General features: G+C 63.9%; 196 protein-coding genes, 4 tRNA genes and 2 rRNA genes (1 of these 202 only partly in view). 110 read left to right on the top strand and 92 right to left on the bottom strand.

What is annotated here, in order from left to right:
- The 4 genes from EAH73_RS19830 to EAH73_RS19815 form a co-directional block, all read right to left on the bottom strand.
- Positions 1-377, bottom strand: the 5' portion of a protein-coding gene (locus EAH73_RS19830) for a Fic/DOC family protein (protein ID WP_140469164.1). Its footprint begins 217 nt before the window's first position; the window shows 377 of its 594 coding nt (coding positions 1-377); the start codon lies at positions 375-377; its stop codon lies beyond the left edge, outside the window.
- 622 nt (positions 378-999) lie between these two features.
- Positions 1,000-1,791 carry an amidohydrolase gene (locus EAH73_RS19825; RefSeq protein ID WP_140469163.1) on the bottom strand — a complete coding sequence of 264 codons (792 nt, stop codon included), beginning with the start codon at positions 1,789-1,791 and terminating at the stop codon, positions 1,000-1,002.
- 124 nt (positions 1,792-1,915) lie between these two features.
- Positions 1,916-2,824 (bottom strand): helix-turn-helix domain-containing protein, encoded by a 909-nt coding sequence (locus tag EAH73_RS19820; RefSeq protein ID WP_140469162.1) that lies wholly within the window; start codon positions 2,822-2,824, stop codon positions 1,916-1,918.
- On the bottom strand, positions 2,821-3,795 hold the full coding sequence (locus tag EAH73_RS19815) for an NADP-dependent oxidoreductase (RefSeq protein ID WP_140469161.1): 975 nt from the start codon (positions 3,793-3,795) through the stop codon (positions 2,821-2,823). The genes EAH73_RS19820 and EAH73_RS19815 overlap by 4 nt, the downstream gene beginning before the upstream one ends.
- 349 nt (positions 3,796-4,144) lie before the next feature.
- Between EAH73_RS19815 and EAH73_RS19810 the strand changes: the two genes are divergently transcribed.
- Positions 4,145-6,577: a TonB-dependent receptor gene (locus tag EAH73_RS19810; RefSeq protein ID WP_240047347.1), complete on the top strand. Its 2,433-nt coding sequence runs from the start codon at positions 4,145-4,147 to the stop codon at positions 6,575-6,577.
- A 172-nt stretch (positions 6,578-6,749) separates the two neighbouring features.
- Positions 6,750-7,892 carry a PepSY-associated TM helix domain-containing protein gene (locus EAH73_RS19805; RefSeq protein WP_140469159.1) on the top strand — a complete coding sequence of 381 codons (1,143 nt, stop codon included), beginning with the start codon at positions 6,750-6,752 and terminating at the stop codon, positions 7,890-7,892.
- A 41-nt stretch (positions 7,893-7,933) separates the two neighbouring features.
- On the opposite strand, the gene EAH73_RS19800 is transcribed toward EAH73_RS19805, so the two are convergent.
- From EAH73_RS19800 to msrA, 3 genes are all read right to left on the bottom strand, one after another.
- On the bottom strand, positions 7,934-9,097 hold the full coding sequence (locus EAH73_RS19800) for a methionine aminotransferase (protein ID WP_140469158.1): 1,164 nt from the start codon (positions 9,095-9,097) through the stop codon (positions 7,934-7,936).
- 233 nt (positions 9,098-9,330) lie between these two features.
- Complete coding sequence (locus EAH73_RS19795; protein WP_140469157.1) at positions 9,331-11,214, bottom strand: sensor histidine kinase; 1,884 nt, start codon at positions 11,212-11,214, stop codon at positions 9,331-9,333.
- Positions 11,215-11,465: 251 nt separating this feature from the next.
- Positions 11,466-12,149: a peptide-methionine (S)-S-oxide reductase MsrA gene (gene msrA, locus EAH73_RS19790; protein ID WP_140469156.1), complete on the bottom strand. Its 684-nt coding sequence runs from the start codon at positions 12,147-12,149 to the stop codon at positions 11,466-11,468.
- A 294-nt stretch (positions 12,150-12,443) separates the two neighbouring features.
- Here msrA and EAH73_RS19785 point away from each other — a divergent pair, with 294 nt between their 5' ends.
- The 3 genes from EAH73_RS19785 to EAH73_RS19775 all read left to right on the top strand — a co-directional run bounded on the left by EAH73_RS19785 (position 12,444) and on the right by EAH73_RS19775 (position 16,715).
- Complete coding sequence (locus tag EAH73_RS19785) at positions 12,444-14,990, top strand: TonB-dependent receptor plug domain-containing protein (protein WP_140469155.1); 2,547 nt, start codon at positions 12,444-12,446, stop codon at positions 14,988-14,990.
- A gap of 99 nt (positions 14,991-15,089) precedes the next feature.
- Complete coding sequence (locus tag EAH73_RS19780; RefSeq protein ID WP_140469154.1) at positions 15,090-16,094, top strand: fatty acid desaturase; 1,005 nt, start codon at positions 15,090-15,092, stop codon at positions 16,092-16,094.
- 213 nt (positions 16,095-16,307) lie between these two features.
- Entirely contained in the window at positions 16,308-16,715 is a 408-nt protein-coding gene (locus tag EAH73_RS19775; protein WP_140469153.1) for an STAS/SEC14 domain-containing protein, read from the top strand.
- Between the two features lie 10 nt (positions 16,716-16,725).
- Here the strand turns inward: EAH73_RS19775 and EAH73_RS19770 are convergent, their stop codons facing one another.
- Together EAH73_RS19770 and EAH73_RS19765 are read right to left on the bottom strand one after the other, a co-directional pair.
- The gene (locus EAH73_RS19770; protein WP_140469152.1) at positions 16,726-17,133 is read right to left on the bottom strand and encodes a hypothetical protein; all 408 of its coding nucleotides are present in this window, start codon (positions 17,131-17,133) and stop codon (positions 16,726-16,728) included.
- A 43-nt stretch (positions 17,134-17,176) separates the two neighbouring features.
- On the bottom strand, positions 17,177-17,572 hold the full coding sequence (locus EAH73_RS19765) for a hypothetical protein (protein WP_140469151.1): 396 nt from the start codon (positions 17,570-17,572) through the stop codon (positions 17,177-17,179).
- Between the two features lie 159 nt (positions 17,573-17,731).
- Here EAH73_RS19765 and EAH73_RS19760 point away from each other — a divergent pair, with 159 nt between their 5' ends.
- Positions 17,732-20,656 carry a hypothetical protein gene (locus EAH73_RS19760; RefSeq protein WP_240047346.1) on the top strand — a complete coding sequence of 975 codons (2,925 nt, stop codon included), beginning with the start codon at positions 17,732-17,734 and terminating at the stop codon, positions 20,654-20,656.
- Between the two features lie 118 nt (positions 20,657-20,774).
- Here the strand turns inward: EAH73_RS19760 and EAH73_RS19755 are convergent, their stop codons facing one another.
- From EAH73_RS19755 to EAH73_RS19745, 3 genes are all read right to left on the bottom strand, one after another.
- Entirely contained in the window at positions 20,775-21,512 is a 738-nt protein-coding gene (locus tag EAH73_RS19755) for a head GIN domain-containing protein (RefSeq protein WP_140469150.1), read from the bottom strand.
- A 183-nt stretch (positions 21,513-21,695) separates the two neighbouring features.
- Complete coding sequence (locus tag EAH73_RS19750; protein WP_140469149.1) at positions 21,696-22,382, bottom strand: LytR/AlgR family response regulator transcription factor; 687 nt, start codon at positions 22,380-22,382, stop codon at positions 21,696-21,698.
- A gap of 97 nt (positions 22,383-22,479) precedes the next feature.
- The gene (locus EAH73_RS19745; RefSeq protein WP_140469148.1) at positions 22,480-23,550 is read right to left on the bottom strand and encodes a sensor histidine kinase; all 1,071 of its coding nucleotides are present in this window, start codon (positions 23,548-23,550) and stop codon (positions 22,480-22,482) included.
- Positions 23,551-23,779: 229 nt separating this feature from the next.
- Here EAH73_RS19745 and EAH73_RS19740 point away from each other — a divergent pair, with 229 nt between their 5' ends.
- Positions 23,780-26,224 (top strand): outer membrane beta-barrel family protein, encoded by a 2,445-nt coding sequence (locus tag EAH73_RS19740; protein ID WP_140469147.1) that lies wholly within the window; start codon positions 23,780-23,782, stop codon positions 26,222-26,224.
- A 75-nt stretch (positions 26,225-26,299) separates the two neighbouring features.
- Here EAH73_RS19740 and EAH73_RS19735 read toward each other — a convergent pair whose 3' ends face one another.
- The 3 genes from EAH73_RS19735 to EAH73_RS19725 form a co-directional block, all read right to left on the bottom strand.
- Complete coding sequence (locus EAH73_RS19735) at positions 26,300-26,791, bottom strand: cold-shock protein (protein ID WP_140469146.1); 492 nt, start codon at positions 26,789-26,791, stop codon at positions 26,300-26,302.
- A 123-nt stretch (positions 26,792-26,914) separates the two neighbouring features.
- Positions 26,915-27,484: a pseudouridine synthase gene (locus tag EAH73_RS19730; RefSeq protein ID WP_240047345.1), complete on the bottom strand. Its 570-nt coding sequence runs from the start codon at positions 27,482-27,484 to the stop codon at positions 26,915-26,917.
- 124 nt (positions 27,485-27,608) lie between these two features.
- On the bottom strand, positions 27,609-28,349 hold the full coding sequence (locus EAH73_RS19725) for a hypothetical protein (RefSeq protein ID WP_140469144.1): 741 nt from the start codon (positions 28,347-28,349) through the stop codon (positions 27,609-27,611).
- Between the two features lie 236 nt (positions 28,350-28,585).
- On the opposite strand from EAH73_RS19725, the gene EAH73_RS19720 reads away from it, so the two are divergent.
- From EAH73_RS19720 to EAH73_RS19710, 3 genes are all read left to right on the top strand, one after another.
- Positions 28,586-29,455: an SDR family oxidoreductase gene (locus tag EAH73_RS19720; RefSeq protein ID WP_140469143.1), complete on the top strand. Its 870-nt coding sequence runs from the start codon at positions 28,586-28,588 to the stop codon at positions 29,453-29,455.
- Positions 29,456-29,571: 116 nt separating this feature from the next.
- Positions 29,572-30,234, top strand: coding sequence for a hypothetical protein (locus EAH73_RS19715; protein ID WP_140469142.1), 663 nt, complete (start codon positions 29,572-29,574; stop codon positions 30,232-30,234).
- 179 nt (positions 30,235-30,413) lie between these two features.
- Positions 30,414-31,091: a hypothetical protein gene (locus EAH73_RS19710; protein WP_140469141.1), complete on the top strand. Its 678-nt coding sequence runs from the start codon at positions 30,414-30,416 to the stop codon at positions 31,089-31,091.
- A 76-nt stretch (positions 31,092-31,167) separates the two neighbouring features.
- On the opposite strand, the gene EAH73_RS19705 is transcribed toward EAH73_RS19710, so the two are convergent.
- Positions 31,168-32,322: a phosphatase PAP2 family protein gene (locus EAH73_RS19705; protein ID WP_140469140.1), complete on the bottom strand. Its 1,155-nt coding sequence runs from the start codon at positions 32,320-32,322 to the stop codon at positions 31,168-31,170.
- A 193-nt stretch (positions 32,323-32,515) separates the two neighbouring features.
- Between EAH73_RS19705 and EAH73_RS19700 the strand changes: the two genes are divergently transcribed.
- Positions 32,516-33,961 (top strand): aldehyde dehydrogenase family protein, encoded by a 1,446-nt coding sequence (locus tag EAH73_RS19700; protein ID WP_140469139.1) that lies wholly within the window; start codon positions 32,516-32,518, stop codon positions 33,959-33,961.
- A gap of 52 nt (positions 33,962-34,013) precedes the next feature.
- Positions 34,014-34,613: a Uma2 family endonuclease gene (locus EAH73_RS19695; protein ID WP_140469138.1), complete on the top strand. Its 600-nt coding sequence runs from the start codon at positions 34,014-34,016 to the stop codon at positions 34,611-34,613.
- Positions 34,614-34,636: 23 nt separating this feature from the next.
- Here EAH73_RS19695 and EAH73_RS19690 read toward each other — a convergent pair whose 3' ends face one another.
- The 3 genes from EAH73_RS19690 to EAH73_RS19680 all read right to left on the bottom strand — a co-directional run bounded on the left by EAH73_RS19690 (position 34,637) and on the right by EAH73_RS19680 (position 37,547).
- Complete coding sequence (locus EAH73_RS19690; RefSeq protein WP_140469137.1) at positions 34,637-35,050, bottom strand: hypothetical protein; 414 nt, start codon at positions 35,048-35,050, stop codon at positions 34,637-34,639.
- A gap of 65 nt (positions 35,051-35,115) precedes the next feature.
- Entirely contained in the window at positions 35,116-35,499 is a 384-nt protein-coding gene (locus EAH73_RS19685) for a hypothetical protein (RefSeq protein ID WP_140469136.1), read from the bottom strand.
- A 26-nt stretch (positions 35,500-35,525) separates the two neighbouring features.
- The gene (locus EAH73_RS19680; RefSeq protein ID WP_140469135.1) at positions 35,526-37,547 is read right to left on the bottom strand and encodes an FAD-dependent oxidoreductase; all 2,022 of its coding nucleotides are present in this window, start codon (positions 37,545-37,547) and stop codon (positions 35,526-35,528) included.
- A gap of 113 nt (positions 37,548-37,660) precedes the next feature.
- Here EAH73_RS19680 and EAH73_RS19675 point away from each other — a divergent pair, with 113 nt between their 5' ends.
- Together EAH73_RS19675 and EAH73_RS19670 are read left to right on the top strand one after the other, a co-directional pair.
- Positions 37,661-38,176: an acyl-CoA thioesterase gene (locus EAH73_RS19675; protein ID WP_140469134.1), complete on the top strand. Its 516-nt coding sequence runs from the start codon at positions 37,661-37,663 to the stop codon at positions 38,174-38,176.
- Between the two features lie 92 nt (positions 38,177-38,268).
- The gene (locus tag EAH73_RS19670; RefSeq protein ID WP_140469133.1) at positions 38,269-38,847 is read left to right on the top strand and encodes a type 1 glutamine amidotransferase domain-containing protein; all 579 of its coding nucleotides are present in this window, start codon (positions 38,269-38,271) and stop codon (positions 38,845-38,847) included.
- A gap of 236 nt (positions 38,848-39,083) precedes the next feature.
- Here EAH73_RS19670 and EAH73_RS19665 read toward each other — a convergent pair whose 3' ends face one another.
- Together EAH73_RS19665 and EAH73_RS19660 are read right to left on the bottom strand one after the other, a co-directional pair.
- A complete protein-coding gene (locus EAH73_RS19665; protein WP_140469132.1) occupies positions 39,084-39,587 on the bottom strand; it encodes a DUF6992 family protein in 504 nt (167 codons plus the stop codon).
- Between the two features lie 81 nt (positions 39,588-39,668).
- Entirely contained in the window at positions 39,669-40,364 is a 696-nt protein-coding gene (locus tag EAH73_RS19660; protein WP_140469131.1) for a porin family protein, read from the bottom strand.
- Between the two features lie 183 nt (positions 40,365-40,547).
- Here EAH73_RS19660 and EAH73_RS19655 point away from each other — a divergent pair.
- The 5 genes from EAH73_RS19655 to EAH73_RS19630 all read left to right on the top strand — a co-directional run bounded on the left by EAH73_RS19655 (position 40,548) and on the right by EAH73_RS19630 (position 45,928).
- Positions 40,548-40,622, top strand: a tRNA-Val gene (locus EAH73_RS19655).
- A gap of 208 nt (positions 40,623-40,830) precedes the next feature.
- Positions 40,831-41,733, top strand: coding sequence for a histone deacetylase (locus EAH73_RS19650; protein WP_140469130.1), 903 nt, complete (start codon positions 40,831-40,833; stop codon positions 41,731-41,733).
- A gap of 99 nt (positions 41,734-41,832) precedes the next feature.
- A complete protein-coding gene (locus EAH73_RS19645) occupies positions 41,833-42,255 on the top strand; it encodes an energy transducer TonB (protein ID WP_140469129.1) in 423 nt (140 codons plus the stop codon).
- Positions 42,256-42,354: 99 nt separating this feature from the next.
- Complete coding sequence (locus EAH73_RS19635) at positions 42,355-44,205, top strand: energy transducer TonB (RefSeq protein ID WP_140469128.1); 1,851 nt, start codon at positions 42,355-42,357, stop codon at positions 44,203-44,205.
- A 124-nt stretch (positions 44,206-44,329) separates the two neighbouring features.
- Entirely contained in the window at positions 44,330-45,928 is a 1,599-nt protein-coding gene (locus tag EAH73_RS19630; protein ID WP_140469127.1) for an energy transducer TonB, read from the top strand.
- Here the strand turns inward: EAH73_RS19630 and EAH73_RS19625 are convergent.
- The 3 genes from EAH73_RS19625 to EAH73_RS19615 all read right to left on the bottom strand — a co-directional run bounded on the left by EAH73_RS19625 (position 45,894) and on the right by EAH73_RS19615 (position 49,043).
- Complete coding sequence (locus EAH73_RS19625; RefSeq protein WP_140469126.1) at positions 45,894-46,616, bottom strand: methyltransferase domain-containing protein; 723 nt, start codon at positions 46,614-46,616, stop codon at positions 45,894-45,896. The genes EAH73_RS19630 and EAH73_RS19625 overlap by 35 nt on opposite strands.
- A gap of 30 nt (positions 46,617-46,646) precedes the next feature.
- A complete protein-coding gene (locus EAH73_RS19620; RefSeq protein ID WP_140469125.1) occupies positions 46,647-47,846 on the bottom strand; it encodes a type III polyketide synthase in 1,200 nt (399 codons plus the stop codon).
- A gap of 75 nt (positions 47,847-47,921) precedes the next feature.
- Positions 47,922-49,043, bottom strand: a complete 1,122-nt coding sequence (locus tag EAH73_RS19615; RefSeq protein WP_140469124.1) for an NAD(P)/FAD-dependent oxidoreductase — start codon at positions 49,041-49,043, stop codon at positions 47,922-47,924.
- Between the two features lie 207 nt (positions 49,044-49,250).
- On the opposite strand from EAH73_RS19615, the gene EAH73_RS19610 reads away from it, so the two are divergent.
- Positions 49,251-49,646 (top strand): T9SS type A sorting domain-containing protein, encoded by a 396-nt coding sequence (locus EAH73_RS19610; RefSeq protein ID WP_140469123.1) that lies wholly within the window; start codon positions 49,251-49,253, stop codon positions 49,644-49,646.
- A gap of 362 nt (positions 49,647-50,008) precedes the next feature.
- Here EAH73_RS19610 and EAH73_RS19605 read toward each other — a convergent pair whose 3' ends face one another.
- Positions 50,009-51,373 carry a sigma-54-dependent transcriptional regulator gene (locus EAH73_RS19605; protein WP_140469122.1) on the bottom strand — a complete coding sequence of 455 codons (1,365 nt, stop codon included), beginning with the start codon at positions 51,371-51,373 and terminating at the stop codon, positions 50,009-50,011.
- A 388-nt stretch (positions 51,374-51,761) separates the two neighbouring features.
- On the opposite strand from EAH73_RS19605, the gene EAH73_RS19600 reads away from it, so the two are divergent.
- The 12 genes from EAH73_RS19600 to EAH73_RS19550 all read left to right on the top strand — a co-directional run bounded on the left by EAH73_RS19600 (position 51,762) and on the right by EAH73_RS19550 (position 67,339).
- Complete coding sequence (locus tag EAH73_RS19600; protein WP_161599616.1) at positions 51,762-53,957, top strand: T9SS type A sorting domain-containing protein; 2,196 nt, start codon at positions 51,762-51,764, stop codon at positions 53,955-53,957.
- A gap of 306 nt (positions 53,958-54,263) precedes the next feature.
- A complete protein-coding gene (locus tag EAH73_RS23210) occupies positions 54,264-54,437 on the top strand; it encodes a hypothetical protein (protein ID WP_161599615.1) in 174 nt (57 codons plus the stop codon).
- A gap of 278 nt (positions 54,438-54,715) precedes the next feature.
- Positions 54,716-55,483 carry an orotidine-5'-phosphate decarboxylase gene (gene pyrF, locus EAH73_RS19595; protein ID WP_140469120.1) on the top strand — a complete coding sequence of 256 codons (768 nt, stop codon included), beginning with the start codon at positions 54,716-54,718 and terminating at the stop codon, positions 55,481-55,483.
- 143 nt (positions 55,484-55,626) lie between these two features.
- Positions 55,627-56,253, top strand: a complete 627-nt coding sequence (gene pyrE, locus EAH73_RS19590; protein ID WP_140469119.1) for an orotate phosphoribosyltransferase — start codon at positions 55,627-55,629, stop codon at positions 56,251-56,253.
- Between the two features lie 38 nt (positions 56,254-56,291).
- Positions 56,292-59,366, top strand: a complete 3,075-nt coding sequence (locus tag EAH73_RS19585) for a phosphoribosylformylglycinamidine synthase subunit PurL (protein ID WP_240047344.1) — start codon at positions 56,292-56,294, stop codon at positions 59,364-59,366.
- 41 nt (positions 59,367-59,407) lie between these two features.
- Positions 59,408-60,301, top strand: coding sequence for a phosphoribosylformylglycinamidine synthase subunit PurQ (locus tag EAH73_RS19580; protein WP_140469118.1), 894 nt, complete (start codon positions 59,408-59,410; stop codon positions 60,299-60,301).
- A 6-nt stretch (positions 60,302-60,307) separates the two neighbouring features.
- Positions 60,308-61,258 (top strand): phosphoribosylaminoimidazolesuccinocarboxamide synthase, encoded by a 951-nt coding sequence (locus EAH73_RS19575; protein ID WP_140469117.1) that lies wholly within the window; start codon positions 60,308-60,310, stop codon positions 61,256-61,258.
- Positions 61,259-61,577: 319 nt separating this feature from the next.
- Positions 61,578-62,858: a phosphoribosylamine--glycine ligase gene (gene purD / locus EAH73_RS19570; protein WP_140469116.1), complete on the top strand. Its 1,281-nt coding sequence runs from the start codon at positions 61,578-61,580 to the stop codon at positions 62,856-62,858.
- Between the two features lie 17 nt (positions 62,859-62,875).
- A complete protein-coding gene (purN, locus tag EAH73_RS19565) occupies positions 62,876-63,532 on the top strand; it encodes a phosphoribosylglycinamide formyltransferase (protein WP_140469115.1) in 657 nt (218 codons plus the stop codon).
- A 99-nt stretch (positions 63,533-63,631) separates the two neighbouring features.
- A complete protein-coding gene (purF, locus tag EAH73_RS19560) occupies positions 63,632-65,140 on the top strand; it encodes an amidophosphoribosyltransferase (protein ID WP_140469114.1) in 1,509 nt (502 codons plus the stop codon).
- Positions 65,141-65,312: 172 nt separating this feature from the next.
- Positions 65,313-66,419 (top strand): AIR synthase-related protein, encoded by a 1,107-nt coding sequence (locus EAH73_RS19555; RefSeq protein ID WP_140469113.1) that lies wholly within the window; start codon positions 65,313-65,315, stop codon positions 66,417-66,419.
- A 329-nt stretch (positions 66,420-66,748) separates the two neighbouring features.
- Positions 66,749-67,339, top strand: coding sequence for a hypothetical protein (locus tag EAH73_RS19550; RefSeq protein WP_140469112.1), 591 nt, complete (start codon positions 66,749-66,751; stop codon positions 67,337-67,339).
- Positions 67,340-67,476: 137 nt separating this feature from the next.
- Here EAH73_RS19550 and EAH73_RS19545 read toward each other — a convergent pair whose 3' ends face one another.
- Together EAH73_RS19545 and EAH73_RS19540 are read right to left on the bottom strand one after the other, a co-directional pair.
- Entirely contained in the window at positions 67,477-68,328 is an 852-nt protein-coding gene (locus EAH73_RS19545; RefSeq protein ID WP_140469111.1) for an SDR family NAD(P)-dependent oxidoreductase, read from the bottom strand.
- A gap of 83 nt (positions 68,329-68,411) precedes the next feature.
- Positions 68,412-69,314: a helix-turn-helix domain-containing protein gene (locus tag EAH73_RS19540; RefSeq protein WP_140469110.1), complete on the bottom strand. Its 903-nt coding sequence runs from the start codon at positions 69,312-69,314 to the stop codon at positions 68,412-68,414.
- A gap of 174 nt (positions 69,315-69,488) precedes the next feature.
- Here EAH73_RS19540 and EAH73_RS19535 point away from each other — a divergent pair, with 174 nt between their 5' ends.
- The 3 genes from EAH73_RS19535 to EAH73_RS19525 all read left to right on the top strand — a co-directional run bounded on the left by EAH73_RS19535 (position 69,489) and on the right by EAH73_RS19525 (position 72,005).
- Entirely contained in the window at positions 69,489-70,136 is a 648-nt protein-coding gene (locus tag EAH73_RS19535) for a zinc ribbon domain-containing protein (protein ID WP_140469109.1), read from the top strand.
- Positions 70,137-70,209: 73 nt separating this feature from the next.
- Entirely contained in the window at positions 70,210-70,968 is a 759-nt protein-coding gene (locus tag EAH73_RS19530) for a DUF2490 domain-containing protein (RefSeq protein ID WP_161599614.1), read from the top strand.
- A gap of 80 nt (positions 70,969-71,048) precedes the next feature.
- Entirely contained in the window at positions 71,049-72,005 is a 957-nt protein-coding gene (locus EAH73_RS19525; protein ID WP_140469107.1) for an EamA family transporter, read from the top strand.
- Positions 72,006-72,022: 17 nt separating this feature from the next.
- Here the strand turns inward: EAH73_RS19525 and EAH73_RS19520 are convergent, their stop codons facing one another.
- Positions 72,023-72,598: a hypothetical protein gene (locus tag EAH73_RS19520; protein ID WP_140469106.1), complete on the bottom strand. Its 576-nt coding sequence runs from the start codon at positions 72,596-72,598 to the stop codon at positions 72,023-72,025.
- A gap of 119 nt (positions 72,599-72,717) precedes the next feature.
- Between EAH73_RS19520 and EAH73_RS19515 the strand changes: the two genes are divergently transcribed.
- Positions 72,718-73,314: a histidine phosphatase family protein gene (locus EAH73_RS19515; RefSeq protein ID WP_140469105.1), complete on the top strand. Its 597-nt coding sequence runs from the start codon at positions 72,718-72,720 to the stop codon at positions 73,312-73,314.
- A gap of 104 nt (positions 73,315-73,418) precedes the next feature.
- Here EAH73_RS19515 and EAH73_RS19510 read toward each other — a convergent pair whose 3' ends face one another.
- The 4 genes from EAH73_RS19510 to EAH73_RS19495 form a co-directional block, all read right to left on the bottom strand.
- A complete protein-coding gene (locus EAH73_RS19510; protein WP_205013026.1) occupies positions 73,419-76,067 on the bottom strand; it encodes a TonB-dependent receptor in 2,649 nt (882 codons plus the stop codon).
- 191 nt (positions 76,068-76,258) lie between these two features.
- Positions 76,259-76,621 carry a winged helix-turn-helix domain-containing protein gene (locus tag EAH73_RS19505; RefSeq protein WP_140469104.1) on the bottom strand — a complete coding sequence of 121 codons (363 nt, stop codon included), beginning with the start codon at positions 76,619-76,621 and terminating at the stop codon, positions 76,259-76,261.
- Positions 76,622-76,709: 88 nt separating this feature from the next.
- Positions 76,710-77,543: an alpha/beta fold hydrolase gene (locus EAH73_RS19500; RefSeq protein WP_140469103.1), complete on the bottom strand. Its 834-nt coding sequence runs from the start codon at positions 77,541-77,543 to the stop codon at positions 76,710-76,712.
- Positions 77,544-77,665: 122 nt separating this feature from the next.
- On the bottom strand, positions 77,666-79,003 hold the full coding sequence (locus EAH73_RS19495; RefSeq protein ID WP_140469102.1) for an NAD(P)/FAD-dependent oxidoreductase: 1,338 nt from the start codon (positions 79,001-79,003) through the stop codon (positions 77,666-77,668).
- Positions 79,004-79,106: 103 nt separating this feature from the next.
- Here EAH73_RS19495 and EAH73_RS19490 point away from each other — a divergent pair, with 103 nt between their 5' ends.
- Entirely contained in the window at positions 79,107-79,559 is a 453-nt protein-coding gene (locus EAH73_RS19490; protein ID WP_140469101.1) for a DUF2141 domain-containing protein, read from the top strand.
- 10 nt (positions 79,560-79,569) lie between these two features.
- Here EAH73_RS19490 and EAH73_RS19485 read toward each other — a convergent pair whose 3' ends face one another.
- From EAH73_RS19485 to EAH73_RS19450, 8 genes are all read right to left on the bottom strand, one after another.
- Positions 79,570-80,841: a glutamate-5-semialdehyde dehydrogenase gene (locus tag EAH73_RS19485; RefSeq protein ID WP_140469100.1), complete on the bottom strand. Its 1,272-nt coding sequence runs from the start codon at positions 80,839-80,841 to the stop codon at positions 79,570-79,572.
- Positions 80,842-80,986: 145 nt separating this feature from the next.
- Positions 80,987-82,078: a glutamate 5-kinase gene (proB, locus tag EAH73_RS19480; RefSeq protein ID WP_140469099.1), complete on the bottom strand. Its 1,092-nt coding sequence runs from the start codon at positions 82,076-82,078 to the stop codon at positions 80,987-80,989.
- A 30-nt stretch (positions 82,079-82,108) separates the two neighbouring features.
- Entirely contained in the window at positions 82,109-82,594 is a 486-nt protein-coding gene (locus EAH73_RS19475) for a YdeI/OmpD-associated family protein (protein ID WP_140469098.1), read from the bottom strand.
- A 163-nt stretch (positions 82,595-82,757) separates the two neighbouring features.
- The gene (locus EAH73_RS19470) at positions 82,758-84,464 is read right to left on the bottom strand and encodes a RagB/SusD family nutrient uptake outer membrane protein (RefSeq protein ID WP_140469097.1); all 1,707 of its coding nucleotides are present in this window, start codon (positions 84,462-84,464) and stop codon (positions 82,758-82,760) included.
- Between the two features lie 21 nt (positions 84,465-84,485).
- Positions 84,486-87,749 carry a SusC/RagA family TonB-linked outer membrane protein gene (locus EAH73_RS19465; RefSeq protein WP_140469096.1) on the bottom strand — a complete coding sequence of 1,088 codons (3,264 nt, stop codon included), beginning with the start codon at positions 87,747-87,749 and terminating at the stop codon, positions 84,486-84,488.
- A 91-nt stretch (positions 87,750-87,840) separates the two neighbouring features.
- Positions 87,841-88,881: a FecR family protein gene (locus EAH73_RS19460; protein ID WP_140469095.1), complete on the bottom strand. Its 1,041-nt coding sequence runs from the start codon at positions 88,879-88,881 to the stop codon at positions 87,841-87,843.
- A gap of 117 nt (positions 88,882-88,998) precedes the next feature.
- Positions 88,999-89,598, bottom strand: a complete 600-nt coding sequence (locus tag EAH73_RS19455; RefSeq protein ID WP_140469094.1) for an RNA polymerase sigma-70 factor — start codon at positions 89,596-89,598, stop codon at positions 88,999-89,001.
- 168 nt (positions 89,599-89,766) lie between these two features.
- Positions 89,767-90,771, bottom strand: a complete 1,005-nt coding sequence (locus EAH73_RS19450) for an aldo/keto reductase (protein WP_140469093.1) — start codon at positions 90,769-90,771, stop codon at positions 89,767-89,769.
- A gap of 373 nt (positions 90,772-91,144) precedes the next feature.
- Between EAH73_RS19450 and EAH73_RS19445 the strand changes: the two genes are divergently transcribed.
- The 3 genes from EAH73_RS19445 (at position 91,145) to EAH73_RS19435 (ending at position 94,962) form a co-directional block, all read left to right on the top strand.
- Positions 91,145-91,411: a hypothetical protein gene (locus tag EAH73_RS19445; protein ID WP_140469092.1), complete on the top strand. Its 267-nt coding sequence runs from the start codon at positions 91,145-91,147 to the stop codon at positions 91,409-91,411.
- 115 nt (positions 91,412-91,526) lie between these two features.
- A complete protein-coding gene (locus EAH73_RS19440; RefSeq protein WP_140469091.1) occupies positions 91,527-92,237 on the top strand; it encodes a DsbA family oxidoreductase in 711 nt (236 codons plus the stop codon).
- 196 nt (positions 92,238-92,433) lie between these two features.
- Positions 92,434-94,962, top strand: coding sequence for a TonB-dependent receptor plug domain-containing protein (locus EAH73_RS19435; RefSeq protein WP_140469090.1), 2,529 nt, complete (start codon positions 92,434-92,436; stop codon positions 94,960-94,962).
- Positions 94,963-95,036: 74 nt separating this feature from the next.
- Here EAH73_RS19435 and EAH73_RS19430 read toward each other — a convergent pair whose 3' ends face one another.
- Both EAH73_RS19430 and mfd read right to left on the bottom strand, forming a co-directional pair.
- Positions 95,037-95,363, bottom strand: coding sequence for a hypothetical protein (locus EAH73_RS19430; protein WP_140469089.1), 327 nt, complete (start codon positions 95,361-95,363; stop codon positions 95,037-95,039).
- Positions 95,364-95,465: 102 nt separating this feature from the next.
- Complete coding sequence (gene mfd, locus EAH73_RS19425) at positions 95,466-98,879, bottom strand: transcription-repair coupling factor (RefSeq protein WP_140469088.1); 3,414 nt, start codon at positions 98,877-98,879, stop codon at positions 95,466-95,468.
- 159 nt (positions 98,880-99,038) lie between these two features.
- On the opposite strand from mfd, the gene EAH73_RS19420 reads away from it, so the two are divergent.
- Positions 99,039-99,779 carry a metal-dependent hydrolase gene (locus EAH73_RS19420; RefSeq protein WP_161599613.1) on the top strand — a complete coding sequence of 247 codons (741 nt, stop codon included), beginning with the start codon at positions 99,039-99,041 and terminating at the stop codon, positions 99,777-99,779.
- 361 nt (positions 99,780-100,140) lie between these two features.
- A complete protein-coding gene (locus EAH73_RS19415; RefSeq protein WP_140469086.1) occupies positions 100,141-101,169 on the top strand; it encodes an NYN domain-containing protein in 1,029 nt (342 codons plus the stop codon).
- 75 nt (positions 101,170-101,244) lie between these two features.
- On the opposite strand, the gene EAH73_RS19410 is transcribed toward EAH73_RS19415, so the two are convergent.
- On the bottom strand, positions 101,245-101,733 hold the full coding sequence (locus EAH73_RS19410; RefSeq protein WP_140469085.1) for a PaaI family thioesterase: 489 nt from the start codon (positions 101,731-101,733) through the stop codon (positions 101,245-101,247).
- 189 nt (positions 101,734-101,922) lie between these two features.
- Between EAH73_RS19410 and EAH73_RS19405 the strand changes: the two genes are divergently transcribed.
- Together EAH73_RS19405 and EAH73_RS19400 are read left to right on the top strand one after the other, a co-directional pair.
- Complete coding sequence (locus EAH73_RS19405) at positions 101,923-102,414, top strand: YajQ family cyclic di-GMP-binding protein (protein WP_140469084.1); 492 nt, start codon at positions 101,923-101,925, stop codon at positions 102,412-102,414.
- Between the two features lie 98 nt (positions 102,415-102,512).
- Positions 102,513-103,283, top strand: coding sequence for a TerC family protein (locus tag EAH73_RS19400; protein WP_140469083.1), 771 nt, complete (start codon positions 102,513-102,515; stop codon positions 103,281-103,283).
- Between the two features lie 60 nt (positions 103,284-103,343).
- On the opposite strand, the gene EAH73_RS19395 is transcribed toward EAH73_RS19400, so the two are convergent.
- A complete protein-coding gene (locus tag EAH73_RS19395) occupies positions 103,344-103,763 on the bottom strand; it encodes a hypothetical protein (RefSeq protein ID WP_140469082.1) in 420 nt (139 codons plus the stop codon).
- Positions 103,764-103,795: 32 nt separating this feature from the next.
- The gene (locus EAH73_RS19390) at positions 103,796-104,329 is read right to left on the bottom strand and encodes an RNA methyltransferase (RefSeq protein ID WP_140469081.1); all 534 of its coding nucleotides are present in this window, start codon (positions 104,327-104,329) and stop codon (positions 103,796-103,798) included.
- A 216-nt stretch (positions 104,330-104,545) separates the two neighbouring features.
- Here EAH73_RS19390 and mutS point away from each other — a divergent pair, with 216 nt between their 5' ends.
- A complete protein-coding gene (gene mutS, locus EAH73_RS19385) occupies positions 104,546-107,200 on the top strand; it encodes a DNA mismatch repair protein MutS (RefSeq protein WP_140469179.1) in 2,655 nt (884 codons plus the stop codon).
- Between the two features lie 131 nt (positions 107,201-107,331).
- Positions 107,332-107,407: transfer RNA gene (locus EAH73_RS19380), tRNA-Gly, on the top strand.
- A 194-nt stretch (positions 107,408-107,601) separates the two neighbouring features.
- Here EAH73_RS19380 and EAH73_RS19375 read toward each other — a convergent pair.
- On the bottom strand, positions 107,602-107,835 hold the full coding sequence (locus EAH73_RS19375; RefSeq protein ID WP_140469080.1) for a hypothetical protein: 234 nt from the start codon (positions 107,833-107,835) through the stop codon (positions 107,602-107,604).
- An 87-nt stretch (positions 107,836-107,922) separates the two neighbouring features.
- Between EAH73_RS19375 and EAH73_RS19370 the strand changes: the two genes are divergently transcribed.
- From EAH73_RS19370 to EAH73_RS19360, 3 genes are all read left to right on the top strand, one after another.
- Positions 107,923-108,005 (top strand) — tRNA-Leu (locus EAH73_RS19370).
- A gap of 186 nt (positions 108,006-108,191) precedes the next feature.
- On the top strand, positions 108,192-108,884 hold the full coding sequence (locus tag EAH73_RS19365) for a GAF domain-containing protein (RefSeq protein WP_161599612.1): 693 nt from the start codon (positions 108,192-108,194) through the stop codon (positions 108,882-108,884).
- Between the two features lie 59 nt (positions 108,885-108,943).
- On the top strand, positions 108,944-109,939 hold the full coding sequence (locus EAH73_RS19360; protein WP_140469078.1) for an AAA family ATPase: 996 nt from the start codon (positions 108,944-108,946) through the stop codon (positions 109,937-109,939).
- Between the two features lie 108 nt (positions 109,940-110,047).
- Here the strand turns inward: EAH73_RS19360 and EAH73_RS19355 are convergent, their stop codons facing one another.
- A complete protein-coding gene (locus EAH73_RS19355) occupies positions 110,048-112,240 on the bottom strand; it encodes a T9SS type A sorting domain-containing protein (RefSeq protein ID WP_140469077.1) in 2,193 nt (730 codons plus the stop codon).
- Positions 112,241-112,409: 169 nt separating this feature from the next.
- Complete coding sequence (locus tag EAH73_RS19350) at positions 112,410-113,126, bottom strand: pyridoxine 5'-phosphate synthase (protein ID WP_140469076.1); 717 nt, start codon at positions 113,124-113,126, stop codon at positions 112,410-112,412.
- A 112-nt stretch (positions 113,127-113,238) separates the two neighbouring features.
- Here EAH73_RS19350 and EAH73_RS19345 point away from each other — a divergent pair, with 112 nt between their 5' ends.
- The 15 genes from EAH73_RS19345 to EAH73_RS19275 all read left to right on the top strand — a co-directional run bounded on the left by EAH73_RS19345 (position 113,239) and on the right by EAH73_RS19275 (position 127,973).
- Entirely contained in the window at positions 113,239-114,261 is a 1,023-nt protein-coding gene (locus EAH73_RS19345) for a hypothetical protein (RefSeq protein ID WP_140469075.1), read from the top strand.
- Positions 114,262-114,358: 97 nt separating this feature from the next.
- The gene (locus EAH73_RS19340) at positions 114,359-114,823 is read left to right on the top strand and encodes a GatB/YqeY domain-containing protein (RefSeq protein ID WP_140469074.1); all 465 of its coding nucleotides are present in this window, start codon (positions 114,359-114,361) and stop codon (positions 114,821-114,823) included.
- Between the two features lie 107 nt (positions 114,824-114,930).
- The gene (locus EAH73_RS19335; protein ID WP_140469073.1) at positions 114,931-115,467 is read left to right on the top strand and encodes a CvpA family protein; all 537 of its coding nucleotides are present in this window, start codon (positions 114,931-114,933) and stop codon (positions 115,465-115,467) included.
- A 1-nt stretch (position 115,468) separates the two neighbouring features.
- The gene (locus EAH73_RS19330) at positions 115,469-116,080 is read left to right on the top strand and encodes an anthranilate synthase component II (RefSeq protein ID WP_140469072.1); all 612 of its coding nucleotides are present in this window, start codon (positions 115,469-115,471) and stop codon (positions 116,078-116,080) included.
- 10 nt (positions 116,081-116,090) lie between these two features.
- On the top strand, positions 116,091-116,873 hold the full coding sequence (locus EAH73_RS19325; protein ID WP_140469071.1) for an alpha/beta fold hydrolase: 783 nt from the start codon (positions 116,091-116,093) through the stop codon (positions 116,871-116,873).
- 167 nt (positions 116,874-117,040) lie between these two features.
- Entirely contained in the window at positions 117,041-117,718 is a 678-nt protein-coding gene (locus EAH73_RS19320) for a CBS domain-containing protein (RefSeq protein ID WP_140469070.1), read from the top strand.
- A gap of 31 nt (positions 117,719-117,749) precedes the next feature.
- A complete protein-coding gene (locus EAH73_RS19315; protein ID WP_161599611.1) occupies positions 117,750-119,198 on the top strand; it encodes a BamA/TamA family outer membrane protein in 1,449 nt (482 codons plus the stop codon).
- Positions 119,199-119,273: 75 nt separating this feature from the next.
- Entirely contained in the window at positions 119,274-120,167 is an 894-nt protein-coding gene (locus EAH73_RS19310) for an NAD kinase (protein WP_140469068.1), read from the top strand.
- Positions 120,168-120,305: 138 nt separating this feature from the next.
- Entirely contained in the window at positions 120,306-121,181 is an 876-nt protein-coding gene (locus EAH73_RS19305) for a DUF6089 family protein (RefSeq protein ID WP_140469067.1), read from the top strand.
- A 93-nt stretch (positions 121,182-121,274) separates the two neighbouring features.
- The gene (locus EAH73_RS19300) at positions 121,275-122,000 is read left to right on the top strand and encodes a DUF6089 family protein (RefSeq protein WP_161599610.1); all 726 of its coding nucleotides are present in this window, start codon (positions 121,275-121,277) and stop codon (positions 121,998-122,000) included.
- Positions 122,001-122,160: 160 nt separating this feature from the next.
- Positions 122,161-122,907, top strand: a complete 747-nt coding sequence (locus EAH73_RS19295; RefSeq protein WP_140469065.1) for an isoprenyl transferase — start codon at positions 122,161-122,163, stop codon at positions 122,905-122,907.
- A gap of 15 nt (positions 122,908-122,922) precedes the next feature.
- Complete coding sequence (gene bamA / locus EAH73_RS19290; protein ID WP_140469064.1) at positions 122,923-125,445, top strand: outer membrane protein assembly factor BamA; 2,523 nt, start codon at positions 122,923-122,925, stop codon at positions 125,443-125,445.
- A gap of 41 nt (positions 125,446-125,486) precedes the next feature.
- On the top strand, positions 125,487-126,158 hold the full coding sequence (locus tag EAH73_RS19285) for an OmpH family outer membrane protein (protein WP_140469063.1): 672 nt from the start codon (positions 125,487-125,489) through the stop codon (positions 126,156-126,158).
- Between the two features lie 40 nt (positions 126,159-126,198).
- Positions 126,199-126,849, top strand: a complete 651-nt coding sequence (locus tag EAH73_RS19280; protein WP_140469178.1) for an OmpH family outer membrane protein — start codon at positions 126,199-126,201, stop codon at positions 126,847-126,849.
- 74 nt (positions 126,850-126,923) lie between these two features.
- Positions 126,924-127,973 carry an RluA family pseudouridine synthase gene (locus EAH73_RS19275; RefSeq protein ID WP_140469062.1) on the top strand — a complete coding sequence of 350 codons (1,050 nt, stop codon included), beginning with the start codon at positions 126,924-126,926 and terminating at the stop codon, positions 127,971-127,973.
- A gap of 82 nt (positions 127,974-128,055) precedes the next feature.
- Here the strand turns inward: EAH73_RS19275 and EAH73_RS19270 are convergent, their stop codons facing one another.
- The 8 genes from EAH73_RS19270 to mazG form a co-directional block, all read right to left on the bottom strand.
- Positions 128,056-129,702 (bottom strand): tetratricopeptide repeat protein, encoded by a 1,647-nt coding sequence (locus EAH73_RS19270; RefSeq protein WP_140469061.1) that lies wholly within the window; start codon positions 129,700-129,702, stop codon positions 128,056-128,058.
- A 54-nt stretch (positions 129,703-129,756) separates the two neighbouring features.
- Entirely contained in the window at positions 129,757-130,752 is a 996-nt protein-coding gene (locus EAH73_RS19265; RefSeq protein WP_140469060.1) for a PstS family phosphate ABC transporter substrate-binding protein, read from the bottom strand.
- On the bottom strand, positions 130,733-131,032 hold the full coding sequence (locus EAH73_RS19260; RefSeq protein ID WP_140469059.1) for a hypothetical protein: 300 nt from the start codon (positions 131,030-131,032) through the stop codon (positions 130,733-130,735). The genes EAH73_RS19265 and EAH73_RS19260 overlap by 20 nt, the downstream gene beginning before the upstream one ends.
- A gap of 250 nt (positions 131,033-131,282) precedes the next feature.
- The gene (locus EAH73_RS23935; RefSeq protein WP_262711097.1) at positions 131,283-132,113 is read right to left on the bottom strand and encodes an energy transducer TonB; all 831 of its coding nucleotides are present in this window, start codon (positions 132,111-132,113) and stop codon (positions 131,283-131,285) included.
- A complete protein-coding gene (locus tag EAH73_RS19250) occupies positions 132,110-132,634 on the bottom strand; it encodes an ExbD/TolR family protein (RefSeq protein WP_140469058.1) in 525 nt (174 codons plus the stop codon). The genes EAH73_RS23935 and EAH73_RS19250 overlap by 4 nt, the downstream gene beginning before the upstream one ends.
- 45 nt (positions 132,635-132,679) lie before the next feature.
- Positions 132,680-133,309 (bottom strand): ExbD/TolR family protein, encoded by a 630-nt coding sequence (locus tag EAH73_RS19245; RefSeq protein ID WP_140469057.1) that lies wholly within the window; start codon positions 133,307-133,309, stop codon positions 132,680-132,682.
- Positions 133,310-133,384: 75 nt separating this feature from the next.
- Complete coding sequence (locus EAH73_RS19240) at positions 133,385-134,263, bottom strand: MotA/TolQ/ExbB proton channel family protein (RefSeq protein ID WP_140469056.1); 879 nt, start codon at positions 134,261-134,263, stop codon at positions 133,385-133,387.
- Positions 134,264-134,541: 278 nt separating this feature from the next.
- On the bottom strand, positions 134,542-135,408 hold the full coding sequence (mazG, locus tag EAH73_RS19235) for a nucleoside triphosphate pyrophosphohydrolase (protein WP_140469055.1): 867 nt from the start codon (positions 135,406-135,408) through the stop codon (positions 134,542-134,544).
- Positions 135,409-135,484: 76 nt separating this feature from the next.
- Between mazG and glmM the strand changes: the two genes are divergently transcribed.
- A complete protein-coding gene (gene glmM / locus EAH73_RS19230; RefSeq protein WP_140469054.1) occupies positions 135,485-136,882 on the top strand; it encodes a phosphoglucosamine mutase in 1,398 nt (465 codons plus the stop codon).
- 102 nt (positions 136,883-136,984) lie between these two features.
- Complete coding sequence (locus EAH73_RS19225; protein WP_140469053.1) at positions 136,985-138,127, top strand: cysteine desulfurase family protein; 1,143 nt, start codon at positions 136,985-136,987, stop codon at positions 138,125-138,127.
- A gap of 3 nt (positions 138,128-138,130) precedes the next feature.
- Here EAH73_RS19225 and EAH73_RS19220 read toward each other — a convergent pair whose 3' ends face one another.
- Positions 138,131-139,324: a hypothetical protein gene (locus EAH73_RS19220; protein WP_140469052.1), complete on the bottom strand. Its 1,194-nt coding sequence runs from the start codon at positions 139,322-139,324 to the stop codon at positions 138,131-138,133.
- Positions 139,321-140,307: a DUF2157 domain-containing protein gene (locus EAH73_RS19215; RefSeq protein ID WP_140469051.1), complete on the bottom strand. Its 987-nt coding sequence runs from the start codon at positions 140,305-140,307 to the stop codon at positions 139,321-139,323. The genes EAH73_RS19220 and EAH73_RS19215 overlap by 4 nt, the downstream gene beginning before the upstream one ends.
- Positions 140,308-140,632: 325 nt before the next feature.
- Here EAH73_RS19215 and EAH73_RS19210 point away from each other — a divergent pair, with 325 nt between their 5' ends.
- Together EAH73_RS19210 and EAH73_RS19205 are read left to right on the top strand one after the other, a co-directional pair.
- Positions 140,633-141,232 carry a hypothetical protein gene (locus EAH73_RS19210; RefSeq protein WP_140469050.1) on the top strand — a complete coding sequence of 200 codons (600 nt, stop codon included), beginning with the start codon at positions 140,633-140,635 and terminating at the stop codon, positions 141,230-141,232.
- Between the two features lie 9 nt (positions 141,233-141,241).
- On the top strand, positions 141,242-141,637 hold the full coding sequence (locus EAH73_RS19205) for a PRC-barrel domain-containing protein (protein ID WP_140469049.1): 396 nt from the start codon (positions 141,242-141,244) through the stop codon (positions 141,635-141,637).
- Between the two features lie 227 nt (positions 141,638-141,864).
- Here EAH73_RS19205 and EAH73_RS19200 read toward each other — a convergent pair whose 3' ends face one another.
- From EAH73_RS19200 to era, 3 genes are all read right to left on the bottom strand, one after another.
- Positions 141,865-142,122: a hypothetical protein gene (locus tag EAH73_RS19200; protein WP_140469048.1), complete on the bottom strand. Its 258-nt coding sequence runs from the start codon at positions 142,120-142,122 to the stop codon at positions 141,865-141,867.
- A gap of 125 nt (positions 142,123-142,247) precedes the next feature.
- Positions 142,248-143,570, bottom strand: a complete 1,323-nt coding sequence (der, locus tag EAH73_RS19195) for a ribosome biogenesis GTPase Der (RefSeq protein WP_140469047.1) — start codon at positions 143,568-143,570, stop codon at positions 142,248-142,250.
- 126 nt (positions 143,571-143,696) lie between these two features.
- On the bottom strand, positions 143,697-144,593 hold the full coding sequence (era, locus tag EAH73_RS19190; protein ID WP_140469046.1) for a GTPase Era: 897 nt from the start codon (positions 144,591-144,593) through the stop codon (positions 143,697-143,699).
- A gap of 218 nt (positions 144,594-144,811) precedes the next feature.
- On the opposite strand from era, the gene hemH reads away from it, so the two are divergent.
- A complete protein-coding gene (gene hemH, locus EAH73_RS19185) occupies positions 144,812-145,846 on the top strand; it encodes a ferrochelatase (RefSeq protein WP_140469045.1) in 1,035 nt (344 codons plus the stop codon).
- A gap of 82 nt (positions 145,847-145,928) precedes the next feature.
- Here hemH and EAH73_RS19180 read toward each other — a convergent pair whose 3' ends face one another.
- The 6 genes from EAH73_RS19180 to EAH73_RS19155 all read right to left on the bottom strand — a co-directional run bounded on the left by EAH73_RS19180 (position 145,929) and on the right by EAH73_RS19155 (position 152,477).
- A complete protein-coding gene (locus EAH73_RS19180) occupies positions 145,929-146,495 on the bottom strand; it encodes a hypothetical protein (protein WP_140469044.1) in 567 nt (188 codons plus the stop codon).
- Positions 146,496-146,616: 121 nt separating this feature from the next.
- Positions 146,617-147,420, bottom strand: a complete 804-nt coding sequence (gene murQ / locus EAH73_RS19175; RefSeq protein WP_140469176.1) for an N-acetylmuramic acid 6-phosphate etherase — start codon at positions 147,418-147,420, stop codon at positions 146,617-146,619.
- Between the two features lie 110 nt (positions 147,421-147,530).
- Positions 147,531-147,764, bottom strand: coding sequence for a cytochrome b5 domain-containing protein (locus EAH73_RS19170; protein ID WP_140469043.1), 234 nt, complete (start codon positions 147,762-147,764; stop codon positions 147,531-147,533).
- A 76-nt stretch (positions 147,765-147,840) separates the two neighbouring features.
- Complete coding sequence (locus EAH73_RS19165; protein ID WP_140469042.1) at positions 147,841-149,019, bottom strand: acetate/propionate family kinase; 1,179 nt, start codon at positions 149,017-149,019, stop codon at positions 147,841-147,843.
- Between the two features lie 98 nt (positions 149,020-149,117).
- The gene (gene pta, locus EAH73_RS19160) at positions 149,118-151,211 is read right to left on the bottom strand and encodes a phosphate acetyltransferase (protein ID WP_140469041.1); all 2,094 of its coding nucleotides are present in this window, start codon (positions 151,209-151,211) and stop codon (positions 149,118-149,120) included.
- A gap of 105 nt (positions 151,212-151,316) precedes the next feature.
- Complete coding sequence (locus EAH73_RS19155; protein WP_140469040.1) at positions 151,317-152,477, bottom strand: formimidoylglutamase; 1,161 nt, start codon at positions 152,475-152,477, stop codon at positions 151,317-151,319.
- A gap of 166 nt (positions 152,478-152,643) precedes the next feature.
- Between EAH73_RS19155 and EAH73_RS19150 the strand changes: the two genes are divergently transcribed.
- The 5 genes from EAH73_RS19150 (at position 152,644) to EAH73_RS19130 (ending at position 160,611) form a co-directional block, all read left to right on the top strand.
- Positions 152,644-154,404, top strand: a complete 1,761-nt coding sequence (locus EAH73_RS19150; RefSeq protein WP_140469039.1) for an AMP-dependent synthetase/ligase — start codon at positions 152,644-152,646, stop codon at positions 154,402-154,404.
- A 96-nt stretch (positions 154,405-154,500) separates the two neighbouring features.
- Positions 154,501-154,977, top strand: coding sequence for a MarR family winged helix-turn-helix transcriptional regulator (locus EAH73_RS19145; RefSeq protein ID WP_140469038.1), 477 nt, complete (start codon positions 154,501-154,503; stop codon positions 154,975-154,977).
- Positions 154,978-155,028: 51 nt separating this feature from the next.
- Positions 155,029-157,437, top strand: a complete 2,409-nt coding sequence (locus EAH73_RS19140; protein ID WP_140469037.1) for a 3-hydroxyacyl-CoA dehydrogenase/enoyl-CoA hydratase family protein — start codon at positions 155,029-155,031, stop codon at positions 157,435-157,437.
- Between the two features lie 19 nt (positions 157,438-157,456).
- Positions 157,457-158,641: an acetyl-CoA C-acyltransferase gene (locus EAH73_RS19135; protein WP_140469036.1), complete on the top strand. Its 1,185-nt coding sequence runs from the start codon at positions 157,457-157,459 to the stop codon at positions 158,639-158,641.
- A gap of 182 nt (positions 158,642-158,823) precedes the next feature.
- Positions 158,824-160,611 carry an acyl-CoA dehydrogenase family protein gene (locus EAH73_RS19130; protein WP_140469035.1) on the top strand — a complete coding sequence of 596 codons (1,788 nt, stop codon included), beginning with the start codon at positions 158,824-158,826 and terminating at the stop codon, positions 160,609-160,611.
- A 136-nt stretch (positions 160,612-160,747) separates the two neighbouring features.
- Here the strand turns inward: EAH73_RS19130 and EAH73_RS19125 are convergent, their stop codons facing one another.
- Positions 160,748-162,217, bottom strand: a complete 1,470-nt coding sequence (locus tag EAH73_RS19125) for a hypothetical protein (protein WP_140469034.1) — start codon at positions 162,215-162,217, stop codon at positions 160,748-160,750.
- Between the two features lie 320 nt (positions 162,218-162,537).
- On the opposite strand from EAH73_RS19125, the gene EAH73_RS19120 reads away from it, so the two are divergent.
- Complete coding sequence (locus EAH73_RS19120; RefSeq protein WP_140469033.1) at positions 162,538-162,756, top strand: hypothetical protein; 219 nt, start codon at positions 162,538-162,540, stop codon at positions 162,754-162,756.
- A gap of 46 nt (positions 162,757-162,802) precedes the next feature.
- On the opposite strand, the gene recG is transcribed toward EAH73_RS19120, so the two are convergent.
- From recG to mutY, 4 genes are all read right to left on the bottom strand, one after another.
- Positions 162,803-164,896, bottom strand: coding sequence for an ATP-dependent DNA helicase RecG (gene recG, locus EAH73_RS19115; protein WP_140469032.1), 2,094 nt, complete (start codon positions 164,894-164,896; stop codon positions 162,803-162,805).
- Between the two features lie 127 nt (positions 164,897-165,023).
- Positions 165,024-165,632, bottom strand: coding sequence for a gliding motility lipoprotein GldD (gene gldD / locus EAH73_RS19110; RefSeq protein WP_240047342.1), 609 nt, complete (start codon positions 165,630-165,632; stop codon positions 165,024-165,026).
- Positions 165,633-165,742: 110 nt separating this feature from the next.
- Complete coding sequence (locus EAH73_RS19105) at positions 165,743-166,168, bottom strand: single-stranded DNA-binding protein (RefSeq protein WP_140469031.1); 426 nt, start codon at positions 166,166-166,168, stop codon at positions 165,743-165,745.
- 106 nt (positions 166,169-166,274) lie between these two features.
- Positions 166,275-167,360 (bottom strand): A/G-specific adenine glycosylase, encoded by a 1,086-nt coding sequence (gene mutY / locus EAH73_RS19100; protein WP_240047341.1) that lies wholly within the window; start codon positions 167,358-167,360, stop codon positions 166,275-166,277.
- A gap of 79 nt (positions 167,361-167,439) precedes the next feature.
- Here mutY and EAH73_RS19095 point away from each other — a divergent pair, with 79 nt between their 5' ends.
- From EAH73_RS19095 to EAH73_RS19085, 3 genes are all read left to right on the top strand, one after another.
- Positions 167,440-167,856: an HU family DNA-binding protein gene (locus tag EAH73_RS19095; RefSeq protein ID WP_262711096.1), complete on the top strand. Its 417-nt coding sequence runs from the start codon at positions 167,440-167,442 to the stop codon at positions 167,854-167,856.
- Between the two features lie 86 nt (positions 167,857-167,942).
- Positions 167,943-168,881, top strand: coding sequence for a tetratricopeptide repeat protein (locus tag EAH73_RS19090; RefSeq protein WP_140469030.1), 939 nt, complete (start codon positions 167,943-167,945; stop codon positions 168,879-168,881).
- A 337-nt stretch (positions 168,882-169,218) separates the two neighbouring features.
- Positions 169,219-170,826, top strand: coding sequence for a ribonuclease E/G (locus EAH73_RS19085; RefSeq protein WP_170214100.1), 1,608 nt, complete (start codon positions 169,219-169,221; stop codon positions 170,824-170,826).
- A gap of 163 nt (positions 170,827-170,989) precedes the next feature.
- Here the strand turns inward: EAH73_RS19085 and EAH73_RS19080 are convergent, their stop codons facing one another.
- Entirely contained in the window at positions 170,990-171,682 is a 693-nt protein-coding gene (locus tag EAH73_RS19080; RefSeq protein ID WP_140469029.1) for a porin family protein, read from the bottom strand.
- A gap of 206 nt (positions 171,683-171,888) precedes the next feature.
- On the opposite strand from EAH73_RS19080, the gene EAH73_RS19075 reads away from it, so the two are divergent.
- On the top strand, positions 171,889-172,791 hold the full coding sequence (locus tag EAH73_RS19075) for a gliding motility lipoprotein GldB (RefSeq protein ID WP_140469028.1): 903 nt from the start codon (positions 171,889-171,891) through the stop codon (positions 172,789-172,791).
- Between the two features lie 112 nt (positions 172,792-172,903).
- Positions 172,904-174,106, top strand: a complete 1,203-nt coding sequence (locus EAH73_RS19070; protein ID WP_140469027.1) for a glycosyltransferase family 4 protein — start codon at positions 172,904-172,906, stop codon at positions 174,104-174,106.
- A gap of 36 nt (positions 174,107-174,142) precedes the next feature.
- Here the strand turns inward: EAH73_RS19070 and nth are convergent, their stop codons facing one another.
- From nth to EAH73_RS19050, 4 genes are all read right to left on the bottom strand, one after another.
- Complete coding sequence (gene nth, locus EAH73_RS19065) at positions 174,143-174,889, bottom strand: endonuclease III (protein ID WP_140469026.1); 747 nt, start codon at positions 174,887-174,889, stop codon at positions 174,143-174,145.
- A 96-nt stretch (positions 174,890-174,985) separates the two neighbouring features.
- Positions 174,986-175,150, bottom strand: coding sequence for a hypothetical protein (locus EAH73_RS19060; RefSeq protein WP_240047340.1), 165 nt, complete (start codon positions 175,148-175,150; stop codon positions 174,986-174,988).
- Positions 175,151-175,154: 4 nt separating this feature from the next.
- On the bottom strand, positions 175,155-175,790 hold the full coding sequence (locus EAH73_RS19055) for an RNA polymerase sigma factor (RefSeq protein WP_140469025.1): 636 nt from the start codon (positions 175,788-175,790) through the stop codon (positions 175,155-175,157).
- A 237-nt stretch (positions 175,791-176,027) separates the two neighbouring features.
- Positions 176,028-176,420 (bottom strand): hypothetical protein, encoded by a 393-nt coding sequence (locus EAH73_RS19050; protein ID WP_140469024.1) that lies wholly within the window; start codon positions 176,418-176,420, stop codon positions 176,028-176,030.
- Positions 176,421-176,550: 130 nt separating this feature from the next.
- Between EAH73_RS19050 and EAH73_RS19045 the strand changes: the two genes are divergently transcribed.
- On the top strand, positions 176,551-177,858 hold the full coding sequence (locus tag EAH73_RS19045; RefSeq protein ID WP_140469023.1) for an MFS transporter: 1,308 nt from the start codon (positions 176,551-176,553) through the stop codon (positions 177,856-177,858).
- A gap of 24 nt (positions 177,859-177,882) precedes the next feature.
- Here the strand turns inward: EAH73_RS19045 and EAH73_RS19040 are convergent, their stop codons facing one another.
- The 3 genes from EAH73_RS19040 to EAH73_RS19030 form a co-directional block, all read right to left on the bottom strand.
- Positions 177,883-178,905 carry a ComEA family DNA-binding protein gene (locus tag EAH73_RS19040; protein ID WP_140469022.1) on the bottom strand — a complete coding sequence of 341 codons (1,023 nt, stop codon included), beginning with the start codon at positions 178,903-178,905 and terminating at the stop codon, positions 177,883-177,885.
- 160 nt (positions 178,906-179,065) lie between these two features.
- Positions 179,066-180,487 (bottom strand): alpha/beta hydrolase family protein, encoded by a 1,422-nt coding sequence (locus tag EAH73_RS19035; RefSeq protein WP_140469021.1) that lies wholly within the window; start codon positions 180,485-180,487, stop codon positions 179,066-179,068.
- 25 nt (positions 180,488-180,512) lie between these two features.
- Complete coding sequence (locus tag EAH73_RS19030; RefSeq protein WP_140469020.1) at positions 180,513-181,988, bottom strand: alpha/beta hydrolase family protein; 1,476 nt, start codon at positions 181,986-181,988, stop codon at positions 180,513-180,515.
- A 224-nt stretch (positions 181,989-182,212) separates the two neighbouring features.
- On the opposite strand from EAH73_RS19030, the gene uvrA reads away from it, so the two are divergent.
- Together uvrA and EAH73_RS19020 are read left to right on the top strand one after the other, a co-directional pair.
- Positions 182,213-185,053 carry an excinuclease ABC subunit UvrA gene (uvrA, locus tag EAH73_RS19025; protein ID WP_140469019.1) on the top strand — a complete coding sequence of 947 codons (2,841 nt, stop codon included), beginning with the start codon at positions 182,213-182,215 and terminating at the stop codon, positions 185,051-185,053.
- Between the two features lie 6 nt (positions 185,054-185,059).
- Positions 185,060-185,455, top strand: coding sequence for a DUF2251 domain-containing protein (locus EAH73_RS19020; protein ID WP_140469018.1), 396 nt, complete (start codon positions 185,060-185,062; stop codon positions 185,453-185,455).
- A gap of 5 nt (positions 185,456-185,460) precedes the next feature.
- On the opposite strand, the gene EAH73_RS19015 is transcribed toward EAH73_RS19020, so the two are convergent.
- On the bottom strand, positions 185,461-185,874 hold the full coding sequence (locus EAH73_RS19015) for a DUF4174 domain-containing protein (RefSeq protein ID WP_161599609.1): 414 nt from the start codon (positions 185,872-185,874) through the stop codon (positions 185,461-185,463).
- Between the two features lie 239 nt (positions 185,875-186,113).
- On the opposite strand from EAH73_RS19015, the gene EAH73_RS19010 reads away from it, so the two are divergent.
- The 10 genes from EAH73_RS19010 (at position 186,114) to EAH73_RS18970 (ending at position 200,177) form a co-directional block, all read left to right on the top strand.
- Entirely contained in the window at positions 186,114-187,019 is a 906-nt protein-coding gene (locus tag EAH73_RS19010) for a tryptophan-rich sensory protein (protein WP_140469016.1), read from the top strand.
- Between the two features lie 44 nt (positions 187,020-187,063).
- Complete coding sequence (tpiA, locus tag EAH73_RS19005; RefSeq protein ID WP_140469015.1) at positions 187,064-187,825, top strand: triose-phosphate isomerase; 762 nt, start codon at positions 187,064-187,066, stop codon at positions 187,823-187,825.
- Positions 187,826-187,892: 67 nt separating this feature from the next.
- Positions 187,893-188,294 (top strand): hypothetical protein, encoded by a 402-nt coding sequence (locus tag EAH73_RS19000; protein WP_140469014.1) that lies wholly within the window; start codon positions 187,893-187,895, stop codon positions 188,292-188,294.
- 114 nt (positions 188,295-188,408) lie between these two features.
- Positions 188,409-189,170, top strand: coding sequence for an ABC transporter ATP-binding protein (locus EAH73_RS18995; protein ID WP_140469013.1), 762 nt, complete (start codon positions 188,409-188,411; stop codon positions 189,168-189,170).
- A complete protein-coding gene (locus EAH73_RS18990) occupies positions 189,149-190,552 on the top strand; it encodes a hypothetical protein (RefSeq protein WP_140469012.1) in 1,404 nt (467 codons plus the stop codon). The genes EAH73_RS18995 and EAH73_RS18990 overlap by 22 nt, the downstream gene beginning before the upstream one ends.
- Positions 190,553-190,681: 129 nt before the next feature.
- Complete coding sequence (gene prmA, locus EAH73_RS18985; protein WP_140469011.1) at positions 190,682-191,512, top strand: 50S ribosomal protein L11 methyltransferase; 831 nt, start codon at positions 190,682-190,684, stop codon at positions 191,510-191,512.
- A gap of 228 nt (positions 191,513-191,740) precedes the next feature.
- Positions 191,741-197,323: a hypothetical protein gene (locus EAH73_RS23205; RefSeq protein ID WP_161599608.1), complete on the top strand. Its 5,583-nt coding sequence runs from the start codon at positions 191,741-191,743 to the stop codon at positions 197,321-197,323.
- 90 nt (positions 197,324-197,413) lie between these two features.
- Complete coding sequence (plsY, locus tag EAH73_RS18980; RefSeq protein ID WP_140469010.1) at positions 197,414-198,052, top strand: glycerol-3-phosphate 1-O-acyltransferase PlsY; 639 nt, start codon at positions 197,414-197,416, stop codon at positions 198,050-198,052.
- Between the two features lie 96 nt (positions 198,053-198,148).
- Entirely contained in the window at positions 198,149-198,718 is a 570-nt protein-coding gene (locus EAH73_RS18975; protein WP_140469009.1) for a GNAT family N-acetyltransferase, read from the top strand.
- Positions 198,719-198,803: 85 nt separating this feature from the next.
- Positions 198,804-200,177, top strand: coding sequence for a dipeptidase (locus EAH73_RS18970; RefSeq protein ID WP_140469008.1), 1,374 nt, complete (start codon positions 198,804-198,806; stop codon positions 200,175-200,177).
- A 78-nt stretch (positions 200,178-200,255) separates the two neighbouring features.
- On the opposite strand, the gene EAH73_RS18965 is transcribed toward EAH73_RS18970, so the two are convergent.
- Together EAH73_RS18965 and EAH73_RS18960 are read right to left on the bottom strand one after the other, a co-directional pair.
- Positions 200,256-200,861, bottom strand: a complete 606-nt coding sequence (locus tag EAH73_RS18965) for a porin family protein (protein WP_140469007.1) — start codon at positions 200,859-200,861, stop codon at positions 200,256-200,258.
- 245 nt (positions 200,862-201,106) lie between these two features.
- On the bottom strand, positions 201,107-201,775 hold the full coding sequence (locus EAH73_RS18960) for a porin family protein (protein ID WP_140469006.1): 669 nt from the start codon (positions 201,773-201,775) through the stop codon (positions 201,107-201,109).
- A gap of 469 nt (positions 201,776-202,244) precedes the next feature.
- Here EAH73_RS18960 and EAH73_RS18955 point away from each other — a divergent pair, with 469 nt between their 5' ends.
- Complete coding sequence (locus tag EAH73_RS18955; protein ID WP_140469005.1) at positions 202,245-202,922, top strand: hypothetical protein; 678 nt, start codon at positions 202,245-202,247, stop codon at positions 202,920-202,922.
- Here the strand turns inward: EAH73_RS18955 and EAH73_RS18950 are convergent.
- The 7 genes from EAH73_RS18950 to EAH73_RS23435 form a co-directional block, all read right to left on the bottom strand.
- Positions 202,919-203,956: a quinone-dependent dihydroorotate dehydrogenase gene (locus tag EAH73_RS18950; RefSeq protein WP_140469004.1), complete on the bottom strand. Its 1,038-nt coding sequence runs from the start codon at positions 203,954-203,956 to the stop codon at positions 202,919-202,921. The two genes, EAH73_RS18955 and EAH73_RS18950, sit on opposite strands and share 4 nt — an antisense overlap.
- Before the next feature lie 10 nt (positions 203,957-203,966).
- A complete protein-coding gene (locus EAH73_RS18945; protein WP_140469003.1) occupies positions 203,967-205,502 on the bottom strand; it encodes a YifB family Mg chelatase-like AAA ATPase in 1,536 nt (511 codons plus the stop codon).
- 164 nt (positions 205,503-205,666) lie between these two features.
- Entirely contained in the window at positions 205,667-206,284 is a 618-nt protein-coding gene (gene lpcA / locus EAH73_RS18940; protein ID WP_410503812.1) for a D-sedoheptulose 7-phosphate isomerase, read from the bottom strand.
- Positions 206,285-206,297: 13 nt separating this feature from the next.
- Positions 206,298-206,798, bottom strand: a complete 501-nt coding sequence (locus tag EAH73_RS23325; protein WP_170214099.1) for a hypothetical protein — start codon at positions 206,796-206,798, stop codon at positions 206,298-206,300.
- 75 nt (positions 206,799-206,873) lie between these two features.
- Positions 206,874-207,128 (bottom strand): hypothetical protein, encoded by a 255-nt coding sequence (locus EAH73_RS18935; protein WP_140469002.1) that lies wholly within the window; start codon positions 207,126-207,128, stop codon positions 206,874-206,876.
- Between the two features lie 52 nt (positions 207,129-207,180).
- On the bottom strand, positions 207,181-209,025 hold the full coding sequence (locus tag EAH73_RS18930) for an ABC transporter ATP-binding protein (protein WP_140469001.1): 1,845 nt from the start codon (positions 209,023-209,025) through the stop codon (positions 207,181-207,183).
- 117 nt (positions 209,026-209,142) lie between these two features.
- Positions 209,143-211,164 (bottom strand): capsule assembly Wzi family protein, encoded by a 2,022-nt coding sequence (locus EAH73_RS23435; RefSeq protein WP_140469000.1) that lies wholly within the window; start codon positions 211,162-211,164, stop codon positions 209,143-209,145.
- Positions 211,165-211,374: 210 nt separating this feature from the next.
- On the opposite strand from EAH73_RS23435, the gene upp reads away from it, so the two are divergent.
- The 3 genes from upp (at position 211,375) to aqpZ (ending at position 213,581) form a co-directional block, all read left to right on the top strand.
- A complete protein-coding gene (gene upp, locus EAH73_RS18920; RefSeq protein ID WP_140468999.1) occupies positions 211,375-212,076 on the top strand; it encodes a uracil phosphoribosyltransferase in 702 nt (233 codons plus the stop codon).
- 88 nt (positions 212,077-212,164) lie between these two features.
- The gene (locus tag EAH73_RS18915; RefSeq protein WP_240047339.1) at positions 212,165-212,611 is read left to right on the top strand and encodes a hypothetical protein; all 447 of its coding nucleotides are present in this window, start codon (positions 212,165-212,167) and stop codon (positions 212,609-212,611) included.
- A 109-nt stretch (positions 212,612-212,720) separates the two neighbouring features.
- The gene (gene aqpZ / locus EAH73_RS18910) at positions 212,721-213,581 is read left to right on the top strand and encodes an aquaporin Z (protein ID WP_140468998.1); all 861 of its coding nucleotides are present in this window, start codon (positions 212,721-212,723) and stop codon (positions 213,579-213,581) included.
- A 91-nt stretch (positions 213,582-213,672) separates the two neighbouring features.
- On the opposite strand, the gene EAH73_RS18905 is transcribed toward aqpZ, so the two are convergent.
- Positions 213,673-215,082 (bottom strand): DEAD/DEAH box helicase, encoded by a 1,410-nt coding sequence (locus EAH73_RS18905; RefSeq protein ID WP_140468997.1) that lies wholly within the window; start codon positions 215,080-215,082, stop codon positions 213,673-213,675.
- 90 nt (positions 215,083-215,172) lie between these two features.
- Between EAH73_RS18905 and EAH73_RS18900 the strand changes: the two genes are divergently transcribed.
- The 3 genes from EAH73_RS18900 (at position 215,173) to EAH73_RS18890 (ending at position 216,652) form a co-directional block, all read left to right on the top strand.
- A tRNA-His gene (locus tag EAH73_RS18900) sits at positions 215,173-215,246 on the top strand.
- Positions 215,247-215,391: 145 nt separating this feature from the next.
- Positions 215,392-216,324, top strand: a complete 933-nt coding sequence (locus EAH73_RS18895; protein ID WP_140468996.1) for a PfkB family carbohydrate kinase — start codon at positions 215,392-215,394, stop codon at positions 216,322-216,324.
- Positions 216,325-216,397: 73 nt separating this feature from the next.
- On the top strand, positions 216,398-216,652 hold the full coding sequence (locus tag EAH73_RS18890; RefSeq protein ID WP_140468995.1) for a hypothetical protein: 255 nt from the start codon (positions 216,398-216,400) through the stop codon (positions 216,650-216,652).
- A 203-nt stretch (positions 216,653-216,855) separates the two neighbouring features.
- On the opposite strand, the gene EAH73_RS18885 is transcribed toward EAH73_RS18890, so the two are convergent.
- Positions 216,856-218,589 (bottom strand): M61 family metallopeptidase, encoded by a 1,734-nt coding sequence (locus EAH73_RS18885; RefSeq protein WP_140468994.1) that lies wholly within the window; start codon positions 218,587-218,589, stop codon positions 216,856-216,858.
- Between the two features lie 200 nt (positions 218,590-218,789).
- Here EAH73_RS18885 and rpmH point away from each other — a divergent pair, with 200 nt between their 5' ends.
- From rpmH to EAH73_RS18835, 10 genes are all read left to right on the top strand, one after another.
- A complete protein-coding gene (gene rpmH / locus EAH73_RS18880) occupies positions 218,790-218,948 on the top strand; it encodes a 50S ribosomal protein L34 (RefSeq protein WP_070741311.1) in 159 nt (52 codons plus the stop codon).
- 119 nt (positions 218,949-219,067) lie between these two features.
- The gene (locus EAH73_RS18875) at positions 219,068-219,484 is read left to right on the top strand and encodes a ribonuclease P protein component (protein WP_240047338.1); all 417 of its coding nucleotides are present in this window, start codon (positions 219,068-219,070) and stop codon (positions 219,482-219,484) included.
- Positions 219,485-219,508: 24 nt separating this feature from the next.
- Positions 219,509-221,206 carry a S41 family peptidase gene (locus tag EAH73_RS18870; protein WP_140468992.1) on the top strand — a complete coding sequence of 566 codons (1,698 nt, stop codon included), beginning with the start codon at positions 219,509-219,511 and terminating at the stop codon, positions 221,204-221,206.
- A gap of 94 nt (positions 221,207-221,300) precedes the next feature.
- The gene (tsaB, locus tag EAH73_RS18865; protein ID WP_140468991.1) at positions 221,301-221,987 is read left to right on the top strand and encodes a tRNA (adenosine(37)-N6)-threonylcarbamoyltransferase complex dimerization subunit type 1 TsaB; all 687 of its coding nucleotides are present in this window, start codon (positions 221,301-221,303) and stop codon (positions 221,985-221,987) included.
- Positions 221,988-222,248: 261 nt separating this feature from the next.
- Positions 222,249-222,782 (top strand): DUF2480 family protein, encoded by a 534-nt coding sequence (locus EAH73_RS18860; protein ID WP_140468990.1) that lies wholly within the window; start codon positions 222,249-222,251, stop codon positions 222,780-222,782.
- An 82-nt stretch (positions 222,783-222,864) separates the two neighbouring features.
- Positions 222,865-224,220, top strand: coding sequence for an APC family permease (locus EAH73_RS18855; RefSeq protein ID WP_240047337.1), 1,356 nt, complete (start codon positions 222,865-222,867; stop codon positions 224,218-224,220).
- 61 nt (positions 224,221-224,281) lie between these two features.
- Positions 224,282-225,538 carry a hypothetical protein gene (locus EAH73_RS18850; RefSeq protein WP_140468989.1) on the top strand — a complete coding sequence of 419 codons (1,257 nt, stop codon included), beginning with the start codon at positions 224,282-224,284 and terminating at the stop codon, positions 225,536-225,538.
- 72 nt (positions 225,539-225,610) lie between these two features.
- On the top strand, positions 225,611-226,942 hold the full coding sequence (locus tag EAH73_RS18845) for a serine hydrolase (protein WP_140468988.1): 1,332 nt from the start codon (positions 225,611-225,613) through the stop codon (positions 226,940-226,942).
- 938 nt (positions 226,943-227,880) lie between these two features.
- Positions 227,881-229,394: ribosomal RNA gene (locus tag EAH73_RS18840) — 16S ribosomal RNA — on the top strand.
- 57 nt (positions 229,395-229,451) lie between these two features.
- Positions 229,452-229,722 (top strand): 23S ribosomal RNA (locus EAH73_RS18835); the annotation flags it as partial.

Here is a 229,722-nt window from a genome sequence, read left to right as displayed (position 1 = left end):
ACGAGCCGGTGGTGCGCATAGGCCAGCAAAGCGGCCACGTCTGCTTCGGTGGACACGTCGGACAAGCGGGTTTGCCGGTGGCGCACCTCATCGATGAATTCGTAGAGCAGCTGCGGCACGCGGTTCGCCGGGGGCGGCAGGTACGCGCCCACGTTGGGCACCTGCGTGCGCCAGCGCCCGGCCCAGTCGTAGAGGTGGCCAAAGGCGCGCCGGTGCAGGTCCTGCAACAAGCCCACCGAGAGGTCGGCCGGGTAGTCGAAGTCTTCGAGCAGATAGCGTTCAACCCGGGCCACGCCCAGCGCTTCCTGTTCGTTTAATGCGGCTTTGTCGGTCAAGCCGAGTAAATTATCCTCCGGTGCGTCGGTGTAGTGCCCCATGCCGACAAAGGTAACCGGTCCGAATAAGCCAGATAACGCCTGTTCAGTTGAAGGAGGGTTATGTAGGCTGTGATGAACGTGCTAGACTTAGTATTAACAGGACCAAAACCGCTGCTACAAGGACCCATTGCAGCACCTGCAAGGCAAACGTAAACTCGTTGCTACGGATTTCCATTCCATTATACCCGTTTCGGATATAAAACACAAAAAAGCGTCCGTAAGCAAACGTCAGATACAATCCTACCACGATCTTTGCCCAGGTACGGCCTTGCTGGATGTAGTAAGCGGCCACTAGGAAAAAAGTCACTACGGTTGCCAACAGGAAATTGAAAAGCCCGTGCCCGGATTCATACATAAAGTAGGATCGGTCGTGAACGCTGCTCACGACCCCAACTGCTAGCAGCAAGACAAATAGCTTCGCTGCCCACCCGTCGTAGGACCCTCGCGCTGGGGATTTGACTGAATTCATAGAACCTAAAAAATTTAAAGCTACCCGACCTTCATCAATGAGCTATTTTCCGACAACGGGTTTCCGTCGTTGGGGAGGTTCAGTAAAAGGCCGTACAAGTGACCGCGCACCCCCAAGCGGAACGTTCACAGCACCTAAATCCCCCAACGCACGCTACCGCCCGGCCAGCGTGAACTCATCCCCGTCCTGCAAAGCCGGAAACTTCGCCCGGAAATCTTGCAACTCATTCCAAATCAACGTGCGCGTGGTGCAGCCCACGGCGTCGCTGGGTGCGGCCAGGTACTCGCCGCGCATGTTCAGCAGGGCCGAGTCGCCGGCGTAGGCGTGGCCGAGGCCGTCGGTGCCGATGCGGTTCACGCCGGCCACGTAGGCCACGTTTTCGATGGCGCGGGCTTGCAGCAGCACCTGCCAGGGGCCCCGGCGCACGGCGGGCCAATTGGCCACGTACAGCAGCAGGTCGTAGGGCGCAGCGGCGGGGTTGCGGCTCCACACGGGGAAGCGCAGGTCGTAGCAAATGAGCGGGCAGATGCGCCAGCCGCGCCATTCTTCCACCAGCGGGGCCCCCAGGCCGGCGGCGTAGGTACGGTGCTCGCCGGCGAAGGTGAACAGGTGGCGCTTGTCGTAGTGCGCTAGCGTACCGTCGGGCCGCACCCACAGCAAGCGGTTGTGGAAATGCTCGCCGTCGCGGATGATGACGCTGCCCGTGACCACGGCATCCAGGCGGGCGGCGGTGGCGCGCAGCCAGGCCACGGTGGGGCCCTGCATGGTTTCGGCCTGGCCGGCGGCGTCCATGCTGAAGCCGGTGGTGAACATTTCGGGCAGCACCACCAGGTCGGTGGGCGCGGGTAGGGGCCCCAGCAGCTCGTCAAACATCGCGCGGTTGGCGGCCGGGTCGTGCCAGTGCAAATCGGCCTGGACGAGGGTTACGGTGAGGTCGTTCGGCATGGGATGGGGCAGGGGGCGGATGGCGGGTGGGCAAAGAACGGGCCTGGTCCCCGGCCGAATCGCCCCGGCGTTGCAGCGGGCGGCCAACCACGCCAAGCCCCGGGGCCCCGGGTGCCCCCGGGCATCAGTTGAAAGACGCCCTAAACTCCAGCGGCGACAGCTTCGTTTTCGTCTTGAACAGCTTGCTGAAGGAGGGCAAGTGCTCGAAGCCCAGCGCGTAGGCAATTTCGCTCACCGTCAGGTTCGTGGTCGATAATTTCTCCTTGGCTTTGGCAATCAGCTGGGCGTGGATGTGCTGCTGGGTGTTTTGCCCGGTGAGGGTGCGCAGCAGGTTGCCCAGGTACTTGGGCGAGAGGTGCAGCTGCTCGGCCACGTACTGCACGCTGGGCAGGCCGCTTTCCGCCAGGTCGTTGCGGTTGAAGTAGGCGTGCAGCAAGGCTTCAACCTGCTCCAGCACCTGGTGGTTGGTTTTCTCCCGGGTGATGAACTGGCGCTGGTAAAACCGGTCGGCGTAGTGCAGCAAGTTCGCCACGTGCGAGACGATGATTTGCTTGCTGAACCGGTCGATGGTGGACTGGTACTCCTGCTCGATGGCCCCGATGATGGCCGTGACCGTGGCTTCTTCTTTGGCCGACAGAAACAAGCCTTCGTTGAGCGAATAATCCCAGAAATCGTACTGCTGGATGGTTTTGGCCAGCGGCGTATTCCACAGGAAATCGGGGTGGATGTAAATCACCCACCCCGATTTTTCCACCTCCGCAGCCTGGTCGGCCACCGCCATGCTGAACACCTGCTGGGGGGCCATGAAGGACATGATGCCCTCGTTGAAGTCGAACGGCTGCTGCCCGTATTTCACGCTCACGTTGCGCATCCGCTTCACGGAGATGGAGTAAAAATCGAAGACCATGCCCGTGGGCTCCGCGCCGTAGCGGTGCGGCACGGTGCCCACATCCACCACGCTGAAGAGCGGGTGCTGGGGCTTGGGCAGCTGCACAAAGTCGTGGAACTCGCTGATGGTGGTGAAGCGCCTCATGCCGGCTCGTCGTCTTTATGTATTTCCAGCACCAGCTTGCCCCGCACGTGCCAGGTCTGGCTTTCGCGGTGAGCGGCGGCCACCTCCGCCAGCGGATACACCTTGCTGACCAGTACTTTCACCCGGCCGGCGTCAATCAGCTGCGCAATTTCTTCCAGCCAGTCGCGCCGGGGCTCGTTGGCGGCCAGCGTGCCCGTGGCCTGCTGCCGGGCCAGGGCCCCCATCACGGCCTCGTCGAAGGGAAAATCGGTGTTGACGCTGACGAAGACGCCGCCCGCCTTTAGGGCCCCCACGGCCTGCGCCCGCGCGGCGTTGTCGCGCAGCGGCGAGGCTTCGAGCACCACGTCCACGCTGCCGGCCAGCGCCGCCCACGGCTGGTTCCGGTAGTCGAGGGCTTCGTCGGCCCCCAGCTGCCGGAGGTAGTCCAGGTTGCCGGCCGAGGCGGTGCCGATGACGTAGGCCCCCTTGGCCTTGGCAAACTGCACGGCGAAGCTGCCCACCCCGCCCGAAGCGCCCTGAATCAGCACGCGCTGGCCGGGCCGCAGCTGGCCGTGCCCGAAGAGGCCCGTCCAGGCCGTGAGGCCGGCCAGCGGCACGCCCGCCGCCTCCACGAAGCCGAGGCTGGCGGGCTTGCGGGCAAACTGGCTGGCCTTGGCCGCGCAGTACTCGGCGTAGCTGCCGTTGCCGGGGAAGTTGGGCACGCCGTACACGGCGTCGCCAACCTGGAAGCCGGTGGCCGCGCTGCCCAGCGCCTCCACGGTGCCGGCCGCGTCCCAGCCCAGCGTCATTGGCAAGGTCAGGTAGGCCCGCATCGGCTCGGGGCCCCCTTCCCGAATCACCCAGTCCACCGGGTTCACGCCGCTGGCGTGCACCCTGACGAGGATTTCATTGGCCGCCGGTACTGGGCGCGCAATGTCTTCTAGCTGCAACACGTCCGGGCCCCCAAAGGCGTGAATTCTTACGGCTTTCATAAGCGGTTATTTTCTGGTTAATGACCCTGCAAAGGTCACCGCGTGGCAAACCGCCGGCTTAACCGAAACGCCCTTTGTCTTAGCCAAAACGCCGAAGCGCCATGTACCGCCAAGCTGTGCTTGGCCTTGCCAATGCTGCCCTTGGGCAAGGCCAAGCACAGCTTGGCGGTACATGGCGCCGCGCCGGGCGCCGCCGGGGCCCCAAGGTATGGCCGGGCCGCAGGCTTTAAGGCCCCCAAGGCACCTAAAGCTGCCGACTCGAACAATTTTATTCGCTGGATTAATTCTAAATAAGGAATTCGTTGCGTTCCTTTGCATCAAATCTGGATTAATTCTAAAGAGCTACGTTTTGCAAAATCTTCGACTCCTGGGCTTGGCCACCGCGTTTGCCGGCTCCGCCTTCACCGCCCAGGCGCAGCAAGCGGCCGCCATCCGGGGCCGCGTTACCACGTCCGATGGCCAACCCGCCCAGGCCGTGACGGTGGGCTTGAAAGGCCGGGGCCAGGGGGCCATCACCAACGCCCAGGGCGAGTACGTGCTTGACCGCCTGCGGCCCGGCAACTACACGCTGGTCATTTCGGCGGTGGGGCTGAAGGCCGAAGAGAAAACCGTGAATTTAGGCCCCGGGGAGGCGTCGGTTTCCGCCGACTTTATGCTGGCCGAAAACGCCCAGCAGCTCCAGGAAGTGGTGGTGAGCGGCGGGCGCACCAACAAGTTCAGCCGCACCAACAGCGAGGACGTGGCCAAGATGCCGCTCAAAAACGTGGAGAACCCGCAGGTGTACAACACCGTGACCAAGGAGCTGCTCACCGAGCAGCTCGTATTCACGGCCGACGACGCCACCCGCAACGTGCCCGGCATCCAGCGCATGTGGGAATCGACGGGCCGCTCCGGCGACGGCGGCAGCTACTACACCATGCGCGGCTTCGTAACGCAGAGCCAGCTGCGCAACGGCCTGGTGGGCAACGTGGCCACCACCATCGACGCCGCCAACCTCGAGAAGCTCGAAGTCATCAAGGGGCCCTCGGGCACGCTCTACGGCAGCGCCCTCACCTCCTACGGCGGCTTGCTGAACCGCGTCACCAAAAAGGCCTACGACCACTTCGGGGGCGAGGTGAACTACTCGGCCGGCAGCTACAACTTCAACCGCGTGGCCGTGGACGTGAACACGCCGCTGAACCCGGCCAAAACCGTCTTGTTCCGCGTGAACGGGGCCTGGAACTACGAGGGTAGCTTCCAGGACGTGGGCTTCAGCCGCACCTACGCGCTGGCCCCCACCCTCACCATCCGGCCCACCGAGAAGCTGAGCATCACGCTCGACGGCGAGTTTCAGCGCAACACGGCCACCGGGCGCACCTTCTTCTTCCCCAACTCGGCCGTCAGCCAACTGGGCTTCGACCGCGCCGACCAGGCCCCCATCGACTACCGCAAGGCCTACAGCGGGCCGGGGCTGTGGACGGCCAGCCGGGCCACCAATCTGTTTGGGCAGGTGAACTACCAGATTTCGCCCACCCTGCGCTCGTCCACCAACTTCGCCTCCAGCAGCAGCCACTCCGACGGCTTTGGGCCCTACATCGGCATTGTGGGCAACGGCAAGGGCATCGGCCAGGATTCGCTTCTCCAGTCAGATCAGTCGACCCGCGACAGCCGCGCCCACCTGGTGCAGGTGCAGCAGCTCTTCAACGGCGACTTCCAGCTCGGCCGCCTGCGCAACCGCGTGGTGCTGGGCTTCGATTTCCTGCACGTGCGCAACGACCAGTTCTTCTTCGGCAGCACCTACGCCAAGGTGCCCATCAACTCGCCCACCTACGACTACGGCACCTTCAACGGGGCCAACATGACCCAGCTCTACGCCGCCGGCCCTCCCGGCTACACGTACCCGGCTTTTAACGAAACGAATACCTACAGCGCCTTCCTCTCGGACGTGCTGAACCTGACCGACCGCCTCAGCGTGCTGGCTGCCGTGCGCGTGGACCGCTTCGCCAATAAGGGCGCCGACGGGGCCAACGCCGGCTACAACCAAACGGCGGCCTCGCCCAAGTTCGGGGCCGTGTACCAGCTGGTGCCGTCGCAGCTCTCGGTGTTCGCCAACTACCAGAATTCCTTCGCCAACCGCGGCACCTACTTCGGCTACGACGCCGCCACCGATGCCCTGACTTCGCCCATCACGGCCAAGCTGGAGCACGCCAACCAGGTGGAGGCCGGCGTGAAGTTTGACCGCCTGGGCGGCCGCTTCTCGGCCACGCTGAGCGTGTACGACATCCGGGTGCAGAACGTGCTGCGCACCGACTCCAACCCGCGCGGCGCCGCCCTGTTTGCCCAGGTGCAAAGCGGCGAGCAGGTGAGCCGCGGCGTGGAGGCCGACGTGGTCATCAACCCCTTGCCGGGCCTCAACGTGGTGGCTGGCTTTGCTTACAACCACGCCGAACTCACCAACGACGTGCCCGCCACCGAGGGCCGCCGCCCCGGCACCGCCGGCTCGCCCGTGCTGGCCAACCTGTGGCTGAGCTACCGCCTGCCCAACGGCCCGCTCAAGGGCCTGGGCCTGGGCGCCGGCGGCAACTACGCCAGCGACAACATGGTGGTGAACGACGCCAACGCCGGCCAGTTCACGCTGCCCAGCTACGTGGTGCTGAACGCCAGCGCCTTCTACGACCAGCCCCGCTACCGCCTCTCCGTGAAGATGGACAACCTCACCGACCAGCACTACTGGATCGGCTACGGCTCGATGAACCCGCAGAAGCTGCGCAGCATCATCGGCCAGGTAGCGTTCAAGTTCTAATAGCAATTGTAGTTTGGACGCTGCGAGTCCGAGCGTGAGCACAGCGAGCATCCCGCGTCTGCAAATCGCTTGGTTGACGAATAGTTGTTTAATACCCGCGCAGCCGTAACTGCTCGCTGCGCTCACGCTCGGACTCGCAGAGTCCAAGCTACCTCACCAAAACCTCCTCGCCATGACCCTTAAGCAAGCCATTGGTAAACTGCACTTGTGGCTGGGCCTCGGCTCGGGGCTGGTCGTTTTCGTGGTGAGTTTGACGGGGGCTATTTTCACGTTTCAGGACGAAATCCGGGACGCCGTTGAGCCCTGGCGGCTGGTGGCGGCGCCGGCCCACGGGGCCCCGCTGCCGCCCTCGCGCCTGCACGCGGCCACCGTGGCGCAGCACCCCGGCGCCACGCCGCTGTACACCACCTACTACGGGCCGGGCCGCTCGACCACGGTGTATTTCTCCGACCCGGCCGGGGGTAGCTACATGGCCTCGCTGAACCCCTACACCGGCCAGTTGCTGCACGAGCAGAACCTGCGCACCGACTTCTTCAGCATCGTGCAGGCCCTGCACATGTACCTACTGCTGCCGATAGCCGTGGGCGAGTGGATTGTGGGTGTGGCCGTCGCCATTTTCCTGGTCATGCTGGTTACCGGCCTGGTGCTGTGGTGGCCCAAGCGCCGGCAGGAGCGCAAGCAGCGCCTCACCATCAAGTGGGGCAGCAAGTGGCGCCGCCTGAACTACGACCTGCACCAGGTGCTGGGCTTCTACGTGGCGGCGGGCGCGTTCGTCATCGCCCTCAGCGGGCTGTTCATGAGCTTCGGCTCGTGGCTGCAAGCGGCCAGCACCCTGGCCAACGCCGGCCACCACTACCCCCAGGAAGAAACCCCGCCCCGCGTGGACACGCTGGCCGCCGCCCTGGCCCCCGCCCAGCCGCTGGTGGACGTGGCCTACGCCCAAGTGCGCCGCCAGTCGCCCACCGCCGACATGGTGATGGTTGGGCCGGCTAACGACCCCAAGCAGCCCTTGTACTGCCTCACCTACCAAAAGGCGCTGCACTACTACCACCGCGATGAGTACTACTTCCACCCCGTGTCGGGCCAGCTGCTGGGGGCCCTGCCCCACGCTACCAAAAGCCCCGGCAAGAAGCTCGGCGACCTGAACTACGACCTGCACACCGGCCAAATCCTGGGCCTGGGCGGCAAAATCGTCGCCTTCCTCATCAGCCTAATTTCGGCCAGCTTGCCCGTCACCGGCACGCTGCTGTGGTGGGGCCGCCGCCACAAGGCCAAAAAGCCCGCGCCACTCCGCGCGGCGGTGGTGCGGGGGTAGCGCCCGTGGGGGACGAGGTTACGCCTCGCCCTACAAGGCCCCTAGTTGGGCGCTTGGCGCAGCCGCTCGGCGGCGGCTTCTAGCGTGGGGGCCTCTTTGGCAAAGCAGAAGCGCACCAGGCCCGGGTCGTAGCCGTCGTGGTAAAACGCGGATACCGGCACCACGGCCACGCCCCAGCGCCGGGCCAGCTCCTCGGCAAACTCCACATCCGGGGCCCCGGAAAACGCTTCGTAGCCCGCCAGCTGGAAGTAGCCGCCCGGCACGGCCAGTAGCTCCCAACCAGTGTCGGCCAGCAAGCCCCGGAACAGGTCGCGCTTGGCTTGGTAGAAGTCGGCCAGGCCGCGGGCGTGGGCGTCGGTGGCGTCGGCCTCCAGGGCGTCGGCCAGGGCGAGCTGGGTGGGCGTGCTCACGCTGAACGTGACGAACTGGTGCACCCGGCGCAGCTCGCGCGTGAGGGCCGGCGGGGCCACGCAGTAGCCCACCTTCCAGCCCGTGGCGTGGTAGGTTTTGCCAAACGAGGAGAGCACGAAGCTGCGCCCGCGCAGGCCCGGGTGCTGCCGCGCGCTGCGCGCCGGGGCCCCATCAAACACCAGGTGCTCATATACTTCGTCGCTGAGCACCAGCGCGTCGGTGCCGTCCACGAGGTCGGCCAGCGCGTCCCAGTCCTCGGCCGAAAACACGGCCCCGCTGGGGTTGTGCGGCGAGTTCACGAGCACCAGCCGGGTGCGGGCCGAAAAGGCCGCCCGCACCGCGTCCCAATCGGGCCGGAAGCTGGGGGCGGGCAGGCGCACGTAGCGCGGCACGCCGCCCTGCAGCCGGATGGCGGGCCCGTACAAATCGTAGGCCGGCTCGAACACCAGCACCTCGTCGCCGGGCCGCACCACGGCCGCCAGCACCGCGTACAGCGCCTCCGTGGCGCCGGCCGTCACGGTAATTTCCGCGTCGGGGTCGGGCGCCAGGGCCCCCGGGCGCAGGCGGCCCACCTGCGCGGCAATGGCGGCCCGCAGCCGCGGCAGTCCCGGCATGGCCGCGTACTGGTGGCCGTCGGGCGAGAGGGCGTGGCGGGCCAGGGCCTCGCGCAAAGCCTGCGGCGGGGCGTAGTCGGGAAAGCCTTGGGCCAGGTTGAGGGCCCCGGTTTCCTGGGCCAGCAGGGTCATGCGGGTGAAGACGCTGGTGCCCACGTCGGGCAGTTTGGAGGCAAGCATGGGGGTGGGCGGATGGGTAGCGGCGGGAAATTGGGAACGGTTGGGGCCCCAAAAAGTCATTAGCCGCTAGAGTTGTTCCCAAAAGAAGAACCGCACGAAAAAGAACGCCGCGCTTCATGGCGCGCGGCACCGTGGCCTTGCGGGGCTCCAACTGCTGCCGGCGCCTTAGTCCCCAGGGCCCTAAACGCCGCTGCTCTTAAGTTAAAAGCCATCAACCAAAAGCTAGGGGCCTGCTACAAATACAGCGTGAACGTGGTGCCGGCGTCCACCACGCTGGCTACTTCGAGGCGGCCGCCGTGGCTTTCCACGATGCGGTTGACGAGGTAGAGGCCCATGCCCGTGCCGTCGATGTGGGCGTGGAAGCGGGCAAACTGCTGGAAGAGCTGGGGCCCAAACCGGTCGAGGTCGATGCCCAGGCCATTGTCCTGCACCGTGAGCACGGGGCGGCCGGTTTTGGCGTCAGGCACGGCACTTATTGAAATGCGGGGCGGGCGGCCGGGGGCGGCGTACTTCAGGGCGTTGCCGAGCAGGTTGGAGAGCAGGCTCTGCAAGTGGGAGCGCACGTAAAGCACCGAAGGGCACCGGGTTACGTCAACGCTAATGTCGGCCCGCAGGCGGAGGGCCTGGGCCTGCACGCCGTGCACAATGGCGTGCACCAGCGGGGCCAGGGCCACGGCCTCGGGCGGGGCGGGCTGCGGGCGCTGGAGCTGCACCACGGCCGTGAGGTCGTCGATGGTGCCGTAAATCTGGGTTAGGGCCCGCTCGAAGTAGGCCACCAGCTGCACGGCCTCGGGGTCGCGGAAATAAGCCGTGCGGGTGAGCTCCTCAAAGATGCCGGCCATGTTGTTGATGGGCTGCTTGAGGTCGTGGCTGGCGGCGTACACGAAGTTGTCGAAGTCCTGGTTAGCGCGGGTCAGGCGCTGGTTTTGCTCCTCCAGCAGGCCCTGGGTGCGCACGGCGTCGTCCACGTCGGTGCTGGTGCCGTACCAGCGCACAAACTGGCCCCGGCTGTCGTAGAGGGGCTCGCCGCGGTGCACAAACCAGCGGTACTCGCCGGTGCTGGCCTCGCGCAGGCGGGTGTGCAGCTCGAAGGCGCGGCCGCTGGCCCAGTGGGCGGCCAGGGCCTGCAGGGCCACGGGGCGGTCTTCGGGGGGCAGCAGCTGGCCCCAGCCCTCCTGGGCCTGGTCGAGGGCCAAGCCGGTGTAGGCCACCCAGTGCTGGTTGACGAAGGTGAGGCGGCCGTCGGCGGTGGCGGCCCACACCAAGTGCGGCAGGTGCTCGACGAGGAAGCGGAACTCCTGCTCGCGGCGCACCAGCTGGCGCGTCAGGGTGCGCAGGGGGTGAATGTCGGTGTTGGTGCCGTACCAGCGCAGCACGCGGCCCTGGGCGTCGCGGGCGGCCTCGGCTTGGGCCAGCACCCAGCGGTAGGCCCCGTCGTGGCGCAGCAGGCGCACCTCCACCTCAAACGGGGTGCCCTGGGCCACGGCCTGCCGCCAGCGGGCCTGCGCCGCTTCCTGGTCGTCGGGGTGCACGGCGCGCCGCCAGTCGGTGGGGCCCCCGTTGCCCACGTCTTCGCCCAAAAACTCGGCCGTGCGCTCGTTGAAAAATTCCAGGCGGCCGTCGGCCATGGCCGTCCACATCTGCTGGGGTAGGTGCTCGGCAAAAATGCGCAAGCGGGCCTGGCTTTGCAGCGAGTGGGGGTCGGCGGGCTGGAGCGCATCGGTCACGTCGAGCAGGCCCAGCAGCAGGCCCGGGGGCGAGCGGCGGTAGGCCGGAATGGCCCGGAGCGTGGCCTGCCAGTAGCGGGCCCCGGGGGCGGCGCGCTGGGGGGCGGGCGTGAGCACCTCGGCCTGGCCCGTGGCCAGGGCCCGGGCCAGGGCGGAGGGCCAGTCGGCGGCGGGGGGCAGCAGGGCCTCGGCGGCCGCGCAGGCGTGCAGCAGCTCGGCCAGGGGGCGGCCCGGCAGGCGGGTGCCCGCCGGGCCGGGCAGCAGGGCCAGCAGGGCGTCGTTCAGCACCAGCACCTGGCCGCTGGGGCCCAGCAGCGCGTGGGGCGTGGGCAGGGCGGCAAAAACCAGCTGGAAATCGAACCCAGGAGCGGGCGCAGGGGCAGGGGGCATGCGGCGGGCAGAATGAAGGGCGGGGCCCAAAGGTAACCGCCGGCCGCAAAGCCTCACGCCAGAGTGCAAAAAAAAGCCCCTGGCCGTGGGGCCAGAGGCTTTTTGCTTCGCGGCGGGGCCGGGGCCCAACAGCCCAAGCTTCAGCTTATTGCCCGCCTCCGGCACGAAGCGCCGAGGGAAGGGTATTAAAAGTTAAAAATCTAATTGCCTAGCTTGGGCGGGGCGGGGCACCCGCCGGCCGGCCGGGGGCCCTACAGCACCGGCTTGAGCAAGTTGGGGAACAGCTTCTGAACGTGCTCCACCTTGTGGGCCGACACGTTTTCGATGTAGGGGTTGTCGGGGTGCAGGCGGTAGTAGCCCTGGTGGTAGCCCTCGGCGGGCCAAAACTGCTGGAGCGGCACCACCTGGGTCACGATTTTGCCGTCGTACTCCTTCGAGCCGTTCACCTTGGCGATGGTCGTTTCGAGCACTTTCTTCTCGGCCGGGGTGCGGTAAAACACGGCCGAGCGGTACTCGGGGCCCGTGTCGGGGCCCTGGCGGTTGAGCTGCGTGGGGTCGTGCGAGGCAGTGAAGAACACGTCGGCCAGCTGCTGGTAGCTGATCTGCTTGGGGTCGTAGTAAATGTCGACGGCCTCGGTGTGGCCCGTTTCCTGGCCCGCCACCTGCTCGTAGGTGGGGTGGGCCACGGTGCCGCCGGTGTAGCCGCTCACCACCTGCTTCACGCCCTTGAGCTGCTCAAAGGCTTCCTCCTGCGCCCAGAAGCAGCCCCCGGCGAAGGTGGCCTGCGCCAGCCCGGCGGCGTTGGCCGGGGCGAAGCCGGCGGTGGAGCGCGTGGGGGTGCCGGGCTTGGCCTGCGCCTGGGCCTGGGGCGAGCCGCAGGCGGTGGCGCCGGCCAGCAAGGCCAGGCCAGCGGCGAGTTGCAATAGGTTTTTCATGGAGATAATCGAAGTGAAAGCTGAAGTACGCAACGGCGGGCCCCGCCGGATGGGAGAGGGGCCCGGCCCGGTAGACGGCCCCGCGCGGCGAACCTTACAGGGCCCCTGGTGCGGGTGCTCATCTTTAACAAAAAGCTGGCCGAATAGGCTCCCGCAGCGCGGTAATTTGCAGGGGGTGAGCGCCGGGCGGGGCGGGGCCCCACAAACCATGCAGTGGCTGTTCGTATCTAGCGTTACCTTTTGGCCCGGGGCCCCGCCCCGGCTTCCTTTCCTTCCACCTTACCGCCTCCCGCCATGCCCACGCCCTACCCGGTGCCGCATCGTTTTCGTTGGTACGCCCTGGCCGGCCTGGGTTTGCTGGGCCTGGGCACGGCCGCCCTGCGCCCCGCCGCTGGGGGCCCCGACGAGGTAGTTCGCCGCCTGGTGCAGGGCGTGCAGCTGTACTACGCCGCCGCCCGGCCCGAAAAAGCCTACCTGCACCTCGACCAGGACGGCTACGCCGCCGGCGAAACCGTGTGGTACGGGGCCTACCTCGTGGACGGCGAGCAGCACCGGCCCGACTCGCTGAGCCAGGTGCTGCACGTCGAGCTGGTATCGGCCCAGCGCCGGGTGGTGCTGCGCCAGGCCCTGCACCTGGCCGGCGGCCGCGCCCCTGGGGCCCTGGCCCTGCCCGATACGCTGGCCCCCGGCACCTACCAGCTGCGCGCCTACACCGACTGGATGCGCAACGCCGGCCCCGATTACTTCTACCAGCGCCGCCTGCACGTGTGGCCCGCCGCCAGCCCCGCCGCCGAGGGCCCCGGGGCCCCCGACGCCCGGGCCGACGAGCGCGCCACGGCCGCGGCCGCCCGCACCGAGGCCCGCCGCCTGGGGGCCCCGCCCGATGTGCAGTTCTTCCCCGAGGGCGGCAGCCTGGTGGCGGGCCTGGAGAGCACCATAGCCTTCAAGGCCGTAGACTACGCCGGGCGCGGCCTGGAGGTGACGGGCCAGGTGCTCGACGCCCAGGACCAGCCCGTGGCCACGTTCCGCAGCGCGCACCTGGGCATGGGCACTTTCCAACTGACGCCGCAGCCCGGCCAGCGCTACCGCGCCGTGGTGGCCCCGCCCGAAGGCAAGCCGCTGGTGGTGCCGCTGCCCGCGGCCCGTGCCAGCGGCTACGCCTTACGCGTGACGCCCGAGCCCAACGCCTACCGCGTGAGCATCCGGCAGCGCGGGGCCCCCGGCGGGCAGGTGCTGCTGCTGGGCCAGGTGCGGGGCGCCATTGGCTACCTCGGGCAGGGCACCGTGGCGGGCCAAGACGAGTTCATGGTGCGCATTCCGCGGGCCAAGTTTGCGGCCGGCATCGTGCACTTCACGGTGTTTGACGGCGCGGGCGTGCCCCAGGCCGAGCGCCTGGCCTTCGCCCCCGAGGCCGCCCCGCTGCGCGTGGCCCTGGCCCCCGACCGCCCCGCCTACGGCCCCCGCGAGGCGGTGCGCCTGCGCGTGGCCGTGACCGACGCCGCCGGCCAGCCGGTGGGCGCCACCCACCTGTCGGTGGCCGTGGCCGATGCCGCCGGGGCCCCCACTGCCGCCGAAACCATTGCCACGAGCCTGCTGCTGACCTCCGACCTGGTGGGCTACGTGGAAGACCCGGGTTATTATTTTGAAAACCCCACCGCCGCCACCGCCGGGGCCCTCGACGCCCTGCTGCTGACGCAGGGCTGGCGCCGCTTTGCCTGGCAGGACGTGCTGGCCGGCCAGGCGCCGCCGCGCCCGTTCGGGGCCGCGCAGTCGCTGGGCCTGCGGGGGCAAGTGCTTACGCCCGGCGGCAAGCCCGTACCCAACGCCCGGCTGGTGCTGTTGCGCGGCCAGCCCCGCCGCCTGGTGCTGCCCGCCACCACCGACGACCAGGGCCGCTTCCTGTTTAATGGCCTGGGCGGCTGCGCCGATACCGCCCGCTTCACGCTGCAAGCCCGCACCGCCCGCGGCGGCGCCAACGTGGTGCTGCGCCTCGACGCCGGCCCGCCCGTGGCCGCCGGGGCCCTGCCACCGCTGCCCCGCCTGCCCACGCCCGCCGAGGCCGGGGCCCTGCGCGGCGCCCAGGCCCAGGTGGCGGCCGACCGCCGCTTCCGCCGCGACACGGCCAAAACGATTTTGCTGGGCAACGTGAGCGTGCGGGGTAGAAAAGCGGTGGTGATGGACAGCCGCCGCATCTACAACCCGCTCAATGCCACCGTGCTGCGGCTCGACGACCCCGCTTTCATGGCCGTGTCCAACCTGACGCTGTTCCAGGTGCTCCAGGGCCGGATTCCGGGCGTGAACGTGACCGGGGCCGAGCCCAACATGGTGGTCCAAATCCGGGGGCCCTCGTCCATTCAGGGCAGCAACCGGCCGCTGTTTGTGCTCGACGGCCTGCCCGTGGACCAGGACGTGCTGTCCTTTTTTCCGGCCCGCGACGTGGAAACCATCGAGGTGCTGAAGGGGGCCGAAGCCGCGATTTACGGAACGCGGGGGGCCGGGGGCGTCATCGCCGTGTACACCCGCCGCGGGGCCCCTAGCTACCAGCCGTCCATGGAGCTGGCGCCGGGCATCCTGGCCGTGTACTCGAACGGCTACGCCTGCCCGCGGCAGTTCTACCAGCCCCGCTACGACCGGCCCCAGCCCGCTGCCGCGCCCGCCGACCCGCGCCGCCGCACCCTGTACTGGAACCCCGACGTGCGCACCAACGCCGCCGGCGAGGCCGAACTCACTTTCTACACCGCCGACGCGGCCGGGCGCTTCCAGCTCGTGGCGCAGGGCGTGTCGGTGGGCGGGCAGCCGGTGCTGGGCCGCGGGGCCCTGCAAGTGGCCCCGCGGCCGTAGGGCGCCCGGGGCCCTACGGCCCCACGGAGGAGCCTATTTGGTGTAGCTTTGAGGTCCTGTTGCGTACGGCCAATTCCGGCTGCGCCCCCCTCCACCCGCATGGCTACCGCCCCCACCACTTTTACCGTGGCCACCGCCACCGAGCCACACCGCGTGCGCACCCGCCAGATCGTGCGGGCCCACCCCGAGGTGAAGCAACTCATGACCCGCAACCCCGCCACCTTCCTCATCGGGGTGGGCTGCGTGGCGGCGCAAGTGCTCATCGCCTATTTCCTGCGCGACCAGGCTTGGTACTGGACCATTCCGGCGGCCTATTTGGTGGGCGCATTTTTCTCGCACACGCTGTTTGTGGTCATTCACGAGGCAGCCCACAACTTGGTGTTCAAGGGCTTGTGGAAGAACGTGGCCACGGGCATCCTGGCCAACTTCCCCTCGATTTTCCCCACGGCCATCAGCTTCAAGAATTTCCACATCAAGCACCACGTCTTCCAGGGCGTGCACGAACTGGACGCCGACCTGCCCGACTGGTACGAGGCCAAGCTGATCAAAAACTACAGCATCGGCAAGGCCATCTGGCTGTTTTTCTTCCCCGTGTTTCAGCTCATCCGCACCATTCGCTGCCGCGAAATTGCCACCGTGGACCGCTACGTGGCGGCCAACATCGTGGCGCAAATCGCCTTCGACGTGGCCATTGTGTACTTCTTTGGCTGGACGGCCCTGCTGTACTTGTTCCTCAGCTTCTGGTTTTCGGTGGGCCTGCACCCGCTCGGGGCCCGTTGGATCCAGGAGCACTACCTCACCCTGAGCGACTCGCAGGAAACCTACTCCTACTACGGCCGCCTGAACGGCGTGAACCTGAACGTGGGCTTCCACAACGAGCACCACGACATGCCCAGCATTCCGTGGAACAACCTGCCCAAGCTCAAGCAGGTAGCGCCCGAGTTCTACGAGCCGCTGCTGGCCCACACCAGCTACACCAAGCTCTTCTTCCAGTTCCTGTTCGACCAGGAAATCAGCCTCTACTCGCGCATCATGCGCAAGGAGCGCGGCACCGCCACCCTCAAAGACCAGAGCGTGCCCGACAAGGACCTGCTGGTGGCGTAGGGCCCCCGGCACCACGCACGCCCCGAACGCGGCGGCCCCTCCCGGGCCGCCGCGTTCGGCGTTTTAAGGCGCGCTACTCTTTTAGTTTTGAATGCTTTAGCCGAGGAAAGCGGTGCGTCTGGCTATTGGGGCCCGGCACTCGCCGGGGCCCCAGGGGCAGCCGTTTTCCCCGCGGCTACCTTTGTACGGTTACCGCTTCTTTCGGCGGCCCGCATGAAAACAGAGATAAAAAACGTTTTTGGTAAAGTCATTTTTACCGCCGAATACGACGCGGTCAACCGGCTGGTGCACCAGCAATGGTTTGGCTACCAAACCCGCGGGGGCATCGTCGCGGCGTCCAACGCGGGCCTGGAAATCATTGCCCGGCACCGCTGCCCGCGCTTGCTGAACGACAATACCGCCGTGCTGGGCCCCTGGGACCACGCCGTGGATTGGCTGGCCCAAGACTGGACGCCCCGCGCCATTGCCGCCGGCCTCACGCACTGCGCCCACATCGTCAGCCCCGAGTCGTTCGCCGCCCTCTCGGCCGAGGCCCTCATCAGTGGCGTGGCCGGCAGCTTCGAGCTGCGCATGTTCAGCAACGAGCCCACGGCCCGCGCCTGGCTGCAAATGGCCCGGTAGGGGCCCCTGGCTACCGCCCCGCGGGCCCACAGGGCGAGGCCGAAAAGCTGGTGAGCACCACGTGGTGCTTAAGCAGGGCAATGCCCATGTGGTTGCAAAAGCCGAAGTTGCTGAACCCCTGCGTGTCGCCGGTGCAGGTGAAATAGATGCGTTGCCCCGGCTTGTTGAATTGAGCCAACTCGTTGCTGTTGAGGGCCCCAATAACGTTCTGGTAGCTAAGCCGGGTGGAATCGCCGGGCGCAAACCCGTAGTCGGCGGGCTGCCCAATCGGGTACTGCGCGTCCACGCTGATGATGAGGCCGTCGTAGCAACTGGCCCCCAACACGGTGCCCGCGTAGCACTGCGGCGCATCGGCATCGTGCTTGCAGCCGGCCAAAGCACTGAACGCGAGAGTAGAAAGTAGTAGAGGTAAGCGCATGGACAAGAAGCGGGGATAGCAGGAGGGATGGACCGAAAGCTTCCTAAGGTGCCGTGCAAGGCGTGGCCGAGGCCGTGGTGAGCACCAGGTGGGGCACCGTTGGTTTTACAGGGTCGTAGGCCAGGCACACTGCGCCGACTGGCTGGTCGGTGGCGTTCGTGTAGGTGAAGTACACGCGCTGGCCGGTGGCAGTATTGACGGGGGTCACCGTTGCTGGGTAGCGGACCGCGATGACGTTTCGGCCCAAGAAAGCGCCACTAGACGAGCTGGTGGGGTTGCCGATGGGGTAGGCCGGGTCCACGTCGATCAGCAGGCCGTCGTAGCAGGAACCGCCCACCACCGTGCCCGCGTAGCACAGCGGTGTCAGGTCGGCGTCGTGTTTGCAGCTCAGCAGCGTGCCGGCGGCACCGGCTAAGGCGAGAAGTAAGCGTGGGCGCATACGGCAGAACTAGAATGGTAGAAGAAGTTGAATATAAGAGCCGGGGCCCTGCCAAACCGTTGCACGGCCTGGCCCATCCGCAGTGGCAACCCACCGAATGTAAGTAGCTTGCCGGGCGGGGCCGTGGCGCGGGGCCAACGGCCGGCCCGCCTTTGCTGCATGATGCGTCGTTTGTTGCTGGGGGCCCTGGGGGCCGCGTTATTTGCCGGGGCCGCGGGGGCCCAAAGCCTGCCCGTTATCAGCCAAAACCCGCCCGATTTGCGCTGGCGCGAAGTGCGCACGCCGCATTTCCGGGTGCTGTACCCGGTGGGGCTCGACTCGGCGGCGCAGCGCACGGCCGGCCGCCTGGAGGCCGTGCACGGGCCCGACGGGGCCACGCTGGGCGTGCAGGCCCGGCCCCTGGCGGTGGTGCTGCAAAACCAAACCACCGTGAGCAACGGGTTCGTGACGTTTTTGCCGCGGCACGCCGAGTTTTTTACCACCCCCGAGCAGGGGCAGAACCTGGGCACCGTGGACTGGCTCGACGGGCTGGTGGTGCACGAGTTCCGGCACGTGAACCAGTTCGATAAGGCGCGGCAGGGCGTGGGGCGCGTGCTGGGGCCCTTGCTCGGCGACGGGGCCCTGGGCGTGGCGGCGGTGGGCGTGCCGCAGTGGTTTTTTGAGGGCGACGCCGTGGGCACCGAAACGGCCCTCACCCGCAGCGGCCGCGGCCGTATCCCGTACTTCGGGGTGGGCCTGCGTGCCAACTTGCTGAGCGGCCGGCGGTACAATTACCAGAAAGCGGTGAGCGGCTCGCTGCGCGACTATGTGCCCGACTGGTACGTGCTGGGGTATTTCATGACCTCGTACCTGAAAACCCACCGGGGCCCCGATGCCTGGGCCCGCGTGCTGGACGAGTACTACCGCTTCCCGTTCTACCCATTCTCGTTCTCGAATGGCATCCGCCGCACCACCGGCCTGCGGGTGGAGGCCCTGTACGCCCGCACCATGGCCGACCTCGACTCGACCTGGCGGGCCGAGCAGGCGGCCCGGCCCGCGCCCACGCCGGTGCGCGCGCTGGCTGGGCAGGCCGATACGCGCGTGTTCACGCAATACCAATACCCGCAGTACGTGACTGATAGCACTGTACTGGCCCTGAAAAGCGGCCTCGGCGACATTGCGCAGCTGGTGCTGCTGGGCCGCCACGGGCGCGAGCGGCGGGTGTTCACGCCGGGGCTCGTCAACATTCCCGAGCAGCTGTCGGCGGGTGGCGAGAAGGCGGTGTGGCCCGAGTTTCGGCAGCAGCCGCGCTGGGGGCAGCAAGTGTATTCCGAGCTGAAAGTGCTGGACCTGAAAACCGGCCGCGCGCGCCGCCTCACGCACCGCACCCGCTACGCCGCCGCCACCCTCGCGCCCGACGGCCGCCGCATTGTGGCCGTGCAAACCACCCCCGCCTACCACCACGAGCTGGTGCTGCTGAACGCCGCCACCGGGGCCGTGCTCCAAACCCTGCCCAACCCGCGCAACGACTTCTACCAGCAGCCGCGCCTGCTGGCCGACGGCCGCATTGTGGCCGTGGCCCTGAGCGCCGCCGGCAAAACCTTGCAGCTGCTCGACCCCGCCACCGGCCAGGTCCAAAACCTGCTGCCGGTGGCCAACGTGAACCTGACCAACCCGCAGCCCTGGGGTGACTACGTGCTCTACAACTCGCCGCAAACGGGCATAGACAACATCTTCGCCGTGAGCCTGCGCAATGGCCTTACGTATCAGGTAACCAGGCCTATCTACGGCGCCTACCACGCCGCCGTGAGCCCCGACGGCCGTACCCTGGCTTTCCACGACTACCGCGCCACCGGCGCCCGCGTCGTCGAAATTCCCCTCGACCCCGCCACTTGGACCGCTCTGGGGGCCCCCGCCACTCGCGACGCGCCCGCCGACCCCTACGCCACCAAGCTGGCCGCCGGCGAGCCCGCGGGGCCCCGCATCGCGGCGCTGCTGGCCGCGCCCGATTCGGCGGGGGGCCCTCGCTACGGCGTGCGGCGGTATTCGCCGCTGGCGCACGCGTTCCGGGTGTTCGGCTACGGGGTGGTGCAGAGCCCGGCCGGCAATGCGGTGAGCGTGGGCGTGCGCTCGCAGGATTTCTTGAGCACCACCCAAGCCTTCGCTGGCCTGAGCTATGACCAAACGGAGCGCACCTTCGCCGGCACCGGGGCCCTGAGCTACCAGGGCCGCTTCCCGGTGCTGGACGTGGAGGCGAGCTACGGCGGGCGCAATTCCACGCGCTATTTCGACCGGGCCGCGCCGCTCGACAGCCTGCGCCCGGCCCGCTGGCAATACGCCCGGGTGCTGGCCGGCGTGCGCGTGCCGCTGGTGCTCACCCGCTCGAAGTACTTACAGGCCCTCACGCTGGGGGCCTACTACCTGCACGAGCGGGTGTACAACTACCCCGCTACCCTGCGCAACCGCGACGAAACGGGCCCCACTACGCCGCTGCACGCCCTCCAAACCTACCTCTCCTACGCGAGCCAGCTCAAGCAAAGCGCCCGCGACGTGGCGCCCCGCGGCGGGGCCACGCTGCTGGCCACCTACCGCACCACGCCTTTCGGCACGGCCTTGCAGGCCAACCAGGTAGGGGCCCAGGCGGCGGTGTACCTGCCCGGCCTGGCCGCCCACCACGCCCTGCGCCTGCGCGCCGGCTACCAGTACCAGCAGCAAAACCAGTACAATTTCGCGGCCGCCATTTCGTACCCGCGGGCCGAAACCAGCTATATCAGCTTCGACCGCCTCGCCGCCGCCAGCGCCGACTACAACCTGCCCCTGGCCTTCGTGCACTGGTCGGTGGGCCGGGTGCTGTACGTGCAGCGCCTGCGGGCCGACGTGTTTGCCGACGTGGCCCGCGGCAGTAGCCTCGTCACGGTGCCCGTGAACGGCGTGCCCGTGCGCACCCGCGCTTACCAGGACTTCCGCAACGGCGGCGCCGACCTGCTGGCCCTCTTCAACGTCTTCCACCTGCGCACGCCCGTCGAGGCTGGCGTGCGCATCGCCTACAGCAGCTACCTGCAGCGCGTAGTGGTGCAAACATTGGCCTTCAACGTGCGGCTGTAGCACCGCGGGGCCCCATCCGGCGGCGAGCTACGGAATGCAAAAAGGCCGCCTTGCTGAGTACAGCAGGGCGGCCTTTTTGTGAGGTTACTTTTTGCAGAAAAATCAGAAAAACAGGTTTTTAGCGCACGTGCTTGATGTCGTCGTCGTCGCCGTGGCGGGGGTTGGTGAGGCGGCCGTTGCCCTTGTAGTGCAGGTCGGAGCCGCCCGAGGCGTTGGCGGTCAGCTCGCCGTCCACCCACACGTCGGCGTCGGAGCCGCCGCTGGCGTTGATGGTGGCCGTGGTGCTTTGCAGGCCGAAGCCGTGGTAGTCGGAGCCGCCGCTGAAGCGCATGTCCTGCCGCTCCACCTTGCCGGTCAGCGTCACGTCGGAGCCGCCCGACGACTCGGCGCGCACTGTTTTGGCCTGCAAGGCCAGCGTCACGTCGGAGCCGCCGCTGGCCCGGATGCTGAAGTCGTCGGCCGTGAGCGGGGTTTGGCCGTGGGCGTCGGCCCCGCCGCTCAGCGAGAGGCCCGTGAGGCGCGGGGCCGTAACGTACACCTTGATGCTGCGCTGCCGGCCCCCAAGGCCGCCCATCGAAGCCATTTTCTGCCACGAGAAATCCTTTTCCCAGTGAATGGACAGCGTGCCGTTGCGCACCTCCGTCACGATGTGGGGCAGCGCCTCGGGGATGGCCTCCACCGCCACGGCCGCCGTGGGGCCCTGCGTGAGGTATACGTCGATGCCGCCGCTAGACTCGACTTGCTCGAAGCTGCCGCCTACCGGGCGCGCCTGCCGCTGCTGGGCCAGCGCGCCGGTGGTGGCCAGGGCCACGGCCACGGCCGTGCTAAAGAGGCGAGTGAGGGAAGAAGTAGCCATGCGGAGGGAGCTGATAGGTGAGGTGTGGGGAGAGGCTTTGGCGCTGGTTACCGCCCCGGGGCCCCCGGCGTTACAGGGGCCCGGAAAATATTTTCTGCCCGAGTTTTGCGAAGTTTAGCGGGCTCCTCGGCACCGCTTCGCACCGCGGCCCATCTGCGCCTACCGCGCCCCTGGGGCCCCAGGTTACTTCTTGAACCAGGCCAGCAAATCGGGCTTGTAGGAGCTGCCGATGGGCAGCACGCTGCCGTCGGCCAGCACCACTTGCTCGGGCTGCAGCAGCTTGATGTGGGCCCCGGCCACGATGAACGAACGGTGCACGCGCACGAACCGGCCGCCCAGGGTTTCGGCCATTTCCTTCATGGTTTCGTGCAGCAGGTGGGTTTTGGCGGCCGTCACCAGCTTCACGTAATCCTTGCAGCCCTCCACGTAGAGGATGTCGCGGTGGGGCACCTTCAGCAGGCCGCGGGCGTCCTTCACCAGCACGTGGGCCTCCTCGGGGGCGGCGGGCGGGGCGGGCTGGGCGCGGGCCACGGCCTTCAAAAACCGCTCATAGCTGAAAGGCTTGAGCAGGTAGTCAAGCACGGCCAGCTCGTAGCCGTCGTAGGCGTACTCGCGGTAGGCGGTGGTGAGGATGGTTTTGGGCGGGTGCTTGAGCGTGCGCAGGAAGCTCAGCCCGTTCATCAGCGGCATCTCAATGTCGAGAAACAGCAGGTCGACGGGGTGCTGCGTAAGGTGCTCGTGCGCCTCCATGGCGTGGCGGCAGGCGCCGGCCAGCGCCAGGCCGGGCGTTTGGCCGATGAACTGGGCGAGCACCTGGTGGGCCAGCGGCTCGTCGTCCACCACAAGGCAGCGAAGGGTAGGGGAGGTCATGGTTCGTTGTCGGTTGTTCGTTGCCAGTTGTTCGTTGTCAGTTGTCGGCCAATTTTCTAATAACTGACAACGAACAACTGACAACTCAAAACTGCCCCTAAAGCGGCGGCAGGCGCAAAGTAAGCTCGGCCCGGTAGCGGCCGTTGTGCTCGGAGAGCAGCAGCTCGTGGGCCCCCGGGTAGTAGAGCTGCAAGCGCTGGCGGATGTTGACCAGCCCGATGCCGCCGCGGCGTGGGGCCCCCGGGGCGGCGGGCGGGGCGGGGGGCAGCACGTCGTTTTCGATGACGAAGTGCAGCGTGTCGGGGCCCGCCATTAGGGTGGCCTCCACGCTGGCGCCGTCGGCGAAGTGGTGGCGGCCGTGCTTGAAGCTGTTTTCCACCAGCGGCAGCAGTAGCAGCGGCGGCACGCGCAGGGCCCCTAGCCCGGGGCCCCCGGCGGCGAACCGAATGCGGGCCCCGGCGTACTTGCGCTGCTCCATCTCGAAGTAATTCTCCAGGAACGCCACTTCCTCCACCAGCGCAATGTCGTCCTTGCCGCTGTCGTAGAGCACGTAGCGCATCAGCTCCGAGAGAAGCAGGATGAAGCGCGGCGTTTCGGGCGAGCCGGCCAGGCTCAGGCCATAGATGCTGTTGAGGGTATTGAACAGGAAGTGCGGCTGGAGCTGGGCCTTAAGCTGGTCCATTTGCAAGGCCAGGTGGTCGCGCTCGATGCGCCGGCGGCGCGTTTCCTGCTCAAAGGCGTAGGCTACGAATGCCACGCAGCTGAAGGCGATTAAGTCCGTCAACTTCAGTTCAATATTCGACCAAGTCGGGAGGGTGGCCAAGTTGCCCCACCCCAGCTTGGCCAGTTTCAAAAACAGCAGCCTGGTTAACTGAAAGTTCCACTTCTCGGCGTACCAGAAGTACACCAGCGTGGTGCCCAGTAGCCACCAGTACCGCCGCTGGCGCAGCAGCCGCGGTACCAGCCAGCGGTAGTACGGCACCACGTAGAGCGTGGCCAGGACGGCGAATAGGGCCAAGTGCGGGTAGGGGAAGTTGCTGCGCTCAGCCGGAATTTTTACGCCGCTGAGGTACACGGAGTACTTGTAGAGGCCCACGTAGCTCAGCCAAATCAGGGCTTCGAAGGCGAGGGGGAAGCGGCTGGGCCGGTCGGCGGGGTCGGTTTGCATGGGGCGAAGGTGGCGGGTTTTGGGCCCCGGGGCCGCACCGGGCCGGGCGGTTTTCGACCAACCGGGCAATTTTTTCGACCAAAAAACTGGCCCCCCCGCTTGGTCGAAACCGGGCCTGGCGTGGTCGAAAAACGCGAAAAATGGGCGAATGGCCGCCGTTGCTTTGTCCCACTCCCCGCCGAACACGGCCGGGCCAACCTTCCCTCGCAACTCCTCCACCGCTGCCGCCATGAAAAACGTATTCTCCGCCCTGTTACTCGCCGGTACCCTGGCCGCCGCCACTCCTGCTACCGCACAAACCCCCGCCGGGGCCCCCGCCGCTGCTAGCCTCGGGGCCCTCGCTGGCACCGCCACCGACAGCGTGTCGCGCCAGCCGCTGGCCTTCGCCACCGCTGTGCTGCTGCCCGTCGCCGATCCCAAAAACCCGCTGAGCACCGTGGCCAACGAGCGCGGCGCCTTCCGCTTCGCTGGGGTGCCGGCCGGGCCGTACACGCTGGTGCTGCGCTACCTGGGCTACCGCACCGGGGCCCCCGTAGCGGTGCTGGTGGGCGCCGGGGCCCCCGCCGCCGTGGCCGTGGCGCTTGCCCCCGACCGCCACGCTCTGGGCGAAGTGAAGGTGACGGCCGCCAAGCCCTTCATCGAGCAGCAGGCCGGCAAGCTGGTGCTGAACGTGGCCGCCAGCCCCATCGCCACCGGCGGCTCTGCGGCCGACGTGCTCGGCCGGGCCCCCGGCGTGCTGGAGCAGGGCGGCGGCTATTCGCTGCGCGGCAAATCGGTGGAGGTGCTGCTCGACGGCAAGTACACCAACCTGAGCGGCGAGGAGCTGAAAAACATGCTGGCCGCGCTGCCCGCCAACTCGCTCGACAAGGTGGAAATCATCGCCAACCCTTCGGCCAAGTACGACGCCAAGGGCGGGGCCGTCATCAACCTGATAACCACCAAAAGCCTGAAGCTGGGCACCAACGGCACCGCCACGCTGGGCGCCGGCGCCGGCCGCTACGGCCGCGCCAACGCCGGCCTCAGCCTCAACCACCGCACCGAGCCGCTGAACGTGTACGGCAGCTACGACCGCCTCGACAACCAAGCCTACATCGCCACCAGCGCCGTGCGCGCCGCCACCCCGGAAGTGCAAATCGCCGAAAATGGCCTTGAGCTGCGCCGCAACCGCAACAACTCCGCCAAGCTGGGCTTCGACTACAACCTGAGCAAAACCGCCTCGGTGGGCGTGCTGGTGAAGGGCATGTACAACGAGCGCACCCGCACCGCCGACAACCTGGCCCTGCTCAACGGCCCCGCCGGGGCCCCGCAGTCGGGCGCGGCGGTGGCCACGGCCGGCAAGGCCCAGTTCTTCAGCCCCGCCGTGAACGCCTACTACAAAACCACCCTCGGGGCTCCCGAGAAAACGCTGCGCCTGAACGCCGACTACTTCGGCTACGCCAAGAACTGGCGCAACGACTACGCCACCACCGCCCTCGACGCCGCCGGGGCCCCCACCGGCCCGGCCGACCTGCTGCGCGACAACTCGCCGGCCCGCAACTCAGTCAAGTCCTTGTCGGCCGACTACGCCCAGCCGCTTTACGGCGGCACGCTCGAAGCCGGCCTGAAAACCGTCGTCACCACCACCGACAACGACATCCGCTGGGAGCAGGCCCCCGCCGGCCAGCCCTGGGCCCCCGACCTGGGCAAAACCAACCACTTCATTTACCGCGAAAACATCAACGCCGCCTACGCCACCTTCAGCCGCACGGTGCAGAAAGTGGAAGCCCAAGTGGGCCTGCGCGCCGAGCAAACCAACACCACCGGCACTTCGCTCACGATGGACCAAACCACCGCGCGCCACTACTTCAACCTGTTTCCCAGCGCATCGGTGCAGTACAACCAGTCCGAAAAAGTGCAGCTTGGCTTTGCCTACCGCCGCAAAATCGACCGCTTCCAGTTCGGCATCGTCAACCCCTTCGTCACCTACCTCAGCCCCTACCGCTACAGCCAGGGCAACCCCAACATCCGCCCCTCGTTCTCGCACAACTTCGAGCTGACGCACACCTACGGCAGCCTGCTCTCCACGGCCGTTAGCTACGGCTACCACACCGACGTGCTCATCGACACGTACACCAAGGACGACGCCACCCAAATCGTGGTCAACTCCTACCAGAACTTCCGCAGCGCCAGCGAGCTGAACGCCACCGTGACCCTGATGAAGCCCCTGCTGAACGACAAGTGGCAGACCGTGACCACCCTGGGCGTGGTGTACGCCAAGGTGAACGCCGGCCCCGGGGCCCTCGGCCTGAACAGCGCCCGCCCCGCCGCCATGCTCTCAACCAACCACACCCTCTCGCTGCCCTACGGCTTCAAGGCCGAAGTAGCCGCCCAGTACATGTCGCCGATGACCTTTGGCGGGGTGGCCATGCGGGCCAGCTTTGTGAGCAGCGCCGGGGTGTCCAAAACGGTGCTGCACGGCACCGGCACGCTCACGCTCAACGTCACCGACCTCTTCAACACCCGGCAAACCCGCTTCGACGTGCTCGCCGGCGGCGTCAACTCCACCAACGTCACCAAGGTCGAAAGCCGCTTCGTCAAGCTCGGCTTCAGCTACAAATTCGGCAACAAGAACGTGAAGGCCAGCCAGCGCCGCGACACCGGCACCGAAGCCGAGCGCGCCCGCATGGACAACTAAGCCCCGGGGCCCCACACGCAAAAGCGGCCGCCACTCCTAGGAGTGGCGGCCGCTTTTCGTATAAATCAGGGCGTATTACTTAGCAGCGGCGGGGGCCGGCGGCGGGGTGGCTGCGGCTGCCTTCACGCGCACGGCAGTGGGGCCCTTCTGGCCCATTTCCACCTCGAAGTTCACCCGGTCGCCCTCTTTAATGGGGCCCCCGGCCAAGCCGTTGGCGTGCACAAAGATGCTTTCCTGGGTCTGCGAATCCTTGATGAAGCCGTAGCCCTTCGAGTCGTTGAAGAAGGCCACGGTGCCGAGGCGCACCACGTCTTCCGGCTCCATATCCTCTTGCTTGGCAATGGAAATGCGCACGTCCTCGTCCTTGATGACGCGCTTCTTGGTCGGGTCGGGCGGGGTGGTGGAGATGTTACCGTTCTCGTCCACGTAGGCCAGCATCTCGTCCAGGCTCTGGCCGGGCTTGGCGTTGGCCTTGCGCTGCTCGCGCTTTTCTTCTTTATCGTTTTTCTTTTTTAGCCGCTTTTTCTCGTTCTCTTTTTTACCGAACGTTTCTTGTGCTCTTCCCATGGGTTGTTGTTAGTTCGACGTAGCTGCTTGGCCTAGCCAAAGCGAAAAGGTTAAAGCGGCTAATTAGATTCCGCCGAAAGGCGAAAGTTACGAAAAAAGTAGTCAGCTTAAAACCCCGGGGCCCTAGCCGCCGCACCCGGCGAAGGCCGCCACCTCGCGCGCCTCGCCGGGGGCCAGGTCGCCGAGCCACACGCCGCCCACGCGCACGCGCACCAGGCGCAGGGTGGGCAAACCCACGGCGGCCGTCATCTTGCGCACCTGCCGGAACTTGCCCTCCGTGAGCACGATGGCTAGCCAGCTGGTGGGCCCGTGCCGCTCGTCGCGGATTTTGCGGGTGCGCGGGGCAAAGGGCGGGGCCGTGGTCAGCCGGCGTGCCTGGCAGGGGGCCGTGTGGTAGGCGGCGCCGTCGGCCGCGCGCAGCGCGAAGCCGGCCTGCAGCTGGGCCAGGGCCTCGTCCGTCACGAGGCCGTCCACCTGGGCGTAGTACTCTTTTTCCACGCCGGGGCTGCGCACCTGCGCGCTCAGGGCCCCGTCCGTAGTGAGCAGCAGCAGGCCCTCGCTGGCCTCGTCGAGGCGGCCGATGGCCATGGTGCCGGGCGGGAAGTCGTGCAGGGCCCCCAGGAACTGCTTGTTCCGCTCGCCCTTAAACTCGCTGCGGAACTGGCTGAGGCACCCATAAGGCTTGTGCAGCACAAAATGCCGGTGTGGCAAAACCGGTGCAGCGGGTGGCAGGAACGGGGGAGCGGGCAGAGTATCCAAAAGGGGCAAAGCAAAGTGAGTAGGTCACAAAAGTCGGGCCCCCGCCCCACACTTTCGCTCAGAACCAGCCGTCGGCGTGGCCCAGGATGGCCGCGGCCAGCCCGTAGGCCAGGGCCTGGTGGGCGCGCTGGTTGAGGTGCGCCGCATCGACGAACAACTCGGCTTCGGCGCCTAGCAGCTGATGCGAGTCGAGCCAGTGCACGTTGGGCAACTCGGGCAGCCGGCGGCGCAACAGCCATCCCCCAAAGCGCCGCAAGGTGTTGTCGGCCGGCGCGAGGCAGGGCAGGGGCGAGAGGAAGACGAACGACGTGCCCGGGTGCTGCCGGGCGCAGGCCGCCAGGCTGCGGAAGCTGGCGCGGTACCGGCGCGAAAACAGCCACAGCCCCGCAATGAGGGCCCCCGCCGCGCCCACGCGGGCGTAGTGGGCCGGCCCAGCCGGCCCCGGGCGGTGGGGCCCCGGGGATTCGCCGCGGGCTGTTTCGGCGTGGGCTTCCTCGGCGTAGTGCCCGAGCTTCTCCTCCACCAGCCGGGTGTCGAATAGGCGGTTGTACTGGTGCACCAGGCTTTTGAGGTAGCCGGTGAACTCGTAGTTGCCCAGCTGAAACACGGCGTGCGTAGGGTGCAGCTCGTCCACGGCGGCCAGGCCCCCCGCCAGGTGCGAGAGCCGCAGGTGAGGCACCCGGCCCACAATTGTGCCGCCCAGCAGCTCGCTGAGCAGCGTGGGGAAGGGCCGGTCCTTGCTCTGGGGCCAGCCCAGCACGTGGCAGCCGCCCACAACAACTATTTCAACTGCTTTCATGGCAAAAAATGGGGGCGGGTAGCGACGGTGTGGACCTTGGAGGCTGTTGGGCGGCGTAAGTTTAAAAAGGCGGAGGTATGGAAAAGATGAACCCAGGGCCCCGGAGCTGCTATTATACGGAAGCCCTAATACTTGGATCTTGCTATGGTTCAAGCTAGAAAACTGGCGCTGGCGCTAACCCCACCGTGCCGCTGGCCGTTAGCACAGCCAATCGACTTTCCTTTTAAAATCTCATCATGTCTGATAAGCCCACCATTTTCCCGCCCCAGAAGCAAGACGCCGGCGCCGGCCACCCCGGCATTGAGGCCAAAATGACCCCTGCCCCGGAATTCATCCGCGAAGGCTACAAAGGGGCCGACAAGCTCAAGGGCAAGGTGGCCCTGATCACGGGCGGCGACTCGGGCATCGGCCGGGCCGTGGCCGTGCACTTTGCCCGCGAAGGTGCCGACGTGGCCATTTGCTACTTCCCCACCGAGCAGGAAGACGCCGAGAAAGTGCAGCAGTTGGTGCAGGCAGAAGGCCGCCGCTGCCTGCTGCTGCCCGGCGATTTGAAAGTGCCGTCCTTCTGCCAAGAAATTGTGGACCGCACCGTGGCTGAGCTGGGCGGGCTGAACGTGCTGGTGAACAATGCCGCCGAGCAGAACTGGCACGACTCGCTGGCCGACATCAAGGACGAGGAGCTGACCAGCATCTTCGACCTGAACATCATCGCCATGTTTCGCATTTCGCGCGCCGCGCTGCCGCACCTTAAGGAGGGCGACTCCATCATCAACACAGCATCGGTGAACGGCTACAAGGGCAACGAGCTGCTGCTCGACTACACCTCCACGAAGGGTGCCATCACGGCCTTCACGCGTGCCTTGTCGCTGCAGCTCGTGTCGAAAGGCATTCGGGTAAACTCGGTGGCCCCGGGCCCCATCTGGACGCCGTTTGTGACGGCGGTGGGCTTCCTCAAGCTGCCCCTGTTTGGCCACGATGTGCCCATGGGCCGCGCCGGCCAGCCTTCGGAAGTGGCCCCGGCCTACGTGTTCCTGGCCTCGGAAGACGCTTCGTACTTCTCGGGCCAAACGCTGCATCCCAACGGCGGCTCGGTGGTGAACGCCTAAGCAGCAAGCGTTAAGTGTCCGGTACGGCCGGGCCTGGGCAACCCTGCCCCGGGCCCGGCCGTATTGGTTTCGTAAAACTGAAAAGAGCAGTTTTATATTTCTTAATCTTTGCATTTATGAACACCAAACTCCTAGGCCTGCTGGCCGCCGCGGCACTCGCCACCGCTTCCTGCTCGCAAGAGAAAACCGACACCAGCGCCACCACTACCGTCGCCACCGGCGGCGACAGCACCTCGGTAACCACCACCGTGGACACGATGGCCTACCGCACCCCGGCCCTGAGCCTCGCCAACCGCGTGGCCGCCGAGCTCAACCCCGCCGATACGGCCTTGCCCCGCAAGCTGCAGCCCATCTACTACACCCGCGGCCGTGCGCTGCAAGCTATTGAAACGCGCTATACCACCGATACCACCGGCCGCTACGCCGCCATTAAGGCCGCCAATGACCAGACCAGTACTGCCGTGAAAGCCGCCGTGTCGGAGCCCCAGTACGTGACCTACTCCACCAACGCCGGTAGCTACTACGGCGGGCCCTACTCGGCCGCAACCCTCGCCGCCGCCCGCGCCACCGACACCAAGGCTAGCCTGGGTGCCCGCGTGGGCCAGGGTTCGGGCATCAAAAAGCTCGAGAACAGCGACGACGAAGGCAAGGTGAAGTACCAGAACGGCGCTAAAATCAAGCGCAGCGACGACGGCTCGTTGAAAATCAAGCGCGCCGACGGTACCAAAATCAAAATTGACGAAGACGGCCACCGCACCGTGAAAAAAGGCTTGTTCTAAGCCCTGCCCGTTGCGGCACACTCGCGCCGCGCAGCACCAAAAGTCCTTCCTCGATTGGGGAAGGACTTTTTTTTGGGCCGCAATTTGCCTGGGGGCCCTGCCGGCCGGCCGCCGCGCCGGGACCCCCAGGGCCCCGGCGAGCGCAATGCCTTGGCCACCTGATTTTACTCGCTGTACCTATGACCGTTAGAATAGTGGCCTTGCTGGCCGCGGTAGCGCTGGCCGCTGGGGCCTGCACCCAGGAAAAGGAGGCCGAAAACACGGCCGCTACCTCCGCTTACCTGCCCACCACGGGGCCCCCGGCCGCCGCCGTGTCGGCCCTCGACACCCTGCAGCTGCGCAACGACGCCGACGTGATGGCCGTGCGCGTGGCCCGCGACCTGCAAATCACCGACCCCGCCCTGCTCACGCGCATCCGCAACGAGTACTACGCCCGGGGCCGCACCCTGCAGGGCTACGCCGCCCAATACGCCGCCGATACCACTGGCGAGGCCGCCGCCGTGCGCGCCGCCAACGCCCAAACCAGCCGCCGCCTGCAAACGGCCTTCACCCCCCACCAGTACCAAGTGTACGCCCGCCACCAGGCGGCCTACTACGCGCCGGTGCGCACCGGTGCCGTAGCGCCCGTGGCCGCCCGCCCGGTGGCCCTGGCGGTGCCCAGCGCCACCCCGCCGCCTGCCACCCGCGGCCGCTACCGGTCCCGCGGGGCCAAGGTGACGTTCCAGAAAGTGAAGTACGCCAACGGCGTGAAAATCAAGCGCAACTTCGACGGCTCGCTAAAAATCAAGCGCGCCGATGGCACCATCGTCAAGTTCGACAAAAACGGCCACCGCACCGTTAAGAAAGGCTTGTTTTAGGGCCCCAGGATCCAAAAAAAGCCCTTTCCCGCATGGGAAAGGGCTTTTTGCGTTAATTGGCTAACTCCCGCCGCCGCTACCAGCGCCAGGTGAGGCTGGCCCCGGTGAAGGGCCCGTACACGAACGGCGCGGGCTGCGCCTGCCGGTACCAGGGCCGGGGCAGGGCCAGGCCCGTGGCCGGGCTGACGCGGGTGCGGCCGTGGGCCACCGCAATTTTGGCGAAGCCGTAGCCCAGGGCAATGCCCAGCGGGTAGTCGGAGGCCCAGTGCACACCGTTGTTGAGCATGGCCGCGCCGAGCACCGTCATCAAGCCGTAGCCCACGGGGCGGATGAAGCGGTACTCGGGGTAGTTTTCGGCGATGACCGTGACCGTGGCCATGGCCGTGGCCAGGTGCCCGGTGGGAAAGGCGTCGTGCTGGGGCACGGCATTTTGGTAGTCGTTGTAGCTGGGCAGCAGGTCCCATTTGCCCCGGGGCTGGGTCGAGACATTGGGGCTCTGGCGGCCGGTGAGGTGCTTGATGAGCTGCGTGGCCAGGCCGGTGGTGAGGATGGCCTCGCCGAGCTGGCTGGAGGTTTGCAGGGCCCTATTGTCGTGCCCAAAAATGCCGTAGGCCAAGAAGCTACTGGCAATGGTGAGGTGCGTCCAGCCATCGCCGAGGAAGTACAAGGACGTGTTGAAGTTGTCGGGCGCGTTGTACTCGATGGGCAGGTTGATGCTGCCGATGTGGAAGGGCAGGCGGAAGAGGTTGCGCTGCTTGTCCTCGGCCGTGATGCCCAAGCCGCGGCCGCCGCGCTGCACCCCGTCGATGATGCCCTGGTCGAAGGCAAACAGCACGACGCTGCTGCCCACGATGCCCGCCAGCAGGGGCACGTTTTTCTTCTTGAAGGCGTAGCCCGGCATCTCGGCCACGTCGCGCGGGATGTGGTAGAGCCACTGAAACGGCCGCGGCTTCTCATAATGCCAGGTCACGCCCGGGGCCACCGTATAGTCGGTGCGGCGGGCGTGGCGGGGCCGGGCGGCGGCCACCGAATCGGCGGGGGCCCCCACGGCGGCGGCAGTAGTAGTGGTGGCGGGGCGAATGGTATCGGCCAGAGCGGCGGGGCGGGGGGCGGCCACCGAGTCGGGGCGCGGGGCGGGCGCGGCGGCGGCCGGGCCCAGGGCAAACAGCAAGGTCAACGGCAGCGCCAGGAGCTGCCACGGCCCCCGCCGATGCGGGTAGCGTAGTAACATGGTAATAGCTAAAGCAATAGAATAAAAAACCGGGCAAATAAAACGTGGCGGCCCGCCGCCGGCCGCCGGGGCCCCGGCCGGTGCAAAGATAACATGCGCATAACACTAGCCGGCCTTTTGGTGGGTGGGCGGGCCCCGGCGTACCTTTCAGCGAGGGGCCCCGGCCCCGGTTACCGCCCCCCACATTGCCTGCATGAGCCCCACCACTGCCCCACCTGCGCCCGCTACCGCCCCCAACCCGTACCAAGCTCCGTTTGAGGCGCTGCGCCGCCGGGCCCCCGCCCTGCGCCAGGAAGAAGTGGCTGCCCGCCGCACCCGCCTGCGCCGGCTGGGCGACTGGCTGACGACCAACCGCACGGCCATCCAGGAGGCGCTGTACGCCGATTTTCGCAAGCCGCCATCGGAAACCGACATCACCGAAATCTGGGCCGCCCAGATTGAGCTCAAGCACACCGCGGCGCACCTCAAAAAGTGGCTGGCCCCGCGCCGCGTGGGCACGCCGCTGGCCCTGGCCGGCACCCGCGGCTGGGTGCAGGTCGAGCCCAAGGGCGTGGCCCTCATCATCGCGCCCTGGAACTACCCGTTTTACCTGGCCGTGAGCCCGCTGGTCTCAGCCATTGCCGCCGGCAACGCCGTGCTGATCAAGCCCGCCGAGCAAACGCCCGCCACCGCCGCCCTGCTGCGGCGCATGGTGGAGGAGCTGTTTCGGCCCGACGAGGTGCTGGTGGTGGAGGGCGACAAGGACGTAGCCACCGACCTGCTGCGCCTGCCCTGGGACCATATTTTCTTCACCGGCTCGCCCGCGGTGGGCAAAATTGTGATGCGCGCCGCCGCCGAGCACCTCAGCGGCCTCACCCTGGAGCTGGGCGGCAAGAGCCCGGCGATAGTGGACGCCACCGCCAACCTGCGCGACGCCGCCGAGAAAATCGTGTGGGGCAAGTTCCTCAACGCCGGCCAAACCTGCGTGGCCCCCGACTACCTGCTCGTGCAGCGCCCCGTGCTGGGGCCCCTGGTGGAGGAAATCAAGGCCGCCATCGGCCGCTTTTACAACCCCGCCGGGGCCGGCGTCAAGGCCTCCGAAGCCTACGCCCGGGTGGTCAACCCGCACCACTTCCACCGCCTGGCCGGGCTGCTGGAAGATGCCCAGACCCGCGGCGCCACCGTGGCCACCGGCGGCACCTTCGACGCCGCCGAGTGCTACCTTGCACCCACCGTGCTCACCGGCGTGCCCGCCGGGGCGGGCGTGCTCGAAGAAGAGATTTTTGGGCCCCTGCTGCCCGTGCTGCCCTTTGATGAGCTGCCCGAGGCGGCGGCCTACGTGAACGCCCGGCCCAAGCCGCTGGCCCAGTATGTATTCAGCAGCAGCCCGGCCAACCGCCGCTACCTGCTCGGCACCGTGGCGGCCGGCGGCGCGGCCGTGAACGAAACCATCCTGCACCTGGCCCACCCCGACCTGCCGTTTGGCGGCGTGGGCACCTCCGGCCTGGGCAAGTCGCACGGCCACGCGGGCTTCCTGGCGTTCAGCAACGAGAAGGGCGTGCTGCAACAGCGCGTGGGCTTCACTGCCCTCAAGGCCATGTACCCGCCCTACACCGGCCGCGTGAAGCGCCTGATTGGCTGGCTGCTGGCCTACCTGTAGGGCCCCTGGGGCCCCTGGGAAACTTAGCTTTGACGGATCAATTACAATAATTATGGGACACGCCGAACGGCAAACGCGCCGCTACACGCCGGAAGAATACCTGGCTCTGGAGGAGAAAAGCGAGGTGCGCCACGAATACTTCGACGGCGAAATATTCGCTATGGCGGGAGCTAGTGCCTCGCACAACCTGATAAAAGGGAATATGGTAGCAGCCTTGCGGCTGGGGGCTCGGCAACGGGGCTGCCGAATATTTGATGAGAATATGCGCTTAGCGGTGCAGGAAAAGGTATTCTATACCTACCCCGACGTCATGGTGAGCTGCGACCCGGCCGACCGCCGCGACCCGTACCTGATTCGCCAACCCGTGTTAATCGTGGAGGTTTTATCGCCCTCCACCGCCGAATACGACCGCACAGAAAAATTTAAACAGTACCAGAAACTCGCCAGCCTGCGCCATTACTTGCTGGTGTCGCAGACCGCTTGGGTGGTCGAGTGGTTCCGGCGCAACGAAGCCGGGCAATGGATTTACACGCTGCTGAGCGAGCCGGCCGACGTGCTCGAAATCCCGGATTTGGGCCTAAGCCTGCCCCTGGCCGAGCTGTACGACGACACGGACGTAGCCCCGCTGCGCGCGACGCCTACGCCCCTGTAAGGCCCCAGTTGCCGCACACGCGGCTACGGCCGAGCCATTTCGGCTTGCACTTGGGCTTGCTTGGCCTTGAAATCGCGGTACTTGGCGGGGCCCATGATTTGCTGGAGCTGGGTTTGCGACGTGACGTTGATGCGCTTGAGGGCGGCGGCCAGCTCGGGCGATTGGGCGGGGTGCTGCGCCCTGGCGGCGTTGACCTGCTCCACGGTGCCGTTGAGCACGGTGCGGATGCGGCCGGTCTGCTCGGGGGTGAGCTTGAGCACGGTGGCCATGGCATCGGCCAAGTCGCGGGCGGCGGTAACGGGCGTGGGCGCAGCGGCGGGCGCGGCAGCCGCTTCGGTTACCGGAGCGGGGCCCTTGGCGCGCTTGTGAAACACGGAGCAGCTGGAGGCTAGGAGCAACACGGCAGCCAGCAGGGGGCGCAAAGCAGGAAATCGCATGGGAAAGTAAGCGGGTTGACTGCTGGCATACGCAAACTTGGGCCCCGTGGCTGTCGGGCGCAGTTTCAGTGCGTGTTGAGGGGGATGCGGATGGCGGGAATCAGCGCCCGGTTGTTGGTGCGCAGCGCTTGCCGCTCCAGTTTGCGGCGGCGATGCGTGTATTTATCCTGCAGGTAGCCAAAGTAGTCGCGGCGGAAAAGACTGTCGAGGCGGGCTGCTTTGACGGAATCAATGCGGCTGTTGGCGAAGCGGCGGTTTTTGCCGCGGAGCGCGTGCCGCACCGCCGCCCGGTTGGTGCGCTCCTGCACCAGAATGGCGCGCAGCCGCTGGTAGGTGTTGCCATCCGTGGTGCTGAGGACGTTGCGCACCCCGCCGCCGCAGTTGCCAAACACCAGCACCACCAGCAGCGGCAGCAACAGCAGGTAGGGCCAGGGCGGGCGCTTCGTCATTGGTGCGTGTTTATAGGATGCTGGCCCTAAGCTACTACGCGCTGCGCGGTGGTGCCGAGCTGGTCGGCTGGGGCCCCCAGGCTGGCCTTGAGCCCCTGGGCCGTGTGGTGGGCCAGGGCCATGATGGTGAGCATGGGGTTCACGCCCGAGCAGGCCGGGAAGGCTGCGCCGTCGGCCACGTACAGGCCGGGCAGCTCCACGGTTTCGCCAGTTACGCGCACGGGGTGGGTGGCGGCGTCGCCGCCCATGCGCGCCGTGCTCATCTGGTGGGCGCTGTAGAGGCCAAACTGGTTGGGCCGCCAGCCCAGGTGCGGCAGCTGGGCCAGCCGCTCGGGGTGGCGCAGGGCCCCGTTGGCGGCCTGCAAGGTGGGCAGCGTGCCGTGGGGCAAATAAATGGTGTGGGCCCCAGCGGCGGCGTGGATTTCGGCCGCCGCCCGCACCCCGGCCAGCAGGTTGCCCCGGTCGAAATCCGACAAAGTGTAATCAATCAGCGGGGCCCCGTGCCGGTCCACGCGCACGCGGCCGCCGTCGCGGTCGCGGGTGAGGGCGATGAACGAGCCCAAGTGGGCGGCCCCGGCCATTAGTTCGCGGTGCTGGGCCCCGCTCAGCCAGGGCAGCACCGTGCTGAGCAGGCCGGGGTGGGTGGGGGGCGTTTCGAGCTTCACGCCGAAGTTGGTGCCGTGCCGGCGGGTGTGGGCGTCGTTCACCACGCTCATGCTGGGGCCGTGCCACGAGTGCATGGGCCAGGGGTAGTGCGCGGCGATGATGAGGGTGGGGTGCAGGTGCAGGTGGCGGCCCAGGTGGGGGTGGCGCAGGCCCGAGCGCAGCAGCAGCGCCGGCGTCTGGATGGCCCCGGCGGCCACCACCACGCAGCGGGCCCGCACCTGCACGCGCACGGCGGGTCCGTCGGCGGGGGCGTACACGGCCTCGGCCCCGGCGGCGCGGCCCTGGGCCCGGGTGATGCGCCCAACGCGGGCATCGGCCAGCAGGCGGGCCCCGTGGCGGGCGGCCAGGGGCAGGTAGGTGTTCAGGGTGCCCTGCTTGTGGCCGTGCCCATCGCCGAGCGACGAGTACCCCAGGGCCCTAAAGTGGGCGTCGGAGGCGTCCACGTTCCGCTCGTTGCGCGGAATCAGGTGCACGTCCTGGCCCAGGCGCTGCGAGCCGTCCCACAGGGCCTGGTTCTGGCCGTTGTGGCGGGCGTAGTCGGTATTCACGCCCAGGGCTTCGCTCACAGCATCAAGGCTTTGCTGGAAGCCAGGGCCCGCGAAGTGGGGCGCCTGGTGCTCGCGGGCCCACTCTTCCAGCACGTAGTCGGGGGTGCGGAAGGCCCCGGCCCAGTTCACGGTGGTGCCGCCGCCCAGGCACGAGCCGGCCAGGATGCCCACGCCGCCATCCTGGGTGCCGAGGGTGCCGCGGGCGTCGTACAGGGCCCCCAGCATGTCGGTTTCGCGCTGCGTGAAGTCGCGCCCGTGGTAGTAAGGGCCCTTTTCAAGCACCAGCACGTCGAAGCCCGCGGCGGCCAGTTCGCCGGCCACCACGCCGCCGCCCGCCCCGGAGCCCACCACCAGCACGTCGCACCAGTACGTAGTATCCACGCGGGGCCGCAGGGTTTCGAGGGGGCGGGCCGTGTCGGCGGGCGCGTCGGCGGGGCCGGGGTAGTCCAGGGCGTCCCAGGCGGCGGGGCGGCCGGGCTTGCTGCCGCCGTAATACAAAAACAAGCACAGCTTGCGCAGCGCCTGAAACCCCTTGCGCAGCGGCGGCAGGCGCGAGGCCGCCCAGCGCTGCAGCAGCTGCTCGCGCTGGGCCGCGCTCAGCTGCGCAAACGACCGCAGGGGCCCCAGCCAGGTGAGGCCCACCACGGGCTGATTCAGCAAATCGAGCAGCTGCCCAAACTCGGCCTGGGCCCCGGCGGGCTGGGCCCGCACGGCGGCCGTAAACTGCGCCAGGTCAATGCCCTCGGAGCCGGCCGGCAGGCCGGGGGCGGGCGGCAGCAGGGTGTCGGCCACGGCGCAAACCACGGCGGCGCGGGCGGGGGTAAGGTCAAACATCGGGCAGAAGGGTAGGAGCGGCAACGGTTTGGAAAAGGTAGGCATTTTTGGGCAAAGTAGTAGGCGTGCCGAGTAGTTTGGGGCGCTGGGGGCCCCGGCGCTACTTTTGCGCCATGCCTGCCCTCGTCCGCACCCCCGAAACCCGCCACCGCGTCCACTTCCAGGACTGCGACATGCTGGGCCACCTCAACAACGCCCGCTACCTCGACTACTTCCTCAACGCCCGCGAAGACCAAGTGGCCCAGCACTACGCCCTGAACATGGGCGAGCTGGCCCGCGAGCAGCACGCGGCCTGGGTCATCACCAAGCACCACATCAGCTACCTCAAGCCCGCGCGCCAGGGCGTGGAGGTGCTCATCCGCACCCAGCTTATCCACTTCGACAACTCCAACTTGGTGGTGGAGATGCAGATGCGCGCCGGCGACGGCCAGCGCCTGCTGGCGCTGCTGTGGTCGGAAATGACGTTTGTGAAGATGCCCGCTGGCACCCGCCTCGACCACTCCGACGAGCTGATGGACTTGCTCGACCAAGTGGACGTGGAAGGGATTGAGTACGACCCCGATGGCTTCGACGACCGAGTGAAGGCCGTGCGCCAGGAGCTGAAGCAGCTGCGCCGCGGGGCCGAGTAGGGCCCCCGGGGCCCCACAACCCGGGGCCCGCGCCGGGCGTAAGCAAGGGGGCGGGCCGGGAATTTCCCCGGCCCGCTTCACCCTTCCCTCCCATGTCAATCTTCAGCAGCGATAAGCTCAAAGGCAAGAAAATTGCCATCATTGCCACCGACGGCTTCGAACAAGTAGAACTCACCGAACCCCAGAAATACCTCAAGGGCGAAGGTGCCGAGGTGGAAGTTATTTCCCTCAAAAGCGGCTCCATCAAAGGCTGGGACGGCCCCAACAACGACTGGGGCGATAAAGTGAGCGTCGATAAAGTGATTGGCGACGTGAAGCCGGCCGATTACGACGCCCTGGTGCTGCCCGGCGGCCAGATGAACCCCGACCTCCTGCGCGTGAATAAAGACGTGGTGAGCTTCGTGCGCGAGTTTGCCGGCTCGGGCAAAGTGGTGGCCGCCATCTGCCACGGGCCCTGGACGCTGATCGAGGCCGACGTGGTGCGCGGCAAGAAAATGACCAGCTGGCCCAGCCTCCAAACCGACCTTAAAAACGCCGGTGCCCACTGGGAAGACTCGGAAGTAGTGACCGATAAAGGCCTCATCACCAGCCGCAAGCCCGACGACCTCCCCGCCTTCAACAAGAAAATTGTGGAGGAAATCCTCGAAGGCCAGCACGCCCCGCGCAGCTAGGGCCCCCAAGGCTTTCCGTTAAAAGTAAAACGGCCCGCTACTTCGCAGTAGCGGGCCGTTTTGCGTGTAGCCTGGACGCTGCGAGTCCGCGTTGCTGCCCTGTTGTAGCCAAGCAGCAGACCGGCTAAACCTAGCGTGGACTTCGTAGTCCGCGTCGCTGCCCGGTAACCGTACAGCATTGACCGCCAAGAGGAAGCGGGCGACGCCGGACTATAAAGCTCGCGCTACAACCCGCGCTACAGCAGCCCGGCGGCGCGCAGTGGGGCCCCGGCCAAGTGCAGCAGGCCGGTTACGGCCAGGTCAAACACGAATAAAAAGCCGCCTTGCAGCAGCACCGAGCGGCCAAAGCCGGCCAGCCGGACGGAGTTGCCAGCCTCGGGATCGGCGGCCCGGCGGCGCAGCCAGAGGCCCACGGCGATGTAAAGCACGTCGAGCCCGGTGTTGATGAGGAATAGGGTTTCGTCGTGGCGGTGGGCCCCCGCCTCATCGGCCAGCGACCAGCCGGGCGGCGGCAGGCGGCGCAACATCACGATGCCCCAGGCCGCAATGCCGGCGTTTACCAGGGCCCAGGCCACGTTCATGAAGTGGAAGTGGTGGGCCTCGGTGCGGCGGTCGGTGTGGGCCACGGCGTAGCCGCTGCCCGCCAGGTTGGCGATGACCCAGGCGGCGAGCACGGCCAGGCCCCGGCCCACAATCAGCCCGCGGGCCGCGTACAGGACGTTGGGATCAAGGACAGGCATGGTGAGAAGATAAAAAAGCCGCCTGCCCGGCGGCCACCCCAACGGGGCGCGCGGGCAGGCGGCGGCAGGGCCCCAGCGGGCCTATTGGGTGAAGCCAATGCCCAAGTACACTTGGAAGGTTTGGTTGTGCAAGTTGGTGTTGGTCAGGTTGGCCACGGTGTTGTTGCCGTATTTTATCGATACGCCGTCCTTGTACACGTTGCCCAGGCCCAGGTCGTAGCGCACGCCGATGCGGGCGGGGCCCACGCGGCCCTCAAAGCCGGCCACCGCGCCGTAGTCGAGCGTGTTGAAGCCGCCGTTGGAGAGGGCAATGTCTTGGTCGTACACCCGGGCGTTGGTCAGCAGCGACACTTGGGGCCCGATGTGGAAGCTCAGGTTTTTGGTGAAGTTGGCCACGTACAAAATGGGCAACTGCAAGTAATTCAGGCGGGTGGTGCGCTGGCTCTCGTTGTAGGCGCCGCCGGCAAAGTTGGCGGTGTAGCCCTTGCGGGTGTACAGCAGCTCGACCTGAACGGACGACACCTGGTTGAAGCCGAACTGGCCGTAGATGCCGCCGTGGAAAGCGTTGAGGTAGTCGGGGTTGAGCAGGCCCTTGCCGCTGCCGTAGAGGTTGGTCAGGTTGTAGCCGCCCTTGATGCCGAAGCCGGTGTTGCGCGAGTCGGTGACGGCGCCGCCGGTGTAATCTTTCGAAGACATGTTGCCGCCGGCGCGTGCCTGGGCCATAGCCGCCGGGGCCGCCGCAGCGCCCAGCATAAGCGTGAGGAGAAGATTTTTCATAAATAAAGAAAAAATAGAAAGGGGGGTAGAAAACGGCGGCCCCGCCGGGGCTCACATCGGGTATCGACGATGCCCTATACTTTGCCGCGGGCAGAAAGTTGCCCACCTGGGGCCCCGGGGCCCAAAAATCCGCCGGCCAGTGCTACCTTTGCCCGGCCCGCCGCCCCCGGCGCGGGCATCTTTGGGGTATTAGCTCAGTTGGTTCAGAGTACCACCCTGACACGGTGGGGGTCACTGGTTCGAGCCCAGTATGCCTCACAAAACGCCTTCCCGCCGCGCGGGGAGGCGTTTTGCTTTTTAGGGCCCCCGGGGCCAGGCGCAGCTCGGTGCCGGGCCATTAGCGGATGGCTTTTGTTCTTAATGGCAAGCAGCTGTGCCAAAAGCAGGAGCTGTTTACTTGTGCGTAAATGCTGGTCACTATCCGCCCAAATGGCAGCAAACGCCTGACAACCAATAATTAGCTTCGATGCTGCCCATTGCCTTTGCCCCCAGCTACGCCCACCCGCTGCCGGCCGCCCACCGCTTCCCGATGCTGAAGTACGAGCTGCTGCCCGAGCAATTGCTGCACGAGGGCACGGCCACGGCCGCCGATTTTTTCGTGCCCGCGCCCCCGCCCGACGAAGATATTTTGCGGGTGCACGACGCCGACTATTACCAGCGCCTGCGCCTCGGCCAGCTCACGCGGCAGGAGGAGCGCGTGACCGGTTTCCCGTGGTCGCCGGAGCTGTTCAGGCGCGAAATCACCATCCTCGGCGGCACCATCGAGTGCGCCCGGCGGGCCCTGGTGCACGGCGCGGCGTTCAACATTGCTGGCGGCACCCACCACGCCTTCCGGGCCCGGGGCGAGGGCTTTTGCCTGCTCAACGACCAGGCCGCCGCCGCCGCCTGGCTGCTGGCCAACGGCCTGGCCAAGCAGGTGCTGATTGTGGACCTGGACGTGCACCAGGGCAACGGCACGGCCGCCATTTTCCAGCACGAGCCGCGCGTGTTCACCTACTCGGTGCACGGGGCCCGCAACTACCCCGGCCGCAAGGAAACCTCCGACCTCGACCAGCCCCTGCCCGACGGCACCGCCGACGCCGAGTACCTGGCGCTGCTGGCCGCCACCCTGGGGCCCCTGGTGGACCGCGTGCGCCCCGACTTCATCTTTTACCTGGCCGGCGTGGACGTGCTGGCCACCGACAAGCTCGGCTACCTGGCCCTGAGCCGCGAAGGCTGCCGCCAGCGCGACGCCCTGGTACTCGGCCTCTGCCACGCCCGCGGCCTGCCCGTGGTGGTGTGCATGGGCGGTGGCTACTCGGCCCGCATCGCCGACATCGTGGAAGCCCACGCCAATACCTTCCGCGTGGCCGCCGGCCTGTGGGACTGAAAATGGCTTTGAAAAAGCGGACCAGTTAGGGCCCCCAGCGGCCCGGCGGTGGCGGCCGTTCGGGGTGGCCTCTGCGCCGCCGGCTGCCTACCTTGCGGCATGACTTTCTTTCCCTCATCGCGCCGCTGGGCGCTGGCCGCCAGCGTGCTACTGGCCGCCACCGGTACCGCTGCGGCCCAAACTATGCCCAACGCCGTGCGCGTCGCGCCCACGCGCGACTCGTCCAGTGTGTACACCTACGTCGAGCAGATGCCGCAGCTACCGGGCGGCGGCAGCAACGCGGCCATTATGGCGGCTATTCAGGCGCGGGTGGCGCCCACGGGTGGCTGCGGCGGCAAGGTATTCGTCTCGTTCGTGGTGGGGCCCAGCGGGGTGGTGCGCGAGGCTAAAATCATCAAAGGACTAGCCGCCAGCTGCGACGAAGCCGTGCTGGCGGCCGTCCGCCAGCTGCCGCGCTTTAGCCCCGGTCGGCAAAACAGACGGCCCGTTTCGGTCGTCCTCACCGTGCCGATTACTTTTTAGCCGATGGCCGCGGCGGCGGGGCTAAGCCCAAAGCGCGGCCAATAACCGGCCCAAAAGCAAAAGCGGTTTTAAGCGCGTCGTTCACCGCTAGCTTGCGGCATGATTGTTTCGCTGCTGTTGCGCTGGCTGGGGTGGGGTTGGATGATTTTGGGCGCCCTGGCCGCCGCCGGCCAGGGGCTGCCCGGCGAGGAGCCGCTGCCCCTCATCTACACCGAGGCCGCGCAAATGCCCGCCCTGCCCACCGGCCCCGGCTACCGCGAGGCCGTGCAGGCCGCCGTGCAGCAGCGGCTGGTGTACCGCCCCAAGGCCGGGGCCCCGCCCCCCAAAGCTACCGACGGGGCCCTGGTGACGTTTGTGGTGGGGGCCACCGGCCGCGTAGGCCGCGTGCAGGTGCTCACCGCGTTGGGCCCCGATTTTGAGCTGGCTGTGCGGGCGGCGGTGGCCAAGCTGCCGCGCTTCGTGCCGGCCCGGCAGGAGGGCGAAGCCGTGGGCGTGTACTACACCCTCGGGGTGGGAGCCCTGGGGCCCTACCAGTTCGGCGCCAAAGCCCTGGATGGCCTGCGCCCGCCCCCCGGCTGGCCCATCGGCGAGCGGGGCGCGTGGGCCTCGCCCCGCCTGCCCAGCGGCGAAAGCATCGAGGCCGCCCTGGAGCGCCGCTTGGTGTTGCCGCCGGCGGGCTCGCTTGGCGCCAACCCCGGCCGCTCCCAAGTAGAAGTCATTTTCACCGTGGATGTCACTGGCCACGTGGTGGACGCGCTGGTGGGCCCCGGCAGTGGGCTGCCCTACAACCGCGCCGCTTTGCAAACCCTGGCCCGCCTGCCCGTCTTCCGGCCCGGCACGTACGAAGACAAGCCGGTGGCCGTGTGGCTGCGGCGCACCATCGTTTTCCCGCGGCCCGAGGAGCTGGAGCAGGCCCGGCGCGACGCCCCGCCGGCTGGGGCCCCCGTGCCGGAAGTGGTGCCCGACGACACTACCCGGGTGTACACCTACGTGGAGCAGATGCCGCGGCTGCCCCGCGAGAGCGGGGCCGTCGAGCTGGTGCAGCTGATTCAGCGCAACGCGGTGCTGCCGGCCGAGGTGCGCGCCGGCCGCGTGGAGGGCCCCGTGGGCGTGTCGTTCGTGGTGGGCCGCAACGGGCGGGTGCGCGCCGCCCAAATTACCCGCGGCCTGAGCCCCGCGGCCGACGCGGCGGTGCTAGCGGCGGTGGGCCAGCTGCCGCGCTTCGTGCCCGGCCGCCAAAACGGCCAGCCGGTAGCGGTGAGCCTCGCCCTGCAGGTGCCGCTGCTGGGCCCCGGCCACGTGTTCGGGGCCAACGACGTGGCCGTGGCCTACGCGCCCAAATTTCCTGCCCCGGGGCTCGGCGCGTACCTGCGCCAAAACCTGCGGCTGCCGCCCGTGGTGACCAAAGAAAACCTGAACGGCCGCGTCGGCGTCAGCTTCGTAGTGGGCGTGGACGGCCGGGTGCGCGAGGCCCAGGTAACGCAGCACCTGTGCGCCAGCTGCGACGAAGAAGCCCTGCGCCTCGTGCGCGCCATGCCCGCCTGGGCCCCCGCCCGCAACGCCGACGGCCACGCCATTGCCGTGCGCACGTACGCCGACGTGGCCCTGCCGCCGCCCGCCGCCCCCGCGGCCCCCGAGGTGGAGGAGGACAAGGTGTACACCTACGTGGAGCGGATGCCGGAGCTGCCCGGCGGTGGCGGCCTCGGCGCCATTGAGGCGGCCATCCGCGAGCGGGCGGTGCGGCCGGCTGCGGCTTGTGCCGGCCGCGTCTTCGTGTCGTTCATTGTGCGGCCCGACGGCACCGTGACGGACGCCAAAATAGTGCGCGGGGTGGGGGGAGACTGCGAAGCGGCCCTACTGGCGGCCACGCGCCAGCTGCCGCGCTTCCTGCCCGGCAGGCAAAACGGGCGGCTGGTGTCGGTGTCGTTCACAGTGTCTGTGGGCTTCTAGCGGTCGGCAACGGAGTAGCCCCGGCTACCGGTGGGCGGCGCCGCGACGTACTGTTGCGCTGCCTGACGGGCGGGGCCCCGCGGAAAAGGGCCCCCAATAAGCGCGGCCGCTGCTAGCTTGCACCGTGCTTAATTTCTTGTCTTTCTGCCGGCGCACTGGGGCCCTGGGGGTCCTGCTGCTGGCCACGGGCCCGGCGGCGCGGGCTCAATTTATGATGCAATACACGCTGGGCGGCGACGGCCCGGAGGTGCACTACGAAATGCCGCGCCTGCCCGGCAGCCAGGGCAGCCAAACCGACGTCATCCACCAGATTCAGCGCGCGCTGGTGCTGCCGGCCAGCGCAGCCGACGGCTATGTGCGCGTGGCCTTCGCGGTGGGGCCCGACGGGGCGGTGCACGACGCTAAGATGGTGAAGGGAATCAGCCCAGGCGTGGACGCGGCGGTGCTGGCGGCTGTGGCTCAGCTGCCCCGCTTCACCCCCGCCACGCGCAACGGCACGCCCATCGAGCAGCGTTTCGAGTTAGGCATCCCGTTCGTGGGGCCCCGGCACGTATACGCCCCGGGCGAGTTGCACCTGGGGCCCTCCGGCTACCCCTTGCCACAGGCCCCGCGGCCCGACTCGGCCCAAGTGGTCGAAATCATGCAAGGGTTTTCGCAGCAGCTCGACGACCCCACCTACGCCGCCCGCTTCCGGGCCGCCGCCGAGGCCGTGCAACGCGCGCTGGTGGTGCCGGCCGAGGTGCGCAGCGGCAAAGTAGAAGGCCAAGTGCTGGTGCACCTCACCGTGGGGCCCAGCGGCGTACCCTATAGCGTGCGCCTAGCCAACAGCCTGAGCCCCGCGGCCGATGCCGCCGTGGCCGCCGCCGTGGGCCAGCTGCCCCGCTTTGCCCCCAACCAGCACAAGGGCCAGCCCGCGGCCGCGGCCATGGATTTTCTGGTTACGGTCGTGAGCCCCACGCACGTGTACTCCGATTCGGAAATGGCCCAGCCGGCCGAATTTCCCGCGCCGGGGCTTGATGAATACGTCAGTCAAAACCTGCGCCTGCCGGCCGAGGTGCAAAACCACAGCCGCTGGGGCGACGTGGGAATTGACTGCGTGGTGGGCACCGACGGCCGCGTACGCAACGCCGCCGTGGCCTTGCCCCTGAGCCCGGTCTGCGATACGGCTGCCCTGCGCCTGGTGCGCGCCCTACCCGCCTGGACGCCCGCCCGCAATGCCCAGGGCCAAGCCGCGCCGGTACGCAAATTTCTGAAAATCAGCTTTCCCTACACCGGCAGCGAAGCAAGCGTGGAGGACCTGCGGCGAGAAACCCTTAACCGGTTCAGCACCCTAGACATTGACGACGGCTGGGCCCCGGGTCAGCAGACCTACACCGGGGCAGCGCAAATGCCTCAACCGCCCGGCGGGGGCGGCGCCGCGGCCGTGGTGGCGGCCATCCGGCAGCGGCTTATGTTGCCCGCCGGGCCCGCCTGCCGGGCCGGGCGCGTCGTGGTGGCCTTCACTGTCGAAATTACCGGCACGCCCACCGGCGCCTACGTGGTGCAGGGGCTGGACGAACGTTGCGACGCGGCCGTGCTGGCCGCCGTGCGCCGGCTGCCCCGCTTCGCCCCGGGCCGGCTCAAAAACGGCCAACTGGTTCGGGTGCTCTACGCCGTGGCCGTGCCCCTGGCCGCCCCGGCCCCCGTCCCTAGCGCCCGCCGGGGCCCCCAGCGGGCCAAATAATCAGCTGCCACCGAAACGCCCAGCGCCAGCGCAGCTCGTACTGCGTGAGGCCCGCCCGCGCCAGCAGCCGCGCCCAATCGGCGCGCCGAAAGGCGCGGGCCACCGACAGCGGCGCGTCGTGCCGCACCAGGTACGAGCCGCCGAGCAGCCGCGTCAGGGCCCAAATGCTGCCGTAGGCCAGCCAGTGCCGGTGCAGGTCGTTGATGACCACGGCCACCCGCGCCTGCCGGGCCCATTGCCGCAGCAGGGCCCCCAGCTCGTCATCGGTGAAGTGGTGGCAGAACAGGCTGCACGTCAGCACATCGAAGGGCTGGGCCTGAAATTCAGCCGAGAAAATATCGAACTGCTGGTAGCTGATTTCGGGGTAATCCTGGCTTTTGGCGCGGGCATAGTCCAGCATAAAAGCGTTGGCGTCAATGCCGACCAACTCCACCGCTATGCCGTGGCGGCGGGCCCAGCGGGCCACGTGGCGCAACGTATCGCCGCCGCCGCTGCCCAGGTCGGCCACGCGCAGGGCCCGGCCCTGGGGAAAGCGCGGCCGCAGCCGAGCCAGCGCGTCCAGCACCGGCCGGTAGCCGCCCAGCCACGTGTTGATGACTTCCAGCTCGTCGAGGTTGCGGCGCAAGTCGTCCGAGGCCAGCGTCAGGTCGTCCATCAGCTCGGGCCCCGGCGCGCGGTTATTTAGCATTTAACAGGTATCATTTAACACGCACTTTTGCTACTCAGCAGCCACGAACGCGCCGGTAACTGGCTCACCTTTCATCGAATGGACGGCCTCTTCTTGGTTGACCATCAACCCCTGATTGTCAACTGAAATCTCCAGCAACATGGCTTCCAGCGTGAGGCCGGGGCCGAAGGCGAAGCTGAGCACCGGGGCCCCGTGGTCGGCGGGCGTGGCGGCGGCCAGCACGTCGCGCAGCACAAACAGCACCGTGGCCGACGACATGTTGCCGTAGTCGCGCAGCACGCGGTAGGCATAGCGGTTGTCGTCGTGGCTCAGGTCCAGGGCTTGCTCGATGGTTTCCAGAATCTTGCGCCCGCCGGGGTGAATGGCGAAGTGGTGGATGTCCGCGCGCCGTACCGGCAAGTGCTCCAGCAACTGCTCCGTCAGCCGCCCAATGCCGCGTTGAATAAGCTTGGGCACGTAGCTGCTCAGCGTCATTTCAAACCCGAAGTCGTTGATGTGCCAGGCCATGTCGGCGTGCCCGTCGGGTTCCAGGCCGCAGTGAAACGCCGTGAGGGCCAGGCTAGGGGCCCCGTCGGGCAGCGGCCGGCCCTGCACCAGGCAGGCCGCCGCGCCGTCGCCAAACAGCGCGTTGCTCACCAAGTGGTCGTCCTCGGCGCTCTTTTGGAAGTGCAGCGTGCACAGCTCCACGCTCACCACCAGCACGCGGGCGGCGGGGTTGGCGCGGCAGGCGGCGTCGGCCAGCTTCAGGGCATTCACGGCCGCGTAGCAGCCCATGAAGTTCACGCAGGTGCGCTGCACCGAAGCCGGCAGCCCCAGGGCCTGCACCAGCTCAATGTCGAGCCCTGGGGCGTACATGCCCGTGCAACTCACCGTGACGAGGTGTGTGACGGTGGCCAAATCCAGGCTCGGCACCTGGCGGCGGCAGTCGGCTACGGCGGCCAAGGCCAGCGGCAGGGCCTCGCGGCGGTACACGGCCATGCGCTGCCCCACGCTGGGAAAAGGCTCCAGGCCGGGCGTGTTGGGGAAGAAAGTGTAGTCGCCGTTGGCGCGGCCGTAGTCGGGCAGCACCGAATAGCGGTGCCCGATGCCCGACACGCGGTATAGGGCCCGCAGCCGGCGGGTATCGTCGGCCCCGAATTCGAGGGCCTGGGCCATGAAATCGGCAATTTGCTGCTGCCCAAGGCAGTGCGGCGGATTAGCGGTGCCGATGGCCCCTAGGTAGCTGGTCATTAAGCGTATTTTACGCAAAATACGTGGCGCACGGGGGCAAAAGATTTTGGCCGCCGGGCCCACTCCGCGCTTTCCTTAGAACGGGGCCCCGTGGGTGCGCCGCATCAGGGCCTGCACCGCGCCCGGCCAGTGGGCCAGGGCCCCCACCACGGCCTCGCTTAGCACGGGCCCTCCAAATAGGCCCTGCACGGCGCGCCCCACCCGCAGCCGGGCCCCAAACTGCGCCCGCCAGGCCCCAGCGTAGGCCGCCTCCATCTGCGTGCGGCTGGTTTTTTCGATCAAAAAATCGTGGGCCGCGGCGCTGGCTAGGGCCCCACCGTGCAGGGCCATGGCCATGCCGTTGCCGCACAAGGGGGTGATGAGGCCGGCCGCGTCGCCGCACATCAGCACGTGCTGCTCCACGGGTTGCTTCGGGGCGAAGGAAATCTCGTTGATCACCTCCGGCTGCGGGTACAGGAATTCGGCTTCGTGGAAGATGGCGCGCAGGTGCGGATTGCGGTGCAGCACCGCTTTTTCCATGGCCGAAATGGTGCCGCCGTGGGCCTTCAAATTGGTGCGCGTGGTGAGGTAGCAGAAGCATAGCTTGCCGTCCTCGATGGCCGAAATGCCCGCGTAGCCATCGCGAAAATTGTGCAGCGCAATCACGTCGCGGGCGTGGCCCGGCAGGCGCAGGTGGTACTTCACCCCGAGGTAGGGCGAGCGCTGCCGAAAAAACGGTCGGTCGAGCTGGCGGTCCAGGTTGGCGCGCTTGCCGTAGGCCCCCAGCACCACGCGCGGGGCCAGGGTGCGGCCGTCGGCCAGGGCCACCGCGTGGCGCCCCGCCGCGGCGTCGAACGCCACGCTGGCCACCGTAGCGGGCAAGTAAAACTGTACGCCCGCCGCCAGCGCCCGCCGGTACAGAAACTCGTCCAGCGCATAGCGGCTCACTCCGAAACCGCCCAGGTCCAGGGGGCTGCGCAGCACGCGCCCGGCCGGCGACGATAGCTCGAACCGCCGGATGTCGGCCACGCCCAGCGGCGCCGGATCGGCCCCGAGCCGGGCCAAGTACGGGAGCACCTCGTTGCTGACGTATTCGCCGCACACGCGGTGGAAAGGGTAGGGCCGGCGCTCGGCCAGGGCTACGGCGTGGCCGCGCCCGGCCAGGTCGAGGGCCGCCGCCAGTCCAGCCAGGCCCCCGCCAATAATGAGGACGTCCACTTTACTATTTGCTAAGTACTAGTTAGTCGATGAATAATAGCTGGCAAACCTGAAAAGGTTTGATTCCATCGGTAATAACAACTTTTTCATCAATAACATAGAGATTAGGAATTATCTTTGTCAACCAAATTTAATTCCCACCGTTAACTCCATCAGCTCGTGCGTCCTCCACCGCATTCGGGCCGATTTGCTACCCTGACTTTTTGTATGATGCCACGCCTACTTGCTCTTTCCTTTGCCTTGGCCCTGGCCACTGCTGGCCTAGCTAGCGGGTTTGCTCCAGTTGCCCCGGCCCGGCCTATCGAGGCCCAGCATACCGCTGTGCAGCAAACGCGCCCCGGCACCGATGATAAAACATTGGTATTGTACCCAAACCCCACTAACCCCGGCTTGGTGCAGCTTACCATTAACGGCCAAGAAGGCCGCCGCTTCGAATTGCAGGTACTGAACGTAATTGGCTCCGTAGTGTACCACGAAACCGTGACCGACCTTAATAACCGCGCTACCAAAGTGCTTGACATGAGGGGCTTTGCCAACGGCCTATACTATGTGAAGCTGGAAGGCAGCGGAGTTAACCAAATGAGTAAGCTTGTCATCCGCTAACGATTTCAACGGCAACGCCTCGGTTTTCGTGTGGCAGAGGCAATAAAAAAGCAGCCCGCGGGCTGCTTTTTCTATTTAAAGGGTAGTCGGTCAGCGTTTACTTGCTCCGTACCGGTACGGGGATCAGCTTGGGTTGGGCGGCTTGGGCAGCACGGCGGGCAACGAGGGCGGCAGCGCCCAGTAAGCCTAATACGAGGGTCAACATAACGGCAATGAATGAAATAGTAAGAATAAACCACTGGCCCCGCGCGGCACCAGTTTAGATTGGCTATATAACCCGGGGCCCCGGCATTAAGTTGTCCTGAACCGGTATAAGATTAGGGCCTGGCTAAGGTAATACAAAATTGTGGGTCGCCGCCAGTTCAGCGCACGTTCACGTGGCGCTGCTTGATCATGCGGTAAATGGTGGACTTGCCCACCCCCAGGCGGTCGGCGGTGGCCAGCACATCGCCACCCATCACATCAAGGCATTCCTGCACGAGCCGGATGGTTTCCTCGCGTAGCGTGCGCGGGCCCTCGTTGCCGGCCGCCGGGGCGGGGCCCCGCAGCGACAGGTCGGGGCTGCGGATGAGGTCGCCCTCGGCTAGCACGGCGGCCAGTTCCACCACCGCCTTCAGCTCGCGCACGTTGCCGGGGAAGGGGTGGGCCAGCAGCCGCTGCTGGGCATCGTCGCCGAAGTGGCGCGGGGGCAGGTTGTTGCGCTGGCAAAACGTTTGCACAAAGGCCTCGGCCAGCAGCAGCACGTCGGGGCCCCGCTCGCGCAGCGGCGGCAGGGCAATGGGCAGGCCCAGCAGGCGGTAGTACAGGTCTTCGCGGAAGCGCCCGGCCCGCACCTCGGTCAGCAGGTCGTGGTGGGTGGCCACCACTAGGCGCACATCGAAGGCCACGCGCTGGCGGCCGCCCACCCGCACCAGCTCGCGCTCCTGAAGTACCCGCAGCAGCTTGGCTTGCAGGCCCAGCTCCAGGTCGGCCACCTCGTCGAGAAACAGCGTGCCGCCGTCGGCCTCCTCGAAGCGGCCCACCCGCCGCGCCACGGCCCCCGTAAAGGCCCCCTTTTCGTGCCCAAACAGCTCGCTCTCAAGTAGCTCGCGCGGGATGGCGGCCATGTTGACGGCTACAAATGGCCGGCCCGCCCGCTCCGAGCGCGCGTGAATAGCCTGGGCCACCAGCTCCTTGCCGGTACCGGTTTCGCCGCTCACGCTCACCGTGATGGTGGTGCGCGCCGCCTTGCTGATGAGCTCCTGCAGGCGCAGCATGCTGGGGTGCGTGCCCAGGATGGGCGAGGTGGCCCCGGCGCTGCGGGCGTCGAGCTGCTGGCGGAGCTGCTCATTTTCGCGGCGCAGGCGCACTTGCTGGCGCACCTGGCCCAGCAGCGTCCACAGCCGCTCGCCGGTTGAAGCGTCCTTCACGAGGTAGTCGTGGGCCCCCAGGCGCAGCAGGGCCACGGCGGTGGCCACGTCCTCCTGCCCCGAAATGACCACGATGGCCGCTTGCGGGGCCCGCTCGCGCAGTTGGCGCAGCGTGTGCTCACCGTCGGCATCGGGTAGCGAGTAATCCAGCGTGATGACGTCGGGCACCTCCCTAGCCATTTGGGCCAGGCACTCGCGGGCCGTGCCGAAGCGCTGCACGTGGTGGTCGGGGTTGCGGCCCAGTTGGTGGAGCAGCAACTCGCCGTACCACTCATTATCTTCTACAATAAATATACTTAAAGGAAGAGGTGCTTCCATACAGACACAAGGAATATCAGACGAAGCGCAGGGGCCCAAAATTTGCCTATCAACGCGATAAAATAGGAGATTTTATAAAAATAATTATATTTTATGGGAGCCTGTAAATTTTATGGTAAATACGGATAAACCCCCTAGCTACGGTAAAATTAAGCTATTGGATTGCGAAAATGAAAATTTATTTTCCATATCGCAGTATTCGCATTCCCAATTTAGGAATATAAATCCCACAATGGAACCTAAAATACGATTTGTGCGAACAATTTTTTATTTAAACCAATGATTAACAATAATATAGATAATTAATTGAAAAATGGATAGTCGATTGTAAAGAGTGATGCCAATCAGAATAACTTCTATCGACTCACTACTACCCTCCTGCCCAATCATGTATTATTCTAACCTGACGTTCGCCCGTACTTTCCAGCGGTTGGTGTGTGTCCTCATCCTGCTGCTGGTCGCTGTTGCAGGCAGCCTGGCCCAAACCGTACTGCCACGGGCCTATTATTCTAAGGGCTCGACGGGGGCCCTCTACCCCGCTTCGCCGGTGCTCACCGGGGGCGGTAGCATTTCCCTCGGTACCAGCGGAGCCGCCATTGCGGCGGTCGTAACCACCGATACCGGCAACCCGGTGACGCTGCGCCTGCCGCTGGTTGGTGGGCCCGCCCCGGCTGGTTACCGGGCCGGTATGCTGCTCGCCAATACGTCGGGCATCGGCGGGTCGGCACTGGGCGCAACCACCATGCGCACCTACCTTGGCGGTGTGCTCCAGGAAAGCCACGTGGTGGACGCCACGCTGCTCCAGACCAATTTGCTCGGCGCCGGCAGCGACCCCACGCCAGTCGATTTCGTGACCATCAAGCCGTTTGACGCCGTGGAGGTGACCATCGCCAACGCTGCCAATCTGAACTTCAAAACCAACGTGTACAATGCCTACGGGGTCGTTGGCGCTTCGCAGGTGCCGCTCCTGGGGGCCCTCTCGCGCTTCGCCACCCCCAACGATACCAAATACAGCAGTACGGCCTACAAACTCGACGGTAATAAGCTGGTGCAGGCGTGCGTTAATTCCAGCGTGGGCAACCCGGACCGGGCCGTGGACATGGACCTGACCAACTACGCCACTTTCGGCAGCTTCGCTACAGTAAGCTGCCCCCCTACGCTGCGCGTGAAGCTGGAGGGCCCCGCCTCGCCGGCTGGGTACTACGCCGGCTTCATGGTGGGCAACGCCGGCTTGCTGGACGCCAACGTGCTGAGCGGCGTGCGTATCCGCACGTTCCTGAACGGCGTACCCCAAGAAACCAACACCGACGCTAGCCTGCTGCAACTGAATGTGCTGCCCGGTGGCCAAACGCGGGTGGGCTTCCCCACCACGCTGCCGTTCGATGCCGTAAGCATCGAGCGCACGTCGACGGTCTCGGTGCTCGACAACATGCAGCTGTACTACGGCTTTGGCCTGGAGCCACGTGCCTTTGGCCAAGCCAAGCAGGTAATCTCGGATTTTACTACTACCACCAACCGCGCTACTGGCAGTGCCGCTAGCCGGGTTTGCGTTGCTATTGTGTGCGTTGACCTCGCTGCGGTTGCGAATCCTGAAAACGCTGCCAGTGCCAACCCCAACGATTTTGCACAGTTTGCCACTGTACTGGGCGTGGGCAACAGTCAGTTTCTGAAAGTTGACCTCAACGGTAACGGCCTGGCCGGCAACCGCGCTGGTATGGTGGTCGGGCCGGGTGCTGGTCTGCTAACCGGGGCCCTGCTCGACGTTAGCGTGTTGAAAAATCTCACTTTGTCGACCTACGACGCAGCTGGGAAATTGGTGGAAAGCGCTGCGGCCAGCGACTTGCTTTCGATTGGCTTGCTGCCAAATGGCCGCACCGAAGTTTCGTTCCTCACGACCAAGTCCTTCTCTTCGGTGCGGCTCGACGTGGTCGGTGGCGTGACCGCCCTGAGCGGCATGAAGGTGTTCAACGCCTTTGCCGATGATCCGCAGGCAGTGCTGCCCGTGGTGTTTGTCGCCCCCCTGCCCGTGGTGCTGACCGACTTCACTGGCCGCCGCACCGCTACCGGCGCCAACCTGGCCTGGGCCACGGCCTCGGAGCACAACAGCAGCCAGTTTGTAATAGAGCGCCGCGGTGGCAGCGCCGCCGAGTTCCAGGCCGTGGGCCAGGTGGCCGCCGCTGGCAACAGTTCGGAGGCCCACCGCTACCAGTACACCGATGCCAGCGCCGCGGCAATGGGCAGCACGACGCTGTACTACCGCCTGCGCCAGGTTGATGTGGATGGCACAATTGCCTATTCGCCCGTGGTAGCTTTGGCCGGTGGCGCCCTGGCCAGCAGCGGCCTGCAAGTGTACCCCAACCCCGCGCTGGCTTCGGCCCCCGTGAGCCTGCGCTACGAAGGCGCTGGGGCCGTCAGCGCCTCCGTGTACTCGGAAATGGGCCAGCTCGTGCGCCAGGTGCCCTTGGCCGCCGAAGCCGGCGCCGTGGCCACGTTGCCCACGCTGCCCACCGGCCTCTACCACGTGGTGGTGCGCGACGCGGCGGGCAACCGCGTAGCCACCCAGCGCCTGGTGGTGGCCCAGTAGCCCCGCCGGACTATATAAAAAGCCACGGGGCCCGGCCGACTTAATTGTTGGCCGGGCCCCGTGCGTTTGGCGCGCTGCCGGGCCGGAGCCCGGGGCAAAACAAAGCGCTAAAGGTGCGGCCAGGGCCCCCGGTGGAGCAACCAGTCGCGGGGCCCCCAAAAAAGGCTGGGTGTCTACCGCGGCCGCAAACTGGGTTGGCATTAATTGACACGATTTGGGGCCCCAATGCGAATTGAATTTGTGACGAAATAAAAAATTAATTCGGCCGAGCAATTACCGGGCATAAAATTGGCTTAATTTTGCAGCATGATTCGCCCCAATCATCACCCAATGGAGCGTGGAACGAAGCTGCAAAGCATTCTGCGAGAGGCCCAAACGGTCATTGCCTTGGGCGGCTCTTCTACTTTTTCTGCTGTTTACTCCGCTGCCGTTTCGGTTTTCCGAGACGGTTTTTTTATGCCCGCCCCGCGCGGTTTCTAATCAAAAGAAGTTGCCCAGGCCCCTCATTTCCTCTCTTTTGAATACTAACCCACCCGCCCCGAAAGTAGCCGCTGCTGCGTTGCCGCTGGCCGTGGCACGGGGCTTCGTGGCCTTTCCCAACGGGCCCCGCACGGTGGGAGCGATGGGGGCCTGACGAGCCGCCCGGTGCAAGCCGGGCGGCTTTGCTTTTAAGGCCCCCAGCGGGCCGTGCCGCCGCCCGACGGCGCGCTCAAATTACCAACTCGTTTTACCCGTGGGCCCCCGGTGCCCGCGCTCTTATGCAACAACTGATTACCCGTGTTCATTCGGCCAACTCGCTGCTCTGCGTAGGCCTCGATCCCATTGGCACAGACGCCGAAGTGGCGGTGCGCCTGCGCCAGGTGGTAGCCGAAACCCACGCCTACGCGGCGGCTTTCAAGCCGAATCTAGCGTTTTTCCTGAGTCGGGAAGATGGTGTAGCGCTGCTGAAAAGCACCATCCAGAGCATTCCCGCCGATATTCCGGTGATACTGGACGGCAAGTTTGGCGACATCGCCAACACGGCCGACCACTACGCCCGCTTCGCCTACGACGTGGTGGGGGCCCACGGCGTGACCGTGAACCCCTACATGGGCGACGACGCCATCCGGCCCTTCGCCCGGCCCGGCAAGCTGGTGTTCTCGCTGGCCAAAACTTCCAACAAGCCCGCCCACAACCTGCAAGACCAGGCCCTGGCCCACGGCGGCCACCTCAGCGACCTGGCCGCCCAGGTGGCCCGGCAGCTCGACGAGGAACTGCCTGAGGCCATTATCGGCCTCGTGGTGGGTGCCACCGAGCCCACGGCCATGGCCCGGGTGCGGGCCGCTTGCCCACGGCAGTGGTTCTTGGTACCCGGCATTGGGGCCCAGGGCGGTGACCTGGCCGCTACGCTTAAAGCCGGCCTGCGCAAAGACGGCAGCGGCGTGCTCATCAATGCCTCGCGCAGCATTTGGCAAGCGCCCGACGCTGGGAAAGCGGCGCAGGAATTGCGCGACCAGATCAATGAATTTCGCTTAGTAAAATCTTGATTGCTTAATGAGTATCCGTCATGCTGAGCCTGCGAAGCATCTTTTCACCGCTGCACGATTTCCTAAGCGTGATAAGATGCTTCGCAGGCTCAGCATGACAGTTAAGAGACAATAATAAAGCGGCAATAAAAAATTACACTAAAATGACCCCAACCCTCACCCCCGACCTGCCCGCTGCCGAAGTAGCCACCATCTTGGAAGCGCAACTGCGCCGGGAAGACGCGCTGCTGACCGGCCACTTCAAGTTGTCGTCGGGCTTGCACTCGGATACGTATGTGCAGTGTGCCCGCTTTTTGCGGCGGCCCGAGCTGGCGGCGCCGGCCATGGCCGTGCTGGCCGCGCAGCTGCGCGCCGCCGGCCTGGTGCCCGATACTGTGGTGGGCCCCGCCATGGGCGGCGTGGTGGTGAGCTACGAGCTGGCCCGCCAGCTGGGCGTGCCCTCACTTTTTACGGAGCGCGACGCGCAGGGCGAAATGACCTTGCGGCGCGGCTTTACGCTGCGCCCGGGCGAGCGGGTAATCATTGCGGAAGACGTAGTTACGACCGGCAAGAGCACGCTGGAAGTGGCGCGGGTTTTGGCCGAAATGGGGGTGGAAGTTTTGGCAGTGGCTTCATTAATTGACCGGACGGGTGGTGCGGTGAAGCTTCCGTTCCCGAACTTTGCGCTGTTGGCGGTAAACGCCGCCGTGTTTGACGCCGACCACATTCCGGCGCATTTGGCCGGGGTGCCGGCCGTGAAGCCGGGCAGCCGGCCCGAGAAAGCCGCTTGAAAACACTGATTAGGAAGGCAGCTTTTTAGCGAGGACTTATGACTTTGACGGATCTGGAACCGACCACCCATACCATCCAACTCACCCTCAAGCCGGGCCAGCACGACGGCGACGGCCACCGGGTGGCGGCCGCCGCGGCGCGCCACCTGGGCCTGGCCACCGGCCGCGTGCGCACCGCCGCCCGCTACACGGTGCGCTACGGGGCCCTGAGCACGGAGCAGTTGCGCGCCTTTGCCACCCGCTGCCTCGCCGACCCGGTGCTGCACGACGTAACCCTAAACGAAGCCGTGGCCCCCGTGCCCGGCTTCGCTGCTTATATCCTGGTGGCCCGGGGCCCCGGCGTGACGGACGACGAAGGCACCAGCGCCCAGAACGCGCTGGCCGACTTCCTCAACGAGCCGCTGGACACGCACACGCAGCACATTTTCAGCAAGCGCCTGTACTTGCTCGAAAACGACTTGCCCACCGCCGACCTGCGCCGCCTGGCCGAGGAACTGCTGGGCAACAAGATGATCAACCGCTTCGAGGTGGGGCGCGTGGCCGACGGCATTCGCGACTACACGCCGCGGCCCGGCGGCGGCGCGGAGGCCATTACGGAGACGATTTCGCTCACCGGCCTCAGCGACGGGGCGCTGGTGCAGCTCTCGAAGGACAACATCTACGCGCTGAACCTGGAGGAAATGCGCGCCGTGCGCGACTACTACGCCGCGGCCGACACGCAGGCCACGCGCCGCGCCCAGGGCCTGCCCGCCGACCCCACCGATTGCGAATTGGAAATCATCGCCCAAACGTGGTCGGAGCACTGCAAGCACAAGGAGTTCAGCGCCGTCATCAACTACCGCGATTTGGCGACGGGGGAGGAGAAGCAGATTGACTCGCTTTTCAAAACCTACATCAAGGACGCCACCTCGGAAGTGGACCGCCAGCTGCGGGCCAACGGCAACGACTGGCTCGTTAAAGTATTCAGCGACAACGCGGGGGCTGTGCGCATCAACGCCGACTCGCTGTTTGTGTGGAAGGTGGAAACGCACAACTCGCCCTCGGCCATCGACCCGTACGGCGGGGCCATTACCGGCATTTTGGGCAATAACCGCGACCCGCTGGCCACCGGCATCGGCGGGGCCCGGCTGCTGTTCAACACCAACGTGCTCTGCTTCGGCAACCCCGACTACGACGGGCCCCTGCTGACCGGCCAGCTGCACCCGCGCCGAATTCTGGAAGGTGTGCGCAAGGGCATCGAGGACGGCGGCAACAAGTCGGGCGTGCCGACGGTGAACGGCGCCATCGTGTTCGACGACCGCTACCGCGGCAAGCCGCTTGTGTACTGCGGCACCGGCGCCGTGATGCCCATGCAGTTCGCGGGCCTCGACTCGTGGGAGAAAAAGATTGACGCCGGCGACCGGATTGTGATGGCCGGCGGCCGCGTGGGCAAAGACGGCATCCACGGCGCCACGTTCTCCAGCATCGAACTCGACGAAAGCGCCCCCGCCACGGCCGTACAAATCGGCTCGCCCATCACCCAAAAGCTGGCGATGGATTTCCTGCTTCTCGCCGCCCGCCGGGGCCTGCTCAAGTGCAGCACCGACAACGGCGCGGGCGGCCTGTCGTCCTCGGTGGGCGAGCTGGCCGGCATCAGCGGAGGCGCCGTGGTAGAGCTGGAAAAAGTGCCGCTGAAGTACCCCGGCCTGCGGCCCTGGGAGATTTTTGTGAGCGAATCGCAGGAGCGGTTCACGCTGGTGGTGGAGCCCGGCCGCATGGCCGAGCTGCTGGCGCTGGGCCAGGAAATGGAAGTGGAGCTGACCGACATCGGCCACTTCACCAACGACGGCTCGCTGGACGTGAACTTCGACGGGCAGCCCGTGGCGCGCCTGGCGCTGGAGTTTCTGCACGACGGCGTGCCGCGCAAAACGCTGGCGGCCGAGTACGAGAAACCCGTGGCCACCGAGCCGGCCATTCCGGCTCAAACCGACTACACCGACACGCTGCGCCAGCTGCTGGGGGCCCTAAACATCTGCTCGCGCGAGGCCGTCATCCGGCAGTACGACCACGAGGTAAAGGGCCGCACCATTGTGAAGCCGCTGATGGGCGCCACCGGCCAGGCTCCGCAGGACGCGGCCGTGGTGCGCTTCAACTTTGAGAGCTGGGAGGGCGTGGCCGTGAGCAACGGCATTTTGCCCCGCTACGGCGACCTTGACGCCTACCAGATGTCGGCCGGCTCGTTCGACGAGGCCGTGCGCCAGATCATCGCCGTGGGCGGCAAGCTGCCCAACCTCACGCCCGGCGACGGCATTTTCTGGTCGGTGAACGACAACTTCTGCGTGCCCGACTCGGTGTACGATCCCGCCATCAACCCCGACGGAAAGCAGAAGCTGGCCAAGCTGGTGCAGATGTGCGAGGCCCTGCGCGACGCCACGGCCGCCTACTGCATCCCGCTCACGAGCGGCAAGGACAGCATGAAGAACGACTTCAAGGCCGACGGCGTGAAGATTTCCGTGCCGCCTACCGTCCTCTACTCGATGACGGCCAAGATGGAAGACGTGCGCCGCGCCATCACCTCCGACTTCAAGGAGCCGGGCGATGTGGTGTACCTGCTGGGCGAAACCTACGACGAGCTGGGCGGCTCTGAGTTCTACGCCCTGCACGGCGAGCTGGGGGCCCAGGTGCCCCAGGTGCGGTTTGCCGAAGCCAAGGCGCTGTACACGCTCATCGGCCAGGCCAACGACGGGGCCCTGATTCAGTCGTGCCACGACCTGAGCGACGGCGGCCTCGCCGTGGCGCTGGCCGAAGCCACGTTCGGCTACGGCTGCGGTGCTTCGGTGGAGCTGCCCGCAACTGGGCTGAGCCTGGCCGCGCAGCTGTTCTCGGAGTCGCACTCGCGCTTCGTGGCCACCGTGGCCCCGGCCGATGTGGTGGCGTTCGAGGCGCTGCTGGGCGGCCGCGCCACGCGCCTGGGCACCGTGACGGACGACGGCCAGCTGGCCGTGCGCCACGCCGGCCAAACGGTCATTGGGGCCCCCACTACTGAGCTGCGGCACACCTGGTCAAACGGGCCTGTTAATCAATTGCTTGGAGTGGACGAGCTTGCCGGCTTCGGCGAGACGACCGGGCACTAATGGCACAAACTGCTGGCGCTTCGGCCCAAAACCCAAATCAGATGGCACAAGACTCGCAGGAGCTAGTACATAAAGTTCAATTATCGGCACAAGATAGCGCCGTGCGGGCCCTCGTGCTCACCGGCTTCGGCATCAACTGCGAAGAGGAAATTGCGGCCGCTTACCGGCTCGCTGGGGCCCAAGCCACCATTGTGCACCTCAACCAGGTGCTGCACGGCGCGGTAAGCATCCACGATTTCGACGTGCTAACGTTCCCCGGCGGGTTCTCGTTTGGCGACGACCTGGGCTCGGGCGTGGTGCTGGCCAACAAGCTGCGCTACCGCCAGACGGGCCCCGGGGGCCGCACGCTACTCGATGACATCAAGCAGTTCGTGGCCGACGGCAAGTTCGTGCTCGGCATCTGCAACGGCTTCCAGGTGCTGGTGAAGCTGGGCCTTCTGCCCAACCTGGGCGGCGACGTGACGCCCGAAGTGACGCTGACGCACAACGCCTCGGGCCGCTACGAAGACCGCTGGGTGCGGCTGCGCGTGCACCCGCGCACCACCACGCCCTTCCTCAAAGGCCTCGATGTGCTGGAGGTGCCCGTGCGCCACGGCGAAGGCCGCCTCGTGGTGCCCGACGCCGCCACTCGCGGGGCCCTGGAAGCAGCCGGCCTGAACTGCCTTTCCTACATCGACGCGGCCGGCGACGGCACCAGCGAGTACCCGCACAACCCCAACGGCGCCGACCTCAACTGCGCGGGCCTCACCGACCCCACCGGGCAGGTGTTCGGCCTGATGCCGCACCCCGAGGCGTTCCTGTCAGCTTTCAACCACCCCGACTGGGCCCGCCGCCGCCGCCAAAACCCGGGGGCCCCGGAAGAGGGAGAGGGGCTGCGGATTTTTAGAAATATTGTGGAGCACATCGCTCAAAAGCATTCAGTTTTGGCCAGCTAAGTCTCCATGAACACTCTTTCGTCTTTCGATACCCCCCAGCTCCAACTGCTGCACCGCGGCAAAGTCCGCGACAGCCTCCGGGCCCCGTCGGGCGACCGCCTCATCGTTGTGACGGACCGCCTTTCGGCGTTCGATTCGGTGCTTGAAACGGCCATCCCGCACAAGGGTGCGGTGCTGAACGGCCTGGCGGATTTTTGGTTTGCCAAAACCGCGCACATCATCCCCAACCACGTGCTGAAGCTGGTGGACGCCAACGCCATGCTGGTGAAGGAAGCGCAGCCAATTAAGGTGGAAATGGTTGTACGCCAGTACCTGACGGGCTCGATGTGGCGCGGCTACCAGGCCGGCCAGCGCACGTTTTCGGGCGTGACGGTGCCCGACGGCCTGACCCAAAACCAGGCGTTTCCGCAGCCCATCCTGACGCCTACTACCAAGGAGGAGTCCGACCGCGAAATTACCCCCGAAAACCTCGTGAGCGAGGGCTGGGTGAGCAAGGAACTGTACGACCAGATGGGCGAGAAGTCGCTGGCGCTGTTCGCTTTAGGCTCTCAGATGCTGGCCGAAAAGGGCATCATCCTTGTTGATACTAAGTACGAGTTTGGTTTGCTCGATGGCCAGCTGATTCTCATCGACGAGATGCACACGCCGGACTCGTCGCGCTTCTGGGCGGCCGACGACTACGCGGCCAACCCGCTCACTGCTACGCAGATGGACAAAGAGTACGTGCGCCAGTGGCTGATTGCCAACAAGAAAGATGGCCAGTACCCCCGCGCCCTCACCCCGGAAGTGACCCAGGAAGCCAGCCGCCGCTACCTCGACATCTACCAGCGCATCACTGGCCAGGCCCTGCCCACGGCGGAAACTGCCGAAGCCGGGGCCCCCGGCTCGGACCGCCAGGATGCCCGTGCCCGCCTGGTGGCCAACCTGGTGCAAGCCGGCATCATGAAGGACGCTTAGGTTGGCCGCGTGATGTGCCCGCCGTGGAAGGGTTATGCCGAGCTGGCTGCGAACTTGAATTCGTCGGTCGCCATGCCTTCGGACGCACCCAACCTAACCGTGGTGCACTTCGACCGCCGCCCAGGCCGCCCTTAGGGCCCTCAACACACCACGGTTGCGCGAGCAGTTGCGCCAGGACATTGCCACCACCAAAGCCAATCTTTGGACCCTTTCGGAAACTCTAACGAGCCCCATTAGAAAGATAATCTGGTAATAATTGCTGACTCAGCGGAGATTGAGGAGAAAGCGTTTTAAGACAGTTTTTAAATACCAATAGCCTTTGAAACCCATCATTCTCCTCGGTTCCGGGGCCCGCGAGCACGCCATGGCCGCCAAGCTGACCAGTGACGGCGCGTCGGTGCAAGTGGTGCCCGGCAACGCCGGCATCCCCAACAGCCACCCCGGGCTCGACCCGCTCGACTTTGCGGCGCTGGAAGCCTATGCCCGCCACCAGGGCGTGCAACTGATTGTGGTGGGCCCCGAGGCGCCGCTGGCCGCCGGCGTGGCCGACTACTTCGCCGGCTCCGACATCAAAGTGTTTGGGCCGACCAAGGCGGGGGCCCTGCTGGAAAGCTCCAAGGTGTGGAGCAAGGACTTTATGCGGCGCCACGGCGTGGCCACGGCCCAGGCCTGGCCGTTCCGCAGCGACGAGGTGGCTGCCGCCCGTGCCAAAGCCGCCGAGCTGGGTGGCCAGGTGGTGGTGAAGTACGACGGCCTGGCCGCCGGCAAGGGCGTGTACGTCTGCAGTTCGCCGGCCGAAGCCGAGGCGGCGCTCGACGACTTGCAAGCGCACTATACCGGCTGGTATTCGTTCTTGCTAGAGGAAAAGCTGACGGGCCCCGAAATCAGCATCATCGGCCTCACCGACGGCCACGAGATGAAGCTGCTGGCCACCTCGCAGGACCACAAGCAGCTGCTGGCCAATGACGAGGGCCCCAACACCGGCGGCATGGGCGCCTACTGCCCCGTGCCGTTTGCCGACGACAACGTGCTGGCCGACATCCGGCGCGACATCATCGAGCCCACCCTGCGGGGGCTGCAAAACGAGCAATTCGAGTTCCGCGGCTTCTTGTACTTCGGCATCATGCTGACGCCCACGGGGCCCAAATTGCTGGAGTACAACGTGCGCCTCGGCGACCCCGAGGCCGAAGTGCTGCTGCCCGCCATGGACAGCAGCCTGCTGGCGCTGATCGAGGCGACGCTCGACGGCGGCTTGGCGCGCCAGGTGGTGCGGCAGCGGCCGGGCGCGTTCGTGGGCGTGGTACTGGCCTCGGGCGGCTACCCAGCCGGCGGCTTCCCCACGGGCTTCCCCATCACGGGGCTGGAAAACTTGCCGGACGGCGTGGCGGCGTACCACGGCGCCACCAAGCGGAACGCTGATGGCCAGTTGGTTACCAGCGGCGGGCGGGTGCTGGTGCTCAGCGCCCAGGGCCCCACGCTGGCCGCCGCCACGGCCCGCGCCTACGAGGCCGCGGCGCTCGTCGAATTCCAGGACAAGTACGTGCGGCCCGACATTGCCCAGCGCCCGGCGCCGGATTTCACCCAACGCGCCGTAAATTGAAGCTTGAACCCGCTGCCATGACGACGACCCCGCCGCAGTACGACAGCCGCCCGGCGCCCGCGGGCCCCGCCGGGGCCCCCGGGCCCGGGGCGCCCGCCAAGGCGCGCCTGGCCATCCTGCTCTCGGGCCGCGGCTCCAACATGCTGGCCGTGGTGCGCGCCACCCAAACCGGAGTTTTGCGCGAGCTGGCCGAGGTAGTGGTGGTGTTCAGCAATAAGCCCGACGCGCCCGGCCTCGAAGCCGCCGGGGCCCTGGGCTGCCCCACGGCGGCGCTGCCCAGTCAGGGCCGCAAGCGGGCCGAGTTCGACGCCGAAGCCGCCGCGCTGCTCCAGCAGTACCGGCCCGATTTTGTGGTGCTGGCCGGCTACATGCGCATCCTGTCGCCGGCCTTCATCCAGCCGTTTGCGGGCCGCATCCTCAACATCCACCCCGCCGACACCCACCAGCACCAGGGCCTGCACGCCTACGAATGGGCCTTCGACAACCGCCTGCCGGCGACCAAAATCACCGTGCACCTCGTGGACGAAGGTCTCGACACGGGCCCCATCCTCGCCCAGCAAGCGGTGGACTTGCGTGGGGCCGACACCCTGGCCGAAGTGGAGCGCCGCGGCCTGGCCGTGGAGCACGAGCTGTACGCCCGGGCGCTGGCGGATTTAATTAAAACTGGGCCCTGAGAAGGGCTATTTTTATTGGTTGCCAACGCTCTTCCGCCCACCCAACCCACCGCTATTCCTTAATTTTGCTTTTTAGTTTCTAGATAAACCCAACGGATTATGTGCGGTATTGTAGGTTTCCACGGCCCCGACAACGTGGTGGGCGACATGATTATCGGCCTCACTGCCCTCCAGCACCGGGGGCAGGACGCAGCCGGCATCGCCACGTTCGACGAGTCCTTTCACCTCTGCAAGGGGCAGGGCCTGGTGAACGACGTGTTCAAGCCCAAGCACGTGAAAAAGCTGAAGGGCCACACCGGCATCGGGCACGTGCGCTACACCACGCAGGGCGCCAACGATTCGGACCTGGCCCAGCCCTTCACCACCAGCTACCCGTTCGGGCTGGCGATGGTGCACAACGGCAACGTCATCAACTTCCGCGACGTGGCCAAGCGCCTGCACGACCACTACCATGTGCTGCCCAAAACCACCAACGACCTGGAACTCATCATGTACACCTTCGCCTCGGAGCTGCGCGTGAAGGACCTGGACCACCTGAGCGTGGTGGACATTTTCGACGCCGTGGAAACCACCCAGGCGCTGGTGGAAGGCGCGTACGCCACCATCACCATGATTGCCGGGCACGGTCTACTGGCCTTCACCGACCCGCTGGGCATCCGGCCGCTGGTGCTGGGCCGCCGCGACACGCCCGAGGGCCCCGTGTTCGCCTTCGTGTCGGAGAGCACGTGCTTTGATTACCTGGACTTTGAATTTGTGGAAAATGTGGGCCCCGGCCAGGCCATTTTCATCGACAACAACTTCCAGGTGCACTACAAAAACCCCTACGCGCTGCCCAAGAACTTCTGCGCCTTCGAGCAGATTTACTTCGCCCGCGAAGACTCTGTGATCCATGGCCGCCTGGTGGCCCGCGAGCGGGTGCGCCTGGGCAAGCTGCTGGCCCGCAAGGTGGCCGACGCCGGCCTGAAGCCCGACATGGTGATTGACGTGCCCAGCAGCGGCTATTTCGCCGCCTCCGGCCTGGCCGAGGCCATCGGCGTGCCCTACCGCCGGGCCCTGGTGAAAAACAACCACATGGGCCGCTCCTTCATCGTGCCCACCCAGGCCGGGCGCGAGGACGTGGTGAAGAAAAAGCTCAACCCCATCCGCGAGTTTGTGCGCGGCAAAAAGGTGGCCGTCGTGGACGACAGCATCGTGCGCGGCACCACGTCGCGGCGCATCGTGCGGCTGCTGCGCGAGGCGGGGGCCCTGGAGGTGTACTTCATTTCGAGCGCGCCGCCCATCGTGTCGCCCTGCATCTACGGCATCGACATGGCCATGAGCACCGAGCTGATTGCGGCCAACTACTCGGAGGACGAAATCTGCCGCTACATCGAAGCCGATAAGGTCATTTACCAGGACCTGGCCGACCTGGAGCAGCTCTTCGCCGAGGAGCGCGGCCACGGCGGCTCGTGCTTCGCCTGCTTCTCGGGCAAGTACCCCACCGGCGACGTGACCCACTACCTGCGCCACGTGCAGGAGGAGCGCCAGAGCCACCGCGGCGACAAGAAGGGCAAGAAAGCCGCCAGCCTATCGGTGAGCGCCAAGGCCCCCGAGCCCACGGAACACTAGGTTTTTAGGGCCCCAGGCCCAACGGTTAACTTAACACGGTGTCATCCTGAGCGCAACGAAGTGGAGCGAAGGAACCAAGGACGATTGCACAACCCGCAGTAAACCAATGCCGAAAGCGCAACGGCGCGAAGTTCCTTCGCTCCACTTCGTTGCGCTCAGGACGACAGCTCTTATGGCTACTTCTGCCCCCGAAAACCCCGCCGGCTACTCCATCGAAGAAGGCAACGCCGCCTCGCGCAACGCCTACGGCTGGGCCAAAAAAACCTTCGCCAACCGCACCGGCCTGCCCGGCGAGCCCGCCCAGGATTTGGACGGCGGCTTTTCGAACGAAATCCGGTTCGGGGCCGAGCGCCTGGGCATCAGCTCCGACGGCATCGGAACCAAGATTGAGGTGGCCGAGCGCCTGAACCGCTACGACACGCTGGGCTACGACCTCATCGCCATGACGGCCGACGACCTCATCGCCGCCGGCTTCGTGCCCACCAACCTCTCGAACATCATCGACGTGAACCACCTTGACTACGGCGTGGTGGACCAGCTGATGCGCGGCCTGCACGACGCGGCCAACTTCGCCAAAATCGCCATCACGGGCGGCGAAATTGCCGAGCTGGGCAACCGCATCGGCGGCTGGGCCGGGGCCCAAATGAACTTCAACTGGTGCTCCACGGCCGTCGGCGTGCTGCACCCCAGCCTGGCCCAGCCCCTGAGCGGCAAAACCGCCCAGGCCGGCCACGCCGTGGTGGCCCTGCGCTCGCCCTCGTTCCGCTCCAACGGCTACTCGCTGGCCCGCAAAACCCTGCAAAAGCTGTTCGGCGACAACTGGCACGAGGCCCCCTACGACGGCCCCGACGCCGCCGAGTTCCCCACCTGGGGCGACGCCATGCTGGCGCCCTCGCTCATCTACTCGCCCGGCATCGCGGCCCTGCTCGACGCCGGCTTGCCGCTGCACGGCGTGGCCCACATCACCGGCGGCGGCGTGGCCGACAACTTCCAGCGCGTGCTGAAAAACGGCCTGGGGGCCCTGCTCGACAACTTATTCGAGCCGCTGCCCGCCATGCAGCGCCTGTGCGAAGTGGGCGGCATCAGCCCCGAAACTGCCTACCTCTACTGGAACATGGGCACCGGCATGCTCGTCGTGACCGAAGAAGCCAGCGCCGCCGCCGTGGTGGCCGCCCTGCAGGCCAGCGGCTACGACGCCCAAGTGGCCGGCCACCTCACCGCCGAAGCCGGCGTGACGCTGCGCGTGGGGACTGGGGAGCTGAAGTATGCGGCATCCTAAGCGCCCGAGCACCTGCAAAAGGTGCCGTTAAAGCAACGGTTGACGGGTTTGATTGTGCTTAGCCACAAAAATATTTAGGGCCCCGCCAGTTTCTGGCGGGGCTTTTTGTCTAAATGGTTGGCCATGTAGCGGTTGGCGCCGGCAACACGTGGCGCGCCGCCGCCAAGCTGCCGGGGCCCTACTTGCCAGCATCCAACAAATAATTGCTATGTGAACAGCGGATGAATGCGCTAGCGGAGCAGCCCCGGGCCAAATCGTTGCCAAACCAAAGAACTCCAGGGTGTGGGCTTAGTTTTGTGCAAATTTTACTGCCATCCTATTCTTTTATTATGAAACGATTACAGTTTACTATTCTTTTTGTCCTGTTGCTGCTACCGGGCTTGTTGGCGCAAGCCCAAACCAAGAAAAAGAGCCGCAGCGGTGGCAGTGGCGGTGGTTCGAGCTATGGCACGGGCATCGGGCTGCGGGGCGGCGGCTACTCGTCGGGGCTTACCATCAAACACTTCCTGAGTGGTAAAAACGGGGTGGCCATCGAAGGGCTGGTCACGACAGAGTACCAAGCGCACGGCGCGCGCCTAACCTTGCTGGGCGAAAAGCACAAGGCCATTTCCGGCGCCAAGGGCTTGCAGTTTTACTACGGCGCGGGCTTCCACGTCGGGTCTTACCAAGGCCGCTACTATTTTGAAGACGCCCGCTACTACCGGGGCCATAAAAACGCTTATTACCTTACATCGTACGGCTACCGCAACGATAATGCGAACTACATCGCCTTCGGAGCCGACCTTATTTTGGGCCTGGAATACAAGCTGGAAGATCTGCCCTTCGTCGTCGGTATCGACTACAAGCCGTTTTTCGAGGTGTTCAACGGCTACACTGGCTTCTACAACGACGCTGCCCTGAGCCTGCGCTACACCTTCTAGCCTGGACGCCAGGGGCCCTGAATCACCTACCCGGTTTGGGCCCCTGATAAGTTTCGAACGCACCATCGGTTATCAAATGCAACAAAAAGGCCCGCCATACCGGCGGGCCTTTTTGTTGCGCTAACATCACCGAGGGCTTAGCTGCTGAAATCGGTGGCGGTGGCTTGGGGCTGCCACTGCTGCATGTCGTGCTGCACGGCGGCGATTTGCTGCTCGGCCAGTTGGTAGGCATCGGTGCCGAGGAACAGGTGCAGCGGCGGCTCGGCGGCCTCGCTCACTTCGATGAGCAGGGCCACGGCCTTGGCGGGGTCGCCGGGCTGCTGGCCGTTGATCTGCTCCTGGTGCGCGGCCTGCGTGTCGCGCACTTCCTGGTAGGCCGCAATGGGGTGCTGTGGCGTGCCCATCGAGCCGGCCGAGAGGAACTCGGTGCGGAAATAGCCGGGCAGCACCACGGTGGCCTTGATGCCGAAGCGGGCCACTTCGGCGGCATAGGCTTCCGTGAGGCCCGTTACGGCAAATTTGGTGGCGCAGTACACCCCAAAGCCTGGGAAAGTGCCCGCAAAACCGCCGATGGATGACAGGTTGAATACCAAGCCGCTTTGCTGGGCGCGCAGCTGCGGCGTGGCCTGCCGCAGCACGTTGAGCAGGCCGAACACGTTCACGTCGAAGTTCTGCCGCGTTTCGGCGTCGGTCAGCTCTTCGAGGCTGCCGAGGAGGCCGTAGCCGGCGTTGTTCACCACCACGTCGAGGCGGCCGAAGGCGGCCACTGTGGCCTGGATGGCGTGGCCCACGCTGGCTTCGTCGGCCAGGTTCATTTGCAACGGCAAGAAGCGGTCGGACGGGGGCCCCACGGCGCGGCGCAGGTCGTCGGCGTTGCGCGAGGTGGCGGCCACCGCGTAGCCTTGCGCCAGCAGTTGCTGCACCAGCAGCAGGCCCAGGCCCTTGGAGGCCCCGGTAACAAACCAGGTTTTTTTATTTGAAGGGGTCATGCGAAAAGGCTTTTAGTACACCACAAAAGTAGAAGTGCCCCCAGCCGGCCCGTTTGCCCCAATCAAACCAATGCTTACGGAAATCAAACAGCCCGTACGGCCGTGGGCGTTTGGCCGGTGTGCTTTTTAAAGAAGTTGTTGAAGTGCGCCGGCTCTTCAAACCCCAGGCCGTAGCCGATGAGGCCCACCGGCCAGTCGGTGTGCTTGAGCAGGGCTTGGGCCTCCTGCACGAGGCGCTCGGCCAGGAGCTGAGTGGTGGTTTTGCCGGTCACTTCCTTCAGGGCGCGGTTGAGGTGGTTGGTGTGCACGGCCAGCTGGTGGGCAAAGTCCTGGGCGGTGCGCAGCTTCACCCGCTGCCCCTGCACCTCGATGGGGAACTGCCGGGCCAGCAGCTCGGTAAAAAGCGAAGCAATGCGCGTGGCGGCGTTGCTCTCGCGGTAGAGCGTGGTGGCCGGCTGCAGCTTCATAGCGCTGTGAATCAGCTCCCATACGTAGCCGCGCAGCAAGTCGTACTTGTAAACGTAGTCGGAGTCCAGCTCGGCAAACATCTTCTGGAACAGCTGCCGCACGTGGGCCTGCTGGGCATCGGTGAGGAAGTAGATGGGCTGGCCGTCGGGCTGAAACACCGAGAAATTGGTCGGCTTGAGGCCCCCGTGCTGCTGCAAAAAATGCTCCGTGAAAATGCAGAAAAACCCGCTCTGCTGCTCGTTGCGCGGCTCCCAGTCGTAGGGCACCAAGGGGTTGGCAAAGAGCAGGGCGTTGTCCTCAATCACCACGCTTTTGTCGGCGTAGTGGTACGTGCTCTGGCCCACCACGAAGTTGATTTTGTAAAAATCCTTGCGGCTGTAGGGCAAGGACTGCGCTGCGGGCCCCACAAAGTCGTCGAGCCGAAACACGTTGAAGTGGCCGATGTCCTGCCGCAGGTTTTCGGGCATCCAGTTGGCCTTGACGCGGTAAAAGTCTTCGAGGGTGTGGTGTTCGGGCATGCAGCGAAGTTACGCAATTCAAACGGGCCTTGGGGTACTTAGTGGTGCGCGCCGGCTACGGGGCTGGCCCGGGGCCCCAGGCCGCAAAACGGCCGGGCCAGTAAAATCGAAGGCTGGCTATATGGCTATCGGTGCTTGCCTTACTTTTGCCCGCGCCATCCTTTCCCGACCGCCATGAGCACCATGCTGCAGTTCGTTGCCAACTACGACGACCTTTCTACCGACAAGGGCTACCAGTTCAAGTTCCACTGCGACAAGTGCCGCAACGGGTACATGTCGCGGTTCCAGCCCAACGCCATCGGCATTGCCGGGGGGCTGTTGCAGGCGGCCAGCAGCTTTTTTGGGGGCCTGAGCGGGGCCGAAAACGCGGCCTACCATATCCAGCGGGCCATCGGGGGCAAGGCCCACGACGGGGCCCTGGAAACGGCCGTGGCGGAGGGCAAAACCTACTTCAAGCAGTGCACGCGCTGCGGCCACTGGGTGTGCCCCGACGTGTGCTGGAACGGCAGCGCCGGCCTTTGCGAAGACTGCGCGCCCGACGAGCAGGAGGAGCTGCGCGCCCAGCAGGCCCTGGCCACCCGCGAGCAAATCCACACCAAAACCCGCGCCCAGGACTACACCCAAAACCTTGATTTCCTGGGCCGCACTCCGCTGGTGCAGTGCGCCAATTGCCAGGCCAAACTGGCCGCGGGCCAGAAGTTTTGCCCCAGCTGCGGGGCCCCCAGCGCCGCGGCCCAGGCCCCGGGCCGGTTTTGCACCGGCTGCGGCACGGGCCTGAAACCCGACCAGAAATTCTGCGCCGACTGTGGCGCCAAGAACTGAGCCGCACGCAGAGCCGCGCCCACAAATTAGGGCCCCGGCCAGCCCCGGGGCCTCTTCTTACGTTAGGGCGGGGGTGAAGCGATTTTTCCTCTTTTTCCTGTTGGCAGGTGCGCTGGCGGTGGGCGCTGCGCAGGCCCAGCCAGGCAGCCCGGCCCCGGCCCGCGTCTGGGACACCAACCGCAACGTGTGGCTGTGCTACTTTTCTGACGCCAACGTGTACCGGCGCTGGGGCCTGCACACCGAGTTCCAGTACCGCCGCACCAACGGCTTGCAAGACCCGCAACAGTACTTCTACCGCACGGGCGTCAACTACGCGGCGTCGGAGAAGGTGCTGCTGACGGCGGGCTACACCTACCTGCTCTCGCTGCCCTACGGCGACTACCCCGACCCGGGCCGCACCGGCGAGCGGCGCCTCTACGAGAAGGTCGAAATTGACCAAGCGGCCGGCCGCCTGGCGCTGGCTCATCGCTACATCCAGGACCAGCGCTGGCTGCGGCCGGAGGGCCAGGCGAAGTTCGATTTCCAGCACCGCTCGCGCTACCGGCTGCAATTGAAATTTCCCCTCAACCGAACCAAAATTGAGCCCGGGGCCCTGTACGCGCTGGCGTCGGACGAAATCTTCGTCAGCTACGGCCACAATGCGCCCAATTTTTTCAACCAGAACCGCCTCTACGGGGGCCTGGGCTACCGGCTCACCGCGGCCCTGGCCGTGGAGGCCAGCTACCTCAACCAAGTGGTGTCGCACGACGACAACGTCGTGTACGAAGACAACCGCACGGTGCAGGTAAGCCTGTACTTCAACCCCGACTTCCGGCCGGCCAGCCAGCGGTAGCCGGGGCCCCCGCAGCGCGGCGCGGCGCGGAAAAATGCGACTTTTACGGCCTCACTTTCAGCGGCCGATGGCTGCATTCTATGCTCGTTTCTACTCCTTCCGCGCCGTCGCGCGCGGCCCTCGTCACTGCTTTTGCCCTGGTGTACCTCATCTGGGGCTCCACGTATTTGGGCATCCGGTTCGCCATCGAAAGCCTGCCGCCGCTGCTGATGGCGGGCACCCGCTACGCGCTGGCCGGGGCCCTGCTCTACGGCGCCATGCGCCTGCGCGGGGCCCCGGCGCCGCCGCGCGCCAGCTGGGGCCGGGCCCTGCTGATCGGCATCTGCCTGCTCACCTTCGGCAACGGCGGCGTGACGCTGGGCGAGCAATATATTTCGTCGGGGCTGGCGGCGTTGCTGGTGGCCAGCGTGCCCATGCTGCTGGCGCTGCTGGGCTGGGCCAGCGGGGTATCGGGGCGGCCCACGCCGCTGGCGGCGCTGGGCCTGGGCCTCGGGCTGGCGGGTGTGTACTTGCTGGCGCGGGCCTCGGCCGGGGCGGGCGGCGCGGTGGCTCAGCCCGGCCATGAGGCCCTGGGCATCGGCTGCGTGCTGGTGGCGGCGCTGGTGTGGGCCATTGGCTCGCTCTACGGCAAGCGGCGGCCGGCGGCGGCCTCGCCCTTCGTGGCCGGCGGCATGCAAATGCTGTGCGGGGGCCTGGTGATGGTGGTGCTGGGCCTGGCCCGCGGCGAAGCCCAACACCTTGATTTAGCGGCCGTCAGCGCCAAGTCGTGGTGGGCCTTTGCGTACCTGGTTACGTTTGGCTCGCTGGTGGCCTACACGGCCTACGTGTGGCTGCTGCAAGCCGTGACGCCCGCCTTGGCCGGTACCTACGCCTTCGTGAACCCGGTGGTGGCCGTGGGCCTGGGCTGGGCCTTCGGCGGCGAGCAACTCAGCTGGCCCATGCTCGGCGGTGGGGCCCTGGTGGTGGTGGCCGTGGGCCTGTTGCTGCTGGGCAGCAGGGCCCCCGCGGCGGCGGAAAAGGCGGGAGTGGTCGATTAAAGGAAGGCCACTATAAATTAAGCAACTCCGTTGACCATCATGTCATACCAGGTACGTCGAGTCAGATTAAGCTTGATATTGAAATAACAATTTCCGCCATCGTCCACAGAAACTATGTGCTGGCGCCAAGACGCCTGGTTGTCATCGCGGCAGAAGCAATTGATCCATACGGTTTTCTCGCCTTTTGCATTGGTAACCGCAACCAATTGGCGCTTGTAGTTAGCCAGATTGATAAGGTACCGTTCCTCGTGCAACTGCACCTTAGGATATTCTTTGTACACGGCCTTCCTCATGTCCTCAAGCTCAACAGCCTGCGCTTGATTATGGTCTTTAATGCATGCTATGAGCAAAGAGTCCACAATTGCAAATTCTACCGCTGATAGCACCGTAGCCTTCACCGGCCCTGCGTTTTGAAAAATATACCGGTCCCGCTCCTTATCATAAAGGAAAATCGCCACGCGGCTCGTGTCCACCGCCGGCCGCGGTGCCGCTGCTGGGGGCCCTAGTTGCGCGGCTGCTGGTGCTGGTTTCCGGGCTTGGCAGCCGGCCAGTAGGGCGAGGAGGGCGGCGGCCAGGGGACGGCGGAACGGCATGGGGCGAGGGCTGGCGCGGTGCGGGGGCAAGGTAGCGCCGGCCGCGCCGGGGGCCCCGGGCGGGCCGGAAATTTTGCTTCGTTGTGCGCCAACGGTTGGGGTTTTCCGTTTCAGGCCACATGCCCGAACTTACCGAGACCGACAAAGCCCGCCTGTACCTCCTCTACCTGCTCGGCCCCTTCGCGCCGAAGGAGCCGGCCCCGGCCAAGGTACCCGTGCTACGCGTCGTCATCATCCGCCACGGCGAGAAGCCGGCGGAGGGCGACAACCTCTCGTGCGCCGGCCTGAACAGGGCCCTGGCCCTGCCCGCCGTGCTCGACAAGCTGCTGATGGCCCCGCCCGACTTCACCTATGTGCCGCTCATCGGCACCGACGGCAAGGACACGACCACCGTCCGAATGCTGCAAACCGTGATGCCCTACGCCGTGCGCCACAACCTGACCATCAACAGCGACTACGCCACCGACAACGCCAAGGGCCTCGCCAAGCAGCTGCGGCACCAGCGCGGCACGGTGCTGCTGGTATGGGAGCACCACAGCATCCTGGAAATCGCTAAAAAGCTGGGCATCAAAATCAAGCTGGACTGGCCCGACGACGATTTTGACAGCATCTGGACCATCAGCTTCCGCGGCGGCGGGGCCAAGGGCAAGGCCAAGCGCCCCTCCCTGGTGCGGGGCAAAGAGCACATCTACCCGTCCATTATCTGCCCGGGTTAGGGCGTGTAGCGCGGATTTTGTATTCTGCGCCTTTCGCTTCGTCCTGCCGGTAACCGTTGGGCGACCGGGCAGCGCCGCGGACTACAAAGTCCACGCTACACGCGCTACTTCACGCTGTACGTGACGGCCAAATAATACAGGCCGCCCACGCTGGGGCCCCCGAGGTAGGTCACGTAGTAATTGTTCAGCACGTTGCTGGCGCCCAGCTTGAAGCGCAGGTTGGGCGCGGGCACGGCGTAGGTCACTTGCGCATCGAGCGAGTTGTAAGCGGGCACGTCGCCGTTCACCAAAAACGTTTGCGAGTAGTAGTGCTGCTGCCAGCGGTAGTTGAGGCCGAAGCCGAAGTTGCCGACGGCTCGCTCGTTGCCCAGGCTCAGGTTGTAGGCCCAGCGCGGGGTGTTGAAGCCGTCTTCGAGGCCGTCGCCGTTCTCGGTGCGGTCGAGACGGGTATAGGTGGTGTTGGCGCCCACGAGGTAGCCGCTGGCCACCTCGTAGCGCAGGCCCAGCGAGCCGCCGTAGTTGTACACCTGGCTCTGCGAGTTCGTCCAGAGGCGGTAGCGGGCCTGGCCGGTGCGGGCGTTCAGGGCCGTGGCGATGGTGTTGAGGTCGGTGCCGGTGGCCAGGGCCGCGCCGGCGGTGGTTTGGGGCACGTAGGCTTCCACCTGGGCAATGAAGTCGCGGTACGAGTTGTAGTAGAAATCCACGTCGGCCTGCAGGCGGCCGCCGGGGCCCAGTGCAGCCTTGTAGCCCAGCTCGAGCGAGCGGATGTACTCGGGTTTGATGTAGGTATAGGGGTTCTTCACCAGCAAGTTCTGGTTGGCCAATATGGCCGCGGCGCGCTTCTGGGCCGCGGTTTGGGCCGAGGCGTTGGCGTTCACGTTGGCCGTTACGGCGGTGTTGAAGGCGTCGATGCTCGTGCGCAGATAGCTGTTCTCAAACACGCCGTCGCTCATCACCCGCAGCCCGCCGATGCGCTTCACCTGGCCGCTGTTCACGTTGCTGAAGCCCTCGAACAGGCTCGGGAACCGGTAGCCGCTCTGGTAGCTGAGGCGGAAGTTGTGGCGCTGCGTGGGCGAGTACACCGCCGTGAGCCGGGGGTTGAACTTGGCGCTGAAGTAGTCGTTTTTGTCCACCCGCAGCGTGGCCGTCAGGCGCAGCTTGTCGGCCAGCAAGTGGGCCCCGGCCTGTACGAAGCCGCCGGTTTTGCTGTACACTAGGTCGCTGGTGAGCGGGTCTTGGCCCGGGGCGGGGTTGATGAAGTAGTTGCCGTCGGGCACCACGATGTAGCTGCGGTGGTCGGCGCCGGCTAGTAGGTCGAGGGCCGCCGGCAGGGCGGCGCCACCGCGGCGCAGGGCCTCGCCGATGTTCACCTGGGCCTCGGCGTGGGCCAGGTGGGCGCGCACGCGCAGGGCCGCGCCCACGTCCCAGTTGTTGATGTTCTCCAGGTCCTTCAGCTTCTGGTCGAACGCCGCCGTGCCAGGCTGGTAGCGGCCGGCGTCGGCGGCGGTGCGGGCGCTGGCCAGGGCCTGGGCCACGGGCTGGCCGGCGGCGGTGGCCGCGTTCCAGGCGCTGGTGAAGTCCTGGTTCCAGGCGGCGTCGGGCTTGTAGCTGCGGTCCAGGTTTTCGGCCGCCGAGCGCAGGTTATAACTCTGGCCGGTAGTTTCTTGCGTGAAGTAGGCGCGGGCCTGCACCACGGGGCCCATCAGTTGCAAGGCGTGCTGCTGCAAGAGGTAGCCTTGCAGCCGGAAGCGGTTCGAGCGCTGGTACACGTTGTCGAAGCTGGCCACCCGGTAGGTGTAGCTCAGCTCCGACTGGGGCCCCAGCTTGCGGTGCAGGGCCAGGTCGCCCTTCAGCGTGCGCAGGTCGTAGCGGGTCACGTCCTGCTCATTGTAGCCGGTGCGGGCCACCGAGTACTGCTTGCCGCCGAGCGTGAGCGTGCTGCGGTCCGACGACTCGTTGCCGTAGCGGTTCACCTGGTCCTGGGCCGGATTTTGGGCCCCGAACAGGCCGGTGGTGGCGTTGCCGTTGGGGTTCAGCTCGGTCTGGTCGTTGGCCACCCAGTCGTAGCCGCGCAGGTAGGTGCCGTTTATTTTGAAGGCCCACCGGTCCGACAGCACTTTGGCAAAGCGCACGCTGGTTTCGGAATACGCTTTGGCCCCCACGTTGGCGTCGTTCACGTGGTTGACGCCCGTTTTTTGCTGCACGCTCAGACCCTGGAACTTGAATGGGTTGCGGGTGCTAAAGTTGGCCAGCCCGTTGATGGCGTTGAGCCCGTACAGGGCCGAGGCCGTGCCTGGCACCACTTCCACCGCCAGTATATCAAGGTCGCTGGGCCCCAGCACGTTGCCGATGGGGCCCCCGATGTGCGGCGCCTGGTTGTCCACGCCGTCCACGAGCTGCGCAAAGCGCACGTTGGTGGTGTTGGTGAAGCCCCGGGCGTTGATGACCTTGAAGCCCAGGCTGGGCGTGAGCACCTGCACGCCCTTGAGGTACTCGATGGCGTCGAAAAACGACGGGGCCGGCGTGAGCCGCAGGGCCCGGGGGTTGATTTTTTCCACCGTCACCGGCGACTGCAAGATGCTTTCCTCCACCCGCGAGGCGGCCACCACCACCTCGCTCAGGTCCACCTTCGAGGTATCGCGCTGGGCGGCGCGGCGCGGGGCCCCCTGGGCTGCGGCGGCGTGGGAAGCGAGTACTTCGAGGGCCACGGCCGCCGCCGCCGCGCCCCGCAACGAGCGTAGTTTATGCACCATACAAGTTGATAAAGGACAATTCCAACGGGTTGTATTTTACAAAATATAACGGCTACGATGCGTCGCATTCGTCACAGCCGAAAGGAATTCAAAGGAACCCATCGGCTATATTTTGGCGAATATAACGTTTGGGATGCCGAATTGTTTGCCGTGCCGGCCAGCGCAGCGGCGGCTTTTCTTACCCCCAAACACTATTGCCCGGCCAGCCGCTGGGTTTCGTCGGCCAAGAAGGCGCGGAAGCGGGCCTGTACGTCTTGGAACTCGGCCACGGCCTGGGCCCCGGCGGGGGTGAGCAGGGCCCCGCCGCCACTCTTGCCGCCGGTTTGGGTGGCCACCAGCGGCGTGCGGGCCTGGGTGTTCATGGAGTGCACCAGGTCCCAGGCGCGCTTGTAGGACATGCCCATGGCCGCTGCGGCCCGCGAGATGGAGCCCGTGGCCTGGATTTGCACCAGCAGCTCGAGCCGGCCAATGCCGAGGAAACGGTCGTGGGGCCCCTGCACCCACACGCGGCCTTCAAGGCGGTAGTCGGCGGGGGCGGGCAGCAGGTCTTTCATAGGCGCAATTTTACGCAAAAACGCCGCCGACCGATTCCCAGGAATCCGTCGGCGGCGCAAGTAGGGCCCCCACGGGCGGGGCCGCGGGCTAGGCCAGCACGGCCTCGGGGGCGGGCAAAAAGCGCCGGATGGCGGCCAGCGTATCGGCCGGGGCCGTGAGGTGGGCGCAGTGGCCGGGCGTGTCGATGATGCCCAACTGGCTGTCAGACAGCTGCTCGTGCAGGTAATGGCCCACGGCCAGGGGCGCAATCACGTCGCGGGCGCACTGCAAAATGAGGGTGGGCGTGGTTAGAAAGGGCAGGTCGAGGCGGTGGTCGCAGAGGAAGGTGACGCGGGCAAAGTGCCGGGCCAGCTCGGGGTTGGTCTGCAGGAAGCTGTTGGTGAGCTCCATCGTCAGCTCGGGCTGGTCGCGGCCCACCATCAGCGGGGCCACCCCGTCCACCCAGCCGGGGAAGTTGCCGTCCATGGCCGCCAGCAGCTCGTCCATGTCGGCCTGGGCGAAGGCCCCGGCGTAGCCGTCGGCGCTCACGAAGCGCGGCGAAGGGGCCAGCAGCACTAGCCGGCCAAAGCGTGCCGGCTCCTTGATGGCGGCTAGCACCCCGATCATCGAGCTCACGGAATGGCCCACAAACACCACGTCGCGCAGGTCCAGCTCGCGCAGTACGGCCAGCAGGTCATCGGCGTGGCCGCGCAGCGAGCCGTGGCGCACCCGGTCGTAGGCGTCGGCATCGGCCTGCCCGGCCCCCACCAAGTCGAGGCGCACCACCTGGTAGTCGTCCTCGAAGGCCGGGGCCAGCAGCCGCCACGTGCCCTGGTCGGCCCCGAGGCCGTGCAGAAAAACTATGGCCGGGGCCCCCGGGCCCGCGCCCGTAACGGTGACGTGGCTGCGCTGGGCAGCGTCCGAATTGCTAGAATAATCCATGATTTAATTTAAACCAAGCCGGACGTAGCGTTCATCCGTCAGGAAAAAGGGTGGGAAAACGGTGAGTGGGGTGGGTTACGCGATGAAAGATACATATTGCACGTTAGAATTAAAACCTGACATTATACAATAGCCTTGCCCGCGGGCGTGTCGACGCTGCCGCCCAGCAACGGCTTGATGCGCCCGATGATGTAGCGCAGGCCTTTGTCGCGGCTCCAGTAGTTCCAGGCCCAGGTGAAGGCCACGGCGATGCGGCTGCGGTAGTTCACCAGGGCCAGCACGTGCACCAGGCTCCAGGCCAGCCACGCCAGCAGGCCGCTCAGGTGGAACTCGTGGCCGAAAAACTTCACGTCGGCCACGGCCCGGTTGCGGCCGATGGTGGCCATGCTGCCTTTGTCGTCGTAGTGGAAGGGCTGCATCAGCTCGCCGCCCAGCAGGCGGGCGATGTTGCGGCCCAGCAGGCGGCCCTGCTGCAAGGCCGGCTGCGCCACCTGGGGGTGGCCGTCGGGGTGGGCGGTGGTTTTCATCAGGGCAATGTCGCCGAGGGCAAACACATTCTCGTAGCCCGCCACGCGGTTGTGCTCGTCCACGAAGTAGCGCTTGCCGGGGCCCATGCTGGCCGGGTCGAGGCCGGCCACGGGGGCCCCCGTTACGCCCGCCGCCCAAATAAGCGTGCGCGTGATGAGCTTTTGGCCGGTGCTGAGGGTGGCCGTGTAGCCGTCGTACGACTTCACTTTCGCATCCAGCCACACCTCCACGCCCATGGCCTTCAAATCGGCCAGCGACTGCGCCGAGGCCTTGGCCGACATGCCCTTGAGCAGCACCGGCCCGCTCTGCACCAGGTGGATGTCCATCTGCTTGAGGTCCAGCTCGCGGTAGTCCTGCGGAAACACGTGGGCGCGCAGCTCGCTCAGGGCCCCGGCCATTTCCACGCCCGTGGGGCCCCCGCCCACAATCACGAAGTCGAGCAGGCTGTTGAGCTGCTCCCGGTCGCCGAGCTGCAGGGCTTGCTCGAAGTTGGCCAGCAGCGTGTTGCGTAGTTCCAGGGCGTCGCTCACGCTCTTCAGCGTCACGGCATTCTGCTCCATCACCGCATCGCCAAAAAAGTTGCTGGTGGCGCCGGTGGCCAGCACTAGGTAGTCGTAGCGCAGCAGGCCGATGGTGGTTTCCACCACCTGGGCCGTGGCGTCGATGGACTGCACCTCGGCCAGGCGGAAGTAAAAGTTCTTCTGCTTGCCCAGCGCCTTGCGGAACGGGGCCACGATGTTGTCGGCCGCCAGCCCAGCCGTAGCTACTTGGTACAGCAGCGGTTGGAAAGCGTGGTAGTTGTGCTTGTCGATGAGGACCACCTGCACCGGCACATTGGCCAAGGATTGCGCCAGCGCCAACCCCCCGAAACCACCCCCCACAATGACCACCCGCGGCTGGCCCAAATCGTCAATTTTCGTCAGTCCATCCATGCCGTAAAGATTGCCAAAGGGCGCGGCCTGGGGCCCCCAAGGCCGAACTCTTTCGGCGCCGGGCGGCGTTACAGCCGCACCGTGCTGATTAATTGTGCTTGCTATGAAGGCTTTACTGTTTTTCTCGTTTTTGGTTGGCGGCAATTGCGTAGCGGGGCCCGCCGGCCCGGTGGCCGCCCCGGGCCCCGCCACGGCGGCGGTCACGGTGGTGGTGGTAGGCCTGGTGTCCACCGAGTCGGTGGTGCGGCTGAATTTCTACCACAGCGCCGAATCCTTCCTCAAGCACGGCCAGCAGGCGTTTCGGCTGGAGGTGAAGCCCAACGGCCAGCACGAAATCTCGGTACCCGTGGACTTGGCCAAGGGCGAGTGGGCCGTGGCCCTCACCCAGGACGTGAACAACAACGCCAAGCTCGACAAAAACCTGCTGGGTATCCCCACCGAGCCCTACGCGTTTTCCAACAACGTGCGCCCCAAGCTTTCGGCCCCCAAGTTTGAGGAGTGCAAATTCATGGCCGACGCCGACGGCAAAGTGGTGACCATCCACTTAATGGAGTAGCGTCCGCGGCTCACCCCAGCCGCACCTGGCCGTCGCCGCGCACCAGCCATTTGTAGCTGGTCAGTTCCTCCAAGCCCATGGGGCCCCGGGCGTGCAGCTTCTGGGTGCTGATGCCGATTTCCGCCCCCAGCCCAAACTGAGCGCCGTCGGTGAAGGCCGTGGAGGCGTTGGCGTACACCGCGGCCGCGTCCACGCGCTGCAAAAACGTGTCGATGTGGGCCGCCGTTTCGGAAATAATGGCTTCGCTGTGGCGCGAGCCGTGGCGGGCAATGTGGGCCAGGGCCCCCGCCAGGTCGGGCACCGTTTTGATGGCCATGCGCAGCGCCAAAAACTCGGTGCCGAAGTGCGCCTCGTCGGCCGGGGCCAGCAGGGCGGCGGGGTAGTGGCCGGCCAGGGCCCCCAGGGCCGGCGCATCGGCAAACACCTCCACCCCGGCCGCGGCCAGCGGGGCCGCCAGCGCAGGCAAGTCGGCCAACCGGTGCTCATTTATCAGCAAGCAGTCGAGCGAGTTGCACACGCTCACGCGGCGGGTTTTGGCATTGGCCACAATGGCCGCGCCCTTGGCCAAGTCGCCGCTTTCGTCGAAGTAGGTATGCACCACGCCCGCCCCGGTTTCGATGACCGGCACCTTGGCGTGCTGCCGCACGTAGTCAATCAGCCCCTGGCTGCCGCGCGGAATCACCACGTCCACGAAGCCCACGGCCCCGAGCAGGGCCTCGGTGGCAGCACGCTCGGGCGGCAGCAGCGTGGCCACGGTCCGCGGCAGGCCGTGGCGCTCCAGCACGGGCCCCGCCACGGCCAGCGCCGCCGCGTTGGAATAAGCGGCGTCGGAGCCGCCCTTGAGCAGGCAGGCGTTGCCGGTTTTCAGGCACAGGGCCATGCTGTCGAACGTGACGTTGGGCCGCGCCTCGTAGATGATGCCGACCACGCCCAGCGGCACGCGCACCTTGCGCAGGTGCAGGCCGTTGGGCAACGTCTTGTCGCTGAGCGCCTGGCCGAGGGGCGAGGGCAGGGCAGCTACATTCTCCAAATCGGTGGCGATGCCGGCCAGGCGCTCAGCGGTGAGGCGCAGGCGGTCGTGGTTCGGGTTCTCCGCGGGCATGAGGGCCAGGTCGCGGGCATTTTCGGCCAGCAAAAACGGCGTTTCCGCGCGCACGGCGGCGGCCAGGTCGCGCAGCAGCGCATCGGTGGCGGCGGGCGCCAGGGCCCCCAGCGCGTAGCTGGCCTGCTGGGTGGCCGTGAAAAGGGCGGCGTAGTCGGTGGCGGTGGCAGTCGTCGTCATGGGCGGTAGGGCAAAAGCCTTGCAAATAACGCGGATGCCACCCGCCCCCCCCCCGGCCCGGGCCTCCGCCTAGGCGACGGCCGGGGCCCCAAGGCGGTATTCAGGTTAGTGTACGGGCCTGCCCGTGCGCTAACCTGGAAATTACTCAAGCGTCGGGGTTCAGGAACAGGTAGTCGTAGTGCACCAGGGCGCGCTGGTGCTGCTGGCCCAGCCACTCCAGGGCCTTCTCCGAGCCGTACTCGGCGATGCCCAAGGCGAAGGGCTGGCCAGTGGCGTCGTCGGTGAGGCGCACGATGTCGCCCTTCTGGAACGTGCCCTCGACGGCCACCACGCCCACCGGTAGCAGGCTGCTGGCGTGGCCCGCGGCGGTGAGGGCGGCGCGGGCCCCGGCGTTCACGCGCACCACGGCCTGGGCCGCGGCCTGGGCGTGGGCCAGCCACTTCTTCCGGCCCGAGGCCGTTTTGCCCGGCCGGAACCAGGTGTTGACGGCGGTTTCGGCCAGCACGGCGGGCAGGATGCCGGCGGTTTTGCCGTTGGCAATGTGCACACTAATGCCCAGCTTGGCCACCTTATGGGCCATGTGGCACTTGGTAAGCATGCCGCCCCGCCCGAACTGCGAGCGTTGCGTGGTCACAAAATCGGCGAAGCCCGTGGCCCCGGGCGCAATCTCGCGGATAACCTGCGAACCGGGCGCGGCCGGGTCGCCGTCAAAAATCCCGTCCACGTTGCTGAGAATAATCAGCGCATCGGCGTTGAGCTGCGCGGCGATGAGGCCGGCCAGCTCGTCGTTGTCGGTGAACATCAGCTCCGTGACGGCCACCACGTCGTTCTCGTTCACGATGGGCACCACATGCTGCTGGAGTAGCTCCAGGAAGCAGTTCTGCATGTTCTGGTAGTGCTGGCGGTCGCGGAAATCTTCCTTCGTCACCAGCACCTGGGCCCCCAGCAGGCCGTGGGTGGCCAGGCGCTCGGCGTACAGGCCCAGCAGCTTCACCTGGCCCAGGGCGGCCAGCACCTGGCGGCTGCGCACGGCGTCGGTTTTGGGCGGCAGCGTGAGCAGGCTGCGCCCCGCCGCCACGGCCCCCGACGATACCACGATGACCTCCAGGCCCTTGGCGTGCAGCGCGGCCACCTGCGCCACCAGTTCGGTGAGGCGGTCGAGGTCGGGCAGGCCGTTGGGCTGGGTGAGGACGTTGGAACCGATTTTGACGACGAGGCGGCGGTAGGGCAGGGGCATGGGGGCAAAAGTACCGGCCCGGCCCGCAGTTCAGCCCCCGGCCCGAAACGGGTGGGCCCCCCGCGCCAGGCGCTCGGCCAGCTGCACGGCGCGGCGGGCGCGGGTGTCGGCCGCTTTGGCGGTGGCCACGTGGCGGGCCATGGCGCGCTTGTGGGCCCCGCTGTGGGCCTGGAACGCCGCCTCGGCTTCGGGCCAGGCCGCCAGGGCTTCGGCCAGCTCATCGGGCAGGTCGATGCGGTCCGGGTCGGGGTCGGGCGCCAAGCTCAGGGTAATTTCTTGCCCGATTTGCAGGCCCAGCTGCGCGCACAAGTCCTTGCGCAGCAGCAGGTAGCGCCCGCCGCCTTCCCGCGGCAGCAGTCCCAGCCGCTCGGTGTGCCCGCCGATGGTGCACACCACGCGCTTCGTGCCGGGGCCCAAAGCGGCGCGCACGGCCTCGGGCACCACCACCACTTGGGTGGGCATGAAGCTGGGGCCCCCGGGCTCCAGCACGGCACTGAACGAGGCGGCGACGGACATGGCAACAAAGAAAAGGCGCTGCTAAAAATAGCAGCGCCTTTTCGTAGGTCCGGCCCCGGGGCCCCCGCCGCGGCGGGGCCCCGGGGTACTTGGTTCTAATTAAGCAGCTAGTGGTTCGTGTGTAACTGCCTAATGTCAAGAGCATCAGCCAATGGCTAAGCGCTTAGTAGCCGGGGTTTTGCTTGAGCTGCGGCGAGGTGTTCAGCGCATTCAGCGGGATGGGGAAGATTTTGGTGTGGTCGTCGGTGTCGGCCTTTTTGTCCCACCAAACCCCGCTGTTGTAGCGGCCAAAGCGGATGAGGTCGATGCGGCGGCGACCTTCGCCGATGAATTCGCGGCCCCACTCGTCCAGCATTTCCTGCTCGGTGAGGGTGGCGCCGCCGGTGGCGTACAGGCTCGGCGAGTTGGCGGGGTAGTTGCGGCGGCGCACCGTGTTCAGCAACTGGGCCGCGGTGGCCCGGTCGCCGGCCCGCAGCTTGCACTCGGCCAGCATGTAGTACACCTCGGCCACGCGCACCTCGGCGTAGTCGGCCTCAATCTTGTTGGGGTCGGAAGACGGGTAGAAAGGGTATTTCACCAGCGGAATCCCCGAGTTGGAGTCGGCATTGTTCATGTCCGACGTTTTGTTGGCCAGCACCTGGCCCGGCTTCGTGTACTTGAACAGGCCCACCTGGTCGCGCAGGTACAGGTTGTAGCCGCGGGTGCTCTTAATGGTGTCGCGGCCGTTGAGGTTGATCAAATAGCCTTGCAAAAACATGCCCTCGCGGGTGCTGTTGCCCAGGTTCTTGTAAGTTTTCAGGCGCACGTCGTCGGCGTACTTCTGAAACTTGACGAAGGGCCGGCCGTCCACAAAATTGTACAAGTTGTTATCCACGTCGCGGCCCGGCTGAAGCGCGTAGCGCGAGTTGCCACCCCCAAAATCGGTGAAGCCGATGTAGTTGATGGGCACGTTGGGCGGCAGCATCCAGAAGTACATGCCGCCCTCGTACTGCCAGTGCGAGCGGCCAAACGAGCCCGGAAAGGCGAAGATGGTTTCCGACGACTGGTCGTTGTTCCAGTCGAAGGGCGCGTCCCAGCGGCTGGCCGCGGCGTAGGGGCCGTACTTGCCGCTGATAACGTCCTGGCACAGCGCGGCGCAGTCGGGGTAGTGGTCTTGCCCGATGTAGACGTTGGCGTTCAGGTAGAGGCGGGCCAGCAGGGCCGCCGCGCCCGCCTTGGTCCAGCGCCCCTGGAACTGGTCCGTGCCCGGGTCGCCCTTGGCCAGCAGCGCCGGCAGCGACTCCTTCAGCTCCTTTTCAATGAAGGCAAACGTTTCCTGGGGCGTCGATTGGTCGGGGCCCTTTACTTCGCCCTTTACCTTGGTGATAATCTGCACGTTGCGGAACAGGTCGAGCAAGCGCACGTAGTACCAGGCCCGCATCACGCGCAGCTCGGCAATCAGCTGGTTTTGCTCGGCCACGGTCATGTTGAACTGGGCCGGGTCGATGGCCTGAATGTCTTCGAGGGAGTTGGTATCCAGCGTGATGCCCTGGTACATCAGGTTCCACGTGTCGTTGATGTAGCCCTCCTGCACCGTCCAGGTGTGGTAGTGGGCCCGGGCGTACTGCCCGCCGTCAAACCAGTCGCCCTCGCGGTTGGGGGTCATCAGTTGGTCGGCGCCCAGCTCCTGGAGCTGGAAGGGCGAGCCCTGAATAGTGTTGTAGCCGTGCTCGAAGGTGCGCAGGAAGTCGCGGTACACGTCGTCCTTGGTGCGCAGGAAGTTGTCGGGCGTGATGCGGTCGTAGAGCGTTTCGTCCAGGTTAGTGCAGCTGCTCAGCCCGGCCAGCACCAAGGCCAGCGAGAGGCGGGCGTATGTTTTAAGAGAAGTCATAATGGCGAGGGTGGGATAAGATTACAGACCCAGCTGGAGGCCGAACAGGACCTGCGTAGTAGCGGGATAGTACTGGCGGTTGCCGTTGATGCCCGGGTACAGCCCGTTGATGGGCAGGATGTCGGGGTCGCCGCCGGTGTAGCTCGTCACCGTCAGCACGTTCTTGGCCGCCGCGTAGAGGCGCAGCGAACGGGCGTACTTCGAAGCAAGCTTGACGGTGTACCCCAGGCTCACGTTGTCGAGCTTCACGAAGTCGCCCTTTTCCAGGAAGTAATCCGAGAGCACGTTGGCGGTGGCGGTGTTGGTGAGCTTGGAGTACTTGCTGCCATCGTAAGCGGAGGTCAGCACGTTGGCTTCGGACTGCGTAGCGGGCGTGCCCAGGTAGAAGGCCCGGGTGTTGAAGGCATCGAACCCGAGTACGCTGCGAATGAAAACGGAGGCGTCAAAGTTCTTGTAAGTAAACGTGTTGCCCAGGCTGAGCGTGTACTTGGGCAGGCCGTTGCCCACCACTTGCCGGTCGGCCAGGGTGGCCTGGTTGCCTACGACGGTGCTGCCGTCCTTGGCGTACACCAGCAAGCGGCCCTGGTCATCAACGCCGGCCGACTTCAGCATGTAGAACGTGCCGATGCGCTGGCCCTCCTGGATGCGCTGCGCGTTGCCCGGCGAGCCCGGCGAAGGCAGGCCCACCACGTCGATGAACGTCTGGCCCTGGTAGGTGTCGTTGGAGAAGGAAACGAAGTTGTTGCCGTTGGTGGCGCCGGCAAAGGAAATGTCGTACCGGAAATTGGGCTTGCTGATGATGGGCGCGTTGAGCTGCACTTCCACGCCCGAGTTGTCCAGGGTGCCGACGTTGGCAAACGTGCTGCCCTGCGTGTTGGGCGGAATGGGCACAGCGTAGTTGCCGAGCAGGTCCTTGTTGCGGCGCGAGTAGTAGTTAACGCTGCCGGTGAGCTTGCTGTTGAACAGGGCAAAGTCCACCCCGATGTTCAGGCTCTGGGCTTCCTCCCAGCGCAGGTCGGCGTTGAGGTTTTGGGTGGGGCCGTACACCTGGTAATAGGTACCGTTGAGCAGGTAGTAGCCGAAGCCGCCGTAGAGGTTCTGGGACAGGTAGTTGCCGAAATCCTGGTTGCCGGTCACGCCGTAGTCGGCCCGCAGCTTCAGGTCATTAATCCACTGCTGGTTGGCCATGAAGGGTTCCTGGCTGATGCGCCAGCCCACGGACACGGCCGGGAAGTTGCCCCACTTGTTGTCGGTGCCAAACTTCGACGAGCCCTCGCGCCGCAAGCTGGCCGAGAACAGGTAGCGGTTCTTGAAGGAGTAGTTGACGCGCCCGAAAAAGGCAATCAGCCGCGAGTCGTTCTTGTAGCTGCTGCCGTCGGTGCGCCCGGCCACCTGCCCGTAGAGGCCGGTGCCGATGTTGTTGTAGGTGAAGGCGTCGGACGGGAAATTACGGTTGTAGATGCCGCTGCCCTCCGACACGAAATACTGGTACGAGTAGCCCCCCAGCACCTGCAAAGAGTGGTCTTTTTTGTCGAGCGTGTAGTTGCCGATCCACTCCAGGCTGCGCTGGTCGCTGCGGTTGTAGTTGCGCCGGGCCGAGTTCATGCCCCCCTCGTTTTGCTTGGCAAACGTGGAGGTGGAGGGCCGGAACTCGAAGTCGAAGTAGTCGCTGGTAAACTGCCCGTACGTCACCTGGGTGGTCAGCGTGGGCAGGATGTTCAGCTTGAAATTGGCGTCGAAGTTCAGGATTTTGCCTTCCGTGCCGTTCAGCTCCGTTTGCAGGCGCTCGGCGGGGTTGAACGGGCCGTCGAAGCCGGTGCGGATGTTGTAATAGAGCGTCGGGTTGGCGGGGTCCCGCACCGGGATGGTGGGGTTCAGCGTGAGCGCCTGCTCGAAGCTGGCGTAGTCGGCGTTGCGGGCGTTGATGTAGCGGGGCGCAAAGTTCAGGCCGATGGAGTAGAGCTTGCTGGGGGCCGTGTGGTTGAGCGAAATGCGGGCCCCGTATTCCTGCCGGCCCGAGCGCACATCAATGCCGTTGGCGTTGCGGTAATCGAACGTGGCCCGGTAGTTACTGTTTTCCGAGCCCCCCGACGCGGTGAGGGTGTGCTTCTGCGCGAAAGCGTAGCTGCGGGAAATCTCCTTCAGCCAGTTCGTTTGCGCGCCGAAATCCGTGCCGCGCTTCTGGGCCAGGAAGTCCTCGGGGGAGAGCACCTTAGGTTGCAGCGTCGCGTAGTTGAACGAGGCGTAGGTGCTGTAGTCGAGCTGGGTTTCCTTGCTGCCCTTCTTGGTGGTCACCACAATCACGCCGTTGCTGCCGCGGGTGCCGTAAATGGCCGACGCCGCGCCGCCCTTCAGCACGTCGATGGAGGCGATGTCGTTCTGGTTGATGTTTTCCAGGTTGCCCCCCGGCACGCCGTTGATGACGATGAGGGGCCCCAGGCCGGCGCTGCGCGACGACACGCCGCGGAGCTGCACGCTGGGCTGCGAGTTGGGGTCGCCGGCCGAGCCGTTGGCGATGGTGAGGCCGGCCACCTTGCCTTGCAGCGCCGTGAGCGGGTTGATGGCCGCCACCGTCAGCAGCTCCTTGCTGTCGATGTGGGTGATGGTGCTGGTTACCTCCTTCTTGTCGAGGCTGCCGTAGCCGACAACGATAACGTTATCAAGCGACTGGCTGTTTTCCTGCATGGCAATTTGCAGCGCGGGGTTGGCCTCGCGCACCGTTACCTCCTGGGGGTTGAAGCCGATGTAGCTGAACTGCAACACGCTGCCCTCGGGCACCGACAGCGAGAAGTTGCCGTCGGCGTCGGTGGTGGTGCCCTGGGTGGTGCCCTTCACCACGATGGTGACCCCGGGCAGGCCCTGGCCTTTGTCCTGCGTTACGCGGCCCGCCACCGGCACGTTGGCGGCGGCGCTGCCGGGGCCCGCCTGGCTGAGAATCACCCGGTTTTTGCGCACCTCAAACTGGGCCTTGCGCGGCGCCAGCAGCTCGCTCAGCACCTGCTGTAGCGGCTGGTCCGTTACGCGCAGCGTCACGCGCCGCTCCGAGCCGATGAGCTGCGGGCTGTACACGAAGTGCACCGCCAGCTGCTGTTCAAGGGTGCTCAGCACCGATTCGATGGTCTGCGCCTCGGCCTGGAGCGTCACGTGGCGTTCGAGCAGCCCCTGCTGGGCCATCACGGGCGGGGTGAAGGCCACGGCCGTCAGCGGCAGGGCCAGGGCCGACTGGAGCGCCAATATTCGCAGCGGCTGCCCGAAACGCCGCGAAAAAAGTACTTGGTTTTTCATGCGCAGAAAACGATTGCGTGGAAATGGGGAGAAGAAAGAAGGCGGGACCGGTTGCGTGCGTGTGCCCCCCGGCGGGGTAGCCCGTGGGGCCCTAGGGCGCGCAGCCGTTGGTATCAAATTGAATGCGGGCATCGTCGATGGGGGCGTAGTGGGCCCCCAGGGCTTTGCTCAGCAGGTCGAGCTTTTCGTAGAGCGACTCCTGGTAGAAGGTGACCGTGATGGTGCAGTTGGCCACCTTGTTGGCGTCGTAGAGGATGTCCACGCCGTAGGCTTTTTCCAGCGCCTGCAGCACTTTGGCCACGGGCTGCTTGGTGAATGTGAACGCCTGCGGGACCACTATTACGGGGTTGGCTACCAGATTCTTGCGCAGCGGGTGCGGGTCCAGCGCCGCGAAAACCACCTGCTGGTTGGGCAGCAGCACCACGCCCCCGGCGGCGGGCTGCACCGGGGTGGCGCGCAGGTCGGCCCCCCGGCGCACCTGCACCGACACGCGCCCCTCCCGCACGGCCACCTCGTTGTTGCGGCCCGCGTAGGCCTTCACCCGGAAGCTGGTGCCCAGCACCGTGGTCACCAGCTGGTCGGTGTACACCAGAAAGGGCCGGGCCGGGTTTTTGGCCACTTGGAAGAAGGCTTCGCCCTTCAACCGCACCTCGCGGCGGGCCCCGGCCAGGCCGGGCCGGTACTGGAGGCTGCTGCCCGGCGAGAGGGCCACGCGGCTGCTATCGGCCAGCCGCAGCAGCTGCACCTGCGGCCCGGCGTTGCGCTGCCACACCCAAGCAATGGCCGGCGTGTGGGTGGCCGCCGGCGCTTGGCGCAGCAGGGCCAGGGCTCCCGCGCCCCCTAGCACGAGCACCGCGGCGGCGGCCCAGCGCAGCACCGGTGCCTGCCAGAAGGCGGCCGGGGGCCCCAAAATGCGGCTGCGGGCCGCCGGCTTTTCGCCAGCGTCCAAGGTGAGGCGCTCTACTTGGTGCCACATGGCCGCACGCACTTGCTCGCGCTCAGCCGCCGAAAGAACGATGTCCTGGGGGGCCCCCAGCTGGTTGCTCCACCGCGCCACCAGCTCCCGCTCGCCCGGCCGGCTGGTGCCGTCGAGGTAGCGCTGGAGCATTTCTTCAAAGGCAGCTTCCGTCATGGCTATGGGTCCGAGGTGGGGGTCTAAAGGGAAAGACGCCCGCCTCGGACCTACCCCTAAAGGGATGCCCGATTTTTTTTAAATAATTATCTGGGGCAGGGATAGGGCCCCTGGCTATCAGCGCATAAAAAGCAAAAGCGGCAGCACCGCCACCGTGAATTCCCGCAGGTAAGTGCGCAAGAGCTTCAGCGATTTTGTGAGGTGGTACTCCACGGCCTTGGGCGTGACGTGCAGGCGGGTGGCTATTTCCGCCACCGAGCGGTGCTCCAGGCGGCTCAGCTGGAACACCTCGCGCGACTTCTCGGGCAGCTGCTCCACGCCCCGCTGCAAGGCGGCCGATAGGTCGGCCACGGCCAGGGCTTCTTCGGTTTCGCGGGTGGCCTCGCCGGGCAGGGTGCGGCAGTAGTCGGCGTAGTGGGCGCGCACCCGGTGGGCGCGGATGTAGCCAATCACCCGGTGGCTGGTGGCGGCCAGCAAGTAGTGGTCCAGCTGCGCAATACTTTGCGTCTGCCGCTTGTGCCAAAGGGCAGCAAACAACTCTTGCACCACCTCTTCGGCCGCTTCCCGCGATTTCAGCTTGCGGTGGGCCAGGTCGAACACCCGCTGCCAGTGCCGCTCGTAGAGCGCGGCGAAGGCCCCCCGGCTACCCGTGGCCAAGGCGTCCAGCAGGGCAGCATCCGTCCACGAAACATAAGGCTGGGGTGGCGCAGAACTCACGAAGCGGTACTAATAATTAGAAGCCAGAGTAAGCATTACGGTAAATATACTTATCTGCAACGAAATAGTACCAACTGCCTGCGCAGTGCCAGCCAAGTTCCACACTGCTTCCAAACTAGGGCCCCCAGGCGCAGCACCGCTGCCCGGGGGCCCCAATTGGGCGCATGCCTACGCCGCGGCCGGGGCCTCGGCCAAGGCTCGCAACTGCTTGTTGATGAAGTCGATTTCTTCGAAGCTCAGTTGCACGTCGATGGCCCGGGCGTTTTGCACAGCCTGCTCGGGGTTGCGGGCCCCCACCAGCGCCACCGTGATGCCGGGCTGCGCCAGCGTCCAGCGCAGCACGAGTTGGCCGAGGGTGGCACCTTTGGTTTCGGCCAGGGGCCGAATCTTGTTCAGAAACTCGTTCACGCGGGCCACGCTCTCAGGCTGGAACAGCTTGTTGGTGCTGCGCAGGTCGCTGGCGTCGAAGTGCTGGCCGGGCTTCATCTTGCCCGTCAGCAGGCCCAGCTGCAAGGGGCTGTACACCAAGATGCCCTTGTTGTTGGCCTGGCAATACGGCACCACGTCCTTCTCAATGTCGCGCTTCAGCATGCTGTACGGCACCTGGTTGGAAGCCAGCTGGATGGTTTTCTCGGCTTCTTCCATCTGCGCCACCGAGTAGTTGCTCACGCCCGCGGCGCGCACTTTGCCCTGCTCGATGAGGCGCTGCACGGCCTCCATCGTTTCGTCGATCGGCGTGGTGGTGTCGGGCCAGTGCTGCTGGTAGAGGTCAATGTAATCGGTGCCCAGGCGCTGGAGGCTGTCCTCGCACTCCTTGATGATGCTGTCGCGGCTGGCGTACTTGTACACGTCGAGGTCGTGGCCCGCGTTGTCCTTGGTTTTCATGGCGAAGTCGCCCTTGTTCAAGTCCCAGCGCATGCCGAACTTGGTGAGCACCTGCACCTTGTCGCGCGGCAGGCTTTTTATGGCCTCGCCCACAATCTGCTCGCTCAGGCCCTGCCCGTAAATGGGCGCCGTGTCGATGCTGGTCACCCCCAGCTCGTAGCTGGCGTGGATGGCGCCCACGGCGTCGTTCTGCTCGGTGCCGCCCCACATCCAGCCGCCGGCCGCCCAGCTGCCAAACGTGATGCGCGAAACCTTGACGCCCGAGGCGCCCAATTCTTGAAATTCCATGGTGAAGTGCGGTAGGTAGAAAATGCAAAAGGCCCCCTAGGGCCCCAGCGTATTTAACCCAGTTTGGGGCCCCAGGGTTACCGCGCCGGGGCCCTGGCCCGGCAGCCCTGGGGCCCAACGCCAGCAAGCCCCGGCGCTGGCCGTTCAGGTGGGCACGGGGGCCCCAAAGCCACGGGTTGCCACCCAGCAGCCAGCTTTTTACCGGCTAATAAAATCCAATTAATAAAGTGATTTGTGCAACGTTGCCGCAATTAAATCCGTAAAAATGGGCACGATAGCAATGAGCCACGGCATTGCTACCATGCTGAAATACCCGTTTTTATCCGACGTTCAGTATTCTATTCCAACCCATTTTTTACTTTTTTCCATTTACATGTCTATCAAATCACTCGCTACTTCAGTAGCCGCCGCCGCCGTTATAAGCCTCTCGTTGGCCAGCTGCTCGCGTGGCGTCAGCGGCGTCAATTCCAGCGACCCGTACATTGCCGAGCAAGCCCGGCAGGCCCAGCAACTGCAAGACCAAGTGGACACCCAGAAGCGTTTGGTGGACACCGAGAAAGACCGCCTCAAGGCCCTGGAGCTTCAGCTCGACGGCGCCAAGAAAAACCTGAAAGGCCGCAAGGCTGCCGCCAAGATTTAATCGGTGGGGCCCCCGGCCGAACATTCGGCCGGGCCTCGCGTGTTATGCCGGCAATCGCCGCCCACCAGCGCCGCTGGGGGCGGTTTTTTGTTGCATCTGAAATTCTATAAGCGTTATGAAAGTTGAAATCTGGTCCGACGTGGTGTGCCCGTTTTGCTACATCGGCAAGCGCCGGTTTGAAGACGGCCTCCGGCAATTTGGCCACCCCGAGGCGGTGGAAGTGGTGTGGCGCAGCTTCGAGCTGACGCCAGACTTCCAGCCCGTGCCCGGCCAAAGCATCCACGACTCTCTGGCCGCTAAAAAAGGCGTGTCGCCCGCCGAGGGCCGCCGCATGAACGACCACATGACCGGCATCGCCCAGGAAGTGGGCCTGGCCTACGACTTCGAGCGCGCCGTGCCGGCCAACACGTTTCTGGCCCACCAGCTCGTGCACCTGGGGGCCCACCACGGCCGCCAAGACGCCACCAAGGAGCGCCTTATGGCCGCCTACTACACCCAGGGCCGCGACCTGAACGACCTCGAAACCTTGGTTGAACTGGGTGCTGAAGTGGGCCTCGACGCCGCCGAAATCCGCCAGGCGCTGGCCGCCGGCACCTACGCCGAAGCCGTGCGCTACGACGAGTACCAGGCCCAGCAGATTGGGGTGCGCGGCGTGCCGTTCTTTGTGTTCGAAGACAAATACGCCGTATCGGGGGCCCAACCGGCCGAGCTGTTTGCCGAGGTGCTGGGCAAAGTGTGGGACGAAGCCCAGGCCGCCAAGTCCCAGCTGGTGGCCGTGGCCGGCCAGGCCGACGGCCCCGCCTGCGGCCCCGACGGCTGCGACTAGGACGTTATAATTCTTGGCGCTGGACCAACCCGTGCTGAACCGCCGCCTGAGTCTTCAGCAGCTGCTAAAATAACGGGCCCCGCCAGCACTGGCGGGGCCCGTTTGGCGTTGGGGGCCCCGGGGGCTTCACTTTTTCGCCACCTGGCCGGGGGCCCTGTTTGGGGCCAGCGGCCCGATTCCTCACTAGCTTTCCCCCATGAACGCAAATTTTTCCCGGAATGGGGCCCTGGCGCTGCTCGCGGGCGGCGGCCTACTGGCGCTGGGGGCCGCCCGGCCCCGCCCGGCTGATGAGAGCATCCTGCAGCGGCTGGCCCGCCAGGTGAGCGAGTACTACGCCACCGTGCTGCCCGAAAAAGCCTACCTGCACCTCGACAAGCCGGTGTACGCCACCGGCGAAACCATCTGGTTCAGCGCCTACGTGGTAGACGGCCTGCGCCACCAGGCCGACTCGCTGAGCAAGGTGCTGTACGTTGACTTAGTGTCGCCGGAGCAGAAAATAGTGGCCCAGCGCACCCTGCGCCTGCAGGGCGGCCGCGCCTACGGCGACCTCGACGTGGCCGACACGCTGGCCGCCGGCACCTACCAGTTGCGCGCCTACACCAACTGGATGCGCAACGCCGGCGACGAGTTCGTGTTCAACCGGCGCTTGCAGGTGTGGGCCGCTTCGCCCTACACCGCCAACGCCCCGCCGCCGCCCACCCTGCGCCGCGCCGCCGCCGGCACCGCCGCCCTGCCCGCCGGCCGGCCCGACGTGCAGTTCTTCCCCGAGGGCGGGGCCCTGGTGGCCGGCCTGCCCGCCGTGGTGGCCTGCAAAGCCGTGGACGCCAACGGCCGCGGCGTGAACGTGAAGGCCCAGATAATGGACGACCGCAACGTGGCCGTGGTGGCCAATTTTGCCACCACGCACCTGGGCATGGGGCACTTCGCCCTCACGCCCGCCGCCGGCCAGCACTACCGCGCCCGGGTGGCCCTGCCCGGCGGCGGCACCGCCGACTACGCCCTGCCCGCCGTGCAAGCCAGCGGCTACGCCCTGCACGTAATCGACGCCGGCCCCGACTACACCGTGGAGGCCCGCTACCAGGGCCCCGCCGGGGCCCCCGCCCCCGGCCCGGTAATGCTGCTGACGGAGGTGCGCGGCTTTTTGGTGTACATGGCCCCGCGGCCCATCGGCACGGCCCCCGCTACTTGGAAGGTGGCCAAGGCCCGCTACCCCAACGGCATCCTGCACCTTACGCTGGTCGATGGGCAGGGCACGCCGCAGGCCGAGCGCCTGGCCTTCGTGCAAAACGGGCTGGCTGCCCTGCCCGCCGCCCTCACGCCCAGCCAAACCACCCCCTACGGCCTGCGGGCCCCGGTGCAGCTGAAGGTGAAGGTGGCCGACGCTGCCGGCCAACCCCTGGCCGGCACCAACTTCTCGGTGTCGGTGGTGGACGCGGCTTCGGCCAACCTCGACCCCACGGCCGAAACCGTGGCCTCGAACCTGCTGCTCACCTCCGACCTGGCGGGCTACGTGGAGGGCCCCGGCTACTACTTCCAAAACCCCACCGCGGCCACCGCCGGCGCCCTCGACGACCTGCTGCTCACGCAGGGCTGGCGGCGCTTCGTGTGGAAAAACGTGGTGAGCGGCCAGGCCGTGTACCTCGAATACCCCGCCGACCAGGCCCTGGCGCTGGGCGGGCAGGTGCTGAGCGAGCACGGCTACCGCCCCATTCCCAACAGCCAGCTCACGTTCATCGAAAGCCGGCCCGTCCGGCAGGTCACCACGGGCGTCACCAACGCCGCCGGCCGCTTCCGCTTCGTGGGCTTTGATGGGCGTGACACCGCCATCGTAACCTTGCAGGCCCGGCGCGCGCAGGGCGGCTCCAACGTCGTGATCCGGCCCGACACCGGCCCGTCGGTGGAGAAGCTGCGGCTGCCGCCGCTGCCCACCCCGCCCGCGGCCATCACCGACTACGTGAAGCGCAGCCGCCAGCAGCAGGCCGACGAGCACGAAATGGACCCCTCGCGGCACCCCGCCGGCATGGTGGCCCGCAACATTTTGCTCGACAACGTGGCCGTGACCGCCAAGCGCGTAGCTGTGCCCGCCGACGACCCCCGCCGCCTCTACGGAGCTACGGGCGGCACCGTGGTGGACTTTGCCAGCAACCCGACGGCGCAGTCGGGCCTGAGCGTGCTGCAGGTGCTGCAAGGGCGCGTGGCCGGCCTCACCATCAGCGGCAGCCCGCCCAACATGTCCATCCAAATCCGCAACCAGGGCACGCCGCAGTTCATCCTCGACGGCCAGCGGGTAGACGCCGACGTGATTAACACCCTCGTATCGACCGATATCCAATCGGTGGAGGTATTCAAGGGCAACGAAGCCGCTATTTTTGGTAGTAGCGGTGGCGTCATCGCCATCTACACCAAGCGCGCCGACCCCAAATACAAGGGTGCCGACAAGGGTCCCGCCCCGGGCATTGCCACCGTGCGGCTGCCCGGCTACTACCAGGCCCGCGAGTTCTACGCGCCCCGCTACGGGGCCCCTACGCTCACCGCCCCGGGCCCCGACCCGCGCCGCACGTCGCTCTACTGGAACCCCACGGCGCGCACCAACGCCGCCGGCGAGGCCTCGCTCACTTTCTTCACGGCCGACGTGAGCGGTACGTTCCGCGCCACCGTCGAGGGCGTCACGGCCGCGGGCCAGCCCGTGCGCGGCACCGCCACCGTAACGGTGCAAGGCAAGTAGCGCCGCCCCGGGCCCCAAAAGAAAAGGCCCTGCGCACGTGCGCAGGGCCTTTTCTTTTGGGGCGTTGCCGAAGATTATTTCTTCGCGCCGGGCTTCACGGCGGCGTTCTTGTGCATCGACTGCGGCGCATCGCTGGCCGTGGCCGTGCCCTGGTTGGCTGCCTTGGTGGTGGAGCTGGAACGTGAGGCGCGGTTAGCGCCCGTGGCGGGGGCCGTGTTCACTTTCTGGCCGGGCTTTACGCCGGCGTTTACCGGGCCGTTGGGCGCAGCGGTAGACGCCGAAGGCTGCCCGTAGGAATTATCGCCTTTGGGCTTGCTGGTGGTGCCGGCGGGCTTGCCCGACTGGGCCGATGCCGCGGTAATGCTGGCCGCCAGGGCGGCTAAAAGAAGGACCTTTTTCATAAAAAATAGGAGCGTGGGAATGCGAAAATCTTAGCTAAGCTTACGGCGTTCCGGCCGCCGCGTTGGGCCCCCAGGCCCTTCATTTCACGTCTTTCGCAAGCACTACGCCTCCACCAGTTCGGCACTGCCGAGCTCGGCCAGTACCTTTTTGGCCTGCGGGATGGACTTCACTTCTTCGAACGTAATCACCAGCTGCTCTTTACGTTCCTTCATGCTGGCGCTTCGGGCGTGGGTCTGCACGTAGTTGAGGATGTCGCCAAACTGGTCGCCCTGGAAGTACGCCTGGTGGTCGGGGCCCGCGGGCAGGTAGCCTTTCAGCGTGTCTCGCTTCAGCGTGAGCTTGGCAAAGCCCAGGCGGCCGGCCTGCCAGCGCAGCCGCACCAAGTCGGCCAGCTGCTCCACCTCGGCCGGTAGGGGCCCGAAGCGGTCCACCATACTGGCCAGCAGCTTGCGCAGGGCCTCGGGCTTCTCGGCCCGGTCGAGCTTGGCGTACAGCTGCAATCGCTCCGACACGTTGCTCACGTAGCGGTCCGGTATCAGCACTTGGCGGTCGGTTTCCACGCTGCACTCGTGGTTGCGGGCGGCCCCGGCGGCAGCTTGCAAGCGCTGGTTCGAGTCGCCCAGGAACAGGTCTTTAAACTCGGTTTCCTTGAGTTCACGCACCGCCTCGTCCAATATCTGGTGGTAGGTTTCGTAGCCCAGGTCGTTGATGAAGCCGCTCTGCTCGCCGCCCAGCAGGTTGCCGGCCCCCCGAATGTCGAGGTCGCGCATGGCCACGTTGAAGCCCGCGCCGAGGTCCGAAAACTCCTCCAGCGTGCTCAGGCGCTTGCGGGCGTCGGCGGGCAGGTTGGCCACGGGCGGCGTTAGCAAGTAGCAGTACGCCTTGCGGTTGGAGCGGCCCACGCGGCCCCGCATCTGGTGCAAGTCGCTGAGGCCGGCCAGGTGCGCGCGGTTGATGATGATGGTGTTGGCGTTCGGAATGTCGAGCCCGCTCTCGATGATGCTCGTGCTCACCAACACGTCGTACTCGCCCTCCACAAATTTCATCATGCGCTTTTCAAGCATGTCGCCCTCCATCTGGCCGTGGGCGTAGGTAATCTTGGCGTCGGGCACGAGGCGCAGGATCATGCCCGCCACTTCCTCTATGTCCTTGATGCGGTTGTGCACGAAAAACACCTGCCCGCCGCGCTTCAGCTCGCGTGCCACCGCATCGCGGATGATGAGCTCGTCGAACACGTGCAACTCGGTTTGCACCGGCTGGCGGTTGGGCGGCGGCGTGGCAATCACGCTCAAGTCCCGGGCCCCCATCAGCGAAAAGTGCAGCGTCCGCGGAATCGGTGTGGCCGAAAGCGTGAGCGTGTCCACGTTCACCTTCAGTTCCTTGAGCTTGTCCTTGGTCTTCACACCAAACTTTTGCTCTTCGTCGATGATGAGCAGCCCGAGGTCCTTGAAAACAATGTCCTTATTGGTGAGCCGGTGCGTGCCGATGAGGATGTCGGTTTTACCCTCCGCCACGCGCTGCAAGGTTTCCTTGATCTGCTTCGTGGTTTTGAAGCGGTTCACGTACTCCACCGTCACGGGCAGCGTGGCCAGCCGGTCGCGGAACGTCTTGTAGTGCTGCATCGCCAAAATGGTCGTCGGTACCAGCACCGCCGCCTGCTTGCCATCGGCCACGGCCTTGAACGCCGCCCGAATCGCCACTTCCGTCTTGCCGAAGCCCACGTCGCCGCACACCAAGCGGTCCATCGGGTGGGGCTGCTGCATGTCGTGCTTCACGTCCTCGGTGGCCTTGGCCTGGTCGGGTGTGTCCTCGTAAATGAAGCTCGATTCCAACTCGGCCTGCATGAAGCCATCAGCCGAAAACGCGAAGCCCGGGGCCGTCTTCCGCTTGGCATACAGTCGGATAAGGTCGGCCGCAATGTCCTTCACTTTCTTCTTGACTGCCCGCTTCTTGTTCTCCCACTCCGGCGAGCCCAGCTTGCTCATGCTCGGTGGGGCCCCCTCGGCGCCGCTGTACTTGGCAATTTTGTGCAGCGCGTGGATGCTCACCGTCAGCACGTCGTCGTCGCGGTACACCAGCCGGATGGCCTCCTGAATCTGCCCGTTGATGTCCACCTGCGTCAGGCCCGCGAACCGGGCAATGCCGTAGTCTTGGTGCGTCACGTAGTCGCCGGGCTGCAAGGTCTTCAGCTCGCGCAGCGTCAGCGCTTTTTTCTTCGAGAACTTCTTGGTTTCCTGGGCCCTGTAGTAGCGCTCAAACAGCTGGTGGTCGGTGTACACGGCCAGGCCCATCTGCTCGTCTACGTAGCCCTCGCGCAGGGCCAGCAGCAGGTGCTGGAACTGCACGTTGTTGTCAATCTCGTCGAAAATGGTGCGCAGCCGGTCGGCCTGCCGCACCGTATCGGCGGCAATTATCGTGGTGAAGTCGCGCACCTGGTTCTCGCGCAGATTCTTCGCCATGCGCGGGAATTCCTTATTAAAGCTCGGCTGCGGCTTGGCCGCAAACTGAAACGAATCGGCGTTCTTGAAGTGGAACCGCTTGCCAAACTCCACCACCGCAAACCCGTCGAGCGACTTCTTGAAGTTCTTGCCCGACTCGAACAAGTCGGCCGGCTTGCTCACAATCTGCATCCCGCCGCCCTCGCCCAGCATCGCCTGGAAGTTGGTTTCTGCCTTCTCAAACAAGTCCGCCACCACGTCCAGCGTCTGGCGCACGTCCTTCACCCACAGGCAGGCTGTGGGGGGCAAAAACTCAAAAAATGCCTCCCGCTTTTCCTGCAACAGCTTGGTTTGCACGTTCGGAATGATGCTCACCTGCGGCCGCGGTTCCACCGAGAGCTGCGTTTCGGGGTTGAACGTGCGGATGCTCTCAATCTCGTCGCCGAACAATTCCAGCCGAAACGGCAGGTCGTTGGCGTAGCTGAACACGTCCACGATGCCGCCGCGCACGGCGTATTGGCCGGCTTCGTACACAAAATCCGTCTTCTCAAAATCGTACTCGCCCAGCAGTTCGCCCAAGAAATTCACGTCCAGCTTGTCGCCCGTCTTGGCCGTGAACGTGTTCTTTACCAGGCTCTGGCGGTTGATGACCTTCTCCGTCAGGGCCTCCGGGTACGTAGCGATGAAAACGCCCTGGCCCGCCGCGCCGCCGCGCACCGTGTTGAGGCGGTTCAGGGCCTCGGCGCGCATCAGCACGTTGGCATTCTCGGTTTCGTCGAACTGGTAGGGCCGCTTGTACGAGCTGGGGAACAGCAGCGCCTCGCTGCCCTCGGGCAGCAAGTGCTGCAAATCGGCCAAGAAATAAGCTGCTTCCTCTTTGTCGTGCAGCACAAACACGTGGGCGTGCTGGGGGTTGGCGGCCGCGGCGGCCACCACCGCGTCTTGGCTGCCCACCAGGCCGCGCAGGTGCAGGCGCACACCACCGGGGGCCGGCTTGGCGGCCTCGCGCAGGCGGGCCGCCAGGGTTTGGATTTCGGGCGAGAGGCGGTATAAACGCAGAAAGTCAACTACTTGCACAACGGGCGGGGCTAGGCGAAAACACGTACAGCAGCCCGGCCGGAACGCGTTCCGGCCGGGCTGGCCCCTTCAATACACCCGGGGCCCAACGAAGGTTTCCGGGGCCCCCGCGGGCGGGCCGCGTAGCTTTGCGCCCCTTTTATTGTTAGTCAATTTTTAGTGCGCGGATCTTCTCATCTAGCCATCGGCCTGATTACGGGCGTGGCCATCGCCGGGCTGGTTCCGGGCGTGCCGGCGTCGCTGGCCGGCGTGGCCCTGGCTGGCTTCTCGGCCCTGGCCCCCGACCTCGACCACCCCGAAAGCCGCCTGAGCCAGCGCCTGGGCTTTGCGCAGCACTACGTGCGCTGGGCCTTCGTGGCGGCGGCGCTGGTCATTGCTACCTATAGCTATTTGCACCTGCACGTGGGCGGCGGGCAGCGCTTGTACTACCTTATTGCCCTGGGCTTTGCGCTGCTGGGGGCGGGCTTGCAGGGGGGCTCCACGCGGCGGCTAGCGCTGCTCTTCACGGGGTTGGGCACGGGCGTGGCGGGCCTCTACGCCGGGCAGGTGTGGCTGAGCTTGCTGGGCGCGTTCATCGCCCTGGCGCCCTTCACCAGCCACCGCTCCTGGACGCACACCATCTGGGCCACTGCCTTCTGGACCTACATCGGCTACCTGGCCGAGCACCACCTGGGCTGGCGCGGCGTGGCCCTGTTTGCGGGCACCGGCTACGCCTCGCACCTCGTGGCCGACACCCTCACCAAAGCGGGCGTGCGCTGGCTGTTTCCGCTGCTCAACTATGCCTTTAAAGTACCACTTATCCGCACGGGCTCGGCCGCCGGCAACGTGCTCGAAGTAAGTATTTGCGCTGGCTACGCGCTGCTGGTGCTGGGCCTGATAATGGGCAAAATAGGATTTTAGCTGCTATTTTCTGTGCTTCGGGTGTAAAAGAAACCGGCAATCGGTTGCATTAGTCGGCAAGGGCTATTAGCTTCGCAGCGGATATGTGCGGAAGGGGCGGGAGGCAATTGCCGATTTATACGTTATTTCTTCGTTATTAATTGGTTCTGCTGGCCCGGGCCACGCTTAATTAGTCACTATAACTATTAATTAATGGCCCGCTGGGGCCCCCAGCCGGCCCGGTTCTCGGCCGCCGGCTCTCCCCCACCCACTCCTGACCCGCTCCGTTCCGCGCCGCCGCTTTGGCCCGCGCAGCGGGGCCCTGTCCGCCTGTCTCACCTAAAACGTCTCTCATTTACTAATATTTTACTACCCCATCCGCATGAACCAGATGAATAGCCCCCTGATTCGCGTCGGCGTGTTTTACGACGGCAATTATTTTTTAAAAATCAGCGACTATTACTATTTCCAGCACGAGCGGAAGGCGCGCATCAGCCTCGAAGGCCTGCACGAGTTTATCCGCCACCAGGTGGCCGAGGAAGAGGACGTAGATGTGCGCCTGGCGCAGATTACCGACGCGCACTTCTTCCGAGGCCGCCTCTCGGCCACCGAGGCCCGCGACAAAGACCGCCTGTTTCACGACCGCCTGCTCGACGATATTTTGATGAACCTGGGCGTGAGCACCCACTACATGCCCCTGAAAACCCGCGACGGCCGCTTGCAGGAAAAGGGCATCGACGTGTGGCTATCGCTGGAGGCCCTGGAGCTGGCCCTGCACAAAACCCTCGACGTGGTGGTGCTCATCGCCGGCGACTCGGACTACGTGCCCCTCATCCGCAAGCTCAACACCGTGGGCACCCGCGTGATGCTGCTGAACTGGGACTTCAAGTACGAAGACTTCAAGGGCGAAACCCGCGTGACGCGCGCCTCGCAGCAGCTGCTGGAGCAGGTGACCTACCCCGTGGCCATGCACGCCGTGATTGACCGCGGCCTGACCGCACAGGACGAAGTAGTGGAGGCCCTGTTCGTGAGCCAGTCGGAGCCGGCCGCGTTTGCCCCCAGCACCATGGCTGCCGCCACCGCCGCCCCCAAGCCCGCCCGCCCCAACGGCCCCACCGCCGCGGGCCCCGTGGGTACCACCGGCATGAGCACCATCAAGAACCTGAAAAACGGCTTCGGCTTCGTGGTGATGCCGCCCAACAATTTGTTCTTCAGCTACGCCGACCTCACCGAGGGCGACTTCAACGACCTGCGCGAGGGCGACTGGGTGGAGTTCACGGTGGGCCGCAACCACCGCGACGAGGACTGCGCCCGCAACGTGCGCAAGGTAACGGCCCCCCAGCTGTCGGAAACCGACGACTACGAGCCCGAATCCGAGCCCGATCTGCAAACGGTGCCCGTTGAGCTGTAAGCCAGTTTGGTATAAATATGTAAAAGCGCCGCGGGGCCCCCGCGGCGCTTTTTCTTTTGGCGCCCCCGCCGCGGGCTACCGAATGTGGTCGGATTGGGGGCCCCGGAGCAGATCGGCAAAGTCGCGCTTGCTGGCCGGGTAGCGGTTGAAGGTGCCCAGGCCGCGGGCCACGGCCACATCGGGGGCCCCGGCCACCACCCGGTATACCACGCAGCTGCTCACCAGCAGGCGCTGGCCGGTGTGCTCCACGCGGCCTTCGGCGCGCAGCTCGTCGTGCAGGTGCACGGGGTGCAAGTAGTTCATCTTAAACTCGACGGTAGCCACCAGTTCCTGGGTGGTGAAGGCCAGCGTGAGGGCCGCCGCGCCGAGGGCCGCGTCCATGAGGCCGGCCAGCACGCCGCCGTGGCACGTGTTCGGTGACGACAAATGCTCGGGAAGCACGCGCATCCGGTAGTCGGCCTGGCCGGGGCCCGGCACGGCCAGCACCATGCCGTTGGCGCGGCCGTAGCGGTTGATTTGGTTGTACACGGCCACCATGGCGGCCAGGTCGGGGAGGGGAGGCATGGGGCGGAAGGTAAGCAACAACCGCCGGGGCCCCGGCGGCGCGGGCAACGCCCGGCGGCCCGGCGCGTACTACAAGGCCGTTTCGGCCGGCCGGAGCCCCGGGGCTGGGCGCAAAGAAGCACCCGGGCCCCGGCTATCTTCGCGCCGGGTGGCGGCCGCTTCATCCGTACTTTAATTTAAAATTCCGACATGGCATCCTTCGATATCGTGAGCAAAGTAGACCCGCAAACCCTCGAAAACGCGGTGAATACGGCCCAAAAAGAACTTCTTACCCGCTACGACCTGCGCGACACCAAAGGCGGCATCGAGCTCAACAAGAAAGAAAACACCATCCTGCTGTCCTCCGAAAACTCGATGCGCGTGAAGGCCCTCGAAGATATTTTGCTGGGCCGCGTGGTGAAGCAGGGCATCGACGGCACAAGCCTCGACTTCACGGCCGACGAGCAGCCCAGCGGCCAGCTCATCAAAAAAACCATCAAGGTGCGCGCCGGCGTGGACAAAGATTTCGGCCGCAAAATCATCAAGGCCATTAAGGACGCCAAGGTGAAGGTAGAGGCCCAAATGCAGGACGACCAGGTACGCGTTACGGCCAAAAAAATCGACGACTTACAGGCCGCCATTGCCGTGCTGCGCCGCTCCGACATCGGCTTGCCGCTGCAGTTCGTAAACATGAAAAGCTAAAAATGTGAAATGAGGCGATGTGAAATGTGCGAAATAGCTGGTCTGCTTGCCGTCACATTTTTCACATTTTCACGTTCTTGCATCTTCACATTTGATTTATGTACGACTTCTCCGCCTTCGGGCAACTGCAAACCTGGATTAGCCTGCTGACCCTCACGTTCATGGAAATCGTGCTGGGCATCGACAACATCATCTTCATTTCCATCGTCGTGAACCTGCTGCCGCGCGAGCAGCAGCCCCGCGGGCGCACCATTGGCTTGCTGTTGGCCCTGGTGTTCCGCATCGCCTTGCTCACCAGTATTTCGTGGCTTGTGAGCCTGCGGGCCCCGCTCTTCACGCTGCCCATTCAGACGGAAGAGGGCCCCTTCGGCGTCACAGGCCGCGATCTGATTTTGATGGCCGGGGGCTTGTTCTTGCTTTACAAGAGCATCGTGGAGATCTACGAAAAGCTGCAAGGCCACGACGACGACACGGCCGGCACTGGCAAGGCCGGCACCACAATGGCGGGCGTCATTGTGCAAATCGTCATCATCGACATTGTGTTCAGCTTCGACTCCATCCTCACGGCCGTGGGCCTGGTAAGCAACGTGCTGGTGATGATTGCCGCCGTGGTGCTGGCCATGGGCATCATGCTGGCCTTCTCGGGCGTGGTGGCCGATTTTGTGAACCGCAACCCCAGCATTAAAGTGCTGGCCCTAGCCTTTTTGATTATGATCGGGGGTATGCTGGTGCTCGAAGCCGCCCACCAGGAGGTGCCCAAGGGCTATGTGTACTTCGCCATGTTCTTCTCGCTCGTAGTGGAGCTGCTGAACATGCGGATGCGCAAAAACATGGACGCCGTGCAGCTGCGCAACTCAGAATACGAGTAGCGCCTGCATGGCAAAAGTGCTAAAAGCGGTGGGGCCCCCAGGGGCCCCACCGCTTTTTTGTTAGGCCGCGGCCAGGGCCCCCACGGCCGCCGCCTGGCCCAGCACCCGCTGCCGGGCCAGCTCCAGCAGGCGCCGGTTTAGCTCGGGGCGCTGGGTGCGGTAGTAGGCGTATTCGGCGGCCGTGAACAGGGCCGTGGCCAAGCCAATGATGGTGTAGCGCAGCTTGGTGTTGCGGCCCAGCAGTTCGGCCAGTAGGCGCTGCTGGGTGGGGGCGTCGGCGGTGGCCAGCGCGATGTGGTGGTCGCGCACGAAGTCGGCCACGGCGGCCAGCAGCAGCGCATTTTGCAGCTTCAGCACGGGGCGCAGCGTGGCGTGCAGGAAGTCGCCCACGGTATCGAGGGCCGCGTCGGCGGGCGTTTCGGTGGGCACCAGGGGGCGCAGGGCACGCAGCTGGTCGTCGGAGCGAAGAAAATCGGGCATGGGTTAGGGCAGGGGAAAAGCGGGCTGGGGCGTTATACCACGCCCAGCTTCACCAGTACGTCCCAGAGCACCACGCCGGCGGCCACGCCCACGTTCAGCGAGTGCTTGGTGCCGAACTGTGGGATTTCCACGGCCACGTCGCACAGGGCCAGTACGGCGTCGTCGACGCCGAATACCTCGTTGCCCAGCACCAGGGCCAGCGGCCGGCCCGGCTCGGGCCGAAACTGCGGCAGCGGCACGCTGCCCGTGGTTTGCTCCACGGCCACTACTTGGTAACCAGCCGCTTTTAGGGCCCCCACGGCGTCGGCCGTTTCGGGGGCGTATTCCCAGGCCACGGCGGCCTCGCTGCCCAGGGCCGTTTTGGTGATTTCGCGGTGCGGCGGCCGCCCGGTGATGCCGCAGAGCCAGATTTTTTCGAGCGCAAAAGCGTCGGCGGTGCGGAACACGGCGCCCACGTTGTGCAGGCTGCGCACGTTGTCCATCACCAAAACCACGGGGCTTTTGGGCGTACTTTTGAAGTCGGCCACCGCCACGCGGTTCAGCTCGGCCATGGTAAGTTTTCGCATGGCCAAAGGTAGGAACGTGCCGCGGCGCGTTCCGCGTTAGGGGCCCTGGGGCCCCGCCGGGGCCCCCGCCGCCCGCTCCTCATTGCCTCCACACTGCCCGAAGCCCCGGCTTCGCGCCCAGGTTTTTTCGCCTTGTCCGCTCCCAAAAAAGAATTCGTCATCAAGTCCGTGGGCCCCGACCACTTCACCGCCGCGCCGGTGATCGACACGCCCCTGATGAAGCAGTATTACCAGCTCAAAACCCAGTACCCGGGCGCGGTGCTGCTGTTTCGGGTGGGCGATTTTTACGAAACCTTCGGCGAGGACGCCGTGACGGCCAGCCGCATCCTCGACATCACCCTCACCAAGCGCGGGGGCGGCACGCCCAGTGAAGTACCTCTGGCCGGCTTCCCGCATCACTCGCTCGACACGTACCTGCCCAAGCTGGTGCGCGCCGGCCAGCGCGTGGCCATCTGCGACCAGCTCGAAGACCCCAAGCAAGCCAAGGGTTTGGTCAAAAGAGGAATAACGGAGCTGGTGACGCCCGGCGTGAGCCTGCACGACAACGTGCTGGAGCGCCGCGCCAACAACTACCTGGCTGCCATTCACTTCGGCAAAGCCGAGGCCGGTATTTCGTTCCTCGACATCAGCACCGGCGAGTTCCTGGTGGCCCAGGGCGACATCGGCTACCTCGGCAAGCTGCTGCAAAACTTCGGGCCCGCCGAGGTGCTGTTTTGCAAGCAGAACCGGAGCGATTTTGAGCGGCACTTCGGCCCCGATTTCTGCACGTATGCGCTGGATGAGTGGGTGTTCGGGCCCGACTACGCCCACGACACGCTCACGCGCCACTTCCGCACTACCTCGCTCAAGGGCTTCGGGGTTGATAACCTGAAGGAGGGCGTGATTGCCGCCGGCTGCATCCTGCACTACCTGGCCGAAACCAAGCACGCCAACCTCAGCCACATCGCCAGCCTGGGCCGCCTGGAAGAGGACAAGTACGTGTGGCTCGACCGCTTCACGGTGCGCAACCTGGAGCTGATTCAGGCCCAGCACCCCGGCGGCGTGCCCCTGATTGACATATTAGACCAGACGTTGACGCCGATGGGGGCCCGGCTGCTGCGCAAATGGGTGGTGCTGCCGCTCAAGGAAGCGGGCCAGATCCAGCGCCGCCTCGACACCGTGGGGGCCCTGGTGGCCGACGAGGACCTGCTGGCCGACCTGACGCAGCACCTGCGCCAAATCAATGATTTAGAGCGCCTCATCAGCAAAGTGGCCGTGCGTCGCGTGAATCCCCGCGAGCTGCTCCAGTTGGCCCGGGCCCTGGAGGCCGTGGAGCCCATGCGCGCTCGCCTGGCCGCATCCGGCGTGCGGGCCCTCGAAAAGCTGGCCGACCAGCTCAATCCCTGCCTGGCGTTGCGCAAAGAGATTCAGGCCAAAATCAAGGCCGATGCGCCCTTGCTCACCAACCAGGGCGGCGTGCTAAACGATGGCGTGGACGCGGAGCTGGACGAGCTGCGCGGGCTGGCGTTTTCGGGCAAAGACTACCTCTTGCAGCTGCAAGTGCGCGAGCAGCGCAACACGGGCATCTCGTCGCTGAAAGTAGCTTACAACAAGGTGTTTGGCTACTACCTGGAAGTCACCAACGCCCACAAGGACAAGGTGCCCGCCGAATGGATTCGCAAGCAGACGCTGGTGAACGCCGAGCGCTACGTAACCGAGGAGCTGAAAACCTACGAGGAAAAAATCCTCCACGCCGAGGAGCAATTGTTCGTCATTGAGCAGCGCATCTACACCGATTTGGTGCTGAGCGCGCTTGACTTCGTGCCCCAGATTCAGCAAAACGCCCGCGCCATCGGCGTGATGGACTGCCTGGCCAGCTTTGCCCTCACGGCCCGCCAGCACCGCTACGTGCGCCCCATCGTGAACGACGGCACCGTGCTCGACATCAAGCAGGGCCGCCACCCGGTGATTGAGCGCCAGCTGCCGCCCGGCGAAAGCTACATCCCCAACGACATCTGCCTCGACCAGACCGACCAGCAGATTGTGGTGATTACGGGCCCCAATATGGCCGGCAAGTCGGCCCTGCTGCGTCAGACGGCCCTCATTGTCTTGCTGGCCCAAATCGGCTCCTTCGTGCCCGCCGAAAGCGCCACGGTGGGCATCATCGACAAGATTTTTACCCGCGTGGGGGCCTCCGACAACCTGAGCAAGGGCGAGAGTACCTTCATGGTGGAGATGACCGAAACCGCCTCCATCCTCAACAACCTCTCGGATAGAAGCTTGGTGCTGATGGACGAAATTGGCAGGGGAACAAGTACTTACGACGGAATCAGCATTGCCTGGGCCATCGTCGAGCACCTGCACAACAACCCCAAAGCCAAGGCCAAAACCCTCTTTGCCACCCATTACCACGAGCTGAACCAGCTGGCCGACGACTGCCCCCGGGTGCGCAACTACAACGTGGCCGTGAAGGAAGCCGACGGCCGCATCCTGTTCCTGCGCAAGCTGCAGGCCGGTGGCTCCGAGCACAGCTTCGGCATCCACGTGGCGCGGCTGGCCGGCATGCCCACCGCCGTGGTGCTGCGGGCCAACGAAATCATGCACCACCTCGAAGTGGAGCGCACCAGCGCCGGCGCCGACGACGCAGGGGCCCCCGCCGTGCCCGCTGTCGCCCCGGTGGAGGGGCCCCAGGCGGCCCAGCCCCGGCCCCGCGCCACCTCGGCGGTGGCCACTGCCCCGCGCCCCCAGCTCCAGCTGAGCATGTTTGAGCCCGGCGACCCGGCCCTGGAACGCCTGCGCGAGCTGCTCCAAAACCTCGACGTGAACACCCTCACGCCCATCGAAGCGCTGCTAAAACTGAACGAATTGAAGCTGGCGCTGGGCCCCGCATAAATTTTTCAGGCTGAAAATGAGCCCCAAAGCTATGCCAGGGGCAAGTTTTTGGGCCCCGGGCTTGCCTCCTGACAAAATCCCCCTACCTTTGTGAAACCATTAGCCGCTACGCTAGTCGCAGCGGTACTCAAGCGAGAGTAGCTCAGTTGGTAGAGCGCGACCTTGCCAAGGTCGAGGTCGCGAGTTCGAACCTCGTCTCCCGCTCCAAGTTCGAAAAAAGACGTTGCCCGCCGGCAACGTCTTTTTTGTTTTAGCCCCGCCCATGGCCGCCCCCCGCAAATGCCTGAGCACTGACAATGAGTTCCGGCAAGCGCTAGCCGCGAGCCTGCTGGTGCGGCAGGTGCTGAGGCGCATCGGCCTGGTGCCCGCCGGCGGCAACTACAGAACGGTGCACACCCGTATCAAATTGCTGGGGCTGGAACACGGGCCTGCGCTACCGAAGCTTTGGCCGCAACGCCGCGCTGGAAGAAATTATGGTAGAAAATTCGCCGTATAATTTCACGCATGACCTGAAAAAGCGGTTGCTGGCAGAGGGCGTAAAACCAGATCACTGCGAAGCATGCGGCTTGAATATCTAGCAGCAACAGCCGATTCCGCTGGTGCTGCACCACGCCAATGGCGTAAACAACGGCCACCGATTAACAAATTTGCAGTTACTTTGCCCTAATTGCCACGCCTTGACTGACAACTACCGTGGCAAGAAGTAAAAAACAAAGGATGATGCCGGAGTGGTGGAATGGTATACACGAGGGACTTAAAATCCCTTGCCTTCACGGGCTTACGGGTTCGAGCCCCGTCTCCGGTACAATGCAAAGCCCCGCTTCCCGCCCGGAAGCGGGGCTTTGTGCTTAAAAAAAAGGGCCCCGGCGGGCGGGGAAAGCATTATTTGGCGGCTGGCGGCTGGCGGCTGGGGCGGGAGTGATGTATCTTTGAGTAACACCCTTGTGCTTTAGCGGGAAAAAATTGTATGGACATAACTCCTCTTGCGCCTTTGCCTGTTGATGAAGCGTTGCGCTTGCAGGCGTTGCGGCCTTACCAACTGCTGAATACGATGCGGGACGAAACGTTTTCGGAGCTGGTGCGCTTGGCGGCCAAGCTCTTCAACGTGCCCATTGGCATCGTGGCTTTTGTGGACGAAGAGGAGGTGAGCATGGGCCTCAACTACGGGTTGCCCCCGGACATGGACCGCGTGGACCGGGGCGAAACCCTGTGCTCGGTGGCCATGCTAAGCGAGGAAACCACCGTTTTTGAAAACCTGCACGACCATCCCTGCGACTTGATTAGCCCCTTCTTAGTGAAGCGGTTGAACCTGGGCTTCTACGCTGGCCACACGCTGCGCACCGAGGCCGGCTACCCCATCGGTGTGCTCTGCGTGATTGGCCACGAGGCCCGCACGTTCAGCGAGACTGAATCGGAGCTGTTAGCGCGCTTGGCTACCGTGGTGATGGGCCTGCTCGACCTGCGCCTGCACCTGCTGCAACAGCCTACCTGGAACCAGCAGCTGTGGGAGGCCATCTACGCCCGCATTGAGAGCTCGGTGACGCGCCTGGAAACCCTGGGGGCCCTCGCTGCCTGGGAGGCGGAGGACGGCCCCACCGCCCAAGCCTACCAGGCCTCTGCCCGCGAGGAAAGCCTGCGGGTGATGGCGGTTCTAACGGAGCAAATTCAGGCCTTGCGCGCCTAGGGCGGCCGGGGCCCCGGGCCGGCGGCGTAATTTGCGCCCCCACTCACATGCCCCCGCCTATGTCGCCCGCTGCCCCCGCCGCTGCCCCCACGCCGCCCGATTACCCCGCCCTCATCCAGCGGGTGTTCACCGAAATGGGCAAGGTGGTGATTGGCCAGCAGGTGCTGGTGGGCCGGCTGCTGATTGGCCTGTTCACGGGCGGCCACATCTTGCTGGAGGGCGTGCCCGGGCTGGCCAAAACCCTGGCCGTTTCCACCCTGGCCAAGGTGCTGAACCTGCACTTCCAGCGCGTGCAGTTCACGCCCGACCTGCTGCCGTCGGACCTCGTGGGCACCATGATTTACAACCAGGGACAGTCGGTGTTTGAGGTGAAGAAGGGCCCCATCTTCGCCAACCTTGTGCTGGCCGACGAAATCAACCGCTCGCCGGCCAAGGTGCAGAGCGCCCTGCTCGAAGCCATGCAGGAGGGCCAGGTCACCATCGGCGAAATCACCTACCGCCTCGACCGGCCCTTTCTGGTGCTGGCCACCCAAAACCCGGTGGAGCAGGAGGGCACCTACCCGCTGCCCGAGGCCCAGGTGGACCGCTTCATGCTGAAGGTGCACGTGGACTACCTCAAGAAGGCCGACGAGCTGGAGGTGATGCGCCGCATGGCCAACCTAAGCTTCCAGGAAGACGTGCAGCCGGTGCTGACGGCGGCCGATATCCAGGGCATCCGACAGGAAATCAACCAAGTGCAGATTTCCGAAACGCTCGAGAAGTACATCATCGAGTTGGTGTTTGCCACCCGCCGCCCGGCTGACTACGACCTGCCCGACTTCGCGCAGGCCGTGCAGTTTGGGGCCAGCCCGCGGGCCAGCATTGCCCTGCACCGCGCCGCCAAGGCCGTGGCCTACCTGGCCGGCCGCGACTACGTGCTGCCCGAAGACATCAAGGACGTGGCCGCCGACGTGCTCAACCACCGCATCTTGCTCACCTACGAGGCCGAGGCCGATGGCATCCGCACCCAGGATTTAATCGAAGCCATCTTGGGCAAAGTGCCCATCAGCAGCTAATTTCATTTAACAGGTAGCAGTTAACATTTAACAGCCGTTCTACCAGCCTAATTGGCTAGCGGAACGGCTGTTAAATGTTAACTGCTACTTGTTAAATGACCCAGGGCCCTATTGCAGCGTGACGGGCAAGCTGGCCGATTGGCTGCCGGCCTGCACGCGTACCGTGTAGAGGCCGGGGGCCAGGCTACTCACGTCGAGCAGGGCCTGGGTGCCAGCGGGGGCCAGGGTGATGGTACGGGCCTGCATCTGCTGGCCGAGGGCATTGTACAGGGCCACGGCGGCGGTGCGGGCCCCGGCTATGGCGGGCAGGCTGAGGGTGAAGGCGCGGCTGGCGGGGTTGGGAAACGCGGCCACCACGCCGGTGCCCAGCGCGTTGCGCGTGGCCGTGGGCACGCCGGTGGTGAAGGTAGCGGTGGCCGCCGTGGCCGTGCCGCCGCCGCAGTTGCCCACCACCGATACCGTGTAGGCGGTGCCCCCAGTGAGGCCCGTGAGCAGCACCGGCGAGGCCGTGGGGGCTGGCGATACGGTGCGGGCCGTACCCCCGGCGGGCGTGTAGGTCACGGTGTAGCTGGTGTTGCCGCTGCCCGCCGTGAAGGCCACGGTGGCGGTGGTGGCCCCGGTGGGCGTGGCGGTGAGGGCCGTTACGGGGGCGCAGGTGGCCGCGCCGGGGCCCAACGTCACGTCGATGGCCAGGCGGGGACTAATGTTGGTCTGTGCGTTCAAGTCGCTCCACGTGGTGCCGTCGGTGCTGAGGAAGAACGTGCTTGCCCGGAGCGGAATCTCGTCTTGGTAGGCCAGCTCGATATTATCGGCCCCAATGGTTTTAACGCCCACAAAAAAGCTGCCGCTCACGGGCGTGCTCGGAATGGCCACCGCGTCGGGGGTGATGGCGTTGGCCGAAGGCCGGGGCCGTGCGGGCGAGGTGTAGAGCACCGCGCCGGGCTGGCCGCCGGTGGCCGCGGCGTACACAACCACTTGGTAGGTCGAGCCCGCCGTGCCACTGCCGTAAAACGTGGGGGTAACGGTGGTGAGCACCGCTGGCCCAGTGGTGCGGTAGCCCACGGCCACCACATTGCCGGCCTGGGCCAGGCCCACCCCGTTGGTAACGTCCAGGTTAGGGGCCTGGTAGCTCAGGTTAGTGGGCGAAATTGCCTGCGCGACGGCTTGCGAAATAGTGGGTGCTGCGGCCGTGGCGGGCACCGAAACGGCCACGGTATTGGTGCCGCTGGTGGCCGACAGGGGGTAGGGGGTAAACGTCACCAGCGCCGAGGCCCCGGCAGCCAGCGACGCCACGGTCTGGGTATTGGTGAACGTGGTGGTCCCGCTCACGGCCAGCGTTACGGGCAGGTTGGTGAGCGGGGTGGCGGAGTTGTTGAAGACCCGGGCCTGCACGGCCACCGGCGAGGCGTAGCTGGCCACCGTGCCCAGCGTGTACACCACCACGCCCAGCTGGGTGAAGCGGTACGTGCGGCCCAGGTCGGCCGGCACGTTGCCGCGAATGTTGTGGGTGTAATCGATGGAGAAGGTGGTCGCGGAAACGTTCGTAGTAGGGTAGTAGCCCGTGCGGAACATAGTGGCCGACCACGGCAGGTTCGAGCCTGGTTTTTCGGCCAGTACCGTTTGGCCGTTATCCAGCCCCGAACCTTTGATGCCCACCACCGAGTAGCGAAAATCGGGGGTGCCCGTGCCCGCCACGGTGGGCCCGTACACGAAATCGATGGTGTTATCGGCTTCGTACAGCTTGAGCTGGAAGCTGAAGCTGGCGTACTGCGTGGCGGCCACGGCGGCCTTGTCGCTCACGTTTTTCCACTGCACGGTGCACACGCGGTTGGGCTGCGTGCCCGTGGTGGCCACCCGGTACTCAGTGCCCCCCGCGGCCGTGCCCGCCATCAGGTCCATGTTGAACGGCGCCAGGATATTGATGTCCGCCGGGTCTTGGCTGAGGATGGGGTCAACGTTGGCCGCCGTCTCGCTCAGGAACAGGGCCCCGGTCGAAGGCGCAGTGGCTCCTAGCCGCACGAAGCCGTTGGTGTTCAGCACAAACTGCGTGAATGCGGTGCCGTTGAAATTAAACGTAAACCCAATGTTTTGGGCCCCCGAGTTGGCGTCGTCGGCGTTGGCCGTGGCAATGGCCGTGCCCGCCGTGCCCAGGTCGGTGTAGGTGCCGGCCACGCTCACGGCGCCGCCGGGGAGGTACGACAGTGACTGGGCCTGGGCCCCCACGGCCGGCAGCAACGCCAGCGCCAGCAGCCCGCGCCGGACCCAGGCGGGCGCGGCGGCAAAGAGTAGCGGTTTCAACATAAAAAAGGGTAGAAGAAATGTGAAAAATACGCCTCTGGCTAAAGGTAAGCGAAACGCTGCTTTTGCCGCAGCAAGCCCCAGGCAATTGACGGCGAGCCGCTAACGCCCGTGGGGCCCCGCGGGCGGGCTTCCGGGCGCGGGGCCCGCGCGCCTGGGGCCCCGCGCCCGGCTAGCGCAGCTGCCGCTTGTAGAGCTGCACGGTGTTTTCCAGGCCCAAGTACAGCGCATCGGCCACCAGGGCGTGGCCGATGCTCACCTCGTCGAGCTCGGGCAATTGCTGGTGCAAGTAGGCCAAGTTGTCGAGGTCGAGGTCGTGGCCGGCGTTCACGCCTAGGCCCAGGCGGCCGGCGTGGGCGGCGGCGGCGCGATAGGGCCCCACGGCGGCCTCGCGGCCGGCGGCGTACTGCCGGGCGTAGGCCTCGGTGTAGAGCTCGATGCGGTCGGTGCCGGTGGTGGCCGCCGCGTCCACGAGGGCCAGGTCGGTGTCGAGGAAAATGCTGACGCGGCTGCCGTGGGCGTGCAGTTCGGCCACCACATCGCGCAGAAACGCTTGGTGCCGCACCGTGTCCCAGCCCGCGTTGGACGTCACGGCGTCGGGCGCATCGGGCACCAGCGTCACCTGGGCGGGGCGCACGGCGCGCACCAGGGCCAGGAAATCGGGCGTGGGGTTGCCCTCCACGTTCAGCTCGGTGGTCACAATATCGCGCAGGTCGTGCACGTCCTGGTAGCGGATGTGGCGCTCGTCGGGCCGCGGGTGCACCGTGATGCCCTCGGCCCCGAAGCGCTCGATGTCGCGGGCGGCTTGCAGCAAATCGGGGCGGGCGTGGGGGCCCCGGGCGTTGCGCAGGGTAGCAATTTTGTTGATGTTGACGCTGAGCTTGGTCATGGCAGGGCGGGGTATATTGCGGGAGAAACGACTCGGCCGCGAAGGTCGGGCGTTCCGTGTCCCGTCACAACCGGCGGCCGGCCCCGGCGTTTGCCACTTTGCCCGTTTTCTGATGACCCTCGCCCTGCCCGTTGCCCCGCGCCTGCGGCCGCTGCTGCTGTTTGCCGGGCTGGCGCTGGCCATCGTGGCCACCGAGCACGCCATCGCCACGCGGGCCGTGTTCTACCAGTACCCCGCGCTGCCGGCGGCCGTGGTGTTCGATGTGCTGGTGGTGGTGCCGGCGCTATTCTACTGGCTGGTGGTGCGGCGCTACGGCTTGCCCCTCAGCACGGTAGGGGCGGCGGTGGGGGCCTGCCTAGCGCTGGCGTACTGGCTGCTGCCCGCCAGCCGGCAGCAGCCGTTGCGCGCCCTGGCCTTCCTGCCCGCGCTGCTGGAAGGCGCGGCGCTGCTGGCCGCTGCCGCCCGGGCGCGCCGCCTGTGGCGGGCCTACCGCGCCGCCCGGCGGCACCTGAGCTGGGGCCCCAGCCTGGGCCGGGCCCTGGAGCAGGGGCTGGGCCTGCCGGGCGTTTTTTTGGTGGCCGAAACCAACATGCTGCGCTACGCCGTGCTGGGCTGGTGGGCCCCGGTGGAGGCGCGCCCGGCCCACGCTGCCTTCAGCGGCCACCGCACGTCGGGCTTCGTGGCTTTGATGGCTACAGCGGGCTTCCTCACGCTCATCGAAACCGCCGCGGCGCACCTGGCGGTGGGCCACTGGCACCCCGCGGCGGCCAACTGGCTCACGCTGGCCAGCGGCTATACGCTGCTGCTTTTGGTGGCCCACACCCACGCCGTGCGGCTGTGCCCGCTGTTGCTGGGGCCCCGGGCGCTGGTGGTGCGGGTGGGCTTTGCGTGGGAGGTGGCGGTGCCCCGCGGGGCCGTGGTGGCCACGGCCATCCGCGAGGCCCCGGCGCCCGCGCCCGATACCCTAAACGCCGCCAAGGTGCTGCTAGCCAGCCCCAACGTGCTGCTCACGTTTGCCGCGCCCGTGGTGGTGGCGGGGCCCTACGGCACGCGCCGCACCGTGCGCCGCCTGGCGCTGTACCTCGACCAGCCCCAGGCGCTGCTGGGGGCCCTGGCGGGCGGCGCGGGGGCCTGAAGGCGCGGCCGGCCCGCGGCGGCGTAATTTTGCGGCGGCAAGCCGGGGCCCCCAGGCCCCAAGCTTGCCGCTTTCCTTACCCCCAACTTCCCCGGCCATGCCCCTCAAAGAAACCCTCGACGCCGCCATCAAGCAAGCCATGCTGGCCAAAGACAAGGTGCGCCTCACTGCCCTGCGCTCCATCAAGTCGCAAATCATGCTGGCCGAAACCGCCGAAGGGGCCCACGGCGCCGCCCTCACCCCGGATGCCGAGCTGAAACTCCTCAACAAAGCCGCCAAGCAGCGCCGCGACGCCGCCGCCATCTACAAAGAGCAGTTCCGCTCCGACCTCGAAAGCAACGAGCTGGCCGAACTGGCCGTCATCGAAGAATACCTGCCCCAGCAGCTCACCGAGGCCGATTTGGTCGAGCGCCTCGTGCACATCATCCAGCGCGTGGGGGCCCAGGGCCCGTCCGACTTGGGCAAGGTGATGGGCGTGGCCGCTCGCGAGCTAAGCGGCCAGGCCGACGGTAAACTGATTTCCCAAGTCGTGAGCAACCTGCTCAACAACACCAACCAATAGGTGAGGAATTGATAACTCAGTAAATGGGGCCGTTATGCTTCGACTCCGCTGCGTTCAGCATGACGGTCCCATTTGCCAACTCATTCACCAATTCACGCATTGAATAAATGACGGCCCTCGACTTGCTTTTGCTGCTGGTGCTGGGCGTGGGGGCCGTGAAGGGGTTCCGGCGCGGGCTGGTGCTGGAGGTGGCCTCGCTGCTGGCGTTTGTGCTGGCCGTGGTAGGGGGCCTCAGCCTGCTTACGGCCACGGTGCCGGTGGTGCGGCACTACGTGGGCGAGGCCTACGGGCTGCTGCCGCTGGTTTCGTTCGCACTGGTATTTGGGCTGATACTGTGGGGCGTGCACTGGCTGGGCGGCCTGCTGAAGACGGCCCTGCACCTCACCCCGCTGGGCTTTTTGGACAGCCTGCTGGGCGGGGCCGCGGGCCTACTCAAGTGGCTGCTCGGCCTGAGCCTGCTGCTGCACGGCACCGGCCTGGCCGGGCTGCCGCTGCTGGGGCCCCAGGTGGTGGCCGGTTCGCAGGTGCTGCCCGTGGTGCGGCAGGCCACGCCGCTGGCCCTGCGCACCACGGCCTACGTGCTGCCCGTGGCCAAGGGCCTGCTCACGCGCATGAAAACCGCGTTCACCCACCCGACAAACTAGCGTGCCCCTGCTACTGCTCGACAACTTCGATTCCTTCACCCACACCCTGGCCGACTACCTGCGCCAGCTGGGGGTCCAAGTAGTGGTGCGCCGCAACGACGTGACCCTGGCCGAGCTGCAGCGCACCGATTGGGCTGGCATTGTGCTCTCGCCGGGGCCCGGCGTGCCGGCGGCGGCGGGCGTCATGCCGGCCGTCATTGCCCATTACCATGCGCTTGTGCCCATGCTGGGCGTATGCCTGGGCCACCAAGCGCTGGGCGAGTTTTTTGGGGCCCGGCTGGGGCGGGCGGCGCGGCCCATGCACGGCAAGGTATCCAACGTGGCGTGGGCCCCGGGGGCGGCGTTGGCGGCGGGCCTGCCGGCCGTCACGCCCGCCACGCGCTACCACTCACTGGTGCTGCACGAGCCGCTGCCCCCGGCGCTGGTGGCGCTGGCCCGCACCACCGGGGGGGCCGGCCCGCCCGAGCTCATGGCCCTGCGCCACGCCACTTGGCCGCTGTTTGGGGTGCAGTTTCACCCCGAAGCACTGCTCACGCCCGACGGCCGGGCAATGTTGGCCAATTGGCTCCGGTTTTGTAACATTGCGAAACCCACACCCCCCGCGGCCGGTTAGTATTATTTCCATGGAATTGCAGACCCACCACCGCCAAGGCTACGAGTACGTCGATGAGGGCGAGGGCCCCGTGCTGCTCCTGCTGCACGGCCTGTTTGGGGCCCTCAGCAACTGGGCCGACGTGGTGGACGCCTTTCGGCCACACTACCGCGTGCTCATTCCGCTGCTGCCCATCTACGAGATGCCGCTGGCGCAAGCCGGCGTGCCGGGCCTGGCGCGCTACGTGGAGGGCTTCGTGGGGGCCCTGGAGCTGCCCGCGGCCTTCACGGTGCTGGGCAACTCGCTGGGCGGACACGTGGCCCTAGTGTACACCCTCGACCACCCGGACCGGGTGAGCCGGCTGGTGCTCACGGGCAGCAGCGGCTTGTTTGAAGACGGCATGGGTGGCTCGTTCCCGAAGCGCGGTAACTATGGCTTTGTGCAGGAGCGGGTGGCCTACACCTTCTACGACCCTGCCGTGGCCACCAAGGAGCTGGTGGATGAGATTTTTCGCATTACCAACTCCAATTCCAAGTGCCTGCGCATCATCGCCATTGCGCGCTCGGCCCAGCGCCACAACCTCACCAAGGAGCTGCACCGCATCCACGTGCCGGTGCTGCTGGTGTGGGGCCTGAACGACACCATTACCCCGCCGCCGGTGGCCCACGACTTTGCCCGCCTGCTGCCCGCGGCCGAACTGGCCTTCCTCGACCACTGCGGCCACGCCCCGATGATGGAGCGCCCCGCGGGCTTCAACGCCTACTTGCGCCGGTTTTTGCGCAAGACGGCGCCGCAGCCCGCCGTTTTGGCCTGACGCGCCGGCCCGGCGCAATTTTTGCCAGGATGCCTCCAGGGGCCCCACTTATCTTTTTGCTTTCCGCTTCCCCAATTATTGCTACCGACTGAATACAGGTTGCCTTATTCCCGTTTTTCCATCCTACGTGCGTCCGGCCCCGGCACCGCGTGTTTCCGCCCCGCCCCATGCAAGCCATGCTCGCCGAAGATTTACTCAACGAAATGATCCCGCCCCTCAAGGGTACCGACTCGCTGGGCAAAGCTGCCCGGTGGCTCGACGAGTTTCGGGTGGGCCAGCTGCCAGTGCTGGCCGAGCGCCAGTACCGCGGCCTGGTGACCGAGGCCGACTTGGCCGACGCCTACGACCCCGACGCGCTGCTCTCGGAGCTTACCCTGGGCTTCCGCGAGGCCGTGGTGCGGCCCGACCAGCACTTTTTCCGGGTGGTGGAGCTGGCCGTGGAGAACAAGCTCCAGCTCGTGCCGGTGGTGGACGATGACGACGCCTACGTGGGCGTGGTGACGGTGGCCGACGCACTGGCCGCTTTTGGGCCCCAGGCCTCGGCCCCCGGCCAAGGCGGCATCATCGTGCTCAGCATGGCCGAGCGCGACTACTCGCTCTCGCAAATCAGCCGCTACGTGGAGGAAAACAACGCCAAGATTGTGAATGCCCACACCGTGCCCGACGAGCTGGACCCGTACCGCATCCGCCTCACCCTCAAGCTGAACACCGATAATTTGGCCCGCATCGTGGCCACGCTCGAGCGGTTCGGTTACGCGGTCACGGCGCAGTTTAGCGGGCCCGGCGAAGTGAGTGAGGACGAGCAGGAGCGCTACGATGGCCTGCTGCGCTACCTGAGCGTGTAGCGAACAACGGGTGCTGGGCGTACTATTATTTTTGCTGGGCTGGCTGGCCGGCCTAGGGCCTGCCCCGGCCGATACGCTGCCCCTGCGCGCCACCCGCGCCCTGCCCCCCGTGGTGGCCCCCTCCGATACGCTGGTGCGCATCTTGCCCTGCCCGGGGGCCCCCGCCCGGGGGCGCGTGGCGGTGGTGCTGCTGGTGGGCAACCGCGTGACGCGCGAACGCACCCTGCGGGCCGAGTTGAACATCCGCGAGGGTGATACGCTGGACTTGGCTGAGCTGCCCGCCCGTCTCGAAGCCAACCGCCGCCGCCTGTTCAACCTCCAGCTTTTCCACACGGTACTGGTGCAGGCCAGCTGCCAGGGCAACGGCCAGCTGGTGGTGCTGTTTGTGGTGCAGGAGCGGCTCTACACGTTTCCGGTGCCCATTTTCTCCATCGCCGACCGCAACTTCCGCTCGTGGCTCGACCGGCCCGACCGCTGGCGGCGGCTCGACTATGGCTTGCACTTGGTGCGCAACAACTTCCGGGGTCGTAACGAGCAGCTAACGGCCAATTTGCAGTTGGGCTTCAACCCCAAGTACGAGGTATTTTACGAGGCCCCCGGGCTGGGCCGCACCCGCCGCGTGGGCGTGGGCGGTGGCTTCTCGTTTTCGCAAAGCCGCTCCGTCGATTTCCGCACCTTCGACGACCGCCTGCAAGCCTACCGCCCCGCCGATGCCTACGCCATTCAGCGGCTCTACGCCTCGGGGGGCCTGCGCCTGCGCCACACTGTGCAGTTTCTCACCGCCCTCGATGCCTCGTACCACCGCGAGCAAATCCTGGACTCGGTGAACCTCGACAACCCCAACTATTTCCTAGGCCGCACGGCCCGCGAGTTCCTCGATTTCAGCCTCATCAGCACCTTCAACCGGCGCAATACCTTCGCCTACCCGCTCACCGGGCAGTTTGCCCAGGGTCTGCTGGCGCACCGCGTTTTCCTGAATCCTGGTCTGCCGGCCCTCACCACTCTGCGGCTAGTGTACGACCGCTACTTCTCGCTGGGCCACCGCTTCTACTACGCCTTCGGTCTAAACGGGCAGATGCGCCTCACCCGCGCCCTGGCCTACGCCGACGCCCGCGCCCTGGGCAACGACGCGCTGGTGCGCGGCTACGACGCCTACGTCGTCGACGGCCGCCACTATGGCCTCGTGCAGCAGGGCCTGAGCTACCGGCTCTTCAACGCCAGCGAAATCCACCTGGCCGGTATCAAAAATCCCAAAATCAACACCATCCCGCTCGTAGCCTACCTCAACCTGTTTGCCGACGCCGGCTACGTGGTGGCCCCCGGGGCCCCGTCCGGCAACCAACTGCCCAACCGCCTGCTGCGCTCTGCCGGCCTCGGCCTGCACCTGGTCACGTACTACGACCGGGTGTTCACCCTCGAATACACTCTGAACGGCCTGGGCCAAACCGGGTATTTTTTCCGCAGCACCTTTCCCATCTAATGCCGCCGCCGGGGCCCCGGGTCCCGTGAAGCCGCCTCGGGTGCGTTATTCGCACCGCCCACTGTTCCTAACCGTATGAAATTCGCCATCCTCGGCAAGCCCTTCGCAGAGGAAGCTGCCCCGGCCATCCAGTCCCTGCTCGACGACCTGGCCGCCCGCCACGCCGAAGTACGCATCGTGGAATCCTTCCGCACCTACCTCGACAACACCCTGCGCCTGCCCGCCAACACCACCAGCTTCCGGCGAGGCGATTCGCTGCGGGGTACCAATTTCGTGCTCAGCATTGGCGGCGATGGCACGCTGCTCGATACCGTGACTTACGTGGGGGCCCTGCAAATTCCTATTTTGGGCATCCACACCGGCCGTTTGGGCTTCCTGGCCACCGTCACCCCCGACGGCATTGGCCAGGCCATTGATGCCCTTTATAAAGGCCATTTTGTGTTCGATGACCGCAGCCTCATCCGCGTCGACACCGACCCGGACGTGTTCGGGGGGTTGAACTTTGGGCTGAATGAATTTAGTATTTTAAAGGGAGACTCGGCTTCGATGATTGCCGTACACACTTACATCGACGGCGAGTACCTGAATTCTTACTGGGCCGACGGGCTTGTGGTGGCCACGCCCACCGGTTCCACGGGCTACTCGCTGAGTTGTGGGGGGCCTGTTTTAGTTCCACAAACCAACAATTTTATCATCGCGCCCGTATGCCCCCACAATCTGAACGTGCGGCCCCTCGTGGTGTCCAACCAAAGTGTGCTTTCCTTTGAAATAGAGGGCCGTAGCTCAAATTACATGCTTTCGCTAGACTCCCGCTCCATCTCCGTCGACGCTAATGTGCAGATGGCTGTGCGCCGCGAAAGCTTCTGCGCCCGCCTTGTTAAGCTCAACCATGTAAATTTTTTGAGTACGCTCCGAAGCAAACTGAACTGGGGGCTTGACCGCCGAAACCCTAGTTCGGTGCTAGGTTAACAAATTACCATAGCTCTAAAAATTGTCCATAAATTTTTTTTAGTTCCTAACAGTCTCTACTTTTGTAAACACCTGAGAGTCCGTTATTGGTACTTTTCCGCTTCGCCTTCAATCTACGCTATTCACTTTTGTTGCCTTATGAAACATATCTTCACGTATCCCACTGCTCTGCTAGTAGGGCTCGCGCTACTCGGCTCTTCGCAGGCCGATGCGCAACAGTTCAACAAGCGCAAGCAGTACAATTCGATTGGCTTCAATATTAACGCCATGAACTATTTCGGCGACTTGGCCCCTAACACCGGGTTTGCCAGTTTCCGATTCAATAACACTCGTCCCAACGTAGGCGTGACCCTCACCCGGCGCTTCTTTCCGCGGGTATCGGGCCGCCTGGGCCTGTCGTACGGCCGCATCAACGGTGACGACGCTACAGCAGCCAGCGCTACCGATGTGAACGCCCGGTTTCGTAACAACCGCAACGCCAATTTCCAGAACGATATCGTAGAGCTGTCGGGCGTAGTAGTGGTCGACCTTATTCAAAACCGCAACAACTACCTGAAGCGTCCGGACTTCGTGCCGTACGTGTTCGCTGGTGTAGCAGGCTTCTACCATAACCCGAAAGGCCGTGATGCCAACGGTAACTATGTTCCGTTGCAGCCCTTGGCTACCGAAGGTGTAAACTACAGCCGGGCTCAGTTCGCCATTCCGTTCGGTGGCGGCGTACGCTACCGCATCAACCGCAACTTTGACGCTAGCCTGGAATTCGGCATCCGCAAAACTTTCACCGGGTACCTGGACGATGTAAACAGCAACTACGCCGCCAACCTGACCGGCCAAGCAGCTTATTTTGGCGGCACCAACCCCGCTAGCTCTGTAACCAAGAGCAACTCGGGTGATTTCGCTGGCTTTATGCCTGGCGCTCAGCGTGGCCAGAACAAATCAGACTGGTACACGGTGACCGGCTTGTCGCTGAACTACATCTTGACGCCCCGTATCAAAAACCCGAAATTCCGCTAAGCTACCCTGGCCAGCCACTGCTGGCCGGCGCCTAGTGCCTTATTTAGCTTAATGATAGTTAATGCACTTCGTTCCGCACTCCTTGTTTGCCTGGTGCAAGCGGGGAGTGCGTTTTTTTGCGCTTCGGCCCAAGCTCAGATTGAAACCCAAACTACCAGCGAGCTGGGCCTGGGTTTAGGCGTAACCAACTACCGGGGCGAAATCGCGCCGCAGTACCAGTTCGGCAACAACCGCCCGGCCATCACGGCCTTCTACCGGCGCGATGTCTCGGCCCCAATAACGTTGCGGGGCAGCTTCTTGGCCGGCCTGCTCCGCGCCGACGACGCTAACGTAACCGGCGAAGGCGGCAGCACCCCGCCCGTGCAAGCCTACCGGGGCACCAACATGAAAGGCAGCGTATTGGAAGCCGCCGTGGCCATGGAGTATAACTTCCTGGATTACCGAGCCCGTAAGCAGAAAGTCCATTTCACACCTTACTTGTTCATTGGCGTGGGCGGCTACTACATCAATACGCGCACCCAAACGACTAACCAGGTATTGGGGGCCGATTTTGACCGCTCGGGCGGGCACTTCGGGATTGCCATCCCGGCGGGTGCCGGTATGAAGTATGCGCTGTCGCAGCGCATCAACCTGGGCTTGGAAGTGGGAGTGCGCAAAACATTCAGCGATAAGCTCGACAATCTCTACGACCAAGACCCTTTGCTGGTGAACCCGCACGACAACGACTGGTATTACTACAGTGGCCTGAGCGTGTCCTACACCTTTTATAAGATACACTGCCCGCCACAGTACAAAAACAATAAGCAACTGCTGAAGTAATACAGCCACCCCTTAAAAAGCCCGCCGGCGTGCTAAATAGTAGCACGCCGGCGGGCTTTTCTTGTATATGGTAAGGCACTGGGGCCCTGCACTGGGGGCCCAGCGCTGGCAGATGCAACCGTCTTCGTACCTTGCAGCCTCTTATATCAAAACCGCAACGATGACCGGCCGGGCCGAAATCGACTCTCTTAATATTCCCACGCACGTGGCCGTCATTATGGACGGAAACGGCCGCTGGGCCAAGCAACGGGGCGGCCTTCGGGTGTTCGGGCACCAAAGCGCCATTAAGGCGGTGCGCGAAACCGTAGAGGAAGCTGCGCAGCTTGGAGTCAAGTACCTGACGCTGTATGCTTTCTCTACCGAAAACTGGAACCGCCCGGCACTGGAAGTAATGGCCTTGATGCAGCTATTAGTGCACACCATCCGACAGGAAACGCCGATTCTGCTTAAAAACAGCATCCGTCTGCAGTCCATTGGTGATACGGGCAGTTTGCCAGCAGGTTGCCAGCGGGAGCTAGCCGAGGCCCAAGAACTAACCAAAGCTGGTACCCGCATGACGTTGGTGCTAGCCTTGAGCTACAGCGGCCGCTGGGACCTAGTCCAGGCGGCGCGCCGCCTGGCGGTCGACGTAGCCGCTGGCCAGGTGCAGCCCGCCGATGTGAACGAAGCCAGCATCGCCGGCTACCTCTCCACAGCGGGTATCCCTGATCCTGAATTACTTATTCGCACCAGTGGCGAGCAGCGCATCAGCAACTTCATGCTGTGGCAGTTGGCCTACACAGAGCTCTACATTACTGATTTGCTGTGGCCCGATTTCCGGCGCGAGCATTTACAGGACGCCATCCGGGCGTATCAGCGGCGCGAGCGGCGCTTTGGCAAAACCAGTGAGCAAATCGCTGTCTCCTAGTATTTTATTCAATTTATGATTTCAGTGCGTAATTTTTCTTGGTTTCTGCTGCTGGGGTGGTTGATGGTGGCAAGCTTGGGCACGGCCCAGGCCCAGAATCTGGGCGGGCGCCCGGCGGCAGGTGTCGATGAACCCAAAAAATACGTGTTGGGTGGCATCACCGTGAGCGGCACTCGCTACCTCGATCCCAGCACCCTGGTTGGCTTGTCGGGACTGCGGATCGGTGATAACATCACCATTCCGGGCGAAGAAATTGGCAAGGCTATCCGCAAGCTCTGGGCCCAAGGCATCCTAGGCGACGTGAACGTGACCATCGCCCGCATCGAAGGCGACAAGATTTTCCTGGACTTCACCCTGAAGGAGCGTCCCCGCTTGTCTAAATTCACCTTCGACGGCATGAGCAAGGGCAAGACGGAAGAACTGACCAAAAAAATTACCCTGATTCGGGGTAAAGTGGTGACCGATGCCTTGCTTAATAACACTCGTACCCAAGTACGTAAGTACTTCGTTAACAAGGGTTATCTTGATACTAAAGTTAATATCCTGCAAGTGCCGGACTCCTCGTTGTCTAACAGCGTGGCCCTACGTATTAATGTAGACAAGGGCAATAAGGTCCGCATCCATGACATAACGTTTGAAGGCAACAAAGCTTTTTCGGACTACAAGCTGAAAGGCAAGCTAAAGAAAACCAAGGAGCGCAAGCCGTATAAGTTCTTGACTTCGGGCAAGTTCCAGCGGACGGAATACGAAGAGGATAAAAAGAAGCTGATCGAATTCTACAACGCTGAGGGTTACCGCGATGCCGTTGTTGTGAGCGACACCCTGGTTCGTGACGAAAAAGGACTGGCGCTGACCATCAAGGTGGACGAGGGCCCCAAGTATTACTTCCGCCACATCACTTGGAACGGCAACTACCTCTACGACGATAAAACGCTGTCGGGGGTGCTGGGCATCAAATCGGGCAGCCCTTACAGCAAGGAAACGCTGGATAAGCGCCTGAATTATAATCCTACGGGCCAAGATGTTACGTCGCTTTATATGAACGACGGCTATCTTTTCTTCCAGATTGAGCCGGTAGAAAAGAAAGTAGAGGGCGATTCGATTGACATCGAAATGCGCCTCAACGAAGGTGTGCAGGCCCACGTGAAGGAAATTAACATCGCGGGCAATACCAAAACCAGTGACCACGTGGTGCGCCGCGCCATTCGGACGCTGCCCGGCGACAAGTTCAACCGCGAACTACTCATCCGCTCTAACCGCGAGCTGGCCACGCTGGGCTACTTCGACCCCGAAAAAGTTGGCATCAACCCCATTCCCAACCAGGCCGACGGCACCGTGGACATCAACTACACGGTGGTAGAGAAGCCTTCAGACCAAGTGACGCTTTCGGGCGGCTGGGGCGGCTACGCCGGCTTCATCGGCACGGTGGGCCTTGTGTTCAACAACTTCTCGCTGCGCAAGGCCGGTACGCTGCGCAATTGGACGCCCGTGCCCGCCGGCGATGGCCAGCGCCTAGCCCTGAACGTGCAGGCCAACGGCTTCCAGTACCAAGCTTACTCCCTTTCCTTCACGGAGCCCTGGCTGGGCGGCCGCCGTCCAAACTCGCTGTCTTTCAGCTTGAACCGGAGCATCAGCCGCCTTGGTACTACGTTTGATGCCAATACGGGCAGCTTCATTAAGGTAAACAGCGCCACTGTTGGCCTGGGCCGCCAGCTGCGTGTGCCGGATGACTACTTTACGCTGAGCAACTCGCTCTCGTACAGCCACTACCAGACGCAAAACTATTCGCTGCTGACCTCGGGGGCCGCCACGGGCACCTTCAACAACATCACGCTGAACACTACGCTCTCGCGCAACAGCATCGACAACCCGACCTACACGCGCCGGGGATCGTCGTTGAGCCTGAGCCTGAGCCTGACGCCACCCTACTCCGTCTTCCCGGGGGCCCACCCCGATGCCAACCAGTGGCTGGAATTCCATAAGTGGATGTTCGATGCTTCGTGGTTTACGCCCATTGTGGGCAAGCTGGTACTGAACACCCGGGCCCACTTCGGCTTCCTGGGCTCGTATGGCAAGCGTGACATCGGACCGTTTGAGCGCTTCAAGATGGGCGGTGCCGGCCTTGGCTACAACGGCGGTGGCAACTTCATCGTGGGCACCGACTACATCGGCTTGCGTGGCTACGATGACCCGAACGCCTCTTATGCCATTCCCACAGCGCAGTCACAGCAAAATGGAGGCATTATTTACAACAAGTATGTGCTTGAGATGCGCTACCCCGTCAGCCTGAACCCGGCCGCCACGGTGTACGTGCTCGGCTTTGCCGAAGCTGGCAACTCCTTCGATACCTACAATAATTACAACCCTTATAAGTTGTACCGCTCGGTAGGCGTAGGGGCCCGGATTTTCATGTCGGCATTCGGTTTGCTAGGGTTTGATTTTGGCCACGGTTTCGATGCCGTGGTACCCTTGCCGGGTGTAAACACCAAACAGGATTTCAACCACTTTCACTTCATCATCGGCCAGCAGATCCGCTAGTTTGGCGGGCACTTAGCGGCCGCTTCCTTTGTTCGATGCGCATGAGAATAGCTTTTTGGGGCGTGTTGGCGGGGCTGCTGCTTTGGGGCCCCGGGGCTCGGGCCCAGAAGTTCGGGTGGGTCGACTCGGAGTTCATTATGGCCAAAATGCCCGACTTTGCCAAGGCGCAGCAGGAACTCAACGCCTTGTCGACGACTTGGCAAAAGGAAATCGAGGCCCAGAAGAAGGACCTGGAGCGGCTGCAGCGCACCTACCACGACGAAGAAGTGGTGCTAACCGAGCAAATGAAGAAAAAGCGGCAGGACGAAATTCTGCTGAAAGAGCAGGAAGTCAAGGCCTACCAGAACAAGCAGTTTGGCTACGAAGGCCAGCTGTTTAAAAAGCGCCAGGAGTTGAACAAGCCGGTGCAAGACAAGGTGTTCGAGGCCATCGAGAAAGTGGCTAAGAAGAAGCAGTTGGCCATGGTCATTGACAAGGCTGGCGACCTAACCTTACTCTATACCAATCCGACTTACGACTACACCGAATTTGTGCTAGAAGAATTGGGCTTGGCCGCCGAAGACCGTAACCAGCCCGGCCCCAAGGGCCCTGTGAAAACGGTGACGCCGCCCAAAACGACCGCCACCGACCCCGCTTTCGAATCCGATTCGGGGGCCCCCGAAGTGCCCGCTAAGGCCAAAGCCAAGCGCACAACGGGGAAGAGCCCAAAATAACTACCTTTGTATCTACACTCTCTCTGAACCTTTTCCCTTGATGAATCCCGTGAAAACCCTCCGCTTGACGTTGGCCGCCGCTCTGCTGACCGCTGGCACCCTGGCCGCTAACTCCGCCCAAGCCCAGGCCCCGCTTAAAATTGGCTATACCAGCGTGCAGTATGTGCTGAGCCAGATGCCCGAAAGCAAGCAAATCGAATCGAGCCTGAAGACTTACAACGAGCAGTTGGCGGCGCAGATGAAGAGCAAGTACGGCGAGTACGAAACCAAGCTGAAAGCCTACCAGCAAGGAGCCGCTGGCATGACTGACGTGGTGAAGGCCGACAAAGAGAAGGAATTGACCGGCTTGCAGCAGTCCATCCAGGAGTTTCAGCGCAGCGCCGAGCAGTCGCTGCAGCAGAAGCAGCAGAGCCTGCTGCGCCCGGCCCTCGACAAGCTGCAAAAGACGATTGACGATGTGGCCAATGAAAATGGCTACACCTATGTGCTGAACTCGGATGGCGACACCCCGACGCTGCTGCATGGCCCCAAGGATGGTGACATCTCGGAAATCGTGCTGAAGAAAATGGGCATTACGCCCACCGCCCCGGTGCCGCTGAAAGCTGGTCCGACTGCGGGCGCCATGGCTGCACCGGCTGCCCCCGTAGCAGCTCCCGCTGGCACCAAAACCAAAACCAAGAGCAAGAAGTAAGCAACTGCTGCTTGCAAACGCGAAAGGCCAGGGCGCAAGCCCTGGCCTTTTTGTTGAAACATTTTTCTGCTGCCATGAGCGAAGCCGAACAGGGCCCCGAGATTGACACCGACGACGCCGAAGGCGGCGACGAATTGTATGAGCACCACCGCATTGTGGTAGACCGCGGCCAGGAGCTGCTGCGCATTGACAAGTTTTTGCTGCACCGCCTCGGCAACACCTCGCGCAATAAGGTGCAGGAAGCCATCCGGGCCGAAGCCGTGCAGGTGAATGGCCGGGTGGTAAAGCCCAATTACCGCATTAAGCCGCTGGATACCATTACGGTGACGCTGCCCGAGCCACCGCGCACGGGCAAGGTACTGCCCGAACCGATGGACCTGGACATTCCCTATGAAGACGCTGACTTGCTCATCGTGAACAAGCCGCCGGGCATGGTGGTGCACCCGGCCTTTGGCCACTGGCAGGGCACGCTCGTCAATGGCCTGGCCCACCACTTGGCTGACCTGCCCACAGGCCGCAACGGTGAGATTCGCCCGGGCTTGGTGCACCGCATCGACAAGGACACGTCGGGGCTGCTGGTGATCGGCAAAACGGAGTTTGCTATGACGCACCTCTCACTGCAATTCTTCCACCACACCATCCGGCGGCGCTATCTGGCCCTTGTCTGGGGCACTCCCAAGGAAGCCAAGGGCACCGTAAGGGGCCACATTGGGCGGAGCGTGCGCGACCGTAAGGTGCAGGCCGTGTACCCGGGCGGTGAGCAGGGCAAAGCGGCCGTCACGCACTACGAGGTGCTCCGCAGCTATGGGCCTGTAGCGCTCATCAGCTGTGTGCTTGAAACCGGCCGTACGCACCAAATCAGGGCCCACATGCAGTACCTGGGCCACCCGCTGTTCAACGATTCCACCTACGGCGGCAACCGCATCCGGGTGGGCCCCAACACGGCTAATTACCGCGCCTTCGTTGAGAACACCTTTGAACTGCTCCCGCGGCAGGCCCTGCACGCCCAGTCGCTGGGGTTTGTGCAGCCTACTACTGGCCAAGAGGTATTTTTTGAAACTGCATTGCCCACCGATTTTGCCGCGGCCCTAGCCAAATGGGAAGCCTACGCCGCGCAGCAATAGCAAAACTTAATAAGCAAAAAGGGGCCCCCACTGCATCGCTGCGGCGGGGGCCCTTTTCATTTGCTACCTAGTTAAAGAGAGATTACTTCTTTTTAACCGTAGTCGTTTTCTTGGTGGTCGTAGTACGCGGCTTGGCGTTGATGATCTCCAAGGCATTCTTTGCTTCCTTGTTTTCCGGATCAACGGCTAGTACTTGCTGGAAGTAAGTGCTAGCGCCGGCTTTGTCGTTCTTTACCTGCAAAGCGTACACCCCAAGGTAGTAGTTCGACTCGATCAAACCGTTGCGAAATTTGGCCGGATCAGCATCGGCTGCTTTCGACAGCTCAATGTAGTTTTCGTAGTAGGGCTTGGCCAAGCCTTTCTTCGAATCCGGATCCATGTTGTTGTTCGTGCGGGCACGGGCCAGTATGCCGGGGCCGTAAGTAGGCTTAGCCGTCAGAATAACGTTGTACACACTGTCGGCCTGAGGGTATTTCTTGGCGTTATCGTAGGCTGAAGCCAAGCGGAACACGTCTACTAGGTCGCTCTTGTCAGGGTTGGCCTTGATTTTTGCCTGATAAACACCGATGGCCGAGTTGTAGTCTTTTTTGGCAGTGTAAGCCGTAGCCAAAGCGTCCTGTAATTCCGGCTTCTTAGTCGGGTCAGTCGTAGCGGTAATCGCCTTTTGCAGCACGGCAATGCCCTCATCGGGCCGGCCGGCACGCGCCAGGATGCGACCCTGGTACGAATAGTCCTCGGGGATAACTTTGCCCGCGGGTGCCATCTTCATGTACGTGTCCATTGCCGTAGCGGCCCCAGCGTAATCGTTGGTTTCGTATAGCAAGTACGCCTTCAGGCGGTTCATAGTGAGGTTGTTCGGGTCGCTTTTCAGCGAAGTATTTACAGCTGCAAGCGCTTCCGGATACTTCTTCGTCAGATACAGGAAAGATGCGTACTGCGCATCAGTGCGCGGCGACTTCTCCGACAATTCCACGTATTTCTGGAACGTGCTTAGCGCTTGGTCGTACTGGCCAGCGTAGTAGTACATGTCGGCTAGCTCGCGGTAAGCAGGGGCGTAGCTAGGGTCCAGCTCAACGGCTTTGTTAAGGTTGGTGCGGGCCTCGTTGTAGTTGCGGGCGCGCACGTCCAGAACGCCTTTCTCGTAATAGGCCGGCGCGTAGCTAGGGTTAGCCGCAATGGCTTGGTCGAAGCTGTTCATAGCTTCGCCACCGCCCTGCTCGGTATTCATATACATCTGACCGCGGGCCAGCATCAGCGTCGGATCAACTTTGCCCTTGTTTGCAGTTTGGGCGCTGTTAACAAACGTCACGGCTTTATCGACGTTTTTCACTTCAGATGTTTCAGCATAGGCCTGAGCAATCATAGTCAGCACCTTGGCATCTTTATTTTTAGTGGCTTTCGCCGCTGCTTCAAATTGCGCATCAGCCGGAGCTATCTGGCCTTTGGCAAGCAAAGCGCGGCCGGCAGCGACTTGGCCAAAAGGCGAACTGCCACTGGCTTTATTAAAAAAGAAAGCCGCAGAATCGGGCATGTCCCGGAACTGATAGATGCGGCCCAGTTCGAAAGCATTCTCCGGTGTGCTGCCTTGGCCCAGCGCGGCCTTGGCCTCGTTGAAGCGTTCGTGCTGAATCAAGGTTTGCACATTATTGGTTTGGGCGGTGGCCGCCGTAGTACCGGCTACCAAAGCGGCGGCAGCGAGCAGGGGCTGTTTCCAGGGCTTGAAACTCATTGGGGGAGGGATGGTGAAAAGAGAAGATTGAATGAATTTTACGCAGAACGGCGACTAACGTTTGGGAGTAGTCACAACACGCGCTTGCATCTGGGCGGGCAGTAGCCCAGATTTTTGAAATATCAACTGGCCATTTTTGCCAGCGACAAACGCAGCAAAACCGCTGCCTAATCCACTGCGCGCCTCACGACTGATGATATACAGGTTGCGGCGCAAAGGGTAATTCTGTAGCTCCGGGTACTTAGCTAGTTGCTCCGGCGTCTTCTGGGCCAGGTTGACTTGGTAGGGCTGGATATAATCGTCGGGCTGCGGATTGGGCCGGTCCGTGATACTGGCCACGTGCACCTTTTGCAGAAACTTCATGGCCGCCGGATCGTCGTGATCAGATATCCAGTTCACCCCTACTACACCAATTGCATTCGGATGATTCGCTACGTAGTCAAGCAAAGCGGGATTGGATGAGGCCGCAAACACCCGCGTGGTGAGTGGGGCCCCCTTGGCCAGCGAGTCGCGCATGAAGCGTGCAGTACTGCTACGGCTGGCATCGAATACAATGTTGATGTCGCCCAGCTTTTTTTGGTTGCTGATCTGGCTCCAAGTTGTGCTCTTACCAGTAAAAATATCGCGCAGTTGGTTGATTGTCAGCAGCGAATCCGGATTGGATGGATGTAAAACAATAGCTAGACCATCAATGCCAATGCGCGTGGTGCGGGGCACGATGGTTTGCTTGGCAAAGGAGGCAATCTCTTCCGCGTTCAGCTCGCGGGCTACCACTGCTACTTTTACTTTGTCATTTATCAGGTCCACCATCACATTCTCCTCCGGCTCAAACAGCATCTTAACGTGTGCATCCGGATACAGTTTGCCAAATGTGTCGACCTGCGCTTGGAGGATAGGAGCAAAAGTCTCGTCAACCGCCACCTTTACATTGCCGCTGACGGCAGTATCGGTGGCGCCGTTTTCGCTATTCGATTGGCAGCCGGCTACCAATAGCCAGCCGCTAGCCAGCGCGGTAAAGATGTAAACGGGCTTAGCGATTGGAAAAATCATCGGGGTCGGAGAGAGAGGAAGAACGGAAGTTGACACGGTAGCTTCGCACAAAGCGTACCAAACCGTAAATGACGAAAACGAGCCCTAATAGCCGTAGGCGGTTACCAGTTAAGCCAATTTGGGCGAAGTGCATGGTTACGGGGTTAGCTGGCTGGCTGACTGTCCAGGCCAGCCAGGCCCCCATGCCCATGTACACCAGCGACATGAAGAGCATGAAGTAGCGCACAATGTGCCGCGGCTTATTTCCAAGGCGCTCTTCAGTATTGGGAGTATTAAGCATTAAGCAAGTTGGAAACGGCCCCAAAAGCCGGGTGGGAGTTAGCTAAAACCGTTTTATTTTATCAAAAGGTTCGGCTGATATCCTCCGATCTCACTGGCCAACGTGCAAAGAAATCAAAAATTACTATTATAAATCGTTTCAGGGCCCATAAAAGTCAATAGGGGACACCTACAATATGCAAAAACCCCGGCCGGGCCATTGCTCCGTCCGGGGTTTTACGAAATGCTGCGAGCTTAAGCTCCAACGAAATCTATTGTATTTTGAAAGTAATCGGCACTGTGAAGGATACGCTCACAGCCCGGCCGTTTTGCTTGCCGGGGATGAACTTGGGCAGGGTTTTCACCGCCCGAATCGTCTCCTCGTCCAAGCCAGATCCTAGGCCCTTTACTACTTTCACATCCGAAACGTCGCCTTCGGCGTTCACCGTAAAGCTCACAAAAATCCGGCCTTCGACCCCATTGTTCTGAGCCATGCGAGGATATTTGGTCGACTTCTGGATGGCGGCTACGATGGCGGCATTACCACCACCACCAGGCAGTTGCGGCATCTGCTCCACGTACTGGTACACCTTGGTGTCTACCACTTCCGCTACCACTTTATCACCGTCACCCGAGAGGGCAGAAAGATCCTGCACATCAGTATTACCCTTAACGGTTACCGTGGCGACAGTTTTTTCTTTCAGCTCTTCCTGATCGGGCACTTCCTCCTGCTTCACCTCATTGTCCTTCTTAATCACCGGGGGGGTGAATTTGATGGTGGTGAGCTTTGGGGGAGGGGGTGGGGGAGCCTCGGGGGGCGGGGGCGGGGGCGGGGGTTTGGTATCGTCCAGCGGCGGCGCGTCCATTAGCACGTTCTCCTTAAGGTTTTTCTTAAGGTCCTCCTTCGGCTGACGGCTTTTGATATACTGCGCGATGAGCGGGAAAGCTATCAGCAACGCAAACAGTGCCGTCGCAATGATCAGCGACCGTGTAACGTTGCGTCCGTATAGCTGGCGCAACACGTAGGCACCGTAGTTTTTATTACGTCCCTCAAATACGATGTCGTCTAAGCTGGACTGGGCGATTTGTGCAGAGTTCATCATAGCCCGGATTTCTTAATAAGTTCTTGGTCGGACTTGGCAATGCTCACCAGTGCATATTTCTTCTGGTTGGTGATGTTCATCTCGTCGAGGATGTCAACCATGTTCTTGTACACAGCTTTATCGTCGGGTTTTATGAGAATTACCGTTTTGGGCTGTACCCGCTGGCGGTCCAGAATAACCTGGCGGATGCCATTAGAGCCATAATTGGTAACTTTTATCTCAGCGGGAGCTTCGGCTGAGTTCATGCCGGCGTAGTAATACACCTTATTGTTTTCGCCCATGATGATGGTGAAGGCCTCCGATTCCTTGAGCTTGGTCTGCTCGTCCTCGTTTTTCTCCTTCACCGGCATCGTCAACTGCATCACGTTGGGTTTGGCAAACGTGGTGGTGAGCATGAAGAAGGTGAGAAGCAAAAAGGCCAAGTCCACCATCGGTGTCATGTCGATTTTGGTCGACATTTTCTTGGCCCGCTTCTTCCCGCCTTTGCCGCCGGAATCGGCTTTTCCTTGTATTTCTGCCATGGTTTCTAGTTAAGTACCAGTGGGTGGGTTACTAAGTAATCCGCCTTATTTGGCCACCACCGGCTTGTTCTCCAAGTCAGTAATGAGGTTGAAGCGGTTGATATCCTTTTCTTGCAGCACTTTGATTACTTTCTGCACAGTCGGTACATCGGCGTCGCCATCGCCTTTAATGGCGATGTACGTGGGCTTTTGAAAAAGCGTCAGGTTGGCTTTGCGTGCTTCCAGAACCCAGTCAATAAGTTGGTTATTGAGCGAGTCCATGGGAATACCGGGCTCAGATTTTGCAACTGCCTTGCGGCCGTCAGAATCCATGCTCAACAACGAACCTAGTTGGCCGATGGGAACTCCGAAGTTGGTCATGTTGCCGAAAGCCCGGGTTTGGGCAGGATCAAAGGTAACGCCATACTTAGCGCCAACCTTTTGCAACATAGCAACTTTAGTCTTGTCATCATCTACGCCGAGAAACACACGCTTATTCTTGTCTATCGTCAGCGTAATAACATTGCTTTCCGGCAGTTTAATATCCGACGTTGACGTAGGCGTATCTACCACGACGGTCTCTTCAGGCGAAAACTTAGTCGTCAGCATGAAGAACGTCACCAACAGAAAAGCCAGGTCCACCATAGGCGTCATGTCTAGCGACGGCGAGGTGCGGTGCGGTTTTACTTTAGGCATTGTGCGGTGGGGTTAAAAAAGGAATGCCGTAGTAAACGGCATTCCCTATGTTTTAGTGCGTCGGCTGACAACAACTTAGACGTTAGCCGTCTGCGTCGTGGTGTGCTGGCCGAAGGTTTGCACAATGCTGAAGCCGGCTTCGTCGATGCTGTAGGTCAGCTCGTCAATTTTGCTGGTGAAGTAGTTGTAGGCAATGATGGCCAGGGCCGAGGTGCCGATACCGAAAGCCGTGTTGATCAGAGCTTCCGAGATACCGTTAGCCAGTTTCACGGCGTCGGGCGAACCGGCCTGGGCCAGGGCCGAGAAGGCGCTGATCATACCGAACACCGTGCCGAGCAGACCTACCAGCGTAGCAACCGAAGCAATGGTGGAGATAATCACCAGGTTTTTCTCCAGCATTGGCAACTCAAGGGCGGTGGTCTCTTCGATCTCCTTCTGGATGGCCAACACCTTCTGGTCGTTGTTCATGCCACGCTCAGTCGTCATTTCCTTGTATTTCAGCAAGCCGGCTTTCACCACGTTGGCTACCGAGCCCTTCTGCTGGTCGCAAGCAGCGATGGCTCCGTTCACATCATTAGCGTTCAGCTTCTGGCGCACGGTGCGCACAAAGCCTTCGATGCTCTGCGAACCTTTGGCGCGCGAAATGGTCAACAGGCGCTCAATCGAGAAAGTGATAACGCACAGGAACAGCGTAATCAGGATTGGCACAATGTTACCGCCGCTATATACCGTGCCCAGCATGTTGCCTGGGAGGGGGGCGTTGGTGTTGATACCGCCTTGGAAATTGCTGCCGCTACCGAGGACAAATTTGAAAACGACGTAGGCAACGACGAAACACAGGATGATTGCGATGACGGAGAACAGCGAGGACCCCCCGCTGCTTTTCTCGGCGGCCTTAGGAGCGGCCGGGGTGGTGGGCCGGGGGCTCGTGTTTAGGGCGTTTTTCTGTTCCATTATTCCGAAAGGTTTGGGTTGGGGGGTTGGGAAGAGGTAAAAATTAAAGAAAAAAAAGGAAAAAGCTAAGTCGAGCTAAACAAAAAAATGGAAGCGAACCTGCCTGAGCCAGACGAGGGATTGAAGGCCCCGGAACGAAGTACAGAAGAGAAAGAGCCGACGCTAGAAGTAAGACAAACGATTATTCAGCTGGACAAACCTAACCAAAATCTTTGGCGCAGCCAAAGAAAAAACCGTTTGAGCAGCCTTGCAGCACTCGGTTGAGGTGTGCAAGAAAGCTATTTTTTTGCGGAAGAAGCAATAGCTGGGGCTGTCAGCTGGCGTTTTGCCGCTTCCCAATACTCGTTCATCTGGGATAAAGACAAATCGGCGAGGCGGTGGCCAGCGGTGGCGGTAGCTCCTTCCATATGCTGGAAGCGGTTGATAAACTTGCGGTTGGTACGCTCCAAGGCTTCCTCAGGGTTGATGCCGGCAAAGCGGGCAAAGTTGACGAGTGAAAATAAAAGATCGCCGAATTCATTGGCGGCGCGCTCGGCCTGCATTTGGTCAGGCTGCCCGTGGCCGTACTCATCGCCAAACTCGCCGAGCTCCTCCTGCACCTTAGCCCACACCTGAGCCGGCTCGTCCCAATCAAAGCCGGCCCCGCGCGCTTTTTCCTGGATGCGCATGGCCTTGACGAGGGCGGGCAGCGACACGGGCACACCGCTCAGCACGCCGGCGTTGCCCTTCTCTTGCAGCTTTAGCTGCTCCCAGTTGCGCTTTACGGCGGCTTCGTCAGCGGCCTGGGCGTCGCCGTAGATGTGCGGGTGGCGGAAAATGAGCTTTTCGCACTGGGCGTTGAGGGCGTCGGCAATGTCGAACACGCCCTGCTCGGCGGCGATGCGGGCGTAGAACAGCAGGTGCAGCATCACGTCGCCCAACTCCTTCTTCAAATCGGGCAGGTCGTCGCGCAGAATGGCGTCGCTGATTTCGTACGTTTCCTCAATGGTGAGGTGGCGCAGGCTCTGTAAAGTTTGTTTTTTATCCCAAGGACATTCGGTGCGCAGGCGGTCAAGCACGTCGAGTAGGCGGCCGAAAGCCGCTAATTGGGCCGGGCGGCGGGTGGGCCCCAGCAGGGCCCCAAGGGCAGGCGGGTGGTTTTCCATCGTTTCAAAGATAGCCCGAACCGGGGCCAACCCGGCGTAGTTGCGTATTTTTACGCCCCATTATATTCATAATTCAGTGACGCTCATCAAATCTATCTCCGGCATTCGCGGTACCATCGGCGGCCCGGTCGGCCAAGGCCTTACTCCCCTCGACGTAGTAAAATATGCCGCCGCTTACGGCACGTGGGTGATGATGCAGCCCACGGCGGCGCGCACGGTTGTTATCGGCCGCGACGCCCGCATTTCGGGCGCCGTGGTGAGCCAGCTGGTGGCCGCTACATTGCAAGGCCTCGGCCTCGACGTGGTGGACCTGGGCCTGAGTACCACGCCCACCGTGGAGATGGCGGTGACTGCCAAGCAGGCGGCCGGGGGCATAATCCTCACCGCCTCGCACAACCCCAAGCAGTGGAACGCGCTGAAGCTGCTCAACGCCGACGGCGAGTTTCTTTCCGATGCTGCGGGGCAGCAAGTACTGGCCATTGCCGAAAGCGAGGATTTTGATTTCGCGCCCGTTACCAAGCTGGGGCAGTACACCACCGACGACGATTTCCTGGCCCAGCACATTGCGGCTGTGGTGGCCCTGCCGCTGGTGGATGTGGCGGCTGTGCGGGCCCGCAATTTCCGGGTGGTAGTGGACGCCGTGAACTCGTCGGGGGGCTTTGCCGTACCGAAGTTGCTGGCGGCCCTGGGCGTGACGACTGTGGAAAAGCTGCACTGCGAGCCCACCGGCGATTTCGCCCACAACCCCGAGCCGCTGCCCGAGCACCTGCGCGACATTGCCAAGGTGCTGGAAAAAGGCTCGTTTGACCTCGGCATCGTGGTGGACCCCGACGTGGACCGCCTAGCCCTGGTGAGCGAAAACGGCGAGATGTTTGGCGAAGAATACACGCTGGTGGCCGTGGCCGACTACGTGCTGGGGGCCTTGGGCGGTGGCAACACCGTGAGCAACCTGAGCAGCACCCGGGCCCTGCGCGACGTGACGGAGCGGCGCGGGGGCCAGTACGCCGCCGCCGCCGTGGGCGAGGTGAACGTGGTGACCAAAATGAAGGAAACCGGGGCCGTAATTGGCGGCGAGGGCAACGGTGGCATTATTTACCCAGAGCTGCACTACGGGCGCGACGCGCTGGTGGGTATTGCGCTGTTTCTGACGCACTTGGCCAAGTCAGGCCTTACCACGTCGCGACTGCGGGCGTCGTACCCAAGTTATTTTATTTCTAAGAACAAGATCGAGCTGACCCCAGAAATTGATACCGACGAGGTGCTGGTGCAAATGGAAAAGCGCTACGCCAACCAGCCGGTGAATACCATCGACGGCGTTAAAATCGAGTTTGATAAAGAATGGGTGCACCTGCGCAAATCCAACACCGAGCCCATTATCCGCATCTACGCCGAGTCGGAATCGAATAGCACGGCCGACTATCTGGCGCAAAAAATTATTGCGGACATCAAGGAAATTATTGCCGTGAAGGCCTAAGCAATTAATTATTGGCGAGCGGCCGGCGGCCGGCAAGGGGCCCCTGGGCAGGCTTTCTGGTCGCCGGCCGCTCACTATTAATTACTATTAATCGTTTTACAGATGCACGCTTACTTCGACAACGCCGCCACCACGCCCCTCGACCCTGAAGTGCTGGAGGCCATGCTGCCCTTTTTGGGCCAGCACTTCGGCAACCCCAGCAGCTTGCACGGGCCGGGGCGCCAGGTGCGCGCCGCCCTCGAAAACGCGCGCAAGACCGTGGCCCACCTGCTCGGGGCGGCCCCGGCCGAAATTTCTTTCACCAGCGGCGGCACCGAGGCCGACAATGCGGCCATCTTCGGCAGCGTGCGGGCCCTGGGGCTGCGCCATGCCATTACGTCGCCGCTCGAGCACCACGCGGTGCTGCACCCGATGCAAGCCTTGGCTAAAACCGGCGAGGTGGCGCTGAGCTACGTGCGCCACGATGCCCAGGGCCGCCTCGACCTGGGGCACCTCGACGAGCTACTGACTACGCATCCGCGCACCCTGGTGAGCCTGATGCACGGCAACAATGAAATTGGTAACCTCAACGACATCGAAGCCATTGGGGCCCTGTGCGCCCGGCACGACGCCATTTTCCACACCGATACGGTGCAGACGATGGGCCACTACCGGCACAACGTGCAGGCGCTGCAAAACCACTTTCTGGTTGGTTCGGCGCATAAGTTCCACGGGCCTAAAGGGGTAGGGTTTCTGTACACCCGGCCGGGAACGCAGTCGGTGCCGTTCATCCACGGGGGCTCGCAGGAGCGCAACGTGCGGGCAGGCACCGAAAACGTGTACGGCATCGTGGGCCTAGCCAAGGCTCTGGAGATTGCCTACCGCGATATGGGGGCCCACCGTGCCCATGTGCAGGGGCTGAAAGACCGCTTCATTGCGCAGTTGCGGGCCCAAGTGGCCGATGTGCAGTTTAACGGCTGCTCGGCTGAGGCCGACGCGAGCCTTTACACGGTGCTCAGCGTGAGCTTGCCACCGTCGGCCATTAGCGAAATGTTGCTCTTTAACCTCGATATCAGCAAGATATCAGCCTCGGGGGGCTCGGCGTGCACCAGCGGGGCCCAAGCCGGCTCGCACGTGCTAGAGGCCTTGGGCACCAACCCCGACCGGGCCACGGTACGCTTTTCGCTCAGTAAAATGAACACCGCCGACGAGGTGGACTACGCCGTGGCACAGCTAGCCAAACTGTACCAGCCGGTGGGCGCGTAGCCCTCAAAACTGCCCGGTGGCCCCGCCACCGCCCGAGTCGCCGCCCCCAAAGCTGAAGCCGGCCGCCGGGGCTGGGCCTGGCGCGTTGTACTGCGCCACCGCGAGCGACTCTAGATTAAAGAGCGGGGCGGCTTCATCGCCGGGGGCCTCGGTGAGGCCGTGGCGCGGGGTGCGCAGGTAACGCAGCGCGGCCGCCGCCGCGGCCAGTAGTAGGGCCCCGGCCAGGGTAGCGGCCACGGCTGGGGGCAGCAGCGTGCGGTAGTAGCGCAGCGTAAACACAGAAAAAGCCGCCGCCAACAAGCCCGCTACCAGCACCAAACGGTCGTGGCGGCGCAGCCCGTAGTATATATAAGCCAGCGGAATGCAGGCGGTGAAGGCGTAGAACAGCGGGGCGAAGGGAATTTGCGGAGCGACGGGCAAGTGGCCGATGGCGGCGTTGCCTTCGCGCACCACCAGGTAGTTGCCGCCCAGGTAAAAGGTGGCCAGCGCCAGGGCTTTCACAGTTTGCAGGCAGGTGCGGTAGTAGAAATAATCGGGCCGCCGGGCCAGGTGGCGCACCAGCCAGCCGGTGCCAGCTGCAGCCAGCATCAGCAAAAATGGGAGCAGCGCCCGCCCCAGTGCGTACGGCAGCACCAGGTTGGCGAGCAGCAGCAGGCCCGTGGCGAAGCCGGCCGCAGCCACGCCCCGGTCGGCGTAGCGCACGGTGGCAGCCGCCAGCAGGGCCCCGGCAAACAGCAGCAGCGGCCGCATCGGCGGGTCGGTGATGTCGCCCAAATCCGGGGTGCCCACGAGGAGTTGCAGCGCTTCCGCTCCCAGAAACAGCAGGGCCAGCAAGGCGGCGTACAGCAGGGCGTTGTCGTAACCTGCGTGGTAAGGCTTGGTGTTTTTAATGGTCAGCTCCAGCGTTGCCAGGCTGCCAATAGCGCATATTATGCTGCCAGTGGCAATGCTAAACTGGCTGTCGAGGGTGTCCGTTGCCATCAGCAAGAAGCCCGTGGCCGTGGCGCAGCCGATGCCCGTGAAAATGAACAATACCAGGCGCAACAGCCAGCCCGGCCGAAAAAAATCAAGCGGGTACGCGGCTTCAATGGCAACCTGCTGGGCATCGGTGAGCAATTGCCGCCGGTGCCAGCGCGTGGCGGCGGCCCGCACGGCCTCGTGCAGGGCCCAAGTGGTAGGATAGGCTTTGAAGCTCATGGCTTGGGCGTAATATTCAGCAGGCGCTTCATGTTGATTAGCAGCATCACTACCCCAATGGCGCTGGCCGGGAAGTACAGCGTGCCCACCAAAAAGCCAATTTCTGTGCCCAGCACCTCGTATAGTAAGTACGTGACGCCAATGTACCCAAAGACTGCGCCCATCAGCAGGAACAGGTATGACTGGCTGCGGCGGGCGTACCACACCAAGCTGGCGCACACGGCCAGCAGCAGCGGCAGGGCCACGGCGTGCGGTAAGCTGTAGGCCGAAAACAGGCTGGCAGTGAGGGCAAACAGGGCCAGGTTGCCGCCCAGTGATATATAAGTAAACGCAAAATGGGCTTTGTGCCGCGTCACGTCCGACCACAGGCCCACGGCTAGCAGCCCCAGGCCCAAGCCCGCGGCCGGGATGCTCAGGGCCGCGGCCGCAAAATCGTACTGGGTGAAGGCGGCCAGCGGGGCTGCGCTCACGCCCACCCACGAAGCCAGCGCCGTGATGGCCAGCGAGAGCACGCCCCGGTGGTCGAACCCATAGGCAATGCCGAAAAACAGCACCGTGGGCAGCGCCGCGGCCAGCCCGTAGCGGGTGCCAAACAGTTGGTACTGCGCCTGCAAGTAGCCCTCCAGCGCCAGAAACAGCAGGCAGCCGAGCAGCAGCAGGTACTCGGGCAGCAGGCCCGGGCTGGGAGCCTGGCCCCACGTAAACGCCGGCCGGTGCCGGGCGGCATAGCCCAGGCAAACCACCGTGAGGATTCCTATGCCGGCTACTATTACGCCGTGCCCAAGCTGATCAATGTTCTGGTAAACAAGCACCCCCAGGCCCCCACTGAGCAGCGTAACGCCGAGGTAAAGCAGGGCCCGCAGCTCGTAGTGCAGCGAAAACGGGCGTTGGTGCTCGTAGCTGGCCAGGGCGGCGGCCTGGGCGGGCGGGAGTAGGCCCCGGGCCTGGAGGTCGGCCAGAATGTGCTCGGTAGGAGTAGGCATGGCGGGTGGAAAGCAGAGCCGGGAAGAAGGATAGCAGGCAATATAGAGGAACCGCAGACTTTGCCTGCCCGCCGGGGCCCCCGGGGCCCAGCGCCACAAGTGGTGCGCCCCGGCCCCTCGCAGTTGCAGGACCGGCAACCCAAGGGATGAGGTGGGGGCGAAGCCGCTCTGCTTGGCTGCCAAAGAGTGCGGAAACACCGCCTTTTCTAAGTCATGCAAGCCAGGCAGGGGCCCCAGCTGGCCGGTGGCGGCGCGGGCGGCTCGGCTGGTTTGCGTTTTTTTGCGTTGAAGGGCTCGCAATCTTCCCCTGACCCCCCCTGCTGCCGTGGCCGAAATCCCTATCCAACGCAAGAAAAAACCGCTGAGCCCTTGGTTGCTGGTGGCCCTGGCCGCCCTGGCCCTCACCTTGGGCGCGTACTGGTACCTGCGCCCCGCGCCGGCCGATGAGCCCGCCCCGCCCGCCACTGAGGCGCCCGCCGCGCTCCCGCCGGCCGCGCCCACCGATTCGCTGGCCCCTCCCGATACCGCGGCTGCCGTGCCCAACGCCGCGCCCGATGCCCGCACCACCCAGGGCCAATTGCTGCTACTGGTATCGGAGCTGGTCACGCTAGCCGACCGCGCCGACCTGCGCGATGACCCCGCTGTGCGCGAGCAGCGCGACAACCTAACCAGCGCCACCGCCCGCTTGGCCGATGGCGATGCCCAGGCCAGCCTGCGCCCCGGCCTCGTAGCCGCCGCCAACCTGCTCCGCGCCATGCAGCAGCGCGCTTACCCGGCCCTGGACGAGGCGGCCGCGCGCTTGGTGCAGCAGGCCGGGCAGCTCTCGGGCCGCGACGAGGCCGGCGCCGAGCAGCAGCAGAACCACGCCTTTCTGCAAGCCGCGGGGGCCCTGCTCCAAGCCGAAAACCTTCCGCCCGCTTCCTAATTTTTCTGTATGGAACCCGCAATCAACCTGCGCCGCCTGCGCGACTTGCCCGATTTTGAAGTGGCCGACGGCTACCCCGACGTGCGCGGCTGGGCCGTGCGTGGGGCCCTGGGCACAGCCCTAGGCACCGTGTCGGAACTGCTCGTCGATGCCGACGCCGAACAGGTTCGCTACCTCGACGCTCAATTTGTGGGGGGCCCGGGGCCCAAACGGGTGCTGCTGCCGCTGCACCTGGCCTCACTCGATGCCGAGGCACGCAGCGTTTTCATCCCCTCGCTCACCGCGGCGGCCGTGGCTGCCTACCCTGCCTACGCCGAAGAATTGCTGACGCCCGCCTACGCCGCGGCCATGCGCCAGGCCCTGGGCGAGGCACCAGCGGGCGAAGTAGCCGGCGAGCCGCTTTAGGCACTTTTTATAAATAATTAAAACAGACGTTATACTGAGCCTGTCGAAGCATCTCTGCTGCGGCAGTAATTAATAGATCAGTCGGTGGTAGAGATGCTTTAGCAGGATCAGCATGACGGCCTTTACACGTGGTTACACGCGCACGAGCATTTAAGCGGAAGCTATAAAGCAAAAAAAGGCCGCTCCCGGAAGGGAGCGGCCTTTTGCAATTCCGGCAAAAGCCGAAATTACTTTTTCACCTCGGTCGTGGTGGTGGTGGTGCCAGCGGCCGGGTCCATTTTGTCGGCCTGGTCGCCTACAGCTTCGCCTTTGGCATCGGCCGAGTCACGAACGGCATCAGCCTTGTTCTCCATGGCATCAGCTTTGGCTTCGCCGGCGTCCTTGATGGCGTCGCCTTGGGCTTCCATAGCATCTTCTTTCTTGCTGTCGCAAGCGGTGAACGAGAGCGAACCGGCAGCCAGGGCGAGGAACAGGAATTTTTTCATCTTGAAAAGAAAGTTAAAAAAGGGTGAAATCGGGTTGATAAACGCAGCAGCTGGCCAGGCCAAGTGCCAAATTCGACGCTTTATACCCGGCCCCTCAAAAGGTAACCTCCCCTGTAGAAAAAAAATTATTTCTTGCGGAACACAATGCCAATCGGCACACCCTTGAAGTCGAAGTGCTCGCGCATCCGGTTCTCGAGGTAGCGCGCGTAGCTGTCTTGCACGTACTGCGGCAGGTTGCAGAAGAAGGCAAACACCGGGTTGTGCGTGGGCAGCTGCGTCACGTACTTGATGCGCACCAGCTTGCCCTTGAGGGCGGGCGGCGGGTAGCGCTCAATCTCCTTCAGCATCACGTCGTTGAGCTGCGAAGTAGGAATCTTGCGGCGCTTGTTTTCAAACACCTGCACGGCCGTTTCGATGGCCTTGTGCACGCGCTGCTTCGTGAGCACCGAGATGAACACGATGGGCGGGTAGGCAATGGGGGCCAGCTTGGAGTAGATTTTCTCCTCGAACTCCTTGGTCGTGTTGGTCTCTTTGTTCTCCACCAAGTCCCACTTGTTCACCAGAATCACGACGCCCTTGCGGTTCTTATCGGCCAGGCCGATGATGTTCACGTCCTGCGACTCGATGCCGCGGGTGGCGTCGATGAGCACCACGCACACGTCGCACTCTTCCAAGGCCCTGAGGCTGCGCATGTTGGCGTAGAACTCGATGTCCTCGCTCACTTTGGCCTTGCGCCGCAAGCCGGCCGTGTCCACGAGGATGAAGTCGTGGCCGAACACGTTGTAGCGGGTCGAAATGGCGTCGCGCGTGGTGCCGGCAATGTCGGTCACAATGCTACGGTCGGTGCCCAGCAGCAGGTTCACGAAGCTGGACTTGCCCACGTTGGGGCGGCCCACCACGGCAATTTTCGGCACGCCCGAATCGGGCTCTTCCTCGCCGGCCTCGGGGAAGTGGCTCACTACTTCGTCGAGCAGCTCGCCCGTGCCGTGGCCGTTGGCGCTGCTGATGGCGAAGATTTCGCCGTCGCCCATGCCCAGGGCGTAAAATTCGCCGCTGGCGTGGGCCCGGGCGTTGGTGTCGGCCTTGTTGGCCACCAGCAAAATCGGCTTCTTCTTTAAGTAGGGCCGCAGCACCTGCGCAAACTCCTCGTCGAGGCCGTGCACGCCAGCGTCGGCGTCCACCATAAACAGCACTACGTCGGCCTCGTCGATGGCCAGCTTCACTTGCTTGCGAATTTCGCCTTCAAAAATATCGTCCGAGCCGTGCACGTAGCCGCCGGTGTCAATCACGGTGAAGTTCTTGCCGATCCAGTCGCCGTGGCCGTAGTGGCGGTCGCGCGTCACGCCGCTCTCGTTGTCCATAATGGCCTTGCGCTGGCCCACGAGGCGGTTGAAAAGGGTGGATTTGCCCACGTTGGGCCGCCCCACAATGGCGATGGTATTACTCATAAAAATGGGGGCCCCAGCCGCCGGCCCGACCAGTTTCGGCAGTACCCGGGGTTATTTAATTAAAGGATGGTCGGAAGATGGTTTGCTGGGCGCCCCAGCGCAAGCGCGTTAGGGCCCCAGGAGTTGCTATTGGTACCCGAACCGGCTCAGGGCCTTGGGGTCGGTGCGCCAGTTCTCGTTCACTTTCACGTGCATTTCGAGGAACACTTTCTTATTAAAGAACTTCTCCATGTCCTCGCGGGCCCAGGTGCCCACTTTCTTCAGGGCCTCGCCGCCTTTGCCGATGACGATGCCCTTCTGGCTGGCGCGCTCCACGAAGATGACGCCGCGGATGTGGATGATGTTCTCATCTTCCTTGAACTCCTCGATGGTGACCTCGCAGCTGTAGGGAATCTCCTTTTTGTAGAGCTTGAAGATCTTTTCGCGCACCATTTCGGCGGCAAAAAAGCGCTCCGGCTTATCGGTCAGTTCGTCTTTGGGGTAGTATTCGGGGTGGACGGGCAGCTTCTCGAGCACCGACTCCAGCACCCGCTCGGTGCCGAAGGCGTTCAGGGCCGAGATGGGCAGCACTTCGGTGGCGTTGGGCAGCTGCTCCTGCCAGTAGGCCAGCTTGGCTTCCACGGCGGCCTGGTCGGCCTGGTCTATTTTGTTGACCAACACGATGATGGGCGTGTCCTCCATCTTGCGCAGGCGCTCCACTACGGGCTCTTCGTCGTACTTCTCGTAGATGTCGGTGACGAAGAGCACCACGTCGGCGTCTTCCAGCGACGAGTACACGAACGACATCATGGCGTTGTGCAGCTCGTACTTGGGCTGGATGATGCCGGGCGTGTCGGAGTAGATGAGTTGAAAATCGGCACCGTTGAGGATGCCCATGATGCGGTGGCGCGTGGTCTGGGCCTTGCTCGTGACGATGCTGAGCCGCTCGCCGACCAAGGCGTTCATCAGCGTCGACTTGCCCACGTTGGGCTTGCCGATGATGCTTACAAAGCCGGCCCGGTGGGGCTTAAGTTCAGGATTCACAGCGGGATAGATTTGATAATGAGGGCGCAAAGGTACGGCTTCTTTCAGCTATTAGCAGCCAGCCGGTCGCTATTAGCTTTTTTTGCCGTTAGTTCCGGGCCGAAACGCCGCGTTTTTGGTTAAACGGGAAGTTCCTGCCAAACAGGTCCGGGGCCCCCGGCCGCGGGCTCCACAAAAAGCTAGCGGCTAACAACCAACGGCTACCAGCGTAAAAGAAAATGCCTACCTCCGCCCGCCGCATCGGCGTCCTATTAGTCAACCTCGGCACGCCCGACTCGCCCGAAACCAGCGACGTGCGCCGCTACCTCAACGAGTTCCTCACCGACGGCCGCGTGGTGGACATGCCGGCCGCCATCCGCTACCCGCTGTTTCAGGGGTTGGTGGTGCCGCTCCGGGCCCCTAAGTCGGCCAAGATTTACAAGGAGCTGTGGACGGACCGCGGCTCGCCGCTGCTCTTCCACGGCCTCGATTTGAAGGAGAAGCTGCAGCAGGTGCTGGGCGATGGCTACTTGGTGGCCTTCGGCATGCGCTACCAAAAGCCGAGCATCGCCGGGGCCCTGGAGGAGTTGCGCGCCGCCGCCGTGGAGCGCATCGTGGTGCTGCCGCTGTTTCCGCAGTACGCTTCGGCCAGCACGGGCTCGGTGCAGGAGAAGGTGATGGCCATCGTGAAAGACTGGTGGATTGTGCCCAGCATCAACTTCATCAGCCAGTTTGCCACCGAGCCGGGCTTCATTGCCGCCATCGTGGCGCGCGGCCGGGCCGAGATGGACAAGCGGCCCTACGACCACGTGGTGCTCAGCTACCACGGCATTCCGGAGCGCCACGTAAAAAAGGGCGACCCCACCAACTACTGCCGCTTCGGCAGCTGCTGCGATACCCTCACCGAGCAGAACCAGTACTGCTACCGTGCCCAATGCTTCGCCACCTCGCGCCTGGTAGCGGAGGGCCTGGGCCTGAAGCCCGAGCAGTACACCGTCAGCTTCCAGAGCCGCTTGCAAAGCCGCCTGCGCGATCCTTGGCTGCAACCCTACACCGACGAGGTGCTGAAGGAATTCCCCGCCAAAGGCATCAAAAACGTGCTGGCCTTCAGCCCCGCCTTCGTGGCCGACTGCCTGGAAACGACCATCGAGGTGGGTGAAGAATTCAAGGAGCTGTTCGAGGAAGCCGGCGGCGAGCACTGGCAGCTGGTGCCCTCGCTGAACTCGGAGCCGCAGTGGGTAGAAGCCGTGGCCGACATGCTCCGCCGGAGCTAGCGTTGCGGTTTCGGCTGCTATTAAAAACAGAACAGGGCCCCACAGTTGTTGTGGGGCCCTGTTCTGTTTTTAGGAAACCTGGCTAATTCAAGCGGCGCTGCAACAGGCCGTCCACGACTTCGAAAAGCCGGCGCGGCTCCAGGGTGCGCCAGGGCAAATCGTCGAGTTGCCCCCCGAAGTTCACGTAGTTATCCACATTGTACTGGTGCATTTCGCGCCGCACGTGGTCCTGGAAGTTGACGCCGGCAATCCAGCCGTCCTCCACGTCCTCAAACCACTCGGCGTAGTAGTCGTCCTCGGCGCCGTGGAAGTTGAATACGTTCTCGCCGATGAGGATGAACTTGCGGATGCCCTCGGCCACGAGCGGGTCCACGATGTGGCGCTTGAGGTGCATGATGTCGTTCTCAATGGCGTCGTTCCACTCGCCGATGAACTCGATAACGGCCACGCCATCTTCGTAGTCGGCAAACAGAATTTTCAGGAACAGCGTGTCCGATTCCATGCTATCCCATTGGGGGTGAATGAGGTAGCCGTAAATATTGTTGGTGAACAGCTCCAGGCTATTCTCGGCCCCAAAGAGGGGCGATTGGGGGTCTTCGGCAGCCGAATACTGGTCAATCCAGTTATAGAAAGGCTCGATGGTGTGCATGGCAAAGCGGGGTAGAAAGCAAGGTAGAAACGCGCCAGGGCGCATTCGGTTCGGCCGGGCCAGCTAAAACCGGCCCCCTCGCTGCAACGCTCCGCAGGCATTTGTGCGTTCCGGCCCGGGCTCAGGCCTTGCCCAGGGCCCCCAGCGCGGCCCGCACGCTGCCGTGGCGGGCCAGCAGGGCGGCCGCCTCGGGCTGGCCGATGCCCAGCTCGTCCATCAGCATGCGCTGGCCGCGCTCCACCAGCTTCTCGTTGGAGAGCTGCATGTCCACCATCTTGTTGCCCTTCACCCGGCCCAGGCGGATGAAGGTGGCCGTGGTGAGCATGTTGAGGGCCAGCTTCTGGGCGGTGCCGGCCTTGAGGCGCGTGCTGCCCGTGATGAACTCGGGACCCGTCACGACTTCCACCGGAAACTCGGCCGCGGCCGCCACGCCCGAGCCGGCGTTGCACACGATGCAGCCCGTGGCCAGGCCCGCCGCCCGCGCCGCCGTCAGGCCCCCAATCACGTAGGGCGTGCGGCCCGAGGCGGCCAGCCCCACCAGTACGTCCTTCGCGCTAACGTTGTGGGCCTGCAAATCGACCCAGGCCTGGGTGGCGTTGTCCTCCGCGCCCTCCACGGCCTGGCGAATGGCCCCGTCGCCGCCGGCCATGATGCCCACCACCAGCCCGGCCGGCACGCCAAACGTGGGCGGGCACTCCGAGGCATCTACCACGCCCAGCCGCCCGCTGGTGCCCGCCCCGATGTAGAACAGCCGCCCGCCGGCTTGCAGCCGGGCCACGGTGGCCTCCACCAGGGCCCCTATCTGGGGCAGGGCGCGGGCCACGGCCTGGGGCACGGTCTGGTCGAGGCGGTTCATGCCGGCCAGCAGTTCGGCGGTGGGCAGGGTTTCGAGGTTGGTGAACTCGGAAGGGGCTTCGGTGGTCATCATCGCAAAGAGAATTATGGCGGGTAATCGTTGCTGATTGCCAGCTGCTCGTCAGGTTGGTTGGTTGACTGGTGGCTGACAGTTGGGGATTGGCAACGCGGTTGAGCCGGCTATTTCAGGAGCCCAATGACGGGGAATTTGTCGAATACCAGGGCGTTGTGGGGGGCGTCCCGGTCGAGCTCGGGCGTCAGGTCCTGGCCGGCCCAGTGCTCGTAGTGGTTGCCGCGCTTCCAGAGCCGCGAGCTGCCCACGTCGTAGATGCGGCCCTGGTAGGCCACCCAAATCTCGTCGCGGTCCTGGCCGTTGCGCAGGGCCAGCTGGCCGCGGGTGTATTCGGGAAGCATGGGTGGGGGCAGCGCGGTTGGTTGGGGCCCCAAAACTACGCCACGGGGCCCACCGGCCTGCGCGCCGGGGCCCCCGCTACAAGGCCGCGCACTGCCGGGCAATTTCCAGCTCCTCGTTGGTGGGGATGACCAGAATCCGGACCCGCGCCGCCGGGTGGCTGATGTCGCGCAGGCCCGGGGCGCGGGCCTCGTTCCGGGCAGCGTCCAGCTCCAGGCCGAAAAACTCCAGGTTTTGGCAAGCGCGGGCCCGCACCAAGGCGTCGTTCTCGCCCACCCCGGCCGTGAATACCAGGGCATCGAGCCCGTTGAGTACCGCCGCGTAGGCCCCGATGTACTGGCGGATGCGGTAGGCGTAGATGTCCAAGGCCAGTGCGGCGCGGGCGTCTCCAGCCGCCAAGGCCCGGCCCACGTCGCGCAGGTCGTTGGAGCCGGCGAGGCCCAGCATGCCGCTTTCCTTGTTCAGCAGCGTACTCACCTGCTCCATCGTGTAGCCCAGGGGCCCCAGCAGGTGCAGCAGCACCGAGGGGTCGAGGTCGCCGGAGCGGGTGCCCATTACCAGGCCGGCGAGGGGGCTGAAGCCCATGCTGGTATCGAGGGAGCGGCCGCCGCGCACCGCCGCCATGCTGCACCCGTTGCCGAGGTGGATGGTGATGAGGCGGGCGTCGGGGTTGCCCAGGTGCGCGGCCGCCTGGCCCGCCACGTACTGGTGGCTGGTGCCGTGGAAGCCGTACTTGCGGATGCGCTGCTCGGCATAAAGCGCCGTGGGCAGGGCGTAGCGAAACGCATATTCGGGCAGCGTCTGGTGAAAGGCCGTGTCGAACACCGCCACCTGCCGGGCCCCCGGAAACAGCCGCTCCGCCACCTCAATGCCCTGGTAGTTGGCCGGGTTGTGCAGCGGGGCCAGCCCAAACAGCTCCTTGATCTCGGCCTTCACCGCCGCATCAATCAGCGCAGGCCCGCCAAAAAACTCGCCGCCGTGCACCACCCGGTGGCCCACCACGTCCACCGCCGCGGGGTCGGGCAGCAGGGCCCCCGGGCCGTCGGTGAGCAGGCGCACCACCGCGCGCAGGCCGGCCTCGTGGCTGGGCACCGCCAGGGCGTGGCGCTGCTCGGCCGGCCCCACCTGGTGCGTAATCTCGGCCTGCGCCGAGCCGATGCGCTCCACCAGCCCGCTGCACAGCGGCTGCTCGTCGGGCCAGCGAAAGAGCTGGTACTTAAGGGAGCTGCTGCCGGAATTGACGACGAAAATGTTCATGCGGAAAGGAGGCAGTGAGGTAATGAATAGAGTATTATGATGAACGCATTTAGCCCGTCATGCTCGTCTTAACTTTATTCCAATGAGCCAAACCCCATTCAGCTCTGCTGGCTTTGAATCGCGGTAATTACCACGGTATTAAATACGTCGTCCACGGTGCAGCCGCGGCTGAGGTCGTTCACGGGCTTATTGAGGCCTTGCAGCACCGGGCCGATGGCCAGGGCCCCGGTTTCGCGCTGCACGGCCTTGTAGGTGTTGTTGCCGGTGTTCAGGTCGGGGAAGATGAAGACGCTGGCCTGGCCGGCTACTTCCGAGTCGGGCAGCTTCTGGCGGCCCACCAGTGGGTCCACGGCCGCGTCGTACTGGATGGGGCCCTCCACCTTTAGGTCGGGGCGCTTTTGGCGCACCAGCGCGGTGGCCTGGCGCACCTTCTCCACCTCGGCCCCCGCGCCCGAAGTGCCCGACGAGTACGAGAGCATGGCCACCCGCGGCTCGATGCCAAACGCTAGGCTGCTGTCGGCCGAGGAAATGGCGATTTCGGCCAGTTGCTCGGCCGTGGGGTTGGGGTTCACGGCGCAGTCGCCGAACACGGCCACCCGGTCGGGCAGGCACATGAAAAATACCGACGACACCACCGACACGCCCGGCTTGGTTTTGATGAACTGCAAGGCCGGTCGAATCGTGTGCTGCGTGGTGTGCACCGCCCCCGACACCATGCCGTCGGCGTGGCCCTGGTACACCATCATCGAGCCGAAGTACGACACGTCGCGCAGCAGGTCGCGGGCCATGTCCTGGTTCACGCCCTTGTCCTTGCGCAGCTCGTAAAACGTCTCCACGTACTCGGCGTAATGCGCCGATTCCACCGGGTCGATAATGTTCACGTGGCCCGCGGGCAGGCTGATGCCCAGGCGCTTGGCCGAGGCGGCCACGTCGGCGGGGTTGCCCAGAATGGTCAGGTCCACGATGTCTTGCTGGAGCAGCAGCGCGGCGGCCCGCAGCACCCGGTCGTCGTTGCCCTCGGGCAGCACAATGTGGCGGCGCTGGCGCTTGGCCCATTGCAGCAGCCGGTACTGAAACATGTGCGGCGTGAGGCCCACCGACTGGAAGCCGGCCAGCTTTTCTTCCAGGGCCCCCACGTCCACGCAACGCGCAAAGGTGCTGATGGCCAGCTGAATCTTCTTTGGGTTATCGGGCGTGATGCGCGACTTGATGGCCCCCACGCGGGCGGCCGTGGCAAACGTGCCGGTGTCCACGGCCAAGATGGGTACCACGCCCGGCAGGCCTTCGAGCAGGCGCATCACGGCCGCATCGGGCTCGCCGCGGGCCGTGAGCACGATCCCCGCCACCCGCGGGTAGTTGGCCGACTGGTGGGCTTGCAAAGCGCAGAGGATGATGTCGCCGCGGTCGGCGGGCGTCACAATCAGCACGTTATCGGTGAGGTAGTTGAGGAAGTTGGGTACCTGCATGGCCCCAATGATGTTATTGTCTACCTGGTTGCCGAGGCCCGCCGCGCCAAACAGCAGCCGCCCGCCCACCCCGGCCTGGATTTCGCGCATAGTGGGGTGCAGCAGGTCAGCATCTTCGGGGATGACGGCCAGCAGCACGTCGGCCGGCAGTTGGCTGCGCAGCAGGGCCCCCACGTCTTCGGCCTGGGCGGGCGGCACGCGGTTGGCCACCGCCAGCAGCACCGGCACCTCGCGGGCCTCGAAGTTGTGCAGCAGCGTCAGCACCGCGCTGATGATCTGGGCCGTGCTTTTGCCCTCGCCCGATACCACCAGGATAACCGGCACGCCCAGGTTCTTGGCAATCGACACGTTGGCATCGAACTCGAAGGCCGTGCCGGGCCCCAAAAAGTCGCTGCCCTCCACCACCGTGAAGTCGTAGTCGTCCTCCCAGCGCTTAAACTTGCGGATGATGGCGTCAATCATGGCTCCCTCCGCGCCGGCCTCCATCAGCCGTAGGGCTTCGGGCCGCGTGTAGGCGTAGGTGTCGGCCACGGCCAGCGGCAACTTGAAGTGGCGCACCATCACATCGAGGTGCGAGTCGAGGCGCTCCGCCGGGTCGTTGTCGATGATGGGTTTGAAGTAGCCCACCCGGCGGGCCTGCCCCAGCAACAGGTTCACCAGCCCCAGCACCACGAGGGACTTGCCGCTGTAGGGCTCAGCGGTGGCAATGAAAACGGCTTTCGTCATGGGTAGCTAACGCAGCAGCCGAGGCTGGCGTTGGCCGGGGCGCTGGGGCCCCAGGTTTTAGGGCCCCCGGAGGTGAGATTCCCCCGAGGGGCCCTAAAATTCAGCCTACCCCAGCAGCGCCTGCAACCGAATCCAGCGCTCGGGCAGGTCGCCCTGCGAGGCGTGGAGGTAGTCTTCGTACGAGCACGGCACCACGCGCTTCACGGTGCTGTCGCCGAGGCTTTCCACCTCCATCCACCACTTATCGGCGCGGCGCGACTTGTAAAACACCAGCTTGTCGGGGTTACCGGGCAGCACCACGGTGTAGGTAAGGAAGCGGAACGTGCCGAAGCCCGTTTCGGGCCGGCGGTGGTAAAAGCCCTCCACAAAGTACCAGAGCATGGTGGCCAGCGTGGCGGCGGCCAGGCCGTGGGGGTCGTGCTCGGGCCGGTAGCCGTAGAGGCCCAGCGACGAGAGCTGCTCGCTGTGCCCAGCGTACCAGCACAGCTGCGTGGCGTCGTCGGCGCTGAGGCCGAAGGGGTTGGCCGGGGCGTAGCCGGGCGCGTCGGTCCAGCGCAGGGCGGCCAGGTCAATGCTCAGGAAATCGGCCTGGCGCACCAGCGGCTCGGCCTGCCGCCGGTCGGTGCGGATGGCCCCCACGCTCATCGTATCAAAGTGCATTTTGTCGAGGGCCAGCAGCACCTCGGGCGGGGTGAGGTACTGCTGGTGCCCCAGGTGGGCCAGGCTGAACACGTAGTTGGGCTCGTGCACCAGCAGGCGGCGCAGGTGGCTGGTTTCGGCCGGCGCGTTGGGCCCCGGCTCGGCCATGTCGGGCCGGGCGTCCACAATGGCGAAGCTCACCGGGCGCTCTTGGGTTTCGTAGGCCAGAAACTGGCCGTAGTCGAGGTCGTGCGAGCCACCCAGCAGCACGGGCACCGTGTTGGCTTCGAGCAGGGCGGCCACAATTTCGCGCAGCCGCTGGTAGGTGTCCTCCAGGCTGAGGCCGGGGCGCAGGTTACCCAAATCGACAAGCCGCAGGGCCCCGGTGCCCTTCTGAAGCTGGTAAAATCGTTCGCGCACGCGGTTGGCGGCGTGGTGGCCGGCCGGTGGGGCCCCGGCGGCGGCCCCGCGCCACTCGTCGAGGCCAAGGATGGCCAAATCGGCCCCGCGCCAGTCCGGAAATGCCTCGGTGAAGCGCGTGGCGTAAGCGGCCAGGGCGGTGGGCGGGGTAGGGGTGGCCGTGGGCTCGTCGTCGGCGAGCGGATCAAAAAACAGGGCCAGATTCATGAAAATACCAAATGCAAGGGCCGCAAAATTACATGCTTCCGCGGCGGCCCGTGCAATTTAAAACGGCCCCTCGGCCACCGTTGCGCCCCGCCGGGGGCCCATCGCCAAAAAAGCTCGTTTATTTAACCGCAATTTCTCCCTGCCCCCGCGCTTATCCCACCCGCTCATGGACGTTCGCCGCTCTTTCGATATCCTGCCCTACCAGCTCGCTACGTTCGCCAAAACCGACGCGCTGGCCGCTAAAATCAACGGCCAGTGGGCTCCCCTTGGCACCCAGCAGGTGCAGGACCAGGCCAACCTGGTGAGCCTTGGCCTGCGGGCCCTGGGCCTGCAGCGCGGCGACAAAGTGGCCCTCATCAGCATGAACCGGCCCGAGTGGCTGCTGGCCGATTTCGGCATTGCCCAGCTCGGGGCCGTCAGCGTGCCCATGTACCCCAGCATCACGGTCGAGGATTACAAATACATCTTCACCGACGCCGGCGTGAAGGCCGTGTTCGTGGCCGACGACAAGCTGTTCCACAAAGTGCAGGAGGCCACCGCGGGCCTGTCCATCCCGGCCGAAAACGTGTTCACGTTTGATAAAGTGGACGGGGCCCGGCACTTCAGCGAGCTGCTGGCGCTGGGCCAGCAGGGCAGCCCCGCCGACCTCGAGCCCCTGAAAGCCGCCGTGGAGCCCGACGACCTGCTCACGCTCATCTACACCAGCGGCACCACCGGCAAGCCCAAGGGCGTGATGCTCAGCCACGATAACCTGCTTAGCAACTACCGCAACTCCAAACAGTTCGTGCCCGTGGGTGCCCAGGATAAGGCGCTGAGCTTCCTGCCGTTGTGCCACATTTTCGAGCGCATGGTCACGTACCTCTATCTGATGAGCGGCGTGAGCATTTACTACGCCGAAAGCCTGGAAACCGTGGCCGAAAACCTGCGCGAAGTGAAGCCCGAAATCTTCACCACCGTGCCGCGCCTGCTCGAAAAAGTATTCGACCGCATCCTGGCTAAGGGCCACGAGCAAACCGGCCTCAAGCACAAGCTCTTCTTTTGGGCCCTGGACCTGGGCCTTAAATACGACACCCAAAAGGACCAGGGCTTCGTGTACAACACCGAGCTGGCCATTGCCAATAAGCTGATCTTTAGCAAGTGGCGCGAGGCGCTGGGCGGCAACTTGCGCTGCATCGTGAGCGGCGGCGGGGCCCTGCAGCCGCGGCTGGCGCGGGTGTTCTGGGCGGCCGGCATCCGGGTGATGGAGGGCTACGGCCTGACGGAAACCTCGCCCGTGATTGCCGTGAACGGCTACGAGCGCGAAAACAACATGATTGGTACCGTGGGGCCCCTCATCGACAACATGGAGGTGAAAATTGCCCCCGACGGCGAAATTCTCACCCGCTCGGCCTCCGTGATGAAGGGTTACTACAACCAGCCCGAGCTCACGGCCGAAACCATCGACGCCGAGGGCTGGCTGCACACCGGCGACATCGGTGAGCTGGTGAACGGGCGGTTTCTAAAGATTACCGACCGCAAAAAGGAGATGTTCAAAACCAGCGGCGGCAAGTACATCGCCCCGCAAGTGATTGAGGGCAAGCTCAAAGAAGACCCGCTCATCGAGCAGGCCATGGTGGTGGGGGCCGATAAAAAGTACGCCGCCGCCCTCATCGTCCCCTCTTTCCCCGACCTCAAGGCTTGGTGCAAAAGCCACGGCGTGCCCGACGCGCCCAACGAGGAGCTGGTTAAGAACGAGCAGGTAGTCAAGCTCTACCACGACCTGGTGGCCAGCTGCAACAAGGGTTTCGCGCAGTGGGAGCAGCTGAAAAAAAGCGCCCTGCTGCCCGCGCTCTGGACCGTGGAAACCGGCGAAATGACGCCCACCATGAAGGTCAAGCGCAAGGTCATCGCCGAGAACAACAAGGACCTGATCGAGGGGCTGTTCTAGCCGGGGCCCCCGGTGCAGCGCTGGTCCGGTTTTTTCAGAAAGTAGTATGCAAGCCGAACAAATTTCTTCGTAAGTTTACCGCAACTAACCTGCGCCATGAAACCCGAAGAAACCGTCGATTACAACATCAAAGTGGCCTGGCACGCCATTTCGCGGATGTACAACACCCAGGCGGCCCAGAACGACATCACGACCAGCATCGGCTTCGTGCTGCTCAACATCGACCAGGAGCACGGCATTCCGGCCACCAAAATTGCGCCGCTGCTGGGCCTGGAAACCCGTAGCCTCACGCGCATTTTGCGCAGCATGCAGGACAAGGGCCTGATTTACAAGCAGGCCGATACGCAGGATAAGCGCTCGGTGCGTATTTTCCTGACGCCGCTGGGCGTGGAGAAAAAAGAGATTTCGCGCCAGACGGTGCGGCACTTCAACGCCAAAATCCGGGAGAAAATCCCGCAGTCGCAGCTCGACGTGTTCCTGAAAGTAACCGCCCAAATCACGGGCATCATCGAAGGCAAAACCATGTTCGACGGCTTCGAACTGAAACCGTTGCGCCACGAAAACCCGGCCTAGGGCCCCTGGCCCGCCGCCCGCAGTTGCCACCCACCCATTCAAGTGAACTGAATGAAACGAATCATCAAAAAAGTAGCCGTTTTGGGCTCCGGCGTCATGGGCTCGCGCATTGCCTGCCACTTCGCCAACATCGGCGTGCAGGTGCTGCTGCTCGACATTGCGCCCAAGGAATTGCTGCCCGCCGAGCAGGCCAAGGGCCTGGAATTAGGGGCCCCCGCCGTGCGCAACCGCATCGTGAACGCCGCGTTGCAGGCCGCAATCGTTGCCAACCCGTCGCCGCTCTACCGCAAGAGCGAGGCCAGCCGCATCAAAACCGGCAACTTCGACGACAACCTGAAGGAAATTGCGCAGTGCGACTGGGTGATTGAGGTGGTGGTGGAGCGGCTCGACATCAAAAAGAGCCTCTACGAGCGCGTGGAGCAGTTCCGCAAAAAGGGCACGCTCATCACGAGTAACACCAGTGGTATTCCTATTCACCTGCTGGCCGAGGGCCGCTCGGAGGACTTTAAGCAGCACTTCTGCGGCACGCACTTCTTCAACCCGCCGCGGTACTTGAAGCTGCTGGAAATTATCCCGACGCCCGATACTAAGCCGGAAGTGGTTGATTTCCTGCTGCACTACGGCGACCTGTACTTGGGTAAAACCACCGTGCTGGCCAAGGACACGCCCGGCTTCATCGCCAACCGCGTGGGCGTATTTGCCCTGCTCGACGCTATGCAAACCATGCAGAAGCTGGGCCTGAGCGTGGAGGAAACCGACAAGCTGACGGGCCCCGTAATTGGCCACGCCAAGTCGGCCACGCTGCGCACTTCCGACGTGGTGGGCCTCGATACGACCATCAACGTGGCCAATGGCCTGGCCCAAGGCCTGCCCGACGACGAGGCCAAGGACGTGTTTGTGCTGCCCGATTTCGTCAAGAAGATGGGCGAGAACAAGTGGCTAGGCGACAAAACCGGCCAGGGCTTCTACAAGAAAGTGAAGGGCGAAGGCGGCAAGTCGGAAATCCACGCCCTCGACCTCAATACCTTGGAATACAAGCCCAGCCAAAAGGTAAAATTTGCCACGCTGGAGCTGACCAAGACCATCGACAAGGTAGCCGACCGCTTCAAAGTGCTGGTAAGCGGCAAGGACAAGGCCGGCGAGTTTTACCGCCTCAGCTTCGGCAGCCTATTTGCCTACGTGAGCAACCGCGTACCCGAAATTGCCGACGAACTCTACAAGATTGACGATGCCCTGCGCGCCGGCTTCGGCTGGGAGTTGGGGCCCTACGAGACCTGGGACGCGCTGGGCGTGCAGGCTGGCATCGACCTGGCCCAGGCCGCCGGCCGCACCGTGGCGCCGTGGGTGGAGGAGATGTTGGCCGCCGGCCACACCACCTTCTATAAGGTGAGCGCCGCCGGCGTGCGCGAGTTCTACGACATTGCTTCGAAGGGTTACCAGCCGGTGCCGGGCGTGGAGAATTTCATCATCCTCGACAACCTGCGGGCCAGCGGCAAGGTGCTGTGGAAAAACAGCGGCGCCTCCGTCATCGACCTCGGCGACGGTATTCTGAACGTGGAGTTCCACTCGAAGATGAACGCCATGGGCCAGGACGTGATCCAGGGCCTGCTCAAGGGCATCGAGATGGCCGAAGGCGGCTACCGGGGCCTAGTGGTGGGCAACGACGCGCCCGCCTTCTCCGCCGGGGCCAACCTGGGCCTGGTGTACATGCAGGCTGTGGAGCAGGAATTTGACGAGCTAAACCTGATGATCAGCCAGTTCCAGCAGGCCATGATGCGGCTGCGCTACAGCAGCATCCCGGTGGTGGGGGCCCCCCACGGCCTGGCCCTGGGCGGCGGCTGCGAGCTGAACCTGCACTGCGACCGGGTGGTAGCTGCGGCCGAAACCTACATGGGCCTGGTCGAATTTGGCGTGGGCCTCATTCCCGGCGGCGGCGGCACCAAGGAAATGACGCTGCGCACCGCCGCCAAATATGAGGAAGGTGAGCCCGAATATAACCTGCTGCGCAACACGTACATGACCATTAGCACGGCCAAGGTTTCGACCTCAGCGGCGGAGGCGTTTGACCTGGGCTTTTTGCGCCGGGGCGATGAAATCGTGGTCAACGGCAGTCGCGTAATTGCCCAGGCCAAGGCCGCCGCCCTGGAGCTAGCCGACGCCGGTTATACCCAGCCCACCCAGAAAACCAATGTGAAGGTGCACGGCAAGGGAGCCCTGGCCATGTTCCGCACCGGCGTGTACGCCATGCAGCAGGGCAACTACATCTCGAAGCACGACGAGCTGATTGCCAACAAACTGGCCTACGTGATGTGCGGCGGTGACCTGTCGGCACCCACCGAAGTGAGCGAGCAGTACCTGCTGGACTTGGAGCGCGACGCTTTCCTCAGCCTCTGCGGCGAGCGCAAGACGCTGGAGCGGATTCAGAGCATCCTTACCACCGGCAAGCCGCTGCGTAACTAATTCAACCAGAACCAATACTATGGCTAATACTGCATATATCGTAGCTGGCTTCCGCACGGCCGTGGGCAAGGCGCCCCGCGGCGTGTTCCGCTTCACCCGCCCCGACGACCTGGCCGCCGAGGTAATCAAGCACCTCGTGGCCTCCGTGCCGGCACTCGACCCCAGCCGCGTCGATGACGTGATTGTGGGCAACGCCGTGCCCGAGGCCGAGCAGGGCCTGCAAATGGGCCGCCTCATCTCGCTGCTGGCCCTGCCCATCAACGTGCCGGGCCTTATCGTAAACCGCTACTGCGGCTCGGGCGTGGAAACCATCGCCATGGCGGTGGGTAAAATCACGGCCGGCATGGCCGAGTGCATCATCGCCGGGGGTACCGAAAGCATGAGTATGGTGCCCACCGTGGGCTGGAAAACCGTGCCCAACTACAAGCTTGCCAACGAGCACCCCGACTACTACATGGGCATGGGCCTAACGGCCGAAGCAGTAGCCCAAGACTACAAAATTTCGCGCCAGGACCAGGACGAGTTTTCCTACCACTCGCACCAGAAGGCCATCAAGGCCATCAAGGAAGGCAAGTTTGCCAAGAGCATCGTGCCCATCACGGTGGAGGAAACCTACCTCGACCAGGCCACCGGCAAGAAGAAAAACCGCTCCTACGTGGTGGACACCGACGAGGGCCCCCGCGCCGATACGTCCCTGGAGGCCTTGGCCAAGCTGCGCCCCGTGTTCGCCGCCAACGGCAGCGTCACGGCCGGCAACTCCTCCCAAACCTCCGATGGCGCGGCCTTCGTGCTGGTGATGAGCGAGCGGATGGTGAAGGAGCTGAACCTAGAGCCCATTGCCCGCATGGTCACCTACGCCACCGAGGGCGTCGACCCGCGCATCATGGGCATGGGGCCTATCAAGGCTGTGCCGAAAGCCCTCAAGCAAGCCGGCATGAAGCTGGAGGACATCGACCTGTTCGAGCTAAACGAGGCCTTCGCTTCGCAGAGCTTGGCCGTGGTGCGTGAGTTGGGTATCAATACCGAAAAGCTGAACGTGAACGGCGGGGCCATTGCCCTGGGCCACCCACTGGGCTGCTCGGGCGCTAAGCTCTCCATCCAACTCTTCGACGAGTTGCGCGACCGGGGCCAGAAGTATGGCATCGTGACCGCCTGCGTAGGTGGTGGGCAGGGCGTCGCCGGCATCTATGAGCTGCTGAAGTAGGGCCCCGCAGCAAAAGGAAGCCCCGAACCATTCGGGGTTTTCTTTTGGTTAAATAGTCGGCACGCCTAACAAATTTTGTTTATCTTGCAGTACCAAACCCTAGGGCCCCTACTTGCTGCATATAGTAGGCGTGCCTAACACTTTCCTTCTCTATCTACTCCAACTCCTCACTTAAAACCGTCATGGAAGTATCCCAAAAAGCTGTCGTGAAGGGCGGCGAATTTATCATCAAGCCGACCGATGCGCAGGACGTTTTCACGCCGGCCGATTTCAGTGAGGAGCAGCGCCTGATGTACGAGACCTGCCTGGACTTTGTGGCCCAGGAAGTAACGCCGCTGCTGGAGCGCCTCGACAACCACGAGGAGGGCCTCATGCGCGGCCTGATGGCGAAAGCCGGCCAGCAAGGCCTGTTCGGCGTGAGCATTCCCGAGCAGTTTGGGGGCCTGGACATGGACTTCCCCACGGCGCTGCGCGTGACGGAAGGCGTGGGCGGCGGCCACTCGTTTGCGGTGGCCTTTGCGGCCCACACGGGCATCGCCATGCTGCCCATCCTGTACTTCGGCAACGACGTGCAGAAGGAGAAATACCTGCCCGGCCTCACCGACGGCACCCTGATGGGGGCCTACTGCCTCACCGAGCCCGGCTCGGGCTCTGATGCGCTGGGAGCCAAAACCAAGGCCGTGATGAATGCCGAAGGCACTCACTACGTGCTGAACGGCCAAAAAATGTGGATCACCAACGGCGGCTTTGCCGACGTATTCATCGTGTTTGCCAAAATTGACGGGGAGCAGTTCACTGGCTTCATCGTGGACAAAGACACGCCCGGCCTGAGCCTCGGCAACGAGGAGCACAAGATGGGCATCAAAGGCAGCAGCACGCGGCAGGTGTTTTTCAGCGACGCGCTGGTGCCTAAGGAGAACGTGCTGGGGGAGATTGGCAAAGGCCACCTCATCGCCTTCAACGTGCTCAATATCGGCCGCATCAAGCTGGCCGCGGCCTGCCTGGGTGGGGCCAAAAGCGCGGCTGTTCACAGTGTGAAATACGCCAACGAACGGGTGCAGTTCAAGCTGCCCATCAGCAAGTTCGGCGCCATTCGCTACAAGCTGGCCCAGCAAGCCATCCGCATGTACGCCGTGGAATCGGCCATTTACCGCGCCGGCGACGACATCTACCGCATGGAGCAGCGGCTGCTGGCCGAAGGCAAGGGCAGCAACGAGGCCCTGCTGGGCGCCGCCCGCGAGTTTGCCGTGGAGTGCGCCATCCTGAAAGTGGAAGGCTCGGAAGTGCTCGATTACGTGGTAGATGAAGGCGTGCAGATTTACGGCGGCTACGGCTTTTCGGCCGACTACCCGATGGACCGCGCCTACCGCGACTCGCGCATCAACCGCATCTTCGAGGGCACGAACGAAATCAACCGTATGCTGGCGGTGGACATGATTTTGAAGAAGGGCCTAAAGGGCGAAATCGACCTGATGGGCCCTGCCCAGGCCGTGCAGCAGGAGTTGCTGGCCATTCCGAGCATGGGCGAAAGTGACGACTCGCCGTTCGCCGCCGAGAAAAAAGCCATCGACGGCCTCAAGAAAGCCATTCTGATGGTGGCCGGCACAGCTGTGCAGAAGTACATGAACTCGCTCGCCAAGGAGCAGGAAGTGTTGACCAATATTGCCGACATGGCCATCAAAACCTACGTGGCCGAGAGCACCCTGCTGCGCGTGGAGAAGGAAATTGCCACCAAAGGCGAGGACGCCCTGAGCCGCGAACTGGACATGGCCCGCGTGTACCTCTCCGATACCATCGACATCGTGGAGAAAGCTGGCAAGGAAGCCATTGCCAGCATGACCGAGGGCGACGAGCAGCGCCTGCTGAGCATGGGCCTCAAGCGCTTCACCAAGCCCGACCTATTCAACGTGAAGGACGCCCGCCGCCGCGTGGCCGCCGGCCTCATCGAGGCCAACGACTACATCTACTAGGTGCCGAGCCTCGGATTTGTCAGATAAAGCTGATTCGTCGAATTTTGGGGACGATTCTCTGCTGATGCAAATTTTGACGTGAAAAGGGCCGCTCCTGAGTTTCAGGAGCGGCCCTTTTCACGTTTAGCGGGTTGCACTATTTTAGCTCTACCCGGTTGAGCTGCAGGGCGGCGGAGCGCTTGCTGGGGCGGCTGATGCCGATGATGGTTTTGGGCCCCAGCCAGGCCGTGAAGTCCTTCACGTAGGCCAGCTGCTGGTCGTCGGCCACGTTTAGCTTGAGGCGCTGCGGGGCCGAGGCCACGCCGTTTAATGCCGGCAGGTGGCGCAAGTATAGGTCCGATTTGCCGGCCAGGGTCTCCAACGTCACCAGTTGGATTTCTTCGTTGAACACCGCCGCCCGGAAGCCGATGCCAGTGTAGCTGTCGATGGCCGGAGCCGTCTGGTCCTTGGCAATCAGCTTGTGCCAGCTGGGCCGGGAAAAGCTGTTGTAGCCAAAGGCGTGGATTTCGCGGGCGTGCACGGGCAGTTCGGGCCCCCCTTCCTCGTAGTGGCGCTCGGCCAGCACCACCAGGTTTTTTTCGGGCGTCAGCAGCAAGTCGGCCAAGTAAATATCTTCCAGCCGCTTGGGCGCTGGGGCCCCGGTGGCCTGCCCCACGGCAGTCAGGTAGGCTGCGTCAAAGGGTACCTCGTCGCTCAGCTTGATGTCGTTCTTGGCGAAATCAAACCGCACCACCTTCAGCCCCGTCAGCTCACCCGAATCGTAGTCGGATACCAGGGCGGCGGCGTAGAGCTGGCCGTCGGGCAGCAGCTTAAACCGGGCATCGCGGATGCGGATGGTGCGGCCCCCGAACACGCCGCCCACCGGCACGCCCAGCACCGGCACCGGCGTGGGCTGGGTGGGCGCGTCGGGCGTGGCCGGGTAGCGGCGCACGGTCAGCTTGCTCATGCCGTCGCTGAGCATCGTCACGAGCTGGGCCCCATCGTTGGCCACCAGCACGTTGGGCGAGAAGAAATCGCGCGTGGTCCGGAAGTCGTACGTCCGGCTCAGCACCTTGCGCAGCTGCTGGTCAAACAGCGTCGCGTCGAGGGCCCTGATCTGTTCCTCCCGGGTTTGGTAGGCAAAGGCCAGCAGGCGCGTGCCATCGGGCGAGATGGCCACGCCCGGGCGGCGGTCGCGGGCGGGGGCTGCCACCAGCACCACTGGGGGCCCCGGCTGGCCGGTGCGCAGGCCCACCGGGTGCACGGTCAGGTTCTGGCTGCTTTCGTCTTTGTGGTGCAGCACCACCCAGGCCTGCTCGGGGCCCAGCGCGAAGGCCTCTACCGTTTCGCCCGGGGCCACGGGCAGGGCGGCTTCCCACTGCTTTTTCAGGGCTTGGTCGTAGCGCTCCACGGCGTAGCCGCCGTTGGCCTGGTGGGCCAAAATGATGAAGCCGCTGCCATCGGCCAGCGGCAGCGTTTTGACGGGTACGCGGCTGTCGTAGCGGTCAGCGCCCTGCTCAGGCTGGTAGCTGAACGGCACGGATTTGACCTTTTGGGCCCACGTGGGGGCCGCGAGCGTGAGCAGCCCTGCTGCGGCCAAGAGGGTGCCAATTTTATGGTATCGCATTTAGTGAAAATTAGATTAATACTGGAACGGTCGGCCGCGCTCGAGACCCCGTACGCCAAATGTAGCGCTTGCTTGCGGCCCGGGTAGCGCAACGGTGCGGCGTTAGTATGCGCTGGATTGGTAACAAAAAGGTAGCATAAACACAACTACCGCAAATAAACATCCGTATAATGGCACCGTTTAAAGCATAATCGCAATGTTCAAGCATTCCCACCAAATGGCGTAACTTGCCAACGCAACGGTTGCCTATTGGTTTACATATTGATTGATTGTAAATATTTCAAGAACTATTCTTTCCACGCCGCAAGGCATACTACTTTATGAAAACCTTAGGAAAACTTTTTCTACTTCTGAGTTTCGTGGTTATCGGGCGCTGGTCGCGCCCCAATCCACCCGTCATCGTTACCACCTTCGGCGAGCTGACGGCCCCCGCCAACCAGCGTGCTGCCGCCAACAGGGCTCCGGTGCTGCTGGTGCGCCATACGGAGCCCGCTGGCTCACAGCAGGCTGCTTTTTCCAGCGCCCTGGCATTGTTTTAACCAAAAAAAGCGGCTTCTTTCGGAGCCGCTTTTTTTGGCCTGCGCCCTAGCTGATGCGGCTCCAGTTCACAGCCGTGGCGGGTAGGCTGTCAATGTGGTGGCGGATGTTGCCGTTTTCGGGCCGCGCCAGTTCCGGGTCTTCCGCCAGCAGCGACTGCGCGGCGGCGCGGCTCTCGCTGAGGATGCGCCCGTCCTTGGCCAGGTCGGCGATGAGTAGGTCGAGCACGCCGCTTTGCTGGGTGCCCATTAGGTCGCCCGGGCCCCTAAGCTTCAGGTCAATGTCAGCAATTTCAAAGCCGTTGTTGGTGCGCACCATCGTTTCGAGGCGGGTGCGGGCGTCCTTGCTCAGCTTGAAGCCCGACATGAGGATGCAATAGCTCTGGTCGGCGCCGCGGCCCACGCGGCCCCGCAGCTGGTGCAGCTGCGAGAGGCCGAACCGTTCGGCCGACTCAATCACCATCACCGACGAGTTGGGCACGTTCACGCCCACCTCAATCACGGTGGTGGCCACCATTATTTGGGTTTCCTTCTTCACGAAGCGGGCCATTTCGAAGTCCTTTTCCTCCGGCTTCATGCGCCCGTGCACCATGCTGATCTGCATCTCTGGGAAGGCGCGCGTCACGCTCTCGTAGCCGTCGGTCAGGTCCTTGTAGTCCAGGGTTTCCGACTCTTCAATCAGCGGATATACAATGTAGGCCTGCCGCCCGAGCAGTACCTGCTGCCGGATGAACTCGAACACTTTCAGGCGGTTGGCATCGTAGCGGTGCACCGTCACAATGGGCTTGCGGCCGGCCGGCAGCTCGTCAATCACGCTCACGTCGAGGTCGCCATACAGCGTCATGGCCAGCGTGCGCGGGATGGGCGTGGCCGTCATCACCAGCACGTGCGGGATAACGTGCGGGTTCTTCTGCCACAGCTTCGAGCGCTGCGCCACCCCGAAGCGGTGCTGCTCGTCCATAATTGTCAGGCCCAGGTTGCGGAACTGCACCACGTCCTCCAGCAGCGCGTGGGTGCCCACCAGCATGTGCATGGTGCCGTTGCGCAGCTCCTCGTGCAGCACGCGGCGCTGAGCCGTGCGGGTGCTGCCCGTGAGCTTGCCCAGGTGAATGCCCAGCGCGTCGGCGTACACCTTGAGGCCCTGGTAATGCTGGTCGGCCAAGATTTCGGTGGGGGCCATCAGGCAGCTTTGGGCCCCGTTGTCGGCCGCCATTAGCATGGCGATGAAGGCCACGATGGTTTTGCCCGAGCCCACGTCGCCCTGCAGCAAGCGGTTCATCTGCTGGCCGGCGCAGAAGTCCTTGTAGATGTCGTGGATGACGCGCTTTTGGGCCCCCGTGAGGTCGAAGCTGAGGTGGTTGTTGTAGAAGTCAACCAGCGTGGGCACTTGGTTGAAAATCTGTCCGGCCAGCGTCACCTTGCGTTGGTCCTTCTGGCGCAACAGCTTGAGCTGGATATAGAACAGCTCCTCGAACTTGAGCCGGAACCGCGCCGCGGCCAGCAGGTCCGGGTTTTGAGGAAAGTGAATCTGCTGCATCGCCTGGGCCTTGCCCATCAGCGCGTACTGCTCCACGAGGGCCGGCGAGAGCGTCTCGGTCACGTGGGGCAGCGCAATCTTCAGCAAGTCGGCCACCATGCGCATGATGGCCTTGCTATCCACGCGGTGGTAGTTTTTGAGCTTTTCGCTAGTGTTATACACCGGCTGCAAGAAGCTCTGGCCCGCCTTGGCTTCGGTCACTTCCTCCAGCTCAGGGTGGGCCATCTGGGGCCGCCCGTTGAACATCGTGGGCTTGCCAAACAGGATGTATTCCTTCTGGTTCTGCACGATTTGCTGCATCCACTTAATGCCCTTGAACCATACCAAGTCCAGGTCGCCGCTGGCGTCGCTCAGCGTGGCCGTGAGGCGCTGCTTGGGGCCCTCGCCCACCAGCTGGCGGTTGCGCAAAATACCCTTCACCTGCACATACGGCAGGTCTTCGTGCAAATCGACGACGTTGTAAAACTGCGTCCGGTCGAGGTACCGGAACGGGTAGCGCTGGATCAGGTCGCCGTAGGTGAACAGGCCCAGCTCCTTGCCCAGCAGCTGCCCCCGCTGGGCCCCCACGCCCCGCAAAAACTCCAGCCGGGTACTAAAGAAACTCATTTCATTTAACGGTTAACAGCATTATTTAACACGCCGATGGCTCCTTTGCGAGGCCAAAAACGCGCTGAATATATTGGCATTAATTAGCGCGAAACAATGCCAACTGGCGGTTGAAAATATCAAATAACTACTTGTATTTCAAGGTATTCAACATCTGCACCATGTCGGTTTTTACGTACTCAATCACCGGGGCCAGCGAGTCGTTGGCGGTGGCGGTTTGGAAGTACAGGGCCCCGCGCAGAAAGTGCCGGGTGCTGTCGGTGGTATAAAACTGAAACTGGCTCGGCACCTCGCCCGACAGCTCAAATACCGAGGCACGCATGCCGTTGGGCATTTTCAGCACGCGCTCGTCGATGGCCGTGGCCTTCACCTGGTGCTTGCCGGTGAGCTTGCGGGCGTCCTCCATCATCTTATTATAGAGGCGCCGGTCGCGGGCCACGTCCATGTACGTAATCTGCACGTTGGCGTGAAGTTGCGGGTAGTAAATGTTCAGCCAGTGCGGCTGCGCCATGTACGACGAGTCGCGCTTTACTACTGCCGACTGCGAGTACTCGAACGAGTAGGGGTGGTTGCCCGGCAGGGCCCGGTAGCGGTGCGGCGGCAGCACGATGCGGTTGTAGCCCTTGGGCTTGGGCGTGAAATCGGGCGCGGCCGTGCAGGCGGCTAGCCCAAGGGCCAGGGCCCCCAGCCACGCCAGCCGGCCCGCGAAGCGCGGCAAAAAAGTTGAATGTTTCACGGATTGCTATTAATGGTCGCCGCCGTTCAAAGGTACTCCCGCCCCGCCGCAACGAAAAAAGCCCCGGCGCAGTGCCAGGGCTTCTTGAAAGGATTGTTGCAAATAGGAGACTAGAAAGGTAGGCGGTCTAGCTCGGGCTCTTGCTGCAGGCTGGCCGTGGGCTCAGTTGCTTCGGCAGGCGCCGGGGCCCCGGCTGGGCCCCCGGGCCGGGCCCCCAGCATCGAAATCTCGTCGGCGATGATTTCGGTGATGTAGCGGGTTTGCTGGTCTTTGTCCTGATACTGGCGGGTGCGCAGCTTGCCTTCGATGTACACCTGCTGGCCCTTCTTGAGGAATTTGTCGGCCATATCCGCCAGGCCACGCCAGGCGGATATGTTGTGCCACTCGGTGCGCTCCACGCGCGTGCCTTGCTTGTCCTTGAAATACTCGTTGGTGGCGAGTGTGAAGTGCGCCACGCTCACGCCGCCTTCCAGGTGCCGCACCTCGGGGTCTTTGCCCAAGTTGCCTACTAAAATTACTTTGTTTACTCCGGCCATGACGGTAGGGGTTAAAATGGTAAAATGCGTTTTACCTCGCAGAGATTAAGGTACTATAAAAGTACGCACCAAAAAGTAAATTACCAAATAAATTAGCAATAGTGTTTTAGTTTTTGCCCAAATAATTGGCAATGAGCTGCGGCTTGGGCAACTCCTCAATTTCGGCTGGCGAATAAGCCCGCAGGCCCGTGTCGGCCAGGGCCGTGGCCGGCAGGGCCCCCGCCAGCCACACCGTATGGAAGCGCGCCTCCAGCTTCTGGTGGCTCAGCACGTGCTTGAGCAGGGGTGGGGGCCCCGGCTCGGCTGCGAGGCGGGTATCGAGCCGGCCACCCAAAACCTCCACGTGGCGTAACACCTCGGCCGCATCCAGCTCTAAGCCAGTGGTTTCAACCACCGCAAAGTCGTACAAGCCCTGCCAGATGTCCTTCTCGCCGCGCTTCTTTAAGTATATGGCCTCGCCGTGGCGCAGCACCAGGTAGTGCAGGTAGCGCACGCGCGCCGCCTTGGCCTTGCTCTTCACCGGCAGCAGCGCCACCTGCCCGTGCTGAAACGCCCAGCAGCTGTGCTGCATGGGGCAAAACAGGCAGTCGGGCCGCGCCGGCGTGCACTGCAGGGCCCCAAACTCCATGATGGCCTGGTTAAAATCGGCGGGCGCGGCGGCCGGAATGTGCTGATCGGCCAGCGCTTGGAACTCCTTGCGCGAAGCCGGCGCGGCAATGTCGGAGTGCAGCCCGAAAATGCGCGCCAGCACCCGGTACACGTTGCCGTCGAGCACGGCCACCGCCTCGCCGAAGGCAAAAGAGGCAATAGCCGCCGCCGTGTAGGGCCCCACGCCGCGCAGCTTCAGCAGGTTGGCGTAGGTGGTGGGGAACTGGCCGCCGTGCTCCTGCACCACTTGCTGGGCCGTGTGGTGCATGTTGCGGGCCCGGGAGTAGTAGCCCAGGCCCTGCCACAGGCGCAGCACCTCCTGCTCGGGGGCCCCGGCCAGGGCCTGCACCGTGGGGTAGGCCGCCAGAAAGGCCTCGTAATAGGGTAGGCCCTGCGCCACGCGGGTTTGCTGGAGAATAACTTCGGACAGCCAGATGGCGTATGGATCGCGGGTGTGGCGCCAGGGCAAGTCGCGGTGGTGGCGGGGGTACCAGGCCAGCAGGGCGGCGGCCAGAGCGGAAGGTTGGCGGGGAAGAATAGCCAAAATTTTGAGGACGAATAAATTGGGCCAGGGCCCCGATTGTGGTGGTTGATTGGGAAAAACCAAAAAAGAAGCTACCTTTGTGGCCCGATTTCATAAGCGAATCGCCTACCGGGCAAGGGCTTACGCGGAAAGCGGGAGTTTTTATTGCCCAGATTCTTATTTTTTTTACCCTAAGTACCTAACCAACGTGACCAAAGCAGAGGTAATCGCCGAAATTTCGCAGAAAACCGGCATCGAGAAAGCAGATGTGTTGATGACCGTAGAAGCCTTCTTCAAAGTGGTGAAGGATTCGATGACCGAGGGCAACAACATTTACGTGCGTGGCTTCGGTTCTTTCGTTAACAAGAAGCGTGCTCGTAAAGTGGCCCGCAACATTTCGAAAAACACGTCGCTCATCATCGAGGAGCACTACATCCCGAGCTTCAAGCCTTCGAAAACCTTCGTGGCTAAAATCAAAAACAGCAAGAAAGTAAAGACCACGGCTGCCAAAGCCTAGCTTTCGGTTGTTGATTACTAGCTAACTACCGGCTGTGCCGCCGGTGTCTTTCCGAAAATGGGAAGCCCGGCGGCCGGCTATTTTCTATGGCTGCTACCGCCTCTCGTCCCGCCGCTCACCAAGTACTGGTTCTGGTCCTCGCATTAGCGTTGGTCGGGGGCCTGTTTGTGCTCCCCAAGGGCATTGTGAAGCCCAAGGAAGGGAAGGCAGAGCTGACCAAGGATGCAGCCCGCACGGCCAACCGCGACGGTGGCGGCCCAGCCACCAACGGCTCCAAAGCCGATGCGTCGTCGGGTCCCGTATCGGCCGAGGCCGGGCCCACTACCTCCCCGGAGGGCCCCACGGCCGCCGCGCCCCACACCACCACTACCCCGGTCCAGCGCCAGGAGCTGAACCGCTTGCTGGGCCAATTTGCCAAAGCCGGTACCCCGGCCCAAAAGGCCGAGGCGGCCACGCTGCTGGCCCGCCGCTACGAGAACGTGCAGCGCTTCGACAGCGCCGGCTATTACTACGAGCAGGTGGCCGCAGCGCAGCCGGGGCCCCAGGCGTTGCAACAAGCGGCCGATGCTTATTTCCAGGCGTTTAGCTTCGCTTCTTCCGATGAGCGCATCAAAATGCTCGGTGGCAAGGCCCGCGAGCTTTATACCAAGGTGCTGGCCAAGAGCCCTAACAACCTCGACGCCAAAACCAACTTGGGCATGGCCTACATGGCCTCTGATAACCCAGTGCAGGGCGTAACGCTGTTGCGCGAGGTGCTGGCCGCTGACCCCAACAACGAAAAAGCGCTGTACGACCTGGGCATCCTGGCGGTGCAAAGCAACCAGTACGATAAGGCCGTGGAGCGCTTCCAGCAGCTGGTGAAGGTGAACCCGAAGAACGTGAATGCCCAGTTTTACCTGGGCGTAACCTCGGCCCGGACGGGGGCCAAAGAACAGGCCCGCGCTGCCTTCACGGCAGCCAAAAGCCTCAGTGCCGACCCCGCCTTGGCCGCATCGGTCGAGGAAGAGCTGGCCAAGTTGAAATAATTGTAATTCAATCCCAAAAACTTAACCCACAAGCATATGCCCTGCGGTAAAAAACGTAAACGTCATAAAATTGCCACTCACAAGCGCAAGAAGCGCCTGCGCAAGAATCGCCATAAGAAGAAGTAAGCCGCCCCTCGGGGTGCTTTGGTAGCCAGCAGTTTCGGTTCGGAACCGGCTGGCTGCCCATCTCTCACAGTAGCCTCCCGGATGCGGCGGGTGTGTGCTTTTCCCGTGGCTCGCGAGGGAAGTCAGAACTTTGGGTTCTGGCTTCCCTTTTGCTGGTTCTAGGGTATTGCTATATATCCGTCCCTCGGAGCTACTTTAACCAAACAAGACATTGAGTAATGAATTAGTCATTAATTCTACTCAGGAAGGCGAACGGATTGCGCTGTTGCAGGATAAGCGGCTCATTGAGTACCACTTCGACCGCAACGACACCAACTATTCGGTGGGCGATATCTTCCTGGGCACTGTGAAAAAGGTGATGCCCGGCCTCAACGCGGCTTTCGTGGACATTGGCTACGAAAAGGACGCGTTTCTGCATTACGGCGACTTGGGTGAGCAATACCCGTCGTTCACGAAATGGGCGCGGAGCGTGCAAAGCGGCCGGGCCCCCGCAGCCAACCTCGACCAGTTCACCTTCGAGCCACCCCTCGAAAAAGTGGGCAAGGCCGACAGCGTGTTCAAGAAAGGCCAGCAAATTGTGGTGCAGGTCATCAAGGAGCCCATTTCCACCAAGGGGCCCCGGGTGAGTACCGACATCTCGATGGCGGGCCGTTACCTTGTGCTGATGCCGTTTTCGAACACGATTAGCGTGAGCAAGAAAATTGTGAGCAAGGGGGAGCGCGACCGCCTCAAGCGCCTCATTGCCAGTATTAAGCCCGAAAACTTTGGCGTCATCATCCGCACCGTGGCGGAGGGACGCGACGTGGCTGAGCTGGACAAGGACATGCAAGACATGGTGGGCAAGTGGGAGCAGCTGTACACCACGCTGCGCACCGCCAAGCCCAACGACAAGGTGCTGGGCGAGCTGGGGCGCACGTCGTCGATGCTGCGCGACATGCTCAACGAGTCGTTCGACAGCATTCTGGTCGATGCCCCGGCCATGTACGAGGAGATGCGCGACTACTTGCAGAAGATTGCGCCCGACAAGCTCGGGCTGCTGAAGCTGCACAATACCAAAGTCAAAGTCTTCGAACAAACCGGCATTGAGAAGCAGCTTAAAACGCTGTTTGGCAAGACCGTGACCGTGCCCGGCGGCGGCTACCTCGTTATCGAGCACACCGAGGCCCTGCACGTCATCGATGTGAACTCGGGCAGCAAAAGCAACCAGGAGAACGATCAGGAAGCCACGGCTTTGATGATTAACCTACTGGCGGCTAAGGAAGTGGCTCGGCAGTTGCGCTTGCGCGACATGGGCGGCATCATCGTGGTGGACTTCATCGACATGCGCGCCGCCGAAAGCCGCAAGAAGGTGGAGGACGCCGTGCGCGACGTGATGAAGGCCGACAAGGCCAAATTCACGGTGCTGCCGATTACTAAGTTTGGGCTGCTGCAAATTACTCGGCAGCGCGTGCGGCCAGCCGAAACCATCGTGACCGGTGAGGTATGCCCCACCTGCGGTGGTACGGGCCGTATCTCAGCCTCCATTCAAGTGACGGACGATATCGACAACAGCATCGACGACTTGCTGGTGGCCCAGAACCAATCGGGCCTCACGCTGTCGGTGCACCCCTTCCTGTATGCCTACTACACAAAGGGCCTGGTTTCGCGCCAAATGAAGTGGTACTTGAAGTACTACAAGTGGGTGAAGCTGGTGAACGACAGCAGCTTGGGCCTCACCGACTACCGGATCGAGGACGAGCGCGGTGAAGAAATTCAGCTCCGCTCAATGGCTGCTGCCATGAGCAAAGTGCAAGACCGAGAAATCGAATTCACCGACTAAAATCGCTGATTAGACTTATCAACCGTGATTGCGCTGATTCTTGAGGCAATAAGGTTGACACATCAAAAAGCCCCGACTGCAATTTGCAGCCGGGGCTTTTTGTTGACACACTTTGACGAGCTAAAAAACTAGCGCAATCACGGTTAATCAGTCTAATCAGCAATTAGAACTTCATGCCCAGGTCAAGCGCAAACACGTTGTTTTTAATAGCAACGTCGCTGAAGCCCCGGGTCTTTTCGAAGTAGTGGTCGAGGTTGACCAGGCCACGGTGGTAGCTGAGGCCCGCCAGCAGCTTGGTGCTGTGGCCCAGCTGGTACTCGACCCCGGCTCCCAGCAAGGCGTTGACATCGAGCACGAAAACGTGTTCCGAAGCTTTAGTTTCGTTGTTGTTATTATAGGGATCCTGGTAGAATTTTTCGTTGTTGATGCGGGTAGCGATGGGGGCGGCAAGCGAGCCGCCGAGCTGGAAGTAGAGCCGCGTGGCGGGGGCCAACTCGTTGGTAAAGAGCTTGAGGGTAACGGGAAGCTCGATGTACTGGGTGGCAATTTTCTGGTTGACGCGGGTGCCAATCGAAGACGAAGAAAGCGGATTGCGTTCAGTGTAGGAAATAGTGCCGCCCTTACCCGTCAGGGCCAGGCCGGTGCCGAAGGCATAATTCTCACCGAAGAAATAATCCACAATTAGGGCCCCGGCGAAGCTGAACTTGCTGCTCTCGTTGGCAAAGGCGGTGGACGAGGGCGATTCGGCGCGCAGGTAGCTGACGGATGGTGACACTTTGACGCCGATTTCGACTTGGGCCGAAGCGGCCGTGGCGCTGGCCACGAGGGCGGATAGCACGAGGAATAGTTTCTTCATAAGATGGGGGCGAAAGAATGCGGCGGTAAGTGCGGGCCCGGGCCCGGGTTATGGCTAATTTTACCCGAAAGTAGAAACGCGTGGACAAGAAAAGAATTGCCAAATTAGGGCCCTGGTCCGTTTTGCTGGCCGCTGGGCTGGTCCTAGTGGGCTGTGGCCGCAGCCAACCCGCTGGCTGCCGGCCCGATGCCGCTGCCGATGCCCCCATGCCCGCCGTACAGGTTCAGCGGCTGGAAGCGGCGTTTTTTAAAATTCAGGGCCCCGGCGGCGCGGTGGCGTTTATGAACGCGCACCCGGCGTTTGCCCGTTTCTACTTGCAGCGGCGCACCGCCACCGATACCACTGGGGCCACCGCCCTGGCCCGCTTGGCCGCCGAGCCGCACCTGCGCGAGCTGGCGCAGCAAACGGCCGCCGCCTTCCCCGACAGCGCCGCGTTGGGCCGCGACCTGGGGGCCCTGTTTGGGCGGGTGAAGTATTATTTTCCGGAGTTTAGGGCCCCGCGGGCAGCCACGTTTGTGAGCGGGTTTGAGGGCAAGGATATTTTTGTGAACGACAGCTTGCTCGTGCTAAGCCTTGATTGGTTTGCGGGGCCCAAGGCCACGTTCCGGCCCGTGGAAATGCCGAAGTACATTCTGCGCAACTACACCCCGGCCAGCCTGATGCCCTCACTGGCGCTGCGGGTGGCCACCAAGTACAATCGCCACGAGCTGACAGCCAATACAATGCTCGACGCGATGGTGAGTGGCGGCAAGGCGCTGTACTTTGCGGGCCGGGTGCTGCCCTGCGCGCCCGATTCGCTGCTGTTGGGCTTTACCGGGAAGGAAGTGGTGGGCGTAACGGCCAACGAAGGCAAGATATGGGCCCACTTCTTGGAGCAAAACCTGCTGTACAACACCACACCTTTCACCATCCAGAAGTACGTGGGCGAGCGGCCTAATGTGCCCGAGATTGACGCCACCTGCCCCGGCCGGGTGGGCCAGTGGGTGGGCTTACAAATTGTGCGCAAGTACATGGACGAGCACCCCGACGTGACCCTGGCCCAACTCATGGCCAAACGCAACGCCCAGGAACTGCTCAACGAATCGCACTACCGGCCTAAGCGCAAGTGAGTTGGTTAATGTGTGAGTTGGAAGGAATGGATTAGTAATTCATTTGTAGCCATTCGCTCATTCACTGGCTCACTCATTCGCTCATTTACCGACTCACTCTATAAATGCCTCCGTGCACATTGCGGTCTTTAGCCAGTACCACACCAACCCAGACTGCCCTGCTACTAGCCGGCACTACGCATTGCTGGCCCACATCGCCCAAACGCACCGGGTAACGCTGCTCACCACGCCCGCCTGGCGCGGGCAGCGGCTAACGCAGGAGTTTCCGTGGGTGCCGGCCGGGGTGGAAATTTGTGAAGCCAACGTTCCGTACGACAATAAGATGGGCCCGGGGCGCAGGGCCCTGGCGTTTGCGCAGTACGCGGCGTGGGCGGTGCGGGCGGGGCTGCGCATGGCGAAGCCCGACGTTATCTGGGGCATCAGCACGCCGCTGACGGCGGCTTGGGCGGCTGCGCAGGTGGCGCGCTGGCGGCGGGTGCCGTGGGTGTTCGAGGTACAGGATTTGTGGCCGGCGTTTCCGGTGGCGATGGGCGCCGTGCCCACGGCCCTGGCCCGCCAGCAGCTGTTTGCGCTGGAGAAGCGCCTGTACCACAGCGCCCAGCACATTTTGCCGCTCTCGCCCGATATGACGCGCTACGTGACGGGCTTGGGCATTGCCGACGAAAAAGTAACCACCGTGCTCAACGGCACCGACCTCGACCTGGCCGCCCGCGCCACGCCCACGGCCGTGGCAGCGCTGCGGCAGGCGCAGGGCCTGGCCGGGAAAAAAGTGGTGCTATACGCCGGCACCTTTGGCCGGGCCAACGACATTCCCACACTGGTGGCGGCGGCCGAAGCGCTGGTAGCGGCCGACCCCGATGCCGTCTGGCTGTTTTTGGGCCACGGCTACCACGAGCCGCTGGTGGCGGCGGCGGCGGCGCGCTGGCCCGGGCGCATCCGGCTGGTGGGCGGGCAGCCGCGCCACGCGGTGTTTGCCTGGTTTGGCTTGGCCGACGTGGCGCTGGTGTCGTTTCTGAGCCTTCCGGTGCTCGACGCCAATTCACCCGCTAAGCTATACGATGCGTTGGCGGTGGGCACGCCGGTGGTCGTCACCAACCAAGGCTGGACCAAAACACTGCTTGAAACCCACGGCTGCGGCTGGTACACCCCGGCCGGCGATGCCCCGCACCTAGCCGCCCGACTGCGCGAACTGTTGGCCCAACCCGCGCAGCTGCACGCCGCGGGCCAGCGCGGCAGGGCCCTGGCCACCCAGGCATTTGACCGGCAACGGCTGGCCGCGGTGGTGCAGCGGGTGCTGGAAAACGCCGCGCAGTAGGGGCGGCTGCTGGGGCCCCCAGCGCGGTCAGCGGGCTTACTGGGGGCTAGCGCCTGGCTTGGCCGCCTTGGGCTTTGGGCTGGCTTTGGGCTGCGCTGCCTTGGGTTTAGCTACCTTATCTGGGGCGAGGCCTGCCAGCGGGGCCACGTTCTTTTCAAAGTATAAACAGCTGGGTGCCAAGGGGCAAATGCCGCACTTGGGGCTGCGGGCCACGCAGATGTAGCGGCCGTGCAGAATCAGCCAGTGGTGGGCTTTGGGGATAAGGGCCTGGGGGATGTGGCGGACCAAGCCTTTTTCGACGGCCAGGGGCGTGGTGGCGGTTTTAGGCACCAGGCCCAGGCGGTGCGACACCCGGAACACGTGCGTATCGACGGCCATCGCCGGTTGGTTGTAGATGACGGATACCACCACGTTGGCCGTTTTGCGGCCCACGCCGGGCAAGCGCTGTAGCTCGTCGAGCTGGCTGGGCACCTCGCCGCCGAAGTCCTCCGTCAGCATGCGGCCCAAGCCGGCTAAGTGCTTAGCCTTGTTGTTGGGGTACGAAACGCTGCGGATAAAAGGAAAAATGTCGTCGGCCGCCGCCGCGCCCAGGGCCCCGGGGGTGGGGAAGGCGGCAAGCAGGGCCGGCATCACCAGGTTCACGCGTTTGTCGGTGCACTGAGCGCTCAGCACCACGGCCACGATGAGCTCATAGGGATTGCGGTAGAGCAGCTCGGTTTCGGGGGCCGGGAAGTGGGCGGTGAAATAATCGAGGAAGAAGCGAAACCGCTCGGGACGGGTCATAAAGGAAGGATTGGCGCGGCCGGTAAGCAAAAAACCATCCCAGGCGCTGCGGTGGGCAGCGCTTGGGATGGCAAAGGTCGGGCGAAATTCCGGGGCCTAACTACCGGCCGGAAAGGTGCGCGAGTACTCTAAAATGCGGGCTGATACCGCCGGGCGGGGCTCGCAGCGCAGGCCTTCGAGGGTGCGCTGGGCCAGCAACAGGTCGGCGCAGGCTGTGGCCAACTCGGGGTCGTGCTGGAGGGCTTCTTCTATTTCGGGCAAGGCACTAGCTGGCAATTCGTTGTACACGTAGCGCAGTAGGGTCGTATAGGGTAAGGTTTGAATCATAGTAAGGTGGGTTTACGGCCATTTTCTTCCGTAGGTTTATCAGGGCGTAGCGCATCCGGCCAAGGGCCGTATTAATGCTTACCCCGGTGGCGTCGGCAATCTCTTGGAAGCTCAGGTCGCCGTAGTGGCGCATGAGCAGCACTTCCTTTTGGGCCGGCGGTAGCTCCTGGATGAGCGCCCGCAGGCGGCTGTGGGTTTCTTCGCGGGCCAGCACGTCGTCGGCCCCTTCCTCGGAGTGAGCGAGTGAGTTAGCTAGGGGCCCGTCGCCGTCGAGGCTGAGGTGGGGGGCGCGCTTGCCGCGGCGAAAGGCGTCGATGGCCAGGTTGTGCGCAATGCGGCACAGCCAGGGTCCAAACTTGCCTTCGTCGTTGTAGCGGCCACTTTTCAGCACGTGGATGGCTTTAATGAATGCGTCTTGGAGAAGATCTTCGGCCGCGTCTTCGTCGCGGACAATGAGCAGGATGGTCGTGAATGTGCGGCTTCGGTGCCGCTCAAGCAGCAGCGCAAAGGCAGATTCCTGGCCGGCCAGGTAAAGCGAAACGAGCGCGGAATCGCTCAACTGCATGGATTCCATAAAGGACTACGGATAAGGAGAACGTAGAGCTTGAATCGATAGTATGCAGCTTAAGAGATTACAGAAAATAAAACGGAAGATACCGGTTGCCAGTAGAGCGTTGCAAGCGGTTGCCAAATTTAGCGGCGCAATTGGTGCTTGCGCAAGGCAGTCGGAGCAAAAATGACAAAATATTTTCAATAAGTGGCGCAACCTTCCCAAAAACTTCACGTCGGAGCCCGATGTGCGCCCGGGGCCCTAGCCCTCGGCTTGGGCTAGCCAGAAATGGGCGGCGGCCTCGTCGGTAAAAGTGGCGATGCGGCAATCGGTGCTGGCGGCCGAAACCACGGCCGTAACGGCCTGCCGCGCCCGCAGCGGCGACACTAGAAACGCGAGCCGCACCGGGGCCCCGTAGCGCCCCCGCAGCCCCGGCGCAAAATTGGTGCCGAACCAGGCATTCACGGCGGGTTCCGTTACGTCTTCGCGGCGGCGCAGGTCGAGTAGCCAGCGGCTGCACCCGGCCGCATCGGCGGCGGCGAGTACGGCCTGGTAGCCGGCTTGTAGCTCCTGGGGCGTGACTTCGCGCTGCCAGCGGGCAATGAGGGCCGGCAGGTCAGGGCGGTACACGAGGTCGAGGCCGTGATTGGACATTGCTAAGGCTGGCGCGTTGCGCAATGTAAGCGCTGGCGGGGCGTACCGCAAGCGCTACCATGGACCCGGCGCGGGGCAGGCTACCTTTGCCCAGCGGGGCCGGCAGCGCGTGCTGGCCCGGCGTTTCTGTATGGACCCTGCTTCGCCCGCCGCCCCCGCGGCCCCCCACGACCCCTACGCGGCCCTGCGCCTGCCCGATTTTCGCCGCTACGTTACGGCGCGCGCCCTGTTCTCCATCGCCACCCAAATTCAGGGCGTCGTTGTGGCTTGGCAGATTTTTAAGCTCACCAACGACCCGCTGGCCCTGGGCCTCATCGGGTTGGCCGAGGCCATTCCCAGCATCACGGTGTCGCTCTACGCCGGGCACGTGGCCGACTCGGTGCGCCGCAAGCGCATTGTGGTGCCGGCGGTGCTGGTGCTGGTGCTGTGCGCCTTCACGCTGTGGTGGCTGGCCCACCCCTTGCAAGAGGCGCTGCTGGAACGCGGCCGCCTCAACCTCTCGGCCCTGCACGCCACCGTGGTGTGGCCGCTGTACCTGGTTATTTTCGTGAGTGGCATTGCGCGCGGGTTTCTCAGCCCGGCGCTGTTTGCCTTCATGCCGCAGCTGCTGCCCGACCGCACCCACTTGCCCAACGCCATCACCTGGAGTTCCACAACCTGGCAGGCGTCGGCGGTGCTGGGGCCGGCCATTGGCGGGCTGCTCATCACGTACCTGGGCATCGAGTTTGCCTACGGCGTCGATTCGGTGCTGGAAACGCTGGCGCTGCTGTTTTTCGTCAGTATTGCCAGCCGCGAGCTACCCCCCATCGAGGGCGAGCGCCTGGGCCTGGCCGAAAGTATCACCAGCGGTATCAAGTTCATTTTCAGCAATCAGCTGGTATTGGCGGCGTTGTCGCTCGACATGTTTGCGGTGCTTTTTGGGGGCGCGGTCGCGCTGCTACCCTTTTTCGCAGCCAACGTGCTGCACAGCCCCGGCTCGTTTGGCAGCCTGCGCGCCGCTCCCGCCGTGGGCTCGGTGCTGATGGCCATTTTCCTCACCTTCTCGCCCCTCAAAAAAGGTGCGGGCCGCAAAATGTTGTGGGCCGTGGCGGGCTTTGGGGCGGCCACGGTGGCCTTTGCGCTGTCGCGCAACATCTACCTCTCGTTTTTTCTGCTCTTCCTCACCGGCGTGTTCGATGCCGTGTCCGTCATTGTGCGCTCCACTTTGGTGCACACCTACACGCCCGAATACATGAAGGGTCGCGTGTCGGCCGTAAATAGCATTTTTATTGGTAGCAGCAACGAAATCGGCAGCTTTGAGAGTGGCGCCGCCGCCAAGGCCATGGGCACCGTGCCCAGCGTAGTTTTTGGCGGCCTCATGACGATGGGCATCGTGGCCTTCACCGCTTGGCGCGCCGATAAGCTGCGCAAGCTGGAAATGGGCGCGGGCAGTAAATAGCCGCCCGCTGGGGCCCTGGGGGCCTTAGTCGCAGCGCACGTAGGGCCGCAGCTTGGCCCAGTCGTCGGGCTTGAGGGTCGGGATTTGCTGCAAGTCTTCGGGCTTGTGGTAGGGGCCGTGCTGCTTGCGGTAGGCCACGATGAGGCGCGCCAGCGGCTTGCGGATGTAGGGGTGCAGGTACAGCTCGTCGAACGTGGCGGTGTTGACGTTCACCAGCTGCGGCGCGAAGCCCGGCCGCACGAACGTGTACTTGCGCAGGCTGTCCACCAAGTCGGGGGCGTCGCGCAGCACGAATATCTCGCCGAGCTGGTCGGGCCGCAGGTATCCACCAAGCTGGTTGCGGTACTGTACCACCCACTTGGCCCGGCCCGCGCCAATGCCGCGGATTTGCATGAGTTGCGTGGTGTCGGCTGCGTTCAGATCGAAGGGCTGGAGATGCTTGGGCTTGCTGGGAAATTTGTTGGGGAATTTGCTGTCGGCGAAGGGCGGGAATTTGCTGGGGCCCCCAGCGGCGTAGGCCGGCCGCTCGCCGCGGCCTGGCAGCGCCTCGGGCAGCTGCATGAAGGGCGCCAGCCGCTGGTACACCGAATCTTCCAGCCCGTACATCTTCTTAATCTGCGCCTTGGCGCGGAAGCCGCCCGCCGCGTCGCGGTACTTCACGATGCGCCCGGCCACGAAGTGCGGTACGCCGCGGGCCTCCCAGCCCTCGGCCGTGAGGGCGTTGGGGTCGAAGGGCCCCAGGGGCACTTGGGCCACGGCGGGGTAGCGCGCGGCCCGCTCGAAGGGGCGCGGGGCGTAGGTGCGGCCCGGGGCCCTATTGGCGGCCAGGTTGGCCGCCAGCTGGTCGAGCTGCTGCTGGTCGGCGGCGGGCAGGTACTGGGGTTGGGCGGGGTGCCAGAGCAGCGGCAGCAACAGGGCCCCGGCCAGCACGGCCAGCAGCCCCACCATGCCCCGGGCCTCGGCGCGCGAGTAGCCCATGTAGCGCCGCGCCCAGCGCAGGGGCCCCGCATCGGCCCAGGAGCGCCGGGGGCGCGGCGAAGGTTTCATATCGAAGAGGTTGAGCACCAGTCGAAACAGGTGCGAAAACTGAAGGGTAGGATGGCTGGACGCTTTAGCAGGTGCGCAGCCTCTGCAATGTTACTGGGTTAGCGGGGCCCCAAATAGCGCCATTGGTAATTGAGCAGAGTTCTAGTAGTGTCCAGGGCCCTCAGCGGCTGGCGTGGGCTGATACCCAATCGCCGATGATTTGCAAGGCGCTGGGCGCGAAGGTCTCTTCAATGGTGCCGTACTCGCTGACGGCCCCGGTGGAAGCGGTTTGGAACAGGTGGTTGAGGCCGGGCAGGGCTTGGGTGGTCACGTCGCGGTTGCCGCCGGCTTTGAGGCCCTGGGCTAGGGCCGCCAGGTTGGGGGCGGCGGCTACTTGCACGTCCTTCATACCATCTAGGGCCAGCACCGGGCAGTGCACGTGGGGCAGGGTTTGGGCGGGGCGGTCGGCCAGCAGGTGGCGGTAAGCGGGTGAGAGCAGCACGTTGATTTTCCCGTCGGCCTGCGCTAGGGCCCCCGGGCTGGCCGCGCCGCCGGCCCCTAGCAAGGGGCGCAGCTGAGCGCGGGCCTGGGCATCGTCGGGCGTTTGCTCCACGATGGTCAACAGCTGGCGCTGCGTTTTTTCGGTGCTCTGCAACTGGGTCGGGGTGGCGCCGGCCAACTTATTCAAGGCCAGTACTTGCTGCACAATCAGCTCATTACCGGGCAGACCGGGGGCGGCCAGCAGCACTAGGAAGTTGGGGCCCTGGGGCTGGCTGGTGGCGGCAATGGCGGCGGTGCCGCCCTCGCTGTGGCCCAGCAGCCCCACGTGCGCCGGGGCTATTTTGGGCTGGGCTCGCACGAAGGCCAGCGCCGCTAGGGCATCGGCGGCGTAATCGGCGCTGGTGCTCGTGGCCTGCGAGCCGCCCGACTGACCCACGCCGCGGTCGTCGAAGCGCAGCACGGCAATGCCGCGCCGGCTGAGGTAGTCGGCCAGCACGGCAAAGGGCTGGTGGCCAAACAGGGTTTCGTTGCGGTCTTCGGGCCCCGAGCCCGTCAGCAGTACCACGGCCGGGAAGGGCCCCGGGCCAGCCGGCGTAGTGAGGGTGCCGGCCAGCACCACGCCGGCCGCGGCGTTAGTAAAAGTCACGTCGGCCGCTTGGTACGGGAACGGCGGCTTGGGTGCCTGGGGCCGGCGGGGGCCCGCCGGTGCTCCCGCCGCGGCGCGGGCCAGCGTGAGGGGCAGGGCCTGGCCGCTCTGGTGCCACTCACCCACCAGCTGCTGACTGGCGGCGGCGCGGCGGCCGGCAAAGTAGGCTTTGGCCTGGGGGAAGCGCAGGTACACGCTGTCGGCGGTGGGGGCGGTGAATTGCAGCGGCAGGCCCCGGGCGTTTTGCAAGGGCACGTCGAGCGTGGCTGTGCAGGGGCCCCCGGCGGGGTCGGTGAGGTGGGCCGTGAGGGTGAGGGGCCCCAGCGTGCCCGTCCAGTCGCCGGTGAGGCTGGCGGGGCTTTGGGCGTAAGCCCCAAAGGGCAAGGCCAGCAGCGCCGCCCGGCTTAGGAGCCCGCTGGCCTGCCTGGCAGCGTCAAAGAATAGCGATAGAAACATGCCGCAATACTACGGCCGCCGGGCCCTAGCTGCGGGCCCGGGCGGGGTGGGTGGGCTTGCGCGGGGCGGGGCGCTTCACGGTTACGGGCAAGGGGGCCCCGGGTAGCTTGGTTTGGAGCGCCACCCAATCGTGGATATTCTTCAAAGCTTCGGGCGAAAACGTGGGCTGCTGGGCCCCGTCCACCACGGGCCATTCCTCCAGCTCGGGCTGAAACAGGTGGTTCACGCCTTCGAGGCGCGTAGCCGTGGCTTGGCGGTGGGCGCGGCGCAGCGCCTTGAGCATGGGCGACATGTTCTGGCGCGCCGACACTTGCAGGTCCTCTGTGCCGTTGAGTAGCAGCACGGGGCACTGCACTTGGGCCAAGCGAACTTGGGGGTCGAAATCAAAGAAATAGCGCGACCAGGGTGAGGTGAGCTGCGCCGCCCGGGCCTTGGCCATGCCGGCATCAATGCCAGTGTTCACGCCGGCGAGCAGGGCCGTAACCTTGGTGCGGGCCACGGCATTGTCGGGCGTTTGGCGGATGAGGTACACCGTGCGCTCAAAGGCATCCTGCGCGGCTTTTACCTGGCTGGGGTCGGCCCCAATCAGGCGCATGATTTCGCCCTGCTGGTGCCGCAGCACCAGCGAGCCGGGCTCGCCGTAGCCGGCCAGCGACACCACGAATGCCGGCGTCCGGCCGCTGGGGGCCCCGGCGGCCAGCAGGGCCACGTTGGCCCCTTCGCCGTGCCCCACCAGGCCCACCCGCCCGCCCGACACCAAGGGCTGGGCGCGCAGGCAGGCCATGGCGGCCTGGGCGTCGGTCATGAGGTCGGCGGTGGTGGCGGTGGCGTAGGTGCCTTCCGACTTGCCCACGCCGCGGTCGTCGAAGCGCAGCACGGCAATGCCGTGGCGGGTGAGGTAGTCGGCCAGCTGGCCAAACATGTGGTAGCCCGATACTTCGGCGTCGCGGCCCTGGGGCCCCAGGTCAGAGAGCAGCACCACGCCCGGGAAGGGGCCCTCGCCGGCCGGCACCGTCACGGTGCCGCTGAGGTGCTTGCGGGTGGTAGAATTGAGGAACGTGACGTCGGATTCGCGGTAGGGCGGGGCAGCACGCAAGCGGCTGGCGGCCTGCTTCGAGGCCACGGCGCGCACCAGCACGAGCGGTGCCGTCAGGCCCGGCTGCGTCCAGGTACCGCTCAGGCTGGCCCCGTCGCCGATCACCTTACCCACGAAGCGGCTGCCGGCCTGCTCGATGCGCAGTGTAAGGTCGTCGCCCTTGAGCTCCACCTCCACCGGCATGCGGCTGATGCGCTGCTGCGGCGCGTCGAGGGCCGCGTAGTAGGTGCCGTTGCTGAGCGGCACGATGGTGATGTACAGCGTAATCTCGCCGCCGAGCAGCTTCAGGGGCCCCTTCCACTGGCCGTTGAGGGGCGCGGGGCCCGCCGGTGGGGGCCCCGCCGCGCGCAATGGCTGCGCCAGCGAAGCAAGAAGTAAGAACGCGGCGAGAATAAATTTAATCATAAAATAATGATAATAAAATTAGCTCAGAAATGATGGTGGGGGTATTTAGGGTTTAAAAATACAAAAAACGCTTCAATGTTAAGAAATTTCTCGGCGAATGGTGGCTGGGGCCCTGTATTTGGCCGCTGGGCGGCGGCCCAGCGGCGGTGGGCTTCCTTTGCGGGGCGGGCCAAATGCAGCCTGCGCCCGCAACCTTTTGCCCCCTGCCCGCTGTTAGCCTGTCTATGCCCAAAAATGACGCTCTGCAAGTGGCCGCCCCCGCGGCCGACCCGATTGACCAACTCGACCCCCGCGAGTTCATCCTCATCAAAAACGCCCGGGTTCACAACCTGAAAAACCTGAGCGTGGCCTTGCCCCGCAACCAGTTCATCGTCGTCACGGGCCTCTCGGGCTCGGGCAAGTCCAGCCTTGCCTTCGATACCTTGTACGCTGAGGGCCAGCGCATGTACGTGGAAAGCCTGAGCAGCTACGCCCGGCAGTTTTTGGGCCGCATGGACAAGCCCGATGTGGACTACATCCGCGGCATTTCGCCGGCCATCGCCATCGAGCAGAAGGTCAGCATCAAGAACAACCGCTCGACGGTGGGCACCAGCACCGAGATTTACGACTACCTCAAGCTGCTGTTTGCGCGGGTGGGGCGCACGTTTTCGCCCGTGAGCGGCGCGCAGGTGCAAAAGGATAACGTGGCCGACGTGGTCGATTTTTTGGGGGCCCTGCCCGACGGCACCCGCGCCACGGTGCTGGCCCCGCTGCCGCCGCTGGCCCCCGGTCGCACCCTTACTAAGGAGCTGGACTTGCTGCTGCAAAAAGGTTACAGCCGCGTGGTGGTGGGCGGCGAAACCGCGTTCATCGAAGACCTGCTGAGCGTGGGGGCCCCGGAGCCGAAAGGGGAGGTGTTCATCATGATTGACCGCGCCGTGCTGCACCCCGGCGACGAAGACCTGCTGTTTCGCCTCTCAGACTCGGTGCAAACCGCGTTTTTTGAAGGCCACGGCACCTGCATCCTGCGCCTGAACGACGACGAGACGCGCACCTTTTCCGATAAGTTTGAGCTGGACGGGATGACGTTTGAGGAGCCGAGCGTCAACTTTTTCTCCTTCAACAACCCGTACGGGGCGTGCCACACCTGCGAGGGCTTCGGCTCGGTGCTGGGCATCGACGAGGACCTGGTGATTCCGGACAAGAGCATGACCGTGTACGAGGGCGCCATTGCGCCCTGGCGCACCGAAAAGCAGGGCGAGTGGCTGAAGCCGCTGCTGAAGAACGGCATCCGGTTCGACTTCCCCATCCACCGCCCCTACAGCGACCTAAGCGAGGCCGAGCAGCGCCTGCTGTGGACCGGCAACAAGCACTTCCAAGGCCTCGACGCCTACTTTAAGTGGGTGAGCGAGCAGAGCCACAAAATCCAGTATCGGGTGCTGCAAAGCCGCTACCGGGGCCGCACCGTGTGCCCCGACTGCCGCGGCACCCGCCTGCGCAAAGACGCGCAGTACGTGAAAATTGACGGCCGCAGCATTGCCGACGTGGTGCTGCTGCCCATCTCGGGGGCCCTGGAGTTCTTCGCCGGCATGGCCCTGAGCGAACACGAAGCCAAGGTGGCCGAGCGCCTCGTCACGGAAATCACCAACCGCTTAGGTTATCTCAACCGCGTAGGCCTGGGCTACCTCACCCTCAACCGCTTGAGCAACACGCTGAGCGGCGGCGAGAGCCAGCGCATTTCGCTGGCCACATCGCTGGGCTCGGCGCTGGTGGGCTCGATGTACGTGCTGGATGAGCCCAGCATCGGCCTGCACCCCAAAGACGCTGAGCAGCTGATTGGCGTGCTGCGCTCGTTGCAGGAGCTGGGCAACACGGTGGTGGTGGTGGAGCACGAGGAGAAGATGATGGAGGCCGCCGACCAAATCATCGACATCGGCCCCGAGGCGGGCAGCGGCGGTGGCCACCTCATGTTCCAGGGCACGTACCCCGAGCTGCTGCGCGACACCGCCACCTACACTGGCAAGTACCTCAGCGGGGCCCTGGCGGTGAACGTGCCCGCCGTGCGCCGCCCCTGGCGCAACGCGCTGGAGCTGACCGGGGCCCGCGAGAACAACCTCAAGAACGTGAGCGTGAAGGTGCCGCTGGGCGTGATGACGGTGGTGACGGGCGTATCGGGCTCGGGCAAGTCCACGCTCATCAAGCGCATCCTGGCCCCGGCCCTGATGAAGCAGCTGGGCGGCGGCGCGGGCGAAAGCACCGGCAAGTTCGACAAGCTGACCGGCGTGCAGGGCCAGGTGTCGCACGTCGAGTTCGTGGACCAAAACCCCATTGGCAAGTCGTCGCGCTCGAACCCGGTGACGTACGTGAAGGCCTACGACGCCATCCGCACGCTGTTTTCGGACCAGCCGCTGGCCAAGGCGCGGGGCTTCAAGCCCTCGCACTTCTCGTTCAACGTGGACGGCGGCCGCTGCGAGGTGTGCCAGGGCGAGGGCCAGGTGAAGATTGAGATGCAGTTCATGGCCGACATCTACCTGACGTGCGAAAGCTGCGGCGGCCGCAAGTTCAAGCAGGACGTGCTGGACATCAAGTTCCAGGACAAGGGCATCGACGAGGTGCTGGAACTGACCGTGGCCGACGCCGTGCAGTTCTTCAAAGGCCAGCCCAAGGTGGCCGAGCGCCTCCAGCCGCTGGAAGACGTGGGCCTGGGCTACATCCGCCTTGGGCAGTCGGCCAACACGCTGAGCGGCGGCGAGGCCCAGCGCGTGAAGCTGGCCTCGTTCCTCACCAAAGGCGCTACGCTGCAGCAAGATAAGATCTTGTTCATCTTCGACGAGCCCAGCACCGGCCTGCACTTCCACGACATTGCCAAGCTGCTGGGGGCCCTAAATGCGCTGATTGAGCAGGGCAACTCGGTGCTCATCATCGAGCACAACGTGGACATCATCAAGTGCGCCGACTGGCTGATTGACCTAGGCCCCGAGGGCGGCCTCAACGGCGGCCACCTGCTGTTCGAGGGCACGCCCGAGGACCTGGTGAAGCTGAAAGACACCAACCACACGGCCCGCTTCCTGGCCGACAAAGTATAGGGCCCTATGCAGCTCGGAGCGGAAATAAAATTCACGGTAGGCACGGAAACGTTCCTTGATAGCACCGTATCGAAGGGCAGCGTAGGCGTCGTCTTTGAGGATGACGGTGATACCGGCTACCTCTACGCTGTGGCGCCGGGAGCCGAAATAACCATCCTTGACGCGCTTCATGTGTACGATGTCGCCAGTGTAACCGACCGACATATTCCTGTGAAGGCTCAGTTATTTTGGACAGTAGAGGAAACGGCGGCCGCGCTCGTCATCAACGGCCACTGCCACGCGCTATACGATTTCCAGCGCCGGGCCGGGTTTTGCCGCAGCGCCTTCCCGCCCGCGCCCCACGGCCAAGTTCCCAAGCGCGAACTGACCGACGAACTGGTGGAGCAGTATTTCGGGGCCTGAGCTGGCTACTGGCCGCGCTGGCGCATTTCCTGGCGCCGCATGGGCATTTTGTCCACCGTGCCGAACAGGTCGTCGGGCGTCAGGGGCGTGGCGCTACTGCGCTTAGCCCCGCCGTCTTTGCCCACCAGCACCACGCCGAACGCCGGCGGCCGCAGGCCCAGGCGCTGCGCCAGCTGGCGGTCGGCGGGGCTTAGCTGGTCATAGAGCACGCTGACGGCTTGCATGTCGCGCGCTTGCAGCTCGGCGGCGGCGGGGGCGAGCAGGGCCTGTTGGCGCTTAAAATCGGGGTTATCGGCGCTGGGGGCCCCAATTAGCAGGAAGCGGTGCCGGTCGCGGCCAGCGCGCAGGGTTTGCTGCAAGGGTGCCGCGGTGGGCGTTTGGGCCGCCGCCCAGGGCAGGGGCCCCAGAAGCGCGGCCATGAGGAAACAGAAATATTTCATGATGAATTGTTTTTCAACGAAGAGCCGTTAACCTTGCGGCCCCCTTCGGGCAACGCAACGCTAACAAAAACCGCTGGCTTTTTCGTTTGGCAGCCAGGCTTGCAGATGAAAAGTGGCAACTCGGAGAGTGGGGCGCGGAATTGGCCGGCTGGCTAGGTTACCAACCAAACCAGGGGTGCTGCTTTGCTCGTAATTACCTTTCCCCTGCCTCTGTAGCCATGTCCTCCGCCCATTCCCACCCACCCGACCACTACGCAGCCCCCAACCTCTCGGCCACCGGCCGCGGGTGGCGCTGGCTGGCGGCGGCAGCCATTTTTGGCAATATTTTCCTCAACTACTACTCCAACACGCACCCGCTGAACGGGCAGACAATGGGCACCGTGTCGGCTAAATACCCGACGCTGCTGACGCCGGCGGGCTACGCATTCAGCATCTGGGGCCTGATTTTTCTAGGCCTAGTTGTATATGCAGTGTGGCAGCTACTGCCGGCTCAGCGCCTGCTCTCGCTGCCCGACGCGCTTGCCAAGCCCCTGGCCCTGGCCAACGTGGCCACCGGCGCGTGGGTGGTGCTGTTTGCCTACGAGCTGATTCAGCCCAGCGTGGGCGTGATGCTGGTCATTCTAGGCACGCTCATTGCCGCCTACGGACGGGCCCGGCGGCGGGTGCTGGCTGGGGCGGCCCCGGCCTGGGCCAGCCTGCCGGTGGCCCTGTACCTGGGCTGGATTTCAGTGGCCTCGGTCATCAACGTCACCATTGGGCTGCAGCAACTGGGGTGGCAGCCAGTGCAGGGCGGGGCCATCGTGCTGGCCCTGGTTCTGCTGGTGGTGGTAGTGGCCCTGGGGCTGCTTGTGGCGCGGGTGTTTCAGGAAATGGCCTTTCCGCTGGTGATGGCCTGGGCCCTGGTAGCTATTTGGGTGGTGCGGCTGCGCGAAGTGCCCGAGCTGGGCTGGGCCGCCCTAGCCGGCGCGGCCGTAGTGGCCATTGGGGGCGTTGCGCTGTCGCGGGTGGGTGGCCGCCGGCAGCCCTGGGAGATTGCCACGGCCGCCGCCGAAGCCCAAAACGCTGCCCTGGCCCGTAGCCGCACCGCCGCCGAAGCTGCCGCGGCTAGCCAAAAGCCGGCGTAGCGCGCGCCGCGTAGCTTTGCGGGGTCTCACCTTCACTTTGTGCTATGCGTCAAAAATTCGTTGCCGGCAACTGGAAAATGAACCTCACCTACCCCGGGGCCCTCGCGTTGATTTCTGAAATCGCGGACCAGCTGGGTGCTGCCAAGCCTACCGACCCGGTGGTGGTGGTCTGCCCCCCGTTCCCCTTCCTGTCGGGGGTGGGCGAGCACCTGCCCAAGGGCGGATCTGTGCACCTGGGGGCCCAAAATGCCCACCATAAGGAGGGCGGCGCCTACACCGGCGAAGTAGAGGCCAAGATGCTGGTTTCGGTGGGCTGCGAATACGTGATCCTGGGCCACTCGGAGCGCCGCCAACACTTCCGCGAAGACGATGCGCTGCTGGGCCAGAAGCTGAAAACGGCCCTGGCCGCTGGCCTCAAGCCCATCTTCTGCGTGGGCGAGTCGCTCGAAACCCGTGAGGCCGACGAAACCTTCGATTTCATTGCCAAGCAGCTCAAGGACGGCCTGTTCCACCTCAGCAACGAGGAGTTTGCCCAGGTGGTCATCGCCTACGAGCCCGTGTGGGCCATCGGCACCGGCAAAACTGCCACCAGCGCCCAGGCGCAGGAGGTGCACGCCTTCATCCGCGAGCAGGTGGCCCGCGCCTACACCGCCGCTGCGGCCACCGACGTGTCCATCCTCTACGGTGGCTCGGCCAATGCCCAGAACGCCCGTGAGCTGTTTAGCCAGCCCGACGTGGACGGCGGCCTCATCGGCGGCGCTTCGCTGAAAGCAGCTGATTTTGTGGCTATTGTTCGGTCGTTTTAAGTGCCGGGGCCCGCTTTTTGCCTTTAGGGCCCCGTAGCTTTTTCGTCCTTTAACCCACCGCCCGCCCGTGTTTTTCTCTTTTCTCTGCGCGGCGCTGCTGGTGCTGGGGCCCCCGCCCACGCCAGGCGTTGGGGCCCCCAAGCCGGCCGCCAGCCGGCCGGTGCTTGTGGCCCGTAGCGGCTCCATCGACCCGTGCAAGGTGTTCGGTTCCATCTACCTCGAAACCGATCCGCGCCGCCGCGCCGGCTGCTTCGGCATCGTGTACGTGGAGCCCGACCAAGCCTTCGCCGATTTGCTGGTATTCAAAGAAGACAACAAGCTCTTTGCCGACAAGGCCGGGCTGTGGGCCGAGGCCCCCAACCGCGAGTTTGCTGACTACGTGCTGTTTGTGACGCCCACCCGCGGCTTGGCCGATTTCACGATTCACTACACGCCGGCGCGCTCCTTCGCGGGCTGCAAAACGCAGTAGCGCCGCCCGCTGGCCGCGCCGCCCTGCCAAAAGCCGCTTCCCCCAGGAAGCGGCTTTTTTTGTGGGGCCCCAAGTGGGGCCCCGGGCCGCCAGGGCGGGCGTATTTTGCCGCCGATGGAATTAGAACTACGTAATGTCTCCAAAGCCTTCGGGCCCAAAATCGTGCTGCGCGGCGTCAGCCTAACGGCCCGCACCGGCATGTGCGTGGGCGTGCTGGGGCGCAATGGCGCGGGCAAAAGCACGCTCTTCAACCTGCTCACCAACGTGCTGCTGCCCAGCCAGGGCCAGCTCCTCATCGACGGCGTGGCGCTGGGCGAGACCTTCCCCGTGGCCGTGAAGCGCCGCCTGGGGGCGCTGGTGAACCAGGCGTACTTGGTGGAGGAACTCACGGCCGAGGAGTACCTGCAATTCGTGGCCCGCATCTACGCGCTGCCCGATGCCCAGGCGCGCATTGCCAGCCTGCTGGGCCACCTGCTGGAAGACTACGAGGCCGTGCGCCGCAAGCGCCTGGCCACGTTCTCGACCGGCATGAAGCAGCGCGTGGCCATCGCCTCGTGCCTGCTGCACCGCCCCGAGCTGCTGATTCTCGACGAGCCCTTCAACGGCCTCGACGTGTTTGCCGCCGACCGCGTGCTGGGCCTGCTGCGCAGCTACCAGCCCCAGGCCCTCGCCTTCATCTCGTCGCACAACCTGGCCCACATCGAGCAGCTGGCCACCCACTTGCTGGTAATTGACGAGAACGAAGTGAAATTCTGGGGCACGATGGATGAGTTTGCCCACGGCAACCGCGCCGCCCTCAGCGATGCCCTGCTCCAGCTGCTGCACCCCGCCACCAGCCACACCCAGGACCTGACATGGCTGACCGCGCAACGCTAGGGCCCCCGGCCGCCGCGGGCCGGCTCGGCCACTTCCTGCCCTACCTGCTGGGCCACCGCCTGGGGGCCCTGTTTTGGCCCGCCGATGGGGCCTCGCGCGCCGGCATCTTGTTGCTGCTGGTCCTCACGGCTGGCTACGGCGCGGGCCTGGGCTACCTGCTGGGCCACGCCCACGCCCTGGACGCGGCCCTGCGAATCGACGAGCTGCTCCTGGCCCTAAACGCCACCCTGCTGGCCTCGGCGCTGCTCGTCGATTTCTTGCCCGGCCTGCGGCGCGTTGCCCGCGTGGTGCCCGAACATTTCCCGGTTTCGGCCCGCTGGAACGTAGTAGCGGCCTTCCTGCTCGATTTCATTACCCTGCGCCGGCTCATGCTGCTCGTGCTGCTGCTGGCGGCGCTGGCCGTGGCGCCCCGGCACGCGGGCAGCACCGGCTTCAGCCTGCTGCTGGTGCTGGGGGCCACGGTGTTCAGCTTCAACCTGCGGCTGCTGCTGGCGCTGGGGCGCTGGCGGCACCCGCTGCTGCTGGCCCACCTGGCCAGCCTGGGCCTGATGCTGTGGTGGCTGGCCCATCCGGGCGCGCCCTACGCGGCGGCGCTGGGCCTGGGCATGGCCCTGCTGCCGTGGGCATTGGGGGCGGCGCAGCTGGCCTGGCTGGGGCCCTATTTCAGCGCCCGCTTCCTACCTGCAGCTCCGGCTGCCGCCACCGCCCCTGCCGGGGCCCTGCTGCGCCGCCTGCCGCCCGAGCACCGCGCCTACCTGCGCCGCACGTGGGCCATGCTGGCGCTGGGCTTGGCCCTGAAGGTGCTGCTGCTGGGCCTGGCTCGGTGGCAGCTGGCCAACGGGCTGGGCATCGGCAAGCAGTACACGTTCTACCTGGGCCTGGCGGGCATCAGCGGCTTCACCTACATCAACAACAACCTGTTTGGCTTCGTGCAGGCGCTGGCAGCCAACGAGTTGCTACGCCTGGGCCTCACGCGGCGCGTGCTGGGGCTGTACCTGCGGCTGGTGGGGCCCGTGGTGGTGCTCGATGGCCTGCTGAGCGTGCTGCTGGTGCTGGCCCTGTTTCCCCGCGCGGTGTGGCCCTACCTGGGCCTAGTGCCGCTCTACGGCCTGGCGCTCAGCAGCCTGGGGCTGTGGGGCAGCCTCTACCAGGCCAAAACGGTGAGCAAGGCCATCAATTTTTCCAACGTCAACAAAAACAACAGCTTCCTGATGGGCCTGGCCACGGTGGCGGTGGCGGCCGCGCTGTACTTCCTGCCCGGGTGGTGGGCACGGGTGGCGCTGGCCCTGGCCCTGGCCGCCTCGGCGTGGTGGCCCGTGCGGGCGGTGCTGCGCAACGACGGGCCCCTGCGCCGCCGGCTGTGGCGCGGCATCGGGGCCTGATTTTTCGGCGACCTTTGCGGCCGTAACAGGAATTGAAAATTAAAGATGAGGAATTAAAAATGGCCAAATCGGGCCTTGAATCCCCTCATTTTTAGTTTTTAATTCTTCATTCTTAATTTCTCTTACCGCATGGATTTTATTGAACTGACCGTTGAGGCCCCCCGCGAGCTGGCCGACATCCTGGTGGCCGAGCTGGGCGAAGTAGGCTTTGACACTTTCGAAGACAACGACGCCGGCTTTTGCGCCTACACCACCGAGGCCGCGTTCGACCCCGACGGCGTGGCCGAAATCATGGCCCGCTACGAGGCCCTGGGCGAGCTGAGCCACTCGCACCGCGTCATTACCCGCCAAAACTGGAACGCCGAGTGGGAGAAAAACTTCCAGCCGCTCATCATCGCCGAGCGCGTGTCGGTGCGGGCCCCGTTCCACCCCGAGCCCGCGGGCGTCGACTACGACATCGTGATTATGCCGCGCATGTCGTTCGGCACGGGCCACCACGAAACCACGGCCCTGATGATTGAAAACCAGCTCTATATCGACCACCGCGGGCTGCGCGTGCTCGACATGGGCTGCGGCACGGGCATCCTGGCCATCATGGCCGAAATGCTGGGGGCCCGCCAGGTGCTGGCCGTCGACGTGGAGCCCTGGACCGTGGAAAACGCCGCCGACAACGCCGCCGAAAACCAGTGCCGCACCATCGAGTGCCGCCTGGGCGGGGTAGAGGTGCTGGCCGGCGAAGCGCCCTTCGACCTCATCTTGGCCAACATCAACCGCAACGTGCTGCTCGAAGACATGCACGCCTACGCCGCCCTGCTGCCGGTGGGCAAGCCCATCCTGTTCAGCGGCTTCTACGAGGAAGACTTGGATAAAATAAAGAATGAAGCGACGCGTCACGGCCTGGTTTACGAGCGCCACCGCACGCTGCGGAGCTGGGTATCGGCACTTTTCGTAAAAGCGTGAGAAAATTATAACATATCAAGATAATTCACTTAAATATTTGATAGAAAGGAGATTGAAATATAATAATTAGGGCCCTGGGCACGTTTTTCCCGGTGCGGCGCGTTGCCGTACCGGGCAGGCGGGCCGGGGCAGGGGGCAGATGTCCCGGCAATTTCCGAAATTGTAGCCCCGACGCTGCACCTGCGCTATCAATCCTTGGGGCGCGGCGGGTTTTAGATTGCTATTGCTATGAGATATCTCCTCGTTGCGGCCGCCTTGGCGGCCGGTGTATTGGGTGCGACCCGGCCGGCGGCGGCCCAGGCCGTGCCGGCCGCCAAGGCTGCGGCCACGCCGCCCGCGGGCCCCACCCGCGGCAAACTTTCGTCCGAGCCTGCCCAATTCATTGTGGACGTGCAGGCCATGCTGGCCAGCACCAACAACGCCCCGGCCAAGGCCGTGGGGGCCCAACTCCAGCAGCTGTGGGGCGGCGGCAGCTTCACGGGGCCCCAGCAGGCGCGCATCGTGGAGGTATCGCAGGCCATGCTGGTCAAGAAATTCCGGCCCCGGCCGCAGTTTGAAACGTTTTTCAAGGCCCTGATTGGCGCGGCCACTACGGCCAAGCTCAGCCCCGCGCAGCTCGACCAATACCTCGATGTGCTGGCCCAGACGCTGGACAAAGAACCCGCCACGGAAACTGATAAGTTTCTCACTTCCAGCAGCCGGTTCCTGAACGGCGGGTACCTGTACCGCTCGGGCTTCAACTCGCTGCGGGCGTCGGGTGGCACCGTTTCGTTTGCCTATTCGCCCATTGCGGCCCCGGTTTCCAACCTGGAGTTTGGGGCCCCCACGCCGGTGAAGGACGAGCCGCTACCGGCCGCCAAGCCCGCCGCCAAACCGGCTGCTAAGGCCGCTCCCAAGGCTGCCGCCAAGCCCGTGGCCAAAAAGAAAAAAGCCAGCAGCGGCTGGGATACGTCCGACCTGTGGTCGTCGCCGGCGGCCAGCAGCGGCTGGGGCGACAAGGACGACGGCTGGGGCAAGGCCGACGACGGCTGGGGGGCCCCCGCCAAGAAAAAGGCCCCGGCCAAAAAAGCCGTAGCCAAGGCGGCCCCCAAAGCTGGGGCCCCCGCCAAGGCCGCACCCGCCCCGGCTACAGAAACCGCCGCTACCCCGGCCGCCAACGCCGCCGACTTTGCGCCCAGTACCGCCGGCTTCGAGCCCAGCGCCAGCTACGATGCCTACTACCCACCGCCCACCCGGGGCGCCGTGCTGGTGGTGAAAGACGCTGAGCTGGTGATGGGCACGGCCGGCGACTCGGTGGCCCTGCACCAGGTGAGCGGCACGGTGGTGCCCGGTACCAGCCGCTTCGTGGGCACCGGCGGTCGGTTTGACTGGACGATTAAGAACAACCCCGTGACGGCCGTGCTCGGCGGCTTCGACTTCGACCTGAGCAAGCCCGAGTTCACGGCCCAGCCCGTGACGCTTACCTATGAGGCCCTGCTCGAAGCGCCCGTGAAGGGGGCCCTGAGCTACCACAGCGTGCGCCGCAAAGCCGGGGCCGCCGACAACGGCTACCCGCGCTTCATCTCCCTCACCAACGATGCCCGCCTGAAAAACCTGGGCAGCAACATTGCCTACCGCGGCGGTATCTCGCTGGCCGGCAGCCGCTTGCTGAGCGCCGCCCTCGATGGTTCGCTGGCTACGCTGGTGGTGAGCGAGGGCGGCCAGCGCAAGTTCCGGGCTGCCTCGCGGGCCTACATTCTCAGCGATTCGGTGATTACCGCCGGCCGCGCCGCCGTCACCATCTACCAGGGCCAGGACTCGCTGACGCACCCCGGCGTGGCGGTGCGCTACCTGCGCGACAAGCAGCTGCTGCGCCTCTCGCGCGAGGACGGCCTCTACAAGAATACGCCCTTTAACGACTCGTACCACAAGCTCGAAATCCGCTCCGAGCAGCTTACCTGGGACCTGCACCAGCCCACCATCGACTTTGCGGTGCTGACGGCTAAGAACCAGCAAACGGCTGATTTTGAGAGCCAGGAGTTCTATACCGACTCGCGCTACCAGCAGATTAAGAGCATCAACCGGCTGCACCCGCTGCAAATGCTGGTGGGCTACAGCCAGGACCACGGCAACGCCCGCACCCTGAACGTGACCGACATGGCCACCGACCTGAACACGGCCGAGGGCAACCTGCGCAGCGCAATGGCCGGCCTGGCCCGCGAGGGCTACGTGCAGTGGAACGGGGCCACCGGCAGCGTCACCATCCTGCCCAAAGGCCTGCACTACGTGGGCTCGGCCCGCAACCGCAAAGACTACGACCACCTGGCCATCAAGTCGTTGTCGGGGGCCGGGCGTAACGCCACGCTCAACCTGGCCAATAACGAGCTGCTCATCCGCGGGGTGGACCGCTTCAACTTCACCGACGACTCGCTGGCCGTGTACGTGCGGCCCGATAGCAGCCTGGTACGGGTGCAGAAAAACCGCAACATCAAGTTCAGCGGCACGGTGGTGGCGGCGGCCATGCGCTTCAAGGGCAAGGAGTTCGCCTTCGATTACGACGGATTTTACGTCGACATGGCCAAGATTGACTCGATGGTGATTCGCAGCCAGCCCAAGAAGGTGGCCGGCAAGAGCAACAACGGCAAGCACTTTGACTTCGCCCTCACCAACCGGGGCAAAGTATCGAGCGGCCGGCTGTTCCTGAACGACCCGCGCAACAAGTCGGGCCGCAAGAAAAAGCCTAACTTCCCGGCCTTCGATTCCAAAACCGGTTCCAGCGTATTCTTCGGCAAGCAGGACGTGCTGGGCGGGGCCTACGACTCGACGATGGTGTTCGACATCCCGCCCTTCCGCCTCGACTCGCTTAACAACCTGGGCCAGACGGCCACTGGCTTCGACGGCACGTTCCGCAGCGGCGGCGTCATCCCCGACATCAAAACCAAGCTCACGCCCCAGCCCGACGGCTCGCTCGGCTTCGTGTACGACGTGCCCAAGGAAGGCTTCCCGCTCTACAAGGGCAAGGGCCGCGTGTTCAATAAAGTGAAGCTCGACAGCCGCGGCCTGCAAGCCGACGGCACGGTGAAGTACCAGAGCGGCACGTTCACCTCGGACCGGTTCACGTTTTACCGCGACTCGGTGGTGACGGAGGGCAAGACCGGCGAAATCGCGGCCCGCAATTCGGCCGGCGTCAACTCGCCGCGCATGGCCCTGCCCCCCGGCTACCTCATGAACTGGGTGGTGAAGTCGGACTCCATGTACCTCACCACGCCCCGCGGCACTGGGGCCCCCATCAAGCTCTACGCCAACGACGCCTACAGCTTCCGGGGCAAGGCGCTGCTCACGCCCAAGGGCACCGGCGGCAACGGCCGCCTCGACGGGCCCCAGTCGTTCATCAAGTCGCCCGATTTTACCTTCAAAACCGATGGCTACAGCGGCCGCAAGGCCACGTTGAGCGTGAAATCGGCTGAGGCCAACAAGCCCGCCCTTACCGCCAACGAGGTGGCGTTTCAGTACGATTTGAAGAAGGGCTACGCCGATTTTGCGCGCGAGCCCGACAGCAAGGCCAGCATCGATTTGCCGTACTCGCAGTTCCGCACCACCCTCAGCGGTGGGCGCTGGGACTTTAAGAAGAAGCAAGTGCAGCTGCGGGTGGCCCCGGGGGCTGACTCTACCAAGTCGTACTTCTACGCCACCGGCGAGGCCCAGCGCGGGCTGAAGTTCCGGGCCGCCACCGGCGTGTACGACCTGGCCCGCTACCGCCTGCAGGCCGGCGGCGTGCCCTACATTGCCGCCGCCGACGCCTGGATTGTACCCGATTCGGGCCGGGTGAGCATCCTGGCCAACGCCCAGATCACGACCCTGCACAACGCGGGTGTGGTGCTCGACTCGCTGGCCAAGTTCCACCGCCTCTACAAGGGCAACATCAAGGTGGTATCGCGCGAGGCCTTTACCGGCGATGCCTTGTATAGCTTTAAAACGGTGCGCGACTCGTTCGCCCTCAAGTTCACCAACTTCGCCAGCGACTCGGCCACGGTGGCCACGGCGCGCAAGGGCGGTGGCCTGTTTAAGAAGAAGGCGGTGGCCGATGCTGGGGGCCCCGCCCAGGGCCTGCCCACGGTGGCCGTGGCCACGGTGCAGACGAATACCAAGTTTCTGCTGGCGCCGCGCATTGGCTACCGCGGCGACGTGAAGCTGAACTCGCAGAAGCGGGGCCTGATTTTCGACGGCCAAGTGCAGCTGCAATTCGGCAAAGACCTGGCCCGGGCCCAGTGGTTCCCGGTGAAGGATAGCATTGACCCCAAGAACATTACCCTGACGCTGCGCGACGCCAAAACTGAGGACGGGGCCCCGCTCGTAACCGGCCTATTCCTGTCCGACCAGTCGAACAGCGTGTACCCGCTCTACGCTTCGGCGCAGACCAACGAGACGGACGTGCCGCTCTTTACCGTGGACGGCAAGCTGCACTACGACGCCAAGCAGGGCCTGTTCACCATCTCGCGCAACGACCTGACCGACGCCAACCGCTACGATGGCGCCGTGATGACCTACAAGGACTCGACGGGCCAGATGGGCTTCCGGGGGCCCCTTACGTTTATTAAGTCCACCAAAGAGTACCGCATGGTGGGCAGCGGCGTGGGCGTGGCCAACCCCGACAGCGCCACCTACCAGGTGGACGCCTTGCTGGGCCTTGACATTGTGATGCCCGCCAAGGCCCTCGACGTGCTCGGCGCCGAGATGGCGACCGTGACCAAGGGCTTGCCCGAGGCCCTGGACGGCTCGCCCAATGAACTGTATAAGTTGGGCGAGTTTGTGGGCAGCAAGGGCGTGGAGAGCTACCTGAGCAACAAGGGCCAGGCCGTGGCGCTGGCCAAGCTCAGCCCCAAGCTGGCCCACACCCTGCTGCTGAGCCGCGTGAACCTGCGCTGGAACGACAAGAAAAAAGCCTGGTACTCGGTGGGCAAAATCGGGGTGGCTGGCGTGGGCAAGCAGAGCCTGAATGCGCTGGTGGACGGCTACGTCGAAATCAAGCGCAGCAACTCGACGGATGAGGTGGAGATTTACCTCGAAGCAGGGCCCCAGGATTGGTACTACTTCAAGTACGCCAACAACCTGCTGCTCACCAAGAGCCAGAGCGACAACTACGATGGCGAAATCACCAAGGCCCAAAAAGGCGACTACAACACGGCCCTGAACTACGGCGTGTTCCTGGGCGACTTTGGCGACGTGGACGGCTTCCGCAGCCGCTTCCAGAAGGACTACTTGGGCCAGAGCGGCAAGCTGGCTGCCCGCGCCGCCGCCCCGCCCAAGGCCGAGGAGCCCACAGTGGACACCGGTAAGAAGAAGAAAAAGAAGAAGGGCGACGATGCCTTCGGGGCCGACGAGGCACCCGTGGCGGCCGATGCGGCCCCCGCCCCAGACAACGGCAAGAAGAAGAAAAAGGCCAAGGACAACGACCCCTTCAGCAGCGGCGAAATCACCGACGCCAGCACCCCGCCGCCGGCCGAGGACTCGGCTAAGAAGAAGAAAAAGGCTAAGGGTGACGACGCCGACGCCACGGGCACCGCCGCCACGCCCGCGGCCCCGGCCCCGGCCGCCCCAGCCGCTGGGGCCCCCGCGCCGGCCAAGCGTGATGCCGCCGTGGCCGCCCAAGCCGACGCCGCGCCCGCCGAGGAGCCCGCCAAGGAGGCCAAGAAAAAGAAGAAGGACCGCGACAAGGAACAAGCCGCCGCCGCCGATGCCGACGCCCCCCCCGCCGACGCTCCGGTGGACGATGCACCCAAGAAAAAGAAGAAGAAAAAAGGCGCCACTGAAGACCCCTTTGGTGATTCATAGAGCCAGCCGAAAAGGCCCCACTGCCCCGCAGTGGGGCCTTTTTTTGGGCCCCCGGCGGCGGCCGGGGCCCCGGTGTACCTTTGCCCGGCTATGAATATTCCTTTGCTGCTGCTAGCCCTGCTGGCGGCGTACCTGCTCGGTTCCATTCCCACGGCGCTGTGGGTGGGCCGCCGCTTTTTCGGCCTGGCCGACATCCGCCAGCACGGTTCCGGCAACGCCGGGGCTACCAACACCTTCCGGGTGTTGGGCAAAAAGGCCGGCTCGGCCGTGATGGCCATCGACGTGCTGAAGGGCTACGTGGCCACGGCCCTGCCCGCGTGGCTGGCGGTGGCCCCCCACGGCTCGGGGCCCCTGCTGTACGCGCAGCTGGGCGCGGGGGCCCTGGCGGTGCTCGGGCACATCTACCCGGTGTGGGCCCAGTTCCGGGGTGGCAAGGGCGTGGCCACCATCCTGGGTATGATGCTGGCGCTGGCCCCGGCCACGGTGGGCGTGTGCGTGCTGGTGTTTTTAACGATGCTGGCGCTGTTTCGCTACGTGTCGCTGGCCAGCATGACGGCCGGCCTGGCCTTTGCGCTGCTCCAGCTGCTGCCCGCGTTCCGGCCGGCGCAGCCGCTGCTGCTGTGGGTGGGCTTCGCCATTGCCGTGCTGCTCGTGTACACCCACCGCGCCAACATCGGGCGGCTGCGCGCCGGCACCGAGAGCCGCGTGCCCATGCCCTGGGCCCGGTAGCTTTTCTTGCAGGTGGGAATGAAGTAAAACAGCGCCGCTACCCGGCTTTCACCCCATACTCTTCCGTTGCTTCCCGCTCCTTACTTTCCGCGCCCCATGCACCCTTTCCCCCGCCTCGAAACCCCGCGCCTGGTGTTGCGCGAACTGGCTGATGCCGACATTCCGCGCATTGTGGCGTTGGCCAGCGACGAAGCCGTGGCCCGCAACACCCTAAACATGCCGCACCCGTACCGCCCCGACTACGCGCAGAACTGGCTGAAAATCACCCGGGAGGCCTACGAGCTGGGCGCGGGCGTCACGTTTGCCCTCGAGCTGCGGGCCACCGGCGAGTTCATCGGCGGCATCGGCCTCAAAATTGAGCCGCGTTTCGACCGCGCCGAGGTGGGCTACTGGCTGGGCCTGCCCTACTGGAACCAGGGCCTGATGACCGAGGCCCTGGCCGCGGTGCTGCGCTACGGCTTCGATGAGCTGCTGCTCAACAAGATAATGGCCAACCACACCGTCCAAAACCCGGGCTCGGGGGCCGTGATGCGGAAGAATGGCATGGTGAAGGAGGGCGAGCTGGTGGAGCACGTGAAGCGCGACGGCCAGTACCACACCCTGGCCCAATACCGCCTCACCCGGCGCGAATACGCGCAACGCCCGGCTCTGGGTGGTGTCCTTTAAGCCCGTCGTTTGAAGCCAGCCGGCGCAACTACTGTTTATTCAGCTTTTACTGATACTGATTCCTCCCACCCTTATTACCCATCCTATGGCTGCCTCTTACCTTGCCGATAACCAGCAGCGCTTCCTTGATGAGCTGCTCGACTGGCTGCGCATCCCCAGCGTATCGGCCGACCCCAAGTTCCAGGGCGACGTGCGGCGGGCCGCCGATTTTCTCAAGGCCCGCCTCGAGGAAGCCGGCGTAAACAACGTGGCCCTGTGCGAAACCGCCGGCAACCCCATCGTGTACGGCGACTACCTCACCGACCCCGCCCTGCCCACGGTGCTCGTGTACGGCCACTACGACGTGCAGCCCGCCGACCCTTACGAGCTGTGGCAGTCGCCGCCGTTTGAGCCAGTCATCAAGGACGGCAAGATTTACGCCCGCGGGGCCTGCGACGACAAGGGCCAGGCCTACATGCACGTTAAGGCCTTCGAGATGATGATGCGCGACGGCCAGGGCGGCGTGCCGTGCAACATTAAATTCATGATTGAGGGCGAGGAGGAAATTGGGTCCAACAACCTGGCCCTCTTCGTGCAGGCCAACAAAGAGAAGCTGCAAGCCGACGTCATTCTGCTCTCCGATACCGGCATTATTGCCAACGACGTGCCCAGCATCGAGGTGGGCCTGCGGGGCCTCAGCTACCACGAGGTAGAGGTGACGGGCCCCAACCGCGACCTGCACTCGGGCCTCTACGGCGGGGCCGTGCAAAACCCCATCAATGCCCTGTGCGCCATGATTGCCAGCTTGCACGACGAAAACGGGCACATCACCATCCCCGCTTTCTACGCCAACGTGGAGGAGCTCACGCCCGCGGCCCGCGCCGAGCTCGCCAAGGCCCCCTTCAACGAGGCCGAATTTGAGGCCAGCATCGGCCTGCCCGTGGCTTACGGCGAGGCCGGCTACAGCACGCCCGAGCGCACCAGCATCCGGCCCACGCTCGACGTGAACGGCATTTGGGGCGGCTACACCGGCGAGGGTGCCAAAACGGTTATTGCCTCCAAGGCCTTCGCCAAAATCTCGATGCGCCTCGTGCCCAACCAAACCAGCGACGAGATTACGGCCCTGTTTCAGGAGCATTTTACCCGCATTGCCCCGGCCGGCGTTACGGTGCAGGTGCGGCCCCACCACGGCGGCGAGCCCGTCGTCACGCCCACCGATTCGGCTGCTTACCGCGCCGCCGCCGCCGCCATGGAAACTACCTTCGGCAAGGCCCCGGTGCCCACGCGCGGGGGCGGCTCCATCCCCATCGTGGCCATGTTCAAGTCCGAGCTGGGCATCGATTCGGTGCTGCTCGGCTTCGGCCTCGACTCCGACGCCATCCACTCGCCCAACGAGCACTTCGGCGTGTTCAACTTCCTCAAGGGCATCGAAACCATCCCGCACTTCTACCGCAACTACGCCGCCGCGGAAACGCGCTAGGGCCCCCAGCTACAAGCCGAAAAAGGCCCGGCATCCGCAAGGACGCCGGGCCTTTTTCGGCCTTAAATAGCTTGGCTTCTAGTTGAACGAGTACGTGGCGTAGAGTTGAAACGCGCTGTTGCGGTCGCGGGGCTGCACCGTCGTGTTGCCGTTTACCGAAGATTTGGGGAAGTTGGTGAACGCCCCGTTGTAGCGCAGGCCGATACCCAGGCCGTGCTTGAGCTGATAGCCCAGGCCCGCCAGGTAGCCAAAATCAATGCTTTTGTAGCTGGGCGTAATGTCGGTTGATGTACTGCCATCCTGGTACTTCGCGGCCACCAGGAAACCCACCTGGGGCCCTGCTTCGAAGAAGAAACCGTCGGTATTGACGTGGAACGCCAGGGGCACATCCACGTAGTGCAGGCGGTACTTATTGTCCACCGCATTAGTTTTGGCGCCCTTTTGCGAGTACAGCACTTCGGGCTGAAAGGCAATTAGCCGCGTCAGGCCAATGTTAGCGAAGATGCCGGCATTGAAACCAAAGCGATTGGTGTAAGCATTCTTCGCGTCGGCTCCCACAAAGTTGGTGAGCGACGCGCCCGCCTTGAGGCCCAGCGACACGTTGCCGCCGCGGCCCCGGTACTGGGCCTGGGCCGCGCTGGCGAGGCCGGTGAGCAGCGCAAGGGTAAGAATTGATTTTTTCATGAAAATTGGTTCGGTGCAAAATAAGTAGGCCGTAAAAATACGGTGCTATATTTTTAGGTATTAACACGGTTATTTATTTTAATGAATAAATGTTTCGTAACGGATGAAGTTGATAAATATTTTACTGCTTTAATGAAATATTTTTATAATGGCTTAATAATAAATAATAATGTAATCTATTGGCTCAAAACAAAAGCCCGGCCTTATATAAAGGCCGGGCTTTTGTTTTGTTTTAGCAAGTTAGCTTATTTGCCGCCGAAGGCGTAGCCCACTTGGAATTGAAATACCGAGTTGTGCACGCTGGGGTTGCTGGCCAGAAAGCCGTTGCTGGTCGGCGAAGCCTTGAGGGTGGTCGAAGGGCCGTCTTTGTAAGCTTTTGAGAAGTCGCCGGTGTAGCGCAAGCCGAGGCTCAAGCCGCTGGTGAGCTGGTAGCCAATGCCGCCAACGTAACCAATCATCACTTTATTCAAGTCGCGCGTGGTGGTTTCGTCCGTGAATTTGTTGCCGTTGGCTTGGAGGAAATCACGGTTATGCAGCACAAAGCTGCCCTGGGGGCCCAGTTCGAAAAACAAGCCTTTGCCCGCGTCACCAGCATTCACGCGGAGCATGATGGGAACGTCGAGGTAGCCCAGCGTGCTTTTGAAGGTCGTGCCGCTCACGCCTTGGAAGTTGTCAACCGAAGCGCCTTTCTGCGAGTACAGCACTTCTGGCTGAATCGAGAAGTTATCTGCCACTCCAAAGTTGGCAAATACCCCAGCGGCAAACCCAGCTTTGTACTCGCTACCTTTCGAATCAGTGCCCGAAAAAGTGGCGCCGTTGAAGCCGCCTTTCACACCATATTTAATACCAGTCTGGGCATTTGCGGTGCCAACGATGCCGGCAAGGAGGGCGAGGGGGAGAATTACTTTCTTCATGATTGAAAGAATGTAAAAAAAGAAATAATTAATAATTGCCCGCGGTGGCAACCTGCTACCGAAAACGTGTCTTATATCGAATCTGTGATTAATAGGGTTGCGATTTTTTGATAAAAAATAACTACTTCAAATAATTCAGAATTAATTCACGCAATTAATTCTGAATTATTTTCTTACTGACGCCGTGGTGCTGAAAGCATTAGGCCCACACTACGGCTTGGCTAATGGTGCCGCCCACCCGCCCGACAATTTCAGCGGCCCAGGGTGGCCAAGCCGGGGTGCCGCCCGCGCTGGGGGGCGCGCCGCGCGGGCGGGCGCTGGGGGCCCCGGTAGGGTGGGGCAATGCACGCCGGGGGCCCCAAGCGCCGCTTGGGGCTGGTTTCTACACGGTTCGGCCAAAAAAAGGCCGGGCGGGTTCCCTGGCGTTCCCATCTTTCGGCTGCGGCTGCACCAGTGGCGGCATTGCCTTATGGAAACGTTTTTTCAATTCAACCGCTACCTGCACATCACGGCGGGCGTTGTTGGGTTCTTTGTGGCCCCGGTGGCCTTGGCGGTGCGCAAGGGCGGGGCGGCCCACCGCCTCTGGGGCCGCGTGTTTTTTTGGGCGATGGCAGTAGCCGGCACCACGGCCATTGCTGGGGCCCAGCACATCCACAGCCTGTTTTTGTTGCTCACGGCGGTGTTCAGCTTGTACATGGCGGGATTTGGCTACCGCTCCCTTTTCCTGAAGCCGCTGGCCTGGGATGCCCGCGTAGGGGCCTTCGACTGGGCGGTGGCGGGCACCGGGCTGATGGTATTTGCGGGCACGGTGGCCTATGCTTTCGCGGCGGGCAATGTTCCCGTGGGCGTGTTTGGGGCCCTGGGGGCCTTCACGGCGGCACGGCAGCTGCGGGGCTACGCCAAGGCCGGCCGCTGGGCCAAAAACCAGTGGCTGCTGAACCACATTTCGGGCTTCATGGCGGCATACATCGCGGCAGTGTCAGCGTTCTCCGTTACCAGCCTGCGCTTTATCCCGTTTCCGTACAACTTCTTGTGGCCCACAGCGCTGGGGGTACCCGTCATCTGGTGGTGGCAGCGCCGGGTACGGGGAAACCAAGTAGCAGTGACCAGTGAGCAGTTAGCTGTAAACAATCAATTAAACTGCTAACGGGTCACTGCTAACTGCTTATTGATGCTTTTCACCAGCCCTGGCCCTTCGTAAATGAAGCCGGTGTAAAGCTGTATCAGCGACGCGCCGGCTGCTAACTTTTCCTGCGCATCGGCTGCCGAGTGGATGCCGCCCGCCCCGATGATGGGCAGGGCCCCCGCGCTACGCTGGTGCAGGTAGCGGATCACTTCCGTGGCCCGTGCGCGCAGCGGCCGCCCGCTGAGGCCCCCCGCGCCCAGGCCCGCCACATGGCCGGCCTCGGTACGCAGGCCGCCGCGGCCAATGGTGGTGTTGGTGGCCACGAGGCCGCTCAGCTGGGTTTCCTGCGCAATTTCGAGGATGTCGTCGAGCTGCGCGTCGGTGAGGTCGGGGGCAATTTTGAGGAGCAGGGGGCGTGGCACGGGGCGGGCCAGGTTGCGGGCCTGCACCTGCTGAAGCAGCTCAATGAGCGGCTTTTTCTCTTGTAGCTCGCGCAGGCCGGGCGTGTTGGGCGAGCTCACGTTCACCACGAAATAGTCCACCACGTCGGCCAGGGCGTCGTAGGCGGCTAGGTAGTCGGCGGCTGCTTCGGCGTTGGGCGTGTCCTTGTTCTTGCCGATGTTGCCGCCGATGATGAGCTGGCGGTTGCGCCGCCGCGCCAGTCGCGCTGCCACCACCGGGGCCCCGTCGTTGTTAAAGCCCATGCGGTTGATGAGGGCCCCGTCGGCGGGCAGCCGGAACAGGCGCGGTTGGGGGTTGCCGGGCTGCGGCCGGGGCGTCACCGTCCCAATCTCCACGAAGCCGAAGCCCAGCGTGGCCAGCTCGTCAGTGAGGGCGGCGTTCTTATCGAAGCCCGCCGCTAGGCCCACCGGGTTCGGGAATTTCAGCCCAAATACCGTGCGCTCCAGGCTTGGGTGCTGGTAGCCGTAGAGGCCGCGCAGCAGGGGCCCCACGCCCGGCACGCGGGCTGCTCGGCGCAGGTTGTCGAACACGAGGTGGTGGGCGCGCTCGGCGTCGAGCTTGAACAGCAGGGGTTTGACGAGGGATTTATACATACATAGGCTTTTACCCGGCCCAACCTTCGCGGTCGAGGCTGCGGTACTGAATGGCTTCGGCCAGGTGCTGGATTTTAATTTCGTCGGTGCCGGCGAGGTCGGCAATGGTGCGGGCCACTTTCAGGATGCGGTCGTAGGCGCGGGCGCTCAGGCCGAGGCGCTCCATGGCCGTTTTGAGCAGCGTGCGGCCTTCGGGGCTGATTTCGCAGATGTCCTTCACCATCTGGGGTGGCATCATGGCGTTGGAGTGCACGTCGGGGAAGTCTTTGAAGCGGGCCTCCTGCACCCGCCGGGCCCCATCCACGCGGGGCTGGATGTCGGCGCTGGTTTCGGCCTTGCGGGTTTCCGTCATCTGGTCGAAGGTCACGGGCGTCACTTCCACGTGCAGGTCGATGCGGTCAAGCAGGGGCCCCGATACTTTATTCAGGTACTTCTGCACCACGCCGGGGCCGCACACGCATTCCTTCTCGGGGTGGTTGTAATAGCCACAAGGACAAGGGTTCATGCTGGCGATGAGCATGAAGTTGGCTGGAAACTCGATGCTGACCTTGGCCCGGGCGATGGTCACGCGGCGCTCCTCCAGCGGCTGGCGCATCACCTCCAGCACCGAGCGCTTGAACTCGGGCAGTTCGTCGAGGAACAGCACGCCGTTGTGGGCCAGCGAGATTTCGCCCGGCTGCGGGTTGCTGCCCCCGCCCACCAGGGCCACGTCCGAAATCGTGTGGTGCGGTGATTGGAAAGGGCGCGTGCTCAGGAGCCCGCCGCGCCCCAGCTTGCCAGCCACCGAGTGGATCTTGGTGGTTTCCAGGGCCTCCTGCATGCTCAGCGGGGGCAAAATGCTGGGCAGGCGCTTGGCCAGCATGGTCTTGCCCGCGCCCGGGGGCCCTATCATAATTACGTTGTGGCCCCCGGCGGCGGCAATTTCCAAGGCCCGCTTGATGTTTTCTTGGCCCTGCACGTCGGCAAAATCGGCCGTGTACTTGTTCACCGCGTGCTGAAACAAGTCGCGCGTGTCCACCACCGTGGGCTTCACGTCGGCGCGGCCCTCCAGAAAGTCGATGGCCTCCTGCATGCTGCCCACCGCCAGCACGTCGAGGTGGTTGACGATGGCCGCTTCCTCGGCGTTTTCCTTGGGCAAAATGATGCCCTTGAAGCCCTCCTTGCGGGCCTGAATGGCAATGGGCAGCACGCCCTTGATGGGCCGCAGTTTGCCGTCGAGCGACATTTCGCCCATAATCACGTAGTCGCCCAGCCGCTCGGTGTTCAGCTGCTGCGAGGCGTGCAAAATGCCCAGCGCAATGGGCAGGTCGTAGGCCGCGCCCTCCTTGCGGATGTCGGCCGGGGCCATGTTCACCACGGTTTTGGTGCGCGGCATGCGGTAGCCGCGGAACTTCAGGGCCGCCTCAATCCGCTGCTGGCTTTCCTTGATGGCGTTGTCGGGCAGCCCCACCACGTTAAAGCCCGTCCCGGCCGACACCACCACCTCCATAATAATAGTATAAGCATTCACGCCCTGCACGGCCGAGCCGAAGGTCTTGGTTAGCATAATGAGTAATTAATAATATAGGTTGAAGAAGTAGCTAATTAATAATTAGGTGGTCATGCAGAGCGAAGCGAAGCATCTTTCCAGCGTCACTAACCATTGATTACTGCCGCAGGAAAGATGCTTCGCTTCGCTCTGCATGACCGCCTTTTTCCAATAGAAATAAACTAACCGATGACCAGCTGCTCGATCAGCATGATCAGGATGTGAATCACCTTGATGTGGATTTCTTGGATGCGGTCGGCGTAGCCGCTGTGCGGGGCCCTGATTTCCACGTCGCAGATGCCGGCCAGCGCGCCGCCGTCTTTGCCGGTGAGGGCTACCACTTTCATGCCCAGGGCCTTGGCAGCCTCGGCGGCGCGCAGCACGTTGGGCGAGTTGCCGCTGGTGCTGAGGGCCAGGAGCACGTCGCCGGGCCGGCCCAGTGCCTCCACGAAGCGGCTGAACACGAACTCGAAGCCGTAGTCGTTGGCCACGCAAGTCATGTGCGAGGCGTCGGTGAGGGCAATGGCGGCCAGGGCCCGGCGGTCGGCGCGGTAGCGGCCGCTGAGCTCTTCGGCGAAGTGCTGGGCGTCGCAGAGGCTGCCGCCGTTGCCGCAGGTAAGAATTTTGCCGCCATTCTTGAGGCTCTGCGCCATCAGCTCGGCCGTGGCGGCGATGCGCGCCGGGTTGGTTTCGTCGGCCAGGAAGCGGTCGAGCACGGCGCGGGCATCGGCTAGCTCGGCGTGGATGGTGGCGGTAAGGGCAGTGGTGGTGGGGTGGGGCACGCGAAAAGGGGAGGGCACGGGTTGAAGAAAGCTACAGCGGCGGCCGCTCGGCCGAGGGCGTGTTGGGCAGGCTGGGGTCGTGCTGCGGAAAAATGGGCCGCTGCGGCGCGGGTGGCGCCGTAGGACCCCCGTAGTGGCCGGGGCCCCCACCCGGGGCCCCAGGGCCTATAGGGCCCCCGGGGCCCCCGCCGAAGGCAGCCGGCCGGTTGGCCTGCTGCTGGTTCGCCCGCTGTTGGTTGGCCTGCTGCTGGTCGTAGAGATTGGCTTTCAGCTCGTTGATGCGGCCGTCCTGCTTGGCCACGGTGCGGCGCAGGAGGCTGCTGTCGAGGCTCTCCACGAGTAGCTGCACGGCCAGTACCACGGCCCCGATGGTGGCCAGCAGCTGGAAGAAATTCCGGTCGCGCGTGAGTTCGTCTGCTGCCGAGCCCAAGCCCGACACTGACCGCTGCACCGCCGGCACCAGCAGGAAAAGAAGGGCCAGCAGCAGGTACACCAGCACCACGACCGAAACGAAACGTTTGAGCGCAACCATGAGGAAAGGGGGTTTAGAAAGAGAAAAGGTTGAGGAAGGAAAGAGGCCGCAAATTACTTCCCTTGGGGCCCCTGGCTACTCGGCGCGCCGGGCCGAATCGGCGGCCAGGACGGCCGAATCGGCCCGGATGGGCACCCGGCCGGCGGCCCGCTGGGCATCCTGGTCGGCCCGGATGGCCTGGAGGAGCGCCTGATTTTTGGCCTTGAGCGTTTCCATCTGCGTTTCGTAGGCTGGCCGCTGCTGGCTGCGGTAGTATTTGTAGCCGAAGCGCAGGGCCAGCATCAGCAAGATTAAAAAACCGAACCAGCGGGAGGTGTTTTTGCCAAACATGAGCAAGGAGGAAGGAAGAGGCCGCGCCCTAAAGATAGGCTCTGCGGGGGCCCTACACCAGCGCGGCGTTGGTTTGCAGCGAGCTAAGGCGCTGGTACACACCGCCGGCCCGGCGCGAGAGCTCGGCGTGGGTGCCGCGCTCCACAATGCGGCCGTGCTGGAGCACGATGATTTCGTCGGCGTGCTGCACGGTGCTCAGGCGGTGGGCGATGACGAGCGAGGTGCGCGCGGCCATGAGGCGTTGCAGGGCCTCCTGCACCAGCTTCTCGCTCTCGGTGTCGAGCGCCGAGGTGGCCTCGTCCAGAATCAGGATGGGTGGGTTGCGCAGGATGGCGCGCGCGATGCTCAGGCGCTGGCGCTGCCCGCCCGAGAGCCGGCCGCCGCGGTCGCCAATCATGGTCTGGTAGCCCTCGGGGCTGGCCACGATGAACTCGTGGGCGTTGGCGATTTTGGCAGCTTCGATAACCTCGGCCTCAGTGGCCTCGGTGTTGAAGCGGATGTTGTTGAAAATCGTGTCGTTGAACAGGATGCTTTCCTGCGTGACGATGCCCATCTGGTCGCGCACCGAGTGGATGGTGCAGGCGCGCACGTCGTGCCCATCAATGAAAATCTGGCCGCCGCTGGCGTCGTAGAAGCGCGGCAGCAGGTCGGCCACCGTGCTTTTGCCGCCGCCGCTGGGGCCCACCAGCGCCACCATCTGGCCCTTCTTGATGGTCAGGTTCAGGTCGTGGAGCACCGGCGTATCGCCGTAGCTGAACTGCACGTCGCGCAGCTCAATCTCCCGCTCGAAGGGCGGCAGCGTTAGGGCCCCCGGCCGGTCGCGCACGGTGGGCTCGGTGTCGATGATGCGCAGCACCCGCTCGCCGGCCACCAGCCCGCGCTGGATGTTGCCAAACGAGCCCGACAACGCCTTGGCCGGCGTGAGCACCTGCGAGAATAGGATGACGTAGCCGATGAACACCTCGCCGGTGAGCGTGGAAGTGCCGCCCAAAATGAGCGAGCCGCCGAAGTACAGCAGCCCGGCTACCACCGATACGCCGGCGAACTCGGAGAACGGCGAGGCCAGGTCGCGGGTGTTGTCGATGCGCCGCGAAGTGCGGGCGTACTGGTCGTTCTGCGCGTCGAACTTGTCCTTGATGTAGGCCTGGGCATTGAACGCTTTGATGACCCGGATGCCCCCCAGCGTCTCGTCAATCACCGACATCATCGAGCCCAGCGTGCTTTGGCTGATTTCGGCCTGCCGCCGCAGCCGTTTGGCAATGCTGGCAATGATGCCGCCCGATATGGGCAGCAGCACCAGCGTGAACAGGGTGAGCGGAGCCGAAATGTGGAACAGCACCAGGAAATACGCTACAATGGTGAGCGGCTCCTTAATAACCGCCGTCATGGTGTTCACCACCGACGTTTCGATTTCCTGCACATCGGCCGTGAAGCGCGAGAGCAAATCGCCCTTGCGCTCGCTCGAAAAAAAGCCCAGCTGCAAGCCCACCACGCGGTAGTACAAGTCGCGCCGCAGGTTGAGGATGACGCGGGCCCGCACCTTGGCCAGCAGCCGCAGGCTGAGGTAGCGGAACACGTTGCTCAGCAGCACCGAGGCCACCACCACGCCGCATACAAAAGCCAGGGCCCCCATTTTGCCGTAGGCGGTCAGGATGTCGGCAAAGAAGTAGTTGAACGTCTGCGTCACCCAATCGATGGTGGGCGCGAAGGCGGGCAGGTGGGCCGGGGCCTGCGCGCCCACCTTGCCCGTTTTGTCGAACAGCACGCTGAGCAGCGGAATGATCAGCGTGAAGTTGCCGATGCTGAAAAAGATGGTCAGCACCGTGTAAAGCAGGTACTGAGGCAGGAACGCCAGCCAGGGCCGGGCGTATTGCAGAATGCGGAGGTACGTCTTCATAAATCACTGATTAGCCGTGGTTAACCGTGATTTCACTGATTTAACCGGCGTCACCCTTCCCAAACAATAAAGCATCAAAAAATCAGCGAAATCACGGCTAATCAGCCCAATCAGCGATTAAAATTCGTTCAGGCGCTTGGCAATGTTCCAGCGCACGGCCACCGACGGGTACACCTCGGTGCCGTTGCCCACAAGCGTGCCCCCGGAGGGAGTGTAAATAATTGGCTGGTTGATGGACTGGTGGCGCACGATGAGCGTGGCGTCCACAAACAGGTTCAGGCGCGGCTGGTACGTGGCCGTGAAGTCAAAGTGCAAGAGGTGGCTGGTGTTGCCCCCGCCCACCCGGTAGCCGTATTCGCGGAGCTGGCCGTTGGCGTCCAGCGGGCGGTTGTTGTAGGGCTGCAACGGGTTGGAGCCGTAATTACTGTTAGGAGTGGGCTGATTTACCTGGCTATAGGTGTAGTCGAGGCCCTGTTTGGTGTAAAACGCCTTGGCCAGCAGGTTCAGGCGGGGGAGGGGCTGGTAGCTGAGCACGCCGAGCACCTCCGTCAGGTTGGCACCCATGGGGTGGGCCAGGGGCTGCAGGTAGTGCTCGTAGGCTGTGTAGAGGCTTTCGTGCTGGTAAGTGAAGGGGCGGATGTAGTTGACTTCCACCTGTAAATCGAGGTTGGGCACCCCGGCCAAATCAATCAGCTTACCGCCAATTTGGATGGCCTGCTTGTTGCTCCACCAGCCGTTGCCGGCCCGGATTTCGCTCAGCTTGAACTCGTCGAGCACCAGCTGGCCGTAGAGCTGGGCGCGGTGCTTGATATTCCACTTAAAGTCGAGGCCCAGCAGGGCGTTGTCCGTCGAGCCCACCTGCTGCTCGATGGCACGGTAAAAGATGACGGGATTCAGGTACTGGATTTCCAGCCCCCGCCCCGGCCCGCCCGATACTTCCGACTCAAACACGCCGATGTTGAAGTTTTTGGTCACGTCGAAGCTCAGGTGGTGCAGGGCCAGGTACTTTTTGGGGTAGAGCGTGTCGGCGTTGGAGATGCCGCGGCGGGCCGTTAGCTCGGCAAAGGTGTTTTGGTAGTTGAATTTCCAGACGCGGGTGTTGAACTTCAGGAAGAAGTACGGCGCGCTGTAATCCGATAAAATCAGGGAGCGGTAGCCGTTGCCGATGAAGTTGCGGTCGTGCGCAAATTGGATGTTGATGTGCTTGGTGGCCGCGTAGGTGATGCCGCCCCGCGCCGTGAAGAAATCGTAGGCGCTGCCGCTGGTTTTGTACGTTTTGGTGTAGCCCTCATGCGGCGCCACGGGGCCCCCCGGGTTACTGTCGCGCTGAATCTGGGCCTGCACCCAGCCCGGCACGGCCATCTGGTTATCGGTCAAGAAGCCGTAGAAGCCCAGCCGTTGGTCCACGGTGCCCTCGAACGAAACGCCCCGCGTGTTCACGTAGCGCAAGCCGCCAATGCTGCCGTTGCCGCTGTCCTTGCCGCCTTGCAGCAGCAGCACGGGGTTGAGGCGAAACGTGAAATCCTTGGTCTGGACGTGGTAGAGGTCGGTCTGGTCGCGGTAGAAATACGTGAGGATGGGCTGCTTACTTTCGTTCAGCTCATTGCCCAGCGCCGAGTACATCCAGTTGTCCTTCAGCAGGTACTGGGCATTGAAGCGGTCGGCGCGCGAGAGCGTGCCGGGGCCCACCCCGGCGCTGTCGGGCGAGAGCAGCCGCTCGCCCAGCCGAGCCACGCCGGCGCGGGTGTAGGGCCGGGCGCTGGTGTGCGGGTCGTTCAGCGAGTCGGGCCCGTACTTAATGGCGTAGCGGTCGATGAGCCGGTAGGTATCTGCATCGAGCGGCACGTAGAGGGCCCCCTGGGTGTAGAACGGCACGGGGCCGTGGGGCCCCTCGGGTGCCGCCGGGGCCCCCAACGGGGCCGGGCGCACGGCGGGCACCGGGCGCACCACCGGTGCGGGGCGCGGCTTGGGGGCCCCGGGCGCGGCCAGCGTATCGTTGAAAATATACCAGTTCGACTTTTCGTTGCCCGGCGCTGGGGCAGTTTCGGCCGGGGCGGGAGCCGGGGCGGCCGGCGTTTGGGCCGCGGCAAAACCGGCGGGTAAGGTATAGGTAGCGAGGAGTAAAAGGATTTGTTTCATATAGAATAATCAACTCAGTAAAGCCAAGGTCATTGCGCGCCGCACCCATTAATTAACAAACCTACGCAAGCGGCCGTTGGCAGCGCGGGGGCCCTTGCCTGGGGGGCCCGCCGGGCGGGGGCCTTTGGGCATTGGGGGTTTTTGTGCCAACTTCGGGACGCGGTAGGCGCTTGGCCGGCCAGCTTTTTTCTTTCCAAAATTTCCCGCCGCATGGCCGCCATTCCGCCCGTTCCCGCCCCCGAAACTGCTCCCACCGCTGAGGCTAACCCCCGTGTGCACGAGGTGTGCGCCGAGCCCAGCATCGCCAACCATTTCCTGGCCGAGCTGCGCGACCGCGAGGTGCAGAAGGACAGCCTGCGCTTCCGCCGCAACCTGCAGCGGCTGGGCGAAATCATCGCCTACCGCATCAGCGCCCACCTCAGCTACACCGACAAAACCATCCAGACGCCCCTGGCCGAGACCACCGGCAAGCTGCTGCACGATTTCCCCGTGCTGGCCACCGTGCTGCGGGCCGGCCTGCCCTTCCACCAGGGCTTCCTGAACTACTTCGACCAGAGCCCCAGCGCCTTCGTGGCGGCCTACCGCGTCGAGGGCACGGCCCAGGTAACGGTGCAGGTGGACTACCTCTCGGCCCCCAGCCTCGACGAGCGGGTGCTCATCCTGGCCGACCCCATGCTGGCCACCGGCAAAAGCCTGGTGCAAACCTACCGGGCCATGCTGCGCTTCGGCACGCCGCGGCAGGTGCACATCGCGGCCGTCATTGCCTCGCCCGAGGGCCTGGCCTACGTGGCCCGCGAAATTCCCGAAGCCCAGCTCTGGGTGGCCGCCATCGACGAGCGCCTCAACGACCAGGCCTACATCATCCCCGGCCTGGGCGACGCCGGCGATTTATCCTTCGGTAGCAAAATTTAGGGCCCCGGCCCCGGCCCGCCGCCGGGGGTACCTTTACCTGCTGGCGGGGTTTTTGCCTTTCGTCCGTCGTTTCTCCTAACCCCCTGCCGTGCTCCCCCACGCCTTTAAATACGCTTCCGTGTTCCTGCTGAGCATGGTGAAGTTTTTGGGCGGCCCCCTGGCCGGAGTGTCGATGGGCCTGCCGTTTGCCCTCACGCTGCTGCTCACCGTTGCGGGCATGATGACCACGGTGGTCATTATCTCGGGCGTGGGGCGGGTGTGGGTGCGGCACAAGCAGCAGCAGCGGCGGCTGCGGCGGGCCCCCATCTTCTCGACGCGTTCGCGCAACATCATCAAGGTGTTCCGGCGCTTCGGCATGGGCGGTATTGCGTTCCTCACGCCGGTGCTGCTCTCGCCCATCGGGGGCACGGTTATCGCCACGCTGCTGGGCGTGCCGCGCGGCCGCATCCTGCTGCATATGCTCTGGAGCGCAGTGTTTTGGGGCGGCGTGCTCACACTGGCCAGCATCAAATTCGGCCACCTCATCCACCACTAGCCCGGGGCCCAGCATTAAAAGACAATTGCGTTTCGGCTGGAAACTTAGTCGAGCCAATGGCCGGCGCGTATAGGGGCGAAAATCTAATTTTCATCCCTTCGTCCCACCCATGAGCACAACTTATTTACCCACCGCAACAGCTTTTCTACCCGACGAGCCGGCCCCCGTCCAGGCCGCGCTATCGCGTCGCCTGGCAGTAGAATTTATCGGTACCTTTTGGCTGGTGCTGGGGGGCTGCGGCAGCGCCGTGCTGGCGGCCGGGTTCCCCAAGGTGGGCATTGGCCTGCTGGGCGTGTCGCTGGCCTTTGGCCTGACGGTGCTCACGATGGCGTTTGCGTTCGGCCACATTTCAGGGGGCCACTTCAACCCGGCCGTTAGCCTGGGGTTGTGGCTGGGCGGGCGCTTTAGCGGGCGCTTCTTGCTGCCCTACTGGGCGGCGCAAGTGGTGGGCGGGCTGGCCGGCGCGGGGCTGCTCTACGTTATTGCGTCGGGCTCGCCCACGTATAGCTCTAGCGTCAACGGCCTGGCCGCCAATGGGTACGGCGCGGCTTCGCCTGGCGGGTACTCGCTGCTGGCCTGCTTCGTCACCGAAACGGTGCTCACCATGCTCTTTCTCTACATCATCCTGGGGGCCACCGATTCGCGTGCGGCCAAAGGCTTTGGCCCCATCGCCATTGGCCTGGGCCTGACGCTCATTCACCTGCTCAGCATTCCCGTCACCAATACCTCCGTAAACCCGGCCCGCTCGTTGGGCCCCGCCCTTATCCTGGGCGGCGTGGCGCTGCAGCAGGTGTGGCTGTTTTGGGTGGCGCCGCTGCTGGGCGCGGCCCTGGCCGGAGGCAGTTACCAGTGGCTCACTGGCAGCGAAGGTGCCGAGCCCGTGGCCTCGGTTGCCCAGCGCATTTCCCGCGCCACTACCACTATCGGCGACGTGACCACCAGCACGCCCGCGCCCCGGCCCGAAGCATAAGTAGGGCCCCGGCGCATAAAAAAGCTCCCCGGCCGCGGCCGGGGAGCTTTTTTTGTAAGCTGCTTCGCATGGCCCGAAGGCGGCAGAAAAGCTACCGGCCGCGGCGCTTCAGGGCTTTCACGCCGGGGGCGGAGGCGCCCTTTTTGCCGGGGTTGGCCTTGGCGCCCTTGGAGCTTTTCTTCTTGCCGGCCTGAAACACTTTGCCCGTGCGCTTGTCGATGGTTTCGCCGGGCTTGATCCACTCCTTGCGCTCGTGGAAAGCACCCTTAAAATCGGGGTCGAGCAGCTTGCGGCGGTCGTCCAGCTCGCGGCTCATGGTCTGCTGCTCCTCGAAGGGGGTTTCCTCCACCTTCACCTCCTCGGGCAGGGGCACCAGCTCGATGGTCTGGTTGATGAGCTGCTCAATCTCCGCCACGTGCACCATCTCGGCCTCGTTGGCGAAGGTGATGGCCGCGCCCGTGTGCAGGGCCCGGCCCGTGCGCCCGATGCGGTGCACGTAGTCGTCGTGGATGATGGGCACGTCGAAGTTGATGACGTGGCTCACCTGCGGCACGTCGATGCCGCGGGCCGCTACGTCGGTGGCCACCAAGTAGCGCACCTCCCCGGCCCGAAACGATTCCATGCTGTTGATGCGCGCGTTCTGGCCCTTGTTGCCGTGGATCACGCGCACCTCGCCCGCGGGGGCCTTGCGCTCCAGGAAGTGCGCCACTTGGTCGGCGTGCTCTTTGGTGCGGGTGAAGAGCAGCACGCGCGTCATGGTTTCCTGGTCGCGGTGCAGTAAAAAGTGCAGCAGGTTGATCTTGGTGAGCAAGTTGGGGGCCTGGTACAGCGTCTGCGTCACCGTGGAGGCTGTTTGGGCCGGCGGCGTCACCTCCACCCGCACCGGAAACTCCAGGAACTCCTCGCTCAGCAAGGTCACCCGCTCGGGCATGGTGGCCGAAAATAGGATGTTCTGGCGCTTGCGCGGGATGATTTCCAGGATGCGCCGAATCTGGGGCATGAAGCCCATATCCATCATCTTGTCGGCCTCGTCGAGCACCAGTGTCTTCAAGTCCTTCAGCAGCAGGGCCCCCTTGAGGTAAATCTCCATTAGTCGGCCCGGCGTGGCAATCAGGATGTCCACGCCCTGGGCAATAGTTTCAATCTGGGTTTTAGGCCCCAGGCCGCCGTAAATGGCAAAAATGCGCAAGTCGGTCTGCGTAGCCAGCGCCTTGAGGTGGGTCTCAATTTGCATGGCCAGCTCGCGGGTGGGGGCCAGCACCAGGGCCCGCGGGTTCACGCCCTGGGCGTACTTCACCTTCATCAGCAAGGGCAGGCCGAAGGCGGCCGTTTTGCCCGTGCCGGTCTGGGCAATGCCGAGCAAATCGTGCCCGGCCAGCAGCAGCGGAATGGTTTGGGCCTGCACCGGCGTGGGCTCGGTGAAGCCGGCTTCGGCCACGGCCGTAAGCAATTGTTTGTTGAGTTTGAAATCGTTGAACGACGGGGCAGCAGTGGGTTCCATCCCGCAAAGGTCGGGTATTTGGCGTGCGCACGAAGTTTTTTTGCCCGCTACCGCATCTTTTCCTATCTTTGCAGCACCAAAAACCACCTGGTAGATATAGCTCAGCTGGTTAGAGCGCCGGATTGTGATTCCGGAGGTCGTGGGTTCGAGCCCCATTATTTACCCTTAGCTAAAAGTCCCCGGAAGTCATTCCGGGGACTTTTTTATTTATTGCCGTGTCTTAAGCCCGGTGGGGCCCCCAGCCAATTACCCGGGCCCCCGCCGCCGCTCAACCTTCCCAATCATCCCATCTCCTTTAAACGCTTTCTAATGAGCCTACTCGTCATCGGTACCGTTGCCTTCGATGCCCTCGAAACCCCATTTGGCAAAACCGATAAAATCGTCGGTGGGGCCGCTACATACATTGGCCTCTCGGCTTCGTACTCGCTCAAGCCCGTGAACATCGTGGCCGTGGTGGGCGACGATTTCGCCCAGTCCGATATTCAGCTGCTCGAAACGCACGGCGTGGACACCGAAGGCCTGCAAATCAAGGCCGGCGAGAAGTCGTTTTTCTGGTCGGGCAAGTACTCGCAAGACCTCAACTCGCGCGAAACCCTGGCCACCGAGCTGAACGTGCTGGCCGATTTCGATCCCACCATCCCCGATGGCTATCAGGACTGCAAGTACCTGATGCTGGGCAACCTGACGCCCGCCGTGCAGCGCCTCGTTATCCAGCGCCTCGTCAACCGGCCCAAGCTGATTGTGATGGACACGATGAACTTCTGGATGGACGTGGCCCTGGAAGAGCTGCTGGCCACCATCGAAATGGTGGACGTGCTTAGCATCAACGATGAGGAGGCGCGCCAGCTTTCCGGTGAGCACTCGCTGGTGAAAGCGGCCAAGAAAATTCAGGCCATGGGCCCCAAATACCTCATCATCAAGAAGGGTGAGCACGGGGCCCTGCTGTTCCACAAAACCAAGATGTTCTACGCCCCGGCCATGCCGCTGGAAGAAGTGTTCGACCCGACCGGCGCCGGCGACACCTTCGCGGGCGGCTTCATCGGCTACCTGGCCGCCACCGACGACATCAGCTTTGAAAACATGAAGCGCGCCGTTATCCACGGCTCGGCCATGGCCTCGTTCTGCGTCGAGAAGTTCGGCACCGAGCGCCTGCTCAACCTCACGGCCGGAGAGATTGAAGCTCGCGAAGCTCAATTCGCCGAGCTGGTGCGCGTGGAGCCGGCCCTGGAGCCCGCCAGCTAGGGCTCCCGGCGGCGCAACCCTTTTGCGGTGAGACCGGTACACCTTATATCTCCCACCGCAAACCCCCGTCGCCATGTCCTTATCCAAAAAAGAAACCGACCTCACGAACGATAAAACGTCAGTGAACCCCGCCGCTAATACTGGCCGCAAAAGCACGCAAGTGCAAAGCCCCAATACCACCGACGTGTCGGCCCACGGCAACACCACCGATGGCAACAGCGCCGGCCACGGCGTGCAAAATATTCGCAACAACCCCCAGAACAACAAGCCCATGTCGGTAAATAAGGGCCCCATGAAAAAGGGCGCCGACAACAGCAAAGACCACTAGTTGCTGGTACTCTGTAGTAATACTAAAAGGCCCCGCTGGACGAATCCAGCGGGGCCTTTTAGTATTCGTTTTGCCTATTGAAATAGTGAAATGCGAAAGCGCAGCAGGGTGCGGGGCTTGCCCCCGCCCTCCGTTCACACTGTTTCAACCGTTCTGTTCAACGACGGGCGGGGGCAAGCCCCGCACTCTACTTTGATGTTCAGTTAGAACTCCCAGCCCAGCCATTTGGCAAACCCCTCGCGCTGGGCCGTATCGGCCTCGGCCAGCTTGGCCACCGAGTACCGGGGCCCGTAGCTGATGCCCTCCGCCGCGGCCAGCGTCACGGTTACGAGCCGGTGCTGGCGAAACACGCTGATTTCGTAGCTGGGGGCCCCCGTGCTGAGCAGGGTTTGCAGGTTCAGGTCCACGCGGCGGCCGTTCACGGCCACTATTTCATCGTCCACGGTGAGGGCGGCTGCGGCCGGCGAGCCGGGCCAGATGCCGCTGACCTCCGTGCGCTCGTTGCGGCCCACGGTGCGGAAGCCGAAGCGCCCTTCGGAGGCCGAGCCATTTTCGGCCACCAATAGTTGGCAGCCCACGGTGTGCAGTACTTTGTCGAGGGGCGGGGCCAGTGGCTCCATTCCGTAGATAAACTTGTCGAAGTAGGCCCCCATTTTCCGTCCGGCCACCTCCTCCACAATGCGGATGTAGTCGGCCTCGGTGTAGCCAATGCCGGTCTGGCCAAACTCCGTGTACAGCCGCCGCATCACGTCGTCGAGGCTGCGGGCGTGGCCCGAGAGCTGGCGCAGCGTGAGGTCGAGCAGCAGCGCCGCCAGGGCCCCCTTGTGGTACACCGACACCTTGCGGTCGGGCACGCCGGGCCGGTAGCCGTCGAGCCACAGGTCCACGCTGGCGTCGGCCAGCGAGAGGTTGTTGGGGCCCGCGTCGGCGAAGTGCTTGTGCAGCACCGCGCCCAGTTCCTCGAAGTACTGCGCTGGCGTGCGCACGCGGCTGCGGGCCAGCAGGTACTCGCCGTAATAGGTGGTGATGCCCTCGGCAATGAAACAGGTGCGGAAATAGTTTTCGCGGGCGTAGTCGTAGGGCTGCATCTCGGCGGGCCGGATGCTCTTGATGTTCCAGGTGTGGAACAGCTCGTGGCAGCTCACGCCCAGAAACTCCTTGTACAGCGCCTCCGTCATCACCAGCTCGGCGGGCCCCAGCGTAATCACCGTTGAGTTGTGGTGTTCCACGCCGTGGTAGTGCTTGTAGGGCAGCAGCTGGTTCAGGAAGTGGTAATCCGCCACCGGAAAGCCCCGAAACAGCTGCAGCTGCTCTTCCGAAAACGCCTTAAAATCGGCCAGCACGCGCGGCCAGTGCAGCGGCGCCTCGCCCTGCACCCACACGTGGAAGGGCAGGCCCCCGGCCTCGTACTGCTGGTGCACCAGCGTGGGGCTGGCGATGAGCGGCGCGTCGGCCAGCTGGTCGAAGTTCTGGGCTTGCAGCACATTGGGGGCCCCCTGGGGCAGGCCGCAGGCCAGCTGCCAGCCCTCGGGCAACGCCAGCGCCAGCTCGCACTCCTCCAGCTCGCGCCCTTCGGCGTACATCAGGCACTGCACGGGGTTGAGATAGAGCTGCGTTTCGTCGAGCCACGAGCCGCCCGCGTCCATCTGGTGGGCGTAGAAGTTGTACTTAATTTTCAGCTCCTTGCCCGCCGCGTTGGCCACCTCCCAGCGGTCCTTGGTGGTTTTGCGGTAGGGTAGGGCATGGCCGGTGGCCGCATCGCTTATTTCCACCTTCTGAATCTTCTGGGCGAAGTTTTGCAGCTCGTAGCGGCCCGGGCGCCAGGCGGGCAGCTGCAACGCCAGCGGCGCAGGGCCCCCGGCGGGCACGGCCAGCGTCATTTCCACTTGCAGGTAAAACGTGAGCGGGTTTTCGTAGGAAACGCGGTACTGAACCATGGATGGCGGCGGGTGGGTGGATAGGCAAAGCTAGGGCCCCTGCATACGCAAGCAGCGGCATCCGAAGCCACCCAAATTAGGGCCCCCGGCGCAACCGCTTGGGGCCAAGCGGTTGCGCCGGAACCAATTGTGGCCCGGGGGCTTGCGAATCTTGGCACTTACCCGTACCTTTGCCGGCCCAACTCGAAACTTGATTTGACATGAAACGCACCTACCAACCTTCGCAGCGCAAGCGTCGCAACAAGCACGGCTTCCGCAACCGCATGGAATCCGTTAACGGCCGCAACGTGCTGGCCCGCCGCCGCGCCAAAGGCCGCAAGCGCCTCACCGTATCCGACGAAGGCCGTCACAAGCGCTAGTAACTAGGCTGTTAGCTAATGGCTAACAGTTGTTGGCCTTCTTAGCTATGGAACAAACTCAATCCCTGGGCTCACCTTCTCTCCCGGAGAAGGGGCCCGGGAGTGAGGTTCCGGGCGCTGTGCCAACCCGCCGCTATACTTTCCCGAAAGAGGAACACCTGTGCCGCAAAAAGCTCATCGACGAGCTTTTTGGGAAGCAGAGTTCCTCTTTTGGCGTTTACCCCCTGCGCATCGTGTGGCTGCCCAGCGAGGGCCCCACCGGGGCCCCACCCCAGGTGCTCATCAGCGTGAGCAAGCGCGGCTTCAAGCGGGCCGTCGACCGCAACCGCCTCAAGCGGCTGATTCGGGAGGCGTACCGGTTGAATAAGTACCAACTGCTGGAGCACCCCGGGGGCCATCCGGTGGGGGTGTTGGGCATTATTTACACCGGTAAGGAAAAAAGTGCGTTGCCGTTGGTGGAAAAAAAATTAATTTCCGCCTTCCATCGTTTGCTTGGCACGGCGGTTCCCCGCCCGGCTTCGCCGCCCGCCGTGTAGCTTCGCCCTTCGCCCCGCCGCTCCATGACCTTCCGCCACAAACTTTTTGCCGGTGCCGCGCTTGGCAGCGCCGCGCTCCTGTTTTCGTTCCGCAGCGCTGCCGACAACGAGCGCTACTTCGAGATTGCTAAGAACCTCGACATTTTCGCCACCACGTTCCGGGAGGTGAACACCTACTACGTGGACGAGATAAAACCCGGCAAGCTGGTGAAGACGGGCATCGATGCCATGCTGAAATCGCTCGACCCGTACACCAACTACATCCCGGAGGACGACATCGAGGACTTTCGCACCATGACGACCGGGCAGTACGGCGGCATCGGCATCCTGACGGTGAAGCGCAACGGCAAAACCGTGGTGCAGAGCGCCTACGAAGGCTACCCGGCCCAAAAAGCGGGCCTGCTGCCGGGCGATGAAATCATCAGCGTCAACGGCATCGTCATCGAAAAGAAGTCGAATTCCGACATCAGCAAGCTGCTCAAAGGCCAAGCCCTGTCGGTTGTGAAGCTGCTCGTGACGCGCTATGGCCAGGACAAGCCGGTGGAAGTGGCCATCACCCGCGATAAAATCCAGGTTGAAAATGTGCCCTACGTGGGCATGATTTCGCCCGAAGTCGGCTACTTCCAGCTATCGGGCTTCACCGTAGATGCGGGCAAGGAAGTGCGCGCCGCCGTGACCAAGCTCAAGGCCCAGGGCGCGAAGAAAATTGTCTTTGACATCCGCGACAACCCCGGCGGACTGCTGAACGAAGCGGTGAATATTTCCAACCTGTTCATTGACAAGGGCCTGGACGTGGTGAGCACCAAGGGCAAGGTGACGGAGTGGAACAAAACATACAAGGCCCTCGATGTGCCGCTGGACATTCAGATTCCGGTGGCCATCATCACGAGCAACCGCTCGGCCTCGGCCTCGGAAATCGTGTCGGGCGTGCTACAAGACTACGACCGCGCCGTACTGGTGGGTGAGCGAACCTTCGGCAAGGGCCTCGTGCAGGCCACCCGGCCCCTGAGCTACAACTCGCAGCTGAAGGTGACCACTGCTAAGTACTACATCCCCAGCGGCCGTTGCATCCAGGAGATTGATTACAGCCACCGCGCCGATGACGGTACGCTGGGTAAATTTCCTGATTCGTTGCGCACTGCCTTCAAAACCACCGCCGGCCGCACCGTGTACGACGGCGGCGGCGTGGCCCCCGATGTGGAGGTAGCCGACCGCGAAATCGCCGACATTACCCGCTTGCTGCTCCAGAAAAGCTACTTGTTCGACTACGCTACCCGCTTCAAGTCCGAGCACGCCAGCATTGCGCCAGCCCGCGAGTTCAAGCTTTCGGACCCCGAGTACCAGAAGTTCGTGGCCTACCTCCAAGGCAAAAACATCAGCTACAGCACTGATTCGGAGAAGTCGCTGACCGACCTCAGCAAGCGGCTGAAGGAGGAAAAGCACTACGACGATGTGAAGACCGAGCTGGAAACCATGCGCCGCAAAATGGTCGTTAACAAGGCCAACGATTTGCAACGATTCAAGCCCGAAATCAAGGAAATCCTGGAGCAGGAAATCGTGTCGCGCTATTATTACGAGAAGGGCCGCACCGAAGCCGGCTTCGACGATGACCCCAACATCCTCGCCGCCGTGGCCGTCCTCAACGACCCCAACCGCTACGCCGCCCTGCTGAAACCCAGCGGCCAAGCCGCCAGCGCCCGCAAGTCGGCTGGCACGAAGTAGTTTTGAACCGCGTTAGGTAGGAAAGCAGGCGCTGAAAAGCGCCTGCTTTTTTGCTAAAAGAGCAATCCAAATTTTAGTGAATAGATAGGTTGCAATGATTCTTTCCCTTGAAACCTCTTCTCCCGTCTGCTCCGTCGCGCTGCATGATGTGGCCGATGGCCGCCTGATTGGCCAGTCCGAGCTGCGGCTGGAAAAGTCGCACTCCACCCACCTTACCGTATTAATTGAGCAATTGCTCGCAAATACCGGCCACGCCCTGGCCGACCTCGCTGCCGTGGCCGTGAGCGACGGGCCCGGCTCCTACACGGGGCTGCGGATTGGGGCGGCGGCGGCCAAGGGCCTGTGCTTCGCGCTCGATATCCCGCTGGTGGCGGTGAGCACGCTGGGGGCCCTGGCGGCGCAAGTAGCCGCCGTGACGGCCGATGCGGAAGAAACACTGTTTTGCCCGATGCTGGACGCGCGGCGCATGGAAGTGTACACGGCCTTGTATGCCCACGATGGGCAGGAAGTGCTGGCGCCCGCGCCCCTCATCCTCGCGCCCGGGGCCCTGGCCGAACAATTAGCCCACCGCCGGGTGTTATGCTTTGGCAACGGCGCGGCCAAGTTTCGGCCGCTGGTGGCGGAGCAGGTCAACATTGGCTTTTTGAACGGCATCGAGCCGTCGGCGGTGGCGGTGGGGGCCCTGGGCGTGGCGGCTTTTTACCGCCAATCGTTTCAGGACGTGGCCTACTACGAGCCATTTTACTTGAAAGAAGTGTACACGACTGCGCCTCGGTCTTAAATTTTTGCGCTAATGCCGGTAGCCCTGCCAAGTGCCACCGTAGCGGTAACCCAATTGGGACTTCGCTGCGATGCAACAGTTTTTGCAAACGAAAAACCATCCCTTGCCACCGGCCTGCGTTTGGATTCGGTACAGGGTGGTGGCTTCCTGCTGGCAATGTGCACAAAACTTGGTTTTCATAGTTGCTGACCGGTTTTAGTTTTCTGCTGTAACTGTTCCCTGTGAAGCACTGTTTTCAGTTTATTCTCTCGATATTTTCTTATGGATACGGAACCGCTTTTCGTCAACCGCGTCGCCAACTCCGGCCTCGTCACCCTCAACCTGGAAGAATTTATTCACGCCGGCGAGCGGGTGCTCTACGACCTCAAGGATAATCTGTTCCACGGCCTCATCCTGCGTGAAAAGGATTTTCGCGAGTTCATCAAGACCCACGACTGGGCCCAGTACGACGGCCAGAACGTGGCCATCGTCTGCTCGGCCGACGCCATTGTGCCCACCTGGGCCTACATGCTGCTCGCCAGCAAGCTCCAAAATCACGCCCACCGCTACGTGTTCGGCGATTTAGGGGCCCTGGAGCAGTCGTTGTTTGAGGAAGCCATTGTCGGCCTCGACGCCGAAACCTACCGCGACGCCAAAGTGGTGGTGAAGGGCTGCGGCGACAAGCCCGTGCCCACGTTCGCCTACGTGGCCATCATGCAAAAGCTGTTGCCCGTCACGAGCAGCATTATGTACGGCGAGCCGTGCAGCACCGTGCCACTCTACAAAAAGCCCAAAGCGGCTGTGGTAGCGGAATAGTAAATCCTGTCTTGGGAACAATAGAAAACGCGCTTCGGCGCGTTTTTTCGTTTAGCCGACTCAAAGCCCGACATTTGCCGGCGTGCAAAGTCAACCATACAAAATAAGTTTCCTGACCGGAGCGGCCATCGTGGTGGCCAATATGGTGGGCACGGGCGTTTTCACCAGCCTGGGGTTTCAGGTGCTCGACATCCAGAGCGGCTTTGCGCTGCTGATGCTGTGGGCGGTGGGGGGCCTCATTGCACTGTGCGGGGCCGTGAGCTACGGCGAGCTGGCAGCGGCCATGCCCCGCTCGGGCGGCGAATACCACTACCTGGGGCAGATTTACCACCCGGCGCTGGGCTTTTTGTCGGGCTGGGTGTCGGCCACTGTCGGCTTTGCGGCCCCCACGGCCCTGGCGGCGCTGGCCCTGGGCGAATACGCCAAAAGCGTGTGGCCCGGCTTGGGCCAGGCCGTGGTGGCGGGCACCACCATCACCGGGGCCAGCTTGCTGGGCGTGGGCGTGGTGCTGGCCCTCACGGTGGTGCACGGCACCAGCACCCGCGCCGGCAGCCGCCTGCAAATCGTCATCACGGCCCTGAAAGTGGCTATACTGGTCGCCTTCATCGGCGCCGGTTTGGTGGCAGGGGAGGGGCAGCCCCTGTCCTACGCCCCCGATGCCGCTGGCTGGCGGGCCGTGCTCAGCCCCGCTTTCGCCGTGAGTTTGGTGTACGTGAGCTACGCCTACTCGGGATGGAACGCCGCCGCCTACCTCACGGGCGAAATTGAAAACCCCGGCCGCAACCTCTCGCGCATTTTGCTGGCCGGTACCGCCGTGGTGCTTCTATTATATGTGGGGCTGAACTACGTGTTCCTCCGCTCCACGCCGCTGGCCGGGCTGAAGGGCCAGGTGGAAGTTGGCTTCGTGGCGGCAACTTCGCTGTTTGGGGCCCCGGCGGGCCGCCTGGCGGGGGGTATCATTGCGGCGCTGCTCGTTTCCACCATCAGCTCGATGATTTTCGCGGGGCCCCGCATCGTGCAGGCGATGGGCGAAGATTTGCCGGCCCTGCGCTTTTTCGCCGCCAAAAGCCGCGCCGGCGTCCCCGTCAGGGCCCTGCTGCTGCAAACGGGCATTACGCTGGCGTTCATCCTGCGGCCCAGTTTCAAGGAAATCCTGGTGTACGCCGGCTTCGTGCTGAACCTGTTCACCTTCCTCACCGTGCTGGGCTTGTTCGTGCTCCGCTGGAGAAAACCCCACCTACTGCGCCCGTATCGCGCCTGGGGCTACCCCTTCACGCCCCTGGCTTTCCTGGCCCTGAGTGGCTGGACACTCGCCTTCATCCTGCGCGACAAGCCCACGGAATCCCGCTACGGCCTGTTGACGTTGGCCGGTGGCCTGGTGGTGTACCTGGTAACCACCCGTTTCTTCCGCTCGCCCCGGCCTGCGTCCAACCCGTAACTTGCAGCTTCCAACCGGGGCCCCGGCACCGGTTAGGCCCGTGTTTTCACTCCTTATATATATGCTGCTCCGAAACGCCGCCCTCCGGCTGCTCCCCATCGCCTTGCTGGCCCTGGCGGCCTGCTCCGAATCGACGACCAAAACCGAGACTTCGGCCACCACCAAGGCCACCCCCAATGCTGGGGCCCCCGCGCAAACGCCACCCGCCGCCGCTGATACGGCTGGGGTCCCCGCCGCCCGGCCCGCCGCCACTGCTGCCCCTGCCGACACGGCCTACGTGCAAGACGTAGCCACCTACCTCGCCGGCCTGCCCGTTCGCGCCAGTTCCGAGTTAGCTGCCCTCGCCCAGGGCCCCGCCTACCAAGCCTTTGCCAAAGACCAGGACAAAAGCTGGGCGAAGTATACCAGCACTCACACCACCCGCATGACGCAGTGGGCCAGCCACGCGCTGGATTCGGTGCAGGGCCGCAGCCCCACCATCTTCTACCCGTTCAGCGGCCCCGATTTTCTCAACGTCGCCACCCTGTTCCCCACTAGCCAGGCCTACGTCATGGTGGGCCTAGAACCCGTGGGCAGCGTGCCAGCCCGTGCTTCGCTCGAAAATCCCAAGCTGTACCCCGCCATCAAAGCTTCGCTGTGGTCGGTGCTGAACTTTAGCTTCTTCCGCACCAACGACATGGCCATCGACCTAAAATCGGTGGAGCTCGACGGGGCAGTGCCGCTCATTATGCTATTTGCCGCCCGCACGGGCCACCAAGTGCTTGCCGTGCGCCCTGTGCAGCTCGATGCCGCTGGCCAGCTCACCACCGGCGCGGCCGATACCACCCGCGCCGGTGGCCGCCCCAACATCCCGGGGGCCGAAATCCAGGTGCGCAGCGCCAGTGGCCAAGCCCAAACCATTTACTATTTCTCCGCCGACATCAGCGACGCCCGCCTGACGCCCCACCCGGCCTTGCTCACTTACGTGCGCACCCTGGGGCCCCTCACCACCTATGTGAAGTCGGCCACCTACCTCATGCACAAGGCGTATTTCTCAAAAATCCGCAACCTCGTGCTGGCCCGCAGCAATTATTTGCTGCAAGACGACTCGGGCATTGCGATGAAATACTTCCCGGCCAGCGCTTGGCAGTTCACGTACTACGGCACATACCGTCGCCCCATCAACCTTTTCGCCAAGCATTACCAGCCCCAGCTCACCGCCGCTTACACCGATAGCCTGCACCGCCCCAGCCCATTGCCCTTCGGCACGGGCTACAACTGGCGCCAGACCGATTCGAACCTGCTGCTAGCCCAGCGCCGCACGCCGGTTAGCAACTAGGCTGCTTTCGCTAAACCCCAACTCGGGGGCCGTGGTGACCTCACCGCGGCCCCCGTCGTTTTTGCCCCGCCCATGATTTCTCAAGCCTCGCCTGCCACCCGCTCTGCCTATACCTATATAATAGGAGGACTGCTGCTCCTGGCAGTGGTCGCCGCGTTGGGGGGAAGCGTACCCGCCAACCGCGCACCCAGTATTAGGGCCCCCAGGCAGCGCACGGCCGATTCCCCACTGCTGGATTCGCTGCTCCGCACCTCGCCCAGCCTGGCACGCATTGCCGACAACCCCGCCTACGAGGTCCAGATCATCTATACCCAAATTGACCGCGACGCGCGCAACGTTCCGCATTTCACGCCGCACACTTTCCACCTCAATCCGCGCCAGTACTTCAACCCCGCCAGCTTAGTCAAGCTACCTGTGGTTGCGTTGGCCCTAGAAAAGCTAAACAACCTGCAGCGCCCTGACCTCACCCGCCGCACCATCATGGCCACGGGAGTGGCCTACCGCTGCCAGACTGCCGTACCCTTTGCCGCCCCCGCCGATTCCGACCAAGTCGCTACCGTAGGCAACTACATCAAGCGCATGCTGCTGGTAAGTGATAACACCGCCTACAACCGCCTCTACGAGTTTCTGGGCCAGGGCCCCCTCAACCAGCGCCTTGCCCAGCTAGGATTTCCCAATGCCCGCATCACGCGCCGCTTCGCCCCCTGCGACACAGCCTCCAACCGTCACACCAACCCCATTAGCTTCCATACCCTCGACGGCGATACCATTTACAAGCAGCCAGCGCTCATTAACCCCCGGACTTACGCCAGCCCCCTAGGCCCCATATCGAAAGGCCGGGCCTATCGCAGCGGTAACCGCCTCATTCGCCAACCCTACGATTTCACAACTGCCAACCAATTGCCCTTGGCTGATATCAGCACCTTGCTGCGCACCCTGCTATTTCCCGCGTCAGTGCCCGATTCCCTTCGCCCACACCTCACCCCCAGCGATTATTCCTTCCTTCGCTACTACCTGCACGCCACGCCTCACCAGGCTGGTTTCCGCCCGTATACCTCCAAGCGCTACTTTGACGCCTACAAAAAATACCTCTACTACGGCCGTAGCCCCACTTCCCCTGCCGAACAAGGCTTAAGCATCTACAATATCGTCGGCATGTCGCACGGGTTTTTGGCCGACGTCGCTTACTTCACCGATTCCCTGCACCAGTCCGAATTCCTACTGAGTGCGGTGATCTACGTGAACTCCGACGGAGTTATTAACGACGGCCTCTACGAATACGAGACCATCGGGCTGCCCTTCCTGGCCCAATTAGGCCATACCATTCGTCAATACGAAGCATTACGGCCCCGCACATATCGCCCCGACCCCTCCGAATTTGATGCCATAGTCCCTGTTCGGTAAACCAAATTTCCCTAAACGACTTCCGTAGCGAGTTGACTTTCAATTCAGAAGTAATATAAACGCAAAACTGACAAAGGCAGTACTCACAAAATAATGGAAACGTACTTGCAAGCCCCAATACTAATGCCTACTTTTGCACTCCCAAATCGATAGGACGAGGGCAAGTAAATCATCGGAAAAGACAAATTTTATAACTTGCTTGAATAACTCGTAATGTTGTTGTAGTTTTGCACCCCGCTCCGTTTCAAACGGAAATGCTAGCGAATAGAAAAAAGAATCACACCTTTTTCTTGCAAAAACAAAATAAAGCAATTATCTTTGCACCCCGCTTCAATTTAATAGAAACCGAAGCTGCTGCAAACAAGAAAAAATATTATCTTTCTTGTTTATTCAGCAAATCTCATTACCTTTGCACTCCCAAATCGAAAGAAATGGAGAAAAGGCTTGGCTAATAGTCACACTGTTGTTTCAAATGGAAGCGACACACGTTCTTTGAATGTTTGGAAAAGACAAATGGTAAAGCTCTTCTCGAGTAATTAGGAAGAGTATTTAACAAGCGTAAAATTGATTTAAACTCGTCAATACGAGTTGAATTAGCACAAGACAGCAGCTTACTTTCGAGTAGGTGAAGGATATTATACAATGGAGAGTTTGATCCTGGCTCAGGATGAACGCTAGCGGCAGGCCTAATACATGCAAGTCGAACGGTGGTAGCAATACCATAGTGGCGCACGGGTGCGTAACGCGTAGCCAACCTACCCAAATCTGGGGGATAGCCCGCCGAAAGGCGGATTAATACCGCATAAGACAACGGGCCGGCATCGGTTGGTTGTTAAAGATTTATTGGATTTGGATGGGGCTGCGTGCCATTAGCTAGTTGGGGGGGTAACGGCCCACCAAGGCGACGATGGCTNTTTCGAGTAGGTGAAGGATATTATACAATGGAGAGTTTGATCCTGGCTCAGGATGAACGCTAGCGGCAGGCCTAATACATGCAAGTCGAACGGTGGTAGCAATACCATAGTGGCGCACGGGTGCGTAACGCGTAGCCAACCTACCCAAATCTGGGGGATAGCCCGCCGAAAGGCGGATTAATACCGCATAAGACAACGGGCCGGCATCGGTTGGTTGTTAAAGATTTATTGGATTTGGATGGGGCTGCGTGCCATTAGCTAGTTGGGGGGGTAACGGCCCACCAAGGCGACGATGGCTAGGGGAGCTGAGAGGCTGGTCCCCCACACGGGCACTGAGATACGGGCCCGACTCCTACGGGAGGCAGCAGTAGGGAATATTGGGCAATGGAGGAGACTCTGACCCAGCCATGCCGCGTGCCGGATGAAGGCCTTCTGGGTCGTAAACGGCTTTTTTCCGGGAAGAACCGGTTCCTTGCGAGGGGCTCTGACGGTACCGGGAGAATAAGCACCGGCTAACTCCGTGCCAGCAGCCGCGGTAATACGGAGGGTGCGAGCGTTGTCCGGATTTATTGGGTTTAAAGGGTGCGTAGGCGGCCGCGTAAGTCTGGGGTGAAAGCCCGTTGCTCAACAACGGAACTGCCCTGGAAACTGCGCGGCTTGAGTCCAGACGAGGTTGGCGGAATGGGCGGTGTAGCGGTGAAATGCATAGATACCGTCCAGAACACCGATTGCGAAGGCAGCTGACTAGGCTGGTACTGACGCTGAGGCACGAAAGCGTGGGGAGCGAACAGGATTAGATACCCTGGTAGTCCACGCCGTAAACGATGGATACTCGCTGGCAGCGATAGACTGTTGCTGGCTTAGCGAAAGCGTTAAGTATCCCACCTGGGGAGTACGCCCGCAAGGGTGAAACTCAAAGGAATTGACGGGGGCCCGCACAAGTGGTGGAGCATGTGGTTTAATTCGATGATACGCGAGGAACCTTACCTAGGCTAGAATGCGCGTGACCGGTTCGGAGACGAACCTTTCCTTCGGGACACAAAGCAAGGTGCTGCATGGCCGTCGTCAGCTCGTGCCGTGAGGTGTTGGGTTAAGTCCCGCAACGAGCGCAACCCCTATGTTTAGTTGCCAGCGGGTCAAGCCGGGGACTCTAGACAGACTGCCTGCGCAAGCAGTGAGGAAGGCGGGGACGACGTCAGGTCATCATGGCCCTTACGCCTAGGGCTACACACGTGCTACAATGGACGGTACAGCGGGTTGCCAACCAGCGATGGTGCGCCAATCCCGAAAAGCCGTTCTCAGTTCGGATCGGAGTCTGCAACTCGACTCCGTGAAGCTGGAATCACTAGTAATCGCGCATCAGCAATGGCGCGGTGAATACGTTCCCGGGCCTTGTACACACCGCCCGTCAAGCCATGGAAGTTTGGTAGACCTGAAGCCGGTGCTCCGCAACGAAGCCGGTTAGGGTAGAACAGGTAACTAGGGCTAAGTCGTAACAAGGTAGCCGTACCGGAAGGTGCGGCTGGATCACCTCCTTTCTGGAGCCCGTTTCTTTTCGGAGGACGGCAGGTTTTCTTAGGAAAACACGTTGCGAAAGCGAAGTAAGCAAGAGCACACGGGGGATGCCTAGGGTCTCAGAGGCGAAGAAGGACGCGATAAGCTGCGATAAGGCTTGGGGAGGGGCACATACCCGTTGATCCGAGCGTTTCCGAATGGGGCAACCCCGCGACTGGAAGAGTCGTGAGCCGACTGGCTAGTCCAGCGGCGGCAAACGCAGGGAACTGAAACATCTAAGTACCTGCAGGAAAAGAAAATAACAATGATTCCCCAAGTAGTGGCGAGCGAACGGGGAGGAGCCCAAACCAC

It is taken from the genome of Hymenobacter nivis, assembly GCF_006439025.1.
Classification (GTDB): Bacteria; Bacteroidota; Bacteroidia; order Cytophagales; family Hymenobacteraceae; genus Hymenobacter; species Hymenobacter nivis_A.
The sequence above is the reverse complement of the archived record's forward strand: the minus strand, read 5'-3'. Positions and strand labels throughout refer to the sequence as shown.

Coding starts and splice junctions, on each gene's coding strand:
- EAH73_RS18860 (WP_140468990.1), top strand. CDS start 222,249: ATGGATACGGAACCGCTTTTCGTCAACCGCGTCGCCAACTCCGGCCTC.
- EAH73_RS18960 (WP_140469006.1), bottom strand. CDS start 201,775: ATGAAGAAAGTAATTCTCCCCCTCGCCCTCCTTGCCGGCATCGTTGGC.
- EAH73_RS19135 (WP_140469036.1), top strand. CDS start 157,457: ATGGCTAATACTGCATATATCGTAGCTGGCTTCCGCACGGCCGTGGGC.
- EAH73_RS19510 (WP_205013026.1), bottom strand. CDS start 76,067: ATGGTGCATAAACTACGCTCGTTGCGGGGCGCGGCGGCGGCGGCCGTG.
- EAH73_RS19600 (WP_161599616.1), top strand. CDS start 51,762: ATGTATTATTCTAACCTGACGTTCGCCCGTACTTTCCAGCGGTTGGTG.
- EAH73_RS18890 (WP_140468995.1), top strand. CDS start 216,398: ATGTCCTTATCCAAAAAAGAAACCGACCTCACGAACGATAAAACGTCA.
- EAH73_RS18990 (WP_140469012.1), top strand. CDS start 189,149: ATGGCTGACCGCGCAACGCTAGGGCCCCCGGCCGCCGCGGGCCGGCTC.
- EAH73_RS19710 (WP_140469141.1), top strand. CDS start 30,414: ATGACCGTTAGAATAGTGGCCTTGCTGGCCGCGGTAGCGCTGGCCGCT.
- EAH73_RS19295 (WP_140469065.1), top strand. CDS start 122,161: ATGACCGGCCGGGCCGAAATCGACTCTCTTAATATTCCCACGCACGTG.
- EAH73_RS19485 (WP_140469100.1), bottom strand. CDS start 80,841: ATGACGACGACTGCCACCGCCACCGACTACGCCGCCCTTTTCACGGCC.
- EAH73_RS23325 (WP_170214099.1), bottom strand. CDS start 206,798: ATGGTTGCGCTCAAACGTTTCGTTTCGGTCGTGGTGCTGGTGTACCTG.
- EAH73_RS19505 (WP_140469104.1), bottom strand. CDS start 76,621: ATGAAAGACCTGCTGCCCGCCCCCGCCGACTACCGCCTTGAAGGCCGC.
- EAH73_RS19130 (WP_140469035.1), top strand. CDS start 158,824: ATGGAAGTATCCCAAAAAGCTGTCGTGAAGGGCGGCGAATTTATCATC.
- EAH73_RS19240 (WP_140469056.1), bottom strand. CDS start 134,263: ATGGAACAGAAAAACGCCCTAAACACGAGCCCCCGGCCCACCACCCCG.
- EAH73_RS19470 (WP_140469097.1), bottom strand. CDS start 84,464: ATGACTTCTCTTAAAACATACGCCCGCCTCTCGCTGGCCTTGGTGCTG.
- EAH73_RS19360 (WP_140469078.1), top strand. CDS start 108,944: ATGTCGCCCGCTGCCCCCGCCGCTGCCCCCACGCCGCCCGATTACCCC.
- EAH73_RS19345 (WP_140469075.1), top strand. CDS start 113,239: ATGACCCTCGCCCTGCCCGTTGCCCCGCGCCTGCGGCCGCTGCTGCTG.
- EAH73_RS19780 (WP_140469154.1), top strand. CDS start 15,090: ATGGCTACCGCCCCCACCACTTTTACCGTGGCCACCGCCACCGAGCCA.
- EAH73_RS19585 (WP_240047344.1), top strand. CDS start 56,292: ATGACTTTGACGGATCTGGAACCGACCACCCATACCATCCAACTCACC.
- EAH73_RS19770 (WP_140469152.1), bottom strand. CDS start 17,133: ATGCGCTTACCTCTACTACTTTCTACTCTCGCGTTCAGTGCTTTGGCC.
- EAH73_RS19750 (WP_140469149.1), bottom strand. CDS start 22,382: ATGACCTCCCCTACCCTTCGCTGCCTTGTGGTGGACGACGAGCCGCTG.
- purN (WP_140469115.1), top strand. CDS start 62,876: ATGACGACGACCCCGCCGCAGTACGACAGCCGCCCGGCGCCCGCGGGC.
- EAH73_RS19225 (WP_140469053.1), top strand. CDS start 136,985: ATGCACGCTTACTTCGACAACGCCGCCACCACGCCCCTCGACCCTGAA.
- EAH73_RS19170 (WP_140469043.1), bottom strand. CDS start 147,764: ATGCTTCCCGAATACACCCGCGGCCAGCTGGCCCTGCGCAACGGCCAG.
- EAH73_RS19735 (WP_140469146.1), bottom strand. CDS start 26,791: ATGGGAAGAGCACAAGAAACGTTCGGTAAAAAAGAGAACGAGAAAAAG.
- EAH73_RS19445 (WP_140469092.1), top strand. CDS start 91,145: ATGTCTATCAAATCACTCGCTACTTCAGTAGCCGCCGCCGCCGTTATA.
- EAH73_RS23435 (WP_140469000.1), bottom strand. CDS start 211,164: ATGAAACAAATCCTTTTACTCCTCGCTACCTATACCTTACCCGCCGGT.
- EAH73_RS19200 (WP_140469048.1), bottom strand. CDS start 142,122: ATGAAAAAATTCCTGTTCCTCGCCCTGGCTGCCGGTTCGCTCTCGTTC.
- EAH73_RS19125 (WP_140469034.1), bottom strand. CDS start 162,217: ATGCGATACCATAAAATTGGCACCCTCTTGGCCGCAGCAGGGCTGCTC.
- EAH73_RS19050 (WP_140469024.1), bottom strand. CDS start 176,420: ATGTCCAATCACGGCCTCGACCTCGTGTACCGCCCTGACCTGCCGGCC.
- tsaB (WP_140468991.1), top strand. CDS start 221,301: ATGATTCTTTCCCTTGAAACCTCTTCTCCCGTCTGCTCCGTCGCGCTG.
- msrA (WP_140469156.1), bottom strand. CDS start 12,149: ATGAAAAACCTATTGCAACTCGCCGCTGGCCTGGCCTTGCTGGCCGGC.
- EAH73_RS19540 (WP_140469110.1), bottom strand. CDS start 69,314: ATGCCCGAACACCACACCCTCGAAGACTTTTACCGCGTCAAGGCCAAC.
- EAH73_RS19575 (WP_140469117.1), top strand. CDS start 60,308: ATGAACACTCTTTCGTCTTTCGATACCCCCCAGCTCCAACTGCTGCAC.
- EAH73_RS19215 (WP_140469051.1), bottom strand. CDS start 140,307: ATGCCTACTCCTACCGAGCACATTCTGGCCGACCTCCAGGCCCGGGGC.
- EAH73_RS19650 (WP_140469130.1), top strand. CDS start 40,831: ATGCTGCCCATTGCCTTTGCCCCCAGCTACGCCCACCCGCTGCCGGCC.
- EAH73_RS19520 (WP_140469106.1), bottom strand. CDS start 72,598: ATGCCGTTCCGCCGTCCCCTGGCCGCCGCCCTCCTCGCCCTACTGGCC.
- der (WP_140469047.1), bottom strand. CDS start 143,570: ATGAGTAATACCATCGCCATTGTGGGGCGGCCCAACGTGGGCAAATCC.
- EAH73_RS19410 (WP_140469085.1), bottom strand. CDS start 101,733: ATGCCTCCCCTCCCCGACCTGGCCGCCATGGTGGCCGTGTACAACCAA.
- EAH73_RS19430 (WP_140469089.1), bottom strand. CDS start 95,363: ATGAAAAAGGTCCTTCTTTTAGCCGCCCTGGCGGCCAGCATTACCGCG.
- EAH73_RS19525 (WP_140469107.1), top strand. CDS start 71,049: ATGCTCGTTTCTACTCCTTCCGCGCCGTCGCGCGCGGCCCTCGTCACT.
- purF (WP_140469114.1), top strand. CDS start 63,632: ATGTGCGGTATTGTAGGTTTCCACGGCCCCGACAACGTGGTGGGCGAC.
- EAH73_RS19020 (WP_140469018.1), top strand. CDS start 185,060: ATGCAGCTCGGAGCGGAAATAAAATTCACGGTAGGCACGGAAACGTTC.
- EAH73_RS19055 (WP_140469025.1), bottom strand. CDS start 175,790: ATGGAATCCATGCAGTTGAGCGATTCCGCGCTCGTTTCGCTTTACCTG.
- EAH73_RS19660 (WP_140469131.1), bottom strand. CDS start 40,364: ATGAAAAATCTTCTCCTCACGCTTATGCTGGGCGCTGCGGCGGCCCCG.
- EAH73_RS19040 (WP_140469022.1), bottom strand. CDS start 178,905: ATGAAACCTTCGCCGCGCCCCCGGCGCTCCTGGGCCGATGCGGGGCCC.
- EAH73_RS23210 (WP_161599615.1), top strand. CDS start 54,264: ATGATTCGCCCCAATCATCACCCAATGGAGCGTGGAACGAAGCTGCAA.
- EAH73_RS19450 (WP_140469093.1), bottom strand. CDS start 90,771: ATGGAATTTCAAGAATTGGGCGCCTCGGGCGTCAAGGTTTCGCGCATC.
- EAH73_RS19305 (WP_140469067.1), top strand. CDS start 120,306: ATGAAACATATCTTCACGTATCCCACTGCTCTGCTAGTAGGGCTCGCG.
- EAH73_RS19535 (WP_140469109.1), top strand. CDS start 69,489: ATGAGCACCATGCTGCAGTTCGTTGCCAACTACGACGACCTTTCTACC.
- EAH73_RS19580 (WP_140469118.1), top strand. CDS start 59,408: ATGGCACAAGACTCGCAGGAGCTAGTACATAAAGTTCAATTATCGGCA.
- tpiA (WP_140469015.1), top strand. CDS start 187,064: ATGCGTCAAAAATTCGTTGCCGGCAACTGGAAAATGAACCTCACCTAC.
- EAH73_RS19320 (WP_140469070.1), top strand. CDS start 117,041: ATGCAAGCCATGCTCGCCGAAGATTTACTCAACGAAATGATCCCGCCC.
- pyrE (WP_140469119.1), top strand. CDS start 55,627: ATGACCCCAACCCTCACCCCCGACCTGCCCGCTGCCGAAGTAGCCACC.
- EAH73_RS19815 (WP_140469161.1), bottom strand. CDS start 3,795: ATGAAAGCCGTAAGAATTCACGCCTTTGGGGGCCCGGACGTGTTGCAG.
- EAH73_RS19800 (WP_140469158.1), bottom strand. CDS start 9,097: ATGCTTGCCTCCAAACTGCCCGACGTGGGCACCAGCGTCTTCACCCGC.
- plsY (WP_140469010.1), top strand. CDS start 197,414: ATGAATATTCCTTTGCTGCTGCTAGCCCTGCTGGCGGCGTACCTGCTC.
- EAH73_RS19795 (WP_140469157.1), bottom strand. CDS start 11,214: ATGCCCCCTGCCCCTGCGCCCGCTCCTGGGTTCGATTTCCAGCTGGTT.
- EAH73_RS19245 (WP_140469057.1), bottom strand. CDS start 133,309: ATGCCTAAAGTAAAACCGCACCGCACCTCGCCGTCGCTAGACATGACG.
- EAH73_RS19460 (WP_140469095.1), bottom strand. CDS start 88,881: ATGACGGAAGCTGCCTTTGAAGAAATGCTCCAGCGCTACCTCGACGGC.
- EAH73_RS19080 (WP_140469029.1), bottom strand. CDS start 171,682: ATGAAGAAACTATTCCTCGTGCTATCCGCCCTCGTGGCCAGCGCCACG.
- murQ (WP_140469176.1), bottom strand. CDS start 147,420: ATGACCACCGAAGCCCCTTCCGAGTTCACCAACCTCGAAACCCTGCCC.
- aqpZ (WP_140468998.1), top strand. CDS start 212,721: ATGAGCACAACTTATTTACCCACCGCAACAGCTTTTCTACCCGACGAG.
- EAH73_RS19785 (WP_140469155.1), top strand. CDS start 12,444: ATGCCCACGCCCTACCCGGTGCCGCATCGTTTTCGTTGGTACGCCCTG.
- EAH73_RS19645 (WP_140469129.1), top strand. CDS start 41,833: ATGACTTTCTTTCCCTCATCGCGCCGCTGGGCGCTGGCCGCCAGCGTG.
- hemH (WP_140469045.1), top strand. CDS start 144,812: ATGCCTACCTCCGCCCGCCGCATCGGCGTCCTATTAGTCAACCTCGGC.
- EAH73_RS19675 (WP_140469134.1), top strand. CDS start 37,661: ATGCCTGCCCTCGTCCGCACCCCCGAAACCCGCCACCGCGTCCACTTC.
- mutS (WP_140469179.1), top strand. CDS start 104,546: ATGAAGCAGTATTACCAGCTCAAAACCCAGTACCCGGGCGCGGTGCTG.
- prmA (WP_140469011.1), top strand. CDS start 190,682: ATGGATTTTATTGAACTGACCGTTGAGGCCCCCCGCGAGCTGGCCGAC.
- EAH73_RS19685 (WP_140469136.1), bottom strand. CDS start 35,499: ATGACGAAGCGCCCGCCCTGGCCCTACCTGCTGTTGCTGCCGCTGCTG.
- EAH73_RS19205 (WP_140469049.1), top strand. CDS start 141,242: ATGGAACCCGCAATCAACCTGCGCCGCCTGCGCGACTTGCCCGATTTT.
- EAH73_RS19820 (WP_140469162.1), bottom strand. CDS start 2,824: ATGAGGCGCTTCACCACCATCAGCGAGTTCCACGACTTTGTGCAGCTG.
- recG (WP_140469032.1), bottom strand. CDS start 164,896: ATGAGTTTCTTTAGTACCCGGCTGGAGTTTTTGCGGGGCGTGGGGGCC.
- EAH73_RS19745 (WP_140469148.1), bottom strand. CDS start 23,550: ATGCAAACCGACCCCGCCGACCGGCCCAGCCGCTTCCCCCTCGCCTTC.
- EAH73_RS18995 (WP_140469013.1), top strand. CDS start 188,409: ATGGAATTAGAACTACGTAATGTCTCCAAAGCCTTCGGGCCCAAAATC.
- EAH73_RS18970 (WP_140469008.1), top strand. CDS start 198,804: ATGGCTGCCTCTTACCTTGCCGATAACCAGCAGCGCTTCCTTGATGAG.
- EAH73_RS19755 (WP_140469150.1), bottom strand. CDS start 21,512: ATGGCTACTTCTTCCCTCACTCGCCTCTTTAGCACGGCCGTGGCCGTG.
- EAH73_RS19825 (WP_140469163.1), bottom strand. CDS start 1,791: ATGCCGAACGACCTCACCGTAACCCTCGTCCAGGCCGATTTGCACTGG.
- EAH73_RS19260 (WP_140469059.1), bottom strand. CDS start 131,032: ATGCTTAATACTCCCAATACTGAAGAGCGCCTTGGAAATAAGCCGCGG.
- upp (WP_140468999.1), top strand. CDS start 211,375: ATGGCCGCCATTCCGCCCGTTCCCGCCCCCGAAACTGCTCCCACCGCT.
- uvrA (WP_140469019.1), top strand. CDS start 182,213: ATGCCCAAAAATGACGCTCTGCAAGTGGCCGCCCCCGCGGCCGACCCG.
- EAH73_RS19220 (WP_140469052.1), bottom strand. CDS start 139,324: ATGAGCTTCAAAGCCTATCCTACCACTTGGGCCCTGCACGAGGCCGTG.
- EAH73_RS19280 (WP_140469178.1), top strand. CDS start 126,199: ATGAATCCCGTGAAAACCCTCCGCTTGACGTTGGCCGCCGCTCTGCTG.
- EAH73_RS19715 (WP_140469142.1), top strand. CDS start 29,572: ATGAACACCAAACTCCTAGGCCTGCTGGCCGCCGCGGCACTCGCCACC.
- EAH73_RS23205 (WP_161599608.1), top strand. CDS start 191,741: ATGAGATATCTCCTCGTTGCGGCCGCCTTGGCGGCCGGTGTATTGGGT.
- EAH73_RS19665 (WP_140469132.1), bottom strand. CDS start 39,587: ATGCCTGTCCTTGATCCCAACGTCCTGTACGCGGCCCGCGGGCTGATT.
- EAH73_RS23935 (WP_262711097.1), bottom strand. CDS start 132,113: ATGATGAACTCTGCACAAATCGCCCAGTCCAGCTTAGACGACATCGTA.
- EAH73_RS19120 (WP_140469033.1), top strand. CDS start 162,538: ATGAAAACCTTAGGAAAACTTTTTCTACTTCTGAGTTTCGTGGTTATC.
- EAH73_RS19740 (WP_140469147.1), top strand. CDS start 23,780: ATGAAAAACGTATTCTCCGCCCTGTTACTCGCCGGTACCCTGGCCGCC.
- EAH73_RS18905 (WP_140468997.1), bottom strand. CDS start 215,082: ATGGAACCCACTGCTGCCCCGTCGTTCAACGATTTCAAACTCAACAAA.
- EAH73_RS19490 (WP_140469101.1), top strand. CDS start 79,107: ATGAAGGCTTTACTGTTTTTCTCGTTTTTGGTTGGCGGCAATTGCGTA.
- EAH73_RS19035 (WP_140469021.1), bottom strand. CDS start 180,487: ATGTTTCTATCGCTATTCTTTGACGCTGCCAGGCAGGCCAGCGGGCTC.
- EAH73_RS18950 (WP_140469004.1), bottom strand. CDS start 203,956: ATGTATAAATCCCTCGTCAAACCCCTGCTGTTCAAGCTCGACGCCGAG.
- EAH73_RS19670 (WP_140469133.1), top strand. CDS start 38,269: ATGTCAATCTTCAGCAGCGATAAGCTCAAAGGCAAGAAAATTGCCATC.
- EAH73_RS19635 (WP_140469128.1), top strand. CDS start 42,355: ATGATTGTTTCGCTGCTGTTGCGCTGGCTGGGGTGGGGTTGGATGATT.
- EAH73_RS18895 (WP_140468996.1), top strand. CDS start 215,392: ATGAGCCTACTCGTCATCGGTACCGTTGCCTTCGATGCCCTCGAAACC.
- EAH73_RS19500 (WP_140469103.1), bottom strand. CDS start 77,543: ATGGATTATTCTAGCAATTCGGACGCTGCCCAGCGCAGCCACGTCACC.
- EAH73_RS19350 (WP_140469076.1), bottom strand. CDS start 113,126: ATGACCAAGCTCAGCGTCAACATCAACAAAATTGCTACCCTGCGCAAC.
- EAH73_RS19335 (WP_140469073.1), top strand. CDS start 114,931: ATGACGGCCCTCGACTTGCTTTTGCTGCTGGTGCTGGGCGTGGGGGCC.
- EAH73_RS19010 (WP_140469016.1), top strand. CDS start 186,114: ATGTCCTCCGCCCATTCCCACCCACCCGACCACTACGCAGCCCCCAAC.
- EAH73_RS19605 (WP_140469122.1), bottom strand. CDS start 51,373: ATGGAAGCACCTCTTCCTTTAAGTATATTTATTGTAGAAGATAATGAG.
- EAH73_RS19325 (WP_140469071.1), top strand. CDS start 116,091: ATGGAATTGCAGACCCACCACCGCCAAGGCTACGAGTACGTCGATGAG.
- pta (WP_140469041.1), bottom strand. CDS start 151,211: ATGACGAAAGCCGTTTTCATTGCCACCGCTGAGCCCTACAGCGGCAAG.
- EAH73_RS19495 (WP_140469102.1), bottom strand. CDS start 79,003: ATGGATGGACTGACGAAAATTGACGATTTGGGCCAGCCGCGGGTGGTC.
- EAH73_RS18935 (WP_140469002.1), bottom strand. CDS start 207,128: ATGTTTGGCAAAAACACCTCCCGCTGGTTCGGTTTTTTAATCTTGCTG.
- EAH73_RS19625 (WP_140469126.1), bottom strand. CDS start 46,616: ATGCTAAATAACCGCGCGCCGGGGCCCGAGCTGATGGACGACCTGACG.
- EAH73_RS19555 (WP_140469113.1), top strand. CDS start 65,313: ATGGCTACTTCTGCCCCCGAAAACCCCGCCGGCTACTCCATCGAAGAA.
- EAH73_RS19440 (WP_140469091.1), top strand. CDS start 91,527: ATGAAAGTTGAAATCTGGTCCGACGTGGTGTGCCCGTTTTGCTACATC.
- EAH73_RS19610 (WP_140469123.1), top strand. CDS start 49,251: ATGATGCCACGCCTACTTGCTCTTTCCTTTGCCTTGGCCCTGGCCACT.
- EAH73_RS18955 (WP_140469005.1), top strand. CDS start 202,245: ATGGAAACGTTTTTTCAATTCAACCGCTACCTGCACATCACGGCGGGC.
- EAH73_RS19700 (WP_140469139.1), top strand. CDS start 32,516: ATGAGCCCCACCACTGCCCCACCTGCGCCCGCTACCGCCCCCAACCCG.
- EAH73_RS19390 (WP_140469081.1), bottom strand. CDS start 104,329: ATGCGAAAACTTACCATGGCCGAGCTGAACCGCGTGGCGGTGGCCGAC.
- EAH73_RS19310 (WP_140469068.1), top strand. CDS start 119,274: ATGAAATTCGCCATCCTCGGCAAGCCCTTCGCAGAGGAAGCTGCCCCG.
- EAH73_RS19275 (WP_140469062.1), top strand. CDS start 126,924: ATGAGCGAAGCCGAACAGGGCCCCGAGATTGACACCGACGACGCCGAA.
- EAH73_RS19165 (WP_140469042.1), bottom strand. CDS start 149,019: ATGAACATTTTCGTCGTCAATTCCGGCAGCAGCTCCCTTAAGTACCAG.
- EAH73_RS18870 (WP_140468992.1), top strand. CDS start 219,509: ATGACCTTCCGCCACAAACTTTTTGCCGGTGCCGCGCTTGGCAGCGCC.
- rpmH (WP_070741311.1), top strand. CDS start 218,790: ATGAAACGCACCTACCAACCTTCGCAGCGCAAGCGTCGCAACAAGCAC.
- EAH73_RS19145 (WP_140469038.1), top strand. CDS start 154,501: ATGAAACCCGAAGAAACCGTCGATTACAACATCAAAGTGGCCTGGCAC.
- EAH73_RS19475 (WP_140469098.1), bottom strand. CDS start 82,594: ATGTCCGTCGCCGCCTCGTTCAGTGCCGTGCTGGAGCCCGGGGGCCCC.
- EAH73_RS19695 (WP_140469138.1), top strand. CDS start 34,014: ATGGGACACGCCGAACGGCAAACGCGCCGCTACACGCCGGAAGAATAC.
- EAH73_RS19140 (WP_140469037.1), top strand. CDS start 155,029: ATGAAACGAATCATCAAAAAAGTAGCCGTTTTGGGCTCCGGCGTCATG.
- EAH73_RS19515 (WP_140469105.1), top strand. CDS start 72,718: ATGCCCGAACTTACCGAGACCGACAAAGCCCGCCTGTACCTCCTCTAC.
- EAH73_RS19405 (WP_140469084.1), top strand. CDS start 101,923: ATGGCATCCTTCGATATCGTGAGCAAAGTAGACCCGCAAACCCTCGAA.
- EAH73_RS19030 (WP_140469020.1), bottom strand. CDS start 181,988: ATGATTAAATTTATTCTCGCCGCGTTCTTACTTCTTGCTTCGCTGGCG.
- EAH73_RS19250 (WP_140469058.1), bottom strand. CDS start 132,634: ATGGCAGAAATACAAGGAAAAGCCGATTCCGGCGGCAAAGGCGGGAAG.
- EAH73_RS19400 (WP_140469083.1), top strand. CDS start 102,513: ATGTACGACTTCTCCGCCTTCGGGCAACTGCAAACCTGGATTAGCCTG.
- EAH73_RS18850 (WP_140468989.1), top strand. CDS start 224,282: ATGCTGCTCCGAAACGCCGCCCTCCGGCTGCTCCCCATCGCCTTGCTG.
- EAH73_RS19045 (WP_140469023.1), top strand. CDS start 176,551: ATGGACCCTGCTTCGCCCGCCGCCCCCGCGGCCCCCCACGACCCCTAC.
- EAH73_RS19620 (WP_140469125.1), bottom strand. CDS start 47,846: ATGACCAGCTACCTAGGGGCCATCGGCACCGCTAATCCGCCGCACTGC.
- EAH73_RS19550 (WP_140469112.1), top strand. CDS start 66,749: ATGAAACGATTACAGTTTACTATTCTTTTTGTCCTGTTGCTGCTACCG.
- EAH73_RS19265 (WP_140469060.1), bottom strand. CDS start 130,752: ATGATTTTTCCAATCGCTAAGCCCGTTTACATCTTTACCGCGCTGGCT.
- EAH73_RS19765 (WP_140469151.1), bottom strand. CDS start 17,572: ATGCGCCCACGCTTACTTCTCGCCTTAGCCGGTGCCGCCGGCACGCTG.
- EAH73_RS19075 (WP_140469028.1), top strand. CDS start 171,889: ATGCCCGCCGTACAGGTTCAGCGGCTGGAAGCGGCGTTTTTTAAAATT.
- EAH73_RS19340 (WP_140469074.1), top strand. CDS start 114,359: ATGCCCCTCAAAGAAACCCTCGACGCCGCCATCAAGCAAGCCATGCTG.
- EAH73_RS18965 (WP_140469007.1), bottom strand. CDS start 200,861: ATGAAAAAATCAATTCTTACCCTTGCGCTGCTCACCGGCCTCGCCAGC.
- EAH73_RS19015 (WP_161599609.1), bottom strand. CDS start 185,874: ATGGCCGCGCTTCTGGGGCCCCTGCCCTGGGCGGCGGCCCAAACGCCC.
- EAH73_RS19705 (WP_140469140.1), bottom strand. CDS start 32,322: ATGTTACTACGCTACCCGCATCGGCGGGGGCCGTGGCAGCTCCTGGCG.
- EAH73_RS19395 (WP_140469082.1), bottom strand. CDS start 103,763: ATGCCCGATTTTCTTCGCTCCGACGACCAGCTGCGTGCCCTGCGCCCC.
- EAH73_RS18930 (WP_140469001.1), bottom strand. CDS start 209,025: ATGAAGACGTACCTCCGCATTCTGCAATACGCCCGGCCCTGGCTGGCG.
- EAH73_RS19545 (WP_140469111.1), bottom strand. CDS start 68,328: ATGACCCCTTCAAATAAAAAAACCTGGTTTGTTACCGGGGCCTCCAAG.
- EAH73_RS19270 (WP_140469061.1), bottom strand. CDS start 129,702: ATGAGTTTCAAGCCCTGGAAACAGCCCCTGCTCGCTGCCGCCGCTTTG.
- bamA (WP_140469064.1), top strand. CDS start 122,923: ATGATTTCAGTGCGTAATTTTTCTTGGTTTCTGCTGCTGGGGTGGTTG.
- EAH73_RS18945 (WP_140469003.1), bottom strand. CDS start 205,502: ATGCTAACCAAGACCTTCGGCTCGGCCGTGCAGGGCGTGAATGCTTAT.
- EAH73_RS19180 (WP_140469044.1), bottom strand. CDS start 146,495: ATGCACACCATCGAGCCTTTCTATAACTGGATTGACCAGTATTCGGCT.
- EAH73_RS19105 (WP_140469031.1), bottom strand. CDS start 166,168: ATGGCCGGAGTAAACAAAGTAATTTTAGTAGGCAACTTGGGCAAAGAC.
- EAH73_RS19680 (WP_140469135.1), bottom strand. CDS start 37,547: ATGTTTGACCTTACCCCCGCCCGCGCCGCCGTGGTTTGCGCCGTGGCC.
- EAH73_RS18975 (WP_140469009.1), top strand. CDS start 198,149: ATGCACCCTTTCCCCCGCCTCGAAACCCCGCGCCTGGTGTTGCGCGAA.
- EAH73_RS19435 (WP_140469090.1), top strand. CDS start 92,434: ATGAACGCAAATTTTTCCCGGAATGGGGCCCTGGCGCTGCTCGCGGGC.
- EAH73_RS19155 (WP_140469040.1), bottom strand. CDS start 152,477: ATGAATCTGGCCCTGTTTTTTGATCCGCTCGCCGACGACGAGCCCACG.
- EAH73_RS19760 (WP_240047346.1), top strand. CDS start 17,732: ATGATGCGTCGTTTGTTGCTGGGGGCCCTGGGGGCCGCGTTATTTGCC.
- EAH73_RS19415 (WP_140469086.1), top strand. CDS start 100,141: ATGAACCAGATGAATAGCCCCCTGATTCGCGTCGGCGTGTTTTACGAC.
- EAH73_RS19725 (WP_140469144.1), bottom strand. CDS start 28,349: ATGAAAGCAGTTGAAATAGTTGTTGTGGGCGGCTGCCACGTGCTGGGC.
- EAH73_RS19465 (WP_140469096.1), bottom strand. CDS start 87,749: ATGAAAAACCAAGTACTTTTTTCGCGGCGTTTCGGGCAGCCGCTGCGA.
- pyrF (WP_140469120.1), top strand. CDS start 54,716: ATGCAACAACTGATTACCCGTGTTCATTCGGCCAACTCGCTGCTCTGC.
- EAH73_RS19805 (WP_140469159.1), top strand. CDS start 6,750: ATGACCCTTAAGCAAGCCATTGGTAAACTGCACTTGTGGCTGGGCCTC.
- proB (WP_140469099.1), bottom strand. CDS start 82,078: ATGCCCCTGCCCTACCGCCGCCTCGTCGTCAAAATCGGTTCCAACGTC.
- EAH73_RS19720 (WP_140469143.1), top strand. CDS start 28,586: ATGTCTGATAAGCCCACCATTTTCCCGCCCCAGAAGCAAGACGCCGGC.
- EAH73_RS19285 (WP_140469063.1), top strand. CDS start 125,487: ATGAGAATAGCTTTTTGGGGCGTGTTGGCGGGGCTGCTGCTTTGGGGC.
- mazG (WP_140469055.1), bottom strand. CDS start 135,408: ATGGAAAACCACCCGCCTGCCCTTGGGGCCCTGCTGGGGCCCACCCGC.
- EAH73_RS19355 (WP_140469077.1), bottom strand. CDS start 112,240: ATGTTGAAACCGCTACTCTTTGCCGCCGCGCCCGCCTGGGTCCGGCGC.
- EAH73_RS18885 (WP_140468994.1), bottom strand. CDS start 218,589: ATGGTTCAGTACCGCGTTTCCTACGAAAACCCGCTCACGTTTTACCTG.
- EAH73_RS18845 (WP_140468988.1), top strand. CDS start 225,611: ATGATTTCTCAAGCCTCGCCTGCCACCCGCTCTGCCTATACCTATATA.
- nth (WP_140469026.1), bottom strand. CDS start 174,889: ATGACCCGTCCCGAGCGGTTTCGCTTCTTCCTCGATTATTTCACCGCC.
- EAH73_RS19690 (WP_140469137.1), bottom strand. CDS start 35,050: ATGCGATTTCCTGCTTTGCGCCCCCTGCTGGCTGCCGTGTTGCTCCTA.
- EAH73_RS19775 (WP_140469153.1), top strand. CDS start 16,308: ATGAAAACAGAGATAAAAAACGTTTTTGGTAAAGTCATTTTTACCGCC.
- EAH73_RS19150 (WP_140469039.1), top strand. CDS start 152,644: ATGGACGTTCGCCGCTCTTTCGATATCCTGCCCTACCAGCTCGCTACG.
- EAH73_RS19090 (WP_140469030.1), top strand. CDS start 167,943: ATGGCTGCTACCGCCTCTCGTCCCGCCGCTCACCAAGTACTGGTTCTG.